The organism is Streptomyces sp. NPDC001980, assembly GCF_040296885.1.
In the GTDB taxonomy this organism is placed as follows: domain Bacteria; phylum Actinomycetota; class Actinomycetes; order Streptomycetales; family Streptomycetaceae; genus Streptomyces.
Genome location: NZ_JBEOYD010000003.1, coordinates 1 through 227372, shown reverse-complemented (window position 1 = coordinate 227372; position 227372 = coordinate 1). Strand labels below are relative to the sequence as shown.

The 227372-nt window shown below is 72.0% G+C and carries 202 protein-coding genes and 4 pseudogenes (1 of these 206 running past the window's edge); 111 read left to right on the top strand and 95 right to left on the bottom strand.

What is annotated here, in order from left to right:
• Nucleotides 1-381: the 3' portion of a hypothetical protein gene (locus ABT137_RS05670; protein WP_351702959.1), read on the top strand. Its footprint begins 405 nt before the window's first position; only the last 381 of its 786 coding nucleotides appear in the window; the start codon falls outside the window, past its left edge; it ends in the stop codon at nt 379-381.
• Nucleotides 382-492: 111 nt separating this feature from the next.
• Here the strand turns inward: ABT137_RS05670 and ABT137_RS05665 are convergent, their stop codons facing one another.
• Nucleotides 493-2892 carry an HAD-IC family P-type ATPase gene (locus ABT137_RS05665; RefSeq protein WP_351702956.1) on the bottom strand — a complete coding sequence of 800 codons (2400 nt, stop codon included), beginning with the start codon at nt 2890-2892 and terminating at the stop codon, nt 493-495.
• Nucleotides 2893-3056: 164 nt separating this feature from the next.
• Complete coding sequence (locus ABT137_RS05660) at nt 3057-3320, bottom strand: DUF2530 domain-containing protein (RefSeq protein ID WP_351702953.1); 264 nt, start codon at nt 3318-3320, stop codon at nt 3057-3059.
• A gap of 112 nt (nt 3321-3432) precedes the next feature.
• On the opposite strand from ABT137_RS05660, the gene ABT137_RS05655 reads away from it, so the two are divergent.
• On the top strand, nt 3433-4884 hold the full coding sequence (locus ABT137_RS05655) for an NCS2 family permease (protein WP_351702950.1): 1452 nt from the start codon (nt 3433-3435) through the stop codon (nt 4882-4884).
• A 10-nt stretch (nt 4885-4894) separates the two neighbouring features.
• On the opposite strand, the gene ABT137_RS05650 is transcribed toward ABT137_RS05655, so the two are convergent.
• Nucleotides 4895-5089 carry a ribbon-helix-helix protein, CopG family gene (locus tag ABT137_RS05650; RefSeq protein WP_351702947.1) on the bottom strand — a complete coding sequence of 65 codons (195 nt, stop codon included), beginning with the start codon at nt 5087-5089 and terminating at the stop codon, nt 4895-4897.
• A gap of 182 nt (nt 5090-5271) precedes the next feature.
• Between ABT137_RS05650 and ABT137_RS05645 the strand changes: the two genes are divergently transcribed.
• Together ABT137_RS05645 and ABT137_RS05640 are read left to right on the top strand one after the other, a co-directional pair.
• Nucleotides 5272-5709 carry a MarR family winged helix-turn-helix transcriptional regulator gene (locus ABT137_RS05645; protein ID WP_351702944.1) on the top strand — a complete coding sequence of 146 codons (438 nt, stop codon included), beginning with the start codon at nt 5272-5274 and terminating at the stop codon, nt 5707-5709.
• A gap of 29 nt (nt 5710-5738) precedes the next feature.
• Nucleotides 5739-7088 carry an MFS transporter gene (locus tag ABT137_RS05640; RefSeq protein ID WP_351702941.1) on the top strand — a complete coding sequence of 450 codons (1350 nt, stop codon included), beginning with the start codon at nt 5739-5741 and terminating at the stop codon, nt 7086-7088.
• 51 nt (nt 7089-7139) lie between these two features.
• Here ABT137_RS05640 and ABT137_RS05635 read toward each other — a convergent pair whose 3' ends face one another.
• Nucleotides 7140-7658 carry a GNAT family N-acetyltransferase gene (locus ABT137_RS05635; RefSeq protein ID WP_351702938.1) on the bottom strand — a complete coding sequence of 173 codons (519 nt, stop codon included), beginning with the start codon at nt 7656-7658 and terminating at the stop codon, nt 7140-7142.
• A gap of 26 nt (nt 7659-7684) precedes the next feature.
• Here ABT137_RS05635 and thpR point away from each other — a divergent pair, with 26 nt between their 5' ends.
• Nucleotides 7685-8257: an RNA 2',3'-cyclic phosphodiesterase gene (thpR, locus tag ABT137_RS05630; protein ID WP_351702935.1), complete on the top strand. Its 573-nt coding sequence runs from the start codon at nt 7685-7687 to the stop codon at nt 8255-8257.
• 184 nt (nt 8258-8441) lie between these two features.
• Here the strand turns inward: thpR and ABT137_RS05625 are convergent, their stop codons facing one another.
• The 3 genes from ABT137_RS05625 to ABT137_RS05615 form a co-directional block, all read right to left on the bottom strand.
• The gene (locus ABT137_RS05625; protein WP_351702932.1) at nt 8442-9434 is read right to left on the bottom strand and encodes an aldo/keto reductase; all 993 of its coding nucleotides are present in this window, start codon (nt 9432-9434) and stop codon (nt 8442-8444) included.
• 50 nt (nt 9435-9484) lie between these two features.
• Nucleotides 9485-10072, bottom strand: coding sequence for a Uma2 family endonuclease (locus ABT137_RS05620; RefSeq protein WP_351702929.1), 588 nt, complete (start codon nt 10070-10072; stop codon nt 9485-9487).
• An 88-nt stretch (nt 10073-10160) separates the two neighbouring features.
• Complete coding sequence (locus tag ABT137_RS05615) at nt 10161-10844, bottom strand: GDSL-type esterase/lipase family protein (RefSeq protein ID WP_351702926.1); 684 nt, start codon at nt 10842-10844, stop codon at nt 10161-10163.
• A 94-nt stretch (nt 10845-10938) separates the two neighbouring features.
• Between ABT137_RS05615 and ABT137_RS05610 the strand changes: the two genes are divergently transcribed.
• The 3 genes from ABT137_RS05610 to gcvH all read left to right on the top strand — a co-directional run bounded on the left by ABT137_RS05610 (nt 10939) and on the right by gcvH (nt 13225).
• A complete protein-coding gene (locus ABT137_RS05610) occupies nt 10939-11946 on the top strand; it encodes a TolB-like translocation protein (RefSeq protein ID WP_351702924.1) in 1008 nt (335 codons plus the stop codon).
• A 154-nt stretch (nt 11947-12100) separates the two neighbouring features.
• A complete protein-coding gene (locus ABT137_RS05605) occupies nt 12101-12640 on the top strand; it encodes a hypothetical protein (protein WP_351702921.1) in 540 nt (179 codons plus the stop codon).
• A gap of 198 nt (nt 12641-12838) precedes the next feature.
• Entirely contained in the window at nt 12839-13225 is a 387-nt protein-coding gene (gene gcvH / locus ABT137_RS05600) for a glycine cleavage system protein GcvH (protein ID WP_351702918.1), read from the top strand.
• A gap of 60 nt (nt 13226-13285) precedes the next feature.
• On the opposite strand, the gene serC is transcribed toward gcvH, so the two are convergent.
• Complete coding sequence (serC, locus tag ABT137_RS05595; RefSeq protein WP_351702915.1) at nt 13286-14404, bottom strand: phosphoserine transaminase; 1119 nt, start codon at nt 14402-14404, stop codon at nt 13286-13288.
• A gap of 146 nt (nt 14405-14550) precedes the next feature.
• Between serC and ABT137_RS05590 the strand changes: the two genes are divergently transcribed.
• From ABT137_RS05590 to ABT137_RS05570, 5 genes are all read left to right on the top strand, one after another.
• Entirely contained in the window at nt 14551-17619 is a 3069-nt protein-coding gene (locus ABT137_RS05590; protein ID WP_351702912.1) for an FAD-binding and (Fe-S)-binding domain-containing protein, read from the top strand.
• The gene (locus ABT137_RS05585; protein WP_351702909.1) at nt 17616-18374 is read left to right on the top strand and encodes a metallophosphoesterase family protein; all 759 of its coding nucleotides are present in this window, start codon (nt 17616-17618) and stop codon (nt 18372-18374) included. Before ABT137_RS05590 ends, ABT137_RS05585 begins: the two co-directional genes overlap by 4 nt.
• Before the next feature lie 105 nt (nt 18375-18479).
• The gene (locus ABT137_RS05580) at nt 18480-19112 is read left to right on the top strand and encodes a cysteine hydrolase family protein (RefSeq protein ID WP_351702907.1); all 633 of its coding nucleotides are present in this window, start codon (nt 18480-18482) and stop codon (nt 19110-19112) included.
• A gap of 18 nt (nt 19113-19130) precedes the next feature.
• The gene (locus ABT137_RS05575) at nt 19131-19667 is read left to right on the top strand and encodes a hypothetical protein (protein ID WP_351702904.1); all 537 of its coding nucleotides are present in this window, start codon (nt 19131-19133) and stop codon (nt 19665-19667) included.
• Nucleotides 19668-19902: 235 nt separating this feature from the next.
• The gene (locus ABT137_RS05570; RefSeq protein WP_351702901.1) at nt 19903-20490 is read left to right on the top strand and encodes a TetR/AcrR family transcriptional regulator; all 588 of its coding nucleotides are present in this window, start codon (nt 19903-19905) and stop codon (nt 20488-20490) included.
• 82 nt (nt 20491-20572) lie between these two features.
• Here ABT137_RS05570 and ABT137_RS05565 read toward each other — a convergent pair whose 3' ends face one another.
• A complete protein-coding gene (locus ABT137_RS05565; RefSeq protein WP_351702898.1) occupies nt 20573-21802 on the bottom strand; it encodes an acyl-CoA dehydrogenase family protein in 1230 nt (409 codons plus the stop codon).
• A gap of 117 nt (nt 21803-21919) precedes the next feature.
• On the opposite strand from ABT137_RS05565, the gene ABT137_RS05560 reads away from it, so the two are divergent.
• The 4 genes from ABT137_RS05560 to ABT137_RS05545 all read left to right on the top strand — a co-directional run bounded on the left by ABT137_RS05560 (nt 21920) and on the right by ABT137_RS05545 (nt 27030).
• Nucleotides 21920-22894, top strand: coding sequence for a helix-turn-helix transcriptional regulator (locus ABT137_RS05560; RefSeq protein ID WP_351702895.1), 975 nt, complete (start codon nt 21920-21922; stop codon nt 22892-22894).
• A gap of 269 nt (nt 22895-23163) precedes the next feature.
• Nucleotides 23164-24291, top strand: a complete 1128-nt coding sequence (locus tag ABT137_RS05555; protein ID WP_351702892.1) for a lipid II:glycine glycyltransferase FemX — start codon at nt 23164-23166, stop codon at nt 24289-24291.
• Between the two features lie 285 nt (nt 24292-24576).
• Complete coding sequence (locus ABT137_RS05550; protein ID WP_258575023.1) at nt 24577-24705, top strand: hypothetical protein; 129 nt, start codon at nt 24577-24579, stop codon at nt 24703-24705.
• Between the two features lie 93 nt (nt 24706-24798).
• Nucleotides 24799-27030 carry an ABC transporter ATP-binding protein gene (locus ABT137_RS05545; protein WP_351702889.1) on the top strand — a complete coding sequence of 744 codons (2232 nt, stop codon included), beginning with the start codon at nt 24799-24801 and terminating at the stop codon, nt 27028-27030.
• 72 nt (nt 27031-27102) lie between these two features.
• Here the strand turns inward: ABT137_RS05545 and ABT137_RS05540 are convergent, their stop codons facing one another.
• Entirely contained in the window at nt 27103-27711 is a 609-nt protein-coding gene (locus tag ABT137_RS05540; RefSeq protein WP_351702886.1) for a Fic family protein, read from the bottom strand.
• Nucleotides 27698-28423, bottom strand: coding sequence for a hypothetical protein (locus ABT137_RS05535; protein ID WP_351702883.1), 726 nt, complete (start codon nt 28421-28423; stop codon nt 27698-27700). The genes ABT137_RS05540 and ABT137_RS05535 overlap by 14 nt, the downstream gene beginning before the upstream one ends.
• Before the next feature lie 338 nt (nt 28424-28761).
• Between ABT137_RS05535 and ABT137_RS05530 the strand changes: the two genes are divergently transcribed.
• The 4 genes from ABT137_RS05530 to ABT137_RS05515 all read left to right on the top strand — a co-directional run bounded on the left by ABT137_RS05530 (nt 28762) and on the right by ABT137_RS05515 (nt 31614).
• Nucleotides 28762-29658 carry a hypothetical protein gene (locus ABT137_RS05530; protein WP_351702881.1) on the top strand — a complete coding sequence of 299 codons (897 nt, stop codon included), beginning with the start codon at nt 28762-28764 and terminating at the stop codon, nt 29656-29658.
• A gap of 139 nt (nt 29659-29797) precedes the next feature.
• Nucleotides 29798-30268, top strand: coding sequence for a hypothetical protein (locus ABT137_RS05525; RefSeq protein ID WP_351702878.1), 471 nt, complete (start codon nt 29798-29800; stop codon nt 30266-30268).
• 51 nt (nt 30269-30319) lie between these two features.
• Nucleotides 30320-30511, top strand: coding sequence for a hypothetical protein (locus ABT137_RS05520; protein WP_351702875.1), 192 nt, complete (start codon nt 30320-30322; stop codon nt 30509-30511).
• 80 nt (nt 30512-30591) lie between these two features.
• On the top strand, nt 30592-31614 hold the full coding sequence (locus ABT137_RS05515; RefSeq protein ID WP_351702872.1) for an EamA family transporter: 1023 nt from the start codon (nt 30592-30594) through the stop codon (nt 31612-31614).
• On the opposite strand, the gene ABT137_RS05510 is transcribed toward ABT137_RS05515, so the two are convergent.
• Together ABT137_RS05510 and ABT137_RS05505 are read right to left on the bottom strand one after the other, a co-directional pair.
• Nucleotides 31584-32390: a TIGR03943 family putative permease subunit gene (locus ABT137_RS05510; RefSeq protein ID WP_351702869.1), complete on the bottom strand. Its 807-nt coding sequence runs from the start codon at nt 32388-32390 to the stop codon at nt 31584-31586. The genes ABT137_RS05515 and ABT137_RS05510 overlap by 31 nt on opposite strands.
• Complete coding sequence (locus ABT137_RS05505; protein ID WP_351702867.1) at nt 32387-33385, bottom strand: permease; 999 nt, start codon at nt 33383-33385, stop codon at nt 32387-32389. The genes ABT137_RS05510 and ABT137_RS05505 overlap by 4 nt, the downstream gene beginning before the upstream one ends.
• Before the next feature lie 312 nt (nt 33386-33697).
• Between ABT137_RS05505 and ABT137_RS05500 the strand changes: the two genes are divergently transcribed.
• Genes ABT137_RS05500 through ABT137_RS05465 form a run of 8 tightly spaced genes read left to right on the top strand, consistent with a single transcriptional unit; the run spans nt 33698 to nt 43891 of the window.
• Nucleotides 33698-34492 (top strand): TIGR03084 family metal-binding protein, encoded by a 795-nt coding sequence (locus tag ABT137_RS05500; RefSeq protein WP_351702864.1) that lies wholly within the window; start codon nt 33698-33700, stop codon nt 34490-34492.
• The gene (locus ABT137_RS05495; protein WP_351702861.1) at nt 34489-36225 is read left to right on the top strand and encodes an acyclic terpene utilization AtuA family protein; all 1737 of its coding nucleotides are present in this window, start codon (nt 34489-34491) and stop codon (nt 36223-36225) included. The genes ABT137_RS05500 and ABT137_RS05495 overlap by 4 nt, the downstream gene beginning before the upstream one ends.
• Complete coding sequence (locus ABT137_RS05490; protein ID WP_351702858.1) at nt 36222-37820, top strand: acyl-CoA carboxylase subunit beta; 1599 nt, start codon at nt 36222-36224, stop codon at nt 37818-37820. The genes ABT137_RS05495 and ABT137_RS05490 overlap by 4 nt, the downstream gene beginning before the upstream one ends.
• Before the next feature lie 8 nt (nt 37821-37828).
• A complete protein-coding gene (locus ABT137_RS05485; RefSeq protein WP_351702855.1) occupies nt 37829-39673 on the top strand; it encodes an acetyl/propionyl/methylcrotonyl-CoA carboxylase subunit alpha in 1845 nt (614 codons plus the stop codon).
• 55 nt (nt 39674-39728) lie between these two features.
• On the top strand, nt 39729-40895 hold the full coding sequence (locus ABT137_RS05480) for an acyl-CoA dehydrogenase family protein (protein ID WP_351702852.1): 1167 nt from the start codon (nt 39729-39731) through the stop codon (nt 40893-40895).
• Nucleotides 40896-40953: 58 nt separating this feature from the next.
• Complete coding sequence (locus tag ABT137_RS05475) at nt 40954-42549, top strand: 4-coumarate--CoA ligase family protein (protein WP_351702849.1); 1596 nt, start codon at nt 40954-40956, stop codon at nt 42547-42549.
• Nucleotides 42546-43280 carry an enoyl-CoA hydratase family protein gene (locus ABT137_RS05470; protein WP_351702846.1) on the top strand — a complete coding sequence of 245 codons (735 nt, stop codon included), beginning with the start codon at nt 42546-42548 and terminating at the stop codon, nt 43278-43280. The genes ABT137_RS05475 and ABT137_RS05470 overlap by 4 nt, the downstream gene beginning before the upstream one ends.
• Nucleotides 43277-43891, top strand: a complete 615-nt coding sequence (locus ABT137_RS05465; protein ID WP_502984481.1) for a TetR/AcrR family transcriptional regulator — start codon at nt 43277-43279, stop codon at nt 43889-43891. Before ABT137_RS05470 ends, ABT137_RS05465 begins: the two co-directional genes overlap by 4 nt.
• 123 nt (nt 43892-44014) lie before the next feature.
• Here the strand turns inward: ABT137_RS05465 and ABT137_RS05460 are convergent, their stop codons facing one another.
• A complete protein-coding gene (locus tag ABT137_RS05460; RefSeq protein WP_217546638.1) occupies nt 44015-45115 on the bottom strand; it encodes a citrate synthase 2 in 1101 nt (366 codons plus the stop codon).
• Between the two features lie 121 nt (nt 45116-45236).
• Here ABT137_RS05460 and pdxH point away from each other — a divergent pair, with 121 nt between their 5' ends.
• Nucleotides 45237-45971, top strand: coding sequence for a pyridoxamine 5'-phosphate oxidase (gene pdxH / locus ABT137_RS05455; protein ID WP_351703603.1), 735 nt, complete (start codon nt 45237-45239; stop codon nt 45969-45971).
• A gap of 407 nt (nt 45972-46378) precedes the next feature.
• Here pdxH and ABT137_RS05450 read toward each other — a convergent pair whose 3' ends face one another.
• Entirely contained in the window at nt 46379-47026 is a 648-nt protein-coding gene (locus tag ABT137_RS05450; RefSeq protein WP_351702840.1) for a class I SAM-dependent methyltransferase, read from the bottom strand.
• 45 nt (nt 47027-47071) lie between these two features.
• Here ABT137_RS05450 and ABT137_RS05445 point away from each other — a divergent pair, with 45 nt between their 5' ends.
• From ABT137_RS05445 to ABT137_RS05435, 3 genes are all read left to right on the top strand, one after another.
• A complete protein-coding gene (locus tag ABT137_RS05445; protein ID WP_351702837.1) occupies nt 47072-47476 on the top strand; it encodes a RidA family protein in 405 nt (134 codons plus the stop codon).
• Nucleotides 47473-47913 (top strand): GNAT family N-acetyltransferase, encoded by a 441-nt coding sequence (locus ABT137_RS05440; RefSeq protein WP_351702834.1) that lies wholly within the window; start codon nt 47473-47475, stop codon nt 47911-47913. Before ABT137_RS05445 ends, ABT137_RS05440 begins: the two co-directional genes overlap by 4 nt.
• Nucleotides 47914-48027: 114 nt before the next feature.
• The gene (locus ABT137_RS05435) at nt 48028-49449 is read left to right on the top strand and encodes a PAS domain-containing protein (RefSeq protein WP_351702831.1); all 1422 of its coding nucleotides are present in this window, start codon (nt 48028-48030) and stop codon (nt 49447-49449) included.
• 7 nt (nt 49450-49456) lie between these two features.
• Here ABT137_RS05435 and ABT137_RS05430 read toward each other — a convergent pair whose 3' ends face one another.
• The gene (locus ABT137_RS05430) at nt 49457-50212 is read right to left on the bottom strand and encodes an SIS domain-containing protein (protein WP_351702828.1); all 756 of its coding nucleotides are present in this window, start codon (nt 50210-50212) and stop codon (nt 49457-49459) included.
• 388 nt (nt 50213-50600) lie between these two features.
• Between ABT137_RS05430 and ABT137_RS05425 the strand changes: the two genes are divergently transcribed.
• The 3 genes from ABT137_RS05425 to ABT137_RS05415 all read left to right on the top strand — a co-directional run bounded on the left by ABT137_RS05425 (nt 50601) and on the right by ABT137_RS05415 (nt 52902).
• Entirely contained in the window at nt 50601-51293 is a 693-nt protein-coding gene (locus tag ABT137_RS05425; protein WP_351702825.1) for an iron-dependent transcriptional repressor DtxR, read from the top strand.
• A 534-nt stretch (nt 51294-51827) separates the two neighbouring features.
• Nucleotides 51828-52688 (top strand): alpha/beta fold hydrolase, encoded by an 861-nt coding sequence (locus ABT137_RS05420; protein ID WP_351702822.1) that lies wholly within the window; start codon nt 51828-51830, stop codon nt 52686-52688.
• Between the two features lie 103 nt (nt 52689-52791).
• Nucleotides 52792-52902, top strand: coding sequence for an Lrp/AsnC family transcriptional regulator (locus ABT137_RS05415; protein ID WP_502984475.1), 111 nt, complete (start codon nt 52792-52794; stop codon nt 52900-52902).
• 334 nt (nt 52903-53236) lie between these two features.
• Here the strand turns inward: ABT137_RS05415 and ABT137_RS05410 are convergent, their stop codons facing one another.
• The 3 genes from ABT137_RS05410 to ABT137_RS05400 all read right to left on the bottom strand — a co-directional run bounded on the left by ABT137_RS05410 (nt 53237) and on the right by ABT137_RS05400 (nt 56556).
• A complete protein-coding gene (locus ABT137_RS05410; protein WP_351702819.1) occupies nt 53237-54829 on the bottom strand; it encodes a transporter in 1593 nt (530 codons plus the stop codon).
• Nucleotides 54826-55599 (bottom strand): ABC transporter ATP-binding protein, encoded by a 774-nt coding sequence (locus ABT137_RS05405; RefSeq protein ID WP_351702816.1) that lies wholly within the window; start codon nt 55597-55599, stop codon nt 54826-54828. Before ABT137_RS05405 ends, ABT137_RS05410 begins: the two co-directional genes overlap by 4 nt.
• A 294-nt stretch (nt 55600-55893) precedes the next feature.
• Nucleotides 55894-56556: a bifunctional DNA primase/polymerase gene (locus ABT137_RS05400; protein ID WP_351702813.1), complete on the bottom strand. Its 663-nt coding sequence runs from the start codon at nt 56554-56556 to the stop codon at nt 55894-55896.
• Between the two features lie 274 nt (nt 56557-56830).
• Here ABT137_RS05400 and ABT137_RS05395 point away from each other — a divergent pair, with 274 nt between their 5' ends.
• On the top strand, nt 56831-58216 hold the full coding sequence (locus ABT137_RS05395) for an NsdA family TPR-like regulatory protein (RefSeq protein ID WP_351702810.1): 1386 nt from the start codon (nt 56831-56833) through the stop codon (nt 58214-58216).
• Between the two features lie 199 nt (nt 58217-58415).
• Nucleotides 58416-60053, top strand: a complete 1638-nt coding sequence (locus ABT137_RS05390) for a hypothetical protein (RefSeq protein WP_351702807.1) — start codon at nt 58416-58418, stop codon at nt 60051-60053.
• A gap of 33 nt (nt 60054-60086) precedes the next feature.
• Here ABT137_RS05390 and ABT137_RS05385 read toward each other — a convergent pair whose 3' ends face one another.
• Nucleotides 60087-61403, bottom strand: a complete 1317-nt coding sequence (locus tag ABT137_RS05385; protein ID WP_351702804.1) for an ABC transporter substrate-binding protein — start codon at nt 61401-61403, stop codon at nt 60087-60089.
• A gap of 172 nt (nt 61404-61575) precedes the next feature.
• Here ABT137_RS05385 and ABT137_RS05380 point away from each other — a divergent pair, with 172 nt between their 5' ends.
• The gene (locus ABT137_RS05380) at nt 61576-62022 is read left to right on the top strand and encodes an SCO4402 family protein (RefSeq protein ID WP_351702801.1); all 447 of its coding nucleotides are present in this window, start codon (nt 61576-61578) and stop codon (nt 62020-62022) included.
• A 56-nt stretch (nt 62023-62078) separates the two neighbouring features.
• Nucleotides 62079-62963: a formyltetrahydrofolate deformylase gene (gene purU, locus ABT137_RS05375; RefSeq protein WP_351702798.1), complete on the top strand. Its 885-nt coding sequence runs from the start codon at nt 62079-62081 to the stop codon at nt 62961-62963.
• A gap of 184 nt (nt 62964-63147) precedes the next feature.
• Here the strand turns inward: purU and ABT137_RS05370 are convergent, their stop codons facing one another.
• The gene (locus ABT137_RS05370) at nt 63148-64368 is read right to left on the bottom strand and encodes a maleylpyruvate isomerase N-terminal domain-containing protein (RefSeq protein ID WP_351703597.1); all 1221 of its coding nucleotides are present in this window, start codon (nt 64366-64368) and stop codon (nt 63148-63150) included.
• Between the two features lie 53 nt (nt 64369-64421).
• Nucleotides 64422-65003: an RNA polymerase sigma factor gene (locus tag ABT137_RS05365; RefSeq protein ID WP_351702795.1), complete on the bottom strand. Its 582-nt coding sequence runs from the start codon at nt 65001-65003 to the stop codon at nt 64422-64424.
• 348 nt (nt 65004-65351) lie between these two features.
• Between ABT137_RS05365 and ABT137_RS05360 the strand changes: the two genes are divergently transcribed.
• Nucleotides 65352-65726, top strand: a complete 375-nt coding sequence (locus ABT137_RS05360; RefSeq protein ID WP_351702792.1) for an STAS domain-containing protein — start codon at nt 65352-65354, stop codon at nt 65724-65726.
• Between the two features lie 166 nt (nt 65727-65892).
• Entirely contained in the window at nt 65893-66405 is a 513-nt protein-coding gene (locus ABT137_RS05355; RefSeq protein WP_351702789.1) for an EF-hand domain-containing protein, read from the top strand.
• On the opposite strand, the gene ABT137_RS05350 is transcribed toward ABT137_RS05355, so the two are convergent.
• A complete protein-coding gene (locus ABT137_RS05350) occupies nt 66389-67954 on the bottom strand; it encodes a class I adenylate-forming enzyme family protein (RefSeq protein WP_351702786.1) in 1566 nt (521 codons plus the stop codon). The genes ABT137_RS05355 and ABT137_RS05350 overlap by 17 nt on opposite strands.
• A gap of 159 nt (nt 67955-68113) precedes the next feature.
• Here ABT137_RS05350 and ABT137_RS05345 point away from each other — a divergent pair, with 159 nt between their 5' ends.
• The 3 genes from ABT137_RS05345 (at nt 68114) to ABT137_RS05335 (ending at nt 71189) form a co-directional block, all read left to right on the top strand.
• Nucleotides 68114-69244 (top strand): acyl-CoA dehydrogenase family protein, encoded by a 1131-nt coding sequence (locus tag ABT137_RS05345; protein WP_351703594.1) that lies wholly within the window; start codon nt 68114-68116, stop codon nt 69242-69244.
• Between the two features lie 6 nt (nt 69245-69250).
• Entirely contained in the window at nt 69251-70159 is a 909-nt protein-coding gene (locus tag ABT137_RS05340; protein WP_351702783.1) for an acyl-CoA dehydrogenase family protein, read from the top strand.
• A gap of 553 nt (nt 70160-70712) precedes the next feature.
• On the top strand, nt 70713-71189 hold the full coding sequence (locus tag ABT137_RS05335) for an ATP-binding protein (RefSeq protein ID WP_351703591.1): 477 nt from the start codon (nt 70713-70715) through the stop codon (nt 71187-71189).
• A gap of 332 nt (nt 71190-71521) precedes the next feature.
• Here ABT137_RS05335 and ABT137_RS05330 read toward each other — a convergent pair whose 3' ends face one another.
• The gene (locus ABT137_RS05330; protein WP_351702780.1) at nt 71522-72457 is read right to left on the bottom strand and encodes a cyclase family protein; all 936 of its coding nucleotides are present in this window, start codon (nt 72455-72457) and stop codon (nt 71522-71524) included.
• A gap of 86 nt (nt 72458-72543) precedes the next feature.
• Here ABT137_RS05330 and ABT137_RS05325 point away from each other — a divergent pair, with 86 nt between their 5' ends.
• The 4 genes from ABT137_RS05325 to ABT137_RS05310 all read left to right on the top strand — a co-directional run bounded on the left by ABT137_RS05325 (nt 72544) and on the right by ABT137_RS05310 (nt 76891).
• On the top strand, nt 72544-73458 hold the full coding sequence (locus ABT137_RS05325; RefSeq protein WP_351702777.1) for an SDR family NAD(P)-dependent oxidoreductase: 915 nt from the start codon (nt 72544-72546) through the stop codon (nt 73456-73458).
• A 222-nt stretch (nt 73459-73680) separates the two neighbouring features.
• Nucleotides 73681-74835, top strand: a complete 1155-nt coding sequence (locus ABT137_RS05320; RefSeq protein ID WP_351702774.1) for an acyl-CoA dehydrogenase family protein — start codon at nt 73681-73683, stop codon at nt 74833-74835.
• On the top strand, nt 74835-75884 hold the full coding sequence (locus ABT137_RS05315) for a Zn-dependent alcohol dehydrogenase (protein ID WP_351702771.1): 1050 nt from the start codon (nt 74835-74837) through the stop codon (nt 75882-75884). Before ABT137_RS05320 ends, ABT137_RS05315 begins: the two co-directional genes overlap by 1 nt.
• A 95-nt stretch (nt 75885-75979) precedes the next feature.
• Nucleotides 75980-76891: an aminoglycoside phosphotransferase family protein gene (locus ABT137_RS05310; protein ID WP_351702768.1), complete on the top strand. Its 912-nt coding sequence runs from the start codon at nt 75980-75982 to the stop codon at nt 76889-76891.
• Between the two features lie 66 nt (nt 76892-76957).
• Here ABT137_RS05310 and ABT137_RS05305 read toward each other — a convergent pair whose 3' ends face one another.
• Nucleotides 76958-77986 carry a GlxA family transcriptional regulator gene (locus tag ABT137_RS05305; protein ID WP_351702765.1) on the bottom strand — a complete coding sequence of 343 codons (1029 nt, stop codon included), beginning with the start codon at nt 77984-77986 and terminating at the stop codon, nt 76958-76960.
• 71 nt (nt 77987-78057) lie between these two features.
• Between ABT137_RS05305 and ABT137_RS05300 the strand changes: the two genes are divergently transcribed.
• The gene (locus ABT137_RS05300; RefSeq protein ID WP_351702762.1) at nt 78058-79368 is read left to right on the top strand and encodes an MFS transporter; all 1311 of its coding nucleotides are present in this window, start codon (nt 78058-78060) and stop codon (nt 79366-79368) included.
• 57 nt (nt 79369-79425) lie between these two features.
• On the opposite strand, the gene ABT137_RS05295 is transcribed toward ABT137_RS05300, so the two are convergent.
• On the bottom strand, nt 79426-80058 hold the full coding sequence (locus tag ABT137_RS05295; RefSeq protein ID WP_351702759.1) for a TetR/AcrR family transcriptional regulator: 633 nt from the start codon (nt 80056-80058) through the stop codon (nt 79426-79428).
• 103 nt (nt 80059-80161) lie between these two features.
• Here ABT137_RS05295 and ABT137_RS05290 point away from each other — a divergent pair, with 103 nt between their 5' ends.
• The gene (locus ABT137_RS05290) at nt 80162-81076 is read left to right on the top strand and encodes an NmrA family NAD(P)-binding protein (protein ID WP_351702756.1); all 915 of its coding nucleotides are present in this window, start codon (nt 80162-80164) and stop codon (nt 81074-81076) included.
• 24 nt (nt 81077-81100) lie between these two features.
• Here ABT137_RS05290 and ABT137_RS05285 read toward each other — a convergent pair whose 3' ends face one another.
• The 6 genes from ABT137_RS05285 to ABT137_RS05260 form a co-directional block, all read right to left on the bottom strand.
• On the bottom strand, nt 81101-81721 hold the full coding sequence (locus ABT137_RS05285) for a flavin reductase family protein (RefSeq protein WP_351702753.1): 621 nt from the start codon (nt 81719-81721) through the stop codon (nt 81101-81103).
• A gap of 61 nt (nt 81722-81782) precedes the next feature.
• The gene (locus tag ABT137_RS05280) at nt 81783-82571 is read right to left on the bottom strand and encodes an enoyl-CoA hydratase/isomerase family protein (protein WP_351702750.1); all 789 of its coding nucleotides are present in this window, start codon (nt 82569-82571) and stop codon (nt 81783-81785) included.
• Complete coding sequence (locus ABT137_RS05275) at nt 82571-84817, bottom strand: acetate--CoA ligase family protein (RefSeq protein ID WP_351702747.1); 2247 nt, start codon at nt 84815-84817, stop codon at nt 82571-82573. The genes ABT137_RS05280 and ABT137_RS05275 overlap by 1 nt, the downstream gene beginning before the upstream one ends.
• A 130-nt stretch (nt 84818-84947) precedes the next feature.
• On the bottom strand, nt 84948-86471 hold the full coding sequence (locus tag ABT137_RS05270; RefSeq protein WP_351702744.1) for a flavin monoamine oxidase family protein: 1524 nt from the start codon (nt 86469-86471) through the stop codon (nt 84948-84950).
• A 232-nt stretch (nt 86472-86703) separates the two neighbouring features.
• Nucleotides 86704-87921, bottom strand: a complete 1218-nt coding sequence (locus ABT137_RS05265) for a flavin-containing monooxygenase (RefSeq protein ID WP_351702741.1) — start codon at nt 87919-87921, stop codon at nt 86704-86706.
• Nucleotides 87922-88280: 359 nt separating this feature from the next.
• Complete coding sequence (locus tag ABT137_RS05260; protein WP_351703588.1) at nt 88281-89876, bottom strand: subtype B tannase; 1596 nt, start codon at nt 89874-89876, stop codon at nt 88281-88283.
• A 214-nt stretch (nt 89877-90090) separates the two neighbouring features.
• Here ABT137_RS05260 and ABT137_RS05255 point away from each other — a divergent pair, with 214 nt between their 5' ends.
• The 6 genes from ABT137_RS05255 (at nt 90091) to ABT137_RS05230 (ending at nt 95286) form a co-directional block, all read left to right on the top strand.
• On the top strand, nt 90091-90549 hold the full coding sequence (locus tag ABT137_RS05255; RefSeq protein ID WP_351702738.1) for a Zn-ribbon domain-containing OB-fold protein: 459 nt from the start codon (nt 90091-90093) through the stop codon (nt 90547-90549).
• Between the two features lie 68 nt (nt 90550-90617).
• Nucleotides 90618-91241: a GNAT family N-acetyltransferase gene (locus tag ABT137_RS05250; RefSeq protein ID WP_351702735.1), complete on the top strand. Its 624-nt coding sequence runs from the start codon at nt 90618-90620 to the stop codon at nt 91239-91241.
• A gap of 40 nt (nt 91242-91281) precedes the next feature.
• Complete coding sequence (locus tag ABT137_RS05245; RefSeq protein ID WP_351702732.1) at nt 91282-92163, top strand: GNAT family N-acetyltransferase; 882 nt, start codon at nt 91282-91284, stop codon at nt 92161-92163.
• 263 nt (nt 92164-92426) lie between these two features.
• Complete coding sequence (locus ABT137_RS05240; RefSeq protein WP_351702729.1) at nt 92427-92654, top strand: ferredoxin; 228 nt, start codon at nt 92427-92429, stop codon at nt 92652-92654.
• Nucleotides 92644-94038, top strand: a complete 1395-nt coding sequence (locus tag ABT137_RS05235; RefSeq protein WP_351702726.1) for an NAD(P)/FAD-dependent oxidoreductase — start codon at nt 92644-92646, stop codon at nt 94036-94038. Before ABT137_RS05240 ends, ABT137_RS05235 begins: the two co-directional genes overlap by 11 nt.
• Nucleotides 94039-94077: 39 nt before the next feature.
• Complete coding sequence (locus tag ABT137_RS05230) at nt 94078-95286, top strand: cytochrome P450 (protein ID WP_351702723.1); 1209 nt, start codon at nt 94078-94080, stop codon at nt 95284-95286.
• A gap of 10 nt (nt 95287-95296) precedes the next feature.
• Here ABT137_RS05230 and ABT137_RS05225 read toward each other — a convergent pair whose 3' ends face one another.
• A complete protein-coding gene (locus tag ABT137_RS05225) occupies nt 95297-95968 on the bottom strand; it encodes a pyridoxine/pyridoxamine 5'-phosphate oxidase (RefSeq protein WP_351702720.1) in 672 nt (223 codons plus the stop codon).
• Nucleotides 95969-96109: 141 nt separating this feature from the next.
• Here ABT137_RS05225 and ABT137_RS05220 point away from each other — a divergent pair, with 141 nt between their 5' ends.
• Nucleotides 96110-96577, top strand: coding sequence for a hypothetical protein (locus ABT137_RS05220; RefSeq protein WP_351702717.1), 468 nt, complete (start codon nt 96110-96112; stop codon nt 96575-96577).
• Between the two features lie 52 nt (nt 96578-96629).
• On the opposite strand, the gene ABT137_RS05215 is transcribed toward ABT137_RS05220, so the two are convergent.
• Both ABT137_RS05215 and ABT137_RS05210 read right to left on the bottom strand, forming a co-directional pair.
• A complete protein-coding gene (locus ABT137_RS05215; RefSeq protein WP_351702714.1) occupies nt 96630-97628 on the bottom strand; it encodes an expansin EXLX1 family cellulose-binding protein in 999 nt (332 codons plus the stop codon).
• A gap of 121 nt (nt 97629-97749) precedes the next feature.
• Nucleotides 97750-98919: a thiolase C-terminal domain-containing protein gene (locus tag ABT137_RS05210; protein WP_351702712.1), complete on the bottom strand. Its 1170-nt coding sequence runs from the start codon at nt 98917-98919 to the stop codon at nt 97750-97752.
• A gap of 99 nt (nt 98920-99018) precedes the next feature.
• On the opposite strand from ABT137_RS05210, the gene ABT137_RS05205 reads away from it, so the two are divergent.
• The 3 genes from ABT137_RS05205 to ABT137_RS05195 all read left to right on the top strand — a co-directional run bounded on the left by ABT137_RS05205 (nt 99019) and on the right by ABT137_RS05195 (nt 102716).
• Complete coding sequence (locus ABT137_RS05205; RefSeq protein ID WP_351702709.1) at nt 99019-100206, top strand: acyl-CoA dehydrogenase family protein; 1188 nt, start codon at nt 99019-99021, stop codon at nt 100204-100206.
• Nucleotides 100203-100667 (top strand): nitroreductase family deazaflavin-dependent oxidoreductase, encoded by a 465-nt coding sequence (locus ABT137_RS05200; RefSeq protein ID WP_351702707.1) that lies wholly within the window; start codon nt 100203-100205, stop codon nt 100665-100667. The genes ABT137_RS05205 and ABT137_RS05200 overlap by 4 nt, the downstream gene beginning before the upstream one ends.
• Before the next feature lie 369 nt (nt 100668-101036).
• Nucleotides 101037-102716 carry a tannase/feruloyl esterase family alpha/beta hydrolase gene (locus ABT137_RS05195; protein ID WP_351702704.1) on the top strand — a complete coding sequence of 560 codons (1680 nt, stop codon included), beginning with the start codon at nt 101037-101039 and terminating at the stop codon, nt 102714-102716.
• A gap of 15 nt (nt 102717-102731) precedes the next feature.
• Here the strand turns inward: ABT137_RS05195 and ABT137_RS05190 are convergent, their stop codons facing one another.
• A complete protein-coding gene (locus ABT137_RS05190; RefSeq protein WP_351702701.1) occupies nt 102732-103343 on the bottom strand; it encodes a LysE family translocator in 612 nt (203 codons plus the stop codon).
• An 82-nt stretch (nt 103344-103425) separates the two neighbouring features.
• Between ABT137_RS05190 and ABT137_RS05185 the strand changes: the two genes are divergently transcribed.
• Nucleotides 103426-103878, top strand: coding sequence for an Lrp/AsnC family transcriptional regulator (locus ABT137_RS05185; protein ID WP_351702698.1), 453 nt, complete (start codon nt 103426-103428; stop codon nt 103876-103878).
• A 66-nt stretch (nt 103879-103944) separates the two neighbouring features.
• Here ABT137_RS05185 and ABT137_RS05180 read toward each other — a convergent pair whose 3' ends face one another.
• Nucleotides 103945-104592, bottom strand: coding sequence for a TetR/AcrR family transcriptional regulator (locus ABT137_RS05180; RefSeq protein ID WP_351702695.1), 648 nt, complete (start codon nt 104590-104592; stop codon nt 103945-103947).
• Between the two features lie 122 nt (nt 104593-104714).
• On the opposite strand from ABT137_RS05180, the gene kbpA reads away from it, so the two are divergent.
• Both kbpA and ABT137_RS05170 read left to right on the top strand, forming a co-directional pair.
• Nucleotides 104715-105437, top strand: a complete 723-nt coding sequence (gene kbpA, locus ABT137_RS05175) for an AfsK-binding protein KbpA (RefSeq protein ID WP_351702692.1) — start codon at nt 104715-104717, stop codon at nt 105435-105437.
• A gap of 199 nt (nt 105438-105636) precedes the next feature.
• On the top strand, nt 105637-107979 hold the full coding sequence (locus tag ABT137_RS05170; protein ID WP_351702689.1) for an outer membrane protein assembly factor BamB family protein: 2343 nt from the start codon (nt 105637-105639) through the stop codon (nt 107977-107979).
• Between the two features lie 316 nt (nt 107980-108295).
• Here ABT137_RS05170 and ABT137_RS05165 read toward each other — a convergent pair whose 3' ends face one another.
• The 3 genes from ABT137_RS05165 to ABT137_RS05155 are packed head-to-tail and all read right to left on the bottom strand — an operon-like array spanning nt 108296 to nt 110644.
• On the bottom strand, nt 108296-109069 hold the full coding sequence (locus ABT137_RS05165; protein ID WP_351702686.1) for an enoyl-CoA hydratase/isomerase family protein: 774 nt from the start codon (nt 109067-109069) through the stop codon (nt 108296-108298).
• Nucleotides 109066-109479, bottom strand: a complete 414-nt coding sequence (locus tag ABT137_RS05160) for a Zn-ribbon domain-containing OB-fold protein (protein WP_351702683.1) — start codon at nt 109477-109479, stop codon at nt 109066-109068. Before ABT137_RS05160 ends, ABT137_RS05165 begins: the two co-directional genes overlap by 4 nt.
• 1 nt (nt 109480) lies before the next feature.
• A complete protein-coding gene (locus tag ABT137_RS05155) occupies nt 109481-110644 on the bottom strand; it encodes a lipid-transfer protein (RefSeq protein ID WP_351702680.1) in 1164 nt (387 codons plus the stop codon).
• A gap of 96 nt (nt 110645-110740) precedes the next feature.
• On the opposite strand from ABT137_RS05155, the gene ABT137_RS05150 reads away from it, so the two are divergent.
• A complete protein-coding gene (locus ABT137_RS05150; RefSeq protein ID WP_502984474.1) occupies nt 110741-112309 on the top strand; it encodes a FadD3 family acyl-CoA ligase in 1569 nt (522 codons plus the stop codon).
• Here ABT137_RS05150 and ABT137_RS05145 read toward each other — a convergent pair.
• The 3 genes from ABT137_RS05145 to afsR all read right to left on the bottom strand — a co-directional run bounded on the left by ABT137_RS05145 (nt 112306) and on the right by afsR (nt 117288).
• On the bottom strand, nt 112306-113658 hold the full coding sequence (locus tag ABT137_RS05145; RefSeq protein ID WP_351702677.1) for an O-antigen ligase family protein: 1353 nt from the start codon (nt 113656-113658) through the stop codon (nt 112306-112308). The two genes, ABT137_RS05150 and ABT137_RS05145, sit on opposite strands and share 4 nt — an antisense overlap.
• Before the next feature lie 269 nt (nt 113659-113927).
• Nucleotides 113928-114104 carry a hypothetical protein gene (locus ABT137_RS05140; protein ID WP_351702674.1) on the bottom strand — a complete coding sequence of 59 codons (177 nt, stop codon included), beginning with the start codon at nt 114102-114104 and terminating at the stop codon, nt 113928-113930.
• A 232-nt stretch (nt 114105-114336) separates the two neighbouring features.
• Nucleotides 114337-117288 (bottom strand): SARP-family global regulator AfsR, encoded by a 2952-nt coding sequence (gene afsR, locus ABT137_RS05135; protein WP_351702671.1) that lies wholly within the window; start codon nt 117286-117288, stop codon nt 114337-114339.
• 297 nt (nt 117289-117585) lie between these two features.
• On the opposite strand from afsR, the gene ABT137_RS05130 reads away from it, so the two are divergent.
• Complete coding sequence (locus ABT137_RS05130) at nt 117586-118830, top strand: amidohydrolase family protein (RefSeq protein ID WP_351702668.1); 1245 nt, start codon at nt 117586-117588, stop codon at nt 118828-118830.
• 87 nt (nt 118831-118917) lie between these two features.
• Here the strand turns inward: ABT137_RS05130 and ABT137_RS05125 are convergent, their stop codons facing one another.
• Entirely contained in the window at nt 118918-119811 is an 894-nt protein-coding gene (locus ABT137_RS05125; protein WP_351702665.1) for a hypothetical protein, read from the bottom strand.
• 293 nt (nt 119812-120104) lie between these two features.
• On the opposite strand from ABT137_RS05125, the gene ABT137_RS05120 reads away from it, so the two are divergent.
• The 6 genes from ABT137_RS05120 to ABT137_RS05095 all read left to right on the top strand — a co-directional run bounded on the left by ABT137_RS05120 (nt 120105) and on the right by ABT137_RS05095 (nt 127056).
• Nucleotides 120105-121010 carry an LLM class F420-dependent oxidoreductase gene (locus ABT137_RS05120; RefSeq protein ID WP_351703582.1) on the top strand — a complete coding sequence of 302 codons (906 nt, stop codon included), beginning with the start codon at nt 120105-120107 and terminating at the stop codon, nt 121008-121010.
• 13 nt (nt 121011-121023) lie between these two features.
• Nucleotides 121024-121794 (top strand): SDR family NAD(P)-dependent oxidoreductase, encoded by a 771-nt coding sequence (locus tag ABT137_RS05115; protein WP_351702662.1) that lies wholly within the window; start codon nt 121024-121026, stop codon nt 121792-121794.
• A gap of 98 nt (nt 121795-121892) precedes the next feature.
• Complete coding sequence (locus tag ABT137_RS05110; protein WP_351702659.1) at nt 121893-123011, top strand: LLM class flavin-dependent oxidoreductase; 1119 nt, start codon at nt 121893-121895, stop codon at nt 123009-123011.
• Nucleotides 123012-123105: 94 nt separating this feature from the next.
• Nucleotides 123106-124836: an N-acyl-D-amino-acid deacylase family protein gene (locus tag ABT137_RS05105; RefSeq protein WP_351702656.1), complete on the top strand. Its 1731-nt coding sequence runs from the start codon at nt 123106-123108 to the stop codon at nt 124834-124836.
• The gene (locus ABT137_RS05100) at nt 124833-126302 is read left to right on the top strand and encodes an aldehyde dehydrogenase family protein (protein WP_351702653.1); all 1470 of its coding nucleotides are present in this window, start codon (nt 124833-124835) and stop codon (nt 126300-126302) included. The genes ABT137_RS05105 and ABT137_RS05100 overlap by 4 nt, the downstream gene beginning before the upstream one ends.
• A 202-nt stretch (nt 126303-126504) precedes the next feature.
• The gene (locus ABT137_RS05095) at nt 126505-127056 is read left to right on the top strand and encodes a DUF3455 domain-containing protein (RefSeq protein WP_351702650.1); all 552 of its coding nucleotides are present in this window, start codon (nt 126505-126507) and stop codon (nt 127054-127056) included.
• A 50-nt stretch (nt 127057-127106) separates the two neighbouring features.
• Here ABT137_RS05095 and ABT137_RS05090 read toward each other — a convergent pair whose 3' ends face one another.
• The gene (locus tag ABT137_RS05090; protein WP_351702647.1) at nt 127107-127493 is read right to left on the bottom strand and encodes a nitroreductase/quinone reductase family protein; all 387 of its coding nucleotides are present in this window, start codon (nt 127491-127493) and stop codon (nt 127107-127109) included.
• Between the two features lie 89 nt (nt 127494-127582).
• On the opposite strand from ABT137_RS05090, the gene ABT137_RS05085 reads away from it, so the two are divergent.
• The gene (locus ABT137_RS05085; protein ID WP_351702644.1) at nt 127583-128431 is read left to right on the top strand and encodes an endonuclease/exonuclease/phosphatase family protein; all 849 of its coding nucleotides are present in this window, start codon (nt 127583-127585) and stop codon (nt 128429-128431) included.
• 11 nt (nt 128432-128442) lie between these two features.
• On the opposite strand, the gene ABT137_RS05080 is transcribed toward ABT137_RS05085, so the two are convergent.
• Together ABT137_RS05080 and ABT137_RS05075 are read right to left on the bottom strand one after the other, a co-directional pair.
• Nucleotides 128443-128970, bottom strand: a complete 528-nt coding sequence (locus ABT137_RS05080) for a hypothetical protein (protein ID WP_351702641.1) — start codon at nt 128968-128970, stop codon at nt 128443-128445.
• A 23-nt stretch (nt 128971-128993) separates the two neighbouring features.
• Entirely contained in the window at nt 128994-129578 is a 585-nt protein-coding gene (locus ABT137_RS05075; RefSeq protein WP_351702638.1) for a 3'-5' exonuclease, read from the bottom strand.
• Between the two features lie 340 nt (nt 129579-129918).
• Here ABT137_RS05075 and ABT137_RS05070 point away from each other — a divergent pair, with 340 nt between their 5' ends.
• From ABT137_RS05070 to ABT137_RS05060, 3 genes are all read left to right on the top strand, one after another.
• Nucleotides 129919-130305 carry a hypothetical protein gene (locus tag ABT137_RS05070; protein ID WP_351702635.1) on the top strand — a complete coding sequence of 129 codons (387 nt, stop codon included), beginning with the start codon at nt 129919-129921 and terminating at the stop codon, nt 130303-130305.
• 267 nt (nt 130306-130572) lie between these two features.
• Nucleotides 130573-131160, top strand: a complete 588-nt coding sequence (locus ABT137_RS05065) for a sigma-70 family RNA polymerase sigma factor (RefSeq protein WP_351702632.1) — start codon at nt 130573-130575, stop codon at nt 131158-131160.
• A complete protein-coding gene (locus tag ABT137_RS05060) occupies nt 131157-132086 on the top strand; it encodes a CU044_5270 family protein (protein WP_351702629.1) in 930 nt (309 codons plus the stop codon). Before ABT137_RS05065 ends, ABT137_RS05060 begins: the two co-directional genes overlap by 4 nt.
• Before the next feature lie 55 nt (nt 132087-132141).
• Here the strand turns inward: ABT137_RS05060 and ABT137_RS05055 are convergent, their stop codons facing one another.
• Nucleotides 132142-133707, bottom strand: a complete 1566-nt coding sequence (locus ABT137_RS05055; RefSeq protein ID WP_351702626.1) for a CehA/McbA family metallohydrolase — start codon at nt 133705-133707, stop codon at nt 132142-132144.
• A gap of 154 nt (nt 133708-133861) precedes the next feature.
• Here ABT137_RS05055 and ABT137_RS05050 point away from each other — a divergent pair, with 154 nt between their 5' ends.
• The 3 genes from ABT137_RS05050 to ABT137_RS05040 all read left to right on the top strand — a co-directional run bounded on the left by ABT137_RS05050 (nt 133862) and on the right by ABT137_RS05040 (nt 138163).
• Entirely contained in the window at nt 133862-134707 is an 846-nt protein-coding gene (locus tag ABT137_RS05050; protein WP_351702623.1) for an LLM class F420-dependent oxidoreductase, read from the top strand.
• 202 nt (nt 134708-134909) lie between these two features.
• Nucleotides 134910-137495, top strand: a complete 2586-nt coding sequence (locus ABT137_RS05045; RefSeq protein WP_351702620.1) for a bifunctional FO biosynthesis protein CofGH — start codon at nt 134910-134912, stop codon at nt 137493-137495.
• Between the two features lie 98 nt (nt 137496-137593).
• Nucleotides 137594-138163, top strand: coding sequence for a hypothetical protein (locus tag ABT137_RS05040; RefSeq protein WP_351702617.1), 570 nt, complete (start codon nt 137594-137596; stop codon nt 138161-138163).
• Here ABT137_RS05040 and ABT137_RS05035 read toward each other — a convergent pair.
• Together ABT137_RS05035 and ABT137_RS05030 are read right to left on the bottom strand one after the other, a co-directional pair.
• Nucleotides 138156-139223, bottom strand: a complete 1068-nt coding sequence (locus ABT137_RS05035; protein WP_351702614.1) for a hypothetical protein — start codon at nt 139221-139223, stop codon at nt 138156-138158. The genes ABT137_RS05040 and ABT137_RS05035 overlap by 8 nt on opposite strands.
• 110 nt (nt 139224-139333) lie before the next feature.
• Nucleotides 139334-139819, bottom strand: a complete 486-nt coding sequence (locus ABT137_RS05030) for a peptidase inhibitor family I36 protein (RefSeq protein ID WP_351702611.1) — start codon at nt 139817-139819, stop codon at nt 139334-139336.
• 254 nt (nt 139820-140073) lie between these two features.
• Here ABT137_RS05030 and ABT137_RS05025 point away from each other — a divergent pair, with 254 nt between their 5' ends.
• Nucleotides 140074-141048, top strand: a complete 975-nt coding sequence (locus ABT137_RS05025; RefSeq protein WP_351702608.1) for an ArsR/SmtB family transcription factor — start codon at nt 140074-140076, stop codon at nt 141046-141048.
• A gap of 37 nt (nt 141049-141085) precedes the next feature.
• Here ABT137_RS05025 and ABT137_RS05020 read toward each other — a convergent pair whose 3' ends face one another.
• The gene (locus ABT137_RS05020; RefSeq protein ID WP_351702605.1) at nt 141086-141586 is read right to left on the bottom strand and encodes a DUF2165 domain-containing protein; all 501 of its coding nucleotides are present in this window, start codon (nt 141584-141586) and stop codon (nt 141086-141088) included.
• A gap of 132 nt (nt 141587-141718) precedes the next feature.
• On the opposite strand from ABT137_RS05020, the gene ABT137_RS05015 reads away from it, so the two are divergent.
• A complete protein-coding gene (locus tag ABT137_RS05015; RefSeq protein ID WP_351702602.1) occupies nt 141719-143176 on the top strand; it encodes an aminotransferase class V-fold PLP-dependent enzyme in 1458 nt (485 codons plus the stop codon).
• 45 nt (nt 143177-143221) lie between these two features.
• Here the strand turns inward: ABT137_RS05015 and ABT137_RS05010 are convergent, their stop codons facing one another.
• From ABT137_RS05010 to ABT137_RS05000, 3 genes are all read right to left on the bottom strand, one after another.
• Nucleotides 143222-144928 (bottom strand): ABC transporter ATP-binding protein/permease, encoded by a 1707-nt coding sequence (locus tag ABT137_RS05010; protein WP_351702599.1) that lies wholly within the window; start codon nt 144926-144928, stop codon nt 143222-143224.
• Between the two features lie 263 nt (nt 144929-145191).
• Nucleotides 145192-145728, bottom strand: a complete 537-nt coding sequence (locus ABT137_RS05005; RefSeq protein WP_351702596.1) for a GNAT family N-acetyltransferase — start codon at nt 145726-145728, stop codon at nt 145192-145194.
• Between the two features lie 104 nt (nt 145729-145832).
• Nucleotides 145833-146234 (bottom strand): hypothetical protein, encoded by a 402-nt coding sequence (locus tag ABT137_RS05000; RefSeq protein ID WP_351702593.1) that lies wholly within the window; start codon nt 146232-146234, stop codon nt 145833-145835.
• A 213-nt stretch (nt 146235-146447) separates the two neighbouring features.
• Here ABT137_RS05000 and ABT137_RS04995 point away from each other — a divergent pair, with 213 nt between their 5' ends.
• Nucleotides 146448-148847: a tetratricopeptide repeat protein gene (locus ABT137_RS04995; protein WP_351702590.1), complete on the top strand. Its 2400-nt coding sequence runs from the start codon at nt 146448-146450 to the stop codon at nt 148845-148847.
• Nucleotide 148848: 1 nt separating this feature from the next.
• Here the strand turns inward: ABT137_RS04995 and ABT137_RS04990 are convergent.
• Nucleotides 148849-148971 (bottom strand): annotated as a pseudogene (locus ABT137_RS04990) (nuclear transport factor 2 family protein); the annotation flags it as partial.
• Nucleotides 148972-148995: 24 nt separating this feature from the next.
• A complete protein-coding gene (locus ABT137_RS04985) occupies nt 148996-149847 on the bottom strand; it encodes an alpha/beta fold hydrolase (protein WP_351702587.1) in 852 nt (283 codons plus the stop codon).
• Nucleotides 149848-149952: 105 nt separating this feature from the next.
• Here ABT137_RS04985 and ABT137_RS04980 point away from each other — a divergent pair, with 105 nt between their 5' ends.
• A complete protein-coding gene (locus ABT137_RS04980; RefSeq protein ID WP_351702584.1) occupies nt 149953-150366 on the top strand; it encodes a winged helix-turn-helix transcriptional regulator in 414 nt (137 codons plus the stop codon).
• A gap of 15 nt (nt 150367-150381) precedes the next feature.
• On the opposite strand, the pseudogene ABT137_RS04975 reads toward ABT137_RS04980, so the two are convergent.
• The 3 genes and pseudogenes from ABT137_RS04975 to ABT137_RS04965 form a co-directional block, all read right to left on the bottom strand.
• Nucleotides 150382-150546 (bottom strand): annotated as a pseudogene (locus tag ABT137_RS04975) (IS5/IS1182 family transposase); the annotation flags it as partial.
• Nucleotides 150547-150887: 341 nt separating this feature from the next.
• Entirely contained in the window at nt 150888-151604 is a 717-nt protein-coding gene (locus ABT137_RS04970; protein ID WP_351702581.1) for a class I SAM-dependent methyltransferase, read from the bottom strand.
• Between the two features lie 53 nt (nt 151605-151657).
• A complete protein-coding gene (locus tag ABT137_RS04965; protein WP_502984473.1) occupies nt 151658-152107 on the bottom strand; it encodes a hypothetical protein in 450 nt (149 codons plus the stop codon).
• Nucleotides 152108-152308: 201 nt separating this feature from the next.
• On the opposite strand from ABT137_RS04965, the gene ABT137_RS04960 reads away from it, so the two are divergent.
• From ABT137_RS04960 to ABT137_RS04945, 4 genes and pseudogenes are all read left to right on the top strand, one after another.
• On the top strand, nt 152309-153592 hold the full coding sequence (locus ABT137_RS04960; protein ID WP_351702575.1) for a sensor histidine kinase: 1284 nt from the start codon (nt 152309-152311) through the stop codon (nt 153590-153592).
• Complete coding sequence (locus tag ABT137_RS04955; protein WP_351702572.1) at nt 153580-154230, top strand: response regulator transcription factor; 651 nt, start codon at nt 153580-153582, stop codon at nt 154228-154230. The genes ABT137_RS04960 and ABT137_RS04955 overlap by 13 nt, the downstream gene beginning before the upstream one ends.
• A 120-nt stretch (nt 154231-154350) precedes the next feature.
• Nucleotides 154351-154515, top strand: a pseudogene (locus tag ABT137_RS04950) (IS5/IS1182 family transposase); the annotation flags it as partial.
• Between the two features lie 42 nt (nt 154516-154557).
• The gene (locus ABT137_RS04945) at nt 154558-154845 is read left to right on the top strand and encodes a hypothetical protein (protein WP_351702569.1); all 288 of its coding nucleotides are present in this window, start codon (nt 154558-154560) and stop codon (nt 154843-154845) included.
• Nucleotides 154846-154911: 66 nt separating this feature from the next.
• Here the strand turns inward: ABT137_RS04945 and ABT137_RS04940 are convergent, their stop codons facing one another.
• A complete protein-coding gene (locus ABT137_RS04940) occupies nt 154912-155514 on the bottom strand; it encodes a TetR/AcrR family transcriptional regulator (protein ID WP_351702566.1) in 603 nt (200 codons plus the stop codon).
• Between the two features lie 112 nt (nt 155515-155626).
• Between ABT137_RS04940 and ABT137_RS04935 the strand changes: the two genes are divergently transcribed.
• Entirely contained in the window at nt 155627-157864 is a 2238-nt protein-coding gene (locus tag ABT137_RS04935; RefSeq protein ID WP_351702563.1) for an MMPL family transporter, read from the top strand.
• Between the two features lie 147 nt (nt 157865-158011).
• On the opposite strand, the gene ABT137_RS04930 is transcribed toward ABT137_RS04935, so the two are convergent.
• On the bottom strand, nt 158012-158212 hold the full coding sequence (locus ABT137_RS04930) for a DUF397 domain-containing protein (protein ID WP_351702560.1): 201 nt from the start codon (nt 158210-158212) through the stop codon (nt 158012-158014).
• Complete coding sequence (locus ABT137_RS04925) at nt 158209-159021, bottom strand: helix-turn-helix domain-containing protein (RefSeq protein WP_351702557.1); 813 nt, start codon at nt 159019-159021, stop codon at nt 158209-158211. The genes ABT137_RS04930 and ABT137_RS04925 overlap by 4 nt, the downstream gene beginning before the upstream one ends.
• A 113-nt stretch (nt 159022-159134) precedes the next feature.
• Here ABT137_RS04925 and ABT137_RS04920 point away from each other — a divergent pair, with 113 nt between their 5' ends.
• Nucleotides 159135-159575, top strand: coding sequence for an ATP-binding protein (locus tag ABT137_RS04920; RefSeq protein WP_351702554.1), 441 nt, complete (start codon nt 159135-159137; stop codon nt 159573-159575).
• Between the two features lie 252 nt (nt 159576-159827).
• Nucleotides 159828-160619: a helix-turn-helix domain-containing protein gene (locus ABT137_RS04915; protein ID WP_351702551.1), complete on the top strand. Its 792-nt coding sequence runs from the start codon at nt 159828-159830 to the stop codon at nt 160617-160619.
• A 3-nt stretch (nt 160620-160622) separates the two neighbouring features.
• Here the strand turns inward: ABT137_RS04915 and ABT137_RS04910 are convergent, their stop codons facing one another.
• Nucleotides 160623-161837: an esterase/lipase family protein gene (locus ABT137_RS04910; RefSeq protein WP_351702548.1), complete on the bottom strand. Its 1215-nt coding sequence runs from the start codon at nt 161835-161837 to the stop codon at nt 160623-160625.
• A gap of 289 nt (nt 161838-162126) precedes the next feature.
• Here ABT137_RS04910 and ABT137_RS04905 point away from each other — a divergent pair, with 289 nt between their 5' ends.
• A complete protein-coding gene (locus ABT137_RS04905; RefSeq protein ID WP_351702545.1) occupies nt 162127-163239 on the top strand; it encodes an ADP-ribosylglycohydrolase family protein in 1113 nt (370 codons plus the stop codon).
• Here the strand turns inward: ABT137_RS04905 and ABT137_RS04900 are convergent.
• Together ABT137_RS04900 and ABT137_RS04895 are read right to left on the bottom strand one after the other, a co-directional pair.
• Nucleotides 163236-163952: a response regulator gene (locus ABT137_RS04900; protein WP_351702543.1), complete on the bottom strand. Its 717-nt coding sequence runs from the start codon at nt 163950-163952 to the stop codon at nt 163236-163238. The two genes, ABT137_RS04905 and ABT137_RS04900, sit on opposite strands and share 4 nt — an antisense overlap.
• Entirely contained in the window at nt 163949-164839 is an 891-nt protein-coding gene (locus ABT137_RS04895; protein WP_351702540.1) for a sensor histidine kinase, read from the bottom strand. Before ABT137_RS04895 ends, ABT137_RS04900 begins: the two co-directional genes overlap by 4 nt.
• A 139-nt stretch (nt 164840-164978) precedes the next feature.
• Here ABT137_RS04895 and ABT137_RS04890 point away from each other — a divergent pair, with 139 nt between their 5' ends.
• Both ABT137_RS04890 and ABT137_RS04885 read left to right on the top strand, forming a co-directional pair.
• Nucleotides 164979-165686, top strand: a complete 708-nt coding sequence (locus tag ABT137_RS04890) for an ABC transporter ATP-binding protein (protein ID WP_351702537.1) — start codon at nt 164979-164981, stop codon at nt 165684-165686.
• Entirely contained in the window at nt 165683-167989 is a 2307-nt protein-coding gene (locus ABT137_RS04885; RefSeq protein ID WP_351702534.1) for an ABC transporter permease, read from the top strand. The genes ABT137_RS04890 and ABT137_RS04885 overlap by 4 nt, the downstream gene beginning before the upstream one ends.
• 279 nt (nt 167990-168268) lie before the next feature.
• Here the strand turns inward: ABT137_RS04885 and ABT137_RS04880 are convergent, their stop codons facing one another.
• The 5 genes from ABT137_RS04880 to ABT137_RS04860 all read right to left on the bottom strand — a co-directional run bounded on the left by ABT137_RS04880 (nt 168269) and on the right by ABT137_RS04860 (nt 174462).
• Complete coding sequence (locus ABT137_RS04880; protein WP_351702531.1) at nt 168269-169843, bottom strand: sodium:solute symporter family protein; 1575 nt, start codon at nt 169841-169843, stop codon at nt 168269-168271.
• A 218-nt stretch (nt 169844-170061) separates the two neighbouring features.
• On the bottom strand, nt 170062-170850 hold the full coding sequence (locus tag ABT137_RS04875) for an SDR family oxidoreductase (RefSeq protein ID WP_351702528.1): 789 nt from the start codon (nt 170848-170850) through the stop codon (nt 170062-170064).
• A gap of 100 nt (nt 170851-170950) precedes the next feature.
• Entirely contained in the window at nt 170951-172426 is a 1476-nt protein-coding gene (gene fumC, locus ABT137_RS04870) for a class II fumarate hydratase (RefSeq protein ID WP_351702525.1), read from the bottom strand.
• Nucleotides 172423-174120, bottom strand: a complete 1698-nt coding sequence (locus tag ABT137_RS04865; RefSeq protein ID WP_351702522.1) for an NAD-dependent malic enzyme — start codon at nt 174118-174120, stop codon at nt 172423-172425. Before ABT137_RS04865 ends, fumC begins: the two co-directional genes overlap by 4 nt.
• A gap of 180 nt (nt 174121-174300) precedes the next feature.
• A complete protein-coding gene (locus ABT137_RS04860) occupies nt 174301-174462 on the bottom strand; it encodes a hypothetical protein (protein ID WP_351702519.1) in 162 nt (53 codons plus the stop codon).
• Nucleotides 174463-174540: 78 nt separating this feature from the next.
• On the opposite strand from ABT137_RS04860, the gene ABT137_RS04855 reads away from it, so the two are divergent.
• Complete coding sequence (locus ABT137_RS04855) at nt 174541-176511, top strand: SpoIIE family protein phosphatase (RefSeq protein WP_351702516.1); 1971 nt, start codon at nt 174541-174543, stop codon at nt 176509-176511.
• Between the two features lie 14 nt (nt 176512-176525).
• On the opposite strand, the gene ABT137_RS04850 is transcribed toward ABT137_RS04855, so the two are convergent.
• Nucleotides 176526-177824, bottom strand: coding sequence for a PucR family transcriptional regulator (locus tag ABT137_RS04850; protein ID WP_351703579.1), 1299 nt, complete (start codon nt 177822-177824; stop codon nt 176526-176528).
• Between the two features lie 194 nt (nt 177825-178018).
• Between ABT137_RS04850 and ABT137_RS04845 the strand changes: the two genes are divergently transcribed.
• Nucleotides 178019-180460 carry a SpoIIE family protein phosphatase gene (locus ABT137_RS04845; RefSeq protein ID WP_351703576.1) on the top strand — a complete coding sequence of 814 codons (2442 nt, stop codon included), beginning with the start codon at nt 178019-178021 and terminating at the stop codon, nt 180458-180460.
• A 5-nt stretch (nt 180461-180465) separates the two neighbouring features.
• Here the strand turns inward: ABT137_RS04845 and ABT137_RS04840 are convergent, their stop codons facing one another.
• The gene (locus ABT137_RS04840) at nt 180466-181323 is read right to left on the bottom strand and encodes a hypothetical protein (protein WP_351702513.1); all 858 of its coding nucleotides are present in this window, start codon (nt 181321-181323) and stop codon (nt 180466-180468) included.
• A gap of 194 nt (nt 181324-181517) precedes the next feature.
• Between ABT137_RS04840 and ABT137_RS04835 the strand changes: the two genes are divergently transcribed.
• The 4 genes from ABT137_RS04835 to ABT137_RS04820 all read left to right on the top strand — a co-directional run bounded on the left by ABT137_RS04835 (nt 181518) and on the right by ABT137_RS04820 (nt 186278).
• On the top strand, nt 181518-182690 hold the full coding sequence (locus ABT137_RS04835; RefSeq protein WP_351702510.1) for a low temperature requirement protein A: 1173 nt from the start codon (nt 181518-181520) through the stop codon (nt 182688-182690).
• A gap of 185 nt (nt 182691-182875) precedes the next feature.
• Nucleotides 182876-184072 (top strand): MFS transporter, encoded by a 1197-nt coding sequence (locus ABT137_RS04830; protein WP_351702507.1) that lies wholly within the window; start codon nt 182876-182878, stop codon nt 184070-184072.
• Between the two features lie 105 nt (nt 184073-184177).
• Nucleotides 184178-184552 (top strand): nuclear transport factor 2 family protein, encoded by a 375-nt coding sequence (locus ABT137_RS04825; RefSeq protein ID WP_089102071.1) that lies wholly within the window; start codon nt 184178-184180, stop codon nt 184550-184552.
• Between the two features lie 100 nt (nt 184553-184652).
• Nucleotides 184653-186278 (top strand): FAD-binding oxidoreductase, encoded by a 1626-nt coding sequence (locus ABT137_RS04820; RefSeq protein WP_351702504.1) that lies wholly within the window; start codon nt 184653-184655, stop codon nt 186276-186278.
• A gap of 82 nt (nt 186279-186360) precedes the next feature.
• Here ABT137_RS04820 and ABT137_RS04815 read toward each other — a convergent pair whose 3' ends face one another.
• From ABT137_RS04815 to ABT137_RS04790, 6 genes are read right to left on the bottom strand one after another with little or no spacing between them, the layout of a single operon-like run.
• Nucleotides 186361-187194 carry an SDR family NAD(P)-dependent oxidoreductase gene (locus tag ABT137_RS04815; RefSeq protein WP_351702501.1) on the bottom strand — a complete coding sequence of 278 codons (834 nt, stop codon included), beginning with the start codon at nt 187192-187194 and terminating at the stop codon, nt 186361-186363.
• Nucleotides 187195-187211: 17 nt separating this feature from the next.
• Complete coding sequence (locus ABT137_RS04810) at nt 187212-187661, bottom strand: VOC family protein (protein WP_351702499.1); 450 nt, start codon at nt 187659-187661, stop codon at nt 187212-187214.
• 5 nt (nt 187662-187666) lie between these two features.
• Entirely contained in the window at nt 187667-188038 is a 372-nt protein-coding gene (locus ABT137_RS04805) for a nuclear transport factor 2 family protein (protein WP_351702496.1), read from the bottom strand.
• A gap of 39 nt (nt 188039-188077) precedes the next feature.
• Nucleotides 188078-188890 carry an ester cyclase gene (locus tag ABT137_RS04800; RefSeq protein WP_351702493.1) on the bottom strand — a complete coding sequence of 271 codons (813 nt, stop codon included), beginning with the start codon at nt 188888-188890 and terminating at the stop codon, nt 188078-188080.
• On the bottom strand, nt 188877-190514 hold the full coding sequence (locus ABT137_RS04795; protein WP_351702490.1) for a GMC family oxidoreductase: 1638 nt from the start codon (nt 190512-190514) through the stop codon (nt 188877-188879). Before ABT137_RS04795 ends, ABT137_RS04800 begins: the two co-directional genes overlap by 14 nt.
• A 24-nt stretch (nt 190515-190538) precedes the next feature.
• Nucleotides 190539-190952: a hypothetical protein gene (locus ABT137_RS04790; RefSeq protein WP_351702487.1), complete on the bottom strand. Its 414-nt coding sequence runs from the start codon at nt 190950-190952 to the stop codon at nt 190539-190541.
• 334 nt (nt 190953-191286) lie between these two features.
• On the opposite strand from ABT137_RS04790, the gene ABT137_RS04785 reads away from it, so the two are divergent.
• Genes ABT137_RS04785 through ABT137_RS04765 form a run of 5 tightly spaced genes read left to right on the top strand, consistent with a single transcriptional unit; the run spans nt 191287 to nt 197953 of the window.
• Nucleotides 191287-192123, top strand: a complete 837-nt coding sequence (locus ABT137_RS04785; RefSeq protein ID WP_351702484.1) for a type 1 glutamine amidotransferase domain-containing protein — start codon at nt 191287-191289, stop codon at nt 192121-192123.
• Between the two features lie 35 nt (nt 192124-192158).
• Complete coding sequence (locus tag ABT137_RS04780) at nt 192159-193835, top strand: thiamine pyrophosphate-binding protein (RefSeq protein ID WP_351702481.1); 1677 nt, start codon at nt 192159-192161, stop codon at nt 193833-193835.
• A gap of 5 nt (nt 193836-193840) precedes the next feature.
• Nucleotides 193841-194461, top strand: a complete 621-nt coding sequence (locus tag ABT137_RS04775) for a DJ-1/PfpI family protein (RefSeq protein WP_351702478.1) — start codon at nt 193841-193843, stop codon at nt 194459-194461.
• A 31-nt stretch (nt 194462-194492) separates the two neighbouring features.
• Nucleotides 194493-196490 (top strand): alpha-1,4-glucan--maltose-1-phosphate maltosyltransferase, encoded by a 1998-nt coding sequence (locus tag ABT137_RS04770; protein ID WP_351702475.1) that lies wholly within the window; start codon nt 194493-194495, stop codon nt 196488-196490.
• On the top strand, nt 196487-197953 hold the full coding sequence (locus tag ABT137_RS04765; protein WP_351702472.1) for a maltokinase N-terminal cap-like domain-containing protein: 1467 nt from the start codon (nt 196487-196489) through the stop codon (nt 197951-197953). Before ABT137_RS04770 ends, ABT137_RS04765 begins: the two co-directional genes overlap by 4 nt.
• A 253-nt stretch (nt 197954-198206) precedes the next feature.
• On the opposite strand, the gene ABT137_RS04760 is transcribed toward ABT137_RS04765, so the two are convergent.
• Nucleotides 198207-199565: a helix-turn-helix domain-containing protein gene (locus ABT137_RS04760; RefSeq protein ID WP_351702469.1), complete on the bottom strand. Its 1359-nt coding sequence runs from the start codon at nt 199563-199565 to the stop codon at nt 198207-198209.
• A gap of 277 nt (nt 199566-199842) precedes the next feature.
• Between ABT137_RS04760 and ABT137_RS04755 the strand changes: the two genes are divergently transcribed.
• Nucleotides 199843-199995 (top strand): hypothetical protein, encoded by a 153-nt coding sequence (locus ABT137_RS04755; RefSeq protein ID WP_351702466.1) that lies wholly within the window; start codon nt 199843-199845, stop codon nt 199993-199995.
• A 46-nt stretch (nt 199996-200041) separates the two neighbouring features.
• Here the strand turns inward: ABT137_RS04755 and ABT137_RS04750 are convergent, their stop codons facing one another.
• The 3 genes from ABT137_RS04750 to ABT137_RS04740 are packed head-to-tail and all read right to left on the bottom strand — an operon-like array spanning nt 200042 to nt 204044.
• Nucleotides 200042-202174 (bottom strand): dipeptide ABC transporter ATP-binding protein, encoded by a 2133-nt coding sequence (locus tag ABT137_RS04750; protein ID WP_351702463.1) that lies wholly within the window; start codon nt 202172-202174, stop codon nt 200042-200044.
• Nucleotides 202174-203064, bottom strand: a complete 891-nt coding sequence (locus ABT137_RS04745; protein WP_351702460.1) for an ABC transporter permease — start codon at nt 203062-203064, stop codon at nt 202174-202176. Before ABT137_RS04745 ends, ABT137_RS04750 begins: the two co-directional genes overlap by 1 nt.
• A complete protein-coding gene (locus ABT137_RS04740) occupies nt 203061-204044 on the bottom strand; it encodes an ABC transporter permease (protein WP_351702458.1) in 984 nt (327 codons plus the stop codon). Before ABT137_RS04740 ends, ABT137_RS04745 begins: the two co-directional genes overlap by 4 nt.
• Nucleotides 204045-204204: 160 nt before the next feature.
• On the opposite strand from ABT137_RS04740, the gene ABT137_RS04735 reads away from it, so the two are divergent.
• A complete protein-coding gene (locus tag ABT137_RS04735) occupies nt 204205-205869 on the top strand; it encodes an ABC transporter family substrate-binding protein (RefSeq protein ID WP_351702455.1) in 1665 nt (554 codons plus the stop codon).
• Between the two features lie 73 nt (nt 205870-205942).
• On the opposite strand, the gene ABT137_RS04730 is transcribed toward ABT137_RS04735, so the two are convergent.
• The 7 genes from ABT137_RS04730 to ABT137_RS04700 all read right to left on the bottom strand — a co-directional run bounded on the left by ABT137_RS04730 (nt 205943) and on the right by ABT137_RS04700 (nt 218560).
• On the bottom strand, nt 205943-207163 hold the full coding sequence (locus tag ABT137_RS04730) for an IS701 family transposase (protein WP_502984472.1): 1221 nt from the start codon (nt 207161-207163) through the stop codon (nt 205943-205945).
• Nucleotides 207156-209315 (bottom strand): AGE family epimerase/isomerase, encoded by a 2160-nt coding sequence (locus ABT137_RS04725; RefSeq protein ID WP_351702449.1) that lies wholly within the window; start codon nt 209313-209315, stop codon nt 207156-207158. Before ABT137_RS04725 ends, ABT137_RS04730 begins: the two co-directional genes overlap by 8 nt.
• Nucleotides 209312-211519, bottom strand: coding sequence for a glycogen debranching protein GlgX (gene glgX / locus ABT137_RS04720; RefSeq protein ID WP_351702446.1), 2208 nt, complete (start codon nt 211517-211519; stop codon nt 209312-209314). Before glgX ends, ABT137_RS04725 begins: the two co-directional genes overlap by 4 nt.
• A complete protein-coding gene (locus tag ABT137_RS04715) occupies nt 211516-212226 on the bottom strand; it encodes an SDR family oxidoreductase (protein ID WP_351702443.1) in 711 nt (236 codons plus the stop codon). The genes glgX and ABT137_RS04715 overlap by 4 nt, the downstream gene beginning before the upstream one ends.
• 108 nt (nt 212227-212334) lie before the next feature.
• Nucleotides 212335-213669: a nucleotidyltransferase family protein gene (locus ABT137_RS04710; protein ID WP_351702440.1), complete on the bottom strand. Its 1335-nt coding sequence runs from the start codon at nt 213667-213669 to the stop codon at nt 212335-212337.
• 224 nt (nt 213670-213893) lie between these two features.
• Entirely contained in the window at nt 213894-215735 is a 1842-nt protein-coding gene (locus ABT137_RS04705; protein WP_351702437.1) for a DUF8823 domain-containing protein, read from the bottom strand.
• Between the two features lie 197 nt (nt 215736-215932).
• Nucleotides 215933-218560, bottom strand: a complete 2628-nt coding sequence (locus ABT137_RS04700) for a serine hydrolase (RefSeq protein ID WP_351702434.1) — start codon at nt 218558-218560, stop codon at nt 215933-215935.
• A 144-nt stretch (nt 218561-218704) separates the two neighbouring features.
• Here ABT137_RS04700 and ABT137_RS04695 point away from each other — a divergent pair, with 144 nt between their 5' ends.
• The 3 genes from ABT137_RS04695 (at nt 218705) to ABT137_RS04685 (ending at nt 221020) form a co-directional block, all read left to right on the top strand.
• On the top strand, nt 218705-219457 hold the full coding sequence (locus tag ABT137_RS04695; protein WP_351702431.1) for a GOLPH3/VPS74 family protein: 753 nt from the start codon (nt 218705-218707) through the stop codon (nt 219455-219457).
• 287 nt (nt 219458-219744) lie between these two features.
• Entirely contained in the window at nt 219745-220602 is an 858-nt protein-coding gene (locus tag ABT137_RS04690) for a helix-turn-helix domain-containing protein (RefSeq protein WP_093501737.1), read from the top strand.
• A gap of 226 nt (nt 220603-220828) precedes the next feature.
• The gene (locus ABT137_RS04685; RefSeq protein WP_089102095.1) at nt 220829-221020 is read left to right on the top strand and encodes a DUF397 domain-containing protein; all 192 of its coding nucleotides are present in this window, start codon (nt 220829-220831) and stop codon (nt 221018-221020) included.
• Between the two features lie 133 nt (nt 221021-221153).
• Here the strand turns inward: ABT137_RS04685 and ABT137_RS04680 are convergent.
• From ABT137_RS04680 to ABT137_RS04670, 3 genes and pseudogenes are all read right to left on the bottom strand, one after another.
• Nucleotides 221154-221255: pseudogene (locus ABT137_RS04680) on the bottom strand (MerR family transcriptional regulator); the annotation flags it as partial.
• 104 nt (nt 221256-221359) lie between these two features.
• On the bottom strand, nt 221360-221866 hold the full coding sequence (locus ABT137_RS04675) for a glutathione peroxidase (protein WP_351702427.1): 507 nt from the start codon (nt 221864-221866) through the stop codon (nt 221360-221362).
• Nucleotides 221867-221884: 18 nt separating this feature from the next.
• Nucleotides 221885-222859, bottom strand: a complete 975-nt coding sequence (locus ABT137_RS04670; protein WP_351702424.1) for an ArsR/SmtB family transcription factor — start codon at nt 222857-222859, stop codon at nt 221885-221887.
• 153 nt (nt 222860-223012) lie between these two features.
• On the opposite strand from ABT137_RS04670, the gene ABT137_RS04665 reads away from it, so the two are divergent.
• A complete protein-coding gene (locus ABT137_RS04665) occupies nt 223013-224215 on the top strand; it encodes an MFS transporter (protein ID WP_351702421.1) in 1203 nt (400 codons plus the stop codon).
• Here the strand turns inward: ABT137_RS04665 and ABT137_RS04660 are convergent.
• The 3 genes from ABT137_RS04660 to ABT137_RS04650 form a co-directional block, all read right to left on the bottom strand.
• On the bottom strand, nt 224151-225095 hold the full coding sequence (locus ABT137_RS04660; protein WP_351702418.1) for a slipin family protein: 945 nt from the start codon (nt 225093-225095) through the stop codon (nt 224151-224153). The genes ABT137_RS04665 and ABT137_RS04660 overlap by 65 nt on opposite strands.
• Before the next feature lie 427 nt (nt 225096-225522).
• Entirely contained in the window at nt 225523-225741 is a 219-nt protein-coding gene (locus ABT137_RS04655) for a hypothetical protein (protein WP_351702415.1), read from the bottom strand.
• A 58-nt stretch (nt 225742-225799) separates the two neighbouring features.
• Nucleotides 225800-226027, bottom strand: coding sequence for a DUF8825 domain-containing protein (locus ABT137_RS04650; RefSeq protein WP_351702412.1), 228 nt, complete (start codon nt 226025-226027; stop codon nt 225800-225802).
• 267 nt (nt 226028-226294) lie between these two features.
• Here ABT137_RS04650 and ABT137_RS04645 point away from each other — a divergent pair, with 267 nt between their 5' ends.
• Complete coding sequence (locus tag ABT137_RS04645; RefSeq protein WP_351702409.1) at nt 226295-227245, top strand: SDR family NAD(P)-dependent oxidoreductase; 951 nt, start codon at nt 226295-226297, stop codon at nt 227243-227245.
• The last annotated feature ends 127 nt before the right edge of the window (nt 227246-227372 follow it).

Below are 227372 nucleotides of genomic sequence, written 5' to 3'. Positions count from 1 at the left end.
CTCGCCGCCGACAAGGACGGCAACATGAACTGGAAGGGCGGCCTGGGCACCACCAAGGTCCTGCGCGCCACCAAGCTGACGGTCAACGCCACTCCCGAGCCGGTCAAGAAGGGCAAGACCGTCACGGTCACCGGCTCCCTGACCCGCGCCAACTGGGACACCCACAAGTACGGCGCCTACGGCAGCCAGTCGGTCAAGCTCCAGTTCCGCAAGAAGAGCTCCACCACCTACACCACCCTGAAGACCATCAAGGCCTCCTCCACGGGCGCCCTGAAGACGACGACCACGGCGTCGGTCGACGGCTACTTCCGCTACTCCTTCGCCGGCACCTCGACCAGCCCGGCGGTCAGCGCCACGGGCGACTACGTCGACGTGCAGTAACCCCGTAGGGGACAGCGCCCCGTAAGGGGCGCGGGGCTGTATGTGATGTGCGGCTCCGCCGCGCGGGCGCGATCAACTTCCACCGGGCCCGCGCGGTTCCCCACCACCGCATCACACCGGGTACTTCCGCTCCACCCACTTCCAGAGAAGCTCCAGCACCGCCGACGCCACCACGGCCACGCCGACGGCAGTCCACGGCATCGCCACCCCCACCAGCTTCAACGCGAAGAAGCTCTGCAGCGCGGGCACGGCGAGTACGAACACGAAGGCCACGCCCATCGCGGCCACCAGGGCGACGCGCCACCAGGTGTACGGCCGGGCGATGATCGCCAGCACCCACATCGAGATCAGGAACAGGGTCAGGGTCGCGGCACTGGTCTCGGCGTCCAGGGACCCCGGCCCCGTGTAGTAGTGGCGGGCGATCAGATACGTCACGAAGGTCGCGACGCCGGCCACCACGCCCCCCGGGATCGAGTAGCGCATCACCCGGCGGACGAAGTGCGGCTGCGCCCGTTCCTTGTTCGGTGCCAGGGCCAGGAAGAAGGCCGGGATGCCGATGGTCAGGGTGGAGAGCAGGGTCAGGTGCCTCGGCAGGAAGGGGTACTCGACCTGCCAGCAGACCACGAGCACCGCGAGCAGCACCGAGTACACCGTCTTGACCAGGAACAGCGTCGCGACCCGGGTGATGTTGCCGATCACCCGCCGCCCCTCGGCCACCACCGAGGGCAGCGTGGCGAAGCTGTTGTTGAGCAGCACGATCTGGGCGACCGCCCGGGTCGCCTCCGAGCCCGAGCCCATCGAGACCCCGATGTCGGCGTCCTTGAGGGCCAGTACGTCGTTCACGCCGTCGCCGGTCATCGCGACCGTGTGCCCGCGCGACTGCAACGCCCCCACCATGTCCCGCTTCTGCTGCGGGGTGACCCGTCCGAAGACGGTGCCCGCGTCGAGGGCCTCGGCCATCCCGTCCCGCTCGGCCGGCAGCCGGCGCGCGTCCACCGTCGTACCGCTGAGGCCGAGCTTGGCCGCCACCGCCCCCACCGACACCGCGTTGTCGCCGGAGATGACCTTGGCGCGGACGTCCTGGTCGGCGAAGTAGCGGAGGGTGTCGGCGGCGTCCGGGCGGAGCCGCTGCTCCAGGACCACCAGCGCGGTGGCGCCGGCCCCCTGTGCCACCTTCGGGTCGTCGAGGTCCCGGGCGGCGCGGGCGAGCAGCAGCACCCGCAGCCCCTGCTCGTTGAGGCGTACGGTTTCGGCCAGCGCCGGGTCGTCGGCGCCGAGGAGCACGTCCGGCGCCCCCAGCAGCCAGGTGCTCAGCTCCCCGTCGCCCTCGCTGAAGGTGGCCCCGCTGTACTTGCGGGCGGAGGAGAAGGGCAGCGACTCCACGCACCGCCAGTCCTCGCTGTCCGGGTAGGCGGCGATGATCGCCTGGAGGGAGGCGTTGGGGCGCGGGTCGGACTCGCCGAGCGAGCCCAGCACCTTGCGTACGTACGTCTCGTCGGCCCCGTCCAGCGCCCGCAGCTCGGTGACGTCCATGCCGCCCTCGGTGAGGGTGCCGGTCTTGTCGAGGCAGACGGTGTCGATCCGGGCGAGACCCTCGATCGCGGGGAGTTCCTGGACCAGGCACTGCTGGCGGCCCAGCCGGATCACGCCGATCGCGAAGGCGACCGAGGTGAGCAGGACCAGGCCCTCGGGGACCATCGGGACGATGCCGCCGACCGTGCGGGCGACGGCGTCCTTGAGACCGTTGTTCTTCACGACCAGCTGGGTGGCGACCAGGCCGATCGCGGCCGGGACCATCATCCAGGTCACGTACTTGAGGATGGTCGAGATACCGGTGCGCAGCTCGGAGTGGACGAGCGTGAACCTGGACGCCTCTTCGGCGAGCTGGGCCGCGTACGCCTCCCGGCCGACCTTCGTCGCCGCGAAGGCGCCGCCGCCGGCCACCACGAAGGAGCCCGACATCACCTGGTCGCCGGGGCGTTTGACGACCGGGTCGGCCTCACCGGTGAGCAGCGACTCGTCGATCTCCAGGCCGTCGGCCTCGGCACACACCCCGTCCACGACGATCTTGTCGCCGGGGCCGATCTCCATCAGGTCACCGAGCACGATCTCACTCGTGCTCACTTCGACGGCGGCCCCGTCCCGGCGCACGGTCGGCCGCGCCTCGCCTATCACCGCGAGCGAGTCCAGGGTCTTCTTCGCCCGCCACTCCTGCACGATGCCGATGCCCGTGTTGGCGAGGATCACGAAACCGAACAGGCTGTCCTGGATCGGTGCCACGGCCAGCATGACCAGCCACAGCACGCCGATGATCGCGTTGAACCGGGTGAAGACGTTCGCGCGCACGATCTCGCCGAACGAGCGGCTGCTGCGCACCGGTACGTCGTTCACCTGGCCGCGCGCGATCCGCTCCGCGACCTCGGTGGTTGTCAGGCCGGTCGCCCGCACGGGCGCCGGCAGCGGTACGGGATGCACAGGGTCGAGCTCGGCGCCCGCGTCGATGTGCTGCATGCATTCGACGGTACGTGCGGATTTGCGCGTTCACCTGCCGAGTGCCCGGAAGATCCGACCAGGGGAGGACCGAACTCGTGCGCAGGTTGTAGACGCCGAGACTCCTTGCCCACCCACCCGCCCGACTCGGGGAGGGCGGTCTGGTCGGCCTCGCGGGGGCGCGTCTACTCGGTCACCGCGCGCGGCGCCTCTGCTCGCTTGATCGCCGCGTCCCGGCGTTTCACGTAGTACACGCCGATCAGGCCGAGGCCGCCGCCGGCCAGGCAGGTCCAGATCCACCAGGTGTGGCCGTGGTCGGAGTACCAGCCGTAGAAGGGGAGCTGGGCCAGGAAGAGGACGAACCAGATGATCGTGCCGCCGGTGATCGTCGGGACGACAGGGCCCTCAAGGGGCTCCGGTGCCTCGTGCTGGGGGGTCCACTTCGCCATGGCGCTTAGCTTACGCACCCACTCGGTCTACGCGCGGAGATAGCGCTCTGGACGTCATATGTTCATACTGAAACCGTTTGTGTTTGACCACTTCTGATCGTAGGAACCTCCAATGTCAACCCCGGCTTCCACCCAGGCCCCCGCCCCCGAACAGCCGGGTGCGACCCCCGCGTACGGCGCGCTGGATCGTTACTTCAAGATCTCCGAGCGGGGCAGCACCCTGGCCCGCGAGGTGCGCGGCGGTTTCGCCACGTTCTTCGCGATGGCGTACATCATCGTGCTGAACCCGATCATCCTCGGCAGCGCGAAGGACATGTACGGCCACCAGCTCGACCACGGTCAGCTGGTCACCGCCACCGTCATCACGGCGGCCTTCACGACGCTGCTGATGGGCGTCATCGGCAACGTCCCGATCGCGCTCGCCGCCGGCCTCGGCGTGAACTCCGTCGTCGCGCTCCAGCTGGCGCCCCGGATGTCCTGGCCGGACGCCATGGGCATGGTGGTGCTCGCCGGCATCGTCGTGATGCTGCTGGTCGCCAGCGGTCTGCGCGAGCGCGTGATGAACGCCGTCCCCTACAGCCTGCGCAAGGCGATCTCGATCGGTATCGGCCTGTTCATCATGCTGATCGGTCTGGTGGACTCCGGCTTCGTCACCCGTATCCCGGACGTCGCCCAGACCACCGTCCCGCTCCAGCTCGGCGCCGACGGTCACCTCAACGGCTGGCCGGTGCTCGTCTTCGTGCTCGGCGTGCTGCTCACCCTCGCGCTGATCGTCCGCAAGGTCTCCGGCGCGATCCTGATCTCGATCGTCGCGATGACCGTGCTCGCGCTGATCATCAATGCCGTCGCCCATGTGACGAGCTGGGGCCTGACCGTCCCGACGTGGCCCGGCAACCCGGCCGCCACCCCGGACTTCGGTCTGCTCGGCAAGGTCAGCCTCTTCGGCGGCTTCGGCAAGGTCGGCGTGCTGACCGGCATCCTCTTCGTCTTCACGGTCCTGCTGTCCTGCTTCTTCGACGCCATGGGCACGATCATGGGCGTCAGCGACGAGGCCAAGCTGACCGACGCCCAGGGCTACATGCCGGGCATCAACAAGGTCCTCTTCATCGACGGTGTCGCGGTCGCGGTCGGCGGTGCCAGCTCCTCCTCCGCCACCACCTGCTTCGTCGAGTCGACGGCGGGCGTCGGCGAGGGCGCCCGCACCGGCTTCGCCAACGTCGTCACCGGCGGACTGTTCGCCGTGGCGCTGTTCCTCACCCCCGTCGCCACGATGGTCCCGTCCCAGGCGGCCACCCCGGCGCTGTTCGCGGTCGGCTTCCTGATCCTGGCCGGGTCGATCAAGGAGATCGACTGGGCCGACCACACGCTCGCGATCCCGGCCTTCGTGACCATGGTGATGATGCCGTTCACCTACTCGATCACGAACGGCATCGGCATGGGCTTCATCACCTTCGTGGTGCTGCGCCTGGCCGCCGGCCGGGCCAGGGAGATCCCGGTCGCGATGTACGTGGTCTCGGCGGTGTTCGCCTTCTACTACCTGATGCCGGCCCTCGGCCTCACGTGACCTCCCGGGGTCAGGTGACCTTCATCTGGTCGCCGTAGAACCGCTCCGTCTCCTCGACGGCGGCCGAGAACCGCTCGTCGAAATCGTCCCGAATGAGCGTCCGGACCACGTAGTCCTGGACGCTCATTCCCCTTTTCGCCGCATGACACCGGAGCCGGTCGAGCAGCTCCTTGTCTATCCGCAGGCTGAACACACTGGTCCCCATGGATACGAGGGCGCCACATCCGCGCGCCCGATGCGTCACTTTCCGGATCCGGCTCACCCGTACGGGTGACGCGATGTTTTCTGGGGGATGCCCCCAGGCCCCCGGATTCAGTGGCCGAGGTCACGGGCATATCGGCGTGTCCGGGTGGTCTTTAGGTAGGGTAATGAGTTACTCTAAAGAACATGCCGGACCTTACCCATGGCGACGACGCGGCCGCCGTGAACTCCCTCCGCTCCGCCGTGATGCGACTCTCGCGACGGCTCAAGCACCAGCGGGTCGACGAGTCACTGAGCCCCACCGAGATGTCGGTGCTGGGCACCCTCTCCAACTGCGGCCAGGCCACCCCCGGTGAGCTGGCCCGCAAGGAGCACGTGCAGCCGCCCTCGATGACCCGCATCGTCGCGCTGCTGGAGGCCAAGGGACTGGTCCGACTGGAGCCGCACCCCGAGGACCGGCGCCAGAAAGTCGTCACCAAGACCGAACAGGCCGAGGCGATGCTCGAGGAGAGCCGTCGCAAGCGCAACGCGTTCCTGGCCGGCCTGGTCGACGGCCTCGACGAGGACGAGTGGGCGAAACTCCGCGCCGCCGCCCCCGTGCTGGAGAAGCTCGCACACCTGTAACAGCCGATAGAAGGAGGAGGCGAATCCGTTTGAGTACGGGACCCGGAACACCTTCCGCCCCCGCACCGACCGCCCCTACTACCCCCGCAGCCCGTAAGTCCTCGATGTTCAGCTCGCTGAAGGTCAGGAACTACCGGCTGTTCTTCGCCGGCCAGGTCGTCTCGAACATAGGCACCTGGATGCAGCGCATCGCGCAGGACTGGCTGGTCCTCAGCCTCACCGGCTCCGCGACCGCCGTCGGCGTCACCACCGCCCTGCAGTTCCTGCCGATGCTCCTCTTCGGCCTCTACGGCGGGGTCCTGGTCGACCGCCTCAACAAGCGGCGGGCCCTCCTCGTCACCCAGACCTCCATGGCCCTCACCGGCATCGCGCTGGCGCTGCTGACCCTCTCCGGCCATGTCCAGGTCTGGCACGTCTACCTCGCCGCCTTCGTCGTCGGCCTGGCCACGGTCGTCGACAACCCGGCCCGCCAGTCCTTCGTCTCCGAGATGGTCGGCCCGGACCAGCTGCAGAACGCGGTCAGCCTGAACTCCGCGAACTTCCAGTCCGCCCGCCTGGTCGGCCCGGCCGTCGCCGGCCTCATGATCACCGGCGTGGGCACCGGCTGGGCGTTCCTCTTCAACGGCCTGTCCTTCGTCGCCCCCCTCGTCGGACTGCTGCTCATGCGCGCGCGTGACCTGCACGCCGTCCAGCGCACACCCAAGGGGAAGGGCCAGCTCCGAGAGGGCCTGCGCTATGTCGCCGGACGCCCGGACCTGACCTGGACCATCATCCTGATCGGGTTCATCGGCACCTTCGGCTTCAACTTCCCCGTCTACCTCTCCGCCTTCGCGGACGACGTCTTCCACGCGGGCGCCGGCTCCTACAGCCTCTTCAACACCCTGATGGCGGCCGGCTCCCTGGCCGGCGCCCTGCTCGCGGCCAGACGCGGCACGGCCAAGATGCGCGTGATGCTCGCGGCTGCGGTGGCCTTCGGCGGTCTGGAGCTGGTGGCCGCGACCGCCCCCTCGCTCTGGCTGTTCTCCCTGCTCATGGTCCCGATCGGCATGTTCGGCATGACGGTCAACGTCACCGCCAACACCACCGTCCAGATGGGCACCGACCCGGCCATGCGGGGCCGGGTGATGGCCCTCTACATGATGGTGTTCATGGGCGGCTCACCCATCGGCGCGCCCATCGCCGGCTGGATCACGGACACCTACGGCGTCCGGGCGGGCCTCGCCGTCGGCGGTGCGATCGCCGCGGCCGCGGCGATCGTCATCGGCCTCGTCCTGGCCCGGGTCGGCAACCTCCGCCTGTCGGTCGGCTGGCACGCCGGCCACCCCCGGGTCCGCTTCGTCCCGAGAGAACAGCAGGAACAGCTCGCACCGGCGGCCTGAGAACCGGCGGCCCCGGACACGTACGGACGCGGGTACCGGCCCGGAGGCGGACTACAGCCTCCGGGCCAGTACCTGTCCCGGCCAGTCGCGCATCGCCGTGTAGGTGTCGGTGCGGGTGAAGCCGTTGCTCTCGTAGTAGCGGACGAGCTTTCCGTCGGCGCCCGCGTAGCAGTCCACCCGCAGCAGCGCGACCCCGGCCCGCCGGGTCTCCTCGGCCGCGTGCGCCAGCAGGGCGCTGCCGATGCCGTGGCCCTTGAAACGGCGGTCGGAGGCGAGCCAGTGGATGTACCGCTCGGGTTCACCGGGCGGCGGCAGATGGGCCAGGTAGGCGCCGGGGGCGTCGGTGAGGGTGAGCGTGGCGGCCGGCACCCCGTCCGCCGCGGCGAGGTACGTCACACCCTCGTCCATGTACCGGGCGACCGACTCCACGGTCTTCTCGTTCGCCGACAGCGGGGTGGTCCCCCACTGCTCGGTGCGCCCCAGCCCCACCAGCCATTCCACGCAGCTGTCGAGCATGCCGAGGATCACGGGTATGTCGTCGGGTCCGGCTTCTCTGATGGCGATCTGCATCGCCCCATGATGGCAGGGTGGTCCGCATGAGACTCTTCGCCGCCGTGCTGCCCCCGGAGGACGTGGCCGTCGAACTCGCCGAGCGCGTGGCCGAGTTGAAGAAGCTGCCCGGCGCCGCGGCGCTGCGCTGGACCGGCCGCACCGGCTGGCACTACACCCTCGCGTTCTACGGCGAGGTCGACGACGACGTCGTACCGGACCTCTCGGACCGCCTCGCCCGCGCAGCCCACCGCACCCCGCCCTTCGCGCTGGCCATCGCGGGCGGCGGGCAGTTCGGACACGGCAGGGCCCTGTGGGCAGGGGCCGACGGCGACCTGGGCACCCTCCGCCTGCTGGCCGACCGCGCGGAGGCGGCGGCCCGGAAGGCGGGCCTGCCGATGGGGGAGCACCGCCGCTACAAGGCCCACCTGACGGTGGCCCGCAGCCGGGACGCGGTGCAGGTACGGCCGTACGTCACGCTGCTGGCGGAGTTCACGAGCCGGACCTGGACGGTGGGGGAGCTGGCGCTGGTGCGCAGCAACCTGCCGACGTCGGGGGTGCCGGGGGAGCAGCCGCGGTACGAGGTGGTCGGCCGCTGGGGGCTCGGGGCGGGCGGTTAGGCTCGGTGCCGTGGACCCGAAGACCAGGAACCGGATCATGGCCGGTGCGCTTGTGTTGTTGTTCGTTGTGGTGGCCGTGGCCTCTGCCATGAGGTGAGGGCCGGCTGGGGAACTGCGGCCACCGTTGCCGGCCGCGGGCAGTCGGTGGCTGGTCGCGCAGTTCCCCGCGCCCCTTGCGGGGCGCTTACCAGGCGAAGGCCTCCGGGGACGGCCCCGGGCCCGGGAAGATCTCGTCCAGCCCGGCCAGCAGCTCCTCGCTCAGTTCGAGCTCCACGGCCCTCAGTGCCGAGTCGAGCTGTTCGCCGGTGCGCGGGCCGACGATCGGGCCGGTGACGCCGGGGCGGGTGAGCAGCCAGGCCAGGGCGGCCTCGCCCGGCTCCACACCGTGCTTGTCCAGCAGGTCCTCGTAGGCCTGGATCTGGGCGCGGATGGTGGTGTTGGCGAGGGAGTCGGCGGCCCGGCCACTGGCACGGCGCCCGCCCTCGACCTCCTTCTTGAGCACACCGCCGAGCAGCCCGCCCTGCAGCGGCGACCAGGGGATGACCCCGAGGCCGTACTCCTGCGCGGCCGGGATGACCTCCATCTCGGCGCGGCGCTCGGCGAGGTTGTAGAGGCACTGCTCGCTGACCAGCCCGATGGTCCCGCCGCGCCGGGCGGCGATCTCGTTGGCCTGGGCGATCTTGTAGCCGGGGAAGTTGGAGGAGCCGACGTAGAGGATCTTCCCCTGCGTGACGAGGGTGTCGATCGCCTGCCAGATCTCCTCGAAGGGGGTCCGGCGGTCGACGTGGTGGAACTGGTAGACGTCGATGTAGTCGGTCTGCAGCCGCTTGAGGCTGGCGTCGACCGCGCGCCGGATGTTCAGCGCGGAGAGCTTGTCGTGGTTGGGCCAGGCATCCCCGTCGGCGGCCATGTTGCCGTACACCTTGGTGGCGAGCACGACCTTGTCGCGGTGGACGGGGCTCTTGGCGAACCAGTTGCCGATGATCTCCTCGGTCCGCCCCTTGTTCTCACCCCACCCGTACACGTTGGCGGTGTCGAAGAAGTTGATGCCGGCGTCGAGGGCCGCGTCCATGATCGCGTGACTGTCGGCCTCGTCGGTCTGCGGGCCGAAGTTCATGGTGCCGAGGACGAGTCGGCTGACCTTGAGTCCGGTACGTCCGAGCTGCGTGTACTTCATGGTCACCAAGCCAACGGCGTGGAGTGCGCTCTAAGCAAGGCCTGGGCGCCTCACTCGGTGGGAAACTCGTCGGTCTTGAGGACGAGGTCCACCACCGTGCCGGTCAGGTCGACGTCGGTGCCGAAGTCGACCTTCGTCTCGGTCGCGTAGGTGTCGCCCTTGGGGTTGGTGTAGACGTGGCAGCGGCGCTGGTAGGGGTCGGCGATCAGGTAGAGGGCGACCTCGGCCACCGCGTACGCGGCCTTCTTGAGGCCGTAGTCGTTGGCCGCGGTGCCCCTGGAGATGACCTCGGCGACGAACTCGACGTCCTGGTAACGCCAGAGCCCTTTCTTCGTCTTGGCGGCGCTCTCGGCCATCAGCGTCACGTCCGACGCGAACCCGTTGAGGTGCCCCGGGTAGTCGACACGGACGTCGGACTTGATCCGCTTCCGGGGGTACTTGGTCCGCAACTGCTCGACGATGTCCGCGATGATCTCCCAGTGGGTGTCCCACTGCGGCGACATGAAGACGGTCCCCTCGACGATCTCGACCTTGTATCCCTCGGGGGCGGGCATCTTCTCGATCCGCTCGAACAGCTCGTCGAGCGTGATCTCGTCGTCGCTCTCGGCCATCGCGATCCTGTCTTCGAGGGCGGTCATCCTGGCGCTCCTCCCCGGCTGCTCTCCGCACGAGTGCAGCCGCGCGTTTCAACGATACGCACGGTGACCGGGAAGCGGCCGAAGTCGGTCAACTGGCTCCGGCCGCGTACTCGTCGCCCAGGTCCCAGCCCCGCCACATCGCCTCCGCGAACGCCCCCGCGATCCGGTGCTCGCCGTTCGCGTTCGGGTGGGTGCCGTCGTAGGTGTCCGTGTGGATGTCGTAGGACTCCGGCGGCGAGGCCATGAGGACCGGGGAGCGGGGCTCGTCCAGGTCGGCCGCGGTCTTGGCCAGGAGTTCGTTGAAGAGGGTCACCTGTTCCGCGAACGGCTCGTCCGTCGTCGCGCGGACGTTCGGGATCACCGGCAGCAGCACCATGTGGATGCGCGCGTTGGCCTCCCGCGCCGCCGCGACGAAGGTCCGCGCGTTCGCCGCCGTCTGCTCCGCGTTCGTGTAGAAGCCCAGGTCGATCAGGCCGAGGGAGACGAGGAGGACGTCGGCGCGGCAGGAGCGCACCGCCTCCCCGATCAGCGGCGCCATGTGCAGCCAGCCCTCGCCCCAGCCGGCCAGGTGGGCGCGGGGGAAGTCGGGGTCGGTGTAGGCGTACGAGGTCGGCGCCTCGGCCAGCTTGTCGTACAGCGTCTCGCGGGGGCCGACCAGTGTGAACGGGCCGCCGTACGTCGCGCACAGGTGCTGCCACATGCGGTACCGCCACGTGTGCTCGCCCGTGCTGCCGATCGTCATCGAGTCCCCGACGGGCATGAACCTGAGCATCCGCTCATGATGGACGATCAGCGGGAGCGGCGGGGTGTGAGGACCGACACGTCCGCCGCGTTCGAACACAGCGCGGGATGGCAGGCTTGGGCCCATGCGTCCACGATCGCTCGCCCTCCTCGCCGGTGTCCTGCTCACGGGTGCCCTCGCCGCCGCACCCGCCTCCGCCGCCGACGGCACCGGTGGCGGCGCCGGTGACAAGGGATTCACGATCAAGGACCCGCGGATCGCCGAGTCCAGCGGTCTCGCCGCCTCCCACCTGCACCCCGGCATCTACTGGACGCACAACGACAGCGGCGACGGCCCGTACATCTACGCCGTCGACAGCGCGACCGGGAAGACCGTCGCGAGGATCACGCTCAGCGGAGTCGGCACGCCCCGTGACGTCGAGGCCATCTCCATCGGCCCCGACAACCAGATCTACGTCGGCGACATCGGCGACAACCTCGACGGCAGCTGGCCGTACGTCTGGATCTACCGGCTGCCCGAGCCGAAGAAGCTCGTCGACCAGACCGTCCGGGCCACGCAGTACGTCGTCAAGTACTCCAACGGCGCCCGGAACGCCGAGTCGCTGATCGTGCACCCCAAGACCGGGCGGGTGTACATCATCGACAAGAAGGAGGACGGCGGGCATCTGTACGAGGGCCCGGCGACCCTCTCCCCGACGGGTACGAACATCTTCAAGCCCGTCGCCGCCGTCGACCTCTGGGCCACCGACGCCGCCTTCTCGCCCGACGGCACGCAACTCGCCGTACGCGGCTACCTCGGCGGCATTTACTACGACTGGAACGGCGGGAAGATCAAGCGCGAGGGGCGGCTCGACGTGCCGCTCCAGAAGCAGGGCGAATCGGTCACCTACTCCGCCGACGGCACCAAGCTGATGTACGGGAGTGAGGGCGCCGACAGCCCGGTGCAGGCGCAGGACGTGCCGGGCGGGTCCGGCAAGGCGTCACCGTCGGCCGGCGGCAGTTCGGCCGCCGGGAGCGACGGCGGGAGCTCCCCGAGCGCCGGGGCGAAGGTCGGTGCCGTCGCTGTCGGGGTCGCCGTGCTCGCCTTCTTCGGGCTGCGGCGGCTGCGGCGCCCGTCCGCCCGCCGGCACTGACCCCGGCCCGGCGCACGGCCGTCCCGCCGGACGTCACTCTTCCGGCCCACCGGCCGGGCGGCCCCGCACAGGGCCGTGCAGGCTGGGAACGGTCCCGCGGGACGGGGCGGCAACGAGGCGGCACCGGGTCCCGCCGCACGGAACGGGAGCACCCATGCGCCGTAACGCCCTGCGCCTGGCCGGGCACGTCTGCCTGCTCACGGCCGCCCTGGCCCTGACCGTCCCCGCCACCGCCGTCCCCGCCACCGCCGTCCCCGCCGCGGCGGGGCCCGTCCGGACGGCCCGGGCCGCGGCCCTGCCGCAGCTCCGCTCGGTCAGCCTGCCGATCAAGGGCACCTTCAAGGGCCCGAGCGAGAACATCGCCGTCACGGGCACCCTCGACGTCTCCGTCATCACCCTCCCGAACACCGCCGGCGGCGGCACCGCCCAGATCATCAGCAGCCTGGACGACGCCTCCGGCACCGGCGACCCGAGCGGCGGGACGTACGACCTCGTCGGCGCGCACCGGGACGACCTGCCCTTCTCGGCGGCGGCGACCACGACGCTCAAGGTCAGGCCCGTCCTCCAGCTGATCTCCCCGGTCGTGCCGCCCAACCCGGTCGTCCCGCCCAACCCGATCCGGCCCGTCACGGTCTCGGTCACCCTCAGCAGCACCGGCGCGATCGGCGCCGTCACCGCCACGGTCGGCCCCTGACGCCGGGCGCTGCTGCCGGCCCGCTGGCAGTGGCTGGCAGCAGGTGACGTGCACGGCGGCGTGATGCGGTGGCGTCACCCGGGTGGCGGACCGTGATGCCCGAAATGCACGGGTACGGGTGTCGGTGCAGCAGGCTGTTCCCGCCGGTCGTCGACAGGGGCGGCCGGACACCGCACCACGACGGCTGATGGAGCTGACATGTCCAACGTGCCCGCCGACCTCCGCTACACCGACGACCACGAGTGGATCCGCACCGAGGCCGACGGCAGCTTGTCCGTCGGCATCACCTATCACGCCCAGAAGAACCTCGGCGACATCGTCTTCTTCGAGCTGCCCGAAGTCGGCAGGAAGATCCAGGCGGGTGACCCCGTCGGCACGGTGGAGTCGGTCAAGGCGGTGTCCGAGATCTTCAGTCCGTTCGACGGCGAGATCGTCGCGGTCAACGACGAGGTCGTCGACAGCCCCGAGGAGGTCAACTCCGAGCCCTACGCGATGTGGCTCTTCAGGATCAAGACCAAAGGCGGGGCGTCGTCCAACGGGCTGCTCGACGCCAAGGCGTACCAGAAGCTCGTCGACGGAGGGTGAAAGCCCGAGGGGCGCCCGGTGTATCCGCACCGGGCGCCCCTCGTCGTGGACCGCAGGCGGTCAGAGCTTCTCGATCACGTAGTCGACGCACTTCGTCAGCGCCTCGACGTCCGCCGGGTCGATCGCCGGGAACATCGCGATGCGCAGCTGGTTGCGGCCGAGCTTGCGGTAGGGCTCGGTGTCCACGATGCCGTTGGCGCGCAGCACCTTGGCGACGGCGGCCGCGTCGATCTCGTCGGCGAAGTCGATCGTGCCGATGACCTGCGAGCGCTGGCCCGGGTCGGCGACGAACGGGGTGGCGTACTTGGACTCCTCGGCCCAGGTGTACAGGCGGGTCGAGGAGTCCTTCGTGCGCGCCGTCGACCAGGCGAGACCGCCCTGGCCGTTGAGCCACTCCAGCTGCTGGTCGAGCAGGAAGAGGGTGGCCAGGGCGGGGGTGTTGTACGTCTGGTTCTTGCGGGAGTTGTCGATCGCGGTGGGGAGGCTGAAGAACTCCGGGACGTGGCGGCCGGACGCGTGGATGCGCTCGGCGCGCTCGATCGCGGCCGGGGAGAAGACGCCGATCCACAGGCCGCCGTCGGAGGCGAAGGACTTCTGCGGGGCGAAGTAGTAGACGTCGGTCTCCGTGACGTCGACCGGGAGGCCGCCGGCGCCGGACGTGGCGTCCACGAGGACCAGCGCGCCCTCGTCGGCGCCCGCGACTCGCCTGATGGGCATGGCGACGCCGGTCGAGGTCTCGTTGTGGGTGAAGGCGTACACGTCGACGCCGGCCTCGGCCCGCGGCGCCGGGTGGGTGCCCGGGTCGGAGGCGATGACGGTGGGCTCGGCCAGCCAGGGGGCGAGCTTGGCGGCCTTGGCGAACTTGGACGAGAACTCGCCGAAGTTCAGGTGCTGCGACCTGGCGTCGATCAGGCCGTGGGTGGCGACGTCCCAGAACGCGGTCGAGCCGCCGTTGCCGAGGACGACCTCGTAGCCGTCCGGGAGGGAGAACAGGGCGCTGATGCCCTCGCGGACCCGGCCGACCAGGTTCTTGACCGGGGCCTGGCGGTGGGAGGTGCCCATCAGGGAGGTACCGGTGGCGGCCAGCGCGTCCAGCGCTTCCGTCCGCACCTTGGAGGGGCCAGCGCCGAAGCGTCCGTCGGCGGGCTTGATGTCAGCGGGGATCTGGATGTCAGCCACGGGGTGAGGTTAGCCGGTGGGGGAAACCTGGGCGAAACCTCGTCCGTCGGGTGAGACGCGTGCCGGTGCGCCCGAGCAGGGCGGGACGCCGGGCCGGCATGCGCCCGAGCGGGTCGTATCGCCGGGCGGGCTGGTTGAGTGGACGCATGTCGGAATTCTCGGAGTTCTCGGAACTCGAGGCGGAACTGCGCAGTGCCGTCCGGGGTGAGGTCGGCTTCGATGTCACGTCCCGGGCGCTGGTCACCATGGACGCGTCCAACTACCGGCGGGTTCCGGCCGGGGTGGTGGCCCCTCGGGACGCGGACGACGTGGCGGCCGTACTGGAGCTGTGCCGGGCCCGTGGCGTGCCGGTGGTGGCCCGGGGCGGCGGTACGTCGATCGCGGGCCAGGCGACGGGCACGGGCGTGGTCCTCGACTTCACCCGTCACATGAACCGCCTGGTCCGCCTCGACCCGGCCACCCGTACGGCCGTCGTCCAGCCGGGTCTGGTCCTCGACCGGCTCCAGGAGGCCGCCGCCCCGCACGGCCTGCGCTTCGGCCCGGACCCCTCCACGCACGGCCGTTGCACGCTCGGCGGGATGATCGGCAACAACTCCTGCGGCTCGCACAGCGTGGCCTGGGGGACGACGGCGGACAGCGTCCTGGAGCTGGACGTGCTCACCGCGCGGGGGCGGCGGCTGCGGCCGGGGCGGGACTGGGCCGGGGCGCCGGAGGGCCTGCGGGCGCTGGTCGAGGGGGAGTTGGCGCCGCTGCGTACGGGGTTCCCCGACCTCCCCCGCCGTATCTCCGGCTACGCCCTGGACGCCCTCCTCCCCGAGAAGGGCGCGGACGTCGCCCGCTCCTTCTGCGGCAGCGAGGGCACGCTGGGGATCCTCACGGAGGCGACCGTACGGCTCGTGGCGGCGCCACGCGCGCGTGCGCTGGCGGTGCTCGGATACGGCGACGAGAGCGCGGCGGCGGAGGCGGCGGCCGGGCTGCTGCCGCACGGCCCGCTCACCGTGGAGGGAATGGCCGCCGACCTGGTGCCGTCCCCGGCCGGACTGCCGCGGGGCGGCGCCTGGCTGTTCGTCGAGACGGGCGGGGAGACGGCGGCGGAGGCACGCGCGCGTGCGGAGACGATCGTCCGGGCGGCGGACGTCCTGGACGCCCTGGTCGTCACCGATGAGGCCGGGCAACGCGCGCTGTGGCGGGTCCGCGAGGACGCCTCCGGTACGGCGACCCGGATGCCGGACGGCAGCGAGGCCTGGCCGGGCTGGGAGGACTGCGCGGTACCGCCGGCCCGTCTGGGCGCGTACCTGCGTGACTTCCGTGCCCTGCTGACGGCCCACCACCTGCGCGGCACGCCGTACGGCCACTTCGGCGACGGCTGCATCCACGTCCGTATCGACTTCGACCTGCTGAGCGAGGCGGGTGTGGCCCGCTTCCGCCGTTTCTCGGAGGAACTGGCGGACGTGGTGGTGGCGCACGGCGGCTCCCTGTCCGGGGAGCACGGGGACGGCCAGGCGCGGGCGGAGCTTCTCCCGAAGATGTACGGCGCGCAGATGGTGGCGCTGTTCGAGCGGGCGAAGGGGGTGTGGGACCCGGACGACCTCCTGAACCCGGGCATGCTGGTCCGGCCCGCCCCCCTGGACACGAACCTCCGCTTCGCCGTCCTCCCGCGCGAGCCGGTGCCCGTGGCCTTCGGCTACCCGTCCGACGGCGGCGACTTCTCCGCTGCGGTCCGCCGCTGCGTGGGCGTCGCCAAGTGCCGTACGACCGAGCCGTCCGGGGCGTCCGTCATGTGCCCGTCCTTCCGGGCCACGGGCGAGGAGGCGCACTCCACGCGCGGCCGGGCCCGGCTGCTGCACGAGATGCTGGCGGGCGAACTGGTGACGGACGGCTGGCGCTCGACGGAGGTCCGCGACGCCCTCGACCTCTGCCTGTCCTGCAAGGGCTGCCGGTCGGACTGCCCCGTCGGGGTGGACATGGCGACGTACAAGGCGGAGTTCCTGCATCACCACTACGCGGGCAGGCGCCGGCCGGCCGCCCACTACAGCATGGGCCGGCTGCCGAAGTGGCTGCGCCTGGTGGCCCGGACCCGCACGGCGCGGCTGGTCAACGCACTCGCCTCCCTACGACCCCTGGCGGCGCTCGCCAAGCGGCTGGGCGGGATCGCACCGGAACGGCGGATCCCGCCTCTGGCGGCGGAGCCGTTCAGCCGGTGGGAGCGGCGGCGGGAGCGCGGGCGCGTGCAGGAGTGGACGGCGGACGCGCGGGCGGGGCGGCGGCCGGACCTCCCGAAGCGGCTGGCGTTCCTGTGGGCGGACACGTTCACGGAGCACCTGTCGCCGTCCGTGGGCCATGCCGCCGTCCGGGTCCTGGAGGCGGCGGGCGTGGGGGTCGTGGCACTGCCGACCCGGCCGTGGAAGGTGTCGCGGTCGGAGGACGGCGAGCTGCGGGGCATCGGCTGGTCCCCGTGGGGGACCCGCCGGGTGCACGCCTGCTGCGGCCTCACATACCTCTCGACGGGCCAACTGGACCAGGCCCGCGCGGTGTTGCGCCGCACACTGGACATCTTGGAGCCGCTCCTGCTGCTGCCCTCGGACTGGGATACGGACGCGGAGCCGGACTCGGACTTGGACCCGGACGCGGAGCCGGACTCGGACTTGGACCGGGACGCGGACTCGGACTCGGACCCGGACGACTCGGCCCCCTACCCGCCACCGTTCGTCGTCCTTGAGCCCAGCTGCGCCGCCGCCCTCCGTGCCGATCTGCCGGAGCTGCTCCCGGACGACCCCCGGGCCGCCCGTCTCGCCGCGAGGGTGCTCACCTTCGCGGAGGCCCTGGAACGCCTGGCCCCCGACTGGACCCCGCCCCGCCTGGACCGTCCGGTCACCGGCCAGACCCACTGCCACCAGCACGCGGTCCTCGGTGACGCCCCCGACCGCCGCCTCCGCGAGGCCGCCGGCCTCACCGGCGGCCTCGTCGGCGGCTGCTGCGGCCTGGCCGGCAACTTCGGCTTCGAGAAGGGGCACTTCGAGGTGTCGAGGACGTGCGCGGAGGAACAGCTCCTGCCGGCGGTACGGGAGGCGGAGCCCGGCACGGTGGTCCTGGCCGACGGCTTCTCGTGCCGGACGCAGCTGGAGCAACTGGCGGGGGTGCGGGGGAGGCATCTGGCGGAGGTGCTGGCGGAGGGGCTGGACGGGGCGGAGAGGCTGGACGGGGAGGGGAGGTGACGGGCGGCGAGACCGGGTTCGGCCGGGTGGCGGTGCTCTCCGACATCCACGGGGTGCTCCCGGCGCTGGAGGCGGTGCTGGCGGAGCCGGACGTGGCCGCGGCCGACCGCATCGTCCTCACCGGCGACATCACGGCGGGCCCGCAACCGGCCGAGACGATCGACGTGCTGCGCGGCCTGGGCGACCGGGTGCTGTGGCTGTCGGGGAACGCCGACCGGGAGCTGGTGGAGTACCGCAGGGGAGAGCGCACCGGGATCCCGGACCCGATAGGGCCGTTCGCGGCGGATGCGCTCCGGGACGACCAGGTCGACTTCCTGGCCGCCCTCCCCGGGACGGCCACCCTGACGGTCCGAGGCCTCGGCCGGGTCCTCTTCTGCCATGCGACGCCGCGCGACGACGAGGAGATCGTCCTGGTCGACTCCCCGCTGGACCGCTGGGCGGAGGTCTTCGCCTCCGTCGCCCCCGACATCGGCACGGTCGTCTGCGGCCACACCCACATGCCCTACCTGCGGCTCGCCCACGGCCGTCTGGTCGTCAACCCCGGCAGCGTCGGCATGCCGTACGGCCGCCCGGGCGCCCACTGGTGCCTCCTCGGCCCCGGCACCGACCTGCGCGTCACGCGCTACGACATCCCGGCGGCCGTCGCTCGTGTCGTGGCGGAGTGCGCCTACCCCGGCATCGAGGCATGGGCCGACTACTTCCTGCGGGCCCGGGCCTCGGACGGGGAGGCGCTCGGGGTGTTCGGGGCGGGCTGACGGGCCGTCCCCTCGCGCCGAGGAGTAATGCGAGCGGCCCGCGCTTGACTCTGAGGATGATGTGCGTAATCCTCATTGCGGGGGGTGAGACAAGGGAGTAATGGCATGTCGAAGCCTGAGCAGACTTACGAACCCGAACTCACGGGGCTGCTGATCGTCGATCCCTACAATGATTTCCTTTCGGAGGGCGGCAAGCTGTACGAAATCAGCCGCTCCACCCTCGAAGGCCACAAGGTTGTCGAACACATGCGGCAGGTCCTCGCCGCTGCCCGGGCGGTCGGTGTGCAGGTCTTCATCGCCCCGCACCATCGCTGGCGGGAAAGCGATCCGTACAGTCACTGGAAGGCGATGCCCCCCATCCAGGAATCCGCCGCCGAAAGGCGGATTTTCGCCGATGGAACCTGGGGCGGAAGTTTCCATCCTGATTTCGAGCCGCGTCCCGGCGAGGTCGTTGCGCAGGAGCACTGGCTCTCGAGCGGGTTCGCCAACACGGACCTCGACCTGCAGCTCAAGAAGCACGGCATCCGCAAGGTCGTCGTGATCGGCATGCGCGCCAACACCTGCATCGAGTCCACCGTCCGCTTCGCGGCGGAGCTCGGCTACGAGGTGACGCTGGTGAAGGACGCCATCGGTAGCTTCGGGTTCCCCGAAATGGACGCGTCGCTGCAGTTCAACATGCCGTCCTACGCGAGCGCCATCATCTCGACCGACGATATCGTCGCGAAACTTTCAGCCTGACGACATGGAGATCAGCAAATGACGGACCGCGTTATAGCCGAGTCGGTCTCCGAAGCCATCATCCAGGCGCCACTGACGGCGATCGACCTGGCAGAATGGGTCTTCACCCTGACCGACAGCGAATATCAGGCATGCTCGAAGAATCATATTGCCGGAGCCGTGACACGCACGCCCGAGGGTAAGCGCATGTCCGTCAACGTGGAGCAGGTCGGCAATCTGATGGTGCAGCACTACGTCGAGGACGTCGCCGAGCGCGACCATTGCCGCCTCGTATCACTGTCCGACTCGATCGGTCCGGAAATCGGCGCTCGCGTCAAGCTCTTCGTGATCTGGCAGTTCAACGCCGAAGCCGTCGATGCGGGCACGACGAGGTTCGTCAACAGGGTCGAAGTCCGTACCGCCGAGGGCTACCTGGAAGCGCTGGAGGGGCGCGGGGTGTCCTTCGCCGTGGCGAGTGAGGCGGCGCAGAAGGCGCTGAGCGCCCACAACGCCGAGGAGACCCCGCTCTTCGCCAGGGACATCGAGCGCAAGGCCCGCGCCGACCGCTGGGGATGAGACGGCGCGACCCTCCGGACCGCCGTGTCCCGCCGTCTTCGGCGCCGCCACCGCCGCCGCCTTCGGCCAGGAGGCCGTGCCACGCCGATCTCGCGACCGATCTCGCGACCGATCTCGCGACCGATCTCGCGACCGATCTCGCGACCGATCTCGCGACCGGGGAATCTCAGGATGATGCCTATAATCGTCCAGTCGTCGCGGGCTGGCGGCGGCCCCGCAGGCTGGAGGTTCGACCATGGGTAGTTCGCAGGCGGAGAAGGCGGCGAGCCATGCCCGGATCGTGAAGACGGCCGCGGCACGTTTCCGCCGCGACGGCGTGAACGGTGTCGGTGTGGCCGAGCTGATGCAGGAGGCCGGTCTGACCCACGGCGGCTTCTACCGCCATTTCGCCTCGCGGGACGAGCTCGTCGCCGAGGCGGTCGAAAGCGCGTTGGAGCAGGGAAACAAGCGGTTCCTGACCGCCGCCGCCCGTGGCGGACAGGAGGCGTACACCGCGATCGTCGACGGCTACCTCAGCATCGCCCACCGGGACACACCGGAGGACGGGTGCGCCGTCGCCGCCCTGCCGCAGGACGTCTCACGCGCCGACGAGAGAACACGGGCCGCGTACGGCCGGCAGGTCGAGAACTACCTCGACATCCTGGCGGACCTCGGGTCGGGCGACGATCGCGCGGCCGAGCGCCGCCAGGCGTTTCTGGCCCTCAGCGCACTGGTCGGGGCGGTCGCCATGGCCCGCGCGGTCGGCGACAGCGACCTGTCCGCGGAGATCCTCTCCGAGACGGCCGCCGCACTCAAGGAACTCAAGGAACGCAAGGAAGCCTGAGAGCGTCGTCGTTCCTCCACCGGCGGCGGCCGACCGCCTCCGCCTCCGCCTCCGCCTCTGCTTCTGTCTCTGTCTCTGCCGGTCAGATGATGAACGTGGGCTGGTCGGCGATGCCCAGGAGGCTGCGGCCGTAGATCTCGCGGCCGAGGTCAGGGTTGACGACGCCGTGCCGGGAGGCGGTGCCGAGGTCGCGCCAGATGCGCTGGAGCGGGTTGGCCAGGGCGAAGGCGCTCGCGCCGCAGACGGAGACGAGGCGGTCCACGGCCTCGCGGGTGCGGATCGCGGCGACGGCCGTGTCCATGCGGACCCGGGCCCGCTCCCCGACCGTCAGCTGCCGGGCCTCGGCGGCGGCCCGGTCGAGGTCGTCGGCGGCCCGGAAGGCGTGCAGCCGGGCGGTGTCGACGAGGGACGCCGCGTCGGCGACGGCGAGCTGGACGCTCGGGGAGTCGGCCAGGCGTTCGTAGACGGTCAGGGACATGGGCTTGCGGGCCGCGGTGTCGAGGGCCAGGTCCAGGGCGGCCCGGGCCATGCCGAGCATCGGGGCGACGACCGTGAGCGCCAGCATCGAGGCGACCGCGACGGCGTTGCGCGGCTCCCCCTCGTACCGGGTGGCGTAGGTCCCGGCCAGGACCGCGCCCATGTTCAGCGTCCGGTGGGCCGGCACCCGCACCCCGTCGGCGACGACCGTGTTGCTGCCGGTGCCGGCCATGCCGGCCACGTGCCAGGTGTCCTCGACCGTCACCTCCGCCACCGGCACCAGGGCGATCACCGGCGGCTGGTCCGGGGCTCCCGGAGCGATCGCCAGGGCCACCCACCCGGCGTGGTCGATGCCCGAGGCCCAGCCCCACCGCCCCGATATGACGAGAGCGCCGTCCTCGGCGGCGACCGCGGAGCCCGACGGGGTCAGCGACGCGGCGACCGCCACGTCGGGGTCCTGGCCCCAGACCTCCTGACGGGCCCGCTCGTCCATCAGCGAGGCGACCAGGCCGCCCCCGGTGTAGATCATCGCGATCCAGGCGGCGGAGGCGTCGCCGCGGGCCAGCTCGGCCGTCACCTCCATGGACGTACGCACCCCGGCCCCGAAGCCGCCGAAGACGCGCGGGGTGCCGAGGCGGAACATGCCGCCCTCGCGCAGCGCCCGCGCCGTGTCGTCCGACACCCTGCGCAACTGTTCGCTCTCCTGGGCCTGCCCGGCGAGAATGGGGACGAGCTTTGCGGCCGTCGCCGACAGCTCGGCGCGGACGCCGGCCTCGTCGGCGGGCGCCGGGGAGGACGAGGGGGAGGGCGACGGGGAGGACGGGGGCAGGCTCACAGCAGGGCTCCACTCGGGTGCGGGGACGGTGACGGCACGTTCATCGCGCCGGCAGCAGCGTAGGAAGCGGGACAGGGGCGCCAAAAGGAACACCGGTGCCACGACGGGGGGATACGCGTGACACGGACGGAGCCGGCCGACGGGACGCCATGGCGGCACCGGGCGGCCATCGACGTACCGCTGCAACACCCCCACCGACAGGACCTCCTGCACGAACAGTGGCGGCGCCGCTTCGGCCACCTCGCCCACGTGCGGCAGCTGCGCCTGCCCGCCGACCGCACGGCCGGCACGCACCGCACCCGGGTGGAACACCGCCTGGTCGGCGAGGTCGCCGTCAGCCGCCAGTTCAGCGACCCCATCGCGGGCGTCTCGGGCCACGGGGACGCCGACGGCCGGGCCGACCTCGTCGCCGTCCACATCATCCGCAGCGGCAGCCTGCACATCGAGGACACCGCCCGGCGGGCCGACCTCGGCCCCGGCACCCTGTGCATACGCGACCTGCACTCCCGCTGGCGCTTCGCCTACACGGCGCCCACCGACTGCCGGGTGCTCATCCTGCCGAGGGCCGGCCTGCTCGGCCAGCTGCACCGGACCCGGCTGCCGGCCCTGACCGTCGCCCCCGCCACCCTTCCCGAGTCCCGGCTGCTGCTCGCCCACCTCGACACCGCCTGGGCCCTCGCGGAGCACCTCGGCCCGGCGGGCACCCACGCGGCGGGCGCGGCACTCTCCCTGCTGCTGACCGGACTCATCGGCACCCACGCCCCGGTCGCGGCTCCCGCTCCGCCGCAGGCACTGCGCGCCGCGGCCACGGCCTACGCCGACCAGCGGCTGCGGGACCCCGGCCTCACCCCCGCCGCCATCGCCCGCGCGCTGAACGTCTCGGTCCGTACCCTCCACCGTGCCTTCGCCGACGGTGAGAGCGTCATGGCCTACGTACGCCGACGCCGTCTCGAAGGTGCCCGCCGCGAACTCGGCCTCCCCGGCGGTACGTACACCGTCGCCGACGTCGCGTCCCGCTGGCAGTTCGCCGACCCCAGCCACTTCCGCCGCGCCTACCGCACCACGTACGGGCAGTCGCCGCGGCGGGGCTAGGCGCCGGGTGCCCGCCGTGCCCGCTGCCCCCGGACCCGGGTGCCCGCCGTGCCCGCCGTGCCCGCCGTCCCCGGACCCGGGCGCCTGCCGTCCCCGTCCCGGACGCCGCCGACACGCCCTCGCCACCCGCGCGCCGAAACGATTCCCGGCAGGTGCGCGTCTGTTGTTCTTGACCCCGACGCCACCGGACCCGTCCGCCCTCCCGTCCGCCGTCCCGACCGGTGAGCGTCGTCAGTGAGCCGTCGCCGACCTGCCCAGGAGCACCGCCCATGACCGCAGCCCTCCGCCTCCAGCCCATCTCCCGTGCCGAGCATCTCGCCTTCGCCGGGTCCCGTCCCTCCGTCAGCCATATGCAGCTGCCGTCCTGGGGGGACGTGAAGCCCGACTGGGAGGCCGAGAGCCTGGGATGGTTCGACGGGGAGGGGCGGATCGTCGGGGCCGGGCTGGTGCTGCTGCGGGCGGTGCCCAGGGTGAAGCGGTATCTGGCGTACCTGCCGGAGGGGCCCGCCATCGACTGGCACGACCCGGACCTGGAGCGGTGGCTCGACCCGTTGCTCGCGTATCTGAAGGGGCGCGGGGCGTTCGCGGTGAAGATGGGGCCGCCGGTCGCCGTACGGCGGTGGAGCGCGGAGGCGGTGAAGGAGGCCATCGCCGATCCGGCCGCCCGGCGGCTGGGGGACACCGAGCCGACGTCGTACGACGCCCGTGGCGCCGGCCTCGCCGAGCGGCTGCGCCGGACGGGCTGGCGGCAGTCCGAGGCGGGCGGTGAGGAGGGGTTCGCGGCCGGGCAGCCCCGGTACGTGTTCCAGGTGCCGTTCGCGGGGCGGTCGTTGGAGGAGATCCAGCGCGGGCTCAACCAGCAGTGGCGGCGCAACGTGAAGAAGGCGGAGAAGGCCGGGGTCAAGGTGGTGCGGGGCGGGTACGAGGACCTGCCCGCCTTCTACGGCCTGTACATGGAGACCGCCGAGCGCGACCGCTTCATCGCGCGCCCCCTCTCCTATTTCCAGCGCATGTGGACCGCGCTCACCGCCGAACACCCGGACCGCATGCGCCTCTACCTCGCCCACCACGACGGCGACGTTCTCGCCGCGGCCACCATGCTCACCGTCGGCGACCACGTCTGGTACTCCTACGGCGCCTCCACCGGCCGCCGGCGCGAGGTCCAGCCCAACAACGCCATGCAGTGGCGGATGATGTGCGACGCCCACGAACTCGGCGCCGCCGTCTACGACTTCAGGGGCATCACCGACACCCTGGAGGAGTCCAACCACCTGCTGGGGCTGCTCCGCTTCAAGGTGGGGGCCGGCGGCGAGGCCGTCGAGTACGTCGGGGAGTGGGACTTCCCGCTCAACAAGCTGCTCCACAAGGCCTTCGACCTGTACATGGCCCGCCGCTGAGCCTGTTCGGGGCTCGCCCGGCTCAGCTTCATAAGCTGGCTCTCAGGTTCATAAGAGAACTCTCAGGTTCGGGGTCGTTATACAGCTGTTACCCAGGTATTCACAGCACCTGTTTGCCGTTCGCAAGCCGACTTTGCCGTTGCTTGGGATCTGGGCCGTGTAAGTTTCTCGGTGTCGGGCGGCGGGGATTGCCGAGGATGACGATCCAAAATCCCCGGACGTTGCCCCAAGAGAATTCTCGTACCATCCCGCACCACTTGCACTTCGAACTCTCAAGGAGTCGGAATGAGCCTCAAGAAGCTCGCCCCGCTGCCCCCCAAGCCCAAGAAGCAGCTGCCCCCGCCGCCGCCGAAGCCGAAGAAGCGCGCTCCGAAGCCGGCTCCCAAGCCGATCCCCGGCGGCCAGGACAACTGAGCCGGCCGTAAAAAGGACCGACGGTTCGCCGTCGGTCCTTTTTCGCTCGTGAATTTCGGTGGTTCCGGCGTCCGAGAATGGAGGTAGTGTGAAATGCGCGCGAAGGAGAGTAAAGACGCGGAATACGAGTACGAAGTCGCCGACTCGAAATACGAGGGCGATGACGGGGAGTACGACGACGAGGGCGAGGACGAGTACACGCCCACCATCCCGGCCGGCGTCGCCTTCCGCCGCTTCTGGCCGCTCACCCGGGGCCTGCGCGGCTGGCTGGTGATCGTCTGGGTGTGCACGGTGATCGCCGCGCTCGCCGAGACCGAGGCCATCCTGCTCTTCAGCGACCTCACCGACCACGCCCTGCAGAAGGGCTCGCTCAGCGCCTTCTGGAGCCCGGCGACCAAATGGCTGGGCATCGCGATCGTCGGCGCGATCGTTGCGTACGCCGGCAACTCCCTGGCCGCCTGGGTCACCGAACGCTTCGTCATGCGGCTGCGCGAACACGTCTTCGACCACGTCCAGCAGCTGCCCCCGCACTTCTTCCAGCGCCACCGCCAGGGCGACCTGCTCTCCCGCCTCACGAGCGACGTCGAGGCCATCGAGACCATGGTCGTGTCCGGGCTCGTCGGCGCCGCGTCGGCCCTGTTCAGCGCCATCTTCTACGCGGCCGCCGCGTTCTGGCTGCGCTGGGACCTGGCCGCCGCCACCTTCGTCCTCGCGCCCCTGTTCTGGCTGGCCGCCCGCCGCTTCTCCGGCTCCATCAAGGACGTGTCCCGCGAGGGCCGGGTCGCCGACGGCGCGATCACCTCCGTCGTCGAGGAGTCCCTCGGCAACATCGTGCTGACACAGGCGTACGACCGTCGCGACGCCGAGCGGCGGCGCCTGAACGAGGAGGCGAGCGCCTGGTTCCGCGCCTCCGTGCGCTCCACCCGCCTCAACGAGGCCTACGAACAGCTCGTCCAGGTCATCGAGACGATCTGCGTCCTCGCCGTCATCGGTATCGGAGCCTGGGAGATCTCCACCGGCCGTATGACCCTCGGTCAGCTCCTCGCCTTCTCCGCCTTCCTCGGCTACCTCTACCCGCCGGTGCGTGGCCTCGCCCAGCTCGGCCTCACCGTCACCGCCGCCACGGCGGGCGCGGAACGGCTGATCGAGATCCTGGACGTGCGGCCCTCGGTCGCCGACCCCCGCCGCGGCACCGGCACCGACGCCGGCCGCCCGGACGGTGCCGTCGAGGTCCGCGACGTCGGCTTCCGCTACCCCGGCGCCGACCGGACCGCCCTGGAGGGTCTCTCCTTCGCCGTCAGCCCCGGCGAACTCGTGATCATCACCGGGCCGAGCGGCGCCGGCAAGTCCACGGTCTCCAAGATGCTGCTCCGCTTCTACGACCCGGACAGCGGCGAAGTCCTCCTCGACGGCGTCCCGATCCGCGACTTCCCCCTGGCCCGGCTGCGCGAGTACATCACCCTCCTCCCGCAGGAGACCCTCGTCCTGCACGACACCGTCCGCGCCAACATCGCCTGCGGCCGCCCCGGCGCCAGCGAGCAGGCCATCGAGGACGCGGCCAGGGCGGCCGACGCCCACGACTTCATCGTCCGGCTCCCCGACGGCTACGACACCAAGGTCGACCCCAACTCCGCCCGGCTCTCCGGCGGTCAGCTCCAGCGCCTGGCCATCGCCCGCGCCATCCTGCGCGACGCCCCCGTCCTGGTCCTCGACGAGCCGACCACCGGCCTGGACGCGATGGCCGCCCGCCGGGTCGTCAAGCCGCTGCGCCGCCTGATGGCCGGCCGGACGACCATCATGATCACCCACGACCTCAACCTCGCCCCCGACGCCGACCGCATCCTCGTCGTCGACCGCGGCCGCATCGTCGAGACCGGCCGCCACGACGAACTCCTCGCCCGCGGCGGCGCCTACTCCCGGCTCCACCGCTCCCAGAACAACGCGGTGATGGACACCGGCGAACTGCGACTGCCCCTGTTCGTGGAACAGGGCGGCGCCGTTCCGGCGGCAGGGGCCGTGGGAACCGTCGGGGCGGGGGTGCCCCAGGCCTCCTACGCGGGCGCGCAGGGCGACGGCTACCCCTACCAGCAGCCGTACGGGAACATGTACGACTACGACGTGTACGCGGCGGCAGGGCTATGGCCCCAGCCCGTGTACGACGCCCATGTGGAGGCACAGGGGGCCGCCCACATGGAGGCCGCCCACATGGAGGCCGCCCACATGGAGGCCGCCCACATGGAGGTCGGCTACGGGGCGAACGTGCCCACCACACTCCCCGACGGGCGCCCCCTGTTCCGCGACGAGGAGTCCTGGCCGGGCATCTGAGCCGCCTCCGGACGGGTTGCGGCCCGGCCCTCGACGGGCCCGGCGGAATTGTCGGCGCTCTCGCCCGGGGCTTCAGTACCGGCGGCGGTTGAGCACCCCGATGAGAGTGGCCAGGTCGGCGGCGCCCGCCGGGTCATCCGCGTACCGGGTGGTCTGAAGAGGACCGACTTCAGGAAGGACGATGTCCTCCCGGGCCAGGACGTGCACCAAGGTCAACAGGGCGGCGCGGGCGTTGCCGTCGGCGAAGGGGTGGAAGAACGCCACGTCGAGGTATGCGCGGGCCGCGCGGGCCGCCAGCGGGACGTCCGGGTCGGTCGTCTCGCGCAGGCAGGAGGCGAAGTCGGCCTGCGTACGCGAGGTAAGGCCGTACCGCTCGCGGCCGGCCTTCGCATAGGCGTCGTTCGCGCGGAACGGTGCCTCTGCTTCGCCGAGGACCTTGCGCTGCCAACCGGCCAGCAGGTCGAAGTCCAGCGGGGTTCGGCGTGCGGCATCGGCCAGGGCCAAGGTGTGGGCAGCGAGCAGACGCTCGGCGCGAACGGGGTCGCGTCGGCGCACCGGCCCTTCGCACCAGGTCCGGAACCCGTCGCTCGCGGGCGGAACCCGCCGTAGAACCGGTGCGTGCAGCCAGTCGGACTCACGGCGCACGCGCAGCCAAACCGAAAGGCTGTCAGTAGCGGTCATGGAGGTCCTCCAGAACCGCCCTCTCACGGTGGTCCCGGTAGGGGGCGTGGCCGGTGAGGCCGACGGCGAGGTCCTCGCCGACGGAATCGATCAGCGTCTGTTCAGGGGAGATCCAGCTCTTGAACCTGCCGCCGATCGCGCTGTCCACCGCTCGCCCGGCCTCGGCCTGGTCCATGCCGGTGCTGGTGAGGAACCAGCGCAGAACCATCGAGGCCTGCCCGTACCAGCCGCCCTCCGCTCCCGAGCAGTCCAGCGCGTACGTCACGAGGCGGACGCAGGCCCGCTCCAGGTGCCAGCTGCGGTCCTCGGGTGAGGCGTCCGACGGCGGCGCCAGTTCGGCGAAGCGCTCAGCCATCCGTTCCAACCACTCCCGCCACTCCAACAGCGCCTCTACGACACGTGCTGCGGTTTCGTCAGGGGTCGTCACCGAGCTTGGCCCGTCGACCCAGCTACCGGTGGGCCCGCCGTGCCGGCAGCACCAGTTCCACCCCCAGGCCCAGCTGCCGTATCGCTCCCGGATGATCGCGTCCACCTGGCGTTCACACCAGCGTTCGCCCTGCCACCAGCCGGCCATACCGGAGAGCACAGGTGGCACCCACTCGCGGACCAGCGAGCGGAGGAGGGCCTCCTCGTCCTCGTCCCAGGCGAACGGGTGCCGGGCCGGGGCGAGTTCATCCCAGCCCTGAATGCCCCTGTAGGCGACGGGGGGCACACGGTTCTCGGGGAAGGGCAGGGTGTCACGGTTGTACGTCAGCGCCGGCCACTCTTCCTGTCCGAGGTGATAGCCCCGTCAGTCTCGGCTCGAAGACCCTCGGGACGCGAACGGTTTTCCGGACCGCACCCCGGTGCGGCCGTCCGCGCGGAACCTGTGGTCCGCTCTCGGCTCCTGCCCGAGGGGCATTCCGGTGAGCACCCGTCACATCAGCCTTGTTACACACCTATTGCACAAGGGATCTTCAAGAATCCTCCACGCTGTTCGTAGGCTGCGTACGCCAATGGGCTCGGCCGGGGGTGACCCGTCGGGCCCCTCGCGATCCCAGGGGGATTCACATGCGTATACGCGTCGCGGCCACCGTTCTGTCCGGTGCGGTCGCACTGTCCGCGCTCGCTGTCCCGGTGGCCGCCCAGGCGGCGTCGAGCCCGAGCGCGAAGGCGCAGCTCAGCTCCTTCTTCGCGAACTCCGCGCCCGCCGCGCGCACCGCGCACGCCACGAACTCCGCGCAGACCGTCCGGCCGAAGGACGGAATCGGGAGCATCTCCTTCTCGAAGGGCGTCGTCAACGGCGGCAAGGACATCGTCCTCGGCACCACCACGAACAAGTCCGTCACCGCGACCTACACCGCCACCAGCTCCAGCGGCGTCGCGCTCACCCAGGCCTTCCTCTGGCAGGGCACCGACCCCTCCAGCACGGACACCATCACCGGCGCGCTGGGCACCGACGACGACCCCGTCTGCACCGAGTCGACCACCCAGACCGGCGTCTACAGCTGCAAGGCCGTCTTCAACATCCACGCGGCCACCGACATGAAGAACAACGGTGTCGCCGGCACCTGGAAGCTCGCCCTCGGCGGCTACGACCTCTCCGCGAGCGCCAGCTTCGACGACAACGTCGGCACCGGCAAGATCAAGAAGGCTTCCAAGCTGACCGTCGACGCCACCCCGGAGCCGGTGAAGAAGGGCAAGACCATCACCGTCACCGGCAAGCTGACGCGCGCCGACTGGAACACCGGCAAGTACTCCGGCTACGCGTCGCAGAAGGTGCAGCTGCAGTACCGCAAGAAGAGCAGCACCACGTACACCACCCTCAAGACCATCACCGCCGGCACCGGCGGCGCCCTCAAGACCACGGTCAAGGCCACGGCCGACGGGTACTACCGCTTCTCGTTCGCGACCAACGCCACCACCGGCGCCTCGACGGCGACCGGCGACTACGTCGACGTGAAGTAGTTCCGGCCGCCGCCTGAAGATTCGTTTCACTGCCGTTCGGCCTCGCCCCGCGCACGGGGCGAGGCCGAACGTGTCGTCCACGGGGCTTCCGACAAGTGCCTGGAGGCCGGGGGGAGTTCGACCGCCAACGCACGCCATCGTGCAGATCTGCACCTGCAACGGCAACGCGAAAGAGAGTGGGAAGCGAGTGACCGAGCGCGCATTCGGCACACCGCCGAAAGCATCACCGGACGTCGTCGCTGCTCGAAACGCACTGGCTGACAAGGTGTGCCGGGAACTGGAGCGGGGCAGGCTTCCCGTCCATCGAGGTGACGTCGAAGGCGACTCGTCACCCGAGACCTCCGGCGCGCGCGTGCACGTCGACCCGTCCATCAATGGCGGTGTCTTCGTCAGATGGCGCACGGGGGAGGATTTGAGAGCCGCCGCCCTGGAGATTCTCGAACGGGGCGACTTCTCGAGCATCCCTCCGGCGCTCCGGCATCACGAAACCGTCGTCCAGCGCATGGCCGATGCTCTCGCGGGAACTCTGACCTCGGCGGGATTCGAGGTGGAAGGGGCCGATCCGCACACACACGGGAGAGCGGTCCTCGTCAAGGGCGTCCACTCATGATGCGCCCCTGATTTCCGGATCACGGGTGAGTTCGGACTTTCCTGGCTGCCCGTGCAGTGGGACGGCATGGCCCTGCCCATCGGCCCGCGTGATCACCAGGCGTTCCTCGCGGTCGGCGAACGGTTCGGCTACCCGGACCTGGTTGAGGACGGCTACCTCCACGTTGTCCCGGACGCGCCCTGGGTGCAGCTCGCCGACCGCGGCAGCCGACCCGGCATCTCACCATCCAGGACAGCCCCATAAGGGGTTCACGCGCCTGTCGAAGTCCATTACCCTGGACCGAGAAGTGCATCGTAATGAACAACGAATCCCCTGGACCGCCCGTGACCACCCCCAGCACCTCACAGCCGACGTCGACGCCCACGCCCACCCCGGTGTCCGCGCCCGCCGCCACCGGTATCCCGGGCCGGCTCGGCTCGCTCGGGCCTGTCGGGCTGGTCCTGGCCGGCGGGATCTCCGTGCAGTTCGGCGGCGCCCTCGCGGTGACCCTGATGCCCAGGGCGGGCGCGCTCGGCGTGGTCACCCTGCGGCTCCTCGCGGCCGCGGTGATCCTGCTCGTCGTCTGCCGGCCACGGCTGCGCGGCCACTCCCGCACCGACTGGGGCACGGTGATCGTCTTCGGCATCACCATGGGCGCGATGAACGGCCTCTTCTACGAGGCCGTCGACCGCATCCCGCTGGGCCTCGCCGTCACCCTCGAAGTGCTCGGACCGCTCGCCCTGTCCGTGCTGGCCTCCCGGCGCCTGATCAACGCCCTCTGGGCGGGACTCGCGCTGGGCGGCGTCTTCCTGCTCGGCGGCGGGGACTTCAGCGGCCTCGACCCCGTGGGTGTCGGCCTGGCCCTGGGCGCCGGCGCCATGTGGGCCACCTACATCATCTTCAGCGCCCGCACCGGCCGCCGTTTCCCACAGGCCGACGGTCTGGCGCTGGCCATGGCGGTCGCCGCCCTGCTGTTCCTGCCGCTGGGCATCGCCGGGGCCGGCAGCAGGCTCCTGAACCCGACCACCGTCGCCCTGGGCTCGGCGGTCGCGGTCCTCTCCTCGGTCCTCCCCTACACCCTCGAACTCCTCGCCCTGCGCCGCCTTCCGGCCCACACCTTCGCCGTCCTCATGAGCCTCGAACCGGCCATCGCCGCCACCGCCGGCTTCCTCGTCCTCGGCCAGGCCCTGACGGCCACCCAGGCGGCCGCCGTCGCCCTCGTCATCGCGGCGAGCATCGGCGCGGTCCGCTCCCAGGTGGGACGCGGCCGGCAGGCGGCGGCCCGCGCGGAGCCGGACCCGGCGGTCGTTGCCCGGCCGGAACCGGTGGTCGGCGCTCAGCCGGCGGGGAACGGCAGCGCGTCCTGATAGACGTTCGAGGGCCGCTGGATCTTCTTCACGGTCTGGGCGTCCAGCGCGACCGGCGCGGACTTCGTGCCCAGCTTCCCGCCGGGATGCCAGTTCCCGGTGACGGACACCCAGGTGTTGGCGGCCGGGATGCTGTCGCTGTAGATCCGCACCTTCACGGACTGCGCGTCAGCCGCGCAGCAGGAGATGATGATCCGGGTCAGATCCCAGCTCCCACCCCCCGGGACCGGCGTGACCAGCCCGCTCATCTCCACGGTCCGCGCCTTGATGGCCAGCGAGCGGTCCTGCTGCACCCGCGTGGTGAAGTCCGTGAGCGTGATGGGCAGCGGCGAGGTCTTCGGCAGCGGATCGAAGTCGTCCTGCTCCGCGATGACCTTGGCGGGCTGCCGGGATGCGGTGTACGCGCCGAGTGCCGGCGGGGCGTAGAAGAGCAGACTCAGCGCCGGGAGCAGGAGCAGCCAGGCGACCCGGGGGACGGTCGAGTGGTCGTGACCGTGATGCTGTTCCGGCTCGTTGTGTGGGCCGGCGACATGTGCGTGGGCGACATGTGCGTGACCCCCATGGCTGCCGTGCCCCTTCCGCCCGGCCCGTGCCTCCCGTCCCTCCCGCGCGGCCGCCTCCACGATGCCCAGCACCAGCAGCACGAACCCGGACGCGATCAGCAGTGGCCGCATCCCGGGCTTGACGTAGCGCAGGCACAGGTCGGTGAAGAGGGAGACGTGCAGCAGGCCGAGGCCGCTGAGGACCAGCAGGGTCACCTGAAGCGGACGTCTCACAGCAGCATCCCTCCGACCAGCACACTGCACAGGACCGCGACGACCGTCGTGGCGGCAGAGAAGCGGGCCGCGAAGGCCCGCCCGAACGTGCCCGCCTGCAACGCGATCAGCTTGAGGTCGACCATGGGCCCGACCACCATGAACGCCAGCCGGGCGGTGGGCGAGAAGCCCGTGAGCGACGACGCCACGAACGCGTCCGCATCCGAGCACACCGCGAGGATGATCGCCAGCGCGGCCAGGAACAGCACCGACAGCCACGGCGAACCGGAGAAGGTGTCGAGGACCGAGCGCGGTACGGCCACGTTGAAGGTGGCCGCGGCCATGGCGCCGACCACCAGGAAACCGCCGGCCTGGAGGAAGTCGTGCTGGAAGCCGCGCCGGAACTCCGTCCAGCGGTTGCGCCCCGGCTGGTGCCCGGTGTGCCGTACGGCGGGCCGCAGCCACTCCTCCCGCCCCAGCCAGAGCCACAGCCAGCCCATCACGGCCGCGGTGACCAGCGAGGCGAGCAGCCGGGCCAGCACCATGAGGGGGGTGCCGGGGAAGGCGATGGCGGTGGCGGTCAGTACGACCGGGTTGATGGCGGGCGCGGAGAGCAGGAACGCGAACGCGGCGGCCGGGGTGACCCCGCGCCCGATCAGGCTGCTCGCCACCGGCACCGACGCGCACTCGCACCCCGGCAGCACGACCCCGGCGACCCCGGCGACCGGCACGGCGAGCGCGGGCCGCTTGGGCAGCAGCCGGGTGAACACCCGCTCCGGCACGAACGCGTTGATCGCCCCCGACAGCGCCGTACCGAGCAGCAGAAACGGTGCCGCCTGCACGATCACGGCGAGACACACCGTCTGCCAGGCCTGCAGCGCGGCCTTGCTGACGCCCTGGCCGAGGAGGAAGAGGGCGGTACCGGGCAGGACGGCGGCGGCCACGAGGAGGAGGGGCCAGAAGCGGGGAGGCTCGCGCGGGGGCGGGTCCTCGATCCCCGTGTCCCCCGAGTCCACCGGGTAACCGCCTGTCCCGCCTGCCGGGGGTGCCACGACGGCGGTCGGCCGCGCCCCTACGGCGAGTTCATCTGTCCTCCGCGCGCCCCGCACGCCTCACACATCACTCCATCGCCGGATGTTCGCATCGAACGTAGGGCATGACGGTCCCCCCGCCACGACGGGCTGTGCCAAGGATTGCCCCAGGGTGACTCCGGATGTCGCCAAGGAGCGCCGCCCGGGGCGGTGGCAGGCCCGCGCTCGGGGCCACGGCTCTGCCAAATTCATGCAAGCGTGCTTGATTGTTTCCTGGGGCGCTGCCATGCTCCCCCCATGTCCGATCCGACGCCCGTCATCGACGACCTGCGTGAGGAGAGTGCGGAACTCGACCGGCTGGTAGCCGAGTTGGGAGCCGAGCAGTGGGCTCTCGCCACCCCCGCACCGCGCTGGACCGTCGCCCACCAGATCGCCCACCTCGCCTGGACCGACCACTCCTCGCTGCTGGCCGTGACCGATCAGGACGCCTTCGCCCGTGAGGTCGAGAAGGCGCTGACCCAGCCCGGGGACTTCGTGGACAACGGGGCCGAGGAAGGCGCCGCCAAGCCCCCCGCGCGGTTGCTGGCGGACTGGCGGGCTGGGCGCGAGGCCCTGGACCAGGCGCTGCGTGCGGCGCCCGCACGGGCACGTTTCCCCTGGTACGGCCCGCCTATGTCGGTCGCCTCCATGGCCACCGCCCGGCTGATGGAGACCTGGGCCCACGGCCTCGACATCGCCGACGCGCTGGGTGTGTCCCGCACCCCCACCGACCGGCTCCGGCACATCGCCCGACTCGGCGTCCGCACCCGCGACTTCGCCTTCGGCGTGCACGGACAGCCCGTGCCGTTCGAGGAGTTCCGCGTCGAACTGACCGCCCCGTCCGGCGAGCTGTGGACCTACGGACCCGAGGACGCCGACGACCGCGTCACCGGCCCCGCCCTCGACTTCTGCCTCCTGGTCACCCAGCGCGCCCACCGCGCCGACCTCGCCCTCGAAGCCACCGGCCCGGACGCCGACCGCTGGCTCGACATCGCCCAGGCCTTCGCGGGCCCGCCAGGACCCGGCCGCACCCCGAAGGGCGGCACCCCGTGACCCTGCGCATAGGCAACGCCTCCGGCTTCTACGGCGACCGCTTCGACGCGCTGCGCGAGATGCTCGCCGGCGGCGAACTCGACGTCCTCACCGGCGACTACCTCGCCGAACTGACCATGCTGATCCTGGGCCGCGACCGGCTCAAGGACCCCGGCGCCGGATACGCCCGCACCTTCCTGCGTCAGCTGGAGGACTGCCTGGGCCTGGCCCGGGAGCGGGGCGTGCGGATCGTCACCAACGCCGGCGGCCTCAACCCGGCCGGACTCGCCGACGCCGTACGGCAGCTGGCCGACCGGCTCGGCATACCTGTGCGCGTCGCACATGTGGAGGGCGACGACCTGACCGCCGCCCACCCCGGCAGCCTCGCCGCCCATGCCTACCTGGGCGGCTTCGGGATCGCCGAGTGCCTGCGGGCCGGCGCCGACATCGTGGTGACCGGCCGGGTGACCGACGCGGCCCTGGTCACCGGCCCCGCCGCCGCCCACTTCGGCTGGCGGCCGGACGAGTACGACCGGCTCGCCGGCGCCGTCGTCGCCGGGCACGTCCTGGAGTGCGGGACCCAGGCCACCGGCGGTAACTACGCCTTCTTCGCCGAGGCAGGGGCCGGAGCCGGAGCGGGGGCCGAAGCCGCAGCGGGGGCCGGCCGGGACCTGCGCCGGCCCGGTTTCCCGCTCGCCGAACTCCACGAGGACGGCAGCTGCGTCATCACCAAGCACCCCGGCACCGGCGGCTTCGTCGACGTCGGCACGGTGACCGCCCAGCTCCTCTACGAGACCGGCGGCGCCCGCTACGCGGGCCCCGACGTCACCGCCCGCCTCGACACCGTGCGGCTGAGCCAGGACGGCCCCGACCGGGTACGGATCGAGGGCGTCCGGGGCGAGGCCCCGCCCCCGACCCTCAAGGTCGGCCGCAACCGGCTGGGCGGCTTCCGCAACGAGGTCGTCTTCGTGCTCACCGGGCTCGACATCGAGGCGAAGGCCGCGCTGGTGCGCGAGCAGCTGACCGACGCCCTCGCCAAGTCCCCGCCGTCCGGCATCAGCTGGGAGCTGGTCCGCACCGACCGTCCCGACGCGGACACCGAGGAGACGGCCAGCGCGCTGCTCCGGCTCGTCGTGCGGGACCGGGACCAGGAGACCGTCGGCCGGGCGCTGACCGGTGCCGCCGTGGAACTGGCACTCGCCAGCTACCCCGGCTTCCATGTGCTCGCCCCACCGGGAAAGGGCGCACCCTATGGGGTCTTCGAGGATGTGTATGTCCCCCATGGCGACGTGCCCCATGTGGCCGTCCTCCACGACGGACGACGGATCCCGGTGCCGCCGGCCCAGGACACCCTCGTACTCCAGGACCCGCCCGAACCACCCTTGCCCGAGCCGCTGCCCGCACCGCACGCCACCGGTGGTCCCACCCGGCGGGCGCCCCTCGGGCTCGTCGCCGGGGCCCGCAGCGGGGACAAGGGCGGGAACGCCAACGTCGGCGTCTGGGTGCGCTCGGACGAGGCGTGGCGCTGGCTCGCGCACACCCTGACCGTCGACACCTTCCGCCGTCTCCTCCCCGAGACCGCCGGGTTGACGGTCACCCGGCACGTCCTCCCCAACCTCCGCGCCCTCAACTTCACCGTCGAGGGCATTCTCGGCGAGGGTGTGGCCGCCCAACACCGTTTCGACCCCCAGGCCAAGGCCCTCGGCGAATGGCTCCGCTCCCGCCACCTGGACATCCCGGAGGCCCTGCTGTGACGGTCATCGAGACCACCCTCGACACGCACACCCCCGACCACCGGGCGAACCGTGACGCCATGCTCGCCAAGCTCGCCGACCTGGAGGCCGAGCACGCCAAGGCCCTCGCGGGCGGCGGCGCGAAGTACGTCGAACGGCACCGCAAGCGCGGCAAGCTCCTCGCCCGCGAGCGCATCGAACTCCTCCTCGACCCCGACACCCCCTTCCTGGAGCTGTCCCCGCTGGCCGCCTGGGGCAGCGACTACGCCGTCGGCGCCTCGCTGGTCACCGGCATCGGGATCGTCGAAGGCGTTGAGTGCCTGATCACCGCCAACGACCCGACCGTGCGCGGCGGCGCCAGCAATCCCTGGTCGCTGAAGAAGGCGCTGCGCGCCAACGACATCGCCCTCGCCAACCGGCTGCCCTGCATCAGCCTGGTCGAGTCGGGAGGTGCCGACCTGCCCTCCCAGAAGGAGATCTTCATCCCGGGCGGCGCCATCTTCCGCGACCTCACCCGGCTCTCGGCCGCCGGTATCCCCACCATCGCCGTCGTCTTCGGCAACTCCACCGCCGGTGGCGCCTACATCCCCGGCATGTCCGACCACGTGATCATGGTCAAGGAGCGCGCGAAGGTCTTCCTCGGTGGACCGCCCCTGGTGAAGATGGCCACCGGCGAGGAGAGCGACGACGAGTCGCTGGGCGGCGCGGAGATGCACGCGCGCGTGTCGGGTCTCGCCGACTACTTCGCCGTCGACGAACCGGACGCGCTCCGCCAGGCCCGCCGCGTGGTCGCCCGCCTCAACCACCGCAAGGCCCACCCCGACCCCGGCCCCGCCGAACCGCCCAAGTACGCGGCCGACGAACTCCTCGGCATCGTCCCCGGCGACCTCAAGATCCCCTTCGACCCGCGCGAGGTGATCGCCCGGCTCGTCGACGCGTCCGACTTCGACGAGTTCAAGCCGCTGTACGGCACCAGCCTCGCCACCGGCTGGGCGAGCCTGCACGGCTACCCGGTGGGCATCCTGGCGAACGCGCAGGGTGTGCTGTTCAGCCAGGAGTCCCAGAAGGCCGCCCAGTTCATCCAGTTGGCGAACCAGCGCGACATCCCCCTCCTCTTCCTCCACAACACCACCGGCTACATGGTCGGCAAGGAGTACGAGCAGGGCGGCATCATCAAGCACGGCGCGATGATGATCAACGCGGTCAGCAACAGCCGCGTCCCACACCTCTCCGTCCTCATGGGCGCCTCCTACGGCGCCGGGCACTACGGCATGTGCGGCCGCGCCTACGACCCCCGCTTCCTGTTCGCCTGGCCCAGTGCCAAGTCGGCCGTCATGGGCCCGCAGCAGCTCGCCGGCGTGCTCTCGATCGTCGCCCGCCAGTCGGCCGCCGCGAAGGGCCAGCCGTACGACGAGGACGGCGACGCGGCCCTGCGCGCCATGGTCGAGCAGCAGATCGAGTCCGAGTCGCTGCCCACGTTCCTGTCCGGGCGGCTGTACGACGACGGCGTCATCGACCCGCGCGACACCCGCACCGTCCTCGGCCTGTGCCTGTCCGCCATCCACACCGCCCCCTACGAAGGCGCACGCGGCGGCTTCGGCGTCTTCCGGATGTGAGGGACCACGTGATTTCGACCCTGCTCGTCGCCAACCGCGGCGAGATCGCCTGCCGGATCTTCCGCACCTGCGCCGACCTCGGCATCAGGACCGTCGCCGTGCACTCCGACGCCGACGCGAACGCGCTCCACGCGCGCGTGGCCGACACCGCCGTACGGCTGCCGGGCGCCACGCCCGCCGACACCTACCTGCGCGGCGACCTGGTGGTGAAGGCCGCCGTGAGCGCCGGCGCGGACGCCGTGCACCCCGGGTACGGCTTCCTCTCCGAGAACGCCGACTTCGCACGCGCCGTCCTCGACGCCGGCCTGGTCTGGATCGGGCCGCCCCCGGAGGCGATCGAGTCGATGGCCTCCAAGACCCGCGCCAAGGAGCTCATGGGCATCGCCCCGCTCGGCGAGGTCACCGAGTCCGACCTGCCGGTGCTGGTCAAGGCGGCCGCCGGCGGCGGCGGGCGCGGCATGCGCATCGTGCGCCGCCTCGACGAACTGGGCGCCGCACTGGACGGCGCGCGCGCCGAGGCCGCCAGCGCCTTCGGCGACGGCGAGGTCTTCGTCGAGCCCTACATCGAGCGCGGCCGCCACGTCGAGGTACAGATCCTCGCCGACACGCACGGCACGGTCTGGCCGCTCGGCACGCGCGACTGCTCACTCCAGCGCAGGCACCAGAAGGTGATCGAGGAAGCACCCGCCCCCGGCCTCCCCGAGGGGCTGGTGAAGGAACTGCACGCGCTGGCCGTGCGCGCCGCGCGCTCCGTCGCCTACGTCGGCGCGGGCACCGTCGAGTTCCTGGTCGCCGACGGCAAGGCGCACTTCCTGGAGATGAACACCCGCCTCCAGGTGGAACACCCCGTCACCGAGGCGGTGTTCGGCCTCGACCTGGTCGCGGAACAGATCCGCGTCGCCGAGGGCCACGCTCTCCCCCTCGACGCCCCACGCGCGCGTGGCCACGCGATCGAGGCCCGCCTCTACGCCGAGGACCCCGCCCGCGACTGGGCCCCGCAGACCGGCACCCTGCACCGCCTCGCCGTACCGGCCGGCGTCCGCCTGGACACCGGGTACACCGACGGCGACGAGATCGGCGTCCACTACGACGCGATGCTCGCGAAAGCGGTCGCCCACGCCCCGACCCGCCCGGAGGCCCTGCGCAAACTGGCCCACGCCCTGGAGCAGGCCACCCTGCACGGCCCCACCACCAACCGCGACCTCCTGGTCCGCTCCCTGCGCCACGAGGAGTTCGCGACGGCCCGCATGGACACGGGCTTCTACGACCGTCACCTCACCGAACTGACGGCGCCCACCGCCGACCCGCACGCCCCCCTCGCCGCCGCCCTGGCCGACGCCCACGGCCGCTCCCGCTTCGGCGGCTGGCGCAACCTGCCCTCCCAGCCCCAGACCAAGCGCTACCTGATGGCCGGCGAGGAGCACGAGGCCCACTACCGGCACACCCGCGAGGGCCTCACGGCAGACGGCGTACGCGTCGTGCACGCGGGCGCGCGCCTGGTCGTACTCGACATCGACGGCGTACACCGCAAGTTCGAGGTGTCGAGCTACGGCAACCAGGTCCACGTCAACAACACCCCCCTCACCGCCCTGCCCCGCTTCCCCGATGCCAAGGCTCAGTTGGCACCGGGGTCCTTGCTGGCACCGATGCCGGGGACGGTCGTACGGATGGCGGAGGGGCTGGAGGTGGGGGCGACGGTGGAGGCCGGCCAGCCCCTGCTGTGGCTTGAGGCGATGAAGATGCAGCACGTCATCGCCGCTCCGACGACGGGAACGCTTGACGCCCTCCACGTGACCGAGGGCCAACAGGTGGAGCCCGGCTCTCTACTGGCAGTAGTGCAAGCGCCCCTTTAGGGGCGCGGGGAACTGCGCGAGCAACCACACACGACCCGCACCCGAAGGAGCGACCGTGCCCCCCCAAATCGAAACCGACGAACACAAGGCACTCCGCGCAGCGGTAGCCGCCCTCGGCGCCAAGTACGGCCGCGACTACATCACCCGCACCATCGCCGAGGGGCGCCACCCGACCGAGCTCTGGCAGGAAGCCGGAAAACTCGGCTACCTCGGCGTCAACCTCCCGGAGGAGTACGGCGGCGGAGGCAGCGGCATCGCCGAACTCTCCATCGTCCTGGAGGAACTCGGCGCCGCCGGCTCGCCGCTCCTCATGCTCGTCGTCTCACCCGCCATCTGCGGCACGGTGATCGCCCGCTTCGGCACCGAGGAACAGAAGCGGGCCTGGCTGCCCGGACTCTCCGACGGCTCACGCCTCATGGCCTTCGGCATCACCGAACCCGACGCCGGCTCCAACTCCCACCGCATCACCACCACCGCCCGCCGCGACCCGGCGAGCGGCGACTGGCTGCTCACCGGCCGCAAGGTCTTCATCTCCGGCGTCGACATGGCCGACGCCGTCCTGATCGTCGGCCGCACCGAGGACGCCCGCACCGGCAGCCTCAAGCCCTGCCTGTTCATCGTCCCGACGGACGCCGAGGGCTTCCACAAGCGCCCCATCGACATGGAACTGAGCGCCGCCGAGAAGCAGTTCGAGCTGACCCTGGACGACGTACGGCTGCCCGCCGACGCGCTCGTCGGCGACGAGGACGCCGGCCTGCTGCAACTGTTCGCCGGCCTCAACCCCGAACGGATCATGACGGCCGCGTTCGCGATCGGCATGGGCCGCTACGCGCTCTCCAAAGCGATCGAGTACGCGCGCGACCGCACCGTCTGGAAGGCCCCCATCGGCGCCCACCAGGCCATCGCCCACCCCCTCGCCCAGGCACACATCGACCTCGAACTCGCCCGCCTGATGATGCAGAAGGCGGCCCACCTGTACGACGCGGGCGACGACATCGGCGCTGGTGAAGCCGCCAACATGGCGAAGTACGCGGCGGGCGAGGCCTGCGTGAAGGCCGTCGACCAGGCCGTGCACACCCTCGGCGGCAACGGACTCACGCGGGAATTCGGGCTCGCCTCGTTGATAACGGCCGCGCGTGTGGCTCGTATTGCTCCGGTGAGCAGGGAGATGATTCTCAACTACGTCTCCCACCAGACCCTCGGCCTGCCCAAGTCGTACTGAGGTCGCACTCAGGTCGAACCGAGGCCGTACCGAGGCCCAAGGCCGCCTTGGAGGAACCGTGTTCCGCAGTGAGTACGCAGACGTTCCACCGGTAGAACTCCCCATCCACGAGGCCGTGCTGGGCCGGGCCGCCGAGTTCGGCGACGCGCCCGCCCTGATCGACGGGACCGACGGCACCACCCTCACGTACGCACAACTGGACCGGTTCCACCGGCGGATCGCGGCCGCGTTCGCCGACGCCGGCGTCCGCAAGGGCGACGTCCTCGCCCTGCACAGCCCGAACACGGTCGCCTTCCCGACGGCGTTCTACGCGGCCACGCGCGCGGGCGCCTCCGTCACCACCGTGCACCCGCTCGCCACGCCCGAGGAGTTCGCCAAACAGCTCAAGGACTCCGCGGCCCGCTGGATCGTCACCGTCTCACCGCTCCTGGAAGCCGCCCGCCGGGCCGCCGAACTCGCCGGCGGCATAGCGGAGATATTCGTCTGCGACAGCGCACCCGGACACCGCTCACTGATCGACATGCTGGCCAGTGAAGCCCCCGAGCCCGAGGTCGACATCGACCCCGTCGAGGACGTCGCCGCCCTGCCGTACTCCTCCGGCACCACCGGCGTCCCCAAGGGCGTGATGCTCACCCACCGGCAGATCGCCACCAACCTCGCCCAGCTCGAACCCGCCGTCCCGGCCGGCCCCGGCGACCGCATCCTCGCCGTCCTCCCCCTCTTCCACATCTACGGCCTCACCGCCCTCATGAACGCGCCGCTCCGCAAGGGCGCCACCGTCGTCGTCCTGCCCCGCTTCGACCTGGACACCTTCCTCGCCGCCATCCAGAACCACCGCATCACCGGCCTGTACGTCGCCCCGCCGATCGTCCTCGCCCTCGCCAAGCACCCCGCGGTCGCCGACTACGACCTGTCCTCCCTCAAGTACGTCATGAGCGCCGCCGCCCCCCTGGACGCCCACCTCGCCGCCGCCTGCTCGCAGCGCCTCGGCCTGCCACCGGTCGCCCAGGCCTACGGCATGACGGAACTCTCGCCCGGCACCCACGTCACCCCGCTCGACGCCCTGGACCACGCGCCGCCCGGCACCGTCGGCAAGCTCATCGCCGGCACCGAGATGCGGATCGTCTCCCTCGACGACCCCCGCAAGGACATCGGCATCGGCGAACCCGGCGAGATCCTCATCCGCGGCCCCCAGGTCATGAAGGGCTACCTCGGCCGCCCCGACGCCACCGCCGACATGATCGACACCGACGGCTGGCTGCACACCGGCGACGTCGGCCACGCCGACGCCGACGGCTGGCTGTTCGTCGTCGACCGGGTCAAGGAACTCATCAAGTACAAGGGCTTCCAGGTGGCCCCCGCCGAACTGGAGGCCCTCCTGCTCACCCACCCGGGCATCGCCGACGCCGCCGTCGTCGGCGACTACAACGAGGACGGCAACGAGATCCCGCACGCCTTCGTCGTCCGCCAGCCCACCGCCGACGACCTCACCGAGAACGAGACCATGCTGTACGTCGCCGAACGCGTCGCACCCTACAAACGCGTCCGCAAGGTCACCTTCATCGCCGGAGTGCCCCGCGCGGCCTCCGGGAAGATACTCCGCCGCGAACTGCGCGCCCTCGCGAAGACCGCGGCACCCGAGGAGCGCCCATGACGTTGATCGGACGGGCACACGCGCGTGCCGTCACCACCCTCAGCCTCGACGCCACCGCCACCCGCAACGCCCTGTCCGCCGCCCTCGTCGCCGAGCTCGCCGAGGCCCTCACCGACTGCGCCAAGGACCCCGACGTCCGCGCGGTCGTCCTCACCCACACCGGTACGACCTTCAGCGCCGGCGCCGACCTGCGCGACCCGCCCGACCCCGACGCGCTCGTCGGCCTCCTCCGCCAGATCGTCGAACTGCCCAAACCGGTCGTCGCCCGCGTCACCGGCCACGTCCGCGCCGGCGGCCTCGGCCTGCTCGCCGCCTGCGACATGGCCGCCGCGTCCACCGAGTCCACCTTCGCCTTCACCGAGGTGCGGATCGGCGTCGCCCCCGCGGTGATCTCCCTGCCCCTCCTCCCGCGCACCGACCCCCGCGCCCTCGCCCGCTACTACCTCACCGGCGAACGCTTCGACCCCGCCGAGGCCGTCCGCCTCGGTCTCCTCACCACCGCGGCCGACGACGTCGACACCGCCCTCGACCCCATCCTCGACGGCCTCCGCCGCTCCGCACCCCAGGCCCTGGCCGAGACGAAACAGCTGCTCACGGCTAGGGTGCTGGAGACATTCGACCGGGACGCGGCCACCCTCACCGCACTCTCGGCCCGGCTGTTCTCCTCCGACCAGGCCCGCGAGGGGATGACAGCCTTCCTCGAACGACGGGACGCGGCGTGGGTGGTGTGAACACGGGTGTGAGTACGGCGGCGAGTACGGCGGAACGCGCCCCCAAACAGGACCGCAGCCGGGCCACCCGGCAGCGGCTCCTGGAAGCCGCCGTGGCCTGCCTCGCCGAACACGGCTGGACCGGCTCCACGGTCGCCGTCGTCGCCGAACGCGCCGGCGTCTCCCGGGGCGCCGCCCAGCACCACTTCCCGACCCGCGAGGACCTCTTCACGGCGGCCGTCGAATACGTCGCCGAGGAACGCTCCACGGCCCTGCGCGCCCTGTTCCCGCAGGGCGCGGCCGACGACCGCAGAGCCGTCGTCTCCGCCCTCGTCGACCTCTACACCGGCCCCCTCTTCCGCGCCGCCCTCCACCTGTGGGTCGCCGCCTCCAACGAGGACCAGCTCCGCCCCCGGGTGACAGAGCTGGAGGCCCGAGTGGGCCGCGAGACCCACCGCATCGCCGTCGACCTCCTCGCCGCCGACGAATCCCGCCCGGGTACGCGGGAGACGGTCCAGGGCCTCCTGGACATGGCGCGGGGCCTGGGCCTGGCGAATCTCCTCACGGACGACAAGGCACGACGGGAGCGAGTGGTGACACAGTGGGCGGCACTCCTGGACGAGGTGCTGTGAAAGTCAGGGCGCGCAGCGCCCGATTTTCAGGGGCGCGGGGCTGTATTCGATTTGCGGCTCCGCCGCGTGGGCGCGAGCAACCCCACACAACCCGCACCCGCCTACGTACCGCCGCACCCCCCTCTAATGGGCGATATCCCCGTACCCCTCGATGTCCTGCGGACGACGCACCCCCGGCCCCACATACTCCGCCGACGGCCGCACCAACCGCCCCGTCCGCTTCTGCTCAAGAATGTGCGCCGACCACCCCGCCGTCCGCGCACACGTGAACATCGACGTGAACATGTGCGCCGGCACCTCCGCGAAGTCCAGCATGATCGCGGCCCAGAACTCCACATTGGTGGCCAGCACACGATCCGGCCGCCGATTGTGGAGCTCCTCCAACGCCGCCTTCTCCAACGCCTCCGCGATCTCGAACCGCGGCGCCCCCAGCTCCCGCGCCGTCCGCCGCAGCACCCGCGCCCGCGGATCCTCCGCCCGGTACACCCGGTGCCCGAACCCCATCAGCCGCTCGCCGCGGTCCAGCGCCCGTTTGACGTACCCCACCGCGTCCCCGGTCCGCTCGATCTCCTCGATCATCCCGAGCACCCGCGAGGGCGCACCCCCGTGCAACGGACCCGACATGGCCCCCACCGCACCCGACAGCGCGGCCGCGACATCCGCACCCGTCGAGGCGATGACCCGCGCCGTGAACGTGGACGCGTTCATCCCGTGCTCGGCAGCCGAGGTCCAGTAGGCATCCACGGCCGCCACATGCTTCGGATCCGGCTCACCACGCCACCGGATCATGAACCGCTCGACCACCGAATGCGCCTTGTCGATCTCCCGCTGCGGCACCATCGCCAGCCCCTGCCCGCGCGCCGACTGGGCGACGTACGACAGCGCCATGACCGCGGCCCGCGCCAGGTCCTCCCGGGCCTGGTCGGCATCGATGTCCAGAAGCGGCTTCAGCCCCCACACCGGCGCCAGCATCGCGAGCGCCGACTGCACGTCCACCCGGATGTCACCTGAATGGACCGGGATCGGGAACGGCTCGGCCGGCGGCAGCCCCGGATTGAAGGCCCCGTCGACGAGCAGCCCCCACACGTTCCCGAACGAGACGTGCCCGACCAGATCCTCGATGTCGACGCCCCGGTACCGCAGGGCGCCGCCCTCCTTGTCCGGTTCGGCGATCTCCGTCTCGAACGCAACGACTCCTTCGAGCCCAGGCACGAAGTCGGACATGGGGCGGCTCCTCAAGGGTGTAGGCGGAGGCAACTGCACCATAACCCCGAGTGCCAGAGTTGGGGAGCCCAGCGGCACTCAGTGCCACGGTAGGTATGCGTCACATGTGCCCCGGACCCATATGTGCATACGGCAGGATGACCGCGTGACCGATCGCGACGCCACCGCCTCCGACGACCCCATCCTCGACCCCGCCGCGATGCGCAAGCACTACCGGGCCGAGGGACTCGAAGAGCACGACCTGGCCGCACACCCCATGGACCAGTTCACCCGCTGGTTCGAACAGGCCGCGCGGGCCGCCGCTGGGGGTACCCCCTCTGGGGGAGGCATGATCTACGAACCCAACGCGATGGTCGTCGCCACCGCCGACGCCGAGGGCCGCCCCAGCTCACGCACGGTCCTGATGAAGCAGTACGACACCCGCGGCTTCGTCTTCTACACCAACTACGACTCCCGCAAGGCCCAGGACCTCGCCACGAACCCCTACGTCTCGCTGGTCTTCCCCTGGCACGCCATCGCCCGCCAGGTCGTCGTCACCGGCACCGCCCGCCGCACCGGCCGCGACGAGACCGCCGCCTACTTCCGCACCCGCCCGCACGGCTCCCAGCTCGGCGCCTGGGCCAGCACCCAGTCCACGGTCATCTACTCCCGCGCCGAACTCGACGCCTCCTACGCGGAGCTCAGCGCCCGCTACCCCGAGGGCGAACAGGTCCCGGTCCCCCCGCACTGGGGCGGCTTCCGCATCGCCCCCCAGACCGTCGAGTTCTGGCAGGGCCGCCAGAACCGCCTCCACGACCGCCTCCGCTACGTAGCCGACCCCGACGGCACCTGGCACGTGGAACGCCTTAGCCCCTGAGCCGCATACAGGCCCCGCAAACGCAGACGACCCGCGAGCTCGGGTCCCTCCGCTGTACGGCGGAGAAGCCGGCCGGACGTACCGGCGAGCTCGCGGGTCGGGTGACTGCGTTGGATTAGGCCGGCTGCGTGCATCTCGTGCACGCCGGTCCGGCACCGCACATCGTGTGGTGGCGAGCCGTTAGCCCGCAGCCACCTCTTCCGTCCGATATGCATACATCTACCGAACCACCTCCCTTCCGAAGTAACAGCCACTCTAGGAAGCTGCCCGGAAAGGCTCAACTGTTTTTTGGAGAAATGCGCCGTCGAGGCGACCGACGGACAGTGCGTCGAGGGTGTGTCTCCTGCCGAGGCAGGTTGTCACGCGGTTGGCCATGGTGAGGTGGCCGGGCGCCGGGCGACCGAGCCTCACCGTTTGCGGGCCAGTAGTTGCAGGGCCTGTGACTGGTGGCCGTTCATCGTGGTGACCTTGATCGGGCGCTGGTCCACCAGGTCGAAGTCGGACAGGAGGGTGTGCAGTTCCGAGATGTCGTGGTGTCGGCAGACCGCACCGTCGTCGGTGGTGAACACCCCGTAGGGGGTGTCGAACCGGTCGGCGTGGGTGGCATAGCGATTCCGGTTTCGTTCGTCGTCCTGCAGGACCATGTCGCTGACGTAGAGCAGTCCGCCGGGTGTCAGGAGGCGGTTCAGCTCGGTGACGAGTGCACGCTGGGTGTCGTCGTCCGGGATGCAGGTCAGCACGGCGAACAGCAGGACGACATCGAAGGTGGCCGGATCGCACGGCAGCTCCGGCGGGGATGTCAGGACCGTGAACCGCAGGTCCGGCCTCAGTCGGCGGGCGCGTTCGATCAGTGCGGGCGAGAGGTCCGCGCCGGACACGTCGGAGAAGCCGTGCTCGCTCAGCTCGGCCGTGACGCGTCCGTATCCGCAGCCGTAGTCCAGGACCCGGGCGGCCCGGCTCACTCCGGCCAGCCAGGTGAGGTCGACCGGGTGGGTGAACGTCTTCGTGGCTCCGACGCTGTCCCAATACGCGATCTGCTTGCCGAGATCCTTCATGCGCGTGCAGCGTACGGCTCTGTGGCGCCCCCTAGCATCCCGTGCATGACAAAGCGGCGGGTGATTCTCAGTGGGTCGGTGTTCGAGGAGGAGATCGGGTATGCGCGGGCGGTGGTGGACGGAGAGTGGGTGCATGTGTCGGGGACGACGGGGTTCGACTATGCGGCGATGACGATTTCCGAGGACGTGGTGGAGCAGGCCGAGCAGTGTCTGCGGAACATCGGGGCGGCGCTGGCGGAGGCCGGGTGTGGGTTCGGGGATGTGGTGCGGGTGCGGTACCTGTTGCCGGTGCGGGAGGACTTCGAGCCGTGCTGGCCGGTGCTGCGGCGGGTGTTCGGGGAGGTGCGGCCGGCGGCGACGATGATGGTGTGCGGGCTGTCGGATCCGCGGATGAAGATCGAGATCGAGGTTTACGCGCGGCGGTCGGCAGAAGGGGAGGGGGACGCGTGAGTGATCTTCGAGTCGTCCTCGTCGGCGGCGACGAGGCGCTGGAGGAGTGGCGGTATGTGCACAACGTTGTTGTGCCGCCTGCTGCGATGTCGTTCGAGGAGGCGGGGGAGCGGCTCAAGCGCGGGTATCGGCTGGAGAACGTGTACGACGGGGATGTGCTCGTGGGGTGTTCGACTGTGCGGCCTGTCGTCGACGGGGTGGTGACCTTGATCGCGCGGGTGTTGCCGGAGTTTCGGCGGCGGGGGTTCGGGGCGGCCTTGTACGAGCATGTGCTCGCGTACGCGCGTGTGCAGGGTGCCGAGGTCGTCGAGACGTGTGTGCTGGGTGTCAATGAGGACGGGTTGCGGTTTGCCCGGCGGTACGGGTTTGCCGAGGTGGAGCGGTATGTGCTCGACGGGGAGAGTGACGAGTGGGTGGATCTGCGGCTCGCGCTGTGAAGGGGCGGCGGGCGGCAGGTTGCAACGATTCCTTCAATCTTGTGGGAACACAGTGTGGGCTGCGTCACGTTCGAGTTGAATGAAGGGCAGCGAGTGAGCCTGATGGGGGTCCAGGTGAGTGCTTCCCGGCGTAGTGGGGCCACGGACGAGCTGGGGCCCGACGAGCCCGAGCCGGAGCCGGAGCGGGATGTTCCGGAGGACTCGGGTGGTTCCGACCTGCTCGCGGCGCTGCTCGACGGCATGGACGCGGCACTGTGTGCCTTCGACGCGGACGGTTTCGTCACCCACTGGAACCGTGAGGCCGAGCGGATCCTGGGGTGGACGGCGGCCGAGGCGGTGGGCCGGCCCGGGTTCGCCGGGTGGGCGGTGCGTGAGGCGGATGCCGATGAGGTGGAGGGGCGGCTGTTGTCCGCCATGCATGCTCCGGGGCGCCAGGTGCACGAGTTCGCGCTGCTCACGAAGGACGGCGGGCGGGTGCTCGTACGGACGCAGTCGGCGGCCGTGCGCGGGCCGGACGGGAAGCCCGCGGGGGTGTACTGCGCGTTCAGCGAGGTGCACGCGCAGATCGACCTGGAGCGGTCGATCGCGCTGAGCGAGGCGCTGTTCGAGGACGCGGCCTGGGGTGTCGTGGTGGTGGACGCGGATCTGCGGCCCGCCGTCGTGAACGCGTTTGCCGCGCGGGCGCTCGGTATCGGGCGTACGTCGGCGCTCGGGCGGCCGCTGGGGGAGTTGCTGGCGCTGGGTGTGGAGGACCTGGAGGGCGCGCTGACGCATGTGCTGGCCGAGGGGGCGCCGCCGGCGCCGGCCGAGATGTGGGTGAGCGTGCGGACGGCGGAGGGCGAGCAGCGGCGCTGCTGGCGGTCCGGGTTCCTGCGGCTGGCGTCGCCGCTCGCGGAGGAGCCGGTGCCGCTCGGGGTGGGCTGGCTGTTCCAGGACGTCACGGAGGCCAAGCAGGCCGAGCAGGAGGCGGCGATGCTGCGCTTCCGGGCCAACCAGCTGCATCGTGCGGCCCGTGCGGCGGCGGAGTGCGAGGATCCGGCGGAGGCGGCGACCGTCCATCTGGACTTCGCGCTGGCCGGGTTCGCCGACCATGCGGTGATCGACCGGGTGGTGGGCGGTTCCCGGGCCGACGGGGAGGTGGGGCCGGTGCGGCTGGTGCGGATCGCGGCCACGCCGTCGGGGACGCCGGGGCCGAGCATGCTGACGGGTGCGGCGGGGTTGCCGGTGCGCTACGAGGAGGGGCATCCGGCGTTGCAGTGCGTGGCGCGGGCCGGGAGTGTGCGGGCGGACGCCGGTTCGGTGCCGCTGGACCGGGCGCGGGCCTGGGCGCTGGACCGGCAGTGGCCCGGGGACGCGGTGCACGCGTTGTGCGCGGTGCTGCGCAGCCGGGGGCGGACGCTGGGCGTCGTGACGTTCCTGCGCGGGTCGGGCCGTAACCGTTTCGAGCGCGCGGACGCGACGTACGCCGAGGACGTGGCCGTGCGTATCGCGACCGCGCTGGATCTCGCCCACCTGGAGAAGGAGCGGCAGCAGTGACTGCCGTTCAGTGCTGGTAGAAGATCCGGTCGCGGTACTCCTCGAACACGCGGGCGTTCCATTCGTGGCCGCCGTCGACGTTGCCTGAGCGCAGCAGCGGGGGTTCGGTGCCGCGGTCGGCGAGGGTGGCGGCGGTGGTGGCGAGGACCGCCTGGAGCAGGGCGCTGGTGACGACCGTGGAGGCGGGCGCGAAGGGCGCCGGGATGGTGTCGAGGGTGAGTTCGGCGTCTCCGACGGCGATCTTCGAGTCGAGGACGATGTCGCAGTGGTCCTTGAGGTAGGTGCCGGAGGCGTGCCGGGAGGTGGTCTCGGTGGCGTACGCGACCGATGTCACGCCGATGACCTTGGCGCCGCGGTCGCGGGCGCTGATGGCCATCTCGACGGGCAGGGCGTTGCGGCCGGACAGGGAGATGATCACGAGGGCGTCGCCGGCGCGCAGGGGTGAGGTGTCGAGGACGGCGGTGGCGAGTCCGTCGACGCGTTCGAGGCGGGAGCCGAGGGTGGCGGGCATGACGTCGACGCCGACGAGGCCGGGGGCGGCGAGGAGGTTCATGAGGGCGAGGCCGCCGGCGCGGTAGACGACGTCCTGGGCGGCGAGGGAGGAGTGCCCGGCGCCGAAGGCGAACAGGCGGCCGCCGGAGGCGACGGTGTCGGCGAGGAGGGTGCCGGCGGCGGCGATGGCCTCGGCCTCCTCGTCGCGGACCCGTTGCAGGAGGCCGATGGCGGCGTCGAAGAACAGGTCGGCGGGCGTGCCGTCGCTCATGCGGTGCCCCTTCGCGGCGTCAGCGTTTGTGTCGCGGATCACCCTCAGGTCTGGACCAGGTCGGTGTCAATACGGCCTGTGCTGTGCGGGGGCGTGGGGCCGGGGGTGGGGACGCTTACCGGCGCTGGCCGGGTGCCCCCCCCACTCTCGGCTTCGCTCGAGCGGGGGGACCCCCATCGCCCACCCGTGCCGCCCTGGGGGCACCTCCCAGGCCCTTGAGGCGCCGGGGGAGGCACGACTGCCGGCGGCTGGGGGTGCCGCGACGAAGGACGCCCCGCATCGCCCCGTTTTTCCGGTGTCCCCCGCTTGTCAGTGGGATCCGGCAGAATTGGTTGCAGGGCCAGCGCACGCCGCCGGGGCTTCCGGCAGAGGTAATCGAGGGGCACGAATGTCCGGACTGATCGACACCACGGAGATGTATCTCCGCACCATCCTCGAGCTCGAAGAGGAAGGCGTCGTCCCCATGCGCGCCCGCATCGCGGAGCGGCTCGACCAGAGCGGGCCGACGGTGAGCCAGACGGTGGCACGGATGGAGCGGGACGGTCTGGTGTCCGTCGCCACCGACCGCCATCTGGAGCTGACCGACGAGGGGCGCAGGCTGGCGACGCGCGTGATGCGCAAGCACCGGCTCGCCGAGTGCCTGCTGGTCGACGTGATCGGCCTGGAGTGGGAGCAGGTGCACGCCGAGGCGTGTCGCTGGGAGCACGTGATGAGCGAGGCCGTGGAGCGGCGCGTCCTGGAGCTGCTGCGGCACCCGACCGAGTCGCCGTACGGCAACCCGATCCCGGGCCTGGAGGAGCTGGGCGAGAAGGACGGCGCGGACCCGTTCCTGGACGAGAGCATGGTGTCGCTGGCCGACCTGGACCCGGGCGCGGACGGCAAGACGGTGGTCGTGCGCCGGATCGGTGAGCCCATCCAGACCGACGCGCAGCTGATGTACACGCTGCGGCGGGCGGGTGTGCAGCCCGGTTCGGTGGTGAGCGTGACGGAGTCGGCCGGCGGGGTGCTGGTGGGCAGTGGCGGCGAGGCGGCCGAGCTGGAGGCGGACGTCGCCTCCCACGTGTTCGTCGCCAAGCGCTGAGCGCCGGAACCGGATCATCGCCGAGATCGGATCATCGTTCAACTTCCGTTGCTCGTGCGGAAGTTGACGCCTGTCGTCGACGTCCCTCCCTGGTGTGTCGAACGCGTCGTTTCCGAGATTCAGTGCGCCGAATCGCAGCGCTGGAACGTTTCGCGTGCAAGGCTGTCGCGAGAGGCATATGACCTGAGGGGGGCGGGGAGGATGTGCCGAAGACGTGAACACGGACATGTGCTTGGACGTGGGATTGGCCCCGGCACCTTTCGGTACCGGGGCCTGTCCTCCCCAGTGCTGACCCGGAGCCCCGAGCTCTCAGGGTCAACCCCTCGGACCGTCTTCCCCGAGCGGCCCGCCCCCCGCAGAACAAATCCCCCCGGCGGCGCCGATCATGCCTGGGGAGGGGTCACTCGAATGAGGGGTGTTGCCCGCAGGAACCCGATTTTCGAATAGGGGTTCGATAATCTGCAGCGGTACGGAAGCGCCACGAAGCGATACGAGGCGACACTAGGCACGCGGAGCTAGGGGGGTGCCAGGCCCATGGCACGGCGCATCGACGTGACAGGAGCCGGCGGCGTACACCTCGCCGCCTGGGAGTTCGCGGACCCGCCCAAGACGGAGGATCCGGACCACTCGTCTCCCGGCGTGCTGTTACTGCACGGCCTGATGGGCCGCGCCTCGCACTGGGCGTCCACCGCCCGCTGGCTCGCCGGCCGGCACCGTGCCGTCGCCCTCGACCAGCGCGGCCACGGCCAGAGCGACAAGCCCCCGCAGGCCGCCTACACCCGCGAGGCGTACGTCGAGGACGCCGCGGCCGCCGTCGAGCAGCTGGGCCTCGCCCCGGCCGTGCTCATCGGCCACGCCATGGGCGCGCTGACCGCCTGGCAGCTCGCCGCGAAGCGCCCCGAACTGGTGCGGGGCCTGATCATCTGCGACATGCGGGCCTCCGCGCTCGGCGCGGCCTCACAGCGCGAGTGGGCCGACTGGTTCAAGGCCTGGCCCGTTCCCTTCGCCACCCTCGCCGACGTACGCAAGTGGTTCGGCGAGGACGATCCCTGGGTGGAGCGGCCCAGCCCCGCGCGCGGGGAGTTCTACGCCGAGGTGATGCACGAGTGCGCCGACGGCTGGCGGCCGGTGTTCGACCCCGACCGGATGCTGAGGTCCCGGGAGACCTGGGTGTACGACGCGCACTGGGAGGAACTGGCCCAGGTGCCGTGCCCCACGCTGGTCGTGCGCGGGGTCGACGGGGAGCTGGGCCGGGCGGAGGCGCAGGAGATGGTCCGGGTGCTGCCGAAGGGGGAGTACGCCGAGGTGGCTGATGCGGGGCATCTGCTGCCGTACGACCGGCCGGATGCCTGGCGGGCGGCTGTCGAGCCCTTTCTCGACCGGTTGGGGGAGTGACCGGTCCGTCCGGGCGGTCAGGACGAGCGGCTCCGAGGCGATCATCCAGGTCCGGGGGCGGGTGCCTGGCGCAGGACGGTGTTGAGGCGGGTGGACATGGTTCGTGCAGTGCCTCCTGGCGGACGGGCGCATGCCGTTCCGGCGGATCGCCGAAGCCGTGGGGGTGTCGGAGCAGACCGTGGCTCGCCGCTACCGCGCACCGCACCCGCCCTGAGCGAAGCGCGGCGCCCGGCCGGTCCGGGCGCACCCCGGGGTGAGCACGAGCGGCGCCGGACGGGTGGGCCGGCCGATGCCGACGTACCGCTGCTGACGGAGCTGTCGCGTGACGGCCGTGCGGGGGTGGTCGAACTGGCCCGCAGCACCGGCTGGAGCCGGGCGCGGGTGTCGACGCGGCTGGAGCAGCTGCCGGCGGAGCACACGGTGTACGTGGCCGTCGATCTCGCCTACACGTCGTTCCGGCGCTGCACCGGCTCAAGCAGGCCGGCACCCGCCTCCAGGACGGCCGTCTCTCGGCCCTCTGAACCGCCGGGCCGCCGCCGTCACTGCCGTCACCCCTTGCTGACGGCCGTCAGGATCTCCGGCAGGCAGGCCGCCGTACGCGGTGCCGCCAGGCGCAGTCCAGCCCACGTGATCCCCGCCCCGTACGCCGCCCCCACCGGCAGCAGCAGCCAGGTCCACTCCGCGCCCCCCGCGCTCACGTTCAGCGCGATCGTCAGGGCGATGACGGGTGAGCACAGCAGGGCCGCCGAGACCATGCCGCCGAAGATCGCGATCCAGGCGAGGCCGGCCTGGCCGGGGGCGACGTTCTTGTGGCCCTCCTGGGGGATGGAGTACGGGAAGCGGGCGGAGGTCCAGGCGCCGGTCGCCAGCATCGCGCCGAGCAGGGCGAAGGAGAGGCCGAGCACCTCGGGCAGCCGGGGCCAGTCGCCCAGCATGGCCGTGGTCAGGACGGTCACCAGTGGGGCGTACGGCAGGGTGATCACCAGCAGGGCCAGCGCCCGCCCGCGCAGTTCGGCGTAGGCGTCCCGCGGGGACGAGATGGTCGTCGCCACCATCCAGAAGGCGGAGGTGTCCTGCCCGAACTGGTTGTACATCTGGATGCCGAGCATCCCGGCGGCGAAGCACGCGAAGTAGACCGACCCGGTGCCCTGCAGGGCGTTGAAGACGGGCACGATCAGGCCGATGGCCAGCGAGGTCACCCAGGCGGCCTTGGTCTTGGGGTCGCGCCAGACGTAGCGCAGGCTGCGCGCCATGACCGTACCGGTGCGTCCGCCCGGCAGCAGCCGGCCGAGACCGCCGGTCCCGGGCGAACGGCCCCGGGCGGCCGCGTCGGGCGCCTGGAGCGTGGAACCGTCGGGTGAGGTCATCAGCCGGGTCAGCGTCCGCGCCCAGGCGCCGACGAGCAGTGCCAGCGCGGCGAGGGACACGCCGAGCTGGAGGACCGCCGTGCCGTACGACCCCTCGCTCGCGGAGTGCACCGCGCCGATCGCCGACGCGGGCGGCAGCCAGCGCACCACGTCGGCCACCGGCGCGAGCCTGCCGAGTCCGGCCGAACCGAGGTTCTGGGCGCCGAAGTTGACGAGCTGTGCCCCGACGGCGATGACCAGGCCGCTCAGGACGGCCAGGTCACGTCCCTTGCGGCTGCTGAGCAGCCGTACGTTCGCGGTGGCCACGGTACGCGCGAGGGCCACGCAGACCAGCAGCGCGAGCGCGACGGCGACGACCGCGACGCCGTAACCGGCCGCGCCGTGCGCCACCGACACCGCGCAGCCCACCAGCAGCACCAGGCTGAACACGGGGCCGATGCCGACCAGCGAGGCGGCCAGCAGGGCCCGTACCAGCGGCCGGGGCCGCAGCGGGAGCATCACCAGTCGGGTCGGGTCCAGGGTCTCGTCGCCGCCCGGGAAGAACAGCGGCATGAAGGCCCACCCCAGGGCCAGTACGGCGGCTCCGAGGACGGCCACCGCGTCCGCGTGCGCGTGCCCGCGCAGCAGGACCAGGCCCAGCAGTTGCAGTGCCGCGAACAGCAGCGCGACGACCGCCGACGCGACGAACGCGGCCCGCCGGCCGCCGGACTGCCGCAGCCCGTTGCGCAGCAGCGACAGCTTCAGCCGTACGACGGTGGCGGTCACGTCCGTCATCGGGCCGCCCCGCCGCCCAGCCAGTCCAGGTCGGAGGCCGTGTCCCGGCCGTTCGCCCCGACCAGCTCCAGGAACGCGGCCTGGAGGGTGGGATGCGCCCCGCGCACTTCTTCCAGCGTCCCCGTCGCGCGGATCCGCCCGGCGGCCAGCACCGCGACCCAGTCGCACAGCGACTCGACGAGCTCCATCACGTGGGAGGAGAAGACGACGGTCGCGCCGGAGGCGGTGTACCGCTCCAGCACGCCCCGGATGGTCTGCGCGGACACCGGGTCGACGCCTTCGAACGGCTCGTCCAGGAAGAGGACTTCGGGGTTGTGGAGGAGCGCGGCGGCGAGCCCGATCTTCTTGCGCATGCCGGTCGAGTAGTCGACGACGAGTTTGTGCTGGGCGCCGGCGAGGTCGAGCACGTCGAGGAGCTGGGTGGCCCGCTTGTCGACCTCGGCGCCGGGGAGACCGCGCAGCCGGCCGGAGTAGCCGAGCAGTTCGCGGCCGGAGAGCCGTTCGAAGAGGCGGAGGCCTTCGGGGAGGACGCCGATGCGGGCCTTCACGGCTACCGGGTCCCGCCACACGTCGTGGCCGACGACCTCGACGGAGCCCTGATCCGGGCGGAGCAGTCCGGTCACCATGGAGAGGGTGGTGGTCTTGCCGGCGCCGTTGGGTCCGACGAGCCCGACGAACTTCCCGGCGGGCAGCGACAGGTCGATCCCGCCGACGGCCACCTGCTGCCCAAACCGTTTCCAGAGCCCACGAACACGTACGGCATCGGTCATGGGTGAACCCTATGGGGGCGGCGAGGTTTTGAGGGTGCGCGTGGGTGGGGGCTGGGGCGGGGGGTGTCGCTTACCGGCGCTGGCAGGGTGCCTTCCCCAGAGGGGGGACCCCCAGCGCCCACCCGTGCCGCCCTGCGGCACGCCTGCCCGCAGCTATGTAGCTGACGCGACTGCAACGCCCCGTAAGGGGCGCTGGGGGTACCCCCGGCCGAAGGCTGGGGGAGGAACTGCGCGATCAGCCACGACGAACCCGCAGCCGCCGACGAATCAGGTACCCGGCAGACGCAGCCGCGACTAGCGATCCCGCCCGCACGCATACGCCAACGGCGAGATCAGCTCCTCCGCATCCGGCAGCCACCGGTTCGCCGCCGTCGGCCGGCACGCCCACTGCACCGCCCCCCGCGAGCCGTACCGCGTGGGCGGGGCGGGGACATACGCCCCCTCGCCCAGCGCCGTGAGGTCCAGCGACGCCGGTGACCAGCCGATCTTCCGTACCAGGTCCGGCACCTTCACCGCCGCACCCGGCAGCACGAAGAACTGCATCCGGCGGTCGGGCGTCAGGGTCACCGGCCCCAGCGTCAGCTCCATCCGCTCCATGCGCGCCAGCGCGAGAAACCCCGCCGTCTCCGGGACGGACAGCGCGTCGAAGGTACGTCCCGTCGGCAGCAGGATCGACGCCGTCGGCTGCTTCTGCCACATCCGGCGCGCCACCGTCGCACTACCGGTCGCCTGCGTCGCCCAGTCCGGGCGCGCTGCGTGCGCGCCGGGCGCGACGCACGCGACCTCACCACAGGAACAGCGTTGCACCCCCTCGGCCGCTTCCAGCCAGGTGCCGGGAAAGACGTCCCAGTGGCGCTCCTCGGCGTAGCGTACGGCGGTGTCCAGCAGCGATTCCCCGCGCTGCTTCGGAATCTGAGCGGCTTCGGCGCCGACGATCGTCTCTTCCACGCTCAACACAACTCCCGCACCCACCTGGAGTTACGGGCGTAACGCGCGCGGGGGAGGAGCATCTTTTCCGCAACTGGGGCGCATGGATGCATGTGTGGGGGCGCGCAGGAGGAACCGGGGCGTGAGCGGGTAGTCACACGTGGGGGGTTGGTGGCGGTCGTCCCCGCAGTTCCGCTGCCTTTACCCGGCAATCCTCGCATGTCCCGCATTTTCGGTATGTCCGCTGGGCAGTGATCGCAAAGGCCGGATCTTTTCCCTACCGGGAGCTCGCAGGGGGTACGCCATGGCCGCAAGGCCGCTTGTCGCGCGGCAGCCGAACGAACGGTTGCAGGCGCTCATCCAGGAGGCGGGGTGCTCGAACGCCGGGCTGGCCCGCCGGGTCAACATGTGCGGCGCCGAGCACGGTCTCGACCTGCGGTACGACAAGACGTCCGTGGCGCGCTGGCTGCGTGGCCAGCAGCCGCGGGGCCGGGCACCCGCGATCATCGCCGAGGCGCTGGGGCGCAAGCTGGGCCGTACGGTCACGATCGACGAGATCGGCATGGCCAACGGCAAGAACCTCGCCTCGGGCGTCGGTCTCCAGTTCTCGCCGACGGTGCTGGGGGCCATCGAGCAGGTCTGCGAGCTGTGGCGCAGTGACGTGGGCCGCCGGGACTTCCTGTCCGGTTCCTCGGTCGCCGCGTCCGCGCTGGTGGAGCCCAGCCGGGACTGGCTGATCTCGGCGCCGGACGCGCAGGTGGCGCGGCAGGCGGGGCCACGGGTCGGGCAGTCGGACGTCGCGGCGGTGAAGGCGATGACGCAGGCGCTCACCGACCTCGACCACCAGTTCGGCAGCGGACATGTGCGCCCGGTCGTCGTGCACTACCTCAACAGCGTCGTGTCCGGGCTGCTGGCCGGCTCCTACCGGGAGTCCGTGGGGCGGGAGTTGTTCGCCGCCGTCGCCCGGCTCACCGAGCTCGCCGGGTACATGGCCGTCGACACCGGTCAACCCGGGCTCGCCCAGCGGTACTACATCCAGTCGCTGCGCCTCGCGCAGGCGGCCGGCGACCGCGGTTACGGCGGCTACGTGCTCGCCTCCTCCATGAGCCACCTCGCCGCGCAGCTCGGAAACCCGCGGGAGATCGCCCAGTTGGCGCGGGCGGCGCAGGAGGGGGCGCGGGGGCGCGTGACCCCGCGCGCGGAGGCGATGTTCTTCGCGGCCGAGGCCCGCGGCCACGCCCTGCTGGGCGATGTGCGGTCGGCGCAGCTGGCGTCCGGGCGGGCGGTGTCGGCGATGGAGGCGGCCGATCCGGCGTCCGGGGACGACCCGGCGTGGATCAAGCACTTCGACGAGGCCTATCTGGCCGACGAGTTGGCGCACTGCCACCGCGACCTGGGCCAGGCCGAGGCGGCCGCCCGGTGCGCGCAGCAGTCGCTGGACGGGCACCCGGAGACCCGGGCCCGGCGCCGGGCGATCGGCTATGTGCTCCTCGCCACAGCGCAGGTGCAGCAGCGTGAGATCGAACAGGCCTGCGCCACCGGGACGAAGGCGGTCGAGCTGCTGGAGACGGTCCGCTCCAACCGGGGCGCCGAGTACCTGGAGGACTTCCAGCAGCGACTGGAGCCGTTCCGGGACGAACCGGTGGTCAGGGAGTTCGGAGCGCGGCTGGATCTGCAGGCGGCCGCGTGAATTCCTGCCCCGCGGGTGCGTGAACGTGTGGGAAACCACACCTTGCCGCGCAAGAAGTGGCATATACAGCGCACCGCGGGGCGGTTCTGTTACTGCTGTCACAGGGAACAAGATCGCGCCCTTGGCTGCGTGGCACCTTGCTGAGGGGACCCGGTAGCGTGAGCCCGATTCACAAGGTCCCCCATTAGTAGGAGTCCCGGTGACGCAGAGTGGACAGGGCGAGCCCGCGCGCGAAGGCATCGTGCTGCCCTCCGACGGTGGCGAGCCGCTGCTGCCGGGTATGACGGGCAGCCCGGTCCCCGTCACGCAGCCGCCCGCTCCGGCCGCCGCGCCGTCCGAGGGCCAGTCCTGGGGCCAGCCGTGGGGCCCCGGCCACCAGCAGAGCCCGGAGCCCCAGGAGCACGGCCAGGGCTGGCCGCAGGCGGCCGGCCAGGAGTGGGCCGCTCCGGAGCAGCTGCCGGCCGCCTGGAACGCCCAGTCGCACGCCGCCCAGTCGCACGCCGCTCAGGCCCACACCGACCAGGCCCAGGCTCCCGGCGCCGGTCCGCTCCCGCCGGAGGGAGCGCCCACCCCGTCGTACGGCGGCGGCTACGAGCAGTCGTACGGCTACGGCGCTCCCCAGCCCCAGCAGCCGTACGGCGCCCCGCTGCTCCCGGCCGCCGGCCAGGACCCCTACGGCGCTCCGGGCGCCGCGCTGCCGCCCGCCGTCCCGCAGGGGAGCCACGGCGGCTACGGCGGTGCGCTGCCGCCCGCCGACGACGGCGCCACCCAGTACATCCCGCCGGTGCCCGCCGCGCCGGTGGACGAGGGCGCCACGCAGTACATACCGCCGGTGCCGGCGGCCTCCGAGGGGGCCACCCAGCTCATACCGCCGGTGGGTCCCGGGGCGCTGCCGCCGGAGATGTCCCACGACCAGCAGACCGCCTACCTCGGCGGCCCGCCCGCCCCCGCGGCGCACTCCGACGCCGATGCCACGCAGTACATCGCGCCGTACCCGGCCGCCGGCCCGCAGGGCGGCGGCGACCGGCAGCCGCCCGCCGAGTTCGACAACCTCTTCCGCAGCGCGGCCGGCGGCGAGCCCCCGGCCGCGTCCACGGCCCAGCTGCCGCGCTTCCAGCCGCAGCCCCAGAGCGGCTACCAGCAGCCGCCGGCGTACACCCCGCCCCCGACGTCCTACGACCACGACGACGACGGCGGCGGCCGGGGCGGCCGCGGCAAGTCGAAGGTGCCGCTGATCGCGGTCGTCGGGATCGGCATCGCCGTGCTCGGCATCGGCGCCGGGGCCCTGCTCAGCGGGGGCGGCGGGGACTCGGGTGACGCCAACAAGACGGTGGCCGCGTCCGCCCCGGCCTCCGACGGGTCCTCGTCGGCCGCGGCCGACGCCGCGAAGGCGCAGGCCGTCGCCCTGGACAAGCTGCTCGCCGACAGCGGCAGCAGCCGGGCCTCGGTGATCAACGCCGTCGCCCAGGTCAAGCAGTGCAAGAACCTCGACGGCTCCGCCTCCGACCTGCGCAACGCCGCCCAGCAGCGCACCGCCCTGGTCACCCGGCTGTCGAAGCTGTCCGTCGACAAGCTGCCGAACAACGCCGAGCTGAGCACCGCCCTCACCAAGGCCTGGCAGGCCTCCGCGAACGCCGACAACCACTACGCGGCCTGGGCCGACCAGGCCAAGGGGAAGAAGGGCTGCCACAAGGGCCAGGCCCGCACCACCGGCCAGACCGCCGCCGGCAATCAGGAGAGCGTCACCGCCAGCAGCCAGAAGGTGAAGGCGGCCGCGCTGTGGAACACGATCGCGAGCAAGTACGGACTGACCCAGCGGCAGCCGACCCAGCTGTGACCACGGCCGGGTCGGGCGAGCCGGCGGAGGGGGTCAGCTGAGGTCGGCGTTCTCCAGGATCTTGGTCATGTCCAGGGCCTGCTTGTTCGCCGACTGCAGCAGGCCGCTCTTGACCGACTGCACGTTGACGTCCGCGTTGACCAGCCGGGCGAAGCCGGCCGCGGCCAGCTTGCCCTGGTAGGGCCAGGACAGGGACGGGGTGAGGCCGCCGGTGGAGACCTTCAGGCCGTCGTTGAGGGTGTGCCGCACACTGTCGGCGTTGACCTCGCCGTCGCCGATCTTCTCCAGCGCGGCGGTGAGGACCTGGTAGGCGATCCAGGTGGTCTGCACCCCGGCGTCGGCCGGGTCGATCCTGTTGTCGCCGAAGGCCTCCTTGCTGATGACCTTCTTCATCTCGTCCCAGCGCTTGTCCGAGGCGACCGGGTACCAGCCGGTGATGTACGAGCCCTCGTACGGGCCGGCCGCGCCGCCGGTGGAGTTGATCACCGTCTGGTCGACGCTGCCGACCTCGGCGGCCGTCTTCACCTTCGGGTAGTCCTGGCGGGCCCGCTGGAAGTTGTCCATGAAGGTGGCGGTGCGGTCGCCCAGCTCGGGCACCACGCAGCCCGTCTTCTCCGAGTCCGAGGTGGCGCTCTCCAGCGCCTTCTGCGACTGCTGGTCGTACTCGGTGAGGTCCTCGGCCGCGAGCTGGTCGATCGCCTTGGCGTGGCCGCCCGCCTGCAGCCCCGAGTCGAGCAGCTGGGGCAGCTGGTCGCCGGCGATGGAGTCCGGGCGGACCAGGGTGACCGGGCCGCAGGAGTCGGCCAGGGCCTCCCCGAGTCCGGCCAGCAGGGTGAGCGAGCCGCCGTTGACCGGGTAGGAGACGGGGCTGGTGAACTCCCCGTTCGACGCCCCGTAGCCGCCTATGTAGGGGATGGCCGCGCCCTCCAGCGGGGCGAAGTAGGAGTCGCCGAACTGGCTGTAGGAGCCGACCACGGCGACGACGTTCTCGTCGACCGCGCGCTGGGCGCAGGTCGCGGCGCCCACGCTGGAGTTGTGGTCGTTGCAGGTGAGGAGCTTGAGCTTGTGGCCGTGGATGCCGCCCTTGGAGTTGATCCACTTGATGTAGGCGGAGGCCATGGCGGGCATGCCGGGTTTGTTGGTGGCGCTGGTCCCCTGCGGCGCCCAGGTCATCACCTTGATCGAGTCGTCCGTCGAGGTGGACAGTCCTGGGATGACGCCGCAGCCGGCCGCGAGTGCGGCACAGGCCGTCATGGCCAGCGTGGACAGAGCGGTGGCTCTGACGCGCCGGTGGGTCGCGGGAGGAATGCTGCTGAGGGTGGTGCTGGGGGTGGGGCGCCTGCCGGTCATGGACACGCACGATTCCGCCACATCACTAACCCGGAAGTGACCCATGGTCAACGAGGGGTGACGTGCAGGTGAATTACGGGGGGCCGGTTAAGGGCGTGTGACGAGGAACGTACGATCGACGACCGTGCAAGGTTCGGAGAACTCTTCCCGTCGCGGCCGTCGCTCCTCCACCATGGGCGGCATGCCACTCAATGACATGCCATGGTGGCGCTGGCGCAGCAATGTGCGCTCCGCGCTGCACATGCTCTCCGACCCGGACTTCCAGCGGAACGTCTGGCTGGCCGGGCAGGACGGGTACGGCGACGTGACCGACGCGGTCTACCGGCTGGTCGAGGACACCTGGCTGGACAACTGGTCCGCGGAGAAGTACGTCGGGACGATATTCCGCGACTCGCAGGAGGCGGCGCTCGTCGACACCGCCGTGCTGCGGGTGCTGCGGATCATGCACCAGGTGGGGCCGGACGCGCACGTCTCCACCTATCTGGAGCACCAGGGGTGGCCGGACGCGGTCCGGGCCGCCCGGGACGCGCACATACGCCTGGCGGTGAGCGACGGCGACGACCCGGAGATCCCGCCGCGCAGCCTCGACGTGCTGCGGATCATGACGCGGGCGGCGTGAGTCCGCGGAGCGGACGCTGACCGGCGGGGCGGGCGGGGCATGAGATTCTGTGGTGCATGACCGATCAGTCCACCCGAGCCCAGGCCGCCCCGGCCGACCAGTACGTCCTCACGCTCTCGTGCCCGGACAAAAAGGGCATCGTGCACGCCGTGTCGAGCTATCTGTTCATGACCGGCTGCAACATCGAGGACAGCCAGCAGTTCGGGGACCACGACACGGGTCTGTTCTTCATGCGCGTGCACTTCTCGGCGGACGCGCCGGTGACGGTCGACAAGCTGCGGGCGAGCTTCGCGGCGATCGGTGACTCCTTCCAGATGGACTGGCAGATCAACCGGGCCGACGAGCGGATGCGCATCGTCCTCATGGTCAGCAAGTTCGGGCACTGCCTGAACGACCTGCTCTTCCGCGCCCGCATCGGCGCGCTGCCGGTGGACATCGCGGCTGTGGTCTCCAACCACACCGACTTCGCGGAGCTGGTGGACTCGTACCACATCCCCTTCCACCACATCCCGGTGACGAAGGAGACGAAGTCCGACGCCGAGGCCCGGCTGCTCGACCTCGTCCGCGAGGAGAACGTCGAGCTGGTGGTGCTGGCCCGCTACATGCAGGTCCTCTCGGACGACCTGTGCAAGCAGCTGAGCGGCCGGATCATCAACATCCACCACTCGTTCCTGCCGAGCTTCAAGGGCGCGAAGCCGTACCACCAGGCGCACGCGCGGGGCGTGAAGCTGATCGGCGCGACGGCGCACTACGTCACGGCGGACCTGGACGAGGGCCCGATCATCGAGCAGGAGGTCGAACGGGTCGGCCACGACGTCACCCCCGACCAACTGGTCGCGATCGGCCGCGACGTGGAGTGCCAGGCGCTGGCACGGGCGGTGAAGTGGCATGCGGAGCGCCGCATCCTGCTCAACGGCCGACGGACGGTTGTCTTCGCCTGAGGGGCGGGGTGGTTCCGTGCGTCGGCGGCTGCGGCCGTGTGGGGGCCGTTCGCGCAGTTCCCCGCGCCCCTGAAGGGGCGCTGCAGCAACGCGCCCTTCAGGGGCGCGGGGAACTGCGCGAGCAACCACGAACCACCCGCACCCGCCGTACGACGGAACCACCCCACCCCTGCGGCGAACGTCCCTACATCCGGCTCAGGCTCGCGGCGGCGAACAACACGTCCCTGATCGCCGCCCGGTCCCCGAGTTGCCCCGCGGCGGCGTCCTCCGGAGGTACGTGGCCCGCGGCCAGCCGGCAGAACTCCACGTCGTCCAGGGCCACGTGCGCCACCTCGAACTCCGGTGAGCCCACCGCCCCCGGTGAGTCCAGCGGGATCAGCCACTCGCCGCCGCCGTTGCCCTCGATCTCCAGCCGCAGGCTGCGGCCGGGCCGTCCCGCAGGGACCAGGTGGGGGGTCTGGCCGGGCGACGCCAGCCCCGCCCGGCGGCGCTCGGCCAGCGCGGCGGGCAGCATCCGGGCCGCGAGGTCGATCATCCGGTTCAGGTGCCTGGGGGCCGGCGGCCCGTAGGGATAGTCCACGGCCTCCGCGATGTCCTCCGCGTGCACCCAGCACTCGAAGGCGCGGTCCAGCATCGCGTCGTGCAGGGGCAGTTCGAAGTCGCCGTACGACACCCCGAGGCGCCCGGCGCCGCCGCCCGTGAAGGAGACGGTCTGCACGAGCCGGTGGCTCTGCTCCCGCCAGGGCACCCGCACCGCACGCGTCGGCGGGAAGTGCGAGGCCTGCCAGAACGCCTCGGTGCGGGCGGCCGGGCCCTGTACGCGGGCGTCCCCCAGCGGGTCGTCCAGGCCGAGCGCCGTCGCCACCAGCCCGTCGACGGTCAGCAGATGCGCGATCACTCCGGCGACCGTCGTACGGCGGGTCGCCGCCGCCTCGCCGTCGAACCAGCGCAGCCGCACCGGCGCGTGCCACTCCGCGTCGCCGATGTCCTGGAGCAGGGCGTCCAGGCGGGCGGTCTCCGCGTCGTAGGGCGTCGCCCAGGCGGGGATCGGGATCCTGGCCGGCCGGCGGTCCAGGCAGGCCTCCAGGACCCGGGTGCGCAGGCCCGGGTCGAGGTCCAGGCTCTCCGGCTGGTGCAGCAGGCCGACCGCCTCGCGCAGCCGCCGCGCCTCGTCCGCGCAGGCCCCGCAGTCGCCGAGGTGGACCTCGACGGCGAGGGACTCCGCTGTCGAGCAGGCGGCCAGTGCCCACGCCCCGAGCAGCGACTTCAGGACGTCGTGCGACAGCTCAAGCGCTGCGGGCGGCAGGCCGGCCGGCTCGGGCAGCGGCTGCCCGCCGTCCTCGACGGAGGTGCGGGGCAGCGGTATGCGCGGCGGCCGGCCGAAGTCGCCGCCGCCCCGGGGCACGTCACCGTCCCCGGAGCCGGCGTCGTCGGGCGCCCCGGAGAACTCGGCGCCGGTCACCGCCCACCTCCGTATCCGGGAGGCGTCCCGGCGTCGTGCGCGGTGGACAGCAGTTGCAGGCCCAGGCGCAGCCGGCGGCGGGCCTCGTCCTCGGTGACGCCGAGGTCCACCGCGGTCTGCCGGTAGTCGCGGCGCTGGAAGTAGGCGAGTTCCAGGGCGGCGCGCAGCGGGGCCGGCATGGAGTGCACGATGTAGTCCGCGCGGGCCGCGACGGAAGCCCGCCGCACCTTGTGCTCCAGTTCCTCGGCAGCCTCCGGGGAGCCGCTGTCGCCCGGGGCGAGCGCGGCGGTCTCGGTGGCCCTCAGGCGCTGCACGGCGAGCCGGTGGGCCAGCGCGGCGAGCCAGGAGCGCAACGGCCCCTGCCGGGGGTCGTACGCGTCGGGGTGCTCCCAGACCTGGGCGAAGACCTCGCGGGTTATGCCGTCGGCGGCCCGCTCGTCCCCGAGGACGCGGTGCGCGAGCCCGTGCACGAGCGAGGCGAAGCGGTCGTACAGCTCACCGAGGGCGGCCGCCTCGCCGCGGGCGAGCCGCTGCTGCATCCTGCGGTCCCAGCGGGGCGGTACGTCCTTCTTCGCCATGCGGCCCCCTCCCCGTGCCTGTGCCCAGCGTGTCTCCACCGTCACCTCGAATGTAGTCGGCACGTCCGGCAACGCACGCCCCTTTATGGCAATGCGCGCCCCTTGACGGACCGCGGGTGGTAGGAGGCGCTCCCGGTGCTTCTCGGCTCCCACACTCGTCTCCGGCCAAACCTTCTGTTTCTGATCGAACAGGACTGACCGTGACCGAAACAAGACCCTTCCCGATCGATGCTCGTTTGTCATCCAGGGTTTCGGGGAACGGCCGCTGGGCAGCCGCGCGACAAGAAGCGTAGGAATACGCTCCGTTTCCGGGCGGTTCCGGAGATCCGGCGAGCGGAGGGCTGAGCCGTGGCTTTCAAGGTGACCGGCGTCGAACAGGGCGAGTGGGCCGTACTCGGGGTGTCGGGCGAACTGGACCTGGTGACCTCGCCGGTGCTGCGCCAGCGGGTGCACGACGTGGTCGCCGAGGGCCACCACAGCCTGGTCCTCGACCTCTCCGACGTCTTCTTCTGCGACTCCAGCGGGGTCGGCGTCCTCATCGCCGCCCGCCGCCTGATCCGCTCCTGCCGGGGCCGGCTGCGGCTGATACTGCCCGCCCAGGGCGCGAGTGACGGTTCTCACGTCAACCGGGTCCTCGGCGCCCTCGGCGTACGACGGCTCTTCGACGTCTACGCCGACATCGACAGCGCGACCACCGACGAGGAGGACCCGCTGTCGGCATAGCCAGGCCTCGTGACCCCATAGCCGACGATTACGACAGTGCCACGTTGTTGTCGCGGAATTCCCCCGGTCTTGGCACAACCGTCGTTTTCCCGCTCTCCGGCCGCCGCCGCGTCGTACGCTCCCTGCGAGATGAACCCCCACGTCACGTAAGGCGGCCCGAACAGACATGGTCAGCACCGAGTACGAGCGACGGATCGCCGCCCGGTTCGCAACCTTCGACCAGGACGGCAACGGCTGGATCGACCGCGAGGACTTCAACGCGGCGGCCAAGGCACTGCTCGCCGAGTTCGGCGTCCCCGCCCGCTCCGACAAGGGCCAGGCCCTGTACGCCGGTGCGGAGGGCATCTGGCAGGGCATGGCCGGCATGGCGGACCGGGACGGCGACCAGCGCATCACCCGCCAGGAGTTCGTGAGCGGCGCCGTCAAGCGGCTGCACGACAACCCCGAGCGGTTCGGCGAGATCGCCCGCCCCTTCCTGCACGCGGCCCTGGCCCTCGCGGACACCGCGGGCACCGGCACGGCGAGCGTCGCCGACACCGCGCGCGTGCTGCGCGTCCTCGGCGTCGCCCCGGAGCTCGCGCAGGCGATCGCGTCGGGCCTGGACACCGACGGCGACGGGAACGTGGCGGAGGCCGAGATCGTCCCGGCGTTCGCCCGCTACTTCACGATCCCGGAGTAGCGCACTCCGGACCGGGACTCCCCGATGCGGGAGTCCCCGGCGCGGGAGCCTCGGCGAACCGCTCGCGCAGCTTGTACTTGAGCACCTTGCGCAGTGTCTCGTTGCGCGGAAGGGCGTCCACCACCTCCAGCCGCTCCGGCAGCTTGTGCACCGACAGCCCCTCCGCGCGCAGGTACGACACCGCCTCCGGGAGCGTCGGCGCGACCGTCCCCGGCCGCTGCTCGACCACCGCGCAGACCAGTTCCCCGCGCTCCGCGTCCGGCAGCCCGACCACCGCCGCGTCGGCGACCGCCGGATGCGCGGCGAGCAGGTCCTCGATCTCCTTCGCCGAGATGTTCTCGCCCTTGCGGATGATCACGTCCTTGAGCCGCCCGGTGAGGACGAGATGGCCGGTCCCGGTCACCCGGCCCAGGTCGCCGGTGCGCAGGAAGCCCTCCTCGTCGAAGGCCGCGGCGGACTGCGCCGGATCCAGGTACCCCTGGCACACCGCCTCCCCGCGCAACCGCACCTCGCCGCCCTCCGCGATCCGTATCTCCATGCCCTCCGGCGGCTTCCCCTCGGTCGTCGCCAGGTTCTCCGCGGTGTCGTCCGGCGCCCCCATCGTGATCATCGGCACCTCGGTCATGCCGTACCCGTGCGTCAGCTGCACCCCCATCTCGCGCACCACCGCGTGGTACACCTCCGGCGGCTTGGGCGCCCCGCCGCCGGCCAGCAGCCGCAGCGAGGGAATCACCGGCACACCCGGCTGTTTGCGCTGCTCCGCCAGGAACATCGAGTAGAACGCCGTCGAACCGCCCGCCACCGTCACCCCGTGCCTGCGGTACTCCGGCAGCGCGTCCGGCAGCGCGAACTGCTCGAACATCACCGCCGGGAAGCCGTACAGCAGCAGCATCACCGTGTAGTCGGGGCCGGCGATGTGCGCGTACGGGAACGCCATCGAGCCCACGTCGTCCGCCGAGAGCCGCAGGGCGTGCGCGAGACACGAACCGCCCGCGATGAGCGAACGGTCCGTGTGCAGAACGCCCTTGGGGTCCGAGGTGGTTCCCGAGGTCCAGTAGATCCACCGGACGGAGGTGCCCTCGGCGGGCGGGGCGGGCAGCACGGACGGATCGCCGTCGGGGAGGTCGTCGTACGCCTCGAAGATCCCCTTGGCGCCGAGCCGTCGCGCCAGCTCCGTGTGGTCGAAGCCGCGCCACACGCCCGGCACGGCGAAGAACTCGGCCCTGGACTCGCGCAGCGCGAAGCCGACCTCGCGGTCCCGGTAGAAGGGGATGACCGGGGACTGGACGGCACCGAGCCTGGCCAGCGCGAAGGACAGCACGGCCGTCTCGATCCGGGTCGGCAGCTGCCAGGCGACCACCGTGCCGGGGCGCACGCCCATGCCGTACAGCCCGGCCGCGACGCGTTCGGCACGCGCGCGCAGCCCGCCGAAGGAGAGGGCACGGTCGCCCTGGAGGAACACCGGCCGGTCGGGGGTGAGTTCGGCACGGCGGGCGACCAGGTCCCAGAGAGTGCGGGAGGTACTCAGCTCGTGTGCGGTGGCGTTCATGGCGTCCCCCTGCCCGGCGGAACCTCGGAACGGACGAGTTCGGAACTGACGAGTCGTCAGATCGTAGGTCCTGGCGCCTTGTCGGTCCAGAGGTGCGGGGCTAGCCTGCGATGGCCGACGATGTCTGACGAACCATCAGCTCCGTGGGGGTGCCTGCCGGTGGACCTGTCGTACACGCCCGAGGAGGAGGACTTCCGGGCGCGGCTGCGGGAGTGGCTCGCCAAGGCGCTGCCCGGCCTCCCGCCGAAGCCGGGACCGGAGGACTGGCCGGGACGCCGCGCCTACGACCTCGGCTGGCAGCGCACGCTGTACGACGCCGGGTACGCCGACGTCCACTGGGACGCCTCCCCGACCACCCGACTGATCTTCCTTGAGGAGACCGAGAAGGCCGGCGCGCCCTATGTGGGCGCCAACTTCGTCGGTCTGCTGCACGCCGGCCCCACCATCGCCGCCGAGGGCACCGAGGCGCAGCGGGCCCGCTGGCTGGCGCCGATCCTGCGCGGCGACGAGGTGTGGTGCCAGGGCTTCAGCGAACCGGACGCCGGCTCCGACCTGGCCGCGCTGCGCACGCGCGCGTGGCGCGACGGCGACGACTACGTGGTGAGCGGGTCCAAGATCTGGACCTCGCACGCGGAGGTCGCCGACTGGTGCGAGCTGCTGGTGCGGACGGACCCGGAGGCGCCCAGGCACCGGGGCATCACCTGGCTGGCCATGCCCATGGACGCGCCGGGTGTCACCGTACGGCCGCTGCGCACGCTCGCCGGGTCCAACGAGTTCGCCGAGGTGTTCCTCGACGAGGTGCGGGTGCCCGCGGCCAACCGGGTCGGTGCCGAGAACGACGGCTGGCGCGTCACCATGGTGACCCTCTCCTTCGAACGCGGCACCGCCTTCGTCGGCGAGGTCGTCGCCTGCCGCCGGGTCCTCGGCGACCTCGCGCGCGCGGCGCGTGCGAACGGCACCTGGGACGACCCGGAACTGCGCCGCCGCCTCGGCCGCCTGAACGCCGAGTTCCGGGCGCTGTGGCGGCTCACCCAGTGGAACGTCAGCGAGGCGGAGGGCAGGGGCGTGCCCGGCGTCGGGGGCTCGGTCTTCAAGCTGCGGTACTCGCACGCGCGCCAGGAGCTCTACGACGCGGCGGCCGCCGTGCTCGGGCCCGACGCGCTCGACCTGGACCGGTCCTGGGTCCTCGACCGGCTCTCCTCGCTCTCGTACACCATCGCGGCCGGGACCTCGCAGATCCAGCGGAACATCGTGGCCGAGCGGATCCTCGGGCTGCCGAAGGGGTGGTGAGCGGACGTGCGCTTTCGACTGACCCGCGACCAGGAGGCGGTGCGGGAGGGCATGCGGGAGCTGCTCGGGCGCCGGTTCGACGGCGCGGCGCTGCGGGCGGCCGCGGCCGCGGGTGCGGGTGCGGGTGTCGGTGCGGGTGCCGGTGCGCCGGGCCGTCTCGACCGGGGCCTGTGGCGGGAGCTCGGGGCCGCCGGGTTCTTCGCGCTGCGGCTGCCGGAGGCCGACGGCGGGGTCGGACTCGGGCTGCCGGAAGCCGTGTTGGTGTTCGAGGAGGCGGGGCGGGCGCTGCTGCCCGGCCCGCTGGTGGCCACCCACCTCGCGGCGGCCGACGTGCCCGGCGCGGCCACCGGGGAGGCCGTGGTGGCCCGCGTGGACGGCGGCCTGGTGGAGTGGCTGGCCGAGGCGGACGCGGTGACGGGCGACGCGTCGGGGGCCGTACCGGTGCGTTCCGTGGACCCGCTGACGCCCCTGCACCGGGTCCCGGGGCCGGCCGCCGAGGCCCCTGACCCGGTCGCCGTGCTCCTCACCGCCGCCGAGCAGCTCGGCACGGCCACGCGCGCGTGCGAGCTGGCCGTGCAACACGCCCGCACGCGCGTGCAGTTCGGCCGGCCCATCGGGGCGTTCCAGGCGGTCAAGCACCTGTGCGCCGAGATGCTGGTGCGCGCCGAGACCGCACGGGCGGCCGTCTACGCCGCCGCCGTGACCTCCGACCCCGTGGACATCGCGGCGGCCCGGCTGCTCGCCGACGAGGCCGCGGTGCGCGGCGCCCGGGACTGCCTCCAGGTGCACGGCGGGATGGGCTTCACCTGGGAGTCGGAGGTGCATCTGCATCTGAAACGGACATGGGTACGGGCGCAGCGTGGTGGAGTGAATACGGAGAGTGAGGAAATGCTCGCCGCGGAGCTGCTCGGCTGAGCGTTCGAAACGGCTCTGGCCTGCGGAATCATGGGTTCTGGTGGTCGGGATGTCGCGGATTGTGGCATACCGGAATCACTGAGCGTTGATACCGGGTTGTGTCCAACGCGTGACTCGTCACGGCCTGGAGTCGGCTGTCCCCTCGGGTACCTTCTGTGAGATGCGAGTGGTTCCGAGGACGAGCCATGCCGGCGGAGCCGTCGAAGCGGCCCCGCCGCTCATGGTGCGCACCGCCGCTCGCAGGGCGGTAAGGGCTTGTGCCCCCGCCTGTTCGACTCCCCGTCGCGAGCGTCGCACAGTATGCCGTAGGCGTACTCCTTCGCGCTGGAATATGCCCGAAGCGCTTGTTGGGGTGACTGTACGTCAACCATGCTGTCTCGTAAGGGAATCACGTTCCGTGACCCTTGCTCTGGCCGTTGTTCTGGCCATGCAGAAAATGGCTACGATCGTGGCCCTCGTCGTCCGTGTCGTCGCGGCCCCTGTCGTGGCGGCCACTCGGCACGGGTTCATGTGTCCGCCGGTTCGGATGGTGTGAGCGGTGCAGGTGCTTCAAGTGCAGCTGGAGATCCGGCCCGACCCCACGGAGGTGGGGCGGGCCAGAAGGTGGGCCCGCTCGCGCCTCGCCGGGTCCGGTATAGCGGCGGACGAGCCGCTGGCCGAGACGCTGATCCTGCTTGTCTCCGAGCTGGTCACCAATGCCGTGGTGCACACCGGCTGTCCGGCCGTGCTGCGGCTCTCGCTGCCGGGTACGGACCGGGAAGGCGCCGACGACTCGGTCACCGTACGGCTGGAGGTCGCCGACGCCAGCGACCGCGCACCCGTGCCGCGGTGCGCCGACGGTGACGCGACCGGCGGCCGGGGCCTCGCCCTCGTCGACGGGCTCGCCGACCGCTGGGGCTGGAGCCCCGAAGGCGCGGGCAAGCGCATCTGGTGCGAACTCGACCGGTGTACGCAGCCCGGGCAGGGCGCGGCGGTGGCGTACGGAGGCGGGCTGGCCTCGTACGAAGGGCTGGCCTTCGAGGCGGTGTGATCCCGGTGTGCGGCCATGCGCCGGGGTTTGCATCCGTGCGCGCCCACGGTGAACTGGGGCATAAGTCGTAAAACTCCGTACGGGTGTTGACGCCTTGTGACCGTTTGCTCACGCTTGAGGTCTGCGATTCGCAGCGAGGGGACGGCGAGGGTCTGGTGGACGGACGCCCTCGTCGAGTGTGGGTCGGGCCGGATGGCGGCGTGCGGGACCGGGCTCGGGGCGGGCCGGTGCGCGCAGCCGTCCGGATACAGGGGGAAACAGGGGGAATGGGGAGGGCCGGTGTCACGCCCGCTCGGGTGTGACACCGGCTTTCGGGAGGACGGCCGTGGCGGTCAGAGGACGGCCACGGGGGCGACCGGAGTGCCCGTCGCCCCGACGAACGGCTCGGGCATCGCCGACAGCAGGAACGCGTACCGGCCGGTTTCTCCACAGGCTGTGGACAACTCTTCGAGGTTCCAGTTCTGCCCCTGCAGCATCCCCATCTCGACCAGGTCCAGCGCGTGCACGGGCAGCCACAGGTCCTCGATCTCGGGCGGGAAGATCTCGAACGTCAGGGTGTCGTTCGCGACGGCGGCCACATCGCGCGCGTGGAACCACTCCGGGGTGCGCACCGACAGGCCCGGCGACGGATAGCCGTACCCGTGCTTGTCCCCGGCGAGATACACCTGCACCTGCCCGGTCCGTACGAGGACGATGTCACCGCTGCGGACGGTCGTCCCGGCGAACTCCTCGGCCGCGTCGAGGTCTTCCGGGGTGACCGCGTGGCCGCCCGCCAGCCGGTCCACGCCACGCGCGCGTGCCACGTCCAGCAGCACCCCGCGCGAGACGACGTGCCGCGCCTTGTCGATCCCGCCGAACTCGGCCCCGCCGTGCGCGGTGACGGTGTCCGCCGGGCGGCCGTTGTACAGCTTCCCCGAGTGCGAGACATGGGTGAGCGCATCCCAGTGGGTGCCGGCCTGCAGGCCCATGGTCACGGCGTCGTCGCTGCACGCGACCGTCCCGGGGCCGAAGAGCTCCTGGTTGATCTGCACCATGGCGTGCAGCGGATTGACCCGCCCGGGGATCATCCCGGTCTGCACGCCGTCCTCCCGGAGCGGCAGGGCGAGCGGCACGCGCCGCCCGGTCCGCACCGTCGCCGACGCCTCCCGCACCACCTCGTCGGTGATCAGGTTCAGCGTGCCGATCTCGTCGTCGGCACCCCAGCGCCCCCAGTTGTTGACGCGCTTGGCGATGTCGTGGAACGCGGGATGAAGCGCCGGCAGTGACATCTGGGTCCTCCCCAGGCCTTGTGTCCGCACATCTGACGGGTCATAAAATCTAACGGTCCGTCAGAAACCGCGGGAAGGGGCCGGGCGTGGGGAACTTCTTGGCAGGCAAGGTCGTCGCCGTGACGGGTGCGGGGCGCGGTATCGGACGGGCGGTGGCGCTGGCGGCGGCGGCCGAGGGGGCGCAGGTCGTCGTCAACGACTACGGCGTCTCGGTCGACGGCGCCTCGCCCACCAGCGAGGTCGCCGAGGCCGTCGTCAAGGAGATCGAGGCGGCGGGCGGGGACGCGGTCGCGGTGGCCGACGACATCTCCACGATGGCGGGCGGGCAGCGGGTCGTGGACACGGCGCTGTCCTCGTACGGCCGGCTCGACGGGGTCGTGTGCGTGGCGGGGATCCTGCGCGAGCGGATGCTGTTCAACATGGCCGAGGAGGAGTGGGACCCGGTGGTCGCCACCCACCTCAAGGGCACGTTCACGGTGTTCCGCGCCGCGTCGGCGGTGATGCGCGCCCAGCGTGCCGGCACGCTGATCGGCTTCACCAGCGGCAACCACCAGGGTTCGGTCTCGCAGGCCAACTACAGCGCGGCGAAGGGCGGGATCATCTCCCTGGTCCGGAGCGCGGCGCTCGGCCTCAACAAGTACGGGGTGACCGCGAACGCGGTGGCGCCGGTGGCCCGGACCCGGATGTCGGCGGGCGTGCCGACGGAGCTGACGGAGATCGGCGAACCGGAGGACGTGGCCGCGTTCGTGGTCTACCTGCTGTCGGACGCGGCGCGGGACGCGGGGGTCACCGGGCAGGTGTACACGGTGGCCGGACCGAAGATCGCGGTCTGGGCCCAGCCGCGGGAGCTGCGGGCCGCGTACGCCGACGGGGGCCCCTGGACACCGGAACGGATCGCGCAGGCGCTGCCCGGGAGCGTGGGGACGGACCCGATGCCGATGCTGGCGCGGCTGGCGGCGATGGAGGCGGCCGCGCGGGCGGGAAAGCGGCCGAACACATGAGGGGGTGGGCCGGGCGCCTGTTCGCCGTCGCGGGTCGCGGTGCGTGCGCGAGTGCCGCGCCGTCATGGTCGCTCGCGCAGTTCCTCCCCCAGCCTTCGGCCGGGGGTACCCCCAGCGCCCCTGAGTTGCTTGTCCGCGTCGGCGTCCACAGGCGCTCCCTGCCCACCTCCCTCTTCTCTCCCTTTCGTACGGCCCCACCCCGACACATCTCTGGAGGTCACCGTGGATTTCGGCGCAGCGCCGGAGGACGAGGTGTTTCGCAGCGAAGTCCGGACCTGGCTCGGTGGGCATGCCGAATCCGGTACGGACCGGCGCAGTTGGGAGCGCACCCTCGGGGCCGACGGGTGGATCGGGCTGGGGTGGGCGGAGGGCGGGTACGGGAACCGGACCGCCACGCTCACCCAGCAGGTCGCCTGGGCCGAGGAGTACGCGCGGTCGGCCGCGCCGCCCCGCTCCGGGCACATCGGGGAGAACCTGTTCGCCCCGACGCTCATCGCGCACGGCAGCGCGGAGCAGAAGGCGCGGTTCCTGCCGCCCGTCGCCGCCGGCGAGGAGCTGTGGTGTCAGGGATACAGCGAGCCCGGTGCGGGGTCCGATCTGGCCGGCGTGCGGACCGCGGCGGTACGGGAGGGGGGCGGGTATCGCATCTCCGGGCAGAAGATCTGGACCTCGCTCGCGCACGAGGCCGACTGGTGTTTCGTGCTGGCGCGGACCGAGGCGGGCTCGCGGCGCCATCACGGGCTGAGCTTCCTGCTCGTGCCCATGGACCAGCCGGGCCGCATCGAGGTCCGCCCGATCCGGCAGATGACCGGCACCAGTGACTTCAACGAGGTGTTCTTCGACGGCGCGCACGCGCGCGTGGAGCACGTCGTCGGAGGCGAGGGCAACGGGTGGCGCGTCGCGATGAGCCTGCTCGGGTTCGAACGCGGGGTGTCCACGCTCGCCCAGCAGATCGGGTTCGCCGAGGAGTTGGGGCGAGTGGTGCGGGATGCCGTGGCGAGCGGGGCCGTCGACGATCCCGTCGTGCGGGAGCGGCTGGTGCGGCAGTGGGCCGAGTTGCGGGTGATGCGGTGGAACGCGCTGCGGACGCTGGGGAACTCGGCCGCGGAGCCCGGCGCGCCCAGTGTGGCCAAGCTGCTGTGGGGCGGCTGGCACCAGCGGCTCGGTGAGCTCGCCGTGCTGGTGCGGGGCGCGGCCGCGAGCGTCGGCCCGGTCGCCTGGTCGGCCGCCGCGCCGTACGAACTGGACGCCGCCCAGCACCTGTTCCTCTTCTCCCGGGCCGACACCGTCTACGGCGGCTCGGACCAGGTCCAGCGCACGATCATCGCCGAGCGGGTGCTCGGTCTGCCGAGGGAACCGAAGGGGGTCGAGTCGTGATGCGCGGAGTCGTGTTCGACGGGAAACAGGTGCAGGTCGTCGACGATCTGGACGTGCGGGAGCCGGGGCCCGGGGAGGTGCTGGTCGCGGTGTCCGCGGCCGGGCTCTGCCACAGCGATCTGTCGGTGGTGGACGGGACCATACCCTTCCCCGTTCCCGTGGTGCTCGGCCATGAGGGCGCGGGTGTGGTGGAGGCGGTCGGTGTGGGCGTCACCCATGTGGCGCCGGGAGACCATGTCGCCCTGTCCACGCTCGCCAACTGCGGTGCCTGCGCCGACTGCGACCGGGGCCGGCCCACCATGTGCCGCAAGGCCATAGGGCGCCCGCAGCAGCCGTTCACGCGCGGTGGCCGGGCCGTGTACCAGTTCGCGTGCAACTCGGCCTTCGCGGAACGCACGGTCGTCAAGGCCGTGCAGGCGGTACGGATCCCGAAGGACGTCCCCCTGACGTCGGCCGCCCTCATCGGGTGCGGGGTGCTGACCGGGGTGGGCGCCGTCCTGAACCGCGCCCGCGTCGACCGCGGCGACACCGTGCTGGTCATCGGCACCGGCGGGATCGGTCTGAACGTCATCCAGGGTGCGCGGATCGCGGGTGCGCTGCGGATCGTGGCCGTGGACGCCAACCCGGCCAAGGAGGAGGTGGCCCGGCAGTTCGGCGCGACCGACTTCCTGACCTCGACGGAGGGCGTGAAGGACCTGCTGCCGACCGGGGTGGACCACGCCTTCGAGTGCGTCGGCCGGGTCGAACTGGTCCGGCAGGCCGTCGACCTCCTCGACCGGCACGGCCAGGCCGTCCTCCTCGGCATGCCGGCCCCCACCGCCGAGGCGTCCTTCGCCGTCGCCTCCATGTTCCTCGACAAGTCCATCCTGGGATGCCGGTACGGCTCCTCACGGCCGCAGCACGACATCGCGCTCTATGCCGGGCTGTACCGCCAGGGCAGCCTGCTGCTCGACGAGTTGGTGACCGAGACGTACCCGGTGGAGGACTTCGAGAAGGCGCGGGCGGACGCGGAGGCGGGGCGGGTGGCGCGGGGGGTGCTCACGTTCTAGGGAGCGTGCGGCGGGGAGGAGCCCCGGTCGTCGGACGTCGGCCGCGTGGAAAGGCGTTTGACGCGCGTCGGGATCCGGCGGTCGGATGGCGAGCCATGACCACAGGGCAGATGCATCCCGGCACGCACCCCATAGATGACGACCTGGTGAGGCGCCTGGTCGCCGGGCAGTTCCCGCAGTGGGCGGGGCTGGCGGTGCGGCGGTTCCCGTCCGGCGGCACGGTCAACGCCATGTACCGGCTGGGCGACGACCTGGCCGTACGGATGCCGCTGGTGCGGGGCGGGGCCGAGGACGTGTCGACGGAGCGGACGTGGCTGCCGCGACTCGCGCCCCACCTGCCCGTGCCCGTCCCCGAGGTGCTCGGGAACGGGCGGCCCGCCGAGGGGTATCCGTGGCCGTGGTCGGTGTACCGGTGGCTGGCCGGGGAGAATCCCGAGGCGGGAGCCCTGAGCGAGCCGGTGCTGCTGGCCGGCGACCTGGCCGCGTTCGTGGCGGCGATGCGCGGCATCACCCTGGCGGGTGCGCCGCAGGCTCATCGCGGCGGGCCGGTCGCCTCGCTCGACGCGGAGACCCGGGCCGCGATCGAGGAACTGCGCGGGATCCCGCAGGAGGGCGTCGACTGCGATGCCGCGGCCGCGGTGTGGGAGACGACGCTGCGGGTCCCGGACTGGGACGGGCCGCCGGTGTGGCTGCACGCCGACCTCATGCCGGGCAACCTGCTGGTGGACGGCGGCAGGCTGTCCTCTGTGATCGACTTCGGGTGCCTGGGGGTGGGCGATCCGGCGTGCGACCTGTTTCCGGCGTGGAATCTGCTGCCCGCCGACGCGCGGGAGGTCTTCCGTGAGGCGCTGGGCGTGGACGACGCGACCTGGATCCGCGGCCGCGGGCGGACCCTCTCGCAGGCGCTGATCGCACTGCCGTACTACCGGACGACGAACCCGGCGATGGCACAGAACGCCCGGCACGTGATCCGGACGGTCCTGGAAGAGGGCCATGACCTACCGTGACGTCGCGGCCGAGCAGGTCCTGGCCTGGGCCGGGACCGCCGGGGCGAGGTGCTGCGGGCCCGGAGGTCAGCTCGGGGCGCCGACGACGCCGGGGCTGTCGGGGTCGCCCGTCCCGGTCCGGAAGGTACGGCGATAGGCGGTCGGGGTGACGCCGAGCGCCGCCTGTAGGTGCTGGCGCATCGACTGGGCGGTGCCGAAGCCGGCGTCGCGGGCCACCTGGTCGACGGAGAGGCCGGTGGACTCCAGGAGGTGGCGGGCGCGTTCGACGCGCTGCTGGGTGAGCCACTGGCCGGGGCTGACGCCGGTCTCCTCGCGGAAACGGCGCGTGAAGGTCCGTACCGACATGGCCTCCTGCTCGGCCATGTCCCGCAGCTGGATGGGCTCGCGGAGGCGGCCGAGGGCCCAGGCGCGGGCCGCGGTGGTGGTGGCGACCTGGGGGTCGGGGACCGGGCGGTGGATGTACTGGGCCTGGCCGCCGTCCCGGTGCGGGGGGACGACCGTGCGGCGGGCCACGTCGTTGGCGACGGCCGTGCCGTGGTCGCGGCGGACCATGTGCAGGCACAGGTCGATGCCGGCGGCCACCCCGGCGGAGGTGAGGATGTCGCCGTCGTCGATGAAGAGGACGTCCGCGTCCACCTCCAACTGCGGGAACAGCCGCTGGAGATGGTCCGCCTCGGCCCAGTGCGTGGTCGCCGGGCGGCCGTCCAGGTAGCCGGCGGCGGCCAGGACGTAGACGCCGGTGCAGATGGAGGCGAGCCGGGTGCCGGGGCGGATGTGGGCGAGGGCGGCGGCCAGTTCGGGGGTGAGGACGCCCTGCTCGAAGACCGGGCCCAGCTCGTACGAGGCCGGGATGATCACCGTGTCGGCGGTGGCCAGCGTCTCCGGGCCGTTCGGCACGTGGATCGCGAAGTCGGCGTCGGTGTCGACCGGGCCGGGCGGGCGGACCGAGCAGGTCACGACCTCGTAGAGATGGCGCCCTCGCGCGTCCTTGGGGCGGCCGAAGATGCGGTGCGGGATGCCCAGTTCGAAGGGGAGCAGGCCGTCGAGGGCGAGGACGACGACGCGGTGCGGGCGGAAGCCGGGGTCACTGCTCATGGCCCGATCCTAACGAATACTGTCCCCCGGGCCACTCGATGGAGTGGACCCGCCGGCCGGATATTTATGGCGTGACCCAGACAAGCGAAGCGGCAGCAGCCCTCCAGGACGCGAAGCCCACCCGATCGCCGCGCATCCACCGCGCCTGGTTCGTCGCCGCCGTCACCTTCGTCACGATCATCGGCGCGGCCGCCTTCCGCTCCCTGCCCGGCCTGCTCATCGACCCCCTGCACGCGGAGTTCGGCTGGTCGCGCGGCACGATCGGCGCGGCCGTCTCCGTCAACCTCGCGCTGTACGGGCTCACCGCGCCCTTCGCGGCCGCGCTGATGGACCGTTTCGGCATACGGCGGGTGGTGGCCGTCGCCCTGACTGTCATCGCGGTCGGCTCGGGTCTGACCGTGTGGATGACGGCGGCCTGGCAGCTGATGCTCTGCTGGGGCCTGCTGGTCGGCCTCGGGTCCGGCTCGATGGCGCTCGCCTTCGCCGCCACGGTCACCAACCGCTGGTTCACCACGCGCCGCGGCCTGGTCAGCGGCATCCTCACCGCCGCCTCCGCCTCGGGCCAGCTGATCTTCCTGCCGCTGCTGTCCTGGATGGTCGAGGCGTACGACTGGCGCCCGGCCGCCGTCACCGTCGCCCTCGCCGCCCTCGCGGTCGTCCCCTTCGTCTGGCTGCTGCTGCGCGACCACCCGGCCGACGTGGACCAGAAGCCGTACGGCGCCACCGAGTTCGTACCGAAGCCGGCCCCGGTCACCGGGGCGGCCCGCAGGACGGTCGCGGTACTCCTCTCCGCCGTCCGCACCGGCCCCTTCTGGCTGCTCGCCGGCACCTTCGCGATCTGCGGGGCGTCCACCAACGGCCTGGTCCAGACCCACTTCGTGCCCGCCGCCCACGATCACGGCCTGCCGGTCACGACGGCGGCCTCGCTGCTCGCGGTCATCGGCGTCTTCGACGTCGTCGGCACGGTCGCCTCCGGCTGGTTCACCGACCGCTTCGAACCGCGCCGCCTGCTCGCCGTCTACTACGCCCTGCGCGGCATCTCCCTGCTGTTCCTGCCGATGCTCCTCGGCCCGTCGGTCCACCCCTCGATGATCTTCTTCATCATCTTCTACGGCCTCGACTGGGTCGCCACCGTCCCGCCCACCCTGGCCCTGTGCCGGGAGCGGTACGGCGACGACAGCGCCATCGTCTTCGGCTGGGTCCTCGCCTCCCACCAGATCGGGGCGGCCCTCGTCGCCTACCTCGGCGGCGTCGCCCGCGACGCCTTCGGCACCTACGACATGGTCTGGTACGCCTCCGGCACCCTGTGCGCGGCGGCGGCCCTGATGGCCCTGCTGATCCGGCGGCGGCCGGTGACCGCGGTGCCCGCCCTGGGCGTCTAGCCGGCCGGTCACGACGAACCGCTCGTCGTACGAGAACGCCTCGCTCCCGGCCCGCCCCTAGAGCCGGCCGGCCTCGGCGAGGGCGAGCAGGTCGTTCGCGGCCTCCTGGGAGCGGCGGCGCAGGGCGGCCGGGTCGGGGACCGGCCCGCCGAGCAGGGCGGTGTCCACGATCTCCGCCTGGAGGAGGGCGGAGAAGACGTGCGCGGCCCGTGCGGGGTCGCTGACCTTGCCGCGCAGCTCCGCCGGCCAGTGGGACAGGTGCCGGGTGAACAGGGCGATGCGGTCTCCGAGGATCTCCTGCTGGTAGCGGCGGCCGAGCTCCGGGAAGCGCTGCGCATCCCGGGCGACCACTCTGAACAGCGCCAGCTGCTGCTCGGACAGGATGTGCCGGAGCAGCTCGCGGCCCGCTTCCGTCAGGCCCTCCAGGGGCGGCAGGGCCAGCCACTGCGGATCCGCGGTCTGCGCGGAGGTGTCGCAGGCCTCCTGGATGACGGCGACGAAGAGATCGTCCTTGCTGTCGAAGTGCCGGTACAGCGTGGTGATGGACACGCCCGCGCTCGCGGCGATGCGGTTGACCGAGCTGCCGCCGTAGCCCTCGTCGAGGAAGGCCGCGAGGGCCGCGTTGATGATCGCCTCGCGCTTGCGTGCCATCAGGCGCGCCTTGGGGTCGTTCTCGGCCCAGGTCCGCACGGTTCCTCCTCCGGTCTCGCGTCGGCTTGACACAGCATACGACAGCGATGACTATCGTGAACATACGAAAGTGATTGCTTTCGTATGAGGCGAGGAGAGAAAGATGTCAAATACACGCACCCCGCGAGCGCTGGTACTCGGGGCCACCGGCCGGATCGGGTCGGCGGTCGTGGCCGCGCTGGAGGCGACTCCCGAGCACGTGGTTCCTGTGCGCGCTTCACGCAGCGAGGCGACCGTCGAGCAGTGGATCAAGGAGGGGAAGGAAGCGGTCCGTATCGATCTCGACGACCCCGACACCTTCCCCGGCGCGCTGTCGGGCATCGACCGGGTGTTCCTGATGACCGGCTACACCTCGGCGATGAACCACCAGACCAAGACCCTGGTGGACGCCGCCGAGGACGCCGGCGTCGGTTTCCTGGTGCACCTGGGCGTGTTCAGCGACAAACGCTCCACCGACCCGCACTTCGCCTGGCACGAACTGGTGGAGCGCTACATCGCCGGCTCCAGGCTGGCCTGGGCGAATGTGCATCCGCACGTGTTCATGGAGAACCTGCTGGGCATCAACCGGCTGCGCGACGGCGCGATGGTGTGGCCGATGGGCGACAAGCAGGTCGGCTGGATCGCCGGCGACGACATCGCGGCGGTGGTGGCCAAGGTGCTGGCCGACGGCCCCGAGACGCATGCGGGCAAGGACTACTACCTGTCCGCCGATCTCCTCAACGGCGCCGAGGTGGCCGAAGTCCTCACCGCCGCCCTCGGACGGGAGATCCCCGCGCTGGTCCTGACCCCGGACGAGCTGCACCGCATGATCGAGGCCGGGCTGGACACCGTGCCCCCCGGCATGGACGCCGCGTACGCGGCCAGCACGCTGATCTGGGCGCGACAGACCTACGAGGGCCGCTTCGACTACTCGGCGGTCACCACCGACACGGTGCGGGACCTGCTCGGCCGAGAGCCCGTCCATCTCGGCTCATGGGCCGCCGCGCATCGCCAGGAACTGCTCGACCAGCTCTCCTGAGAGAGCTGTCCCGTCGGACACCCCCTAGCCCTCCGGCCGGGCTTCCAGTGCGGCGAACCGCCCCCGATGGAACAGCAGGGGCCCGTCGGCGGCCGCGGGCGTGCCCAGTGCGGTCACCCGGCCGACCACGATGAGGTGGTCGCCCCCGGTGTGGACGGCGTGGATCGTGCAGTCGATCCATGCGGCGGCGCCCGCCAGCCGGGGGGAGCCGGAGACCGGGGCCGCGTCGTACGGCACGCCGGTGAACTTGTCCGCGCCGCTCACCGCGAAGGCGCGGCACAGCTCGCCCTGGCCCGCGCCGAGGACGTTGACGCAGAAGATGCCGGCGCGAGCGATGCGCGGCCAGGTGGCCGACGTACGGCCGACCATGAAGCAGACCAGAGGCGGGTCGAGGGAGAGGGAGGAGAAGGACTGGCAGGCGAAACCGGCCGGGGCGGACTCGCCCTCGGCGGCCGGTGCGGTGATCACGGTCACCCCGGTCGCGAAGCTGCCGAGCACGCGCCGGAACTCGGTCTGGTCGACCGGCGCCCGCTCGTCCGCGCGCACGCACCGCAACTCCGGGCGCGGCAGCGCCTCCACGGGCCCCGCCCCGGGAACCGACCTCAGATAACGGACGGCAGCCTCGGCCGCCCCTGCGTGTCCCATCACCTCTTCATTGAAAGTGACGGGGCGTCAGATGGGAAGGGGCAGGGACCCGCCATCGCCGTCATCGGCCCTGGAAATCGGGGCTTCTGCGCTCCACGAAGGCCCGTACGCCCTCCTGCGCGTCCCGGGTCGTCATGTTGATCTCCTGGGCGGCGGCCTCGGCGGCGAAGGCGGCCGCCCGGTCGGTGTCCAGGGAGGCGTTGACCAGCTGCTTCGTCAGCGCGAGGGCACGGGTCGGGCCGGTGGCCAGGCGGGCCGCCCAGTCACGCGCCGTCTTCGGCAGCTCCTCGTCCGGTACGACCCGGTTGACGAGGCCAAGGCGTTCGGCCTCCGGCGCGGAGAGCGCGTCGCCGAAGAACATCAGCTCCTTCGCGCGGTGCGGGCCGATCAGGCGGGGGAGCAGGTAGGCGCCGCCGCCGTCGGGGACCAGGCCGCGCCGCACGAACACCTCGATGAAACGGGCCGATTCGGCGGCCAGCACCAGGTCGCAGGCGAGCGCGAGGTGGGCGCCGAGACCGGCGGCGGTGCCGTTGACCGCCGCGATCACCGGCTTCTCGCAGTCGAGGACGGCGGCGACGAGCCGCTGGGCGCCGAGCCGGATGGTGCGGGCCACGTCACCTGGCACGCGTTCGGCCGCGCTGCCGCTGCCGCCGCGGAGGTCGGCGCCCGCGCAGAAGCCGCGGCCGGTGCCCGTGATGACCACCGCGCCGATCCCCGGGTCCGCGGAGGCCTCGCCGAGGAGGTGGATGACGTGGTCGCGCTGGTCGGGGGTGAGGGCGTTGAGGGCGTCGGGGCGGTCGAGGGTGAGGTGGGCGACCCGCTCCGCGGTCACGTACCGGACGGTGTCCATCAGCGGCACACCGCCAGCGCGTCCAGCGCCACCGCGCCCTGGCCCTGCTCCAGCACCATCAGCGGGTTGATGTCGAGCTCGGCGAGCTGGTCGCCGAGTTCCAGGGCCATCCGCTGGACGCGGAGGACGACTTCGACCAGCGCGTCCAGATCGGCCGGCGGCCGGCCCCGGACCCCGTCCAGCAGGGCCCGCCCGCGCAGCTCCGCGAGCATGTCCCGGGCCTGGTCCTCGCCGAACGGCGGCACACGCACGGCGGCGTCGTGCAGGACCTCGACCAGGACTCCGCCGAGCCCCACGGTCACGGTCGGCCCGAACAGGTCGTCGTGGGTGACCCCGACGACCATCTCCACGCCCCGCTCCACCATCTGGCAGACCAGTACGCCGTCCAGGGCGACCCCCTCGTAGCGGGCGATGTCGGTCAGGTCGCGGTACGCGTCCCGGACCTGGCTGGCCGAGGTCAGGCCGATCTTCACCAGGCCCAGCTCGGTCTTGTGGGCGATCTGGCCGCCGGACGCCTTCATCACCACCGGGTAGCCGACCAGCCCGGCCGCGCGCACGGCCGCCGCCGCGCTGGTCACCAGCTGCTCGCGCGGCACCCGGATGCCGTACGCGCGCAGCAGCTGCTTCGCCGCGTGCTCGCTCAGCTGCTGCCCGGGCCGCATCAGCGCGAGCGCCTTGCGGTAGGAGGGGGACGGGGTGCGCGGGGCCTCGTCGAAGGGGGAGTGGTAGTCGTTCGCGAAGCGGTGGTGGTCGAGGTAGGCGCGGACGGCGGTGAGGCAGTTGCCGACCGTGCGGAAGGTGGCCACCCGGGAGGAGCCGAGCAGGACCTCGCGGTAGGCGGCCTCGGTGCCCACCGGCGAACCCCACACCACGCACACCAGCTTGTCGGTCGCCTCGGCCGCGTCGACCAGGTCCTGGACGAGCTTGTCGCTGAGCGGCGGGAAGGGGCCGGTGATCGGGCAGACCAGCACCCCGACCTCCGGGTCGGCGAGGATCGCGTCGATGATCTTCCGGCCGCGCCAGTCACCCACCGGGTGCCCGCCGTTGTCGACCGGGTTGGCCACGCTCAGGTACTCCGGTATCCACTGGTGCAGCTCGGCCTGCCGGGCCTCGGACAGCACCGGCAGCTTCAGCCCCAGGCCGGCGGCCAGGTCGGCGACGTGCGCGCCGGTGCCGCCCGAGATCGAGTAGACGACCACCCCGTCGGCGCGCGGCGGCCGGGCCCGGGCCAGCAGGGCGGCGGTGTCCTGGAGTTCGTCGAGGCCGTCGACGCGGATCACGCCGTACTGGCGCAGCGCCGCGTCGACCACGTCGTCCGCGCCGGTCAGCTTGCCGGTGTGGGAGGCGGCGGTGCGGGCGCCGGCCTCGGTGCGGCCGACCTTCACGGCGACCACGGGCACCCGGCGGCGGGCCGCGCGGTCGGCGGCGAGCAGGAAGGCGCGGCCGTCCTTGAGGCCCTCGACGTAGCAGGCGATGGCGCCGACCTCGGGACGCTCGGCGAAGTAGGAGATGAAGTCGGCGGTCTCCAGGTCGGCCTCGTTGCCGGTCGGCGCCCAGTGCGAGAGCCGGATGCCGAGTTCCTGGGCGGCGAAGACGGGCCGGCCCTGGTGTCCCGACTGGGTGATCAGCGCGATCGCCGGGCCGTCCAGGTCGTCGCGGAACCGCTCGAAGGCGTTCAGGTTGGTGTTCGGGCCGAGCAGCCGGAGCCCGGACCGGCGTACGGCCGCCGCCAGGCGGGTCTGGGCGGCCGCGCCCTCCTCGCCGGTCTCCGCGAACCCGGAGGCGAAGGCGACGGCGAACCTCACCTTCGCCTCGGCCAGTTCCTCGATCACCGGCAGCGGGTCGGCGACCAGGAGCACCGCGAGGTCGACCTGCTCGGGCAGGTCGGCGACGGACGGGACGCAGGCGATGCCGAACACCGACGGCCGGGTCGGATGCACCGGGTGCACCCGGGCCCCGACCCGCCCGGCCCAGTCGAGCAGCTGCCGGGTGATGCCGGTGTTGGGCCGCCCTTCCGCGTCCGAGGCGCCGATCACGGCGACGGACTCGGGGCGGAAGAACCTGTCCAGATCCGGTACGTCCGCGTACAGCGGCCGTCCGCTGACGTCCAGCACGTCCGTGTCGCCCGTGTCGCCCGCGTCGGCCGCGCGGCCGTGGACGGCGGGCCCGGGACGCTGCTCACCGCAGGCGATGACCCGGGCCCGGCGGGAGTCGGTGGTGAGGGTGCCGTGGGTTGATCCAAGCATCGTTCCGCCCGCTCCTGTGTGACAGCACAATTAACTGACGCAGTGTCAGATTACTGAACTGACGCTGCGTCAGGAACTGGTCTGCACGCAAAGTTGGAGCAGGAAGTTGAGGCCGGAAGTACCTGCCGGCTCACCCGAGGGCGGCCAGCACCTCCTTCGCCACCCGCTCGCCCGACCGCACCGCCCCGTCCATGAACCCGGTCCAGAACGTCGAGGTCTCCGTCCCGGCCCAGTGGATCCCGCCCGCCGGCTCGCGCAGCGCGGCTCCGTACTCGGTCAGCACCCCGGGCGGCGCGTAGGCCACCGGACCGCCCCGCGAGAAGCCCTCATTGTCCCAGCGTTGCAGCACGAAGGAGGTGGGGGATTTGGCCTTGTCCCCGAAGTAGTTGGCGTAGTCGGCCAGAACGGCGGCCTTGACGTCGGCCTCGCCCGCCGCGTCGTACGCCCGCATCTCGTCGGCCTCGATGAAGCCCATCAGGGCGCCGTAGGAGGCGTCCGGCGGGGAGTTGTCGAAGGTCGAGCGGACCACTCCGGAGCCGCTGACCGCCTGCCCGTTGAGGCCGTCGGCCCGCCAGAACGGGGTGTCGTAGACCGCGACGGCCTTGCCGATCGAGCCCATCGGCATCCGCTGGGTGAGCTGGTCGCGGGCGGCCGGGAGGAGGGGGTCGTAGCTGATCCGGGCGGCCAGCGGGGGCGGCAGGGCGACGACCACCCGGGTGGCGTTGACCGTGATGCCGTCGGCCGTGACGACGTACGAACCGCCGGACTTGGCGATGGACCGCACCGGCGCGCTCAGCACCACCCGGTCGCCGAGGGTCGCGGCCAGCTTGATCGGGACCTGCTGGGAACCGCCGACGAAACGGGACTCCTGGGCACCGCCCGCGGTGTCGGTGAGGCGTTCCAGGGTGCCGGCGTTGGACTCGTCGCCGGCGGCGGCGATGTAGTAGAGGACGTAGAGCAGGGAGAGTTCGCGGGGCTGGGCCGAGAAGATCGACGTGCAGGCCAGGTCCAGCAGGAACTTGGCGGAGGGCACGATCGCGTTGGCGTTCAGCCAGCTCTCGAAGGTCTGCTTGTCCCACTCGGCGGCCTTGGCGGCGGTCCAGGGCGCGTCCACCGGGACCTGCGCGGCCATGCTGTCCAGCTCCGACTGCACGATCGCCGCGTTGGCGAGTCCCGCCGCGTCCACCGGCGGGACCGAGCCGAGCAGGCCGCTGGTGTCGTACGGGGTGCGCTTGCCGTCCTTGTAGAGGAGGTTGTTCCCCGTGTTGTACGTGGTGAAGGTGGCCACGCCCAGGGAGTCGGCGAGGGCCTTGATGCGGTTCTGGGTGGGGCCGATGAACTCGCCGCCGCCCTCGGTGAAGCCGCCGTTCGCCAGCTTGAGGTTCACCACCCGGCCGCCGACCCGGTCCCGGGCCTCCAGGACGGCCACCGTCCTGCCGCCGGCCACCAGGTCGCGGGCCGCGGTGAGCCCGGCGATGCCGCCGCCGACGATCGCGACGTCGACGGTCCGGGAGGCGGCGGCCGAGGCCGTGCCCGCGGAGACCGCGGTGAGGCCGACGGCCCCGGCGGCGGCACCGCCGAGGAGGGAGCGGCGGGAGAGGCGGGAGGAGGGCTGGGGGGAGGGCCGAGGGGAAAGCCGTCTTTCGCGTGCCACGTGCGTCCTCCGTGCTGGGCGAGAGGGTGGGACCGGAAAGTTGAGCAGGGCTCACATTCTGGTCCCGGGCGCGGGCGTGATGCTACCGCCGGTAACAAACAGCATCCGTCGCATGCGTCACATGGGCAACGGGGTTGATATGTAAGGAGGTTGAGGCTATCCACGCCGCCCGCGGCCGCTCGGTGGACGCCGCCCACGGCCGCTCGGCGTACACCGCCCGCGGCGATGCGGTCTACGCCGTCGGCTGCTGCTCGGACCGGGTCGGCTTCTGCCGTTTGCCGGTCGTCTTCGCGGCCGCTCTGGCCGCCGTCCTGGCGACCGCCTTCGCGATCTTCTCCGCGTCGATGGCCATCTCGCGGATGTTGCCGCTGATGGGATTGGTGTAGCCGGTGAAGTAGAGGCCGGGGGCGTTCTTCGGGGTGCGGGGGCCGTGGGTGACCGGGCGGCCGCGGTCGTCGAGCACGCCGAGGTGGCCGACCAGGCCCTCCAGGGCGCGGACGTATCCGGTCGCGGCGATCACCGCGTCGGGGGAGACGCCGGTGCCGTCGGCGAGGACGACCTTGCCGTCCTCGAAACCGTCGACGGCGGCCACGATCTCGACCTTCCCCTGGCGCACCGCGTCGATGAGGCCGACGTCCAGGATCGGGATGGCGCCCTGCTTCACCCGGCTGTACAGGCCGCTGTCGGGGCGGGGCAGGCCGTGCGCGGCCAGGTCGGGCACGCTGACCTTGGCCATCGTGCGGGCCAGCCGGTCGACGAAGGCCGTCGGGAGCCGTCGTACCAGGATCGAGTTGTACTGGGCCGCCCAGCCGGCGGTGGAGCGGCGCACGATGTGCGGGACCGTGCGGACGGCCAGCCGCACCCGGGAGGCGCCGCCCTCGGTCAGGTCCACGGCGATCTCGGCGCCGGTGTTGCCGGGGCCGACGACGAGGACGTCCCGGCCGGCGAAGGGCTCGGCGTTGCGGTACGCGCCGGCGTGCAGGAACTCGCCGCCGAAGCCGTCCCGGCCCGGCCAGTCGGGGATGCGCGGGGTGTGGTTGAAGCCGGTGGCGATCACCACCGCGGAGCCGGTCAGCTCCCGCCCGCCGGAGGCGTGCAGCAGCCAGCCGTCGCCGTCGGGCGAGCGTTCCACGCGGGAGACCTCGACGCCGGTGACGATCTCCAGCTCGTGGTGCTCGGCGTACTTCTCCAGGTAGCGCACCACGTCCGCACGGGAGACCCAGCGGCCGAAGCGGCGCGGCATGGGCAGCCCGGGGAGCGCGGACAGGCGCCGCGTGGTGTGAAGGTGGAGACGGTCGTAGTGGCGGCGCCAGGACGCGCCGACGTCGTCCGACTTCTCCAGGACCACGGCACGGATGCCCCGGGCCCGCAGCGCGTACGCGGCGGCGAGCCCTCCGGGGCCTGCGCCGATGACGTAGACGGGCGATGCGGTGGGGGGGAACACGGCCATGAGCGCGAGCGTAATCACGCTTCACGTTGATGGGTCTCGGTCAAGACCGGAATTGGTTGCGGATTGATCACACCCGTAGGGGAAGTGGGTAGGACTTGTGACGTAGCCCACCTCATCTGTCGGAAGCGGGACCGAATCCGTTGTAAGCCGGCCGGAAAAGCGAAAGGCCCGTGACGTCGGGCCCCGGTGCGCTGGGGCCCGACGTCACGGGTGGGCGGTGTCCTTAGACAGACGGGAAAGGAACACCGCGTTCGGGGAGGCTATCGCGGCTTCGAGAGCGCCATCACGATTGTGAGAGCTTCTTACTTCCGCGGGGGCCTGTCAGTTCCGCGGGGACCAGTCGGTTCCGCGGCAGCCCGTCAATTCCGCTTGCCCTTCTTGCCCTTGCCGTAGCCCGTCACCGTGGCGATCCAGGTGATGAAGTCGGCCGGGTCGGTGTTGGCGCCGTGGCCCTCGTCCCAGTAGTAGAGGTGGTTGACGTCGTCGCCGAGGTTGTCCAGGCGGGCCGCCAGGTTCGCGGAGATGACGTGCGAGGTGTCGGAGTCGCTGGTGCCGAGGCGGATCCACCAGTGCTTGGAGCGTCGGTCGTTGACCTTCTCCACCAGGTGGAACATCGGGTTCATCAGGTTCAGCTTCTCCGGGATGTCGGCGGCGACCCGCTTGGTGCTGAGGCCGGTGGAGTCATTCTTCGCGCCGTACGCCGTGAAGTGGCGGGTCTCGGTGGTACCCGCTCCGAATTCATTGTTCTCGCCGGCCGACAGGTCGAAGGCGTCGAAGGCCGGGGTGTCCTTCTTGCGGGCGCCGACGTGGGTGAGGAAGTCGTCCCAGGTGAAAGTGGCCTTGCCATCGGAGAAGGTGATGAAGGTGTTCTTCGCCAGGTACGTCTCGCGGTCCGAGTCCGAGAGAGCGGCGAGGTACGTGGTGGCGGACGGCTGGAGGTACTGCTCGACCAGGTAGTCGTCGTAGTTGCGGGCGGTCAGCGGGCCGAAGCCGGCCAGACCGCGCAGCTTCAGGCCCGCCTGGTACTCGGCGAACCGGGCCTTCAGGTCCTTGGAGACGGACTGGTCGACCTGCTTGCCGGTGGAGAGGTCGTTGGTGCCCCAGTTCCACTCGTAGGCGCCGTCGGCGTGCTCCAGGTCGGTGATCGGGCACCAGGCGCCGACGGCGAAGACCGCGTCGGAGGCGTCGGCGGCGCCGAGCTCCTTCAGGTACTTGTCGTAGATCGGGCTGTCGCCGGACGCGCCGAGCAGCGAGGAGAGAGCGCCGCCCGCGCTCGTACCGGCGGAGACGATCCGCTCGGTGTCGCCGGGGATCAGGCCCTTGTTCGCCCTGATGTACCGGACGGCGGCCTTGAGGTCGACGATCGCGGCGGGGGCGGTGCCGTAGTACTCGCCGTCGGAGTTCTTGAGGGTACGGCCGCGGGCGCCGGGCTCGATCACGACGTACCCGGCGGCCAGCGCGAGCAGCTGGTTGCTGGAGGTGGCGCCACCGGTGGCGTTGGTGTTGCCGTTGGAGGCCGCGCTCGCGGAGGAGCTGGGCGCCGCGCCGCTCGGGGCCGCGCCGCTCGGCGGGGTGCCGCCCGCCGCGGAACCGCCGCCGCCGACCTCGGTGGCGTCGGCCACGGAGGCGGGCATGTAGCCGCCGATGGAGTTGGCGAGCAGGATCGGGGCGTTGGTCGGGTCGACCGTCGTGCCGTCGATCTCGACCGGGGCGCTGACGATCAGGGACTGGTAGGTGGCGTCCACCGGGTTGGCGACGTAGGTGATCGCCTTCCAGAAGTGGTATGTCACATTGTGCTCGGCGCCCTCGGTGTCCGTGATCGTCGTCGTCAGCTTCGCATACCCGTCCGGGTCGAACGTCAGGGAGTCCGCGGACGAGGAGGAGCTGCTCGACGCCTGCGCGCTGAGAGCGATACCGCCGACTGCCGCGACACCGGCCGTGGCGCCGATCCCCATGACCACGGTCCTGCGCTTCACTGCCCTGTGCTTCACCTTGCTGCCTCTCGTATGGGGCTCCTTGGCCTTGCGGTTGCGAACGTAATCTTCACCCGACAAAATCGTCAACAATTTCCCGGGATCTCACGGGGGACCCATAGGGCCACGGGAAATGCACAGGTTTTGCCCATCCGGGTCTAGGCTGCACTTCAGGATCTGACGTAACGTCAGATTCATGGACGCGACGAGTTCCGACGGCAGCTCCGACGCCAGTTCCGATGCCATACGCAGCGAGCGCCCGCGATACGACCACCCCGAACCGGACGCCTTCACCCGCCCCTACTGGGAGGCCGCGGCCGAGGGCCGGCTCCTGCTCCGCCGCTGCGGCTCCTGCGGCCGGGCCCACCACTACCCCCGGGAGTTCTGCCCGCACTGCTGGAGCGAGGATGTCAGCTGGGAGCGGGCGACCGGCCGCGCGACCCTGTACACCTGGTCCGTCGTCCACCGCAACGACCTCCCGCCGTTCGGCGACCGCGTCCCGTACGTGCCCGCCGTGGTCGACCTCGCGGAGGGCCCGCGCATGATGACGGAACTGGTGGCCGCCGACCTGCGGACCCTGCGCGCCGGACTGGAGCTGGAGATCGCCTTCCGGGAGGGGGCGCCGGTGTTCCGCCCGGCGCCGGCGCCGCACTGAGGCCGCGGGCCGGGCCGGGCAGGGAAACCCGCTGGGGTCTCGCCCGGCGCACGCGTTTGAATGGTCCCATGGCCCTCACCGACGAACAGCCCGCCGCCCCCGGCCCCGACGTCACCCCGCACGGTCACGGTCTGCGGCTCGACCGCTGGGACCCGGACGCGGAGGAGCAGGTCGAGGCGTGGCTGCGGGCCCGTACCGACCCGGACTTCCGCCGCTGGAACACCCCGCTCACCGTGGTGAGCGACCTCGCGGGTGCCCGTGCCGCGCTGGCCGGGCTTCGGAAGCAGGCGGCGGAGGGCACCTGTGCGCCGTTCCGGATCACGGACGCGGAGAGCGGTACGACCCTCGGCCACATCGGCATCAACATGATCGACCGCACGTTCCGGACGGCCCGGGTCGGCTACTGGGTGCTTCCCGAGGCCCGGGGCCGCCGGGTCGCCACTCGCGCCCTGGCCCTGGCGACGGACCGGGCCTTCGCCGAACTGCAACTCCACCGCCTGGAGCTGGGACACGCCCTCGGCCATGACGCGTCCTGCCGCATAGCCCGGACCTGCGGTTTCGCCTACGAGGGGACACTGCGCGGCGCGATGTTCGAGGCCGGCCGGCAGGACGCCTTCCGCGACGTACACCTGCACGCCCGCCTGGCCACGGACCCGAGCCCGGACCTGGACCGGGTCCCGGCGCGCGATTAATTCGGGTGCGGAGCACGGCGATCCGCCGGGACCATCGACCATGACTCCACAACCTCGGTCGTCCGACTGGCACTTCACCGACGACGTCGACGAATTCCTCGCCCGCGCCCGCGACTTCCTCCACTCCAGCCCGGACCTCTACACCGTTCACCTCACGGTGACGGCGCAGCTCCGGCGGCGGGGGCCTCGGGCGTACGGCGACGCCCCACCGTTCTTCGGGTTCCTGACCCGCGGCGACGGCAGCGTGGCCGCGGCCCTGCTCCACACGCCCCCGTACGCCCTGAACGTCACCCGCCTCACGGCCGACGAGACCGAGGCGCTGGCCGACCGCCTCCTCGCCCTCGGCCACCCGGTGTCCGCGATCTGCGCCGAGGGCGCCACGGCGGAGGCGTTCGTGGCGGCGTGGGAACGGCGGACGGGGGTGCCGGGAAAGCTGCACGAGCTGCAACGCCTCTACCGGCTGGCCGAGTTGACGCCCCCCTCGCCGGCGCCGGAGGGCCGGGCGAGGCCGGCCGACGCGTCCGACCGGGACCTGCTGATCCGCTGGTACGAGGGGTTCGTCGCCGACGCGGGCCTGCGGGCCGGCCGGGACGCGGCGGAGTGGGCCGACTTCCGGCTCTCGTACGGCGGCGTCACCCTCTGGGAGACCCCCGACGGCACCCCCGTCTCCATGGCCGGCGTGACCCTGGCGGTCGCCGGCCAGGTCCGGGTCGCGCCGGTCTACACCCCGCCGGAACTGCGCGGCCGCGGCTACGCCGGCGCGGTGACGACGGCGGTGGGCCGGGCGGCGCTGGCCGCGGGCGCCGCCGAGGTGCTGCTCTTCACGGACCTGGCGAACCCGACGAGCAACGCGCTCTACCAGCGGATCGGATACCGGGAAGTGGCCGACTGGGCGGTGTACCACTTCGGGGAGACGTCCTGAGCGCTCCGGTGGAAGTGCCGCGATCTTCGGTCTGCCGTCTGCCGTCTGCGGCGCCGTCGTGGCTGGTCGCGCCCGCGCGGCGGTAGCCGTATCTCGGATACAGCCCCGCGCCCCTTTGGGGCGCTGTAGAACCGTCCTCGCCTTGCGAGGCCCTCCGCAGAGGCACACGCTGGGAGGGAGGCATGCCGACCACCATATGGACCGAGCGCAGGTGGCTACGGAACCTGCGGGGATCCGCGGCCCGCGCAGGGAGCGGGTGCCCGATGAGGCTTGTCGTCGATCTCAACCGGTGCCAGGGATTCGCGCAGTGCGTCTTCCTCGCCCCGGACGTCTTCGCCCTGCACGGCGAGGAAGCGCTGCTGTTCTCCCCTCGCTTCGACGAGGAACACCGTGGCCGGGTGGAAGAGGCCGCTGCCGCCTGCCCCGTCCAGGCCATCCTGGTCGACTACTCCGACGAGCCGACGAGGCGGGTGGAGTCCCATGTCGGCTGACACGGACGTCGAGGTCCTGCGGCGCCAGGGCCGCATTGTCGTCGTCGGCGCCTCGCTGGCCGGTCTGCGCGCCGCGGAGACCCTGCGCGACCAGGGCTTCACCGGATCGCTGACCATGATCGGCGACGAGCCGTACGAACCCTACGACCGGCCGCCGCTGTCCAAGCAGGCGCTGCTCGGGCGGGCCCGGCCGGAGGACACCGCGCTGCCGCGGCGGCGCGACATCGACGCCGAATGGCGTCTGGGTGTCGCCGCCGAGGAACTGGACCGGGACGCCAAGCGGGTGATCCTGGCGAACGGCGACAGCGTCCCCTACGACCGCCTGCTGATCACCACCGGGACCAGGGCCCGGCCCTGGTTCCACCCGGAAGAGGCCGCGCTGGACGGGGTGTTCGTGCTGCGCACCCGGGACGACTCCGAGCGTCTGACCCGGAAGCTGGCCGGGGGTGTGTCCCGGGTGCTGGTGATCGGGGCCGGCTTCACGGGTTCCGAAGTCGCCTCCGCCTGCCGGGAGCTGGGCCTCGACGTGACGGTCGCCGAACGCGGCCCGGCACCGCTGGTGGGCGCGCTCGGCGGGGTGATCGGCGCGGTCGCGGACCGGCTGCAGCGCAAGCACGGCGTGGACCTGCGCTGCGGCATCAGCGTCACCGCCCTGGAAGGCGACGATGTGGGGCGGCTCAGGCGGGCCCATCTGTCCGACGGTTCGGCGATCGACGTGGAGGTGGCGGTCGTCTCGCTCGGTGCCATGCGGAACACGGACTGGCTCGCCGGCTCGGGGGTGGCCGCGGGGCCCCGGGGGATCGCCTGCGACGCCGGGTGCCGGGTGTTCGACGTCAACGGCATCGTCACCGACGACATCTACGCCGCCGGGGACGTCGCACGCAGCCCCCACCCGCTGTTCGACTACCAGTTCCTGGCGTTGGAGCACTGGGGCAACGCGGTCGAACAGGCCGAGATCGCGGCCCACAACATGATCTGCGCGGGCCCGGAGCGCCGTCCGCATCTGTGGCTGCCGATGTTCTGGTCCTCCCAGTTCGGCGTCAACATCAAGTCGGTGGGGGTGCCCTCGCTGGGCGACCAGCTGGTCGTCGCGCAGGGGGCGCTCACCGAGGAGCGGTTCGTCGCGGTGTACGGGTACCACGGCCGTTGCATTGCCGCGGTGGCCTTCGACGGGGCCAAGTGGCTGGGGTTCTACGAGGAGCAGATCGCGTCGGGTGCGCCCTTCCCGCCGGAGTACCGCACGGTCGACCGCCGGACCGCGACGCTGGAGCCGGTCGACCCTGCCTTCCCCGACCCCCATCTGCCCACCCACGGGGCCACGGTCACGCTGACGGGTCACTCACCGAGCGAACGGCGTGTCGAGTTCGTTCCGTCTCATGCCTGATCACCGGCCTTGTACCGCTCGGAGCCCCGAGGAGACGCCATGACGCCCGACCCCATCTCCGCGCAGATCACCGACTACGCCAACCGAGCCGATCCGTACCCGCTCTTCGCGGAGCTGCGCAAGACACCGGTCATACGGGAGGACGACGGCACCTACCTGGTCAGCACCTACCACGAGGTACGGAGCCTGGCCAACGACCCTCGGCTGAGCAACGACACGAGCAACCGCCCACCCGGCTACGTCCGCACCGGGCAGCCGGCGGAGGAGTCCGGCCTGCCGCCCAGCTTCATCTTCACCGACCCGCCCGTGCACGACCGGCTGCGCGACACCGTCAACCGGCCGTTCGGTCCCCCGCACAGCCCCCGGTTCCTCGACGGCCTGCGCGGGGAACTGTCCGACGTCGTCACCGAGTTGCTCGACGCCTTCGACGGCAAGGACCAGGTCGACATCGTCGAGGACTTCTCCTACCCCCTTCCCGTCACCGCCATCTGCCGGGTCCTGGGCGTGCCGCGCGAGGACGAACCGCGCTTCCACGGCTGGGCCGACGCCCTGGCGTCGTCACTCGATCCCGCATCCGGCGGCGACGACGCGCAGGAAGCGGCACAGCGGGCACGCCAGGACCTGGGCGCCTACCTGGCCGAGCTGATCGAGACCAGACGCCGCCACCCCGGCCTCGGGATCCTCAGCGCGCTCGCCCCCGACATGACACCGGCGGACCTGGAGGCCACCGCGGTGCTGCTCCTGGTCGCCGGCCACGAGACCACCGTCAACGCGATCACCAACACGACCCTCACCCTGCTGCGCCACCCCGACATCCTTGAGCGGTTCCAGAAGGAGCCGGGTCTGGCCGTCCCGCTCATCGAGGAGGTGCTGCGGTACGAGCCCCCGGTCCAGTTCGTCCCGTGGACCACTGCCCTGGCCGACATCGAGGTCGCCGGCACCACCATCCCCAAGGGCTCGCCGGTCTGGCTCATGCTGGCCGCGGCCAACCGCGACCCCGCGCGCTTCCACGACCCCGACCGGTTCGATCCCGACCGCAAGGACAACGAGCACCTGGGTTTCTACACCGGCATCCACTACTGCTTCGGCGCCCCGCTCGCCCGGATCGAACTCCACGCGGCCGTGCCCGAGTTGTTCAGGCGGGTCAAGTTCACCGGGCTCCTTGAGGACCCGCCGCCGTACCGCGCCAACGCGGTGCTGCGCGGCCCCCGCCACCTTCCCGTGGCGATCGAGGGCCTCGCGGCCTGAGCGTCGGCGCTCACGGCCACAGCAGCTCCCTGCGCCACCTCCCGTCCTCCTCCGCCACATACCGGAGCCGGACGTGCCGGCGGTCCGGGTCGCCCTGGAAGAACTCCGCCTCCTGCGGGCGCAGCCGGTAGAGGGTCCAGGTCGGGGAGGGGGCGGCCGGGTCGGCGCGGGCGCGTTCCCAGGCCGCGTCCGACTCCTCCCGCAGTTCCTCCTGCGAGGACAGGAGGCCGCTCTGGCGGCCGGTGAGGGCCGCCGCCAGGGCGCCCGTCGAGCGGGCGTGCAGGTCGGCCTGGCTCTCCTCCGAGGGGGCCGCGGTGACGGGACCGCGGAGCCGGACCTGACGGCCCAGCACCGGCCAGTAGAAGGCGAGGGCCGCGTACGGGCGGGCGCTCAGCTGGTGTCCCTTGCGGCTGGTCGCGTGCGACGCGAACGACCAGCCGTCTGCGTCCGCGCCGTGCAGCATCACGATCCGGACGTCCGCCCGGCCCTCCTCGTCCGACGTCGCCAGCGACACGGTGTGCGGCTCCGGCTGTCCGGCCGCCACCGCCTCCGCGAACCACGTGGTGAAGAGGGGGAGTGGTTCCGCCGGGGCCGCCGCCGGGTCGAACGGCCGTAGCTCCGTGGTCTCGGGGGGCCAGACGCGGAGCGACTTCAGGAGCGCGTGAAGATCCGTTGCTGCCATGTGCCGAGTATCACTCGGTACCTCCCGCACCCGTGCCATCAGCCACCTCGTGCGGCGGCCCCGGGGCCCCGCGGCCAAGCCCCGGGGCACAACCGAGCAAATCGCTGCGAACACCTGTGCCCCACCCGCACACTGTCCGGCATGAGGGGACCGAAGACCGTGAAAGTGGCCGTACGCCACGTAAGCGGCGATGCCGGACGGCGCCGGACACGGGCCGTCACCTGGGCCGCCCGCGACTTCCGGCTGGTGCGGCCGGCCGACGGGCGGGACCGGGTCGAGCTGGAGTGTCCCGTCTGCACGGCGGCCGTCCTCGCCGAGGTCGCCGACCACGCGCGCACCCGGCGGGTGCGGAACGTCTGGGCCGCCGTGTCGGTACTCTCCCTCCTCGTGTCCGTCGCCGCCCTGGGCTACGCCGTCCATGAGGGCGGCAGGGCCCTGCCCGCGGGACAGTCCCTGCCGGTCCTCTTCCCGGTCAGCGTGATCGTCGCCGTCGCCGGGCTCGTCATGACGCCCACGGCGTGGGTGCGCGGCCGCCACCACATCGGCGTCGTCCTGCTCGACGGCCCCGCCCCGCGCCGCGGCCACCGGATCGTGCCGGTACGCGGCTGAGCGCTCCGCTGGTTGTGCCGCGATGTGCCGTCAGTCGACTGGGCGCGTTCCGTCAGTGCCGGGCGAACTGGACCCCGGTGTGCTGCACCACGTCCGGGCGTACGGCGAGGGCCGGCACGGTGAGTTGCTCCCCGTAGATGTCGGTGAGGCGGATCTCGCCGCCGCAGCCGGTGCCCTGCTCGGAGAGGAAGTAGTTGTACCCGGTGCGGGTCAGCGCCAGCCAGCCGCCGCCGGTGCGGACCTCCAGGCGGGCCAGCGGGTTGCGGTGGCCGATCGCCTGGATGCCGCACCAGTACTGGGTGGAACCGGTCTTGTAGCGGATCGAGACCGTGTCGGAGACGGCCGGGCTCAGCAGGCTCCAGGTGATCGCGATCCGGCCCGCCGAGAGCGGCGCGAGCTTCGCGAACGCCTGCTGACTGAGGTCGAGTTGGCCGACCGCGCAGGGCGCCGGGCACTCGTTGGTGATCCGTACGGTGATGGACGTACCGCTCGCCGCGCGGACGGAGACGTACGCGCCACAGGCCTTCGCCGTCTCGTAGTCCGCGGTGTTCATCGCCGCGGTCATCACGTCGGAGGTCGGGCCGTAGGAGCAGGCGCCGTCGCCGTTGCCGACGTCGTAGGAGGTGGCGACGCCCTGGTAGGTGGTGCCGGGGCGGATCCGGCCGGCCGCGGGGGCAGTCGTGGTGGCGGCGGAGGCGGCGCGGTCCGTGCCGCTCGCCGGGCGCCGGGACGGGGTGGTGGACGGGGTCGCCGGTGCGGAGGCGGGCGGGGTGGTCCGCGCGCTCGCCGACGGTTTCGGTGCCGCGGTCGACGGTTTCGGTGACGTCGGGGTGGCCGGGTCCGCCGTCGGGCTAGGCGCGGCTTCGGACGCGGACACCGCACGGTCCTGCCCGGTGGCGCCGGCCGCGTCGCCGGGCCGGAAGGCCACGACCAGGGTCACGACCAGGGCGACGGCGGCCACGGCGGCCACCGCGAGCAGCGGGCCGCGGACCGGGCGCCACTCGAAGTCCCGGTCCGGCTGCGGACGGCGGCGATGTGAGGAGGAGGCCACGGAGGGATCCTTACGCGGTTCGGCGGTGCACGTCCTTCGAACGACTCGAAGCTTCCGGTACGGCAGTCGCCGCCGGAGCCCGAAAGGTTGCCGCCGCTCGTCGAGGAACTTGTCCTCCCGCTCACCCCCGCCCCAGCACCACCGTCCCCGACGAGCAGAACCAGCCCCCCGTCCCCGACGCCACCCCCAGCTCCGGCAGCCCCCCGTCCGCCCGCCGCACCTGCCGCTGCCCGGCCTCGCCGCGCAGTTGCCGTACCGCCTCCACGAGGAGGAACAGCCCGCGCATCCCGGGGTGTTGGGCCGACAGGCCGCCGCCGTCCGTGTTCACCGGAAGCTCCCCGCCCGCGACGCGCAGCCGCCCCTTCTCCACGAACGCCCCGCCCTCGCCCTTCGCGCAGAACCCGAGGTCCTCCAGGGTGACGAGGGTCATGTAGGTGAACGCGTCGTAGATCTCGGCGAAGTCGATGTCGGCGGGCACAACTCCGGCCCGCCGGAAGGCCAGTCGCCCGCTCACCGCCGCCGGGGACACCGTGAAGTCCTCCCACTCCGACATGGTGGCGTGGGAGAGGCACTCGCCCGTGCCGAGGACCCACACCGGGGCGGTCCGGCAGTCCCGTACGTACTCCTCGGCCGCCAGCAGGACCGCCGCGCCGCCGTCCGAGCGGATGCAGCAGTGCAGTTTGGTGAAGGGGTCGGCGATCATCGGTCCGGACAGGACCTCGTCGACCGTGATCGGGTCGCGGAACATGGCCTCCGGGTTCAGCGCCGCGTTGGCCCGGGCCTGGACCGCGACCTCGGCCAACTGCTCGATGGTGGTGCCGTGTTCGATCATGTGGCGGCGGGCGGCCATCGCGTACTTGGCGATGAGGGTGTGGCCGTAGGGGACCTCGAACTGCAGCGGGCCGCGGGCGCCGAAGGACAGGTTCCCGGTGCGCCGCCCCGCCCGGATGTCGGCGCGGGCCGTCGAGCCGTACACCAGCAGGACCGCGTTGGCGTGGCCCGCGGCGATCGCGTCCGCCGCGTGGGCCGCCATGACCTCCCAGGTCGAGCCGCCGACAGAGGTGGAGTCGGCCCAGGTGGGGCGCAGGCCCAGGTACTCGGCCACCTCCACCGGGGCCAGCGTGCCGAGGCCCGCCGACGCGAAGCCGTCCACCGTCTCCCGGGCGAGGCCCGCGTCGGCCAGCGCGCGCCGGGCCGCCTGGGCGTGCAGGGCGTAGGGGGTGGCCTCGTCCACCCGGCCGCAGTCGGAGAGGGCCACGCCGACCACGGCGACCTTGCGGGGTCCAGTCATGAATCTGACGGTACATCAGATACGCCGGACTCCGCCCCTGTGCATCTGCAGCCGACGCCCCTAGCATGACGGACCGTCAGATCGTCAGGAGGTCCGGTCATGGACGCCCGCTTCACCGACGAGCAGGACGAGATCCGGCGCGCCCTGCGTGAACTGCTCCACAAGCGCTGCGGCACGGAGGACGTGCGGGCCGCCGTCGACAGGCCCGAGGGGTACGACCCCGTCCTGTGGACCGCCCTCGGCGAACAGCTCGGCCTGCCCGGCCTCGCCCTCCCCGAGGCGTACGGCGGCGCCGGCTGCACGCGCACCGAAGTCGCCCTGGCGGCAGAGGAGCTGGGGCGGGCCCTGGCCCCCACCCCGTTCCTCGCCACCGCCGTGCTCGCCGCTCCGCTGCTGCTCGCCCTCGGCACCGACGCCCAGCGCGCCGAACTGCTGCCGAGGATCGCCGACGGCGGCCTCACCGCCGCCCTCGCCGTCCCCGGCACCCGGCTCGGCACCGCCCTCGCCCTCACCGGGCCGGGCGGCGCCGACTGGGCGGGCGGCGGGCGGGCCGGGGGTGTCCAGGCGCGGCACACGGCGGGCCGGTGGCGGCTGTACGGCGAGGCCGACCAGGTCCTCGACGGCCACAGCGCCGGACTGCTGCTCGTGCCCGCACACACCGGCGGGTACGCCCGCTCGCGCGTCCTCCTCTTCCTGGTGGCGGGCGACGCGGCCGGGGTCGTACGGACCCGGCGGACCAGCCTCGACGCCACCCGCGGCCAGGGCCGGGTGCAACTGCGCAATGTGGAGGCCGAGTTGCTGGGGCCCGACGAGGACACCGACGTCCGGGCCGCCCTCGCCGCCCTCGGCGACTTCGTGGCCGCAGTGCTCGCGGCCGAGGCGGTGGGGGCCGCCGACCGGGCGCTGGAGCGGACCGTGGAGTACGTGAAGCAGCGGGAGCAGTTCGGGCGGGCCATCGGGTCCTTCCAGGCGGTCAAGCACCGGCTGGCCGATGTGTACGTGGCGGTGCGGGCGGCCCGGTCGGCGGCCTACTACGCGGCCTGGGCGACCGTCCACGGGGAACCGGCCGGCGGGCTGGCGCTCGCGCAGGCGCTGGAGGCGCTGCGGACCGCCGCCGGGGAGGGGATCCAGCTGCACGGCGGGATCGGGTTCACCTGGGAGCACGAGGCGCACCTGTACTTCAAGCGGGCCGCCGGGGACGAGCTGCTGTTCGGGCCGGGGCACCGGCTGCGCGCGCACGCGGCCGAGGCGGCCGGGCTGTTCGCGGGACGGGAGGTGGCGGTGTGATCGGCGAACGGCTGGTACAGAAGGTGTCCGCCACCCGGGGGTTCGCCAGGGTGGCCCCGCACGTGGTCCCGGCCCTGGACCGGGCCGTGCACCGGCTCAGCCGCGGCCGGGTGCTGCTCAGCGCCCAGATGCTGCCGGGGGTGATCCTCACCTCCACCGGCGCGCGCAGCGGACAGCCCCGCCGTACGCCGCTGGCGTGCATGCCAGATGGGGACGGCTGGTTCCTCGTCGGCTCCAACTTCGGGCGCACCGGCCACCCCGCCTGGACGTACAACCTCCTCCACCGTCCCGACGCCGAGATCAGCTGGAAGGGCCACGACATCCTGGTCACCGCCCGCCTGCTGGAGGGGGCGGAACGGGCGGCCGCCTGGCAGCAACTGCTGGCGTTCTGGCCGCCCTACGCCGCCTACCAGGAACGGGTGGACCGGGAGATACGGATCTTCCGCCTGACCCGCCGGTAAAGCGTCCCGCTGGAAGTGCCGCGATCTGCCGCCTGCCGACTGCGGCGCCGTCGTGGCTGGTCGCGCAGTTCCCCGCGCCCCTTCGGGGCGCTCCCGAACCGCTGTCGGCCGCTACGCCGCGAACGTCCGCGCCTGGAAAGAAGCCGCAGGCAAAGCGCCCCCTAAGGGGCGCGGGGAACTGCGCGACCAGCCCCCACGCGCCCGCGGCCGAACCGCTGCCGGCGGCTGACCCCGGCGGGGGATGCCGTACGGCCGTCGGTGTTCACGTCGGGGCGTTCCGCGGAGCGGCACACGCGCTCCCCCGGGGTGCGACCTGAGGCTGGAATGACGCGTTGAGCATTCGCATTCCCGCCTCCGAAAGGCCGACGAATGACCACACGTGAACCGCACGGGTCCCAGCGGCCCGGCAGATCCCCCGCCCGCCGGCTGCGGCTCGCGGCCTGCCTCGTGAGCGCCGTGACGGTGACGGTCTCCGCGCTCGCCGCGCAGCCGGCCGGCGCCGAGGCCGGCGGCCGGGCGTCCGGGCCCGGCTGCGCCGACCTCGCTCGGACGGTCCTCGCCGACTCCCACGTCAAGAGCATCAGCTCCGAGGTCGTGCCCGCCTCCGGGACGCTCCCGGCGTACTGCCAGGTCGACCTGGTGCCCACCCGGGCCATCAACGTCCGCGTCACCCTCCCGCTCAGCACCGCCGACGCCGGTACCGGCGGCACCTACACGGGCGCCTGGAACGGCCGCGTCCTCAACACGGGCGGCGGCGGGTACGCCGGCAACCTCGGCGACCTCAGCCTGGCGGTCCAGCGCGGCGAGGTCGGCTCGACCACCGACACCGGCCACAGCTCCGCCTGGTGCGACGCGACCGACCCGAAGACCGGCCAGGCCAACGCCCAGCCCGGCTGCGGCGAGGCCGGCGGCGGCTTCGTGCTGTCCCCCTCGGGCAAGCTGAACACCCGGCAGGTCGACGACTTCATCGACCGCAGCCTGCACGAGCAGACGGTCTGGGCGCTCTCCCTCGCGAAGAGCTACTACGGCCGGGCCGCCCAGCGGAACTACTGGGTCGGCGGCTCCACCGGCGGCCGGCAGGGCTGGGAGATGGCCCAGAAGTACGGCGACGAGTACGACGGCTTCCTGCTCGGCTACCCGGCGGTCAACTGGAACCGGTTCATCATCGGCGAGGCCTGGCCCGCGGTCGTCGTCAACGAACTCCTCGGCCCCGGCGGCCTGTCACCCGCCAAGAGCGACGCCGCGAACGCCGCCGCCGTCGCAGCCTGCGACCCCGAGGACGGCGTCACCGACGGGGTCATCGCCGACCCCCGCCGCTGCACCTTCGACGCGCGCGAGGTCAAGGGCCTCACCGCCGCCGAGGCCGAGGCGATCGATCTCATCTGGGACGGTCCGCGCGACGCCGACGGCAACCGGCTGTGGGGCGGCATCACCCGGGGCACCACCTTCGCGGTCCTGCTGCCCGGCGGGAACACCATGAGCCCGCTGATCGAGACCTACGTCCGCAACTGGCTGGAGCAGGATCCGGCCTACGACTGGCGCAAGAACCTGACCATGGAGAACTTCCCGCGGTTCTTCGAGGCGTCGTACCGCAAGTTCGAGAAGACCGCGGCCACCGACAGCACCGACCTGTCCAAGGTCCGGAAGAACAACGGCAAGATCCTCTACTACGCGGGGACCAACGACCCCCTGATCGTGCCGTTCAACTCCTACAACTACCAGCAGCGCCTGTTCGACCGTTACGGCGTCCAGGGCACCCGCTCCTTCGTCCGCACCTTCTACTTCCCGGGCGTCGGCCACACCGAGCCGAACCTCAGCGGCACCACCGACGCGCGCTCGCAGCTCCTGGACGCCCTGGAGGCGTGGACCGAGCACGGCAGCGCCCCCGAGTCCTTCGACCAGAAGGGCCCCGTCCCCGGCACCGAGCGCACGGTCTGCGCCTACCCGGACACCGCCACCGCCCCCGGCGCGGGCGCCTCCTGCAAGACCAGGACGAGCGTGCCTGCCGACCTGGCCGCCCAGTCGACCACCGTCCTGGACCGCCGCTGAGAAGGCGGGGCGCGGCTAGAGCAGCCGTTCCCCCAGCAGGAGCGCCCCGATGCCGAGCATCGCCGCCCCCGAGGTGCGGGTCACCGCGCGGGCGGCCCGGGGGCGGGCGGACAGCAGGGCGCGGGAGAGGGCGCCGACGGCCAGGTAGACGGCGGCGCAGGCGGCCATGTGCAGGGCGCCGAGGACGGCGGTCTGGGCGGCCACGGGGAGGTGGGTGCCCGTCGTGACCAGGAACTGGGGGAGCACGGAGAGGTAGAGCAGCAGCGCCTTCGGGTTCAGGCCGCTGATCGCGGCGCCCCGCCAAAAGCCCTGCGGCCCGGCCCCTGCCTCCTCCGCCTCCTGCGGGACCATCGGGCGGCGCAGCACGCCCCAGCCCAGCCACAGCAGGTATCCGGCGCCGGCCACGGTCAGGGCCGTGAGCAGCTGCGGCGACCGGGCGACCAGCACCGCGAGCCCCGCGACCGCCAGCGCGGTGTGCAGCGCGTACCCGGCTGTCAGGCCCGCCACCGCACGCGGCACCGAGCGGCCGCGCACCCCGGCGGCGATCACGTACGCCCAGTCGGCGCCCGGCACGCACACCAGCAGCAGGTCGACGGCGAGGAAGGAGAGCAGGAGTCCGGCGTTCATGGAAGGGACATTAGGCGCGATTGTCCCGAAAGTGTTTCCGAAATTTGCTCGGGAGTGCCGGTTCCGGGGGAGAATCTTGCTCATGGACGACGTGGACCGGAAAATCCTTGCGGAGCTTCAGCAGGACGGGCGGCTGACCGTGACCGAGCTGGCCGGGCGGGTGCGGCTGAGCGTCTCGCCGTGCCACCGGCGGCTGCGCGAGCTGGAGCGGTCGGGGGCGATCAGCGGGTACCGGGCGGTGGTGGACGCGGCCGCCGTGGGGCTGACCTTCGAGGCGCTGGTCTTCGTCTCCATGCGGCAGGAGGACCGGGACACGGTCGCCGACTTCGAGCGGGCGCTCGCGGAGATCCCCCATGTGCTGGACGCGCAGCGGCTGTTCGGCGAACCCGACTACCTGCTGCGGGTGGCCACCGCCGACCTCGCCGCCTTCCAGCGGCTCTACGACGAACGGCTCGCGACCCTGCCGGGCGTGCAGCGCCTCACCTCGACGCTGGTGATGAAGCACGTGGTGCGGGACCGGCCGTTGCCGGCGTAGGGCGACAGGCGGTGGTTCACCGCTGCACGTGAACCACCGCCTGCCAGACAGGACCCAGGGCGCGGGCTACTTCGTCGGCTTCTTCCCGGTCACGCCCAGATGCACCAACAGCGCCAGGTTCGGCTTGAGTTCGGCCTGCTTCACACCCCAGGTCTGGAAACCCTTCTGGTGCGCGGCGACGGCGGCGAGCATCGCGACCAGCGAACCGGCCACCGCGGCCGGGTTCACGTCCTTGTCGACCCTGCCCTTGGACTGCAACTCCGTGATGGAGTCGGTCAGGGAGTTGTTCACCGAGTTCAGGATCTTCATACGGATCTTGTAGAACCGTTTGTCCCCCTCGGCCGCCCCGAGGTCGACCACGCGCAGGATCGCGTCGTTCTTGCGCCAGAACTCCAGGAAACCGTCCACGAGTTCCTGCGCGGTCGCCCAGCCGGCCTTGCCGACCCAGGAGCGCCCGGCCAGCAGCTCGGTCAACTGGCCGCCCTCGGTGGCCATTTGCTCGGCGATCTCCAGGACGGCGCCCTCGACGTCCGGGAAGTACTGGTAGAAGGTCGCGGGCGAAGTGCCCGCTTTCCGGGCGACATCGATGACCTTGACGTCCCGGTAAGGGGAGGAGCTGAGCATCTCGCTGAGGCAGTCGAGCAGCTTCTGCCGGGTCGCCTGCCCACGCCGGCCGGCCACGCGGCCGTCGACGGTACGCACTTGTCCTGTCATGCCGTCAGCTTACCGAGGGGTGATCGGAGCGCGATTCGGCCGACTGCAAATGGGGTGCGCGGGTGTATAGAGGCCGGTGCGGCTGGTCTGCGCGGTGCGGGCCGGGCGGTTACTTTGACGACATGGCCGAAAACAGGGCATCCGGATACGCGGAGGGCGTCCCCTGCTGGGTGGACGTGCAGCTCCCCGACGTCGAGGCGGGCAAGCGGTTCTACGGCGGGCTCTTCGGGTGGACCTTCGAGGACGCCGGCCCCGGGGCCGTGTGGGCCCGCCTCGACGGCGCGGGCGTCGCCCGGCTGGCGCGGAAGCGGGACGGCCGGATGCCCACCGTCTGGACGGTGTACTTCGCGACCCCGGACGTCCGGGACCTCGCCCGCCGGATCGTCGCCGCCGGCGGACAGATCGTCAACGACCCCGTGCCCGTCCGCGACCTCGGCACCGCCGCCCTGGCCGCCGACCCCACGGGCGCCGTCTTCGGCCTCTGGCAGTCCGCCGGCCACCCCGGCTTCGGAGTCCGGCACGCCCCCGGCACCTTCGCCTGGGCGCAGCTCTACACCAGCGACCTCGACGCGGCCAACACCTTCTACGGCCAGCTCTTCACCGACGCCCTCTTCGGGGTCGGCGCCGAACCGGACTTCGGCCGCGCCCCGGTGACCGAGGTGTTCGCGGCCGGGATGCCGTCCCAGTTCGTCGTCCACTTCCGCACCGGGGACGTGGGGGCCGCGGTCGGGGCCGTGCGGCAGCTGGGCGGCCGGGTCCAGACGCCGCCCTTCGAGACGTCGTACGGAAAAGTGGCCGTCGTGACCGACAATCAAGGGGCGTTCTTCGCGCTGCTGGAACGCTGAGGCCGGAAACAGGCGGGTCTCGGCAGATAAATGTCTCACTTTGTCATGGGACACCCCGATTCGTCGCCGGGTTCGCAACCTGTGCCCGGGCCAGGAAGAATCAGGGTGCGTGCCGCCACGGCGGTGCGGTGGTGAGACGCTGCACGGGGTCGCGTACATATGTGGGTGGACGAGGCCCGTACGGGGAGGTGGCAGGCAAGTGGTGGATCAGCTGACGCAGCACGATCCGCGGCGGATCGGGCCGTTCGAGGTGCTGGGACGGCTGGGGGCCGGCGGCATGGGGCTGGTCTATCTGGCGCGCTCGGCGTCCGGCCGGCGCGTGGCGATCAAGACGGTCCGGACCGAGCTCGCCGAGGACCAGCTGTTCCGGGTCCGCTTCACCCGCGAGGTGGAGGCGGCCCGCGCGGTCTCCGGCTTCTACACGGCGGCCGTCGTCGACGCCGACCCGCGGGCCGCCGTGCCGTGGCTGGCGACCGCGTACGTCCCCGCGCCCTCCCTCGAGGAGATAGTGAACGACTGCGGGCCGCTCCCGGCCCAGGCGGTCCGCTGGCTCGCGGCGGGCGTCGCCGAGGCGCTCCAGTCGATCCACGGCGCCGGCCTTGTCCACCGTGACCTCAAGCCGTCCAACGTCCTCGTCGTCGAGGACGGCCCCCGGGTCATCGACTTCGGTATCGCCTCCGGTGTCTCGAACACCCGGCTGACGATGACGAACGTCGCGGTCGGCACCCCCGCCTACATGTCCCCGGAGCAGGCCAAGGACTCCCGCAGCGTCACCGGCGCGAGCGACGTCTTCTCCCTCGGCTCCATGCTCGTCTTCGCCGCCACCGGCCACCCGCCCTTCCACGGCGCCAACCCGGTCGAGACCGTCTTCATGCTGCTGCGCGAGGGCCCGGACCTCGAAGGCCTCCCGGACGAGCTGCGCCCCCTCATCGAGTCCTGCATGCAGATGGAGGCGACCGCCCGCCCGAACCCGGCCGACCTCCAGGCCCAGCTGGCGCCCCACCTGTTCGGCTCCGGCTCCGACGACAGCGGTACGGCGTCCGCCTGGCTGCCCGAGAAGGCGGTCGGGCTGATCGAGTCCCGCCGCGGCGGCCGCCCCGCCGTGAAACCCTCCGCCAACCCCTCCGGCGCCCGCAGCGCAGGCCGCCTCGCGGTGCCCCCGCCGCCCTCCTACGACCCCGTGGTCCCGGCCCCCGTCCCGGTGGGCGTTCCCGACACCGGTCCGGTCCGCCTCGCCGGCGCCCCGGTGCCTATCGGCCCGGGACCGCGCGTCGCCGACGCCCGCGCCGCCGCCGTGAAGGCACCTCCGCCCGAGGCGGGCCTGGTGGCCAGCTGGTCCCGCCCGCACCCCGGCGTCAACGGCGCCGACCCCGCCGTACCGGCGGTCCCCGCCCTGCCCCCGGAGACCGCGTCCGGCTGGCGGCCGTGGCGGTTCCGGATGTCCAACGACGTCTGGGGCACCCCGTCCGTCGACGGCGACCTCGTCTACGTCACCTCCTTCGAGGTGCACGCCCTCGACGTGGCCACCGGCCGCCGCCGTTTCAAGACGCGGGACGTCGCCTGGTCCATGGCGGTCGCCGACGGCCGTATCCACGCCTCCGACGGCCCCACCCTGTTCGCCCTGGAGGCCCGCGAGGGCGGCGACCTGTGGCGGCTGTCCACCGACGCCTGGGTGTACGCCCTCAAGGCCGACCGCGGCACCCTCGTCACCGGCACCCGGGGCGGCGGCGTCCAGGCCTGGGAGGCCTCCAACGGGCAGAAACTCTGGGAGCTGTCCGGCGCCCAGACCGACTTCGAGGCCCCCGAGTCCGGGCCCTCCCTCCACGACGGCACGGTCTACGTCTGGCAGGACGCGCGCCTGCGGGCGCTGGACGCCCGTACCGGCGACGAACGCTGGTCCTACCCCATCGGCGACGCGGCCTCCTGCGGCGGCGTCCCGATCCGCCTCACCCACGCCGACGACGGCTTCGTGTACGCCTCCGCGGGCACCCGCGTCATCGCCCTCGACACCGCGAGCGGCCGCGTCCGCTGGCACTTCGAGGCGCCGGCCGTCTTCCTCTCCCCGCCCGCCTACGTACCCGGCCCCGCGGTCACCGGCGGCGGCATCTACCTCGCCGACTACCTCGGCACCGTCTACGCCCTCGACGCCACCGACGGCCGCGACCGCTGGCGCATCGCGACCGAGGCCCGCGCCTCCATCGAGCCGGTCCTCGTCGCCGCCGGCCACGTCCACGTCGGCAGCGGCAAGGGCCTGTACACCCTGGACGCGGTGACCGGCACGCCCAAGTGGCGCTTCCAGGCGGGCGGCGACGTGGTGGGCGCGCCGGCGGTGGCCGAGGGCCGCATCCACTTCGGCTCCACGGACCACCTGTTGTACACGCTGAAGGCCGACGACGGCCGGCTGCGCTGGAAGCTGGCCACCGGCGGGGAGATCACCGGGTCGCCGGTGGTGCGGGACGGGGTGGTGTACGCGTGCAGCAAGGACCGGTGCGTGTATGCCCTGGACGCCGAGAAGGGCACCGGTACGGCCCGGACCGTGTGAGCGCCGCGGGGCTGTGCGTCGTGGGTTCACCGCGGCGCCGTGGGGGCTGATCGCGCAGTTCCTCCCCCAGCCTTCGGCCGGGGGTACCCCCAGCGCCCCTTCAGGGGCGCGGGGAACTGCGCGACAAGCCACGACGTACCCGCAGTCGCCCGGCGGCATTCAGTGGCAACCTCTTCGGCGCCCGGGGCCTGCCCGGGGACGGCCGTCGTACCAGTAGTCGCACGGAAGGGCTGCGCACGGCGGCCGTCGCTCGGGGTGGGAGTCGGCTCCCGCAGCGAACGTTACGCCCGCGTGCCGGACCCCGCCACGCGGCGGATCAGCGGGTACGCGGCGCCGTACGCGCCCGGTTGCCGAACAGCTCCGCCTGCCGCTCACCCGGCAGGTTGCCCAGCGTGATCAGGTGCGGCGCCTGGGCCCACCCCCGCTCCCGGTCGGCCCCCTGCGCCGCCCACAGCGCCCGCACGCTGCCCTGCACCCCCTCCGTCGGATACCCGGCGATGACGGTCGCGCACCGCACGGCCGCCGCCAGCGCCTCCCCGGCGCCCGTCACTTCGGACACCAGCCCCACCTCGTACGCCCGCCGCGCGGAGACCCGCTCGGCGTTGCCCATGAGCACCATCCGGGCCACCTCCCCGTACGGCATCCGCTGCGCCATCAGCACCGACTCGTACGCGCTGACCATGCCGTAGGAGGTGTGCGGGTCGAAGAAGGCCGCGGTCTCGTCGGCGATGACGAAGTCGCACTCGCCCAGCAGGTAGAAGGCACCTCCGCAGGCCATCCCGGCCACCGCGGCGATCACCGGCTTCCACAGGTCGTTCGCCTTCGGCCCGACGGCGATCAGCGGATCGTCCTGGCTGTACGGCGAGGACGGCTGCGGCACGACGGCGTCCCGGTCGAGCCCGGTGCTGAAGGCGCGCCCGCCGGCCCCGGTGAGCACGACGGCCCGTACCGCGTCGTCGAAGCGCAACGCCCGCCAGACGTCGGAGAGTTCGCCGGCCGTCGCGAGGTCGATGGCGTTGAGCCGCTCGGGGCGGTCGAGGGTGACGACGGCGACCCCGCTCTCCTTGTCCGTGTCCAGCCGCAGGCTCACGATCGCTCCAGGACCCACTGCGGCAGACCGTACGCGAAGACCGCCTGCACCCGGGCGCCGATCCGGATCCGGTCCCGGGGGAGGGAGTTGAGCTGCGCCCCTGCCTCGGTCACCACGTTGCCCACCATCCGTACCCGGGGCGCGTCGTCGAGTTCCACGACCACCACGTTGTACGGCGCCTGGGCCGCGTACTCCGGCAGCAGCGGCGGGTGCGGGACGACGTACGACCAGATCCGGCCCCGCCCGCTCGTCGGCCGCCACTCGCTCGCGAAGGACTGGCAGTGCGGGCAGCAGGGGCGGGGCGGGAAGCGGGGTTCGCCGCAGTCGGCGCAGGTCTGGACACGGAGTTCGCCGCGGGCCGCGTACTCCCAGAAGGGGGCGCCGTCGGTGTCGGTGACCGGTCGCAGCATCTCAGCTCCGGTTGGTGAGGAGGAGGGCGGAGGTCGGGACGCCCTCGCCGGCGGTGACCAGGCAGGTGGCGGCGTCCGGCACCTGGGCGGTGCTGGTGCCGCGCAGCTGTTTGACGCCCTCGGTGATGAGGTTGAAGCCGTGGACGTAGGCCTCGCTGAGGCCCCCGCCGCCGGTGTTGATCGGCAGCCGCCCGCCGATCTCCAGGGCGCCCTGCTCGGTGAAGGCCCCGCCCTCCCCGCGGCCGCAGAAGCCGTAGCCCTCCAGGGAGAGCGGGATGAGGGCGGTGAACGCGTCGTAGATCTGGGCGACGTCGACGTCGTCGGGGGTGAGGTCCGCGTGCTTCCACAGGTGGCGGGCGGCGGTCCAGGCGGGGCCGGTGAGGGGGTCGTCGTTCCAGTAGTTGACCATGCCGTGGTGCTGGGCGGGGAGGCCCTGGGCGGCCGAGTGGACGTAGACGGGCCTGCGCCGGCAGTCCCTGGCCCGCTCCCTGCCGACCACCACACAGGCCAGCGCCCCGTCCGTCTCCAGGCAGTTGTCGTAGAGGCACAGGGGCTCGCTGATCCACCGGGAGGTCATGTACATCTCGCGGGTGAGGGGCCGGTCGTACATCACGGCGGCGGGATTCTGGTTCGCCCGGTTGCGGCAGGCGAGGGCGACGTTGAACAAGTGGTCCCGGGTGGCGCCGTACTCGTGCATGTAGCGGCGCGTGAGCATGGCTATCTCGTCGGCGGGCCGGAGCAGGCCGAAGGGGCGGGTCCACTGGGCGGGGGTCGGGAGCTGGACGGTGGTGTTGGTCCAGGGGCGGGGGCCGGAGCCTCGCTTCCGCGACCGCCATGCCACGCCCACGCTCGCCTGCCCACTGGCTATCGCGGCGACGAGGTGCGCGACCGTGGCACAGGAGCCGCCCCCGCCGTACCCCACCTTGCTGAAGAAGGTCAGGTCGCCGAAGCCGACCGCCTTGGCCAGCTCCACCTCGTCGGTCTCCTCCATGGTGAAGGAGGCGAGGGCGTCGACCTCGCCGGGGGCGATGCCGGCGTCGTCGAGGGCGGCGAGGACGGCCCGGCAGGCGAGGGTCTTCTCGTCCTCGTCGAGCCGTTTGGCGAAGGGGGTCTGCCCGATCCCGACGACGGCGGTGGCGTCCTTGACGCCTCTGAGACCGGCCATGTGCCCGTACCTCCACGGCTGTCGCGGTTTGCTGACAGCTCGTCAGGCTACAGCTAATCTGACGGTCAGTCAGCTATGCGTCCGGGGAGGCCGGTTGTGCGCGGTGACATGGAGTGGGGGACCGTTCCGGGGCTGGTGCGGTCGGCGGCGAAGCGGTACGCGGACGTCGAGGCCGTGGTGGACGGCCGCACCCGGATCACGTACGCCGAACTGGGCGCCCGGGTGGAGCGGGCGGCGGCCGCCTGCCTGGCCGCCGGCGTCGAGGCGGGCGACCGGGTGGGGATCTGGGCGCCGAACTCCCTGGACTGGATCGTCGCGGCGCTGGGCGCGGTGTCGGCGGGCGGGGTGCTGGTCCCGCTGAACACCCGCTTCAAGGGCACGGAGGCGGCGGACGTGCTGCGCAGGAGCGGGGCCCGGCTGCTGTTCGTGACGGGGACCTTCCTCGGGACGTCGTACGTGGCGTCGCTGCGCAGGGCGGCGGGGGAGGGCGGCGGGCAGGGGCCGCTGCCGGGGCTGCCCTCGCTCCGGGACGTGGTGGTGCTGTCGGAGGACGCGCCCGTCGGCTTCCGCACCTGGAAGGACTTCCTGGCGGCCGGGGAGGGCATCGGTGCAGACGAAGTCGCGGCCCGCTCGGCCGAGGTGGACGGCACCTGCCTCTCCGACATCATCTTCACCTCCGGCACGACAGGGCGCCCCAAGGGTGCGATGATCACCCACGCGCAGACCCTGCGGGCGTACGAGATCTGGGCCGACCTGGCGGGCCTGCGCACCGGCGACCGCTACCTGATCGTGAACCCCTTCTTCCACACCTTCGGCTACAAGGCCGGGGTGATCGCGTGTCTGATGCGCGGGGCGACGATGATCCCGCAGCCGGTGTTCAACGTGGCGACGGTCCTGGCGAACGTGGCGGCGGAGCGGGTGTCGGTCCTCCCCGGCCCCCCGACCCTCCACCAGTCCCTCCTCGACCACCCGGCCCGCGACACCCACGACCTCTCCGCCCTGCGCCTGGTGGTGACCGGCGCGGCCGTCGTACCCCTGCTCCTCGTCGAGCGCCTGCGCGGCGAACTCGGCGTCGAGACGGTCCTGACCGCCTACGGCCTCTCCGAGGCGAGCGGGATCGTGACGATGTGCCGCCGGGGCGACGACCCGACGGTGATCGCGTCGACGTCGGGGCGTGCGATACCCGGCACCGAGGTCCGGGTGGACGAGACCGGGGAGGTGCTGGTCCGCGGCTTCAACGTCATGCGCGGCTACTTCGAGGACCCGGCCGCGACCGCCGAGACGCTGACGGCGGACGGCTGGCTGCGCACCGGCGACGTCGGCGTCCTGGACCCGGCCGGCAACCTGCGCATCACCGACCGGCTCAAGGACATGTTCATCGTCGGCGGCTTCAACGCCTACCCGGCGGAGATAGAGCAACTGCTGGGCCTGCACCCGGAGGTGGCGGACGTGGCGGTGATCGGCGTACCGGACGGACGGCTGGGCGAGGTCGGCAAGGCGTTCGTGGTGCGGCGGCCGGGGGCGGTGCTGACGGCCGACGACCTGATCGCCTGGGCCCGCCGCGAGATGGCGAACTACAAGGTGCCGCGGACGGTGGAGTTCGTGGCGGAGCTGCCGCGGAACGCGAGCGGGAAGGTGGTGAAGGGGGAGTTGCGGGCCGGCTAGGCGGGGCGGGTGCGGGCGGCGACGGACTGGGGGCTGTGCCGGGGCTGCCGGACCGGGGTGAGGACGATGGTGTCGTCGTCCATCACCACGGGGCGGCGCCGTCGCCACCCGCCCGGCGCCTCGGCCATCACCACACCCAGCACCAGCCAGAACAGCATGTTGATCCGGTCCAGGTTGGCCGGGTCGTCCAGCATGCCGGCGAGGAAGAAGCCGGTCAGCGAGGCGAGTCCGAACGTACCGAGCACGGACTTGGCGCGGGCGGCCCGCCCCGCGCTCGACCAGGCCACGACCGTCACCGCGACGACGGCGATCAGCCCCAGCGGCCCGGTCTCCACGAGCCAGTTGAGCCACAGGTTGTGGGCGTGCACGAACACCCGCTCCCCGGGAGCCGCGGCGGATATCGCCTCGCCGGACCGCCCGAGCCCCACCCCCAGCGGGTTCTGCCGGGCCACCTGCAGTGCGGCCCGCCAGGCCTCCCCCCGCACGCCCAGCGAGTCCCCGGCCCGGGACACGGCCCAGATGACCCCGGCCGCGGCGAACAGGCCCAGCCCGCCCACCACCGCGTACAGCCGCCGCTGCGCCCGGTCGGCGAGCCGGGGCGCCAGCCAGTAGGCGACGCCGAGGACGAGGAGACCGGCGGCGGCCGCGACGTACTCGGCGCGGGAGAAGGTGGTGACCAGCGCCCCGTACCCGATGACGACCATGACGACGATCGCCGTCCGGGCCGTGCGCTCGTCCACCGACACGGCGGCGAGCAGGGCGAACGGCAGCAGCAGCACCAGGCAGGCGCCGAGCAGGTTGGGGTTGGCGAAGGTGCCGGTGGCCCGGATGAGCACGTCACCACCGCCCGCGTCGCAGGCGACGTCGGTGAGCAGTCCGGTGCGGCAGAAGCCGGTCGGGGTGGCGTTGGTGACCTGGGAGAAGGCGCTGGTGCTCGCGGCGGTGGCCCCGGCGAGGGCGAGCAGCCCGAGGGCGCGCCAGGACTCGGGCTGGGTGCGGCGCAGGCCGACGACGAGGTAGTACGTCACGACGACGGTCAGCAGGCCGCGCAGCGGGGCGGTCGGATGCCCGCCGCCGTACGTCGCCACCACCGACGCGCCGACGAGCAGCGCGACGGGCAGGTCGAGGCGGGTGCGGAAGTCCCGCAGCCGGGCGCGCCCGGGCACGGGGGCGACGAGTGCGAGCAGGCCGAGGAGCAGGGTGAGCCGGGTCGGGGTGAGGATGCCGGCGATCGGGTCGTCGGGGAAGAAGTCGGTGGCCGAGTCGAGCAGCAGCACGGCCAGCGCGCCGAGCGGCACGAACCGAACGACCTTGACGACCACGGCGGGTGCTTTCCGGTCGGAAGCCATGACACCCGAGCGTGGCCGCCGACCACGACGCGCGGGTAGCCCGCGGACAAACGGGACGGAGACCCTTTGCGGACGCTGCGGGCTCCCCCTTCCCTCGGCTCTCCGTCAATCGGAGGATCTGTGCGGCGGCGCGATGCGCGGCCCGGGAGAACCCGTACGCCGGGGACGCTCTCCCTGTGCTCCACGGCACGGGTGTGCCCGGAACACCTCGGCCGCGACGGCTCCCCCTCCGCGCCGCCGCGGCCGATCCCCGTCCCGGTGTGGCTCGGTCAGGCCTTCTCGTCCGTGGCGTGCGAGTTGTCCGGCGTGACGGTGGTGTCCTCGTCGTCCGCCTTGAGGATGGTGGCGCTGAGCGGCTCGCTGGTGGCGTGACTGTTCAGCGTGGTGATCTCGGCGCCCTCGACGGCCGCCGTCTCGGCCTCGGTCGTCTTCGTCTCGTCGCTCATCGTTCGCTCCCCTGAATGTCCTTGACGCTGTGGGCAGGAAGGCCCGCCCGGCGACTCCCCCGTAGGGCCGCCGGGCGGACGCTTCCGGGCCGCTACACCTTAAGGCGCGGGCCCAGGCCGAACCGTCTGCCCCCCGACGCGACGGATCGACAGGACGAGAGTGCCGTGGCCCGATAAACGAATGATGAACGCCCGCCAGGCTCCACCGCCCGCTCTCCGCGGGCGCTCCGCGTCAGGCGACGGCGCTCGGCCTGAGCAGGGCCCTCACCTCTTCGGCCTCGGTGGCCCCGAGCCCCTCGAAGATGGCGAGCGCCTCCCGCCAACAGACCTGCGCACGGCCCGGATGCCCGATCAGCGTCAGGGCACGGCCGAGCACGGTGAGCACGTTCCCGCGCCGCCAGTCGCCGCCGATCCCGCGCAACAGGGTGAGGGCCGACTCGGCGTTGGTCGCGGCCTGCGCGGGCCGCTCCGCCGCGAGGTCGAGTTCGGCGAGCCGGAACAGGGACATCCCCTCCCACAGCCGCATCCGGCTGTCCCGGAACACCTCCAGGGCCTCCTGGAGCCGCTCGGCGGCCTGGTCGTACTGGCCGCCCTCGGTGAGCGCGAGGCCCAGCGCGTACCGGCCGTTGGCACCCTTCAACGCGTGCCCCATGGCGTCGTACATGCCGGTCCCCTGCTGCGCCAGGGAGACCGCGCTCGCCGTCCGTCCCATCGCCAGGTGGATGCGGGAGAGGTTGCACAGCGCGCTGGCCTGGCCGGGCTCGTCGCCGCAGGCGCGGAAGCTCTCGATCGCGCGGGTGAGGTGTGCCTCGCCGTCCTCCAGCCTGTTCTGGTAGAGCGCGATGATGCCCAGCATGTTGGAGGCCCAGCACCCGGGCAGCGGGTCGCCGGCGAGATCCGAGAGCCGCACCGCCTCGGTCGCCTGCTCGTTCGCCGGTCCGAAACGGCCGATCAGGTGGTAGGCGTTGGCCAGGGCGACATGCGCGCGGGCCTCCGTCCGCAGGTCGGACGCGGCGCGCGCCGCGTCCCGCATGGAGGCCGCCGTGGTCTCGTACTCCCTGGAGTTGGCCCCCGACTCCGTCAGGTCGACGGCCGTCCACAGCAGGTCCACGGCGCGCCGGAGCAGTCCGGGCGCCGTCGACTGCCGGACGCAGGCCAGCACGGGCATGGCCTCCGCGTAGAACCAGTCCTGTGCCTCGTGGCGGTCCTGGAAGGTCAGCCCCGGGTACTCGGTGGCCGCGAGATGGTCCACCAGCCGGTCCCCGGGCCGGTCGATGGCGTAGAACGCCGCCGCGGTGGCGAGGTAGAAGTCCAGCAACCGCGACATCGCCGCCTCGCGCTCGCTCGGCGGCTGCTCGTCCCGCTCCGCGCACGCGCGCGCGTAGAGCCGCACGAGGTCGTGGAAGCGGTAGCGGCCCGGAGCCGCCGATTCCAGCAGCGAGGTGTCGACCAGGGCCTCCAGCAGGTCCTCGGTCGCCTCCACCGGCAGGTCGACCACGGCCGCGGCCGCCGCCAGCGAGATGTCCGGCCCGTCCGCCAGGCCGAGGAGGCGGAACGCCCGCGCCTGGGCCGGCTCCAGCTGGCCGTAGCCCAGTTCGAACGTCGCCTTCACCGCGAGGTCGCCGGCCTGGAGTTCGTCCAGGCGGCGGCGTTCGTCCGCGAGCTTCGCCGCCAGCACCGAAACCGTCCAGGTGCGGCGCGCCGCCAGGCGGGACGCGGCTATGCGGATGGCGAGGGGGAGGAAGCCGCAGGCCGCGACCACGTCGAGGGCCGCCTCGCGCTCGGAGGACACCCGCTCCTCGCCGACGATCTTCGTGAACAGCGACAGCGCCTCGTCCGGGGACATCACGTCCAGGTCCACCAGATGCGCACCCGCCAGGTCCACCATCCGTACCCGGGACGTCACCAGCGCCGCGCAGCCCTCCGTGCCCGGCAGCAGCGGACGTACCTGCGCCGCGTCCTTCGCGTTGTCCAGCAGGACCAGGACCCGGCGGCCGTCCAGGACCGAGCGGTACAGGGCCGCCCGGTCGTCCAGCGAGTCGGGGATGGACGAGTCCGGCGTGCCCAGGGCCCGCAGGAAGGACCCCAGGACCGTCTCCGGCTCGGCAGCCCGCGGGCCCGCGCCCTGCAGGTCCACGTACAACTGGCCGTCCGGGAAGGCCGACCGGGCGCGGTGGGCCACGTGCACCGCGAGGGTGGTCTTCCCCACGCCCCCGATGCCCGCCAGCGCCGATACGGCCATCACCCGGCCCTCCGCCGACGCCAGTACCGCGCTCAGCTCGGTGACGAAGGCGGAACGGCCCGTGAAGTCGGGCACCGTGGCCGGGAGTTGGGCCGGGCGGACGGGGGCGGACGGGGGGTCCGCCGCGGGGGAAGAGGGCTCGGCGAGGGCCGGGTCGGCCTGCAGGATCCGCTGCTGGAGGTCTCGCAGGCCCGGGCGCGGGTCGACGCCGAGTTCCTCGCCGAGCAGGCGGCGGGTGTCCGCGTACACCGCGAGGGCCTCCGCCTGCCGGCCGCTGCGGTACAGGGCGAGCATGAGGAGTTCACGGAGGCGTTCGCGGAGCGGATGGGCCGCCGTCAGGGCTGTCAGCTCCGACACCGCCTCCGCATGACAGCCCTGTTCCAGGTCCATGTCAAGGCGGGATTCCAGGAGTTGGAGACGCCACTCCTCCAGCCGGGTCCGCTGCGTGTCGGCGTACGGCCCCGGCACCCCGGCCAGCGGTTCGCCGTCCCACTGGGCGAGCGCCCGGTTCAGCACCTCGCGTGCCTGGTGCAGGTCCCCGGCGCTCTTCGCCTTCTCCGCCGCCGCCGCCAGATCCTGTGCGACCGCCAGGTCCAGCGCCCCCTCGCCCAGCCCCCGCACCGCGTACCCGCCGGACTCGCTGACCAGGACCCCCGGGTCCAGGGCCTTGCGCAGCCGGGACGCGTACGTGCGCACCGCCGCCAGCGCCTGCGACGGCGGCTCGGGACCCCACAGGGCGTCGATCAGCTCGGCCGCGGTCGCCGTCCGGCCCTCGCGCAGCAACAGGGCGGCGAGCAGCGCGCGTTGCTGTGGGGAGCCGGTGTTGAGGGGTTCCTCGGCACGCCAGGCGCGTACCGGACCGAGCACACTGAAGCGCAACGCCGCCGCCTCCGCCGAGGAGGGGGCGCGCCGCTGCTCCGGCACCCGTGGTCCACCGTCCATGCCCGTCCCCCTAGACATCCCGCTTCACCCCGTCAGTCTGCCTTGTCCGGGCGGGCCGCGTCAGCCGGGGGAGACACCGATCACAGGGCGACACGCGGTGGTCCACACGGTCTTCACACGGCCGCACCCCCGCCAGCAGGGCGGACGTCTGGCGGAACGATTCCGCGGGCAACTCGGCGTCCTCGGCGCCGGAGTCGGTGAATCCCGCCGGGGGAGTGGGCCGCCGTCGCCGTACCGCCTGACGTACCGTCATTCCCGTAGCTGACGGTTCGTCAGATCGGCGCTACCGTGAGCGCCATGGACACCCAGGACGGCACCTTCCCGCTGATCATCTCCGTCGACGACCACACCGTGGAGCCGCCGGACGTCTGGCAGTCCCGCCTCCCGAAGAAGTACCTGGACACCGGGCCGCGCATCGTCCGGGCCCCGCTGAAGGAAATGAGCTTCCTCGGCGGCCGGTTCAAGCCCGTCATGGGCAAGCCGGGTGAGGACGGCCCCATCGGCGACTGGTGGATCTACGAGGACCTGCACCGCCCCCTCACCCGCCTCGACACCGCCGTCGGCTACTCCCGCGACGAGATCAAGCTCGAAGTGATCACGTACGAGCAGATGCGGGCCGGGTCGTACGACGTGCCGCAACGGCTCGCCGACATGGACGTCAACCACGTCCAGTCCGCGCTCTGCTTCCCGACCTTCCCCCGCTTCTGCGGGCAGACCTTCACCGAGGCCAAGGACCGCGAACTGGCCCTGCTCTGCGTCCAGGCGTACAACGACTGGATGGTGGAGGAGTGGTGCGGCCCGCTGGCGCAGGGCCGTCAGATACCCCTCGCCCTCATCCCCCTGTGGGACGCCGGACTGGCCGCCGCCGAGGTCCGCCGCAACGCGGCCCGCGGTGTCCGCGCCGTCGCCTTCTCCGAGATACCCCCGCACCTCGGGCTCCCCTCCGTCCACACCGACGCCTGGGACCCCTTCCTCGCCGCCTGCGACGAGACCGGCACGGTCGTCGCCATGCACATCGGCTCCAGCAGCCGGATGCCCTCCACCTCCGCCGACGCCCCGCCCGCCGTCGGCTCCACCATCACCTTCGCCAACTGCTGCTTCTCGATGGTCGACTGGCTGATGAGCGGCAAGTTCGAGCGCTTCCCCCACCTCAAGGTGATGTACGCGGAGGGCCAGATCGGCTGGATCCCCTACATCCTGGAGCGCGCCGACGTCGTCTGGGAGGAGAACCGCGCCTGGGGCGGCGTCGCCGACAAGGTCACCCGCCCGCCCTCCGAACTCTTCGCCGAGCACGTCTACGGCTGCTTCTTCGACGACGCCTTCGGGCTGAAGAACCTGGACGCGATCGGCCTCGGCAATGTGCTGTACGAGACCGACTACCCGCACTCCGACTCCACCTGGCCGAAGTCGAGGGAGGTCGGCGAGGCCCAGATGGGCCACCTGGCCCCGGACGCGGTGGAGCGGATCGTACGGGGGAACGCGATCGAGCTGCTGGGGCTGACGCCCGACGGGCTGTGGGCGGGGCCGGGCCCGACCTCGTGAGGACCGCCCCGTACGGGGAGGGCCAGGCCATGGCCGTCCCGCGCCCGGGGCCGCGGGCGCGGGACGGTGCTGCCATGACTGCCGGTGTCAGCCGAGAAACACCGACGAGATCTTGTTGTCGAAGCCGATCGACGCCAGGTCGGCGATGTCGCCCTGGACCACCTTGGACTCGCCCTTGCAGTCCTTCTCCGACCAGATCTTCAGGGCGCCGGAGGCCCGGAGGGAGGAGGCGGAGTCGTCGCGGGCGACGTTCTGGCAGCCGGAGCCGGCCAGGCCCTCGGAGGGGTCGCCGAAGTCGGTCTCGTCGGAGAGGATCACGCTGGTCGTCACGGCCGTACCGGTCCCGGTCCCGCCGGTGCCGCCGGTGTTGTTCTGGCCCTGGCCCTGGACCCCGGCCTTCTTGCCGTCCGGCGTCACTCCGAACCATGTGCCGCCCACGCCCTGCCCGTTGGTGTCACCGGGCTTGAGGTCCTTGCTGAAGCGGTAGACCGGCCACCCTCCGATGGTCACCTGGAGGTTGCCGTCGGCCCGCTTGACCACCCCGACCTCGGACTTGTTCACGCCGTCGACGAAGATCCTGCCGCCCGGGGCGACGACGACGGGCGGCCAGGTGGTCGCGCACGCGTCGTTGCAGTTGGACTTGGACGGGTTCGCGGTGTCCTTGTCGAAGCGGTAGAGCGTGAAGCCCGCGCCGTTGACGACGACCGGGTTCAGATCGCCCGCCTTGGCCGCGCTCAGCTGCACCCACTTCTTCGCGGCCGGGGTCACGGCCGGCTTGCCGGCGCCGGTGGCCCAGTCGCCCGTCTTGGGGGTGGCGTTGTTCTGCTTCGCGGTGCCGCTGTTGAAGTGCAGGCTCTGCAGCGCGGTGCCGACACCGTCCTTGGCCACCGAGGCGGCCTCGTCGGTCGCGTTGCACGCGGTCAGCAGCAGGGACGCGGCGGCTGCGGCGGCGGCCAGTGCGGCGATGCGGTTGCGGATCATCTCGGTCTCCCCGTGTTCCGGTGCGACCCGGACCCCCCGAGCCGTCGACAGCAGGTACGGGCCCTGGCCGGACCGTCTTCAGCCGGTGACGTGCCCGGGACATGACCACGACGGTCTCGGGTCAATCGGTCGGAGAGGCGGACATTCTGCACCGGACGATCACGTCCCTCGCCCCTTGTCTGACGATGCGTCAGGTAAGACGATGGCTCCGGCAAACCTTTTATGACGATCCATCAGATGCAGGAGGGTGTGTGTCCATCCAAGCCCTGCCGGACGGGCGGCCGGCGTACGGGATGCAGCTCCCCGTCCAGTCCCAGTCCACCATCTACGCGGAGCCCTGGGAGGCCGCCGCCGGTCCCGCGGACCTGGTGGCGATCGCGCGCGCCGCGGAGCGCGCCGGCTTCGCCTACCTCGCCGTCTGCGACCACGTGGCGATCCCGCACCGGCTGGCCGCGGCCATGAGCACGGTCTGGTACGACCCGGTGGCCACCCTCGCCCACCTGGCCGCCGTGACCCAACGGGTGCGGCTGCTCAGCCATGTCGCCGTCGTGGGCCTGCGCCACCCCCTGCTCTCCGCCAAGCAGTACGCGACCCTCGACCACCTCTCCGGCGGCCGCCTGGTGCTCGGCGTCGGCGCCGGGCACGTGCGGGAGGAGTTCGAGGTGCTCGGGGTGGACTTCGGGCAGCGCGGCGCGGTGCTGGACGAGGCGATCGACGCGTTGCGCGCCGCGCTCGGCCCGGACGAGTTCCCCTCCCACCACGGCAAGTTCTACGACTTCGAGGGGCTCGGGCAGCGGCCCCGGCCCGCGCAGGAGCGGGTGCCGGTGTGGGTCGGCGGGTCGTCGCCGGCCGCCGTGCGGCGGGCCGCGCTCAAGGGCGACGGCTGGCTGCCGCAGGGCGACCCGAGGGACCGGCTGCCGGCGCAGATCGAGCGGCTGCGGCGGCTGCGCGAGGAGGCCGGCATCGAGGAGCCGATCACCGTCGGCGCGATCACGGAACCGCTGTACGTCGGCACCCCGGACTGGGCGGTGGGCCGCCGCACCCTCAGCGGTGCCCCCGAGGCCCTCGCCGAGTCGCTGCGGGCGTACGGCGCGATGGGCGTGCACCAGATCCAGGTGCGGTTCCGCAGCCGGAGCCGGGCCGAACTCATCGACCAGATCGAGGCGTTCGGGGCGGACGTCGCGCCCCGTCTCACCTGAGGGAGGCAGTGGCATGGGCAAACTGGACGGGCGGGTCGTCATCGTCACCGGGGCGGCGCGCGGACAGGGCGAGCAGGAGGCGCGGCTCTTCAGGGAGGAGGGGGCGCGGGTCGTCGTGGCGGATGTGCTGGACGATCTGGGCGAGGCCCTCGCCAAGGAGATCGGGGCGGCCTACGTCCACCTGGACGTGGGGGTGGAGGAGGAGTGGCAGGCCGCCGTCGCCGCCGCGAAGAGGGCGTACGGCCGTCTCGACGGGCTGGTGAACAACGCCGGCATCCTGCGCTTCAACGCGCTCGTGGACACGCCCCTCGAAGAGTTCATGCAGGTCGTGCAGGTCAACCAGGTCGGCTGCTTCCTGGGCATGAAGACGGTCGCGCCCGAACTGGACGACGGGGGGACCATCGTCAACACGGCGTCCTACACGGCGCTGACGGGGATGGCCGCGGTGGGCACCTATGCGGCCACCAAGCACGCGGTGCTCGGGCTCACCCGGGTCGCCGCGCTGGAACTCGCCGGCCGGCGGATACGCGTCAACGCGATCTGCCCCGGCGCCATCGACACCGCGATGTCCAACCCGGCGCGCCTGGACCCCACCGCCGACCCGGCGGAGATGAGCCGCGCGCTGGACGAGCTGTACCGCAAGCTCGTGCCGCTGGGCCGGATCGGGCGGGCGGAGGAGGTGGCCAGGCTGGCGCTCTTCCTGACCTCGGACGACTCGTCGTACATCACCGGGCAGCCGTTCGTGATCGACGGGGGGTGGCTGGCGGGGGTCAGCGTGATCTGACGACTCGTCAGCTATTGACGCTGGAAGCGGCCGGTGCGACAGTCGGCCAACGAACGGTATCTGACGGAGCGTCAGGAAATATGGGACGGTGAACCGCCTTGGAATTCGGGCTCTTTGTACAGGGATACGTGGGCAAGCGAGCCGAGACCGACCCGCTGGCCGAGCACAAGGCACTGATGGAGGAGACCGAGTACGTCATCCAGGCGGACCAGTCCGGCTTCAAGTACGCCTGGGCCTCCGAGCACCACTTCCTCGACGAGTACTCCCACCTGTCGGCCAATGACGTGTACCTGGGGTATCTCGCGCACGCGACCGAGCGGATCCATCTGGGCTCCGGGATCTTCAACCCTCTCGCCCAGGTCAACCACCCCGTGAAGGTGGCCGAGAAGGTCGCCATGCTCGACCATCTCACCGGCAACCGCTTCGAGTTCGGCAGCGGGCGCGGCGCCGGCTCCCACGAGATCCTCGGGTTCATCCCCGGTGTGACCGACATGAACTACACCAAGGAGATCTGGGAAGAGACCATCGCCGAGTTCCCCAAGATGTGGCTCCAGGACGAGTACGTCGGCTTCCAGGGCAAGCACTGGCAGCTGCCGCCGCGCAAGGTGCTGCCCAAGCCGTACGGCAAGTCGCACCCCGCGATGTGGTACGCGGCCGGTTCGCCGCCCTCGTACGCCATGGCGGCGAAGAAGGGGCTCGGGGTGCTCGGGTTCAGCATCCAGAAGGTCTCCGACATGGAGTGGGTGCTGGAGCAGTACAAGACGGCGATCGTGAACGCCGAGCCGGTCGGGGACTTCGTCAACGACAACGTCATGGTGACGACGACGGCGATCTGCGCGCCGACGCACGACGAGGCGATCCGGATCGCGGCGTCGGGCGGACTCCACTACCTGCCGTCCCTGGTGTTCCGGTACCACGACACCTTCCCGCGGCCCGAGGGCTTCCCGGTGTGGCCGGAGACGCTGCCGGAGTACACGCCGGAGTTCGTGGAGCTGCTGGTCGAGGAGGAACTGCTGATCTGTGGCGACCCCGACGAGGTGCTGCGGCAGTGCAAGCGGTGGGAGCAGGCCGGGGCGGACCAGCTGAGCTTCGGGCTGCCGGTGGGGGTGCCGAAGGAGGAGACGCTGCAGACGATCCGGTTGATCGGGGAGCACGTGATTCCGAAGATCGACACGGATCCGGTGCACCGGACTACGCGGTTCCGTCAAGGGGCTTGAGCGTCGTAGGCGGGTGCGGGTCGTGTGTGGCTGGTCGCGCAGTTCCCCGCGCCCCTGGGTAAGCAGTCCTGCCGCATACCAAGAGGTGAGCCCAATGCTCGATCACGTCATCAAGGGCGCGTCCGTTGTCGACGGAACCGGCGCGCCCGCCTACTTCGCCGACATCGGCATCCGCGACGGCCGTATCGCCGTCATCGGCACCGTCACCGAGGAATCCCGGACGGTCGAGGACGCCACCGGGCTCGTCCTCGCGCCCGGCTTCGTCGACCCGCACACCCACTACGACGCCCAGCTCTTCTGGGACCCGTATGCGACACCTTCGCTGAACCACGGGGTGACCACGGTCGCGGCAGGCAACTGCGGCTTCACCCTCGCCCCGCTCAACCTCGCCCGCCCCGCCGACGCCGACTACACCCGCCGCATGATGTCCAAGGTCGAGGGCATGTCCCTGGTCGCCCTGGAGGAGGGGGCGCCCTGGAGCTGGAGCTCCTTCGGGGAGTACCTGGACGCGCTCGAAGGGCGGATCGCCGTCAACGCCGGGTTCATGGTGGGGCACTGTGCGCTGCGCCGGTACGTGATGGGGCCGGACGCGGTCGGCGGGCAGCCGAGTGAGGAGCAACTGGCCGAGATCGTACGGCTGTTGCATGAGGCCATGGACGCGGGAGCGTGGGGCTTCTCCACCACGCAGTCCAGCACCCACTCCGACGGGGACGGGCAGCCGGTCGCCTCGCGGCACGCGCTCCCCGCCGAACTCCTGGCCCTCTCACGGGCCGTCGGGGAGCACGAGGGGACGCAGATCGAGGCGATCGTCGCCGGGTGCCTCGACCAGTTCAGCGACGCCGAGATCGAGCTGTTCGCCGAGATGAGCGCGGTGGCCGGGCGGCCCCTGAACTGGAACGTGCTGACGGTCGACGCCGCCGTCCCGGAGCGGGTGCCGCGCCAGCTCCAGGCCAGTGAACGGGCCCGGAAGGCGGGCGGCAGGGTCGTGGCGCTGACCATGCCGATCCTCACGCCCATGAACATGTCGCTCGGCACCTTCTGCGCGCTGAACCTCATCCCCGGGTGGGGGCCGATCCTCGGGCTGCCGGTTCCGGAGCGGATCGAGAAGCTGCGCGACCCGGAGGTACGGGCCGAGATGATGGAGCGCGCGAACAGCAAGGAGGCCGGAGTCTTCCGGCGGCTTGCCGACTTCGGGCGGTACGTCATCGGGGACACCTACAGCGAGGCGAACGCCGGGCTGTCGGGCCGGGTGGTACGTGACATAGCACAGGAGCGCGGCCAGGACCCCTTCCACACCCTGGTCGAGATCTGCGCCGCCGACGACCTCCGTACCGTCCTGTGGCCCATGCCCACCGACAACGACCCGGCCTCCTGGACGCTGCGCGCCGAGACCTGGCAGCACGAGGACGTCATGCTCGGCGGGTCGGACGCCGGGGCGCATCTGGACCGGATGTGCGGGGCCCCGTACACCACCCGCTTCCTCGGCGACTGCCTGCGCGGCCGCAAGCTGCTCGGCCTGGAGCAGGCCGTGAAGATGCTGACCGACGATCCCGCCCGGCTCTTCGGGCTGCGGGAACGGGGGCGGATCGCGGAGGGCTGGCATGCGGACCTGGTGCTCTTCGACCCGGAGCGGATCGCCGCCGGCCAGGCCACCCTGGTGCACGACCTGCCGGGAGACAGTCCGCGCCTGGACTCGAAGGCGATCGGCGTGCACGCGGTCTGGGTCAACGGCGTCGAGGCCATCCGGGACGACGTGGTGAGCGGCGCCGTACCGGGGAAGGTGCTGCGGTCCGGGCGGGACACCAGGACGGTGAGCACCCGGTGAGCGAGGCGGGCGAGGCGGCGGACGGGCAGCGGCTGTTCGTCGGGGGCCGGTGGGTGGCGCCGGACGACGGGTACTACGAGGTCGTCGACCCGGCGACGGAGGAGACCGTGGGCTGGGCGCCGGAGGCGTCCCGGGAGCAGGTGCTGGCGGCCTGTGCGGCCGCCCGGGAGGCCTTCGACGGCTGGTCGCGGACGCCGGCGGGGGAGCGGGCGGCGGTGCTCGGGCGGGCCGCCGACATCATCCGCGGGCGGCTGGGCGAGTACGCGGACCTCGCCCGCGCCGAGACGGGCGCGACCACCGGCACCGCCCGCGCGATGCAGGTGGGGGTGGCGGTGGCCCGGTTCCGCCGGTACGCGACCGTCGAACCGGCCGAGTGGGCGATCCCGCCGCAGATCAACGAGGCCGGGCCGATGGGGAAGGCGGGCGTGATGGGCGCGCTGGCCGTGCGCCAGCCGGTCGGCGTGGTCAGCTGCATCACCTCGTACAACAACCCGTGGGCCAACCCGGCGGGCAAGGTCGCGCCCGCGCTGGCGATGGGCAACACGGTGGTCGTGAAACCGGCCCCGCAGGACCCGCTCTCCGTCTACCGGATGGCGGAGGCGCTGGAGGCGGCGGGTGCCCCGCCGGGCGTGGTGAACGTCGTCTCCGGGCGGTCGACCGGTGTCGGCGAGGCGGCCGTGGCCTCCCCCGACGTCGACATGGTGAGCTTCACCGGTTCCACGGCCGTCGGGCAGCGCATCGCCGAGGTGTGCGGGCGGGACATGAAACGCCAGTTGATGGAGCTGGGCGGCAAGGGCGCGGCGGTCGTCCTCGACGACGCGGACGTCGGTTCGGCGGTGGCCGGGATCGGCACCACCTTCTCCTTCTACAGCGGGCAGATCTGCACGGCGCCCACCCGGGTGCTGGTGCAGCGCGGGCTGTACGACCGGCTGGTGGACGGACTGGCCGCGTACGCGGGGCGGTTGAAGGTGGGCGACCCGGCCGCGCCGGACACGGTGGTCGGGCCGTTGATCACCGCCGAGCACCGGGCGCGCGTCGAGTCGTACGTCGAACTCGGCAGGAAGGAAGGTGCGACGGTGGTGACCGGCGGTGAACGCCCGTCGCCGGAGCGGGGGTTCTACCTGGCTCCCACCGTCCTCGCCGACTGCACGAACGACATGCGGGTGGCCCGCGAGGAGATCTTCGGCCCGGTCGTCTCCGTCGTCCCCTTCGACGACGAGGAGGAGGGCATCGCCCTCGCCAACGACTCCGACTACGGCCTCATCGACTACGTCTGGTCGGGCGACGTGGCCCGGGCCTTCCGGGTGGCTCGGCGGCTCCGGGCGGGCGGGGTCGGGATCAACACCGTGGGGCGGAACATGGAGGCGCCGTTCGGGGGCTTCAAGAAGAGCGGGGTCGGCCGGGACGTGGGCTCCTACGCCCTGCACGCCTACAGCGAGGTGCAGGCGATCGTCTGGCCGGGGTGACGGTCTGTCAAAAGGTGCTAGAAGTCTGCCCGTTGAGGCCGTAAGGGGTATTACGGGAGGGCAAAGAAGGGGAAAGCCGCTTCGCTCGTGGGGGACGAGTCCGTAGCGTCCGGGATGCAGGGGGGACGGCAGGTTTCCGGTTACCGGCCCTGACTGCCCCCTTCCCTGAGCACGCACGGATCCCGTTCGGAGACCCCCCTTCATGAAGCACGTCAAGAGAATCGCCCTGACCACCACGGCCGTCGCCGCCGCGGCCGCCGCCACCCTGCTCGGCACGACGGCCGTCCAGGCCGCGTCCGCGAAGCCCGCCGCCCTCCCGGCCGTCCACGCCCCCGCCGCGCTGGCGGTCCCCGACGGCAACAAGCTGACCGGCGTCTACTCCGCGCACGGCGTGCAGACCTACACCTGCACCGACGGCGCCTGGAAGCTCCTGGAGCCCGCCGCCACCCTCTCCGACAAGCGGGACCGCGCCCACCGCCCGGTCGCCCTGCACTCCCGTGGCCCGGTCTGGGTCTCCACGGTCGACGGCAGCGCGGTGAACGCCTCCGCGGTCGCCACGTCCGCGAAGGACGGTGCCGTCCCCGAGCTGCTCCTGAAGGCCACGGCCACCCGCGGCGCCGGGACGTTCGAGGGCGTCACCTACGTCCAGCGCCTGGACACCGAGGGCGGTGTGGCCCCGGCCGCCGCCTGCACCGGCACGGACCAGGTGTCGGTGCCGTACTCGGCGACGTACGCGTTCTACAAGGCGAGCTGAGCGCTCCGCTGGAAGGGCCGCCGGGGCGCTCCTGTTCGGGGCGCTCCTGCTCAGTCGGCCAGATCGACCCGGATCGTCAGGAGCTGCGTGCCCAGCGCCTTTACGGCGGCGCTGTTGCCCCGGGGCAGGGTGCGCAGCCGGGCGACCGGGTCGTCGTCGGGCAGCAGGTGGGCGGTGCCGTGGTGCCACCGCCCACCGATCCGCACCCGCACCCGCGGGTCGGCCTGGATGTTCCGCACGTACTGGGACTTCGTCCCGAACTCCGACACCAGCCAGAAACTGTCCCCGACCCGCCGCCCGCCGAGCGGCGTCCGCCGCGGCTGACCGGAGACGCGTCCGGTGGTCTCCAGCAGGGTCTGGAAGGGCATGAGGCGGGTCAACGGGTTGGCGATGTGCCGCTGGAAGGCGGTGGTGGCACGGAATCTGCGGTCGGACATGGAATCCCGGTCTCCTGTTCGGCTGTACTTCGGTGTCGGCGGTGACTTCCAATGTCTCTCACGCAACCCCGACGAGAGACGGTGGGCCCGTGCGGATCGTGACCTGGAACCTGTGGTGGCGCTTCGGGCCGTGGGCCGAACGGCAGAAGGCGATCCTCGCCGTGCTGCGCGAGCTGCGGCCGGACGTGGTCGGCCTGCAGGAGGTGTGGGCCACGGGCGACGGGAACCTCGCGGAATGGCTCGCCGGCGAACTCGGCCTGCACTGGACCTGGGCCGCCTCCCCGGCCTCCGAGCGCTGGCAGCGGCGGATCGGGGAGCCCGGGGTCGAGATCGGCAACGCGGTGCTCAGCCGCTGGCCGGTGCTGGAGAGCGAGGCGCTGCGCCTGCCGGCCCCACCGGACCTCGACGACGGACGCCTCGCGCTCCACGCCCGCATCGCCGCCCCCGCGCACCCCGTCCCCTTCTTCACCGTCCACCTGACCTCGCAGCTCCACCTGTCGGCCGTGCGCGGCCAACAGGTCACCGCCTTGGCCGAGTTCGTCGCCGCCCACCGTGCGGGCACCGGCTTCCCGCCCGTCGTCACCGGCGACTTCAACGCCTGGCCGGACTCCGACGAGGTCCGCCGGTTCGGCGGGGTCCGCACCGCACCTGTCGTACCCGGCCAGGTCTTCCTCGACGCCTGGGAGTACGCCGACCCGGCCGCCCCCTCCGCCACCTGGGACAACGCCAACCCGTACGTCGCGCCGGGCCTCGGCCCCAGCGTCCGCGTCGACTACATCCACGTCGGCGCCCCGGCCGGCCCCGGCGGCCTCGGCACGGTGCTGGCCGTACGGCGGGCCGGGGACGGCCCGGTCGACGGGGTGTGGCCGTCGGACCACGCGGCGGTCGTCGCGGACCTGGCGGACGGGGGATCCGCGGGCTCACCGTCCGCCGGGTGACGTCAGCCCGCTCACCAGAGACCGTTGGGCTCCCGTCCGGCCGCCCGGAGCAGGATGTGCCGCGTGGAACCCATCCCGTACTTGTCGACGTCACTGGAGAGTCCGGCCACGTCCAGGAGAAGCGGCCGGATGTCGACCCCGGCGTCCCGGGCCTGCCCGCACAGGTCGTTCAGGGCAACCATCATGTCCCGGGTGTCCAGGCCCTGGTCCTCGACCGACATCTCCAGCAGCCGCCGCCGGAAGCCCTGGGGGGTCGGCTCCAAGGGCAGCGTCGTCGCCCAGCCGAACCAGCGACGCCGCTCCAGGAGGGCTCGCAGGTCGGCCCGGACGCCGTCGTCGCCCTCCTCGTAGCGGGTGAGCACGTCCCGCAGCGCCGCCTCGGCCTCCGGGCGGATCCCCGCCTCGTCCAGCGGATGCGGGCCCTCCCGCATCTTCCGCACCCAGTCGGGGTCGGTGACATCCACCGGCCGCCTCGCGATGGGCTCGACGCACGCGTCGATCAGTGCGACCCGTTCCGCAAGCTCCGCCAGTTCCCCCATGGCAGCCCTTTCCCCTCCACCCGTCAGGCGAGGTGTTCCACCGGGGCCGGCCAAAGACCCCGTTCGGAGAGGTGAAGCACGAGGGCCGCGATGTTCCAGGCGTCGTCCTCGCCCCGATGGTGCCGGCCTTCGAGCCGCCGTCCGGCGATCTCCAGGGCCTGTGCCATGCCGGGGCGCTTGCGCAGACCGTACGCCTCGGTGAAGACGGCCTTGGCGTTGGTGTGCCGGCGGCCGAAAGGGTAGGGCGTCCGCGTGGCCCGACACTGCCGGGTGAACTGGTGGCGGTCGTAGTCGCCCCAGCTCACCCACGGCCGGGCGCCCGCGCGGTGCTCGGCCGCCAGCAGCCGGCACGCTTCGGCGAAGGCGACCCCCTGGTCGACCTCGGGCTGGGTGAGGCCGGTCAGCTCCGTGCAGAACTCGCCGACCGTGGACCGGGCGGGCCGCACCAGGATCCGGTGCCGGGCGAGGCGCTCGCCGGCCGCCAGGTCGACGACGGTCAGACCGATCTCGATGATCTCGCTGACCTCGCCGGGCGGCGGGGAACCGGCCCAGCAGGTCGCTTCGACGTCCACGACGTTGACGAGACCCCCGGCCCCGGTGCTGTCCATGGCGGGAAGCGTAGGGAGGCGCAGCGGCTGCGGCACCTGGTTTTCGCGGCAGTTCACCGCATACCCGCAGCCTGGTGAGGGACTGCGCGCATGTGACGATGCCCCGGTGAGCTACTTCTCGTACGAGCGCGTCGGTCCTGGTCGGCACCGGCAGCCTCTCCCGGAGCCCCGGCCGGCCGAACCAGGTCGGTGGCCGAAGCTGGAGGCCGCGCTCGCTGTGGTCAACCGCGACGTGACGGCGACCTTGCCGGGGCAGGACGCGCTGATACTGATGGCCGAACCGCCTCAGCAGTCTCCGTCCACGGGTGGAACGGGTGGAGTCGACAGGGGACGGGTCTACGTGGCGATGCCCGACGGCCGTTGGCACGGCAACCAGGTGAACGCGTACGACCCCGAGGAGGGCGACCCGCTGGAGCCGGACGACGAGGCGACGGTCCTGGAAGTGGTCGCGGACGCGGCGCAGTCGACCGTCATGGAGCTGCTCTGGCAGGTCTGGCCGGTCTGCCGGGAGCACAGGACCGGAGTGCACGTTCGTCCCGCGGGAACCGCCGACGACTGGTACCCGGGTGCGACGGACGCGGCCGGCCCGCCGGTGTGGTGGTGCCGGGGCGGCCGGGAGGGCAACGGCCACGACGTGGCCCCGGTGGGCGAGCTGGCCGCCACCCTGCCGGGCAAGGAGCGTCGCGCGCTGCGGCGCCGTGAGCGGGAAGAGGAGGGTCGCCGGTAGTCGCGGGGGCAGCCGCCGGGGCCGTCGACGGCGCCCTCCGCGCGGCGGCCCGCACCATCGGCCGAGGCTCGCCGGCCGGCCGCGACAGCCGCACCGCCGGTGCGCCCGGCCGGAGCAGTTGTCGCCCCGGGGCGTCAGGCCGGGTCGTCCCGCGGTGTGGACGAGGCGCGGCCGACGGACGGCATCGCGGTGCCGGACGAACGCTCCCGCCCGTTCCCGACAAGTAAGGGGTGTGGTCGCGAGAGCGTGGCCGCGGAAGGGGACCAGATGGAACCGGACGACTCGGACGACGAGGCTCTGCTCACCCGCTCGGCCCGTGATCCGGCGGCCTTCGAGCCGCTGGTCGAGCGGCACGCCGGTGGACTGCACGGCTATCTGACCCGCCGTGCACCCGCCGTCGCCGACGACCTGCTGGCGGAGGTCTGGTTGCAGGCCTACGCGAGCCGCCGCACCTTCGACGCCGCCCGGGGCACGGCCCGTACCTGGCTGTTCGGGGTGGCCAGGAACGTACTCGCCGCGCACTGGCGGCGGGGCGGGAGGGAACAGCCGGGGCCGGGCACGCCCGGCGACCGTGCCGACACCGACCCGTGGCAGGGGGTCGACGAACGGCTGGACGCGGCGGCGGTCGCGCCGTTCCTGCGGCACAGCATCGCCGGACTGCCCCATGTGGAGCGCGAGTTGCTGCTCCTCGTCGCCTGGGAACGGCTCACCCCGACCGAGGCCGCGGCCGTGGTCGGCATTCCCCCGGGCACCGCGAGATCCCGCCTGCACCGCGCCCGCGCCCGGCTGCGCGAGGCACTCGCGTCGACCGGCCCCAGCCCCAGCTTGCTCGACCGGACGGGAGACTTCGCATGACCACGACCGAGTTCGACCTCCTCGACTTCCCCGGCGCGGACGCCCTGACGGCCGCCGGACGGGTGGAGCCGCCGACTGCGTCGGCCGTCGCCGCGGCGCGGGCCGCCGTGGCGGAGGCGGTGGCCCGCGACACGGCGGACGCCGTCCCGCTGCCGCCGCGCGGACGGGTCCGGCGAAGGTTCGTCGGGGCGACCCTGGCCGTCGCGGCGGTCACGGCCACCGTCCTCGTCTACCCGACGGTCTCGGTCGACGGCGGCCCCCCGGCCGCGAGCGCCAACGCGGCGGCCTTCCTGAACCGCGTCGCGGACACGGCGGCGGACGGCGACAAGTCCGCCGCGGACGCCCCGTACTGGAAGGTGCGCCTGCGGACCACCGGCATGGTCAATGGCAAGGGGAGCCTGGTCCAGACGACCTGGTACAGCCGGACGGCCACCTACTCCCGGAGCAGCCCGGGAGCGGAGACGAAGATCTGCCACGACGGCTTCTGCAAGTTCCCCGGCGGGATGGTCTGGACGATCGGGAAGACCAGGCTGACCTGGGACGATCTCGCCAAGCTGCCCACCGATCCGGCGGCCCTGAAGACCCAGCTGCTCGGGGACGCGGGAAGCGGCTCCGGCTCGACCGGTTCCCTCTACAACAGGATCGTGAACCTGATCGCCGGCTCACCGGCGAGCCCCGCGTTGCGCGCGGCGCTGTTCGAGATCCTGGCCGGGATGGACGGCGTACACCTCGTCGGCCAGGCGAAGGACGCTGTGGGACGGCAGGGTACGGCCGTGGAGTGGCAGAGCCCGAAGATGCGCAGCCGCCTGATCGTCGACCCCGGCACCAGCACCGTCCTGGAATTCCGGCAGGCGAGCATCCAGAAACCGGACTTGCGGTTGGCCACGACCTTCCTGTACGTGGGCCCGGCCCAGAAGCTCGGCTGACCACCACCCGAAGCCGGATCCAGGTACCGCCTGGCGGGGCGGTACCTGGCCGGAGTCACCGCTCCGCCGTCCCCAGGAAGATCGGGTTGGTCAGCGCCGCCAGGGCGCCGGGGACGGTGCCGGCCGCCGTCTCGTGGCGGAGTTCGGCGCGGACGTAGGCGGCGTACGACGGGGTCGTCTGCCACTCCACCGCGCCCGAGCCGGCCACCGGGAGCGGGTCGCTGGTCAGCAGGACGCCCTCGTCGGTGACGAAGCGGACCGTGCAGCGCGGGACGCCGGAGGCCTCCAGGCGGACGGTCACCGTGCTGTCGGCGGCCACCTCCAGGCGTTCGCCGATGCCGGCCCGCTCGCCGCGGCTGCCCGTCGCCGTGAAGCCGACGGTCACGTTTTTCGACTCGGCGATGTAGGAGCGGCCCGCGCGCAGCCCCTCCTGGATCGCCTCGCGGGACAGGTCGTCGGCGAGGACGACGGTCTGGGGCAGGCCCACCGCGTCCGGGTCCCGGTGGGCGTCGCTGTTGCCCATCGCCGGGAGCCACTCCCGGTTGTTGCGCACCGAGGCGACCAGGGTGGCGTCCCAGGCGTTGAGGGCCACCTCGTCGTCGGGGGTGTAGGGGCCGTTCCACACCTCGACGGCGTCCGCGTCCCCGAAGCCGAACTTCCAGGCGCAGCCCACGCACGTGGCGTGCGGATGCGCGGGCACGACGAGGCCGCCGGCCTTGTGGATCTGGCGGGCGAAGTGGCCGAACCGGTTGTCGCGGGCCCGGTAGCGCCAGTCGACGAAGGTTCCGGGGTCGGTGCCGAGGGCGACGACGTGGCCGTTCCTCGTGGTGACCTCCTCGCCGAGCATGATCAGCAGGTCGTCGCCGGCCTGGTCCGCCCAGTGCGGGTGCGAGGAGTGCGTGTTGTGGTCGGAGGAGTTGATGAAGTCCAGGCCGGCCGCGCGGGCGAGGGCCGCGATCTCGGCGGGGGTGCGGCGGCCGTCGGAGTACCAGGAGTGCAGGTGGCAGTCGCCGCGGTACCAGGCGCGACCGCGGCCCTTGGCGCGGGCGGGCGGGTGGACCGGGCGGACGGGGGTGCCGGGTTCGCCGTACGTGAGCGTGATCGTCAGCTCGTACGTCAGGCCCTGCGGGGCCACCGTGTACGGGCCGAGGGCGACGTACCAGGTGCCCGCGCGGACCGGGCCCGGGAGGTAGCCGGGGGTCGCGTCGTCGGCGCGGACGAAGAACTCCGTGCGGGCGCCGCCGGACCAGCCCCGGAAGCCCTTGCCGCCCAGCTCGGTGCCGTGCTGGTCGAAGAGGCCGATGTCGAGGGCGTTGCCCGTGGTGCCGGCCGGGACGCTCGGCCTGTCGTAGGTGTAGGAGACCTTGATCTCCCGTACGCCGGTGGGCACTTCGACCGGTACGTACACGAAGTCCGGGCAACCGGGCGGCAGGGTGCCGCTCACGGTCGCCGTCTCCTGAGTCCCCTGGTCCTGACCGTCCGCCGCTGCGAAACTCACGGTTCCCAACGTAAGGGCTGCGGCCGCGCCCGTCACGAACAGCGCGCGTCTGCCGATGCCGGGGGTGTCGTCCCGGACGTCCTGGGTGTCGTCGTGCGTGTGGCCGTGCGTCTCCTCACACATGCCGCTCACTCTCCCCTCCGGACGTGAACTCCCACGGAAGGAAAGGGAATCCACAGGCATCCGTATGTCATGTGCACAGCTGTGTGAAAGACGGGGCGTGTGATGCCGACCAGTCGGTATGGACATAACGAGCCACCCCCGGTACAGATGGGGCATGCGCATAGCCGTCACGATCTTCCTCACCGACGAGACCATCGCCCCCGTCCGGCTCGCCCGTGAGCTGGAGGCACGCGGGTTCGCCGGGCTGTACCTGCCCGAGCACACGCACATCCCCGTCGAGCGGACCACCCCGTACCCGGCGGGCGGCGACCTGCCCCGCGAGTACGGCCGTACCCTCGACCCGTTCGTCGCCCTCGGCCAGGCCGCCGCCGTCACCGAGGGCCTCGGCCTCGGCACCGGCATCACCCTGGTCGCCCAGCACGACCCGATCGACCTCGCCAAGCAGATCGCCACCCTCGACCACCTGTCCGGCGGCCGCTTCACACTCGGCGTCGGCTTCGGCTGGAACGTGGAAGAGGCCGCGGATCACGGGGTGGCCTGGCGGTCGCGGCGGGAGCTGACCCGGGACCGGATGGCCCTGATGCGGGCGCTGTGGGCGGACGAACCGACCGCCTACGAGGGGGAGTTCGGGAGCGTGCGGGCCTCGTCCGCGCACCCCAAGCCCGTCCAGAAGCCGCGCGGGCCGGTCGCCGGGCCGCGCACGCTGGTCGGCGGGGCGGCGGGGCCGAAGCTGTTCGCGCACATCGCCGAGTATGCGGACGGGTGGATGCCGATCGGGGGACGCGGGCTCACCGAGTCGCTGCCGGTGCTCCGCTCGGTGTGGGCGGACGCTGGGCGCGACCCGGCCGCGCTCCAGGTGGTGCCGTACGCCGTCTTCCCGAGCGCCGGCAAGCTCGCGCACTATGCCGAGCTGGGCATCGAGGAGGTCGTGGTGCAGTTGCCTCCGGCGGGGGAGGCGGAGGTGTTGGGGGCGCTGGACGGGTACGCGGAGTACCTGTGAGGGGGGTGCGCTGAGTTTCCGGGTGCGGGTGCGGGTGCGTGGGGGTTGCTCGCGCAGTTCCCCGCGCCTCTAAAAGAAAGGCTCGCCGCAGTGCGCCCCTTCAGGGGCGCGGGGAACTGCGCGACCAGCCACAGCGCACCGGCACCCGGCCACGCATCGCAGCCCCCACTGACCCCACCGAACCCGAACGTATGCTCAAAGAATGACGACTTCCGCGACCCCCGGAACCGGCCCCACCGAGAACTCCATGCGTCGCGCCCTCAAACGCGCCCGGGACGGCGTCGCCCTCGACGTCTCCGAGGCCGCCGTCCTGCTCCAGGCGCGCGGTGCGGCCCTGGACGACCTCGCCGCGTCCGCCGCCCGGGTCCGTGACGCCGGTCTGGAAGAGGCCGGCCGGCCCGGTGTCATCACGTACTCGAAGAGCGTCTTCATCCCCCTCACCCGCCTGTGCCGCGACAAGTGCCACTACTGCACGTTCGTCACCGTCCCCGGCAAGCTCCGCCGGGCCGGGCACGGGATGTTCATGTCCCCGGACGAGGTCCTCGACGTCGCCCGCAAGGGCGCGGCCCTCGGCTGCAAGGAAGCCCTGATCACCCTCGGCGACAAGCCCGAGGACCGCTGGCCCGAGGCGCGCGAGTGGCTCGACGCGCACGGTTACGACGACACGATCGCCTATGTCCGGGCCATCTCCATCCGCATCCTGGAGGAGACCGGCCTGCTGCCGCACCTCAACCCCGGGGTGATGTCCTGGACCGACTTCCAGCGCCTGAAGCCCGTCGCGCCCTCCATGGGCATGATGCTGGAGACGACCGCCACCCGGCTGTGGTCCGAGCCCGGCGGTCCGCACCACGGCTCGCCGGACAAGGAACCGGCCGTCCGGCTGCGGGTCCTGGAGGACGCGGGCCGTTCCTCCGTCCCCTTCACCTCCGGGATCCTGATCGGCATCGGCGAGACGTACGAGGAGCGGGCCGAGTCGCTCTTCGCGCTGCGGCGCGTGGCCCGGTCGTACCACGGTGTCCAGGAACTGATCATCCAGAACTTCCGCGCCAAGCCGGACACGGCGATGCGCGGCATGCCGGACGCCGAACTGGACGAGCTGGTCGCGGCCGTGGCCGTGGCCCGGCTGGTCATGGGGCCGGCCGGCAACATCCAGGCGCCGCCCAACCTCGTCGACAGAGAGTACGAGCGGCTCATCGCGGCGGGTATCGACGACTGGGGCGGGGTCTCCCCGCTCACCATCGACCACGTCAACCCCGAGCGCCCCTGGCCGCAGATCGAGGAGCTGGCGGCGAAGTCGGCCGCCGCGGGCTTCGAGCTGCGGGAACGTCTCTGTGTGTACCCGGAGTTCGTCCGCCGCGGGGAGCCCTGGCTGGACCCGCGGCTGCGCCCGCACGTGGCCGCGCTGGCCGACCCGGAGACGGGCCTCGCGGTGCCGGACGCGGTGGTCGAGGGGCACCCCTGGCAGGAGCCGGAGGAGGTCTTCGTCGCCTCCGGCCGTACCGACCTGCACACCGCCATCGACTCCGAGGGCCGTACGACCGACCGGCGTGACGACTTCGACGAGGTGTACGGCGACTGGGGCGCGCTGCGGGAGGCGGCCGCCCCCGGGATGGCGCCGGAGCGCATCGACACGGACGTGCGCGCGGCCCTGGCGACCGCGGCCGACGACCCCACGAAGCTGACGGACGCCGAGGCCCTCGCCCTGTTCCACGCGGACGGCCCGGCCCTCGACGCGCTGACGGGGATCGCCGACGACGTACGGAAGTCGGCCGTCGGCGACGACGTCACCTACATCGTCACCCGCAACATCAACTTCACCAACGTCTGCTACACCGGCTGCCGTTTCTGCGCCTTCGCGCAGCGCCGCACCGACGCGGACGCGTACACCCTCTCCCTGGACCAGGTCGCCGACCGCGCCCAGCAGGCGTGGGACGTCGGCGCGGTCGAGGTCTGCATGCAGGGCGGCATCCACCCCGACCTGCCCGGCACCGCGTACTTCGACATCGCGAAGGCGGTCAAGGAACGCGTCCCCGGCATGCACGTGCACGCCTTCTCTCCGATGGAGGTGGTGAACGGCGCGACGCGCACCGGCATGTCGATCCGGGAGTGGCTCACGGCGGCGAAGGAGGCGGGTCTTGACACCGTCCCCGGCACGGCCGCCGAGATCCTGGACGACGAGGTGCGGTGGGTGCTGACGAAGGGCAAGCTGCCCGCCGCCACCTGGATCGAGGTGATCACCACCGCGCACGAGGTGGGCATCCGCTCCTCCTCCACCATGATGTACGGCCATGTCGACCAGCCCCGCCACTGGCTGGGCCACCTGCGCACCCTGGCCGGCATCCAGCAGCGCACCGGCGGCTTCACGGAGTTCGTGACGCTGCCCTTCATCCACACCAACGCGCCCGTCTACCTGGCCGGCATCTCCCGGCCCGGCCCGACGATGCGCGACAACCGGGCGGTGACGGCGATGGCCCGTCTCCTCCTCCACCCCTACATCCCGAACATCCAGACAAGCTGGGTAAAACTGGGCACGGAGGGTGCGGCGGAGATGCTCCGCTCGGGAGCGAACGACCTCGGCGGCACGCTGATGGAGGAGACGATCTCGCGGATGGCGGGGTCGTCGTACGGCTCGTACAAGTCGGTCCGTGACCTCGTCGCCGTGGCCGAGGCCGCCGGGCGTCCGGCGAAGCCGCGTACGACGCTGTACGGGCCGGTCTCCGAGGAACGGCAGCGGGCGGCGGAGGCCTCCGACGGGCACCTGCCTGAGCTGCTGCCGGTGCTGGACTGAGCCGTCGGGCGGCCGGGCGGCGCACAGTACGATGATCCGACCCCTGTGCGAAGAGGCAGGGGGCCTCATAGCGCTCACAGCGGAGGAGATGCGTACCCGTGGCTGCCCGACTGCTGCCTTCCTGGGTCTGGGTCACCGGTCTGACGGCGGGGGCGACGGTGGCCGTCGTCTTCCTCGCCCTCCAGGCCGACAAGGGGCCCCACCCCACGGCCGCGGCGGTCCGCCCGTCGGCGAGCGCGTCGGCGGGCGCCCACCCCTCCGCGTCACCGGCCCCGACGAAGGCCCCCACGGTGCCGGCGGCCTCCGGTTCCGGCCGCCGGGTCGTCTACTCGGTCGGCGGCAAGCGGGTGTGGATGGTCGACGCGAGCGACAAGGTGACCCGTACGTTCACGGTGTGGCCGGGGACGGTGAGCCCCGTCCCGGGCACGTACACCATCGGCAGGACCCTCTCGGCGACGACCGGCTCGGACGGCGTCCAGATCGAGCACGTCCTCTACTTCGCCTCCAGGTCGGGCCTGTCGATCGCCTTCTCCAACGCGGTCGACGGCTCCTCCCCACCGCCCGCCGCCGGCAAGCAGACCAGCGGCATCCGCATGCACAAGGCGGACGGGGCGGCGCTGTGGACGTTCGGCACGGAGCCGGACACCCGGGTGACGGTGGTCAGGTAGACCGGACGACCCGCTGAGCGGCCGCCGTCGCCCGCTGCCAGTCCTTCGCCAGCTCGGCCATGGCGGCCTTCTGCCGCGCGGTCAGCAGGGAACCGGCCAGCCGCTTCCTGATCGCCACGACCTCGGAGGGGATCCGCAGCCGCAGCGCGCAGGTACCGTCCGCCACCGCGGTCGCGATCTCCCGCCTGCGCAGCGCCGAGGTGGCGCCGGACCGCTGGTACGACGCCTTGAGCCGGACCTGGGCGTCGCTCGGCAGCGCGTAGTGGTAACCCCGGTCCGCCATGCAGGTGCTCCACTTCCGCATCAGGGCCAGGTAGGCGGCGTCGCGCTGGACGGGGCCGGTCAGCGTGGCGTTCAGGTTCTGGGGGATGGCCGCGAGTTCCGCGTAGGTGGTCAGGCTGCCGTACAGCTGCCTGCGGCTGTCCGCCTCGCAGCCCTTGACCGAGAACTCCAGGGAACCGTCCGCCATGCGGAAGGTGCGCAGGTCCGACGTGCTACCGCGCAGGGCCGTCATGTAGGCGGCCGCCTTGCCGGCGGAGAGGCTCCGGACGTAGGCGTCGTTCGACAGGGCCTTGTCCGAGGCGGTCTTGTCCGAAGCGGTCTTGTCCGAGGAGGTCCTGCCCGAGACGATCTTGCCCGATGCGTCGGCCTGCGCCGGCGTCGGGTTTCCGGCGGCGGCCGTGTACTGCTCGTACAGCCCGTAGCCCTGGCTGCGCCGCCGTCGGAGGTCCACCTGGGCGGTCGGGGTGGTCGCGGACGCCGAACCGGAGCCGGCGACCACATAGCGGAGCCCCCGGGCCGTCATGCAGGAGGCGATGAGCTGGGACTCCGCGCGGGTCAGCGAGCTCTCGGCGTTCGCGTAGGTGCCGGAATCGGTCAGCAGGTCGAGCCCGGCCGGTGTGATCGCGGCGGTCCGGGCGGCATGCGGGGCCGGGACGGAGCCCGCGCATCCGGTGAGGGCGAGAGCACCCGCCGCGGCGCAGGCGAGGAGGCCGCCGATGCGGGGCGCGCGGGACGGGTGCGTGGGCGTGGGGGCGACGGGCGTGGAGGCCGTGGGCATCGTGGAGGTGCTCCTGCCACTGGGTCTGCGACGGGGACGGGAGGTGCCGGAACGGGCGGGCGGCCGGGACCGGAACCCCGGCCGCCCGCGAGGCCGTCAACGGGGCGCGGTCAGGGCGCCACCCACGAGTTGGACGAGATCACGTCGTTCCAGGCCGCGGAGACGTCGCCGCCCACGCCCCGGTCGATCACGCCCGAACTGCCCGAGTAGTTGGCGTCGGTGTACACCACGGCGTTGTCGTTCACGCCGTCGTTGTAGAGCGACGAGGCGCAGTCGTTCCACGTCTTGGTCTGGCAGGTCGAGTGGGCGAAGGCGGTCCAGTTGGCGTTCGACCCGGACAGCTCGCCCGGCCCGTCGTTGTAGCCGCTGTTGACCCAGAAGCACAGGTTGCCGGCCGAGCAGCCGGAGGGGACGGCCGCCGGTGTGGCGACCTGGGCGGAGAGGGCCGCCGGCGCGGAGCCGGCGATGACGGAACTCCCGGACGCGACCGCGTTCCCGGACGCGACGGAGGTCCCGGACGGGTCGGCGGCCGCGGTGCCGGCCGCGGCGCCGAGCAGCAGGACGACGCCCGCCGCGACGGCCGGCATTCTCTTCATGCTCTTCATGTTGTCGCTCCCTGAACGGTGACTGAGCAGCGTGAATGGCATGGACGGGATTCACGGTGTCAGAGGCGCCAACAGGTGGCCATGATGTGCAGCGTGGCCTTAAAGAGGCAGGTCAACAGGGGGGAACCGGTTACTCCGTAAGTTTTTCGGGTTTCGTGGTCCTTTCGTGGTGTTCAGCGGCGGACGGGGCTGGCCATGCTGAAGCGGACAGGCCTGGACCGGGCCCATGGGGGTGGGGGACCGCCATGCTCCGCATTCATTTCTCGGACGTCGACCTTGCCCGGACGCGCGTGATCAGCGATCCGGACCCGCTGTGGGAGCTCGCGCAGAGCCTGCACCGCTTCCAGACCCGGCAGGGGCGCTGGGCCTACGCGCACTGGTATCGCGGCACCTGCCAGCGATTACGGGAGAACGGACAGCAGCGGATCCTGCGCGAGTTGCTGTTGCCGCTCTTCCACCGGGGCCGCTACTACCCGGACTTCCTCAATCCGGCCGAGTCGTCCGAGGGGCTGGAGGCCGGCCTGGAGGCCGTGCTGGCCGCCCCGCCCCGCCGGGTACTGGGCGAGCTGCAGACCCTCGCCGGGGTCTCGGGAGGCCCGCCCGGGGCGCCGGAACTGGCCCGCCGGGACGGCCGCCGTGAGCTGGTCCGGGCGCTGCGGGACTACCACGACACGGCGATCGCCCCGTATGGCGAGGAGATCCAGGCCCGCATCGACGCGGACCGGGCCGTCCGGTGCCGGGCGCTGCTGGACGGCGGGGTGGAGGCCCTGCTCGGCGGCCTGGGGCCGGGCATCCGCTGGAGACGGCCGGTCCTCTACGTCGGCCACCCGACCGTCGACCGGGACCTCCGGCTCGGCGGGCGGGGCCTGAAGCTCGTACCGTCCTACTTCTGCTGGCAGACACCGGTCTCGATGGCCGACCCGGACATGCCTCCGGTCCTCGTGTACCCGCTTCACCAGCAGCCGAGTCCGGTGCAGAGCGCCGGCGCCTCGCTGACCTCGCTGCTGGGCCGCACCCGGGCCACCGTGCTGCGCGCGGTCGCGGCCGGCGCGACCACCGGCGAACTCGCCCGCGTCGCCGGGGTCTCCGCGTCCTCGATCAGCCAGCACACCACCGTGCTGCGCGAAGCGGGCCTGATCACCAGCCAGCGGCAGGCCGCGAGCGTCCTGCACACCCTGACCCCGCTCGGCGCCTCCATGCTCCGCGCCAACCTCGGCTGATCACCGGGCCCGGCCCGCGCCTGTCACTCCGCGCCGGTCATTCGGCGGCCGACCGGTCCGACAGCTGTACGACGACGAGCGCGACCCCGGTCAGCACCAGCACCCGGGTCGCGGCGTCCAGCCCGTTCCACGTCTTGGACTGCCACATGGAGAACCACTCCCCGCCGATCCCGATGAACCCGGCGCCGAAGAGCAGCACGAGCATCAGCAGACCGTAGGTGGAGACGCGCCGCGCGCGTACGTTGTCACGGCGTGCCCAGAGCCAGGTCCCGGCGATCAGCACGAGCGCGGCCAGCGTCTCCCACACGATGATGAGGATGTAGGCGGTGTTCTCGAGTCCCTTGTTCGTGATGGCCCGCCACATCAGGTCGTCGTCCTTGAACGTCGTGTCCATGGCCAGCACGTGCTGGACGAAGGCCTGGTTGGTGCCGAAGTCGGTGATGTTCCCGAAGGCGACGAGGGCGATGTAGAGAGCGACCGTTCCGGTCAGAACGGCAGCGGCAAGCGAAAGCGCACGAGGCGCGTGGGAGGTGGACATGCCACCGTCCTTCCCCAACTCGGCCGTTCACACCCCCTGTTCGGCAGTTGCCGGGCGCCCTGACGTCGTGCCGCATCGGTGAACTCCTCGCACGCGGATACCTTTGTCGAAGTTTCGTGCGAGGGGATGCTCATGGATACGGCAGACGCCACCGGACGCATACGCGGCGGGGAAGCGGAGGGTCCGGACGGCTTCGCTCGGTTGCGGACGCGCGAGTTCGGCTACCTCGACGAGGGCGGACACACCTACCTCGACCACACCGGCGCCGGACTTCCCCCGCGCTCCCTCGTCATGGGCAGCGCCCGGCGGATCACCGGCGGAGTGTTCGGCAACCCGCACTCCGAGAGCCCGGCCTCCCGCGCCTCCGGACTCCTGCTGGCCGAGGCCCGGCAGGCGGTGCTCCGCCACTTCAACGCCGACCCCGACGAATACGCCGTGATCTTCACCCCCAACGCGACCGGCGCCCTGCGCCTGGTCGGTGAGGCGTACCCCTTCAGCCCCGGCAGCAGGCTCGTGATGTCGCTCGACAACCACAACTCGGTCAACGGCCTGAGGGAGTACGCGCGGGCGCGGGGAGCCGCGACCGTGTACGTACCGGGCCTGCGCATCGACGAGCGGCGGCTGCTCGCCGCCCTGTCCCCGTCCGGCCCGCGCGGGGGTGCCGGCGGCCTGCTCGCCTACCCGGCGCAGAGCAACTTCACCGGTGTCCAGCACTCGCTGGACTGGATCGCCACCGCCCAGGCGCACGGCTACGACGTCCTGCTCGACGCGGCGGCCTTCGCACCGACCAACGTCCTGGACCTGAGCCGCCACCACCCGGACTTCACCGCCGTCAGCTGGTACAAGGTCTTCGGTCACCCCACCGGCGTCGGCAGCCTGATCGCGCGCCGGGCGGCCCTCGCCAAGCTGCGCCGACCCTGGTTCTCGGGCGGCACCATCTACGCCGTCAGCGCCCAGGCCCAGTGGCACGTCCTCGCCGCCGACGAGGCCGCCTTCGAGGACGGCACCGTCAACTTCCTTTCCCTGCCGGACGTGACCGCCGGACTCGCCTGGATCGACGGCATCGGCATGGACCGCGTACACGCCCACGTCGCCGCCCTCACCGGCCAACTGCTCAGCGGCCTGCGGACGTTGCGGCACAGCGACGGCTCACCGCTGGTGCGCGTGTACGGCACCGAGCGCGCCGATGCGGACCGTGCCGACGCGGACCGCTCCGATGTGAACCGCGGCGGTACCGTCGCGCTGAACGTGCTCGGGGCGGACGGCCGGATCGTCGACGAACGCGTCGTCACGCGCGACAGCGCCGCCCACGGCATATCCCTGCGCACGGGCTGCTTCTGCAATCCGGGGGCCGGAGAGGAGGCGTTCGACCTGCCACTGAACCGGCTGCGCTCGGCGGCCGACACGCAAGTCGGTTCACTGGACGAGTACTTGGAGCTGCTGCGGCTGCCGTCGGCGGGCGCCGTCCGGGTCTCCCTGGGCGTGGCGTCCCAGCCCAGGGACATCGAGACGTTCCTGGCGTTCGTGACGGAGACCTACCGGGACCGGGTGCCGACGGTGACCGGGCTGGCCGCGCGGGAGAGCTGCTGAGCCGGTGCCGCCGAACCACCGCGCCGCGCGCCACCGCGCCGGGGATCACCGCCCCGCCCGGCTCCGCTCCGCGCCGTTCCGGCACTTGCGCAGCAGGATCACCCACGTCCAGGCCAGGAACACCAGCGCGAAGCCCGCGAGGATCACCCACCCGCGGCTCGCCGGATGCCCGAACGAATCCCCGTACGACGCCAGCAGCGGCGGACCGAGCGGCGAGCGGCCCGCCCGCCACAACGACTCCAGCCCCACCCCGCTGCCCAGCGCCTCGAACGCCCAGCGATTGGTCATCGCCCAGCTGATCGCCTTCCCGGCCACCGTCATCCGGGGCACCGGTACGAAGGCGCCCGAGAACAGCACCTGGGGGAAGCAGAGCAACGGCAGCATCAGCGTCGCCTGCCCCGGCTCCGACACCGCAGCCGACGCGAGCAGCCCCAGCGCGAGGGCGGCGGCCGAGGCCAGCACACTCGACACGAACAGCGAACCGTACGTGTCCCAGCCCGCCGCCGGCAGCCGGTCCAGGGCGCGCAGCACGATCAGCAACAGCGCGTCCGCGACCGCGAGCACCGGCAGCATGGTCGTCAGCTTCGAGGCGACGTAGGGGCCGATCCGCAGCCCCGCGAGCCACTCACGGCGCAGGACCGGCAGCTCGGTGCAGATCTGGAGCAGGCCGTACGTCAGCCCGAAGAAGAACGCGCCGAACGCGATCCAGAACATGATCATCGCCGAGGAGCCCGGATCCGGGGCCGCCGGATCGAACGCGCCGGCCCGGAACAGCACCGCGAACATCGCGACGATCATCACCGGCGAGCCCGCCAGGACGGCGACCGAGAGCCGGTTGTGCAGCATCAGCGCGGTACCGCGCCGGGTCAGCAGCGCCCACTGGCGCAGGACGCCGACCCGCGCCGGACGCCCGGACGACGGCGCTGCCTCAGGACGGGCGACATCCCCGGCCGCGGCCTGTGCCACGCGTGCGCCGCCCGCCACCGCCTCGTACACCTCCTCCACGGTGCCGACCCCGAAGGCCCCGAACAGGGCGGACGGTTCACCCGCGTACGCGACCTCGCCGCCGGCGGAGAGGAACACGACCTGGTCGGCGCGGAGCAGATCGGCGAGGACATGTGTGGTCAGTACGACGGTGGTGCCGTCCTCGGCGAGCGTGCGCAGGGTGCGCAGCAGGGCCGCGCCGGTGACCGGGTCGAGCCCGGACGTCGGCTCGTCGAGGAAGAGCACCCGGGGGCGGGTGAGCAACTCGACGGCGATACTGGCCCGTTTGCGTTCGCCGCCGCTCAGCGCGCGCACCGGGGTCTCCGCCCGCTCCGCAAGGCCGAGTGTGTCCAGCACCCGGTCGACGGTTTCCAGCACGGTCCCGGCCGCCGTGCCCGGAGCCATCCGCAGACCCGCCGCGTACACCAGGGTGCGGCGCAGCGGCAGTTCGCGGTGGATGATGTCCTCCTGCGGCACGAACCCGAAGTCCGGCCCGGGCGGCCCGGGGCGCGCCCCGTCGTGCAGCACCTCGCCCGCGGTCGGTTCGCTCAGCCCCGCCAGCGTCTGCAGCAGCACGGTCTTGCCCGCACCGCTGCTCCCGGCGACCACCGTGAGCTGCCCCGGAGCGACCTCGACGGATATGTCGTTCAGTATCCGCCCACCCCCACGGACCTCCCGGCTCACCCGACGCGCCCGCAGGCGCAGGCCGTTGACGGAGGGGACGGGAGCCTCGACGGACGCGGGAGAGTGCGGGGGCGGTGTCGACATGGGGGCAGCATGTCAGGTGAGCCCACCCGTGCTGGGCACGGGCACCCAACTCCACGGCGCCGGACCTGACTTCACTCCCTTCCGGCTACGGCCGCTGCGCCGCCATGCGGTTCCGCCAGGCGAGGGTGTCGCCGCGCACGGCCGCGTCGAGGGCCTTGCGGGCCTGGTCGAGCGGACGGTCCACGGCGTACACCGTGACTGGGCTGCCCGGTGGACGGTCCTCTCGCCGCGGCGCGAACCCCAGGTGGTCGGCGGGGGACCCGTCACATGGGGAGCGAGAACAGCCGCACTGTCCCCGAGGGCCAGCGAGCATCGTCGTGGAGGGGGGTCGTCATGGTCCGCAGTGGCATGGTCACCAGACGGTCTCCGGGTTGTTCGACGAGTACGTCCTCGACGAGGGGGTGCCATCCGAGGCGCTGATAGAGCGGCACGAGGGGAGGCCGGCAGAACAGGAGTGCGTGCTGAGGACCCATCGTGCGGGCGTGCTCCAGTGCGGCTGTGACGACGAGCCGCGCCAGCCCCTGACCTTGCATACGGGGTGCGACGGCCACCCCGCCGACGCCCACCACCTCTGTCTCGGCGTCGCCGATCGCGACCGGCAGTCGTAGCAGGCCGGTGTGTGCCACGAGCCGGTCGTCGTGTCTGATGCCGAAGTGTTCTTCTTTCGGCAGCCAGGTCAGACCGGCCGAGGCAACACCGAAGGGATCGTTGCCGGTGCCCAGGATCTCCTCCTGGTCCGCCTTCGTGTACTGGGGCAACCGCACCGCAGTCGGTGCCGCAGGGGACTGGTTCTCGGGCATTCCCCCATGATGATCTCTCCGCCGGGCACGGGCCAAGCGGATCCCCGGCCGATCCGCGCCGTCCGCGGCCCCCGGCGTCGACATCGACGGACTGGGCGTGCGCACTACCGGGAGGGGCTCGGCGCGGAGCTGTTCGCCGGCCGTTGCTGGATCTTGAGGAGCAGTGCGGGTCCGGCGCCGAGGACGAGCAGTCCGACGGCGAGCAGGAGCCACGGGTTGAGCAGGCCCTCGGTGCAACTGCTGCCGCCGGCCGAGGTGGTGCAGTAGGTGCCGGGACCGTGCCGGTTGAGGTAGGCGAGCAGGAACAGCGGCAGGCTCGCACCTGACAGCAGGCCGGGCAGGCCCCGCCAGGTGTCCCGACGCGTGGCCAGCGCGAGGGTGCCGGCCACGGGGATCGGCAGGATGAAGATCCCGATCGACAGCACGCTGAGGAGGGCGAGCAAGTAGCAGGCTCCGGTCAGAAACCAGCCCGTGAAGAGCAGCCAGGTACGTCTGTTGCTGGTCATGCCTTCTTCCTTCGTTTGAAGTTGTCCAGGAGAGAGGCGATTTTCCCGGCGTTTGAGCAGTCGCTCAAAAAGTAGAAGTCATCGGAAGCCCCGGGCAAGAGGCCAAAACCAGCCAGTGATCGACACCTCGTCAGGTCATCGGCCCCGGCGGCTCCGTCCGGACGCAGTGGTCTCTGCCAGACTCACTGTGGGCCGACTGCGGGGGAGGCGTGGATGGGGTCGACACGGCCGTCGATGCAGGAGCTGATCGGGCGGCGCCGGAGGGCCGGGTTCGTCGGGCGGGCCGAGGAGCGGGCCGCGTTCCGGCGGAACCTCGACCTGCCGCCCGAGGACGAGCGGCACCGCTTCCTCTTTCACGTGCACGGCGACGCGGGCGTCGGGAAGACCCGGCTGGTGCGGGAGTTGGAGCAGATCGCCCGGGAGGGCGGGGCGCTGACCGCGTACGTCGACGAGGGCGTGGCCGGCGTGCCCGAGGCGATGACCGTGATGGTGCGTCAGTTCGCGGCCCAGGGGCGGCGGTTCAAGGAACTGGAGCGGCTGCTGGCCGCGCACCGGGAGCGACGGCACGAGGCGGAGTCCGCGCTGGTGCTGGGCGGCGGACCGGAGGAGGGGGAGCGGCCGTCGGCGGGGAGCCTGGCCGTGGCGCGGGCGGCCCAGGTGGGACTGGGGATGGTCCCGGTGGCCGGCGCCTTCGCCGCAGCCCTGGACACGGACCGGCTCGCCCAGGGCGCCGACCGGCTCCGGGCCCGCTTCCGCAGCCAGGAGGACGCCCAGCTGGTGCTCTCCCCCGAGCGGGTACTCACCCCCGTGCTGCTGACGGAACTGGCGGGCGCGGCCGACTCCGTCCCCTGGATCGTCCTCCTCCTCGACACCTACGAGCGCACCGGCCCGTTCCTCGACCCCTGGCTGCACGACGTGATGACCACCGACCGCCATGGCGCCCTCCCCGCCAACGTCGTCGTGGTCACCTCCGGTCAGCACCCGTTCGACACGGCCCGCTGGGGCAGCTTCGCGGACTTCAGGACGGACCTGCCGCTCGGCCCCTTCACGGAGGCGGAGGCCCGGGGGCTGCTCGCGGACAAGGGGGTGCGGGACGAGCCGGTGGTCGCCGAGGTACTGCGGCTGACGGGCGGGCTTCCGGTGCTCGTCTCGACGCTGGCCGAGTCCGGGCCCGTCGGCCCCGGGGAAGTGGGGGACCCGAGCGCCACGGCGGTCGACCGGTTCCTGAAATGGGAGCGGGACCCCGTGCGCCGAGCGGCCGCGCTGGCGGGCGCGCTGCCCCGACGGCTCGACGAGGACGTGTTCCGCTCCGCCGTGGACGGCCTTGGGGACCAGACGGGTGCGCTCTTCGCATGGCTGAGGGCCATGCCGTTCGTCGGCGAGCGCGGGGGGCGGTTGCAGTACCACGACGTCGTACGGGCGCCGATGCTCCGGCTCCAGCGGCTGCGCTCACCCCAGGGCTGGACCGAGCGGCACACCCGGCTCGCCGAGGCGTACGGCAGACGGCGCGCGGAGGCCGAAGCCGGCCTGCGGCCCGACGAGTTGTGGGCGGACGAGGGGTGGCGGGAGCTGCGGCTCGGCGAGTCGTACCACCTGCTGTGCGCGAGACCTCGCGCCGCGCTCTCCGGGACTCTGGCCGATGTCGTCACCGCCTGCGCCCACGGGGACGATGCCGTACGGCCCTGGGTGCGGCTGCTGGCCGAGGCGGGCGAGGACGCGGACGCGGAGGCCGTACGGACCTGGGGCGGCGACCTCTCCGAGGCGCTCGCCGCGGGCGGGCTCGCCGGACTGCTCCGGCTGCTGCTCGGCCGCGCCCGGGGCGACGAGCCGTGGCGGGCGACGGCCTGGGCGCTGCGGGCCGACGCGCTCGGCCGGGACGGCGCGCCCGAGCGGGCCCTGGAGGAGTACGACCGCGCCCTCGCCCTGGACCCGGCCCTGGTCCGCGCCCACCGCGGCCGGGCCGTCACCCGGGGCTGGACGGGCGACTACGAAGGTGCGCTGGCCGACCTCGACCGGGTGCTCGAACTGGAGCCGGACAACCCGTGGAACGTCATCCTGCGCGGTGAGCACCACCGGCTCGCACGCCACCACGACGAAGCGGTGGCCGACCTGAGCGAGGGGATCAGACGCGACCCCACCAGCGAGTTCGCCCTGGCCTCCCGGGGCGCAGTCCACGAACGCCACGGTGACCTCGACGCGGCCCTGGCCGACTTCGACCACGCCCTGGAACTCAAGCCCGACTACGCCTGGGCCCTCGCCCGCCGCGCCCGCGTCTGGCGCGGCCTCGGCGACCAGACCCGCCGCCTCGCCGACCTGGACCGTGCCCTCGCCCTGCAACCCGACTGGGCCTGGGGCCGCTGCGAACGCGGCGACGCCCTGCGCGTCACCGGCCGCGACGAGGAGGCCCTGGCCGACTACGACCGCGCCCTCGAACTCGACCCCGGCTACGCGTCGGCATACGCCAGCCGAGGCGTGTCCCTCTCCAACCTGGGCCGCCACGAAGAGGGTCTCGCCGACCTGGACCGCGCCCTTGCGCTGAACCCCGAGTACCCGTGGGCCCGGGAACAGCGGACCGCGGTCCGACACCGCATGGCCGGTGCCGGAGAGGGGTGACTCAGGAGGCGGACTTGATCTCCCCCGCGAAGACGATGACCTGGTCGATGAGGCTGCGCCGCAGATGGACGACGTCCGTTCCCGCCAGGCGGGGGCCTCCGTCCGGCGTGGTGAAGACCCACTGGGGGCACCGGGGTGCGGGGGCCCGTCACGCCGCGCTCGTGTCCTCGGCGGCCAGGAACGGGCGCAGCAGTGTGAGCAGGGCGTGTGGCCGGTGCAGCGGGATGATGTGGCCGCAGTCCTCGATGACGTGCCCGGTGAGGTCGTCGGTGACCGGACGGAGCTGGCGTTCCAGCGCCGTACCGACAGGCCGGGCGCCCACGGCCATCGTCGGCACCGTCAGGCGGGCGGTGGCGACCGCCCGCTCGATCTGCGCCGCGCTCTCGGGCAGGGCCCGGTAGTACGAGAACGCGCAGCGCAGCGCCTGGCGGCCGGTGTACGCGCGGACGAAGGCGTCGCGGACGGCGGGGCGCACCCCGTCGCCGAGCGTCCCGGCGTGCAGGAACCAGTCGACGTAGGCGGCCTCGTGTCCCTCCAGCACGGTCTCGGCGAGGCCGGGTCCGGCGGAGTGGAAGCCGAACCACCACGGCGGCCCGTCGGCGAGGAAGTCCTCGGCGCCGGGCAGCCTGCCCAGCAGGCCCTCCATGACGGCCAGGCGCCGGACGAGGCCGGGGCGGCGCAGGGCGAGGAGGAAGGCCGGCGCGGTACCGGCGTCGATGCCCACCACCGCGGCCGAGGAGACGTCGAGCGCGGCGAGCAGCGCCGCGGCGTCCTCGGCCAGGGTGTCCGCGTCGTATCCGGAGGCGGCCCGGCCGCTCGCGCCGAACCCGCGCAGGTCCGGTGCGATGACGCGGTGGCGGCCGGCCAGACCGGCCATGACGTCCGTCCACAGCTCCCAGGTGTGCGGGAAGCCGTGCAGCAGCAGGACGGCCGGGCCCGATCCGGCGAGGGCGACGTTGAGTTCGACACCGTTGACCGGGACGCGTCGCAGCTCAGGCATGGCGGGACTCTCCGAAGGGGTGGTGAGGAAGGGTGACAGGGTCACGCTAGGGAACTAGCCTGATCCGCCCAAGACGGCACTTTCCCTTCAGGTGGTGAGCCCCAGGTGACCACGTCGAGGCCCGGCGGACGTGACCAGCGGCCCGGTGACCGCGGTGACCTGATGGATCCGCGCTGCCCGACGCGCCAGTTGCTGGACCGCATCGGCACCAAGTGGACGTCGATGGCGGTCAAGGTGCTGGCCGAGGAGGCTCCGGACGAGGTCCGCTTCGCGGAACTGCGCCGCCGGATGCCGGGCATCTCGCAGAAGATGCTGTCCGTCACCCTGCAGAGCCTGGCCCGCGACGGCCTGGTCGTCCGCCGCGTGGAGCCCACCGTGCCGCCCGCCGTCCACTACCGGCTCACCGAGCTCGGCCTGTCCCTCGAAGGCCCGCTCTCCGCTCTGCGGGTCTGGGCCGAGACACACATGTGGGAGATCGACCGCAACAACCGGCTGGCCGACGGGTCACCCCCGGCCTAGGCGGTTTCGTTTGGATCACCTGGCTGACCAGAGGAAGATGCTCGCAACGTGGAGTCCGGCCAGGTAGACGGCTGCTGTCTTCTCGTAGCGGGTGGCGATGCCTCGCCACTGTTTCAAGCGGTTGATGCAGCGTTCGACCGTGTTGCGTTGCTTGTAGGTCTCGCGGTCGAAGGCGGCCGGCACGGTCGGTCCCAGGTCACCTGTGGCTGGGTAGCACCGCCGAAAACCGCGCGGAATGGGCCGGTCGGCACTGCACCACCACAGGCCCGCTCGCAGAACTCCGCGGGGCTGCTGGACGCACCCGCCTTATCGCCGCCGCCCGGGCTTGCTGCCGGAGAGGACCCAGCACGATCGGAGACCGGAATCACGCAGCAGAAGCCGCAGGACTCCCCTCTCACCTTGCGGGGGCGCCGCGGTTTTCGTGGCTGGCCGCGGTTGGGGCGGAGCCCCCTCGCCTCCTGGAGCGGCCTACCGCGCACCAGGTTGTTCAGCTCGGTGATCGCGGTCCCTGCGTGTGGTGCTCACGCTTTCCCGTCGTCGCTTTCCCGGTCGCCGTCGGCGAGGTGCTCGCCCTGGCGAACGGGCGCGTGGGCTCCGCAGGGTCGGAAGCGGGCGAGGTATGCCGGGCTTGGGCCGCGGCGCTCGGTCAGGTGGAGGCCGGCGGCGTCGGCGAGCCGGTGCAGCCGGCCGAAGGGGATCCAGTGCCGGTCGAAGAACTCGCCGATCACCAGTCGCCCGCCTGGTGCCAGCACCCGTGCCGCCTCGCGCAGTACCCGATCCGGCTCGGGGATCTCGCCGAGCGCGGTCACGGCGTACATGGCGTCGAATGTCCCGTCGGCGTAGGGCAGTTCACGTGCGTCCGAGCGGGTGGGCGTGATCGTCGCCAGGCCGTCGCGCTCTGCGCGGCACATCACGTGGTCGAGCATCTCCTGCTGGATGTCGAGCACATCGAGCCGTCCCTCCGGCCCGAGCTGCGGGGCGACGTGCAGCGACTGCAGTCCGGTCCCCGGGCCGATCTCCAGGATCCGCTCCCCCGGCCGCGGCCGCAGTACGGCGTCCATCCGGTCGGCGGTCAGGAACGGCAACGGCACGTCGAGCAGGCCGCGTTGGGCGTACGGATAGGGCGCCGTGTCGCCCAGCCACCAGGCGGCGGCCAACGCGGCGCCGACGCCGGCGGCGACCGCCCAGCGGGTCCGGGCCGGGATCGGGGCGACGGGGGCGGTGGTGATGCGGTGCATGGTGTTCTCCGGTGGATCGATTCGGTCCGTGGCATGTGGCTGGGCGGTCGCCGTCACGCGGGCCGGCTCAGTGCCCGCAGCGCCAGCCGGCCGCACAGCGCGGCGAGCGGCAGCTCGGCGCCGAGCGCCATGGCGACCGCGGTGGCGAAGTCGCCGCCCGGGGCCGCGGTCGTGGTGTCGAACCAGGCGTCCACCGCAAGCAGCGTCGCGGTCGCGGCGGCTGCCAGGGCGTGCCGCCGGTCGCCGCGGGCGGCGAGGATGCCGGTGGCGATCAGGCCGAGCGCCTCCAGCGCGTCGAGCCCGACCCAGGCGACCGGCCAGTGCGCCGCGGTCGCGGTGGCCGGCAGGCCGGTGGCCAGCACGTACAGCCACGGCAGCAGGGCGAGCCCGCAGGCGACCAGCAGCCACCCGGCCCGCCGCATGCCCCGCGCCGGGCGCGGCTCCTCCGCCTCTTCGTGGAGCGGGATGACCTCGGCGCGGTCGAAGCCTTCGGCACCGGCCAATTCGTCAGTGCACAACACCAGTTGACGCATCGTCTTCCCCCGCTCCCCGCCGGCTCTCCCCTTCACGTGCTCCACCCTCCGCCGCACACCAGGGCGCCGTCAGTCACGCAGGGTTCCGACCCGGGGTGGAGAAAAGTGCACCCCCGAACCGGGCGGGAGCGTCATGGCACGGGGATGGCCTGCGGCTTTACCGTTTGACGCATGCAACTCACGACGTGGCTGCAGCTGGTGCTGGGCCGGCCGTTCCGCAGGGCGGGACACCGGACCGCGCTCGTCGCCGCCGGCCTGCCGCTCCACCTCGCCGTGGTGCCACTGTGGCTCTGGCTGGCCGGCACGCTGGCGGCGTTGGTGCCGGCCGCCACTCCGCTGCCCGTGCTGCTCACGCTCGTGGCGCTGCCCGTGCTGCTCACGCTCGTGGTGACACCCCTGCTGACCGTCGGGCAGCGGCGGCGCTACCGGGCGCTCGTCGGCAAGGACCTCCCGCGCCCCGCCGTACCCGGGCCGGGACGCAACTGGAAGTCGGTGGTGCGCCGGCTGACCACGCGGGCCTTGTGGCGGCAGGTCTGCTACCACGCCGTGGCGGGTCCGCTGCTCGCCGTCCTGGACCTCGCCGTCCTCGCCGTCTGGGCCGCCGCTCTCGTGGCCGCCTCCATCTACGTGTGGATCTGGGCGCTGCCCCCGCAATGGCGGGTCACCGACCTCGGGTACACCGCGCAGGCCGCGTACATCACCGCCGGCGGCCTCGCCCTGCTGTTCCTCGGGCCCCGGCTGACCGGCACTCTGGTGCGGCTGGAGACCCGGGCGGCCGAGGTCCTGCTCGGCCCCAGCCGCACGGAGAAGCTGGCCCGCCGGGTCGCCGACCTCGCCGAGAGCCGGGCCGGTGTGCTCGACGCCGCCGACGCCGAGCGGCGGCGGATCGAGCGCGACCTGCACGACGGCGCACAGCAGCGCCTCGTCTCACTCGCCGTCAACCTGGGTCTGGCCAGGTCCACCCTCGGCGACCTGCCGGAGGACGCCCGCAAGGTGATCGACGAGGCGCACCGCGAGGCGAAGGAGGCGATCGCCGAGCTGAACAACCTGGTGCGCGGCCTGCATCCGGCCGTCCTTGAGGACCGCGGCCTCGACGCCGCGCTGTCCGGGGTCGCCGCCCGGCTCCCGATCCCGGTACGCGTGGCGGTGGACCTGCCGCAGCGCCCCTCACCCACGGTCGAGGCCGTCGCGTACTTCGTGGTCTCCGAAGCCCTGACGAACGTGGTCAAACACGCCCAGGCGACCCGGGCGGACGTGACCGTGGACCGGATCGGGGAGACACTGCTGGTGGTCGTCGCGGACGACGGAGCGGGCGGCGCGGATCTCGCGGCGGCCGGCGGCACCGGGCTCGCCGGGCTCGCCAAGCGCGTCGCGTCCGTCGACGGCACGTTCTCCTGCCGCAGCCCCGCCGGGGGCCCTACCGTCATCACCGTGGAGCTGCCGTGCGCGCCGTGATCGCCGAGGATTCCCTCTTGCTGCGCATCGGCGTGGTCAAGGTGCTGGAGGCGGCCGGCTTCGAGATGTGCGCGCAAGTCGCCGACGCAGAAGGGCTGCTGGCGGCCGTCGAGGAGCACCGGCCCGACATCGCCGTGGTCGACGTGCGCATGCCGCCCGGCTTCACCGACGAGGGAGTGCGCGCCGCGCTGGTGATCCGCCGCCAGTACCCGCGTACCGCCGTGCTCCTGCTGTCGCAGTACGTGGAGGAGCGGTACGCCGCCGATCTGCTCGCCGCCAACACCTCGGGCGTCGGCTATCTGCTCAAGCAACGGGTCGCCGACGTCGAGGAGTTCGCCGAGGCGGTACGCCGGGTGGCGGCCGGCGGCACCGCGCTCGACCCGCAGGTCGTCGCGCAGCTGCTGGTGCGCCGGCACAGCGGTCCGCTCGACCGGCTGACACCGCGCGAGCGGGAGGTGCTGGAGCTGATGGCGGGCGGCCGGTCCAACTCCGGCATCGCCGCCGAGCTGGTGGTGAGCGAGAGCGCGGTCGCCAAGCACATCAACAGCATCTTCACCAAGCTCGACCTGCCCAAGGCCGACGCCGACCACCGCCGCGTCCTGGCGGTGCTGCGCTTCCTGGGCGTTGCGACCGCATAGTGCGCGATCACGCCCGCATGCCCAGTCGACAACGGTGCTGAGCCCTCACGGCCGATGGCAACTGCCGGGGCCATCCGTGAACACCTCAGGCGGCGCGGCGTCCGGGCGGTCATCCCCGTGCCGGCCGCCTTCGACCGCGAGACCTACAAGCAACGCAACACGGTCGAACGCCGCATCAACCGCTTGAAACAGTGGCGAGGCATCGCCACCCGCTACGAGAAGACAGCAGCCATCTACCTGGCCGGACTCCACGTTGCGAGCATCTTCCTCTGGTCAGCCAGGTGATCCCAACGAAACCGCCTAGGGCGCTTTTGACATCATCCGTCCATGAGCAGCGACCTGGAAGTGAGTGCTCTGGCGATCAATGTCACGATCCCGCAGGAGCTCCGCTGGACGGACACCCGACGCGGGGAAGCGTTCACACTGACCACACTCAACGTCCGGCTCCTCCCGGACGGTCACCTCGCCGTAAAGGCCTATGGCCGACCGGTCGGCGGTGGCCGGGGCGCATACGTCTCGTTCCCTGTCCCCGACAGACCCGAACTGGCGGCCCTGGTCGCCGGTGCTGCCAGCCGTGCCGGGGCGCTGTGGGCCGCCCATCGCGGTCTCGGCTGAGCCTGGTTCGACCCGAAGCCGGACGGTGGCAGCCCCGGACTTCGCCTTCGCGGCGGGGCCCGGCGGTCAGCGCCGTGCGCTCGCGGCCACGGCCTCGATGCCGGCGGTGAGGAAGGCCATGGCCGCGTCGACGGCCTGGTCGCGCTCGGGTCCCTCGGGGTACTGGAAGATCTCGGTGACCACGGCCGCGGCCGCGGCGGCGGCGAGGCGGGGGGCGATGCCGTCCGGGGCCTGGCCGGTGTCCTCGGCGATGATGCGGGCCCCCTCCTCGATGGCCGCAGCCATCCGCGCGGTGCGCACCGCCCGCAGTTCCGGGTTGGCCTCGAACATGCGCTGTTCGAGCTCGTCGGTCTCGTCGTGGCAGGCCATCTCCGCGCGCAGCCAGCCCTCCAGGGCGTGCATGACGCTCTCCCCGGGCGCGCGGCCGCGCAGCATCTCGGTCAGGTGCAGCACCGTGGCGTCGAAGGTCGCGAAGGCGATGTCCTGTTTGGAGCGGAAGTACAGCGTCACCGTGCGCGGGGACACCTCGGCCGCCGCGGCGATCTCCGCGATCGTCGTGGCGTCGTAGCCCTGCGCGGCGAAGAGCTCGAAGGCCGCGCGCGTGATCGCGGCCCGCCGCTTGGCCTTGCCGCGTTCGCGCAGGCCGTCCCCCGTCGCAACCCTCTCCATGCCGTCCAGCATAGTGGCGGACTGCATTTTTACATCACGCAGTAAAAATGCACTAGGCTGTAAAAATCTGCTGGACCGGCAGCTGCCGACCTTGAGACGAAAGAGACCTGCCGTGGCGAAACGCTTGTACACGCTGGGACGTTGGGCGGCGCGCCGCCGGGGCCGGGTGCTCGCGGTGTGGGTACTGCTCCTCGCGGTGGCCGCCGGCCTGGGCACCGCCCTCGGCGGAAAGGTGACGACACAGTTCTCGGTGCCGGGCGTCGAGTCCCAGCAGGCCCAGGACCTGCTGAAGGCGAAGTTCCCGCAGGCCGCCGGCGGCACGGCCCGGATCGTGTTCGCCGCCCCCGAGGGCGCGGAACTCTCCGGCGGGAAGGAGCGGCGCGCCATCGCCGCGACCCTCAAGGAGGTCGCCGCCGTGCCGGGGGTCGTCAACGTCTCCGACCCCGCGAAGACCGGCGCCGTGTCGAAGGACGGCACCATCGGCTACGCCGACGCACTGTTCGGCAAGCCCGCCGACAGCGTGCCCCAGTCCGCCAAGGACCGGCTCGACGACGCCCTGGACCCGGCGAAGAAGGCCGGCCTCGACGTCGAGCTGGGCGGCACCGTGTCCACCCCGCCGGCCGAGGTCGGCGGCCCTGCCGAGGTCGTCGGCGTGGTCGTGGCCTTCGTGGTGCTCGCGCTCGCGCTCAGCTCACTCGTGGCGGCCGGGCTGCCCCTGGTGACGGCCCTCGTCGGCGTCGGGGTCGGCGTGCTGACCGTTCAGTTCCTGTCCCGCTTCATCGAGATGACGAACACCGCGACTGTCCTCGCGCTGATGATCGGCCTGGCGGTCGGTATCGACTACGCCCTGTTCATCGTCTCCCGCCACCGTGAACAGCTCGCCGACCCCGAGCAGGACGTGCCCGACTCGATCGCCCGCGCCACCGGGACGGCGGGCAGCGCCGTGACCTTCGCGGGCCTCACGGTCATCATCGCGCTCGCCGCCCTCGCCACGACCGGCATCCCCTTCCTCACCGTGATGGGCCTGGCCGCCGCCGGAACCGTACTCCTCGCGGTCCTGGTGGCCCTCACCCTCGTACCGGCCCTGCTGGGCTTCCTCGGCGAACGCCTGCGCCCCAAGGCCGCACGGCCGGGGGCGAGTTCCGCGCGGACTCAGGCGCCCGGCCGCGAGCGCAGGCCCGGGGCCTGGGGTCTGGCCTGGGGCCGCCTCATGACACGCTTCCCCGTCCCGGTCCTGGTCGTGAGCGTCCTCGGGCTGCTCGCCCTCGCCCTGCCCGCCACCGGACTGCGCCTCGGCCTGCCGAGCAACGAGACCCAGCCCACCGCGAGCACCCAGCACAAGAGCTACGAACTCCTCACCAAGGGCTTCGGTCCCGGCTTCAACGCGACCCTCGTGGTCGTCGTCGACGGCACCCGCATACCGGCCGCGCAGCGCGAGACGGTCGTCGAGCAGGTAGCCGACACCGTCGGCAAGGACCCGGACATCGCGACCGTGGCCCCGCCCACGGCCACCGAGGACGGGGCGATCACCGTCCTCGGCGTCGTACCGAAGACCGGCCCCGACGACCAGAAGACCACCGACCTGGTGCACCGGCTGCGCGACCGTGCGGTGAGCCCGGTGACCGACGCGGGCGGCACGGCCTACGTCGCCGGTGCGACCGCCGCCGGAATCGACGTGTCGGCGAAGCTGTCCGCGGCGCTGCCGCTGTTCGTCACGATCATCGTGGTGCTCGCGCTGCTCCTGCTGATGCTGGCCTTCCGCTCGATCCTGGTGCCCCTCAAGGCCGTTCTCGGCTTCCTGCTGTCCATCGCGGCCGGCCTCGGCGCGGTCGTCTGGGTCTTCCAGGACGGCCACCTCACCGGACTGTTCCAGGTCGCGGCGGCGGCCCCGATCGCCTGCTTCGTGCCGGTCCTGCTGATCGGCGTCCTGTTCGGCCTCGCGATGGACTACGAGGTGTTCCTGGTCAGCCGGATGCGGGAGCACTTCCACCACCACCGGGACGCGCGGGCCGCCGTCGAGCACGGCGTGGAGCGCAGCGGCCGGGTCGTCACCGCGGCGGCCCTCATCATGGCGGCCGTCTTCGGCGGCTTCATCTTCAACCACGACCCGACCGTCAAGACGATCGGCTTCGCGCTGACCGTCGGCGTCCTCATCGACGCCTTCGTGGTCCGCCTCACCATCGTCCCCGCGGTACTGAGCCTGCTCGGCCGCCACGCCTGGGCCCTGCCCAGGTGGCTGGACCGCGCCGTGCCGAACGTGGACATCGAGGGCGACTCCCTGCCCCCACGCACCACGGACGACCGAACGGCTCCCGTCGCCGCCGAACCCGTACCGGCCGACAAGAGCTGATCAACGACTGCGTAAGAGCGGCTGCCTGGCTGCCAGAGCTGAGCCGAGGGCTTCTCACCCGGGCCGCCCGGGTGAGGAGCCGTCCCCTGTGTCACCGAACTTTCCCCCGCGCCCCGAGCCGCTGCGGCAGCCCGCAGGTGCGCAGCGCTACCGGGCGGACAGCTCCTGCGTCGCGGAGCAGAACGACGTCCATGAGGCGGCCCCGAACGCGAGCCGAGCGCCGTCCTTGTCCTTGGAGTCACGGACGTGGACGGTGGTGGTGACGGGGGATATGGCGACCTCGACGCAATCAGGGCCGTCGTTGCTGCTGTAGCTGCTCTTGAACCAGTCCAGCGCGTTGGGGGTCATGCTTCTTCTCCCAGCACTTTCTCGATGAATGTCAGTGACTCCCGTGGCGGGAGGGCCTGCGCCCGGATCATTCCATAGCGCATCTCCAGGATCTGGACTTCTCGTGGATCACTGATCACGCGACTGTGCAGCTGGGCCTCCGAGTGCCCGAGGGTCTTGCCGTCCTGGAGCTTGAGCAGTCGGATCGGTCCGCCCATGCCTGCGTGATCCTCGCGATCCGTGGGCATCACCTGGATTTCCACGTGCCTCAACCTGCCGAGTTGCAGCAGGTGTTCGAGCTGTTGGCGCAGCACCATTCTGCCTCCGATCGGCCGACGCAGTGTCACCTCTTCCTGGACAAAGGTGAGCAGCGGTAGGGGAACCCGATCGAAGACACCTCGGCGTGCCATACGTGCGGCGACCTGGCGTTCGAGCTCATCCTCCGGATATGCGGGCCGGCGCATGGCGAACAGCGCCCTTGCGTACTCCGGTGTCTGGAGCAACCCGTGCATGTTGTGGTTGGCGTACGCCCCGAGTTCGACCGCTTCCTCCTCCAACTTCGCCAGATCCCGAACCTTCTTCGGATACCGGGCCCGCTCCACGTCCTCCTTCATGAACGCGAGCTTCCCGCTCGCCCCCAGCACCTCATCGGCCTTCTCCAGGAAGTCGGGCTTGGGGATCCGCCGTCCCCGCTCCACGGCCGACACCATCTCCTCGCTGTAACCGATGGCGGCGCCGAGTTCGCCCTGTCGCAGCCCGGCGGCCTCACGCCACGCCTTGATCTGCCGCCCGACCGCCCTGAGTACGGCCTCGGCCTCCTCGTCCTCCACATCCGCCCCTTCCGACGTACGACCCGTACGACCCCGCCCGGCACCCGGACAGTCACGCTCTGTGCCGGGGTCGTTGCTGTTCAGGGTAGGAAAGGGCGACCACGCTGGGTGACATGAACCAGAAATCCCTCCCGCAAGTCGCCACCCCCACGCGCCTCTTCACGGTTCAGCTGTCCGCCACTCGAAGAGGTGCTCGACTGGCGCGGCTGCTCACCGAGCGCCAACTGGACGACTGGGGTGTGCCGTTCGCGGAGACGGCGACGCAGGTGGTGGCCGAGCTGGCGTCGAACGCGGTGCTGCACGGACGCGTGGCGGGACGGGACTTCCGGCTCGGGCTGCGGCTGCACGCCGACCGCACCCTCCGTATCGAGGTGGCCGACGCCCGGGGCGACCGCGTCCCGCGCCTCCACGATCCGGCGACCGCCGACGCGGAATCGGGGCGCGGTCTGCTGATCGTGGCGGCGTACGCGGAGCGTTGGGGCGTGGACCTGGCACCGGCCGGCTGCAAGGTCGTCTGGGCGGAGCTGGGGGCACCGGGTCGCGAGGACCCATGACCCGGTCGTTCCCGACGTCAAAGACCAAAGAACCGGGGAAAGAACCCAACCCGCCCCTACCGTCCCCGTCGATCACCCGCCGGAGTGAATATGCCGAACTCAGCTGGCGTGGAGGGGCAGTTGTGCGGCAGCGTCTGCCGCAGCAAGTCCGTACATACTTCGGCCCCCGCCGGGACTGCCATCCCACTGCGAGGGCCTGATCATCGGGAAGCAGCTGCTTCCCGATGACTGAGGCGAGAGCAGCAGCTTCCGATGACTGAGAAGAACCCTAGCGCGCCCAAGTCCGCCAAGACCCGGCATTCCCACTCCGGTGTCATCCACGTGAATGAACCTCACACCGAGAACTTCACGGTGGTCGGCAATCACCTCCTCCAGCACCCCGAGTTGTCGCTGATGGCGATCGGCCTCGCGGTCCACATCCAGTCGCTGCCCGCCGGGGCGCCGATCGGCATCAAGACGCTGGCGGCGAAGTTCCCCGAGGGGGAGATCCGGATCGCCGCCGCGCTCCGGGAGCTGGAGGAACACGGATACCTCACGCGTGCCAGGGAGCGTCTTCAATCGGGGCAAGTGAGGACCCGGACGACCTCGTACAACAAGCCGAACAGGACCGCCTCGGTTCCCGCTGCCGAGCCGCAGGCCCCGGCGCCGACACCGAAGGACTCCGCCCCCGGGACCCCGGCCGCCGACCTCCTCACCCGCCTGCGGACCTATGACTCCCGCCTGCTGCTGTCCGAACGTGACGTACGGCGGCTGGTGCCGGAGGTCTCCGCGTGGCTGGAGCGGGGTGTGCCCGCCACCGTCGTGGAGCGGACCCTGACGAGCGGCCTGCCGCAGGACCCGATCAAGCACCCGGCGGCCTTCCTCGCCCACCGCCTCGGCGACCGCCTGCCCCCGGCCCTCCCCCTCCGGGCCCCCGCACCGCCCTCACCCCCGGCCCTCCGCCCCGACCCCATGCAGAACTGCGACGGCTGCGAACGCGGGTTCCGGGCGGCTCTCCCCGGCCGCTGCCGTGACTGCCGGGCGCGGTCGGGGAGAGCGGCCTGAGACTCAGTCGGGCAGCCGGTCGAGGACCCACTCGCCGATCTCGGGGGTCATGAGGGTGTGCGGGTCGTTGTCCGCGGAGAGCAGGAAGTCGTCGAGTTCGGACTCCTCCGGCGGCAGCTCGTCGATGTTGACGTACAGGTCCTTCTGCTCGCCCAGGTCGCGGATGGCGACCGCGCTGACGGACGGCACGAAGCACACGGACCGGTGGGGCATCTCGACGCGCTCGCCGAAGGCGGTGAGGGTGTCGCCGAGGAGGCCGAACGATTCGAGCGTCCCGCCCGGCGCCCCGTCCAGTTCGGGGAAACCGCCCGTGGTGATCGTGTGCGGACCGCCGAGGACGCCGTTCAGCACGGCCACCTCCGCCGGGTCGCCCTGCGGCTGGGCGAGGAAGTACGTGCCGTCGAAGAGCGGCCCGGCACAGCTCAGCGTCTTCGCACCGGCCCCGACGCCGTTGCCCACGCCGTCGCCGCGTCCGCTGGACACTCCCATCAGACGGGGGATCCGGGGCCAGCCGCCGACCTTTTGGAGCTGCTCCTTGAACTCCGTGCGCAGCGGGCTCTCCTGCGGTGTGCCGTTCACACCGTCCAGGTACCGCCAGAGCATCTGCTGCGAGGCCGGGCTGCTGATCTGCCGCAGGTAGGTGTCGTCGACCTGGGCGAGGTAGTGCGCGAAGGCCTGGAGCCCGATCGGTACCCACGCCCCCCGGTGCGGGCTGTCGAACGACACGTAACAGCTGACCCGGTGGTCCATGCGCTGCAATTCCATCTTCGCCAGCGCGTACCGGGCGACGATGCCGCCCATGCTGAACCCGCCGACGAGCAGCCGGGTGTCGTCCAGCTGCTCGGCGATGGTCCGCATGATGGCGGCCATCATCGTCTCGGCGTTGCGGACGATCGACTCGCTGCGCTCGTCGAACCCGACGAGGACCAGCGTGCGCCCGCGGCGCCGCAGCTCGCTGACGAACGGGAACCGCCCGTTCTCCAGCCCGTCCCAGAGCCAGTCGAAGTCGGTCGGCCCGAGGTTGAACCCGTCGGCCAGGACGACCGGCCGGGCCACGCCATTCTGGCGCTCGCCGTAGTACACCCGGGCGCTGCCGCCCGGCAGCTGCCACACCTCGTCGGGCGCGGGCGCCTGGGGGGCTGCCGGCCCGCTCAGCGGGGTCACGAGTCCGATCGACCCGGCGGCTTTCCTGGCTTTCTCGGTCTTGCTGTCGGCCATGGATGTCCCTTCCACGTTGTTGTCAACGGCTCAAGGGACATGCTCGCCGCGCGAATGCGGCATTACATCCGTACTGTGGGGGTTTCACTGTATTGGCCGGGCGCGGGCCCCTGGCCGGGCACGCCGGAGTGCAGCCGCACACGCCGGGGCGTCTGGCCTGAAACCGGCCACTCGGGGCCACACAACCCACACTTCGCATACCTAACTGTCCCCCGAACGGACCGTTCCCGGTCGATTACAGTGCTGACCGCTCGTATGTACGGACGGTGCCCGTGGGGAGGTCATGGTGGTGAGTGCGACGTTGGGTGCCGTCTGGGGCCGGGTCGAACAGCAGGACTTCCGGAGCAGGGTGCGCGGGACGCTCCTCGGCACCGCCGTGGGGGACGCGCTCGGCGGGCCCGTGGACGGGCTGACGCTGGAGGAGATCCGGGCGGCCTACGGGCCCGAGGGGCTGGTCGATCTCGGGTTCGGGTACGGGCGGCGCGGGACCGTGACCCATCACACGCAGCTCACCCTCTTCACCGTGGACGGGCTGATAAGAGCCCAGGTGCGCAGGGACACGGGAGCCTGGCACCCGCCCACCGACCTGCACCGGGCCTATCTGCGGTGGGCGGCCACCCAGCGGGACTGGGGGCCGGACGAGCGGCGGGCGGAGGACGGGTGGCTGGCGCGGGAGGAGTGGCTCTACGCGCGGCGGGAGCCGACCCGCGCGCTGCTGCTCGGGCTCGGGGACGAGAAGATGGGGACGCTGGAGTCGCCGAAGAACCCGGACGACATGGGGCCGGAGGCCGTCGCGCGGTCGGCTCCGTTCGGGCTGCTCGTCGGCTGGGAGCCGCAGCTCGTCGTCCAGCTGGCCGTGGAGTGCGCGGCGCAGACGCACGGGCATCCGACCGCCTGCCTCTCGGCGGGCGCGTACGCGGTGATCGTGCACGCGCTGGCCCGCGGGGACTCGCTGGACGGCGCCGTGCAGCGGGCGCTGGCCCTGCTCGCCGCCTGGCCCGGCCACCAGCCCGTCTCCGACGCGCTCCAGCACGCGCTCGGTGCCGTACGGCAGGGGATGCCCTCCCCGGCCCGGGTCGAGGAACTGACCGGGGACGGGGCGGCGGACGGGATGCTGGCCGCGGCGGTGTACTGCGCCCTCGTCGGCGAGGACGTACGGCACGGGCTGTGCCTCGCCGTCAACCAGGCCGGACCCTCCGCCGTCGCCGGCGCCCTCACCGGCGGCCTGCTCGGCGCCCTGCACGGCGAGACGGCCCTCCCGCCGGCCTGGGTGGCCGAACTGGAGGGCCGCCAGACCGTCCTCGAACTCGCCGACGACTTCGCGATGGAGATGACCCAGGGGCCGGCCCTGCACAGTCCGGTGGGCGCGTCACCGGGGTGGCTGGCTCGGTATCCGCGTTAGGCAGGCCCCGCGGGTCCTGTCCCAGCGGTACCGGAGTCACCGGCCCTCACCAGCCCGGTCTCGTAGGCGACCACGACCGCCTGGGCGCGGTCCCGCAGCCCCAGCTTGGCGAAGATCCGGGCCACGTGGGACTTCACCGTGGCCTCGCTCAGGGTCAGTTCGGCGGCCAGCTGGGTGTTGGACAGGCCGCGGCCCAGCAGGGTGAGGACCTCCAGCTCGCGGGGGGTCAGCGCGGTCAGATCGGTGTGCACGGCGGGGGCCCGGCCGGGCTCGGCGGCGAAGCGTTCCACCAGGCGTCTGGTGATCGACGGGGCGAGCAGGGCGTCGCCGGTGCCGACCAGCCGTACGGCCGCCGCCAGGTGTTCCGGTGTGACGTCCTTGAGGAGGAAACCGCTCGCCCCGGCCGAGAGCGCCGTGTACACGTAGCGGTCCAGGTCGAAGGTGGTCAGGATCAGGATCCGGCACTCCGGGAGCCGGTCCAGGATCAGGCGGGTGGCCTCCAGGCCGTCCAGGTTCGGCATCCGGATGTCCATGAGGACGACGTCCGGCCTGAGCCTGCGGGCCGCCGCCACCGCCTCCGCGCCGTCCGACGCCTCGCCCACGACCTCGATGCCGCGGGCGGTGAGGATCAGCCGGAAACCGGTGCGGATCAGGGTCTGGTCGTCGGCGATCAGGACCCGGGGCGGCTGTCCGGAGCCGCCGACCGCCGTCACGGGCGGTCCAGGGGGATGCGGGCCCGGACCCGGTAGCCGCCGCCGAGGCGGCGCCGGGCGTCCAGGTCCCCGCCGTACACCGCCACCCGCTCCCGCAGGCCGAGCAGTCCGCGGCCCGTGCCGGGGCCGCGCCGCGGTACCGGCCGCGCAGGTCCCGCCGGTCCCCCGCCGGTCAGCACGCTCGGGCCGGTGTTCAGGACCTCCACGCGCAGCGCGTGGTCCGCGTAGCGCACGGTCACCTGGGCCGTGCCGCCGTCCTCGCCGTGCCGGAGCGCGTTGGTCAGCGCCTCCTGGACGATGCGGTAGGCGGTCACGTCGACGCCCTGGGGCAGCGGGCGCGGCTCGCCGGAGATCCGCACCTCCACGGGCAGCCCGGCGAACGAGATCCGGTCCACCAGCGGGCCGAGCCGGTCGAGGCCGGGCTGCGGTGCCGGTCCGGTCGCTCCCGGTCCGGTGCCGTCGCCCTCCGCGAGTCCGACCAGGTCGTCGTAGTCCGGGTCGGTGCCGTGCTGGGACGGCGCCAGCAGGCCCAGCAGGTGCCGTAGGTCCGTCATCGCCCCGCGTCCCGCGTCCTCCACGGCCCGCAGTGCCGCCGCGGCCTCGTCCGGCATCGTGCCGAGCACCTCCCGGGCGGCGCCCGCCTGGACCACCATGAGGCTCACGTTGTGGCTGACGATGTCGTGCAACTCCCGGGCGATACGGTCGCGTTCGGCCGCCACGGCGGCGTCCGCCGCGCTCTTCCGCTCCCGTTCCAGAAGCCAGCCGCGGTCTCCTGCGACGGCCTGCCACCGGCGGCGGGTGCGCAGCAGTGCCACGGTCAGCCAGCCGACGGCCGCGCCCGCCGCTCCCAGCGCCGCCACCAGCACGTAAGTCCCCTGCTCCGACACGGGGTTCACTCTCGCAGACCGCCGACGCGGGCGCATCGGCCGGTAGGACCCGGACCCTGCACCTCCAGGATGAGACGCCGGCCGAGTGCAACCCGGGGGCGGATGCCCGGGCGCCCCCTTCCGTCCTAGCGTCCGGTGCATGGTCACTGACGACAGCGGAGGCGAGACCGTCGTACGACTCGACGGTGTGCGCAAGGAGTACGGCGGGACGACGGCCCTGGACGGGGTGTCGTTGCGGATCCGGGCAGGCGAGGCGGTCGCCGTGATGGGGGCCTCCGGGTGCGGCAAGTCCACGCTGCTCAACATGGTTTCCGGCCTCGACCGGCCGACGGAGGGCACGGTCGTCGTGCACGGCGAGGACGTGGGCAGCCTCAGTGAGAAGGGCCTCGCCCTGTACCGGCGGCGGCGCATCGGCATGATCTTCCAGTTCTTCAACCTGGTCGACGACCTGACCGCCCTGGACAACGTGGCGCTGGCCGCGCAGCTGACCGGTTCCCCGGTCCGGCAGGCCCGCCGCCGCGCGCTCGAACTCTTCGAGGAACTGGGCATCGCCGACCGCCGCAACGCCTACCCCGCCGTGCTGAGCGGCGGGGAGCGGCAACGCGTGGCCGTGGCACGGGCGTTGATGAACCGCCCCGCCCTGCTGCTGGCCGACGAGCCGACCGGCGCCCTGGACAGCCGGGCCGGCGAGCAGGTGATGGACTTGCTGCTCGACCTCAACCAGATCGGCCAGACGCTGATCCTGGTGACACACGACGAGCACCTCGCGCGGCGCTGCGCGAGCCGGCTGGTCCTGCTCGCCGACGGCCGGGTGGCCGGCGAACACACCCTGGAGCCGTCCGCATGAGGGCGGTGTGGTGCGCCGCCCGCGCGGCCGTGCGACGGCGCCGGCTGCAGACCCTCGTCATCTGGCTGGTGACGCTGACCTCGACCGGGGCGATCGTGGTCGCGCTGGGTCTGGTCGACTCGGCGTCCGCGCCGTTCGACAGGGCCTTCGCCAAGGAGCACGGGCCGCATGTCGTCGCCGCGTTCGACCCGGCGAAGGTGTCGGACGCGCGGTTGCGGCAGGCCGCCCGCGACTCCGGGGCCGAGGCCGTCGCCGGGCCCTTCGCCCAGGCCGCCGTCGACCTGCCGGCGGACGCCGGCAACCGGGAACTCGCGGGCGCGGTCACGATCGTGGGCCGTCCCGGTCCCGGGGGGCCGGTGGACCGGGTGGACCTGTGGGCAGGCCGGTGGGCCGCGCGGCCGGGCGAGGTCGTCCTGAACCGGCAGCCGGACTGGCGGACCGCTCTCGGGCAGCGGATCCGGCTGCCCTCGGGCACCGTCCTCACCATCGTCGGGTACGGCTACGAGATGAGCCGCACCGCGGACGCCTGGGTCGCACCGGCCCAGATGACGGCCCTGCGGCCGACGGCCACCCAGATGCTGTTCCGCTTCACGGACGCGTCGTCGCAGAGCCGGCTCCGCGCGGAACTGTCGACGGTCACCTCGGAGCTGCCGAAGGACGCGCTCACCGCCTCCCAGACGTATCTCACCCTCAAGGAGCAGATCGGCGCGACGGCCCGGGCCTACGCCCAGTACCTGATGGCCTTCGGCTTCCTCGGCGTCGTCGTGGCCGTGCTCATCGTGGCCAACGTGGTGAGCGGCGCGGTGATCTCCGGCTTCCGGCACATCGGCATCCTCAAGGCCCTGGGGTTCACCCCCGGCCAGGTGGTCGCCGTCTACCTCACCATGGTCTCGGTGCCCGCGGTCGTGGGCTGCGCCCTCGGCACGTTGGTCGGGAACGTCCTCGCGCGGCCCTTCCTGCGGTTCGTGTTCACGGGACTCGACGCGGGGATACTGCACCGCAGCGTCGGCATCGCGCCCTGGGTGAACGCCGTCGCCCTGCTCGGGATGCCCGCCGTCTGCATGGCCGCCGCGCTGGTCCCCGCGTCGCGCGCGCACCGGCTGTCCGCGGCGCGGGCGATCAGCGCGGGCACCGCCCCGCGCGCCGGGCGGGCGCTGGGACTCCAGCGGGCGCTGGCCGGCACCCGGCTGCCCCGGTCGGTGAGCCTGGGGGCGGGCCTGCCGTTCGCCCGGCCGGGGCGCAGCGGTCTCACGCTGGCCGCCGTGGTCCTGGGGGTGGCCACGGTGACGTTCGCGACCGGCCTGGCCACGACGATGACCAGGTTCGGGGAGACCGGTAACGACTACGACGTGACGGTGTACGCGAGCCGGGTCAGCCACGGCAGGGTCGTGGAGGCCGAGCACGGGGACCGTCAACTCGACGCGATGCTCCGTTCGTTGCCGGGCGCGAGCAAGGTCACCGCGCGGGGGGACGTCGAGGCGCACATCGCCGGATCCGTGCAGCCGGTGATGTTCGAGGGCCGCCGCGGTGACCTGCCGCGGCTCGGCGACGTGCTCACCGAGGGCCGGTGGAACCACGGCAGCGGCGAGGTGGTGGCCTCCTCGGCGTTCCTGCGCCGGCACGGCCTGCGCGTCGGGGACCGGCTCGTGGTGGAGAAGGGCGACCGCCGGGAGCGGGTGAGCGTCGTCGGCGAGACCATGGAGACCGACGGCCGGCTGCTCGTCGGCGACTGGTCCTCGTTCACGGCGCTCGCCGCGGGGGAGAGGCCCATCGCCTACCACGTGAAGCTCCGCGACGGCGCCGACCCGGCCGGCTACGCGCGGGCGGCACGCGCCCTGGACCCCGGCATCGATCCGGTGGTGAGCGGCTCCAACAGCGGCGCCGAGACCATCATCGGCTCCGCGACGCTCCTCACCGCCATGCTCGCCGTGGTGGCCGCGCTGGGTGTGTTCAACACGGTCGTCCTCGACACCCGCGACCGCCGCCGCGTCCTGGGCATGCTCAAGTCCATCGGCATGACGCCACGCCAGGTCACGGTGATGACGGTGACCTCGATGGGGGTGCTGGGGGTGATCGGTTCCCTGGTCGGCGTCCCGCTGGGCATCGCGGGCTACGACCTGGTGATGCCGCGCATGGCGAATGCCGTGGACATCGTCCTGCCCTCCTCCCTGACGGACGTCTGGCGGGCCGGGGTCCTGACCCTGCTGGCCCTGTCGGGCCTCGCGATCGCGGTGCTGGGGGCGTACCTGCCGGCCCGGGGCGCGGCACGGCTCACGGTCGCGGAGGCGCTGCACAACGAGTGAGGCGGCGGGGCGCGGTGGGCCGTACACATGACCAAGCGGGTCCGTCGAACGCTGCGGTTCGGCAGCGCCCCGTAAGGGCCGCTGGGGGTACCCCCCCCCCGGCCGAAGGCTGGGGGAGGAACTGCGCGACCAGCCACGACGGCGTCGCAGTCGGCAGACGGCACATCGCGGCACTTCCAGCGGAGCGCTTGGGCCCGGGGCTCCTGGTGACCGTACCCACGACTCGGCCCGCCACGGGGGCGGGCCGAGTCGCGTGCTTCGTATGCCGGTTGCCGTCGGTCAGTCCTTGACCGGCGACCCCACGGCGTCGCCGCCGCCCGCCTGTGCCGGGACCGGGACCGCCGCGGCCGCGCTGTCCCCGTCCGTGTTGACGCGCTCGATGATCGCCAGGCGTTCCGGGGTGTCCTCCGGCTTCAGGTAGCCGATGAGGATGTAGAGGACGAGGGAGACGGCCAGCGGGACCGAGACCTGGTACTGGAGCGGTACCCCGCCGTCCACGTTCCAGTTGATCGGGTAGTTCACCAGCCAGAAGGCCAACAGGCCCGCCGCCCAGCTGGTGAGCGCGGCCGTCGGGCCGGAACGGCGGAACGGGCGGAGCAGGCCCAGCATCATCGGGATCGCGATCGGGCCCATCAGACCGGCCACCCACTTGATGACCACGGTGATGATGTCCTTGAAGGTGGGGGAGTTGATCTGGGTGGCGACTGTCATCGACAGGCCCAGGAAGACGACCGTGGTGACGCGGGCCGCGATCAGGCCCGAGCGTTCGTTCCAGGCCCGTGCCCGCTGCGAGAGGACCGGGGCCACGTCACGGGTGAAGACGGCCGCGATCGCGTTGGCGTCGGAGGAGCACATCGCCATCGTGTGGGAGAAGAAGCCGACGACGACCAGGCCCAGCAGGCCGTGCGGGAGGAGCTGTTCGGTCATCAGGCCGTAGGAGTCGGAGCCGTCCGGCTTCTGGGCGTGGACCAGGAGCGGCGACATCCACATGGGGAAGAACAGGACCACCGGCCAGACCAGCCAGAGGGCGGCGGACAGGCGGGCGCTGCGCTCGGCCTCCTTCGGGCTGCCCGTCGCCATGTAGCGCTGGGCCTGGTTGAGCATGCCGCCGTTGTACTCGAAGAGCTTGATGAAGAGGAAGGCGAGCAGGAAGACCGTGCCGTAGGGGCCGACCAGCGGCTTGCCGTGGCCGTGCAGGGCCGGCTGGTCCCAGGCGTCGAAGAAGCCGATGCCCTTGTCGTTCAGCTTCAGGACGACGGCCACGAACATCGAGATGCCGGCCAGGAGCTGGATGATGAACTGGCCGAGCTCGGTGAGCGCGTCCGCCCACAGGCCGCCGATCGTGCAGTAGACCGCCGTGATCGCGCCGGTGATGAAGATGCCCTGGTTGAGGGAGACCCCGGTGAACACCGACAGCAGGGTGGCGATCGCCGCCCACTTCGCGGCCACGTCCACGATCTTCAGCAGCATGCCGGACCAGGCCAGCGCCTGCTGGGTGGAGAGGTTGTAGCGGCTCTTCAGGTATTCGAGGGGGGACGCCACGTGCAGGCGGGAGCGGAGCCGGTTGATGCGCGGGGCGAAGAGTTTCGAGCCGATCGCGATGCCGAGCGCGATCGGGAAGGACCAGGTGACGAAGGACGTCACGCCGTAGGTGTAGGCGATGCCCGCGTACCCCGTGAACATCACCGCGCTGTAGCCCGACATGTGGTGCGAGATGCCGGACAGCCACCAGGGCATCTTGCCGCCCGCGGTGAAGAAGTCACTGACGTTGTCCACGCGTTTGTGCGACCAGACGCCGATCGCGACCATCACACCGAAGTAGCCGATGAGCACGGCCCAGTCGAGCCCGTTCATGCGCCCCCCTTCCAGGGTCCGCCTACTGAACTCCGCTCAGCTGGCTGGCACTTCGCATAAGCGGAGTGGGGACGGGGAAGGCCGCGAAGTGCCCGCTCATCGTGGGTTCCGTTGCGCGGGCACGACAAGCGGGCGTAAGGTCAAGGGAAAGTAAAATCGTTCGTCTTCCTGACCTTGGTTCATGAGTATGAACTACTCGATGGTCCGTGCATGACCCCTCAGCGCATCAGCTCCCCCGCGTTGACCAGCAGCGACTGGCCCGTGATGGCCCGCGCCCGGTCCGACGCCAGGAACACCGCCGCGTCCGCCACGTCCCCGTCCGTCGCCAGCTCCGGCAGCGCCATCCGCCCGGTCAGCCGGCCCAGCACCTCGTCCTCCGGCACCCCTTCCGTGTGCGCGGTGAACTGGACGTACGCCTGCACCGGCGGCCCCCACATCCAGCCCGGCAGCACCGTGTTGACCCGGATCCGGTGCGGTCCCAGCTCCCGGGCCAGCGAGTACATCGCGCTGGTCAGCGCACCCTTGGAGGCGGCGTACGCGGCCTGCCTCACCTGTGAGGGCGCGGCGACGGCGGACTGGGTGCCGATGAAGACGACCGAGCCGCCCCCCGCGGCCTTCATCCCCGGCAGGCACGCCCGGGTCATCCGCAGCGTCCCCAGCAGGTTCACGTCGATCACCGAGGACCAGGTCGCGAAGTCGGCGTCCTCGACCCCGCCGAAGTAGGAGTCCCAGGCGGCGACATGGACCACCGAGTCGACCCCGCCGAACCGCTCCCCGGCCAGCGCGGCCAGCGCCTCGCACTGGCCCTCGTCGGTGATGTCGGTGGGCAGGAACGCGGTCCGGGTGCCCTCCGGATCGATCCCGGCCGCGCTCTTCGCGAGGTTCGCCTCGGTCCGAGCGCCCAGCACCGCGTTCCCGCCGTCCCGCACGACGGCCGCCGCGACCTGGTGCCCGAGCCCGGCGCCGACTCCCGAGACGACGACGGTCTTGCCCGCGAGCAGCGACATGGAAGCCTCCTGAACCCTGACGCTTTGTCTGACGGAGCGTCAGGGTAGGGGCGGCCACCGGAAAGGGGAACCGCATGAGCGACGGCACCCGCGGTGACGTCTACGCCGAACTCGCCGTGAGGTGCACCATTTTCCTGGGGTCGACGATCCGGTCGAAGTCCTGTGCCGTGATGTAGCCGGTGGCAAGGGCGGCTTCGCGCAGTGTGGTCCCCTCGTCCTCCGCCTTGTGCGCGATCCGGCTGGCCTTGTCGTAGCCGATCTCCGGCGAGAGCGCGGTGACGAGCATCAAGGAGCGGGAGAGGTAGTCGTCGATCTGTTGGCGGTGCAGCTCGACGCCTTCGATGCAGAAGGTGCGCAGCTTCTCGCCGGCGTCTCCGAGAATGCGGGCGGAGTGCAGGAAGTTGTTGATGATGACGGGCCGCATGGCATTGAGTTCGAAGTTGCCCTGGGTGCCGGCGAAGGCGATGGCGCTGTCCTCGGCGAGGACTTGGATGCAGACCATGAGCATCGCTTCGCACTGGGTCGGGTTGACCTTGCCGGGCATGATGGAACTGCCCGGCTCGTTGGCGGGCAGGGCGAGTTCACTGATGCCGCAGCGGGGGCCGGAGGCGAGCCAGCGGATGTCGTTGGCGATCTTCATCAACGGCACGGCGAGCGCCCTCAGTCCGGCCGAAGCCGCCACCATGGCATCCAGGCTGCCCTGGGCGGCAAAGGAGTTGGAGGCCGTGGTGAACGGGTAGCCGGCCAGTCGTGCGATCTCCTGCGTCACCTGGGCACCGAAGCCCTCGGGGGCGTTGAGACCGGTGCCGACCGCGGTCCCTCCTACGGCCAGTTCGTACAGTCCCGGCAGGGTGGCCTCGATGCGGTCGACGGCGTCGGAGACCTGGGCGGCGTAGCCGGACCACTCCTGGCCCACGGACAGCGGGACGGCGTCCTCCAGGTGGGTGCGTCCGATCTTGACGATGTCCCACCACACTCGGGACTTGGCCTCCACGGCGTGTTGAAGGTCCCGCACCTTCGGGAGCATGTGCTCGTGGATCTCGCGGACGGCGGCGATGTGCATCGCGGTGGGGAAGGTGTCGTTGGAGGACTGTCCCATGTTGACGTGGTCGTTGGGGTGGACGGGCGTCTTGGACCCCAGCGTGCCGCCGACCAGCTGGATCGCCCGGTTGCTGATGACCTCGTTGACGTTCATGTTGCTCTGCGTGCCGGACCCGGTCTGCCACACGTACAGGGGGAAGTGGTCGTCCAGCGAGCCGGAGATCACCTCGTCGGCGACGCGGGCGATCAGGTCGGCCTTCCAGCCGGGCAGGCGACCCTCGCGCCCGTTGACGAGCGCGGCGGCCTTCTTGACGTAGCCGTACGCGTGGTAGACGGCCTTCGGCATGCGGTCGTCGCCGATGGAGAAGTGGATCAGGGACCGCTGCGTCTGGGCGCCCCAGTACCGGTCGGCGGGCACCTCGACGGCGCCCATCGAGTCCGTTTCGCGGCGGGTGCCCGTGGCGGTGATGCCGATCGGGATGTCCAGCAGCTTCGGCGGCTGCCCGGCGGCGGCGTCCTGGTGGCCGGCGGTCATGGCGACGCCTCCTTCTCGGACAGCGGTCCGTAGACCGGCTGCCACATGATGTCCTGCACGGCCTGGACCAGATCGGTCGGCCGGCGGGTGGCGACGTTGTCCTGGACGGCCGCACGTACCACCGCCACGGCTACCGTCGCCGAGGAAGCGCGCAGGTTCGCCACCGGCGGCAGCAGCGGCGCGCCCGGGGCCCTGGCGTCGACCTGCCCGGCCACCGCCTCCGCGGCGGCGAGCAGCATCCCGGCGGTGAGCCGGGTGGCTCCGGCGACGACGGTGCCCAGGCCCAGACCGGGGTAGAGCAGAGCGTTGTTGGCCTGCCCGATGACGTGGCGGACTCCGCCGTGTTCGACGGGGTCGACCGGGATGCCCGTCGCCGTCAGGACCTTGCCGTCGGTCCAGGCCAGCAGGTCGGCCGGCATGGCCTCGATCTTCTCCGTGGGGTTGGACAGCGGGAAGACGATCGGCCGCTCGACATGCTCGGCCATCGCGGTGACGACCTCCTTGTCGAAGGCGCCCGGCGAGGTCGAGGTGCCGATCAGCATGGTGGGGTGGACGTGCCGGACGGTGGTCAGCAGGTCGATGTCCCCGTCCGCCCAGCCCTGCACCTCCGGGGCCGGCCGTGCGTAGGGGGCCTGGTAGTCACGCAGGTCCGGCATGCCCTCGACCAGCAGCCCCTGCTTGTCGACCAGCCACACCCGGCGGGTGGCGTCCTGGGGCTCCAGTCCGTCGCGGACCATCGAGTCACGCAGCTGGTCGGCGATGCCCACCCCGGCCGTGCCGGCGCCGAAGACCACGACGCGCTGGTCACGGAAGGACTCGCCGGTGATCTTCAACGCCGACACCGCGGCGGCCAGGGTGATCGCCCCGGTGCCCTGCATGTCGTCGTTGAACATCCGGTAGCGGTCCCCGTACGTCTCCAGGATGCGTCGGGCATTGCCCGGCCCGAAGTCCTCGAAATGCAGCAGCGCGTTCGGATACAGCTCCGAGACCGTCTCCAGGTAGTTCTCGATGAACGAGTCGTACGCCTTCCCACGCACCCGGCTGTGGCGTACGCCCAGGTAGAGGGGATCATTCAGCAGGTTCTCGTTGTCGGTGCCGACGTCCATGACCACCGGCACGCAGCGGGCGGGATGCAGCCCCGCCGCAGCGGTGTAGACGGCGAGCTTGCCCACCGAGATCTGGATGCCCTGCACACCCCAGTCGCCGATACCCAGGATCTCCTCGGCGTCGGTGACCACCACCAGATCGACCTCGTCCCGGTGGAGCTGAAGGGCCTCGAACGAGCTGCGCACATCCTGCGGCCGGTCGATGGACAGGAACACCCCGCGCGGGCTCCGGTACTCGTGGCTGTACCGCTTGATCGCCTCACCCACGGTCGGGTCGTAGACGATCGGCAGCAACTCGGCGAGGTGATCTTGCAACAGCCGGTAGTACAGCACCTCATTGCGGTCGTGCACCTGCTCGAGATTGATGAACATCGCCAGATCGGTCGGCTCCTGCTGCACCTGCTCGTAGGCACGAATCGCCTGCTGGTCAAGGGTGAGCACAGCGTCCGGCAACCGGCCCGCCAGCCCGAGGCGCTCCCGCTCCTCCGCCGTGAAAGCGGTACCCCGATTGGTCAGCGGATCCAACAGGACAGGATGCGTGTGTATCGGCATGAGAACCCCTCTATAGGCATGACTCCGGTTGTCCACCCCCTATTTCCATGCTTGTCCCGTTCTCCGGGCAGTGCCACTGGGGACGCCCGCGCATTCCGGCGCCATGGTCCGCCGCCGTACCGTCGATCAGCTGCCGACGCGGTCGGGGCGGCGGGCGGCCGGCCCGACTCTTGCCCACGGGCAACGACGGCTCAGGTCAGGCGAACTGGCCACTCGTCAGATCGCCACGCATGTTCCCTCGGCGTCGCCCCCGACGAGTCCGGTCGGCGCCCTGCGCAGAACGGAGGGCGCGATCCCCGTCGAGGGCTGCCGGTACTGCCCGTCCACGCCCGAACCCCTCGTCAACGCCACCGTCGACCTGCGCGGGCGGTCGGACATGCCCCTTATCGACGCATCGCGGCGAAATGCGGGAAAATGGCGCTGGAGGTTGTTTCGGTATGTGCCAGGGAGCCGCAGATGGACGACTCGGACGAACTCCTCCGAGGGGACGACCCGGCGTCTCTTCTGACGCTTGACGGTGTCATCCGCAGCCTCAACGATGCGATGGCCACCGCGCTGGGCAAGCCGGCGGAGCAGTGCCTGGGACGTGACTTCGGACATATGTGGCCCGTAAACCAGCGGATGTCGGCCGAGGGCCTCGTAGCCCACGCCGCCAAGACGAAGACGGTCGCGATGCGGGTGCTGGACTTCCCCGGGCCGGGCGAAGCACCCGTTGCCTGCTTGATCGAGGCGCGGATGGTCGAGGATCCCGCCGGTGACGGGCACCTGGTCTGGGTGCGCGCACTGGATGCGCGAAACGACCTGGCCAGCCTGGTGATCCCGTTCCGGCTGGCCACCACGGCCGCCCAGCTCGGTCTGTGGATGTACTCACCCTGTGACCACCAGCTGGAGTGGCTCGGTGGCGCACCCACCCTGGCGGTGCTCTTCCCGGATCCCACTACGCCGCTTTCCACAGTGATCTCGGCAGTGCACCCCGACGACCGGGAGGCCTTGCGGAAACTCCTGCGCTCGGTCTCCGCCCGGCAGTCCCCCTGGGTGAGGTTGCGGTACCGCCCCCAGCACGAGGGCTGGCACCAACTGGCCGCCCAGACCCGTCGGATCCAGCTGGGATACGGCGGCCCCGAGCGGATCCTCGGAATGCTCCGCGACGACACCAAGAAGGAGAAGCGCAGGGAGAAGGCGCTGGCCGCACTGGCTGCCGAGCGACAGCGCGCCAAGGACGTCGCCGACTTCTCCTCCGCCCTGATCACCGCAGCCACGGAGCAGGAGCTGCAGCAGGTCGCCCTGACCCGGCTCGCCGCAACCTTCGGCGCCACCGGCGCCCTGCTCGCGCTCGTCGACGAAGGCCGGCTGCGCGTCTCCACCGATGCCGGGATAGCCATGTGGGAGGTCGACGTCCTGCACGGCCTGTCACTGGACCATCCGAGCGCCCTGACCGATGCGATCCGCACCGGCAGGCCGCAGCTCATCCTCGGCCAGGCGGACTACCTCCGCCGCTGGCCGCACGGGGTCGACTTCCCGCGGCTCGGCCGACTCGGCTCCGACTACGCCGTGTCCATCACCCCCCTCAGCGAGACCGGCGACCAGCCACTCGGGGCGTGGCTGGTGACCTACGGCAGCGGATACCGGCCGCATTTGGACGAGCGGACCCTCATGGGCACTCTGGCCGACCTGGCAGGCCAGGCACTGAGGCGCATCAGGTTGCAGCAGGCACGGGTCGAGCTGGCCACGGCACTGCAGCAGACCATGCTTCCCACGCTGCCCGAGCACCTCCCGGGCCTGGAGGTCTCCGCCCGCTACCGGCCCAGCCGGGACGGGCTGGACATCGGCGGAGACTGGTACGACGCCTTCGTCCTGCCCGACGGCGCGATCGCCCTGGAGATCGGCGACGCCCAAGGGCACGACGTGGACGCCGCCGCGGCCATGGGACAGGTACGCGCCTCCATACGCACGATCGCCGCCCACGAACCGGATCCCGCAACCGTGCTGACGCGCACCAACGACCTGCTCGTCACGATGCACGCGACACGATTCGCCAGCTGCACCTTGCTGCACATCGACCCGGACAACGGACAGGTCACCGGCGCCAGCGCCGGCCACGTGCCGTTGCTGTGCGCGCGCCAGGACGGCAGCCACAGCATCCACGAGCTGTCGGGCGGGCCGGTCCTGGGAGTCATGCCCGACACCGAGTACCGCGAGGAGACCTTCACCCTGGACAAGGACAGCACGCTGGTCATGGTCACCGACGGCGTGGTCGAAGGACCGGGCCTCACGCTGGAAGACGGGCTGGAGCGGGCCGGAACACTGGCCGGCTCGGCCCTCCGCGACAGACTGAGCGCCGAGGAGACCGCCGACCGCATCCTCGACGCCGCGGCCGCGGTGGGCCACCTCGACGACGTGGCCGTGCTGGTCATCCGACGCACCTGACGGCGCCCACGCCCTCAGCCGCGATGCCGAGGACTCCCACCGTGACGGCGCACCTTCGTGCCGTCTCCGGACGGCTGCATGACCGTGGAGCCGAGGTACTTGACGGCGAGCAGGGCGATCTCAAGATCGGTATGTCCTGCCCGGACCGAGTGGCCCATGATCCTCTCGGCCTTGCGGATGCGGTAATGCACGGTGTTCTTGTGCAGGATCTCGTTGCTTGCCGTAGCGGTGTAACTGCATCCGGTCGCAAGGAAGTCATGCAGGGTCTCTCGCATCTGTGCGCACTGCTCGTCGTCGACGGCCAGCGGCCCGAGGACTCTCCCCACCCAGGTGCGCAGATCCGGGAGGTTCCTGCACATCAACGCGACGGGAGCGACCTGGGGGTACGCGGTGAACCGGTGGCCGGGATCCGCCGCCGTGGCAAGCTCCTGTGCGCGTAGCGCCTCCCTGCTCGTGCTGCGGAACCCCTCGATCCCGTGCTGCACGCTTCCGGCGCACACCTGCGCGGAGGGCTCGCCGCTCTCGACCACACCGGACAGCAGTTCCCAGGAGACCTCGCCGTGTGCACCGAAGGGCAGCCAGACCCAGGCCAGCCCTTCGTCCCGGGGTACGAACAGCGGTCCGGCGGGACAGTCGAGTTCCTTTGCGATCCTGTGCGTGAGCCGGTCGAGCCGGACCAGCCCGGCGCCGCCGGCCAGCCCCGGCAGCCACGCCACCAGCCCGAGGTGATGCTGTCGCAGGCGGTAGCCGAGAGCGGTTTCCGCCGCGTCGAGGTCCACCTCTTCCTCGGCCAGGATGGACCGCACGCGCGCGGAACGCATGGCGTGCCGGCTCAGCAGCCAGCGTTCTCTCTCCAGGCGGTACACCTCGATGACATGCTCGGTGATGCTGTCGATGTAATCGAAGCTCACTTTCAGCATGTGCCGGTTGACGGCGGCGGAGACGACGTCGTCGGCGCCCCGGCGGGCGAGCTCGTCCAGGCACCATTGCAGGAAACGCCAGTGCCCGATCCTGTAGGCCCGGATCAATGCGCTGACGGAGACATCCCTCTGAGCCAGCCTCCTGGCATGCTCATTGGCTGCGGATAGCCCCTCAAGATTTTCCAGAGGGATATCGTTCTCAAAGATGTGCAGCAAAGTGGCAACATTTTCCTGGACGCTCGCCAGCAGGATTCTCTCGACGGCGTCATCCCCCCTGACCTGCGGGATTTCAATGAGCAGGTGTTCCCATACGTCGTGCGAGATCTCCGTGAGGTGTGACTCTATGTTCGCCGCACTCACGGACAGTTCTCGTACAGGTTCCGGAATCTCCATGCCCACGCCCCAAAGGCTACAAGGTGGCGCCGAGCGGTGATCGATTTGTTTCCATGTCACAAACCGCAACCAGAAGATGGTGATTTACATCCGGCACCTCTCCCGTTTCCCGCTCTTACTCTCGTTCTTACTGTCGCGATCCGGACGGCACGGCCCCTGGAAATCCACGTGAGGGGAGAGAATCGGTGACCGAGATGTTTCAAGGCGGCCTCTGTGAGCGACTGGCCCCCCAGGAGACGCCCGACGCCGCCATCGCGATGATCGACGCCGAGGGGACGGTGGTGGGATGGACGAGTACGGCCCAGCGGCTTGTCGGTCACCCGGCCGCGGAAGTGGTCGGCCGGGCCGTCTCCACACTCCTGCCGGTCACCCGCCGAACACTCCTGGAGTGGGCGTCGAACGAGGAGTGCCTGGCCCGGGGCGGCTGGTCCGGCACCGCGACCGTCCGGCACCGCGACGGCCATACCCTCAAGGCGAGCCTGCGGTTCTCACTGCTGTGGGGGAAGGACCGGGACATCCACTGGCTCATCTCCGGCACCGACATCGCCTCGCTCTCCCCGGTGGCGACCACCGGATGGGTACGGGACTCACTTCTCACCCGTACACCGATCGGCGTCGTGGTTCACGACCGGGACCTGCACTGTGTCTGGACCAACGACGCGATGGAGCGGCAGGACGGCGTTCCCCGCGGTCGGCGGCTGGGACGCCGTCTCCCGGAGGCGCTGCCCGGCATCGAGGCCGAAAGGCTTGAGGGGGTGATCCGGCAGGTCCTGGACAGCGGCGTCACCACGGTCCACGAGTACCGCGTGTGGCCGCCGGGGGATCCGCGCCGTGAGCATGCGATCGCGGCCTCGTACTTCTGCCTGCAGGGCGCCGACGGCCGGGCCATGGGGGTGTGCTGCACGAGTGTGGACGTCACCGGCAGCCAGCGGGCGCGCGAGCGGCTGGCCATCCTCAGCGAGGCCAGCACGCGCACGGGGAACAGTCTGGACGTGATGCAGATCGGTCAGGAGCTGGCGGACCTCGCCGTACCCCTGCTGGCCGACTACGTCAACGTCGACCTGGCCGAGTCGATCCAGTTCGGCGAAGCACCCTTCGCCCGCATCGGCCCGTCGGACGACCAGCGCCGCATTCTCCGGCGCGCGGGCATCGCCTCGATCCACCGAGGGGTCCCCGAGTCGCCGTGGGCCCGCGGTGAGCTGGTCGCCGTGCCACCCGACTCGCCCTTCACGAAGGTCCTTTCCTCCGGCCGTTCCCATCTGGAACCGGTCCTGGACCGCTCTCCGGGCACCTGGTTCGACCGGGACCCCGACCGGGCGCGGACCGTGCGCGAGAACGGCATGCACTCCCTGTTGGTCGTCCCGATCCGCACCCGGCACACCTTCCTCGGTACGGCGGTGTTCATCCGCACGGAGGAACCCGCGCCGTTCCAGGAGGACGACCTGCTCCTCGCCGAGGAACTCGTCAGCAGGACGGCGCTCGCCCTGGACAACGCCCGCCGCTACGCACGGGAACGCAGTGCGGCCCTCACCCTGCAACGCGACCTGCTCCCGCAGCGTCTGAGGGAGGGCACGGCCATCGAGACGGCCTCACGCTATCTGCCGGCCGATGCGGACAACGGCGTCGGGGGCGACTGGTTCGACGTCATCCCCCTGTCCGGTGCCCGGACAGCGCTCGTCGTGGGCGACGTGGTGGGTCACGGCATCAACGCGGCGGCGACCATGGGCCGGCTCCGCACCGTGGTGCACACGCTCGCGGATCTCGACCTGCCCCCCGACGAGCTGCTGACCCACCTCGACGACACGGTCCGGCGGCTGGCCGAGGAGGACGCCGACTCCCAGGACCCGACCCGCGTCACCGGTGCGACCTGTCTGTATGCCGTCTACGACCCCGTCACCCGGAAGTGCACCATGGCACGGGCCGGGCACCCCCCGCCCGCGGTCATCGGCCCCCACGGCAAGGTCGCCTTCCCCGACCTGCCCTCCGGAACGCCGCTCGGCGTCGGGCTGGGGGTCCCTTTCGAGGCCGTCGAGCTGGATCTGCCCGAGGACAGCAGGCTCGCCCTGTACACCGACGGCCTGATCGAGAACCGCGACCACGACATCGACGCCGGCATGAAGCACCTGGGCGGCGCCCTGGCCTGCCCCGGCCGGTCTCTCGAAGACCTCTGCTCCTCAGTGATCGCGACGATGCCGACTCAGTCGCCGGGCGACGATGTCACCCTGCTCGTCGCGCAGACCCATGCGCTGGACCCAGGACAGACCACGTGCTGGGAACTGCCCAGCGACCCGGCCGTCGTCCGCCGTGCCCGCACCTTGGTCACCCGACGACTGGCCCAGTGGGGACTGGAACGTCTGGAGGCATCCACCGAGCTGATCATCAGCGAACTGGTCACCAATGCCGTCCGCCACGCCACCGGCCCGATCCGCCTGCGCCTGATCCGGCACCAGGTCCTGACCTGCGAGGTGTCCGACACCAGCGACACCCTCCCCCGGCTGCGCCATGCGTGCACCAACGACGAAGGCGGCCGCGGCCTCTACATCGTCGCGCAGCTCTGCCGACGCCACGGAGCCAGGTACCTGACGGGCGGCGGCAAAACCGTGTGGGCCGAACAGGAACTCGACCCCGGGATCTGAGGGGCTCACCGCAGCTCGTCCGTGTAACGGTCCGTGCCCGGGACCGTGGGGATGAACGGCGCGACGAACTGCACGTCACCGAGGCCGGAAGCGGCCACCGCCGTGTCCAGGTCCGCGAAGTGGTCCCGCCAGCTCTCGCGGGGGTCCTGCTGGAGGAACCACAGCAGGGTCAGCCGGGTCCCGACCCCTTCGACCTGCTTGACGTAGGTCATCCGGTCCAGGGGCAGCGGTGTCGGCGCGAAGACGGTCACCATGGCCGCCGGGGAGCCGGCCAGCCGTTTCGGAAGGTGGTCGTCGCGCAGCCAGGCGAGCAGTTCCGCGCGCTGCTCGGGGGACCTGGCGTCGACGACCTGGACGACGAGCCCGGCGTAGGGGTGGTCGAGGGCGTGGATGTCACGGGGACCCTGGTCGCCGTCGCGGTAGACGGTCCCGGCGTGGTCCTGGAAGGCGGTGAAGACGTGCGTACGGTCCTGGAAGACCCGGTGGTCGCGGTTGAGGCGCTTGTTGATGCCGACGGTCCACCGCATGTGGTCGGCGTAGCGGCCGGCGGTGATCCAGTAGACGGATATGTAGCAGCCCGCGGTCACCGGCTGCGCGACGGCAGACTTCTCGGGGTAGCGCAGGAGCTGGAGGTCCCGGGTGGCGACCCAGCGGCGCCCTGCGTACATCCACGGCATGGCCATCGCGCCGGCGATGAAGTGGTCGTCCTCGTACCAGCGGTTGTACGCGCGCTCGTGGCCGGGGTGCGGCTCGACCATGGTGATGAGCGCGTGCCCGAGGTCGGCTCCGTAAGGGCCGACGGCGGCCAGTTCCGCGTACAGGTCGCTGCGGGTGTCGGCTGCGTGCGTCGCGTCGTCTGTCATACCGTCAGGTGTAGCTGACGGAGCATCAGATCGGGAGAGGGGCAACCCGATTTGGTCCGAAGGGTGACGGCGGGGCGCGCCGGGTGCCGGGCGGGGCGGCCGAGTTGGGACATCCGGCGTCGTGACTTCGCGCAGTACGCGCCGGATTTCCACCCCGCGCCGGCGGCGGGCGGAGGCCGTGTCCCCATACAGGGATGACCGACGCAACCGCAGCGACGACGACCGTTCCTGCCGTTCCGGCGCGCGACCGCACCACCTGGGCGGAACTCTTCTTCGACCTGGTCCTCGCGTTCGGCGTGGGCCAGGTCGCCCACCCGGTGGCCGTGCACCCGAGCTGGCCGGTGCTGGGCGAATGCCTGCTCGTGCTGGTCCCGCTCTGGTGGGCCTGGGTGGACGTGGTCATGGCGATGAACGCCGTGCTGGAGACCAGCCTGCAACGGGTGTTCCTGCTGCTGACCGCCCTCGCCGTCTACGGCATGGCGGTGGCCGCCCCGCTCGCCCTGGAGGACCGGGAGGCGGCCCTGCTGTACTCCGGAAGCTACCTCGCCCTGCGCCTGCTGATCGGGGAGGCGATCCGCAAGGAGTGCGCCCTCTACACCATCCACCCCTACCGGGCCGGACTCGCCTTCGCCCTGGTCCTGTTCGCCTGCGCAACCGTGCCGGCGCCCTGGCGCGAGGTCTGCTGGACCTGCGCCGTCGTGACGGAGATCGCCGCGCCCGTCGTACTCAGCGGCCATCTGCGCCAGTTGGCGTTCGGCGTCAACCATCTGCCCGAACGGTTCGGCCTGTTCGTGATGATCGCCCTCGGGGAGAACGTCTTCGCCGTCGGCGCCGGCGCCGCCACCGGCACCCTCGCCCCGGCCGAACTGACCGCCCTCGTCCTCGCCTTCCTGGTCGGCTGCGCCCTGTGGTGGCTCTACTTCCACCTGGTGGCCTCGGCCGTCGCACACGCCCTGCGCACCCATCCGACCCCGTCCGTCGTCGTCCGCGACGTGCTCAGCTACGGCCATCTGGTGCTGGTCGTCGGGCTGTTGCTGGTCTCCGTCGGCGCCACCCGCACCGTCCGCCACCCCCTGCACACCCCGGACGGGCTGAGCGCCGCCCTGCTGCCGTCCGGCGCCGCCCTCTTCATGCTGGCGTTCTGCTACACCCGGCGCCGCATGTTCGGCGCCGCGTCCGCCACCCGCTTCTACTGCGGCCTCGCCCTGCTCGCCCTCGCCCTGCCGGTCTGGCGGCTCCCGGGCGTGGCCACGCTCGCCGTCACCACCGTGCTGCTCCTGCTGGTCAACGCGGTGGAGCACTGGCTGATCAGCTCCGGGCGCCAGGTGCCGCTGATCCTGCGGAACCGGGCGTTCGGGGCGGCCTGACGACGGTCAGGCGACGGCTGACGACGGCCCGACGACGACCTGACGTAGTAGGCCGACGGACCTGGGGGAGTGCCGGAGGGCCTTCCGGAGCGGCCTCGGCGGGACGCGGAGCGTTTCTAGGTTCGCCGTATGGAACTTTCCGGCTCCCGCCTTTCCGGCACCGATGACGAAGAGGAGGTGGCTTGATGCCGTCCCGCAACGCCTTACCCGCCCTGCTCTCCCTGTCGCTCGGCTACTTCAGCCTCGGGACGATCTCGCTGGCGGTCGTCGGCCTGAACGGCCCGATCGGCGACGACCTGCACGTCCAGCCGGCCACGGTGGGCATCCTGGTCACCGTCTTCGCGCTGACCTTCGCGGTCTGCGCGCCCACCGCCCCCATCCTGCTGCGCCGGTGGAACCGCAAGCGGGTGCTGCTCGTCGGCGTCGGCCTGCTCACCGTCGGCGCGGCCCTCGGCGCCCTCGCGCCCAACTACGGCTTCCTCACGGTCACCCGGGTGCTCGGCGCGATGGGGGCCGCGGTCTTCGGGCCCGGCGCCTCGGCGGCCGGCGCGCTGATCGTGCCGCCCGAGCGCCGGCAGCGGGCCCTCGCCACGGTGTTCGGCGGCATGACGGCCGCCGCGGTGCTCGGCGTGCCGCTGGCCTCGTTCCTCGGCGGCTCGCTGGGCTGGCGCCCGGCCCTGCTCGGCGTGGCCGCGCTGTCGGCGCTCTCCTTCGTGGCGGTCCTGCTGTTCGTCCCGGAGATCCCGGTCGGCGAACCGCCGACGGTCGGCGCCTACCACGAGGCGATGCGCACCCCGGCCACCGCCGCCACGGTCACCACGACGCTGCTGTTCATGGCCGCCCAGTTCACCGTCTACGGCATCGCGGGCGCCTACCTGAAGGACCGCTTCGGCGCGTCCTCCGGGCTGATCTCGCTGACGCTGCTCGCCTTCGGCGTCATCGGGGTGGCGGGCAACGCGTTCGCGCCGCGGATCGCCGAGCGGCTCGGCGGCGGGCGCACGGTGAGCGTCGCCGTGCTCGGCCTCGCGCTGGGGTTCGCGCTGCTGCTGGTCGCTCCGCACTCCGCGCCCGGGGTCGTCTTCTTCGCGTTCTGGGCGTTCTTCAGCCAGATGTACCAGGCGCCGCAGCAGGCCAGGCTGGTGGAGCTGGTGCCGCTGCAGCCCGGTCTGATCCTCGCGCTGAACGCCGCCGCGCTCTACCTCGGGATGAGCCTCGGCAGCTTCATCGGCAGCTCGCTGCTGCCGGACCTGGGGGCCGGGCCCATTCCGTGGGCGGCCCTGGGCGTCCTCGTCCTGGCCGGACTGGCCCACTTGTCCTCGGTCCGGCAGGTCGCCGCAGCGGCGACCGCCGAGCGGCCGGTGACCCCCGTACACACCAGCTGAGCGCCGATGCCTCGTCGGTCGTCTGCGGCGCCGTCGTGGCTGGTCGCGCAGTTCCCCGCGCCCCTATCGGGGCGTTGTCCCTCAAGTCAGTTCAAGGAGAACCCCATGAGCAGCCACCAGGTGAACTTCGTTCGCGAGTACATCGAGACCGTCTGGAACCAGGGGCGGACCGAGCTGGCCGACAAGTACCTGGCCGAGGACCTCATCCAGCACAACCCGAACCTGCCCGACGGGCGGGCCCCGCTGGTCGAGTTCGTCGACGGCTTCCACAAGCAGTACCCGCGGGCCCGGTTCGAGATCCGCCGTGCGGCCGGCTCGGGAGACCTGGTCTTCCTGCACACCCGGTTCCGCGGCGACCCGGACGACCGCGGCATGGTCGTCGTGGAGGTCTTCCGGATCGACGAGGGACTGATCGTCGAGCACTGGGACGTCCGTGACGAGATCCCCGAGACCACCGTCAGCGGACACGAGGTCGTCTGACCGCCCCGTCCGCCGGCTCCCCCTGCCGCCCGGGAGGCTCCGCGCCTCCCGGGCGGCGGCCGTTTCCGACCAGCGCATACCCACGGATCAGGAGACAGTTGTGACACGACAGCAGCAGCCGGCCCGGCGGCCCGCCGCCGGACTCACCCGCCGCGGACTCCTCGGCTCGGCGGCCGCCGCCGGGGCCGGCGCGGCCCTCCTCCCGGCCCCCGCCCGCGCCGCGGAGGAAACGGCCGGCACCCCCGCCGCGGTCACCGTCGGCGCCTCCGACGCCCGCTATCTCGACCTCACCTCGCGCGGCTACAACGCGAGATTCACCGCCGCCCCCGACTCCGTGCGGCTCGTGCACAGCACCGACCAGGTGGTGGCCGTCGTCCAGGAGGCGGTGCGCGACGGCAGACGGATCGGGGTGCGCGGCGGCGGGCACTGCCTGGACGGGCTCGTCGACGACCCGGACGTACGGATACTCGTCGACATGTCCGAGATGGACGCGGTCCGCCACGACCCGGCGCGCCGGGCCTTCCTCGTCGAGGGCGGCGCCACCCTCGGACACGTCTACCGGACCCTCTACCTGGAGTGGGGTGTGGCGCTGCCGGGTGGCACCTGCCCGACCGTCGGGGTCGGCGGGCACGTCACCGGCGGCGGCTACGGCGCGATGTGCCGGCAGCACGGCGCGGTCGTGGACCACCTGTACGCCGTGGAGGTGGTGACCGTCGACGCCTCCGGCACCGCCCGCGCGGTGGTCGCCACCCGGGAGCCGGACGACCCGCACCGAGAGCTGTGGTGGGCCCACACCGGCGGGGGCGGCGGCACCTTCGGCATCGTCACCCGCTACTGGTTCCGCTCCCCGGACGCCTCCGGCACCGACCCCGCCGGCCTGCTGCCCAGGCCCCCGAAGACGCTCCTGAAGTCCACGGTCACCATCAAGTGGAGCGACCTGACCGAGGCGGCCTTCACCGCCCTGATCGCGGACCACGGCGCCTGGCACGCCCGCAACAGCGTGGCCGGCTCCGCCTACGACAGCCTGCACAGCGTGCTCATCCTCTACAACCGCGTCCAGGGCAGCCTGGTGCTCAACTCCCAGATCGACGGGACCCTTCCGGACGCGGCCGCGCTGCTGGACGCGTACGTCACGGCGGTGGCGGGCGGTATCGGGGCGCCGTACGCCGAGGTCCGCTCGTCCTGGCCCTGGATGAAGACCACCCTCAAGGACCCCTACGACACCGGCCTGTACAACCGGACCAAGTCCAAGGGGGCCTACCTGCGCAAGGGCTGGTCCGCCGCGCAGGCCTCGACGCTCTACGGCCATCTCTCCGACGCCGGCTACGACGGTCACGCCGGGATCCTGCTCTACTCCTACGGCGGCAAGGTCAACACCGTCGCGTCCTCGGCCACCGCCCTGGCCCAGCGGGACTCGGTCCTGAAGGCCAACTTCACGACGTACTGGCCCGACGCCGCCTCCGACGACCGGCACGTCACCTGGATGCGGAACCTCTACCGGGACCTGTACACGGCCACCGGCGGGGTGCCGGTGCCGGACGACACCAACGACGGGTCGTACATCAACTACCCGGACACGGACCTCACCGACCCGGCCTGGAACACCTCGGGGGTGTCCTGGCAGAGCCTCTACTTCAAGGACAACCTGGCCCGGCTGCAGGCCGTGAAGGCCGCCTGGGATCCGCGGAACGTCTTCCACCACCGGCTGTCCGTCACCGCGCCCTAGCGGAGACGCAGAGGGGCATGGACGAGCCCCCGCCTCGCTGTGGTGAGGCGGGGGATCGTCCCGTTCGGGGGAGCGGCGGGGGTCAGCCGAAGCTGGCCGGGAACGCCACCCCGGTCAGCGACTCGCTCAGCCTGCGCAGCTGGGCGCGGGCGCTCTCGTCGTACGCCTGGGCGCCCGCCCGGGACCGCGTGGAGCGGTTGAAGTAGACGCCCGAGACGTCGTCCAGGGCCGGGTCGGTGATCAGCCGCAGGGTGTTGCGCATACCGTCCGCGACCGTGCTCTGCGGGGTGAACAGGTTCACCACCATCTTGGTCGGCATGTACGACGCCGGGTGCAGCGCGTTGGCCGTGACCCCGGTGCCGCGCAGCCGCTCGGCCAGGTCGAAGGTGAGCGAGATCTGGGCGAGCTTGGCCTGGCAGTAGGCCTGCACGCCGTCCCAGTTGCGCTCCAGCATCACGTCGCGGAAGTCGATCGGTGCCTGGCCCGCGGAGCTGACGTTGATGATGCGGGCCGGGGCCGAGGCCACCAGCAGCGGGGCGAGCCGGCAGCTGAGGATGTAGGCCGCCAGGTAGTCGACCTGGAAGGTGAGCTCCAGGCCGTCCTGGCTCTCCTGGCGGGCCAGCTCGACGCCGATGCCCGCGTTGTTCACCAGTACGTCCAGCCGGTCGTACGTGGTGAGGATCCGCTCGGCGAGCTTGCCGATGTCCTCCAGGGAGGAGAAGTCGGCCAGTTCGTAGCTGAGCCGGCCGGTGGCGCCGGCCGCGCGCAGCTCGGCCAGCAGGTCCGCGCCCTTGGACGCGCTGCGGCCGTGCAGGATCAGCGACGCGCCCTGCGCGGCGAGTTCACGGGCGACCGCACGGCCGAGACCGTCGGTCGCGCCGGTGATGAGAATGGTCTGCTCGGGAACGGCCTTCATCGTGGGGAACTCTCCTGTCAGGCGTACGTTGCCAGTTTTTCGGTGGACTGGTCGGTGTATCCCTGGCTGACCTCCACCACGACGCCGTCCGGGTCGGAGACCCAGACCGTCTTCCAGCCGGGGATGAACTCGTCGAACGTCAGCGGCCCGAGCGTCGTCTCCAGCTCGCCCTCGGCCGTGGCGAGGAACGCGTCCACGTCGTCGACCTGGAAGGCGAGGTGGCGGGCGGTGCCGGGGGCGGCCGGGCCGTCCTTCGCGGCCGGGAAGAGCGGCTCCGCGTCGGTGGCGAACAGCTCCAGGTACACGGGGCCGTTGCGCAGGAACACCACGCGGACGCCGTCGGCCTCCACCACCCGGGCCCGGCGGAAGCCGAAGTGCCGGGTGTAGAAGTCCTCGGTGGCCTTCTGGTCAAGGCAGTTGAGGCCCACGTGCGACCAGCGCAGGCCGTGCGGGGCGGCGGTCGTCATGGCCGTCACTTCCCGGTGACCGGGGCGAACGGCACGGTGTCGTGGACGTTCGTCATGTAGGTGATGAGCCCGCCGCGGACGCGGAAGTAGTTGCACACCGCGGCCTCGACCGTGATGCCGTCCGGGGTGCGGGCGGTGATGTCGGAGACCACCGCGGCCTGTTCGCCGTCCACGACGACAAAGCGGGGGACGTTGGCGAAGGAGGCGTACATCTGCGGGAAGCCCTTCATCATCTCGCGGAGCGTCTCGCGTCCCTCGACGTGCCCGGCCAGCTGCTCGTCCATGGTCTGGTCGATCGCGAACAGGTCGCACCAGGCGTCCCAGTCGCCCTCGTTGGCCAGCCGGTAGTACGTGTCGACCACTTCTCGGGTGCTCATGCGGCCGTCCTTTCCTGCTGCTGCGAGTCTGTGGTGGGGTCAGGGGAGGGGCACGCCGAGCCGGCGCATCAGGCCCGTGGTGTCGGCCTGGACCCAGCGCTCGACGACCTTGCCGTCCTCCAGGCGGTAGACCTCCAGGCTGGTCCAGGAGACCTCCTTGCCGGTCGGCTCCTGGCCGAAGAACGGCGCGATGTGCCGGCCGTGGAAGGTGATGTGCATGATCACCTTGTCCGGGGCGGCCGGGTACAGGGCGTCGAGGTGCACGGTGAAGTCCAGCGCGTCGTGCGCGGCCTTGATGATCCCCTTGAGCTCGTCGAGGCTCTCGACGCTCCAGGCCGGGTTGTTGTCCCGGAAGGTAGGCCCGAACAGCTCGTCGAGGTCGTCGTAGCGGCGCTCGTTGACCGCGTCGCTGACCTGCCGGACCACCGTGTAGTTGAGGTCGTCGGAGGACACCTGGGCGCGCAGGCCGAGCAGGTCGTCCTGGGCCCAGCGCTCGGCGAACAGGCCGTTCTCGGCCCGCCAGATCTCGGTGGTGGACCACTCGACCTTGCGGCCGGTGGCCGGGAAGCCGAGCACGTCGCCGAGGTGGGTGCCGGTGAGCTTCACCCGGGTGACGAGCCGGTCCTCGCCGAGCGGCGCGCCCTCCTCCAGCTCGCCCTTGAGGTCGAGCGACTCGTGCGCGCCGCGCACCGCGTCCAGGTAGGTGTCGATGCCGGTGATGTCGAAGCCGGGGTGGTGGTCGGTGAAGTCCGGGCTGAGGACGGCGCGGACCCCTTGCAGGTCGCCGGCGTTCAGCGCGTCGAGGAAGCGGGAGTAGAGCTTCTGGATCTCCTGCTGGTCACGGGTGGACATGGTGCATCCCCTCGGTCGGTCGGGCGGCGGAGGAAAGCGGCCGGGAGGTGCCGAGGGCGAACGCCGCCGCGCGCTCGCCGATCATGACGCTGGGTGCGTGGGTGTTGCCGGCCACGATGGACGGCATCACGGAGGCGTCGGCGACCCTGAGGCCCTCGACGCCGTGGACGCGCAGTTCGGGGTCGGTGACGGCGTCCGGGCCCGTGCCCATCCGGCAGGTGCCGGCCGGGTGCCACAGGGTGGTGGCGTTGGCGGCGACGTAGGCGCGCAGCTCGGCCGGGGTCGTGACGTCCTTGCCGGGGCCGAGTTCGTCGCCGCGGAAGGCGTCGAGGGCCCGGGTGGCGGCGAGCTCGCGGGCCAGCTCGACCCCGTACACCAGGACGTCGAGGTCGGCCGCCGAGGTGAGGTAGCCGGCGCTGATCACCGCGTTGGACTCGGGGTCGGCGTCGCGCAGCCGTACCCGGCCCCGGCTGTGCGGGAGCACGGCGATCGGGGCGAAGGTGAGGCCGGGGCCCTCCCACTGGTCGGCGGGCGCACCGGCGGGCAGGAACTTGACCGGGCCGAAGGTGAACTGCAGGTCGGGCGGCCCGGCCGGGTCGGCGGCCGGGGTGTGGGTGAACAGCCCGGCCTCGGAGAGCAGGGCGCCGGGCGGGTGCTCCTGGAGGGACTGGTAGCAGACCGGGGTGAAGAGGTGGTCCTGGAGTCCGGCGCCCACGCCCGGCAGGTCGCGCACGCAGTGGATGCCGTGCGCCCTGAGGTGGTCGGCCGGGCCGATCCCCGACAGCATCAGGAGCTTCGGTGACTCGAACGCGCCCGCGGACACGATGACTTCGCGGTCGGCGCGGAGGTGCGCCGGGGCGCCGTCCCGGACGTACTCGACGCCGGTGACCCGGTCCCCGTCGAGCAGCAGCCGGGTGGTGCGGGCGCCGGTCAGCACGGTCAGGTTGGGCCGGTCGAGGGCCGGGCGCAGATAGGCGTCGGCGGCGCTGCACCGCCCTCCCGCGTCGTCGCGGTTGGTCTGGTACAGGAAGCCGAAGCCGTCCTGCCGGGCGCCGTTGTAGTCGCCGTCGCTCGCGGCGTCGTGGCCGAGCTCACCGGCCGCGGCCACGAAGGCGGACGCAAGGGGGGACGGACGGTCCAGCTGCCGTACCCGGACCGGGCCGTCGGCCCCGCGCAGCTGCGAGCCGCCGCCGGAGTAGCTCTCGGCGGCCCGGAAGAACGGCAGGACCTCGTCGTACGACCAGCCGCTCGCGCCCTCGGCGACCCAGCGGTCGTAGTCGTGACGGCTGCCGCGCACCCACATCAGGGCGTTGACGGAGCTGCACCCGCCGAGGACCTTGCCGCGGGCCACCGGGATCCGGCGCCCGTCCATGCCGGCCTCGGGCTCGGTGACGTAGCCCCAGTCGATCTCGCCGCGCCAGTCGGCGGTGAGCAGGGAGAGGACCGAGGCGGCGTCGGCGTGGTGGATCTCGGGACGTTCGTCCGGGCCGCCGGCCTCCAGCAGGATCACGGTCACGGACGGGTCCGCGCTGAGCCGGGCGGCCACGGCGCAGCCGGCGGAACCCGCGCCGACCACCACGTAGTCGGCGCCCAGTGGCACCGGGGGAGTCGCATTCGACGGCATGACAGCCTCCAAACGGTGACGGGGTCAGAGGGCGGCCGGCTCGCCGACCTGGTAGTCGACGATCACCGGGGCGGCGCCGGGCGCGGGGCGTTCGAGCTGCCACTGCTGGTTGATCCGGAACGAGGACACGGTGCCGTCGGCGGTCGACTTCGCCGTCCACACGACGGTCAGGTCGATGCCGATCCGGGCTCCGGTCTCCTGGTGGACGAGCTTCTCCACGGTGTGGTCCTGCTCGCTGTAGGCCTCACCGACGGCCGCGTACCAGTCGAGGAAGTCCGCGTGGCTGTGCAGGGTCCGCTCCGGGAAGGCCATCTCCAGGCCCTCGTCGGCGACGTAGCGCAGCAGCTCCGCGACCGGGGCGTGCACGTTGAGCAGGCCGAACCAGCGCTGCACGAACTCCTCGATCTCCCGGTCGGAGCCGGTCTGTTCGGTGGACATGGATGTCTCCGCTCATCGGGGTCCCGCCCCCGGGGGAACCGGGAGCGATACGCGTCCGATGACCCCACAGCCAGGGCGCACCGCGCGCCGTGCGCCGTAACTCCGGCGGCACTGTGCGAAGTCGCAGCTCCGGCTCGGGCAACTCGCCTTCCGCAGCGGCCGTACCGCCCGGTAGCGACGCCCCCGCAGGCGTTGGCCACAACATGCCGTAGTGCATTCGGCCACTTGGGCATGTGCCGTGAGCACGGGCGGCGGCGATGGTCCGGACGAAGTGCCCCGCCGTAGACAGGAATCCGCCACTTGGCACCGTCCCGCCGAAACCGGGAGGAATCCCATGAGCAGGCGCATCCTCGTCGTCCTGTCCGAACACGGCTACTGGGGCGAGGAGTTGATCGGCCCCCTGGAGACCTTCGACCAGGCCGGCTACCACGTCACCTTCGCCACCCCCACCGGCAAGCGGCCGCAGGCCCTGCCGCCGAGCATGGACCCCGAGTACGTCGACCCGCCGCTCGGCCGGTCCGTCACCACGCCCGAGATGGCGGCCAAGGTGCGGGCCGTCGAGGAGTCGGACCGGCTCGACAACCCCCTCGACCTCGCGTCCTGGCTGCCCGACCGGCCCTACCGCTCCCGCCCGTACTTCCTGCGCGACTGGGAGGCCTACCACAGCCGCCTGGAGCAGATCCGCCGGCAGATCGCCGACCGCTACGACGCGCTGCTGATCGTCGGCGGCAGCGGACCCATCGTGGACCTCGCCAACAACTGGCGGGTGCACGACCTGATCCTCGCCTTCCGCGCCCTGGACCGGCCGATCGCCGCCGAGTGCTACGGCGTCGCCTGCCTGGCCTTCGCCCGCGACCAGGAGACCCGGACGTCCATCATCCGCGGCAAGCACGTCACCGGGCACTGCATCGAGTACGACTACAAGGACGGCACCGGGTTCCTCGGCACCGACTTCGTGATGGGCCCGCCGCCGTACCCGCTGGAGTACATCCTCCGCGACGCCACCGCGCCCGGCGGCGCCTACCACGGCAACTTCGGCAAGGAGACCTCGGTCATCGTCGACTACCCGTTCATCACGGGCCGGTCGACCCCGGACTCCTACCTGACCGGCCAGAAGACCGTCGAGGTCCTCGAACAGGGCCTGCGCCAGTGGGGGTTCAGGACCTCCTGACGTCCTGACATCCCGTCCCGCGAGAGGTGACCAGCATGGACAGCAGGCCCGCGCGCGTCGCGCTCCTGGAGCAACTGGAGGCCGAAGGCGTCCGGTACATGTTCGGCAACCCCGGCACGGTCGAGCAGGGGTTCCTCGACGAACTGCGCTCCTTCCCCTCGATCCAGTACATCCTGGCCCTGCAGGAGGCCACGGCCGTCGGCATGGCGGACGGCCACGCCCGCGCCACCCGCACCCCGGCGGTCCTGCAACTGCACTCCGGGGTCGGCCTCGGCAACGGCATCGGCATGCTCTACCAGGCCATGCGCGGCCACGCCCCGATCGTCACCCTGGTCGGCGAGGCCGGGCTGCGGTACGCCGGGCTGGACGCCCAGATGGCGGCCGACCTGGTCGGCATGGCGGAGCCGGTCACCAAGTGGGCGACCCGGGTGCTCGACCCCGACTCCACGCTGCGCGTGCTGCGCCGCGCCTTCAAGGTGGCCGGAACCCCGCCGTACGGGCCGGTCCTGGTGGTGCTGCCGGCCGACGTGATGGACGCCGGCACCCGGGAGGCGGTCGTCCCGGTCTCCTACCCGGACACCCGCAGCCGGCCCGCCGCGGACACCGTCGCCCGGGCCGCCGCGCTGCTCGCCGGGGCCCGCCGCCCGCTGATCGTGGCCGGCGACGGAGTGCACTTCGCGGGCGCCCAGGCCGAACTGGCGCGGCTGGCCGAGGTGTGGGGCGCCGACGTGTACGGCGCCGACTGGGCGGAGGTCAACCTCTCCGTCCAGCACCCGGCCTACGCGGGCCAGTTGGGGCACATGTTCGGCGAGCAGAGCCGACGCATCACCGGCGCCGCCGACGGTGTCCTGATCGTCGGCACCTACGCCCTGCCCGAGGTGTTCCCGGCCCTGTACGACGTCTTCGCCGAGGGCACCCCGGTGGTCCACGTGGACCTCGACACCGACGCCATCGCCAAGAACTTCCCGGTCGACCTCGGCATCGTGGCCGACCCGAAGGCCACCCTCGGGCTGCTCGCCGACGCGCTCCACGGGGAGATGGGCGACGAGCGGCGGACGGAGGCGGCCGAACGGCTGCGGGTGCGGGCCGCCGAGCGGGCCGACGCCCTGGCCGGCGCCCGGGACCGGGACCTGGCCGACGGCGAGGCACAGTCCGTGCCCACCGCCGCCTTCGCCAGGGAACTCGCCCGGCGACTCCCGCCGGATGCCCTGCTGTTCGACGAGGCGCTGACCGCGTCCCCGGCGCTCTTCCGCCACCTGCCGCCCACCGTGCCCGGCCAGTGGATGCAGACCCGCGGCGGCTCCCTCGGCGTCGGCCTGCCCGGCGCGCTCGGCGCCCAGCTCGCCCACCCCGACCGCACGGTGGTCGGCTTCACCGGCGACGGCGGCAGCATGTACACCTTCCAGGCCCTGTGGACGGCCGCCCGTTACGGCCTGCCCACCAAGTTCGTGATCTGCAACAACGGCAGCTACCGGCTGCTGGAGGACAACATCGAGGAGTACTGGCGGGAGACCGGCATACCGGCCCACGAACAGCCCGGCATGTTCGACCTCTCCCACCCGCCCATCGACTTCACGGGCCTCGCCCGCTCCCTCGGGGTGGCCGCCGTACGGGTGGAGAAGCCCGGGCAGGCCGAGGGCGCGGTGGCCCAGGCCCTCGCCCATCACGGGCCGTTCCTCGTCGACCTGGTGACGGCCAAGGGAAAGGGGTGATTGCCGTGCGACTGAACGGACACAAGATCGCCGTCCTGATGGAGAGCGACTTCTACGAGCCCGAGATCCTCTACTACCGCTACCGCTTCCCCGAGGAGGGCGCCGAGGTCCACTTCCTGACCCGGCTCTGGGGCAACGAGGGCATGACCTTCCAGGGGCACGAGCACCGCATGCCCTTCGAGGTCACCGAGTCCTTCGAGGACCTCGACGAGTTCGCGCTCAAGGAGTACTCGGCGGTGATCGTCCCCTCCGGGATGGTCTCCGACCGCCTCCGCTACACCGACGACCCCGAACAGTTGCCGCCCGCCGCGCAGTTCCTGCGCCGCGCGTTCGCCGACCCGGCGATCGTCAAGGGCATCATCTGCCACGGCATGTGGCTCGCCGCTCCGGTCCCGAACCTGATGCGCGGGCGGCGCGCGGTGGTGCACAACAACCTGCTGGGCGACCTGCGGAACATGGGCGGCGAGTACGTCGACCAGGACGTCGTCGTCCACGACGACCTGGTCACCGGCCGCACCGGCAACCACTGCCACGTCTTCGCCCGCACCATCATCGACCTGCTCGCCGACCGTCAGCCCGCCGAGCCCGCCCCGGCCGCCCAGGCAGCCCAGGCCGGGCAGGGCTGACGGGACGCGAACGGGGAGAGGAGCGATCATCATGACACCGGTGACCGGGCGCATCCCCGTCCTCGACGTCCGCCCCCGGGTGCGGGACGGGGAACTGCCCGCCAAGGCCGTGACCGGCGAGCACCTCGACATCACGGCCACCGTCTTCCGCGAGGGCCACGGCGTGATCGCCGCGGACGTGGTCCTGCGCGGCCCCGAGGGAGCCCCCGCCCGGCGGGTGCCGATGACCCTCGTCGACGCGGACGCCGACCGCTGGAGCGCCACCGTGGTCCCCGACGCCGAGGGCCTGTGGACCTTCCGGGTCGAGGCCTGGGCCGACCCGCTGGCCACCTGGCGCCGGGACGCCGCGCTGAAGACCGAGGCCGGCGTCGACACCGAACTCACCCTGCGCGAGGGCGTGCTGCTGCACGAACGGGCTGCACACGGAGACAACGACATCACCGACTGGGGCCGGCGGGAGGAGGTCCGGGCCGCGGTCGCCGCGCTCCGGGACACCCTGGGCCCGGCCTCGGCCCGGCTGGCGGCCGTCACCAACCCCCGGGTGACGGCCGCCCTGGGCCGCTACGCGGTGCGCGAACTGGTCACCGCCTCCCGGCCGTTGCCGCTGCGCGTGGAGCGGCGGCGGGCCCTGGTGGGGTCCTGGTACGAGCTGTTCCCGCGGTCGGAGGGCGCGGTCGTGACGGCGGACGGGCGGACGGTGAGCGGCACCCTGCGGACCGCCGCCGCCCGGCTGCCCGCCGTCGCGGCGATGGGCTTCGACGTGGTGTACCTGCCGCCCGTCCACCCCATCGGCGCCACCCACCGCAAGGGCCCCGACAACGTTCTCGTGGCGGGCCCCGACGACGTCGGCTCGCCCTGGGCCATCGGCTCCTGGGAGGGCGGCCACGACGCGGTCCACCCCGACCTCGGCACCCTGGACGACTTCCGGTACTTCGTCGCCACCGCCCGGGACCTGGGCCTGGAGGTGGCCGTCGACTTCGCCCTCCAGTGCTCCCCCGACCACCCCTGGGTGACCGGCCACCCCGAGTGGTTCCACCACCGGGTGGACGGCTCGGTCGCCTACGCCGAGAACCCGCCCAAGACCTACGAGGACATCCACCCCCTCGACTTCGACACCGACTTCGAGGGCCTGTACGCCGAGGCGCTGCGCGTTCTGCGGCACTGGATGGGCCAGGGCGTACGGATCTTCCGCGTCGACAACCCGCACACCAAGCCGGTGCACTTCTGGGAGCGGCTGATCGCCGAGATCAACGCCACCGACCCGGACGTGCTGTTCCTGGCCGAGGCGTTCACCCGCCGGGCTATGGTGCACGCCCTGGCCCAGGCCGGCTTCCAGCAGTCGTACACCTACTTCACCTGGAAGAACACCAAGCAGGAGCTGACCGAGTACCTGCCCGAACTCACCGGGGACAGCGCCGACTTCCTGCGGCCCAACCTGTTCGTGAACACCCCGGACATCCTGCACGCCTACCTCCAGCACGGCGGCCGGCCCGCCTTCGAGGTCCGGGCCGTGCTGGCGGCGACCGCCGCGCCCAGCTGGGGCGTGTACGCCGGGTACGAACTGTGCGAGAACACCCCGCTCACCGAGGGCACCGAGGACTACCTCGCCTCGGAGAAGTACCAGGTGCGGCCCCGCGACTGGGCGGCCGCCGAGGCCGAGGGGCGGACCATCGCCCCGCTGATCACCCTGCTCAACCGGCTCCGCCGGACCCGTCCGGCCCTCCAGGAACTGCGCAACCTGCGGCTCCAGCACACCGACAACGACCGGATCCTCGCCTACTCCAAACACGTGGAGCTGCCCGAGGGCGGCACCGACGTGGTGCTGGTCGTCGTCAACCTGGATCCGCACCGGGTCCAGGAGGCCACCGTGACCTGCGACCTGGCGGCCCTCGGTCTGCCCGTCGACGGCACGCTCAAGCTCCGCGACGAACTCACGGGAGCGGCCTACGCCTGGGGCGAGTCCACCTACGTGCGCCTCGACCCGGCCCACCAGGTCGCGCACGTACTGACGACCGAGGAGGCGTCATGAGGACGGAGACGAGGACCGCGGCGAGGACGGCGACGAGGACGGCCGCGAGGGCGGAGATCCTGCAGCCGCTGCTGCCCGCGCTCGGGCCGTGGATGGCGGGCCGCCGCTGGTTCGACGCGCGCTATGCCGGCGCCCCGCTGACCGCCGAGGCGGCCTCGGTGGTCGGCGACGAACCCCCGCTGCTGCTGCACGCCGTGGTCGCGGCGGACGGCGCCGCCGGACCGCTGCGCGTCCAGCTCCTGCTGGGCCTGCGCCCGGAGCTGCCGGACCGGCTGGCCCCCGCCGCGATCGCCACCGTGCCGGCCGGCCCCTGGCAGGGCTGGCGGGTCTACGACGCGCTGGCCGACGGCACCCTGCTCGCCCTGCTGCTGCGCACCCTGGCGGGCGGCGGCGCCGAACACGGGCCGCGCCTGGAGCGCAGCTCCCGCTATCCGCTGCCCGTCGGCCTGGTACCGCGGCCGCTCCAGGTGGAGCAGAGCAACACCTCCGTGGCCTACGGCGACCGGGTCCTGCTGAAGATCTTCCGCCGCCCGGAGCCGGGACCGCACACCGAGGTCGAGGCGCTGCGGGCGCTCACCGGCCAGGACTGCGCCCGCACCCCCCACCTCTACGGGGCGGTGCACAGCGACGCCCCCGGCGCGGAGGGCCTGGTGCTCGGCCTCGTCGAGGAGTTCCTGCCGGACGCCCGGGAGGGCTGGGAAGAGGCGGTACGGCAGGCCACCGACTCCGTGGCCGGCACCGGCCGCGGCGGCCCGGCCGGCGGCGGCTTCACCGCGGACGCGGCCGCCCTGGGCCGGGCCGTCGCCGACGTGCACGGCGCGCTCGGCGAGGCGTTCGGGCGGACCCGGCTGACCGTCGAGGACGTGGCCGAGGAGACGGCCCGGATGACCATGCGCCTCAAGGAGGCCGCCGAGGAGGTCCCGGCCCTCGCCCGGTACACCGCACGGCTCGCCGCCCTCTTCGACGACTGCGCCCGGGTCGCCGGGCGCGGCTGCCCGCTCTACGTCCAGCGCACCCACGGCGACCTGCACCTGGGGCAGGCGCTGCGAGCCCACGACGGCTGGCGGATCGTGGACTTCGAGGGCGAACCGGCCCAGCCCGCCGCCGAACGCGCCCGCCCGCAGCCGGTGCTCAAGGACGTCGCCGGCATGCTGCGCTCCTTCGACTACGCGGCCCGCACCGGGCTCGCCGCCGTCGAGGACGGTGACCCGGCGGAGTCCTCGCCGGCGGACCGGCTGCGGCGGCGCCGGCGCGCCTCCGCCTGGGCGGTGCGCAACCGGCGGGCGTTCGTCGCCGGGTACGCGGCCGCCGGGCACGAGGACCCGGACTGCCACCCCGTGCTGCTCCGCGCGTTCGAGGCGGACAAGGCCGTCTACGAGGCCGTGTACGAGTCCCGGCTGCGCCCCGACCGGCTACCGGTCCCGCTCGCCGCGGTACACCGGCTGGCCACCGCCCCGCACTGACGGCCGCCCTCCCCGGGAACCGCTGCACCAGCAGCAGCGGCACCGGACTCGGTGTCCGAGCCGGTGCCGTACCGGGCGTACAACTCGGCGTCGAACCCGGCGTCGAACCGGCCTCGAATCCGGCGGTGAAAGGGCCGGAACCGGCACAGGGGAATCGGTGCCCGGCGGACTTTCAATTCTCTTTGTCGTGCGGGTATTTCACGGCGGTTCCGGAAGGGGAATTCAGGTGGTGCGCGGAACGCGGCGGAGCGGGTCAGGAACGGCCCTGCTCGGTGAAGGACGCGCTCGGGTCGCGGTTCGGGGCCAGACCGGCCGACGACAGCGCCTGGTCGTACGCCTGCAGGGCCGCCGTGCTGTTGCCCTGGCGGCGCCACAGGTCGCCCACGTAGCGCCAGTTGAGCGCGGTCTGGTGGGACGGCGGGAACTGGCGCAGCTGCCGGGTCGCGGCCTGCAGGCACTGGGCCGCCTGTTCGTAGTCGCCGCGCAGCAGATGGATCTCGGCGAGCGTGGCGCGCGCGCCGACGGCCTGGATGCGGGACTCCGGACCGGTGAGGCCGAGGGCCCGCTCCGCGTGGGCCGCGGCCTCGTCCCAGTTGCCGAGCATCGCGTCCGCGTCGGCCAGCCCGATCTCGCACTGGGCCAGCTCGGGGGCGTTGCCGACCTCGGCCAGCAACTGCTGGGCTTCCTCAAGGAGTTGCTTGGCGCGGGCCGGTTCGGGCTGGTCGACCTGGAGGAGCAGCGAGCCGCAGTTCATCTTGAGCATGGCGACATGGCGGATGTTGTCGTCCTCGGACATCAGCGCCAGTGCCCGCTCCACCAGGGCCAGCGCCTCGTTCAGCTGGCCGCGGGAGCGGGCCACGAGGCCCGCGTTCCAGAAGACGGCACCCCGCGCGGCCCGTGCCCCCTGCTTCTCGGCGGCGTCCAGGAGCCGGACGCCGAGCAGCTGGGCCCGGGTGAGGTCGCCGCGCATGTGGTACGAGGCCATGAGCGTGGCGCCGAGCTGGACGTGGTCGACCGTGACGTCGAGGCCGAGGGCGTCGAGGCGGGACATGGCCCGCTCGGCGATCTCGATGCTCGTCGTGATGTCGCCGGCGTTGCGGTAGCAGCGGCACAGGGCGACCGACACCGTGCACCAGTCGGCGGAGCCGGGCGGCAGTTCGGGGTCGCGCTGGAGGTCCTCGAGGATCGTGATGGCGGCCTCGATCCGGTCGAGCTTCTCCAGGGCGGAGGCCTGGGCGATGCGGGCGCGCCGGGTCATCGACGGGTCGAGCAGGGACGGCTTGGCCAGGAGGTCGCTCAGGGTCTGGAGGGCCTCGCCGTTGCTGCCGTTGCGCAGGGCCATCTCGCCGAAGGCCAGCCGCAGCCGGGTCTCCTCCAGTTCGTGGTCGTCGCGTCCGCTCCGCAGGTACTCCACGGAGCACCCCAGGCGCTCGGCGAGCGCGGCGAGCACCGAGTCCGACGGCGCGCCGCGCTTCCCCGACTCGATCAGGGAGATGTAGCTCGCCGAAATCTCACCGGACGCGAGGTCCTGCTGCTTGAGTCCACGTTTGCCGCGCAACACCCTGATGCGCTCGCCCAGTCCTGCGGCCGTCGCGTTGCCGAGTGGATCCATGCCAACTCCTCGGTGCAGTACTTGACTGTCGGGATGACAGATTGATGTTACCAGTAAGTTGATATCTACCCAATGGGCTTCCGGTGATCTTTTAGTGGCTCTCCACCGCATTCTGCAGCGAAGTTCTCTGATCGCTTCAGGTAGCACTTTATGCGGTGCGCGATATTCCGTTTGATTATGATTAATTTTGCTAGAAACTACTTGACTGTGTTAGTAATTCAATGTTGACTGTAATTGTCAAGGCGCATCCTTCTGTTGTTCAGGGGAGGGGATTTTCGTGAGCAATAAAATAATCGCGCTCTTCGCAATCGTCGTCCTGGTCAGTGGTCTCGTCGCGGGCGGCCTGTGGCTGAACGATTCCGGGCCGGGCAACCGTCCGCAGCACGAAGGCATGGCCGAGTCCAGCGGTGGGAGTGGTGGTTGCTGCTGATCACACACGCGCTTCGTACGGGACCGGGTCCGGTCCGGCGGTCGCACTACGGCCGTCGGACCGGACCCGGTCCCCCGTCGTGCGGGAAATGGCAGGAGACGGTGTGGTCGGCGGCCGGCCCGGCCGCCCGCGCGCGCGGTGTCTCCTCCGCGCAGCGCCGCCGCTCGGCGGCGGAGAGCACGGCCTGGACGGGACAGCGGGCCCGGAAGCCGCACCCGGAGGCGGCGCGGGGACCCGGCCCGGGGTCGGCGGGCAGCACGATCCGGCGCCGGGAGCGCTCGACGACCGGATCCGGCAGCGGGACGGCCGAGAGCAGCGCCCGGGTGTAGGGATGGCGCGGCCGGCCGAACACCTCGGCCACGCCGCCCGTCTCCACCGTGCGGCCCGCGTACATGACCGACACCCGGTCGGCGAGCTGCCGGACCACCGCGAGGTCGTGCGAGACCAGCAGGTACGCCGGGCCCAGCTCCCGCTTCAGCCGCAGCAGCAGGTCCAGGATCCCGGCCTGCACCGACACGTCCAGCGCGGACACCGGTTCGTCGAGCAGCAGCAGCGCGGGCCCGACCGCCAGGGCCCGCGCGATGGCGACGCGCTGCCGCTGTCCCCCGGAGAACCGGTGCGGGTAGTCGTCGGCGTCCGCCGGGCGCAGCCCCACCTGGGACAGCAGCCGCGGCACCCGCGCCGCGACGACGGCCGGCGGGACCCGGGCGGCGTGCAGCGGCTCGGCGACGATGTCTCCCACCGGCATCCGCGGATCCAGGCTCGACATCGGGTCCTGCGGCACCAGTTGGACCGCCGTCCGCAGCTCGCGCGCCGCCCGCCGGGAGAGCAGCGCGGTGTCCCGCCCGAGCACCTCCACCCGCCCGGCCTGCGGAGCCGCCAGCGCGGCGATCTCCCGCAGCGTCGTGCTCTTCCCGGCCCCGGACTCCCCGACCAGCGCCAGCGTCTGCCCCCGCCGCACCTCCAGATCGACCCACTCGACGGCCCGCACGGCGGGGGCACGGCGGTGCCGGAACCCCGGCACCCGGTACGACCGACCGAGCCCGGAGACCGACAGCACGACGTCGGCGGTGGTGCCGTCTGCCGTGCTGCCCCGTTCCGATGCCTCCGTCGGCGGCCCGAACAGCTCGGCCGCGGTCAGCTGCCGGACCTCCGGGATCCTCCGGCAGGCCGCCGTGTGGGCGCCGGGTGCCGAGTCGTCGGCGCGGGACGGGCTGTCGACCCCCGTGAGCGGGGGCTCGGCCGCGTGGCAGTCCGGTTCCGCCAGGGGGCAGCGCGGGGCGAAGGGGCAGCCCGGGCCGAGGGTGCCCGGGGCGGGGGCGGTGCCCGGGACCGGGGTGGGCGGGACCCGGGCGTCGAGGCGGGGCACGGAGCCGAGGAGGCCGAGGGTGTACGGCATCCGGGGGCGGCTGAGCACCGCCTCCGCCGGGCCCGTCTCCACCACCCGCCCCGCGTACAGGACCGCGACCCGGTCCGCGGCGCCCGCGACCACGCCGAGGTCGTGGGTGACGAGGAGCAGCGCCGCCCCCGTCTCCCGCCGGGCGGCCGCGAGCGCCTCAAGCACCTGGGCCTGGACGGTCACGTCGAGCGCGCTGGTCGGCTCGTCCGCGACGAGGACCGCGGGCCGGTTCGCCACCGCCATCGCGATCATGGCCCGTTGGAGCATCCCGCCGGACAGCTGGTGGGGGAGGGCGCGGGCCGCGCGGGACGGCTGCGGCACCCCCGCGAAGTCCAGGAGTTCCACGGCCCGCCGCAGGGCCGTCTCGCGGCGCGGGCGCGGGCGTTCGTGGATGCGCAGGGCCTCCGCGATCTGGTCGCCGACCCGCAGCACCGGGGTGAAGGCGTGCAGCGGGTCCTGGAAGACCATGGCGATCCGGCGGCCGCGGAGGCCGGCCAGCTCCCGCTCCGGCCGTCCCAGCAGCTCCTCGCCCAGCAGCCGTACCGAACCGCCCACCTGGGCGCCGGGCGGGGCCAGACCGAGCAGGGACAGCGCGGTGAGCGACTTGCCCGCGCCGGACTCGCCCACCAGGCCCAGCACCTCGCCGCGGCGCAGCGCGAGGTCCACACCGCGCACCACGGGCACGGGCGGCCGCCGTCGCCCGCCGCCGAAGGCGACCGTCAGACCACGCACCTCCAGGACCGGGCTCGCCGTCCCGCGCGCCGCCGGGCCCGCGCTCATCAGGCCAGCCCCGACACGGCACCGCGGGGCGGCCCGGACGGCCGTACCGTCGTCGGGTCCAGGGCGTCGCGCAGAGCGTTGCCGAGGAGGCCGACCGCCAGGACGAACGCGATGAGCAGGCCCGCCGGGAAGAAGAACATCCACGGATACACCAGGGCCACGTCGGACGCGTCCGCGATCAGCGTGCCCAGGGAGACGTCGGGCGGCTGGACGCCGAAGCCGAAGTAGGACAGCCCGGCCTCGCTGACCACCGCCCCGGCCACCGTGACGGTCGCGTCGGTGATCAGGAACGAGGCCAGGTGCGGCAGCACGTGCCGCCAGATGACCCGCACCGGCCCGACCCCCATCAGCCCCGCCACCACCACGAACTGCTGCTCCTTCAGGGACCGCGTCATGCCGCGCACCGCCCGTGCGGTGACCATCCAGCCCAGCAGGGCGAGCAGCCCGGCCAGCGCGAGCCAGCCCCACCGCCGCAGCCGCGGCGCGAGCACCACGAGGACGAGGAAGCCGGGGAGCACGAGCAGCAGGTCCGCCGCGAACATCAGCAACCGGTCCGTCCAGCCGCCGAAGTAGCCCGCACAGGTCCCCACCGCCGCCGCAAGACCAGTGGCGACCGCGGCCACCAGCGCCCCGATCAGCAGCGACTTCCGCAACCCGTGCGCGGCCTGGGCGAACACGTCCTGCCCGATCCGGTTCGTGCCCATCCAGTGCCGGGCGTCCGGCGGCTGTCGCAGCGCGGTGTAGTCGACGTCCGAGTAGGACCACCGGCACACGTACGGCCCCACGACCGCGAGCACCACCAGGGCCACCAGCAGCCCGAGCCCGCACAGCGCCCCCGGGTGCCGGGCCAGCCGGCCCAGCACCGCCCGCCCGCGCCGCCCCGCTCTCACGGTTCCCGCACCCGGGGATCGAGCAGTGCGTGCAGGACGTCCGCGACCAGCCCCGCCAGCAGCACGACGGCCGCGGCGAAGCCGTCGACCGCCACGACCGAGTTCACGTCCCCCTTCTCCACCGAGTCGATCAGCCAGCTGCCCATGCCGGGCCAGCCGAAGACCCGCTCGGTGAACACGGCCCCGGTGACCAGGGTGAGGACGCCGAAGGAGAAGAAGACCGTCATCGGCACCAGCGAGATCCGCAGCCCGTGCCGCAGCAGCGCGCGGCCCGGGGTGAGCCCCTTGGCGCGGGCGGTGCGCAGGTGGTCCGCGCCGAGCACGTCCAGGGTGGCGGCCCGCTGGTAGCGGCTGTACAGGGCGATCGCGGCGAGCGCCACGCAGAGCGCCGGGAGCACCAGGTGGGCCGCCGTGTCCCGCAGGTGGACGGTCCAGTCGCCCCGGAGCCCGGGGGTGGTCTCGCCGGTGTACTTGACGACGTTGCCGCCCGCGGCCCGGTTGACCGCGAGGGCCCCGGTCTTCAGCAGCAGTGCCAGCACGAAGGTGGGCACGCACAGCACCGCGAAGGAGAACCCGGCCAGTGTCCGGTCGCCGAGCCCGCCGCGCCGGACCGCCGCCCACACGCCGGCCAGGGTGCCGACGACCGTACCGGCCACCGTGCCCACCAGCAGCAGCCGCACCGACACGCCGACCCGGCGGCCGAACTCGGCGCTCACGGACTGGTCGTCGATGGTGCGGCCCAGGTCGCCGTGGACGGCGCGGTCCGCCCAGTGCGCGAAGCGCTCCGGCAGCGGGGCGCGGTCGTCCATGCCGAGCCGGGACAGCTCGCGGTCGACGACCCGGGCCGGTGGCGGCGGCCTGCGGTCCTCGAAGTACGCGCGGGGATCGAGGGCGGTGGAGGCGAGGGCGTAGGAGAGGACCAGGGAGACGAGGAACAGGACCGTGCAGCGGACCAGGCGCCTGGTGATCAGGAAGAACATGGCACTCCTGACGGAGGGGAGTCTGCCTTCTCTTCATTTGAGGGAAACATCGTGATGTTAAGCTCCGACGCCGCAATTCCCAGGGAAACGGGGGCAGTTGACGGCCCCTTGGTGCCGGAGAGGCTGACAGGTGGAGCGATTACGGGGATGGCCCGCGTGGGTGGCCGTCTGGGCGCTCATCGTCCTCACGGCGACCGGATGCACCGCGTCCGGCGGGCACGACGATTCCCGGCACCAGGCGCTGCCGACCTACGGCACCTACGACATCAACGCCCTGCCGTCCGGGGACCTCCGCTCCGGCGGGACCCTGACCGTGCCGATCACACAGATGATCACGCAGTTCAACTTCAACCACGTCGACGGCGCCCTGGACGACGTGTGGACCGTCGACACGATGACGGAGCCGCGGCTCTTCACCCGCGACGCCGAGGGCGTCCCCCGCATCGTGCGGGACTACCTGACCTCCGCCACCGTCTCCACCGCCGGCTCGCGCCAGGTCGTCACCTACCGGCTCGATCCGAAGGCCCGCTGGTCCGACGGCAGGGCCCTGAGCTGGCGGGACTTCGCCGCCCAGTGGCACGCGGTCGGGGGCGGCGACGACCGGTACCTGGTCGCCGACCCGAGCGGCTACGACCGGATCGCCGACGTCCGCCAGGGCGCCGACGCGCACGAGGTCCAGGTCACCTTCAAGCAGCCGTACGCCGACTGGCGCAGGCTCTTCACACCGCTCTTCCCGGCCGTCGCCTACGACAGCCCGCAGCACTTCGACTCCGACTGGCAGGGCCGGCTCCCGGTCACCGCGGGCCCCTTCCGGCTCGCCTCCGTCGACCGTACGGCGCAGACCCTCACCCTCGTCCCGGACACCGCCTGGTGGGGCACCCGGCCCCGGCTCGACCGGATCGTCTTCCGCGTCCTCGACCCCGACGCCGCCCTGCAGGCCTTCCTCAACGGCGAGGTCGACGTCGTCAACGCGGCCACCAGCGAGGCCTACGCCCAGCTGGCGAAGGCGCCGGACACCGCCATCCGGGTCGGCTCCGCCTGGGACGAGGTGCACGTCACGCTGAACGGCGCCAGTGGGCCGCTGGCCGACCGGGCGGTGCGCAACGCCCTCCAGCAGGCCGTGGACCGCCCGGCGCTGGCCCAGGTCGCGGCCTCGGGCCTGCCGGTGAAGGTGCCGTTGCTCGGCAACCACTTCTTCATGACCAACCAGCCCGGCTACGCCGACGACTCCGGCCCGTACGGCCGCTTCGACCTGGAGGCCGCCGAGCGCGCCCTCGACCGCGCGGGCTGGCGCAGCCAGGGCGACGGGCAGCCGAGGGCCAAGGACGGCCGCAGCCTCACCCTGCGCCTGGTGCTGAGCGAGGGCACCAACCGGCTCGGCGAGGACCTGGCCCAGCTCGTCCAGCAGATGCTGGCCCGGGCCGGGGTCCGCGTCGACATCGAGAAGGTGCCCGCCACCGCCTACGGCCCCCAGTACCTCGACAAGGGCAACTTCGACCTCGCCATCTTCCGGTTCACCGGACTGACGTACCCGAGCTCCGCCTACGCCGTCTACCGACGCCCGGCCGGCGGGCAGGTCTTCGAGAACTACGGCCGGGTCGGCTCCGCGCAGGTCGACAAGCTGCTCGACCGGGCCGCCGGCACCCTCGACGAACGGGCCGCGCAGCGTCTCTACAACGAGGCGGACGCCCAGATCTGGCGGCTCGGCCACGACATCGAGCTCTACCAGCGCCCCCAGATCCTCGCCGTCCGCAAGGGCCTCGCCAACTACGGCGTCCCGGGCCTCGGCGACATCGACTTCGCGAAGGTCGGCTGGGAGAAGTGAACACGGCGCGGCCCCGCGCGGACGTGTCCGCACGGGGCCGTTCCGGTCGTTCCGGTCGTTCTGGTGGCGCTGTTCAGGCATGCGGTGCGCTCAGGGCTCTCTCGTCGGCCTGCTGGCGCACCATGTCGAAGCCGAGCGCGGCCGAGGCCAGCGTCACGTGGTGGTGCCAGCCGCGGAAGGAGCGGCCCTCGAAGTCGCCGAGGCCGAACTCGTCGTGCATCCGGCCCAGCGCCTCCCCGGCGAACCTGCGCAGCCGGGCCAGCAGCACGATCTCCGCGAGCCGCCGGACCGGCAGGTTGGTCAGCCAGTAGGCCCGCGGCTGCGGCCGGCCGTAGGGCCAGTCCGCAAGCAGCATCCGCGCCCGCGGCGACCCGCTCGGGCAGCCCTCGGGAGAGCGCTCGGCCCGCAGCAGCACCGGGACGGTCAGGAACTCCGAGTGCCACATGCGTTCGGTCACCGGGTCGTGCCAGGTCACCGACGTCCGCTCGGTGTGCCGGACGGCGTGCGCGGCGAGGTCGGCCAGGGCGCCGCCGGTGCCGCCGGCCCGGCCGCGGGGGAGGAGCACCGGGGTGTGCGGCGATGCCTGGACCACATAGCCGAGACCGCGGGCCTCCAGCCCCCGCAGCAGGGGGTCGGGGTCCCCGTCGCCGCGCCAGTCGGCCAGCACCGGCAGCGGTTCAAGGGACCACTCGTCGAGCATCTCGTCGAGCGTCTCCAGCACATAGCTCCACCGCGGGCGGCAGCGCTCGTGGTCCGGTAAGTGCGCCTGGCCGCGCAGGCCCTCGTCGCGGTCCCAGCGGGTCGGCAGCACCAGCCGCCAGTTCACCGGGACCCCGCCGGCGTGCCCCACCAGCGAGGTCGCCAGCGCCAGCTGGCAGTTGACGGTGCGTTCCTGGGAGGCCGCGTACTGGCGGGCCACGCCGACCGAACGGTCGCCGTTCTTGGCGAAGACGACCTCGTCGACCGACCAGGCCTCGGCCCGGAAGGCCCGGACCATCTGCCCGGCCAGCCGGCCGCGCACCGGCGCGGACGCCCACGGGCTCTGGTTCACGAACTGCTGGATCTGCTGCACCGCCCGCCGCCCCAGCACCTGTTCGGTGATCCGGGCCGGCGTCTTGCGGCCGGGCACGGCCAGCAGGCCGCGCAGGTAGACCTCCCCCCAGCGCCGCTGGTCGGCCCGGGTGAACTGGCCGAACAGCTCGCCGCAGTAGGCCGGCAGGTCGCGGGCACCGGGCGGGGCACCCGGGGTACGCACGGACGGTAACGGGAGTGCGAGGGTCGCGAGATCACTCATGGTTGCAGTCGTCACCACCCTCCAGCAGGAAGGCGTCCGTGGCGAGCAGCGCGTCCGCGACGTCCGGCAGGGCGCAGCCCACGATGACGAAGTCGACGTCGAGCCCCGCCTTGGTCCGCTGGAACAGCAGCTCGTTGATGGCGGACCGGCACATCTCGCTGGTCTCGCAGAGGTGGAACTCCACCCGCCCCGGGGTGGCCGCCATGACCTCGCCGAGGATCCTGCGGAACTTGCCCAGCTCGGCGGCGTCGATCACACCGCGGCAGCTGATGTGGGCGGTGCCGCCGTCGAACTCGCTGCGCATCCGCAGCCGCATCTGCGCGGGCTCCAGCTCCACCCGCACCCGCACCGGTTCGGTGCCCTCGGGCAGCCGCACGGTCAGGTCCTTGGCGTCGAAGTTCTGGTACGGCTGCCCGTCCACCCACACCCGGGTCAGCTCCGCCGAGCCGGCCGGCAGCAGGTCCGGCGCCACCCGCAGCAGCCGCTCCGGGAGGTCGTCGGGGCGTGGCCGGAAGTGCAGGGTCACCGGGTCGTTGCCGAGCAGCAGACCGGTGTAGGTCGCCGACAGGTAGCACAGCTCCAGCGCGTGGTAGCCCGCCATCGCGTGGCTGCCCTTGAGCCGCTCGGTGCCCAGCAGGTACGGGATGCCGTTGGCCAGGACGTTGAAGTAGACGCCGCCGTCCTCGTAGTCGAGGAAGTACGCGTTGTAGAACGCCGCCGCCTCCCGGGCCAGCCGCAGGTGCTCGGGGTCGTCGGTGGTGCCGGCCAGGATGAGGTAGGCGAGGATCGCCTGCTCCTGCTGCCACCAGGCCTTGCGGTCGTGCCAGACCATGCGGTGGATGCCGCTGTCCGGGTCGGGCTGCCGCTCCACCACGTCGTACCAGCCGCTGCGCAGGCCGTCGCTGCCCACCGAGGGCATCAGCTCGGCGATCCGCTCCGCCGTGGTGAGGTACTCGGGCTTGTCGTGCAGGGCCTTGATGCGGGTCAGGTTCCAGGTGATCTTCAGGTTGTGGCCGACCACCGCGCGGTCCTGCTGCCAGCCCCAGGTGCGGTCCGGGCTCCAGTCGGCGTGGAACCGTTCCTGCACGAACGGGGAGTTGGGCTCGTCCGGGAACCGCCTGACGATCGTGTCCGCGGTCTCCTCAAGGAGGGCGGCGAAGTCAGAACGCCCGGTCGCCAGGTAGGCGTTGATCAGGTAGGCCGGGGCGTGGTCGCCGACCGAGTTCCAGTTCTTGCGGGACCGGTTGCGGCCCAGCGAGTCGGCGCCCGGGTCGAGGGCGATCGGGTCCAGGTGCGAGAAGAACCCGCCCTCGACCGGGTCGCGGAAGTACTTCTGGAACAGGGCCACCGTGCGGTCGATGTCGTTCAGGATCTTCGGGTCGCCGGTGATCCGGAAGGTCTGGGTGGGGCCGGCCAGCGCGTAGATCTGCTCGTACATGGGGATCGCGTCGTAGTCGTCCCCGAACTCCGAGGCGAAGACCGGCCGGTGGCCGTTCGGCGTGATGTCGATGCCGTGGTACCAGTACGTGATCCCGTCCGCCTGGTCGTCCACCCGCATGTGCTCGCGCAGGTACTCGGTGCCGGACTGCGCCGCCTCCAGGAAGCGGTCCTCGCCGGTCAGCAGGTACGCCGTGGCCAGTCCGTAGACCAGCCGGGAGATGGTGTCGGTCTCCTGCCGCACGTCCTGCCCGTGGAAGTCCGGTAAGTGGGTGCCGCTGAGGGTCAGGTGGGTGCGGAAGTTGCGCCAGTCGTAGTTCCCGTCCGGGAACTGGCCGCGCAGGTAGAAGTCGGCGATCGCGGCGGCCTGCTGCACCCACCAGTTCGGGTGCTCGAAGACGTACTGGCCGCGGCTCTCCTCCGGGAAGGTGATCTCCTTGGCGTCGAAGCGGGCGCCGCCCTCCCACTCGTAGAGGATCCCGTACGCGAACAGGAACCGGCCCTCGGCCAGCATGTCGACGGTCTGGGCCGTGGTGTCGTGGTAGGGGTCGCCGAGGTTGCGGACGATGCGGGAGACGGCGTTGTGGGTCAGGTGGACCGTGAACTCCCGCCCGTCCGGGCTGCGCAGGCCGAACATGCGCCTTGTGGGGCTGTAGTGGGTGACGTAGCCCGCCAGGGTGTCGGAGGTGATACGTCGTTGGGAGAGTGCGCTCATCGTCGCGTGCCCTTCTCGTCGGGCAGGGCCGCCAGCAGCACGACGCTGCGGCCCTGAGCGTGATAGGTGGGACCGTCGACCGGCTCCTCCGCTCCGGGCGGGAGGATCTCGTACGGGGCCGGCCGGGCCGTGTCCAGGACGCGGTGCCAGCGGTGACCGGGCAGCTCGGGCAGCTCGAATTCGAGGCCCAGGTGGTACATGTTGAGGATCAGGTGCAGGTCCGGGTCACCGTCGAAACCGCCGTACGTGCAGGCCAGCACGTGGGCGTCGGGGTTCTCCCAGCCCGGCTGGTGCAGGCTCGTGCCGTGCCAGGTGATGTCCGGCAGGAGACGGGGGTTGAGCCGCTCGGAGAAGAACTGCGGCTCCCGGAAGGTGCGGTAGCGCTTGCGCAGCCCGATGACGTCGCGGGTGAACCCGAGGGTCTCCCGCTCCTTGCCGGCCTGGTCCCAGTCGAGCCAGGAGAGCGGCCCGTCCTGGCAGTAGCCGTTGTTGTTGCCGGCCTGGCTGTTGCGGAACTCGTCCCCGGCCAGCAGCATCGGGACGCCGCGGCTGAGCATGAGGACCGACAGCAGGTTCTTGATCTGCCGCACCCGCAGCCCCTCGACCGCGGGGTCGTCCGCGGGGCCCTCGGCGCCGCAGTTCCAGCTGTAGTTCTCGTTCGTCCCGTCGGCGTCCGCCTCACCGTTGGCGTGGTTGTGCTTGGTGTCGTAGCTGACCAGGTCGTTGAGGGTGAAGCCGTCGTGGCAGGTCACGAAGTTGATGCTGTTGGTGGGCAGTTCCTCCTGCGGGGCGAACAGGTCGGCCGAGCCGCCGAGCCGGGAGGCGACCTCGCCGGCGATGCCCGCGTCACCGCGCACGAACCGCCGCACGTCGTCCCGGAACGGGCCGTTCCACTGCGCCCAGCGCTTCCCGGGGAACCGGCCCACCTGGTAGAGCCCGCCGCCGTCCCAGGGCTCCGCGATGATCTTCGTCTCGGCCAGGACCTGCGACAGCTCGATCGCCCACAGCGCGGGCGGCACCGCCATCTCGTAGCCCATCGGGCCGCGGGACAGCTCCGAGGCGAGGTCGAAGCGGAAGCCGTCGACGTGGTGCTCGGAGACCCAGTACTCCAGGGACTCCAGGATGAACTTGGTGACGATGGGGTGGTTGGCGTTGATCGCGTTGCCGCACCCCGTGAAGTCCATGTAGTGGGAGCGGTCCTGCGGCCACAGGTGGTAGTAGGCCTCGTTCGCCGCGCCCCGGAAGCTGATCGTCGGCCCGAACTCGTTGCCCTCGCTGGTGTGGTTGAAGACCACGTCGAGGATGACCTCGATGCCCGCCTTGTGGAACGCCTTCACCATGTCGCGGAACTCGGTGATGTGGGTGGCGAGATGGGGGCTGGAGCAGTAGCCGGTGTGCGGGGCGAAGAACCCGTACGGGTCGTAGCCCCAGTAGTTGCGCAGCGGGGTCCCGTCCGGTCCGGTGCGCAGCACCTGGGTCTCGTCGAAGTCGAAGACCGGCAGCAACTCCACCGCGGTGACGCCGAGTTCCTTCAGGTGCGGGATCTTCTCGATGACGGCCGAGAAGGTCCCCGGGTGGTCCGCGCCGGAGGTCGGCGAGGCGGTGAAGCCGCGGACGTGCATCTCGTAGACGACCGTGTCGGCCATGGGGGTGCGCAGCGGGGTGTCGCCCTCCCAGTCGTAGTCGTCCAGGTCGACCACCAGGCTGCGCATGGAGTGCTCGACGTTGTCCCCGGGGCCGATCGCGCGGGTCCGCTCCCAGCGGCTGTTGACGTTGGCGCGGGCATAGGGGTCGACCAGCACCTTGCGGTGGTCGAAGCGGCTGCCCCCGGCGACCGGGTCGCGCGGCCCGTCGATGCGGTAGGCGTAGACCTGGCCGGCGCCGAGCCCCTGCACATGGCAGTGCCAGAAGTGGAAGCTGCGGTGCCGCTCGGGGTGCAGCCGGACGGTCCGGTAGGGCTGCGGGCTGTCGCAGTGCTCGAACAGCAGCAGGTCGACCCGGGTGGCGTGCTCGGAGAAGACCGAGAAGTTGACCCCGTCGGCGTCGACGGTGCTGCCCAGCGGCTGCGGGTGGCCCGGGGTGACCCCGGGCTGGGGCACGTCGAGGGAGTCGGGGGCCTGGTCGGCAGGCAGGGTCATGTACGCGCTCGTGGCATCCGTGGTGGTGGCGGTCGGCTGGTCCTGGGCCTCGGTCGGGGCGCTCATGCGAACACCGCCCTCGTCCCGGCCGGGGCGTCGGTGCGCAGCCCGGCGAGGAGCTCGTCCCAGGGCACGGGACCGGAGGCGGGGCCCGCCTCGCTGCGCATCTCGAACGTCACGCCGCGCGCCGCGGGCGAGTCGATCGCCCGGACACAGGCCTCGGCGACATGGGCGCGGGCCACGTACCCGTCGCCGACGTCGCCCTGCTCCAGGTGCAGCACGCCGTGGCCGGGCTCGTCGGTCAGCCAGCCCGGCCGGATCACCGTGTAGGGCAGGCCCGAGGAGCGGACCGCGTCCTCGCCGGCCAGCCGCCAGTCCAGCATCCTGCCGTAGGCGTTCATGGGGTGGTCGCGACGGGTGACGTGCCGCTGGCTGACGAGCACGAAGTGCCGGTCGGCCGGGGCCGTGCCCAGCACGTCGAGGACGTGCCGGACCCCGCCGTGCAGGGTCGACTCCGGGCTGTCCGGGCCGGCGGCGTCGGTGCCCGGTTCCACGGCGTAGACGACCGCGGCGCACCCGTGCAGCGGGGTGCGGAGCGTGCCGGGGTCGCGGACGTCGGCCGTGAAGTACTGCGCCTGCGCGGGCATGTGCCGCCGGGCGCGCTGGGTGCTGCGGCCGATGACCCGGACGGTCTCGCCCCGGGCCAGCAACCGGCGGGTGACGAGCCGGCCGACGCGGCCGGTCCCTCCTATGACTGCGATCGGGCTGTCCATCGAGAAAACTCCCCAGGCTGTAGACGAGCCGGACGATTGGGGTGCGGGAAGGAGCAGGTGGATGCGTCAGGGCGTGTTCTTGAGCCGTTCAGGTCCGGCCGGATCCGGTCAGATCCAGCGCAGGATGTCGTCGGAGCTGGTCAGGTGGGTGCCGGAGGGCAGTCCGGTGACGGCGGGGACCCGCAGCCGCGGGTAGACACTCACCCCCGAGAGCCGGGTGCCGGGACGCAGGTCCGCGGCCTCGCCGATCGCCGAGTGGACGAGCCGGACGGGGTTGTCGCGGGCGGAGTGCACCTGCGCCATCGGCCCCACGTACGAGTCGGTGATGCGGGCGTACGGCCCGACGACGGCACCGTCGCCGATCGCCGACCGGCTGAGCCGGGCCCCTTCGTCGATGTCGACGTCGTCGCCGACGTCCGTGTACCGCAGCTTCACCCCGGGGCCGATCTCGGCGTTCCGCCCGATGCGCACGGCGGGGCCGAGCACCACGCTGCCCTCGGAGATCTTCTGGGCGAGGGTCGTGCCCTGCACGCTGTCCTTGGTGCGCAGGCTCGACTCGTGGATCCAGTACGGCGGGTCGGTGCTCACCGGCGCGCCCATGGACCGGCTCATCCACCGGTAGCGGCCGCGCAGCACGTCGCCGAGGGTGGCCAGGTAGTCCGGGATGCTGCCGAGGTCGCCGAGCCGGTCGATGCGCGCGGCCGCGACCGGCAGGCCCCGCCGGACCAGCCAGGGCAGCAGGTCGCCGCCCCAGTCGAGGCGCTGCTGGGCGAGCCGGATCATCTCGGGGGTGCGGGCCGCCAGCCGCAGGCGCCCGCAGTCGATGAGGTACATGCCCGCGTTGGTGGGCAGGGTGAAGCCGGCACCTGGCAACGATGTCTCGGGGAAGAGGCGGTGGATGCGGTCGAGGTCGGGTTTCTCCAGGAAGCCCGAGACGCTGCCGTCCGCGGACGTCTGCATCACGCCGTACTTGCCGGCGATCTCCTCGGCGGTGCGGGCGACGGAGGCGACGGTCACGACGGCGTCGGCGGCGTCGTGCGCGTCGGTCAGCAGGGGGAGCGAGAACTCGAAGACGGAGTCGACCGGCATGACCAGCGCGCGGCCGGTCAGGTCCCACCGTTCGAGGTTGTGCAGGGTGGCGGCGCCCGAGCCGACGTTGTAGCGGTCGAGCCGGGCCCGGGAGTAGTGGATCTCGACGCCGAACCGCTCGCCGCGGCCCAGCACGAGCTTGATCTGGCTGTGGTTCTCGGCGCCCTGGGCGACCACGTGGAAGCGGCGGATGCCCTGGTCCCGGCAGTTCTCTACCAGCCACTCGACGACGGGCCGGCCGGCGAACGGGATGAGGGCCTTGCTGCGGATGTAGTCCGAGGAGGCAAGGGTGAGCGGCTTGGCGCGTTCGCCCCGGCCTCCCGCCAGGATTATCCCTAACGTCTCGTCCCCCATGACTGCGCTGCCTCCTCGGCTGACGAATCAATGCCATTCAGTCAACTGAGCCCGTCATTGAGAGTCAAGTAAAAAGTAAAGAAAATGCCCGAACGGGAGTCATGCGGGACCTTGACAGGATCCGGAATGGCGCTCCTGAACAGGGAGTATCAGGATCGGGTGTGGATTGACCCGACAGTCAATCCACCTCTCACCCGTCCAGTCATGTCAGGTGTGGCGGCTGGTCACTTCAGCTCGTCGGGGCAGGGCGTCCCCCGCGGCAGCTGGTACGGCGACGCCAGCCGGTACGTCCCGGCCCGCGGGGCCAGCAGCATCGTCCACTTGTCCCCCTTGGCGTCCTCGGGCGTCTCCATCAGGCAGCCGTTGACGTTGGTGTACGTCTTCGGCTTGCCGTCGGCCCGGTGCTTGGAGGCCTCGGTCTCCTGGGGCGCCTTGAGGCTCTTGCCGTCCGCGTCGACGATGCTCAGCCAGGGCGAGTACGGGATCCGGATCAGGATCCGCCCGGCCTTGCGCACCTCGATGGTCAGCTCGCCCTGCTCCGCGCTGTCCACCGCCGCGTTGGGCTCGGCGAGCGGCACCGGGTCGGTCACCCGGAACAGCTGCCAGTTGGCGTCGCCCCAGATCTGCTTCAGGTACGGCATCCCGCGCTGCACCAGCGCCCGTTCCCGCTCCCCGCCGTCGCCGTCCGGCTCGTCCTTCGGCAGCACGACGAAGTGCACGGCCCAGCGCTGCAGCCACTCGTGGTAGTTCGCGGAGTTGAGGGTGTCGTCGTAGAAGAGCGGGTTGCGCTCCATGTCGGCCTGGCGGTTCCAGCCGCGGGCCAGGTTGACGTACGGCGCGAGCGCCGAGGCCTCGCGGTGCGAGCGGGCCGGGATCACCTCGACGCGGCCCTTCTCGGCGCCGACCTGCTGGAGCTGGTGGACGAGCGGCGCGAGCTCGCGGGCCCAGGACGCGGTCGGGGTCGTATGGACGATGTCGTCGACCGCCTTGAAGCCGATCCAGCCGCAGGCGCCGAGGAAGGCGAGGACGACGGTGTAGTACCTGCGCGACCGCGGGACCGTGTACGGGAGGGCCGCGATCAGCGTCGCGCCCGCGAACAGCATCGGCAGCCGTGAGATGTTCGAGCCGATCTGCGAGCTGACCAGCCACACCAGCACCACGCCGAGGCTGTACACGGCCGCCGTCAGCCGGACCGTCTTCCACTCCTTCGGCACCAGGAAGAGGCAGAGCAGACCGTACGACAGCGGCAGGATCACCGAGCCGAAGCCCATCGGCTGGGTGCCGGAGAACGGGAACAGCCAGGCGGAGACCGCCACCACGACCGCGGGCGCCAGGCCCAGCGCCCACGCGCCCGGCCGCCGCTTCTGCAGGAACAACGCGACCGCGACCAGGCCGACGAAGAGCCCGGCCACGGGCGACGCCATGGTGGCGAGCGCGGCGAACGGCGCGGCGACGAGCGCCTTCGCCCACCGCTTGTGCCGCCAGCGGTACGGCCAGCAGAACACCGCCCCGACCGAGGCCAGCGCGAAGACCGTGCCGAGCCCGAAGGTGACCCGCCCGGACAGCGCGTTGCAGATCAGCGCGAACACCCCGGCGAGCGCCGCCCACAGGGGGTTCTTCACCGCACGGCTGCGGATGAGCAGCAGGGTCAGCAGACCGGCCGAGACGGTGCCGGCGAGCATCATCGTCGTACGGACGCCGATCAGCGACATCAGGTACGGCGAGACCACGCTGTACGACACCGGGTGCATGCCGCCGTACCAGGCGAGGTTGTACGCCGAGTCCGGGTGCCGGCCGACGAACTCGGCCCAGGCGTCCTGTGCCGCGAGATCCCCGCCGCTGTTCGCGAACGTGAAGAACCAGATGATGTGCAGGACGCCGGCGAGGGCGGTGACCGACAGCACCGGGTGGCGCAGCAGCCGCCTGCGCAGCGGCTCGGTGGCCCGCAGCAGCCGGTCGATCTTACGCTCCGTGTCGTCCGCGGCTGCCGGCGGCAGGGCTATTCGCGGGCCGGCTACCGGGCCCGGATCGGCGTTGTCGGCGCGTGTCGGCTCCGCTGTGGCCACCTGAAGGCACTCCCCGTGTCCCGTCTTCTGTTCTCGGCCGCGTTCCACGGTGTTGGCGGCCGCTTTCCGTCCAGTTCGCGGCCGTGTCCCGGCGACCGGCGACCTGCCCCGATTCGTGACGCTAGCACGCACCCCGCCGCGGGGCCCTGGGGTGGGCCGCCATCGGCGGGGTGCGGTGACGGAATGTCGGTTATGGGTCAGCCGAGGCGGGTCAGCCTGCTCGTGAACCCGGGCTCGGCCAGGTCCTTCTCCAGGGCGACCGGGACCTGGACGGCGGAGCCGGAGCCGTCACCCACGGTGAGGGTGCCGACCTTGGTACCGGCCTTCGCGGTGTGCGGCACGTCGTCCGGGGCGAACGACAGCTTCACCTTCAGCCCCGACCAGCCGACGGCCGTCACGTCCTGGGTCGCCACGACCGGGGTGCGGCCGCCGAGCCCGTCGTCCACGTACCCGACGACGTCGCCCTTCTTGTAGATCGTCGCCGACTTCAGCGCGCCCTGGGCCGCCCGGATCAGCTGGTCGCCCGCGTTGAGGGCGGCTTTGAGGATGCTGTTGTCGTTGCTGGCGTTGGCCGGCTGCCGGAGCACCGCGCCGATGACCGTACGGGTCTCGCCGCCGACCGTCTTCTTCGCGGCGAAGACCAGGTTGCCGAGGGCGGAGGTGGTGGTGCCGGTCTTGATGCCGACGACGTCGTTGTGGCCGACCAGCTGGTTCCAGTTGGAGTGGTTGACACCCTTGTAGTCGTCGTACGACATCATCGCGGCGACCTCGCGGAAGGACGGCTCGCTCGCCATCGCGGCCTTCGCCAGCTTCACCTGGTCCACGGCCGTGGACACCGTGGAGTCCGTGAGGCCCGACGGGTCCGTGTACGTCGTGTTCGTCATCCCGAGCTTCTTCGCGGTGGCGTTCATCTTCGCCACGAACGCCTTCTCGGAGCCGGCGTCCCAACGGGCCAGCAGGCGGGCCACGTTGTTGGCCGAGGCGATCAGGATGCTCTCCAGGGCCTCGCGCTGGGTGATCGAGTCGCCGGCCGTCACGTCGACGGTCGACTCCTGGCCGGCGTTCGCCTGGTCCTGGGCCGCCTGGTCGATCTTTATCTTCGGGCCCGCGGCGCCGCTCTTCAGGGGGTGGTCGCGCAGGACGATGTACGCGGTCATCACCTTGGCGACGCTCGCGATCGGCACCGGCTTCTGGTCGCCGGAGGAGCCGAACGTGCCGATGCCCTGGACGTCGAGGGCGGCCTGGCCGTCGGCCGGCCAGGGCATGTCCGTCTTGCTGCCGTCGAAGGTGTACGTGTCCTTCGCGGTCAGGTCGAGGGTGGGCTGGGGGAGCGGACGCAGGGTCTGTACGACCGCAAAGACGATCAGCAGGACGATGACGAGCGGCGTCCAGATCTTGACCCGGCGGAAGAGGGTCCGGACCGAGGTCTCCGGCGGCGGAGGGGTGTTGGTCAGCTCGGCGAGCAGGTCCAGCGGGGGCTTCGGGGGAAGCGGCTGCTGGGTGGTGCGCTCGGGGCCGATTTGGGGGAGGACGGTGGTGCGGGTGGTGGAGGCGGGCTCGGGCCTGCCCTCCGGCTTCGGGCCCTGCTTTATGTCCGACTTGAGAGCGACGAACTTGCTGGTGCGCTCGGCTTCGGTCTCGGGGGACTTGGGCTTGGGCTTCGTGCCGCCGCCCAGCTTGAGCGTGGTGGTGGGCTGGTCGACCTGCGGGGGGCGGGGGGCCTTGAGCATGGTCGTGGGCTGATCGACGGCGGACTCGGCTTCGCCTTCGCCGCCGCCGGTTTTCTTCCCACCCGCACCACCCGTGCGGCCATCGTCGTCGGCCGCGGGTGACCCCTTCGGTGCCTCCTCGCCGTCGGCGTCCGCGGGTTCGACGGTCGCCTTGGGCTTGTCGGCCGGCTCGGCGTCCTGGGGCTCGGTGGTCGCCTTGGGCTTGTCGGCGGGTGCGGCGTCTTCGGGTTCGGCGTCCTCGGGTTCGGCCGTCGGCTTCGGCTTGTCCTCGGGGGTGGCGTCCGTGGGTTCGGCGGTGGTTGCCGACTCGCCCTGGTGGGCGGCGTCTTCGGGTTCGGCCGTCGGCTTCGGCTTGTCCTCCGGTGCGGCGTCCTCCGGTTCCGCGGCGGCTGCCGACTTGCCCTCGGGCTCGGCGTCTTGGGGTTCGGCGGTGGCCTTCGGCTTGTCGGCGGGCTTGTCGGCGGGCTTGTCGGCGGGCTTGGCGTCCGCGGGTTCGGTGGTGGCCTCGGGCCCGTCCTCGGGTTCGGCCGTGGGTGCCGACTCGTCCTGGGGCGTGGCGTCTTCGGGTTCGGCCGTGGCCTCGGGCTCGGCGTCCGCCGGCTCTGCCGGGGTGTCCTCGGTCGTTGCCTCAGGCGCCGTAGCGGTCTTGTCGGCGTTCTTCGGGGGCTCCTGCGCCCTCTGCGCCCGCTCGGCGCCCTCGGGGGCCTCAGGGCCCTCCTCGGCCTCCGTGACCGCCTCAGGGGCCGCCGCGTCCTCCGCCGGCTCGCCCGTGCGTACCCACGCCGCCACCGCGTCGCGGAGCTTCGTGTCGGTCTCGCCGCTCTCGCCGCTCTCGCCGCTCTCGCCGCTCTCGCCGGTCTCGTCGGTCGTCTTCAGGTCCCGTACCGAGAAGATCCGGGTGGCGGTGTCCACGCCGCCGGCGGTCTCCTTCTCGGCGGCCACCGCCAGTCGTGGATCGCGTGCTTCGGGAACCGTTTCCGCGCTCCCCGACGTCGGTTCTGCCGACGACTCGCGCTGCTTCGACCTGTCGGGGGACTCGCCCGCCACCGATGCCTCCTCCACGCTTCGCACGTTGCCGTGCGCTGTCCGAACCATGTACCAGTGTCCTGTGTGCGGGCTTAGCCCCTGCGGTAGACGAGAACGACATACCTACCGGTTCCCTTACGAACCGGTCACGCACCCTCGACAGACCAATGTGAGAGGGGTCACCCTGTCATTCATCCACGCGGGGAGGCATGGATGGGCAGGAGCCGCAGAACACTTCCGGAGGAGCTTCTGCTGCTGGCATTGGACCCGGCCACGGGTACCACTGCACAGCCGCAGTCGCTCGACCTCGGTCTGGCCGGAGCACAGCTAGTAGAGCTGGCGCTGGCCGGACGGATAGCCCCAGACGGGGATCGTATCGCCGTGGTGCAGCCACGGCCGACTGGAGATCCGACTTTGGACTGTGCGTTGGAGTTGCTGCGAAGGCGTGGCGCTCCCGTACGGGCTGTTCACTGGATCGGCGGGCCACGTCTCGGCCTTCGCCAGGTCTATCTCGCGCATCTGGAACGGTGCGGCATGGTTGCCGCCGTAGCGGGGCAGATGTGCGGTGTGCTGCCGACAACTCGGTACCAGGCGACGGACAACGCCGTCACCCGGGAGATCCGTGGCCGGCTGGATTCGGCGATCCGCACCGGCGTACCGCCGGACCCGCGGACCGCCGCGCTCGCCGCCCTGGCCCACGCGGTCGGTCTCGGCAAGCATCTGTACCCGGGGAACGAGGGTCGCTCCTCGCGTTCCCGGTTGCGTGACCTGATCCGGCACGACCCGATGGGCGGGCTCGTGGCCCACGCCGTCATGGACGTGCAGAACGGCGCGGCCGCCCAGCCACGCCGCGCCCCGGCCCAGGCCGGACCAGGCGTCAGGTCCGCCGCGTCGGAACCCGCCCGCGGTGTTCCGATGCAACCGCGCCGAGGTGCGGGCGCGATGGCGCGCGCCGTGGTGCACTGAGCCGCAGTTCCACGGCAGCAACAGCCGGCGCAAGTCGGCAACACAGCACCCCTGAGACCCGGTTCGGGAGCCGCTGGTCCGAGCGGGGCGGTGGAGGCGTACGCAGTACGCGCCTCCACCGCCCCGCTCGGCATTTCCGTCCGGAGAATCCGGAACGTGCCCGAACTGACGCGTACGCGCCGCATATCCGCTGTTTCCCAGCGGTAGGAACCACCTTGGTGGCAGTCTGCTCAACAGCAGATACGCAAAGTGGTAGTTACAGGCAGGCAGCCGGAGGTGCACGTCCCGTGGCGTCCAATGTCAATCCCACCGTCAGGCGACGCCGGCTGGGCCAGGAGCTGCGCAGGCTCCGCGAGCTCAAGGGCATGACGGCGGAGGAGGTGGCGGAGCGGTTGCTCGTCTCCCAGTCGAAGATCAGCCGGCTGGAGAACGGGCGCCGGAGCATCAGTCAGCGCGACGTCCGCGACCTGTGCGGGGTGTACGAGGTCGAGGACCAGCGGGTCGTCGAGTCCCTGATGGAGATGGCCAGGGATTCGCGGCAGCAAGGATGGTGGCACGCGTTCGGGGACATCCCGTACAGCGTCTACATCGGTCTGGAGACCGACGCCGAGTCGCTGCGGGTGTACGAACCCCAGCTGGTCACCGGGCTGTTGCAGACCCGGGCGTACGCCGAGGCCCTGGTGCAGGGCGCGTTGCCGGAGACCTCCGCCGCCGACATCGAGAAGCGGGTCCAGGTCCGGATGCGGCGACAGGAACGTATCACCGCCGAGCACAACCCCCTCCGCCTGTGGGTGGTGCTCGACGAGGCCGCGCTGCGCCGGCTCGTCGGCAGCAGGCTGGTGATGCGCGAGCAGCTGGAGTACCTGATCGAGATGTCCCAGCAGCCGCACATCACCGTCCAGGTGCTGCCCTTCGAGTGCGGCGCGCATCCCGGCCTCAACGGCCAGTACGCGATCCTGGAGTTCGCCGACGCGGCCGACTCCAGCGTCGTCTACCTGGAGGGCGTGACCAGCGACCTCTACCTGGAGAAGGCCCACGACGTGCAGAAGTACGCCGTGATGTACGAGCACCTGCGCGCCCAGTCGCTGAACGTCGAGCAGTCCCGGCAGTTCATCGCCGACGCGGCCAAGGAATACGCCCGCTGAGTCCTCCCGGACGCCCTTCGGGACGCCTTTCGGGACGCCTTCCGGACGGAGGGCGCCGGATCGTACACCGGCGTAACGCTCCCATGGAAGTCTCCTCTGGAATATGCCACCCGGTCGAGTGAACGGGTACTCCAGGCGAGGAAGTTGGCTAGTAGCGTCGATCACGCCAACCGGTCAGAAAGGTTGGCGTGAATCGCACTACAGCAATCTCGTAACAGGAGTGGACATGGCACTGCTTCAGGGCGCCACGGAGACGTGGACGAAGTCCTCCTATTCCGCAGGGAACGGGGCGTGCGTCGAGGTCAAGTCGCCGACGACCGCGGGACTCGCCGTACGCGACTCCAAGGTCGAGGAGGGCCCGGTCCTCGCATTCCCGGCCGGCGCGTGGAACGCCTTCGTGACCTCGGTCAAGGCGTAGGGCACTCGCTGACTCACCGCTCACGCTCCCGACTACGACAACTGCACAAGCGTTACCCAGAGCCCTCTCGACCAGCCCGCCGTCCTTGCCGAGGGGGCTCGGCTTGTGCCCGCCCGCCCCTGCCCGCCGGCTCTCACCGCACGGGGAACGCGACATCGCACACCGGGTCCTGCGGTCCGGCCGCGTCCCAGTCCGCGAAGTAGACCTCCCGGCACGGCCCGTCGCACGCCAGGCCCTCCACGGCCGCATCCTCCGTCACCGGGCGGATCCGTTCCGCCCGGTGACGAGGAGGCTCGTCCCTGCCCCAGGGGCAAGGTCAACCCGCGATCGGACCCGCGATCAGGCGAGGGCGGCCTCCACCGCCGCCACGACCTCGGCCGACTCCGGCTCGGTCTGCGGCGCGAACCGGGCGACGACCTGCCCGTCCCGGCCGATCAGGAACTTCTCGAAGTTCCAGCGGATGTCCCCGGTGTGCCCCTCGCCGTCGGCATACCCGACCAGACGCTCGTAGAGCGGGTGCCGGCCCTCGCCGTTCACCTCGACCTTCTCGGTCATCGGGAAGGTCACGCCGTACGTCGCCGAGCAGAACTCGGCGATCTCCTCGGCGCTGCCGGGCTCCTGGCCCATGAACTGGTTGCAGGGCACCCCGAGCACGGTGAAGCCCTGCGCCGCGTACCGCTCCTGGAGCTTCTCCAGGCCGTTGTACTGCGGGGTCAGGCCGCACTTGGAGGCCACGTTGACAATGAGCACGGCCTTGCCGCCGTAGCCCGGCAGACCGGCGGAGCCGCCCTGCAGTGCACCGATCTCCACGTCGAGCACGGACCCGTTGTTCTCAGAAGTCGTCATAGGCGGATGCTAACTCCGTCAGGTGGCGGTCCGGGTTCCGGCCTCCACGAGCACGTCCCCGGCCGCGGTCCGCGAGTACAGCACCGACCGCCCGGCCCGCCGCCGCTCCACCAGACCGGCGTCGAGCAGGATCCTGAGGTGCCGGCCGACCGAGCCCAGGCCCTGCCCGGTCACCACCGTGAGGTGGGTCGTGCTCATGGGCGCGTCGAGCAGGACCAGCACCCCGGCGCGGGCGCCGCCCAGCAGGGCTTCCAGACCGGCCGGAACCGCACGCTCCGAGGGGTCGGAGAGCGCGCCGGCGCAGGTGTAGACCAGCGCGTACCGGTCCGGTTCCTCCCACGAGACCCAGCCGGACTTCGGCGTGACCGGCACGAGCAGGAGGTCGGCGCCGGAGATCTCGCGGGGCGGGTACTCGTGCAGATTGACCTGGAGCCGGTTGGAGCCGAGCCAGCGGGTCCGCCCCGGCCGCACGGAGTCCAGCACCTCGGCCCAGCCGCCCCGGCTGACCTGCGCGGTCCGGGCGACCACGTCCGCGTCCAGAATCCGCCGCCGGCGGTCCCAGGACGGCCGTACGGTCGCCTCCCACACGTACGTCAGCAGATCGGCCGCACGGCCGGGCAGGTCGTCGCGGTCCAGGGCGGCGGGGAGGGGGCCGCCGAGGGAGAGCCGCAGGTGCGCGCGGGCGTCGTCGGGGCGGGCCGCCCGCACCCGCGCTATGCCCGCCTCGGCGCTCTCCCCGTCCCGGGGCGTGGGGGTGAGGAAGTCGGCGGTCCACACCTCGCCGAGACCGGCACGGACGAGCAGCGCGGTGACGGGATCGGCGGCGAGCCGTGCCCGGTAGCCGGGCAGCTGCTCGTCCAGCCAGCGCCGCTCGCCGGGATGCGCGGCGGTGCCGCCGTGCAGCAGCCTGAGGCTCGCGAAGGTCTCGGCGAAGGGGGAGAGCACGAAGCGGCTACGGGCGAGCGTGTCCGCGTTGAGCTGCCACCAACCCAAGAGGATCTCCCTGCTGTCAGACGCGCCGCTGTCAGAACCTTTGCCGTCAGAGCCGTCGACGTCAGAGCCGTCGACGTCAGAGTCGCTGTCGGAATCTTTCGCACTCGTGCGAAACAGTAACGCCCGCTTCCGGCTCCCCCGAGACTCCGAGCCATGTCCACCAGCTACCAATCCCTCTTCCGCACACCCGAGTTCACCCCCCTCTTCCTCGGCGCCGCCGCGCAGAACGCGGGCGGTACCGTCGGCGGGCTCGCCCTCGGCACGCTCGTCTACCGCTCCACCGGCTCGCCCCTCCTCTCGGCGCTGAGCATGTTCGGCCCCTCGCTCGCGCAGGTGCTGGGCGCGACCTTCCTGCTCTCCGGCGCCGACCGGCTGCCCCCGCGCACCACCCTCGCCGCGATCTCGCTCACCTTCGCCGTCGCCACCGCGGGCCTGGCGCTGCCCGGCCTCCCCGCCGGCGCACTGCTGGCCGTCGTCCTGCTGCTGGGCCTCGTCGCCTCGCTCGGCGGTGGGGTCCGCTGGGGGCTGCTGAACGAGATCCTCGACAAGGACGGGTATCTGCCGGGGCGTTCGCTGTTCAACATGATGAGCGGGCTGGTGCAGATCGCCGGATACGCCGCCGGCGGCGCCCTGCTCGCCGCCGTCTCCCCGCGCACCTGCCTGCTGCTCGCCGCGGCCCTCTACCTGACGGCCGCCGTCGTCCTCCGCCTCGGCCTGACCGCCCGCCCGCCCCGGGCCGCCGGCCGCCCCTCCGTCGCGGCGACCTGGCGCACCAACGCCCTGCTGTGGTCGTCCCGCCCGCGCCGCCTGACCTATCTCGGGCTGTGGCTGCCCAACGGCCTGGTCGTCGGCTGCGAGTCGCTGTACGTGTCGTACGCCCCGCAATCGGCCGGCACCCTGTTCGCCTGCGCGGCCCTCGGCATGCTGGCCGGTGACGTGACCGTCGGCCGGCTGCTGCCGCCCGCCGTCCGCACCCGCATGGCCACCCCGCTGCTGCTCCTCCTGGCCACGCCCTACCTGGTCTTCTTCCTGCACCCGCCCCTGCTGCTCGCCGCCGGCTGCGCCACCGTGGCCTCCGTCGGCTTCGGCGCGAGCCTGGTCCAGCAGGAGCGGCTGATGAGCCTGACCCCCGACGAACTCAGCGGACACGCCCTGGGGTTGCACTCGGCGGGGATGCTGACCATGCAGGGCGTGGGTGCGGCACTGGCGGGCTCGGTGGCCCAACTCACCTCGCCCGCCAGTGCGATGACGCTGATGGCGCTCGCGTCACTCGCCGTGACGCTGACGCTGGCTACTGCCGGTCGGCAGGAGCGGAGGATCCCGGTGACGGTTCCCGCGGATCCCGCGGGGCGGTGACCTCGGCCGCCGGTCCGAACCGGTCCGCGACGGCGGCGATGTGCTCGATCCCGGCCTTCAGCGCGGCCTGCCCCTCCGGGGCCTCCAGCTCGCGCTCGTTCTTCTCGACCTCTTGGTCGAGCCGCTTGGTCGCCCGCTCGAAGTAGCGCAGCAGCTCCACCGGGAACGGCATCACGAGCGTGGAGTTCTTCTCGGCGGCGACCTCGACGACGGTCTGCAGGAGGCGCAGCTGCATCGCCTCCGGGGTCTCCGACATGATCCGGGAGGCGTTGGCGAGCTGCTGTGCGGCCTGGAACTCACCGTCGGCCGTGATGACCCGGGCCCGCCGCTCCCGCTCCGCCTCGGCCTGCCGGGACATGGACCGCTTCAGCGACTCCGGGAGCTGTACGTCCTTGATCTCGACGCGGTCGATGTGGATGCCCCACTCCGCGGCCGGGCTGTCGATCATCAGGGCGAGCCCCTCGTGCAGCCGCTCCCGGTCGGTCAGCAGGTCGTCCAGGTCGCTCTTGCCGATGATGGAGCGGAGCGAGGACTGGGCGACCTGGCCGACCGCGAACACGTAGTCCTGCACCTCGATGGCCGCGCGGACCGGGTCGGTGACCCGGAAGTAGACGACGGCGTCCACCTTCACCGACACGTTGTCCTTGGTGATGCCCTCCTGCGTGGGCACCGGCATGGTGACCACCTGCACGTTCACCTTGCGCATCCGGTCGGCGAAGGGGACGAGGAAGGTGATCCCGGGGCGCCGGAAATCCGGCTGCGCCTTGCCCAGGCGGAACACGACCCCACGCTCGACCTGGTTGACCACCCGCATCCCGCTGCGCAGCACGAGCAGGGCCGCCACGACCACCAGTACGACCCCTACAACGGCGCCGTCCATGGGCACACACTCCATTCTCGACGTGGTCCGGACAAGAATCCGGACAAGGAAGAGGACACGTCCGGGCCTTCCCGGGATGCGGGTGCCGGCGTCAGGAGTGCGTAAAGAAAAGAAAGACAAACCGGGCACCCGTCGCGCCTGCTGCCTGGACCTCCGTCCCGGCTCCCCGGCTCCCGGCTTCCCGCTCCCCGGCCCACCGGCCCCGCGACCAGGTCGCCGTCCGGCGCGGGCACACCCCACCCGCATGGGCTATGATCAATCCAGAGCTGGCCGGACCGGTCCGGTCCGTCTGGTGCTGCGTTGGTGGTCCAAGGAAAGACGCCCCGCTTCCTGCGGGGAAATGCAGGTGCAAGGCCTGCCCGGCGCTCCATATCGAGGCCCGTCCACACACTGGACGGGCCTCGTGCATTCCCGGCACCCGGGACCGTCACGTCTCCGGTCCCCACCACTCCGGCCCGCCGCCCCGCCAGTCGATCCACGGCGCCTGCGCCACCTCCGCCGGATCGATCTCCAACCCGGCCCGGCGCAGGAACTCGGCGACGTCGGTCACGTTGTGTGCCAGCCCGAGGATCTCGCCGTCCACGCGCACGCGCCGGCCACCCGTCGGCGACGGCGGATGCACGATCACCCGTATCGGTCCGGACATGCCTTCAGGATCATCCGGGACGTACGGTCCCGCACTCCAGCCCGCCATCCGAGCCCCCTCAGCTCCCGGCCCGGTCCGACTGCCCCAGGCCCCCCGGGTCCCGCAGCTCCCGCCACGCGGCGGGGCTCGGCCGCCGCTGCCCCCAGTAGGGATGGAAGAACACCTCCGCCGACAGCCGGTACAGCCGCCGCCGCAACTCGGTACGCCCGGGCCGCACGGCGAGCTGCCGGTAGGTGGCGCTCCATTCCTGCTGCGCCCGGGCCAGGTCAACGGGAAACGATCGCATGGCCGAATTCAAGCACGTGTTCGATTTTTGAGTCCATCGAGCCAACCGGGTCCATCGAGCCCATCGGGTCCATCGGGTCCATGGAGGCCGGACCCCAGAGGCCACCGAGGTGCGCCCTGGTCGGCGTCGTGTCGGCAGGATGTCGGCCGTCCGCCGGGGCTGTCGGTGATCTGTAGGCGATGTGTCGGGGGCCGCTGGAACCGTGGATGCCGAGCCGCCCCGCAGGGCAGCCGCAGCCGCCGTCGACAGCCAGGGAGCCCCGTCGTCATGTCGTCCACGTCCCCCGCCCGGTCCTGGGTGGTCCAACGGCTGCCGCGGGCCGACGGCAGCGTCTTCCTGGTCACCGGCGGCAACGCCGGCATCGGGTACTTCGTCGCGGAGCAGTTGTCCGCGACCGGAGCCACCGTCGTCCTGGGCAGCCGCAACCCCGCGAAGGCCGCAGCCGCCACGGCCTCGATCCGCTCGCGGGTCCCCGGCGCCCGGGTGCGGGCCGTTCGGCTGGACCTCGCCGACCTCACGTCGCTCGGAACAGCGGTGGCGTCACTGGACGTGGAACATCTCGACGCGGTGGTCCACAACGCCGGCGTCGCGCTCGACGCCCCGCCGCGCCGGGAGACGGGGGACGGTCACGAGCTCATGTTCGGCACGAACCACCTCGGGCACTTCGCGCTCACCCACTGGCTGATGCCCCTGCTGTCGGCCGCACCGGCGGCCCGCATCGTGACCGTGGGCAGCTTCGCGGCGAAGTCCGAGCGGCTCGACCTCGACGACCTGCAGTCCCGGCAGGACTACCGGCCCAAGCGCGCCTACGGACGCTCCAAGCTGGCGCAGATGTACTTCGGCCTCGAACTCGACCGCCGCCTGCGCGCCGTCGGCAGCCCGGTGGCGAGCGTGGTGGTCCATCCCGGGGGCGCGCTGGACTCCCTCACCCCGTCCCGACCCCCGGTCCACGTACGGACCGCCGGTGCGCGGCTCCGCGGTGCACCGGCCGCCCTCCTCGTCCAGGGCAAGCACGCCGGCGCATGGCCCGCGGTCCGGGCGGTGCTCGACCCCGCCGTGCGCGGAGGGCAGTTGTGGGGGCCGCGCGTCCTCGGCCTGCGCGGCGGGCCCCGACGCGAACGGGTGTGGAACCACCTCACCGACACCTCCGCGGCGGCGCGGCTGTGGGACGCCAGCCGTGACCTGACCGGCGTCGATCCCGGCACCGGGCGACCATGAAGAAGACCGGCGCGCCCACCCCCGCGGGGGTGCATGGCGTTCGTCCCGGGTTGGGCGGCGGATCGTGACGGCGCGCTTGAGCGTATGACGGCCGCGCGCACCTACGCCCGACGGGCCCCCGCCTCCG

Excerpts from the sequence above, each read along its gene's own strand:
- ABT137_RS05665 (WP_351702956.1), bottom strand. The coding sequence starts at position 2,892 with ATGCAGCACATCGACGCGGGCGCCGAGCTCGACCCTGTGCATCCCGTA.
- ABT137_RS04845 (WP_351703576.1), top strand. The coding sequence starts at position 178,019 with ATGTTTCAAGGCGGCCTCTGTGAGCGACTGGCCCCCCAGGAGACGCCC.
- ABT137_RS05145 (WP_351702677.1), bottom strand. The coding sequence starts at position 113,658 with ATGGCTTCCGACCGGAAAGCACCCGCCGTGGTCGTCAAGGTCGTTCGG.
- ABT137_RS04910 (WP_351702548.1), bottom strand. The coding sequence starts at position 161,837 with ATGGCCGACAGCAAGACCGAGAAAGCCAGGAAAGCCGCCGGGTCGATC.
- ABT137_RS04760 (WP_351702469.1), bottom strand. The coding sequence starts at position 199,565 with ATGGATCCACTCGGCAACGCGACGGCCGCAGGACTGGGCGAGCGCATC.
- ABT137_RS05220 (WP_351702717.1), top strand. The coding sequence starts at position 96,110 with ATGAGGGGACCGAAGACCGTGAAAGTGGCCGTACGCCACGTAAGCGGC.
- ABT137_RS05405 (WP_351702816.1), bottom strand. The coding sequence starts at position 55,599 with ATGACCGATGCCGTACGTGTTCGTGGGCTCTGGAAACGGTTTGGGCAG.
- ABT137_RS05450 (WP_351702840.1), bottom strand. The coding sequence starts at position 47,026 with ATGAAGGATCTCGGCAAGCAGATCGCGTATTGGGACAGCGTCGGAGCC.
- gcvH (WP_351702918.1), top strand. The coding sequence starts at position 12,839 with ATGTCCAACGTGCCCGCCGACCTCCGCTACACCGACGACCACGAGTGG.
- ABT137_RS04815 (WP_351702501.1), bottom strand. The coding sequence starts at position 187,194 with ATGAAGGCCGTTCCCGAGCAGACCATTCTCATCACCGGCGCGACCGAC.
- ABT137_RS04650 (WP_351702412.1), bottom strand. The coding sequence starts at position 226,027 with ATGCGATCGTTTCCCGTTGACCTGGCCCGGGCGCAGCAGGAATGGAGC.
- ABT137_RS04645 (WP_351702409.1), top strand. The coding sequence starts at position 226,295 with ATGTCGTCCACGTCCCCCGCCCGGTCCTGGGTGGTCCAACGGCTGCCG.
- ABT137_RS05245 (WP_351702732.1), top strand. The coding sequence starts at position 91,282 with ATGACTCCACAACCTCGGTCGTCCGACTGGCACTTCACCGACGACGTC.
- ABT137_RS05210 (WP_351702712.1), bottom strand. The coding sequence starts at position 98,919 with ATGACTGGACCCCGCAAGGTCGCCGTGGTCGGCGTGGCCCTCTCCGAC.
- ABT137_RS04655 (WP_351702415.1), bottom strand. The coding sequence starts at position 225,741 with ATGTCCGGACCGATACGGGTGATCGTGCATCCGCCGTCGCCGACGGGT.
- ABT137_RS05050 (WP_351702623.1), top strand. The coding sequence starts at position 133,862 with ATGCGCATAGCCGTCACGATCTTCCTCACCGACGAGACCATCGCCCCC.
- ABT137_RS05185 (WP_351702698.1), top strand. The coding sequence starts at position 103,426 with ATGGACGACGTGGACCGGAAAATCCTTGCGGAGCTTCAGCAGGACGGG.
- ABT137_RS04750 (WP_351702463.1), bottom strand. The coding sequence starts at position 202,174 with ATGAGCGCGGGCCCGGCGGCGCGCGGGACGGCGAGCCCGGTCCTGGAG.
- ABT137_RS05395 (WP_351702810.1), top strand. The coding sequence starts at position 56,831 with ATGGCCGCAAGGCCGCTTGTCGCGCGGCAGCCGAACGAACGGTTGCAG.
- ABT137_RS05065 (WP_351702632.1), top strand. The coding sequence starts at position 130,573 with ATGGAACCGGACGACTCGGACGACGAGGCTCTGCTCACCCGCTCGGCC.
- pdxH (WP_351703603.1), top strand. The coding sequence starts at position 45,237 with ATGTGCATACGGCAGGATGACCGCGTGACCGATCGCGACGCCACCGCC.
- ABT137_RS05605 (WP_351702921.1), top strand. The coding sequence starts at position 12,101 with ATGCGCCGTAACGCCCTGCGCCTGGCCGGGCACGTCTGCCTGCTCACG.
- ABT137_RS04825 (WP_089102071.1), top strand. The coding sequence starts at position 184,178 with ATGAGCAGCCACCAGGTGAACTTCGTTCGCGAGTACATCGAGACCGTC.
- ABT137_RS05655 (WP_351702950.1), top strand. The coding sequence starts at position 3,433 with ATGTCAACCCCGGCTTCCACCCAGGCCCCCGCCCCCGAACAGCCGGGT.
- ABT137_RS05160 (WP_351702683.1), bottom strand. The coding sequence starts at position 109,479 with ATGCTGCGACCGGTCACCGACACCGACGGCGCCCCCTTCTGGGAGTAC.
- ABT137_RS04995 (WP_351702590.1), top strand. The coding sequence starts at position 146,448 with ATGGGGTCGACACGGCCGTCGATGCAGGAGCTGATCGGGCGGCGCCGG.
- ABT137_RS05030 (WP_351702611.1), bottom strand. The coding sequence starts at position 139,819 with ATGAAGAGAATGCCGGCCGTCGCGGCGGGCGTCGTCCTGCTGCTCGGC.
- ABT137_RS05055 (WP_351702626.1), bottom strand. The coding sequence starts at position 133,707 with ATGTGTGAGGAGACGCACGGCCACACGCACGACGACACCCAGGACGTC.
- ABT137_RS05250 (WP_351702735.1), top strand. The coding sequence starts at position 90,618 with ATGGCCCTCACCGACGAACAGCCCGCCGCCCCCGGCCCCGACGTCACC.
- ABT137_RS05550 (WP_258575023.1), top strand. The coding sequence starts at position 24,577 with ATGAGCCTCAAGAAGCTCGCCCCGCTGCCCCCCAAGCCCAAGAAGCAG.
- ABT137_RS05205 (WP_351702709.1), top strand. The coding sequence starts at position 99,019 with ATGGACGCCCGCTTCACCGACGAGCAGGACGAGATCCGGCGCGCCCTG.
- ABT137_RS04875 (WP_351702528.1), bottom strand. The coding sequence starts at position 170,850 with ATGTCGCTGCTCGCGGGCAAGACCGTCGTCGTCTCGGGAGTCGGCGCC.
- ABT137_RS05285 (WP_351702753.1), bottom strand. The coding sequence starts at position 81,721 with ATGGGACACGCAGGGGCGGCCGAGGCTGCCGTCCGTTATCTGAGGTCG.
- ABT137_RS04930 (WP_351702560.1), bottom strand. The coding sequence starts at position 158,212 with ATGACCCCCAACGCGCTGGACTGGTTCAAGAGCAGCTACAGCAGCAAC.
- ABT137_RS05120 (WP_351703582.1), top strand. The coding sequence starts at position 120,105 with ATGCAGCTCCCCGTCCAGTCCCAGTCCACCATCTACGCGGAGCCCTGG.
- ABT137_RS05385 (WP_351702804.1), bottom strand. The coding sequence starts at position 61,403 with ATGACCGGCAGGCGCCCCACCCCCAGCACCACCCTCAGCAGCATTCCT.
- thpR (WP_351702935.1), top strand. The coding sequence starts at position 7,685 with ATGAGACTCTTCGCCGCCGTGCTGCCCCCGGAGGACGTGGCCGTCGAA.
- ABT137_RS04920 (WP_351702554.1), top strand. The coding sequence starts at position 159,135 with ATGAACCAGAAATCCCTCCCGCAAGTCGCCACCCCCACGCGCCTCTTC.
- ABT137_RS05580 (WP_351702907.1), top strand. The coding sequence starts at position 18,480 with ATGTCGAAGCCTGAGCAGACTTACGAACCCGAACTCACGGGGCTGCTG.
- ABT137_RS05425 (WP_351702825.1), top strand. The coding sequence starts at position 50,601 with ATGTCCGGACTGATCGACACCACGGAGATGTATCTCCGCACCATCCTC.
- ABT137_RS04740 (WP_351702458.1), bottom strand. The coding sequence starts at position 204,044 with ATGTTCTTCCTGATCACCAGGCGCCTGGTCCGCTGCACGGTCCTGTTC.
- ABT137_RS05420 (WP_351702822.1), top strand. The coding sequence starts at position 51,828 with ATGGCACGGCGCATCGACGTGACAGGAGCCGGCGGCGTACACCTCGCC.
- ABT137_RS05365 (WP_351702795.1), bottom strand. The coding sequence starts at position 65,003 with ATGGCGAAGAAGGACGTACCGCCCCGCTGGGACCGCAGGATGCAGCAG.
- ABT137_RS05265 (WP_351702741.1), bottom strand. The coding sequence starts at position 87,921 with ATGGCCGTGTTCCCCCCCACCGCATCGCCCGTCTACGTCATCGGCGCA.
- ABT137_RS04880 (WP_351702531.1), bottom strand. The coding sequence starts at position 169,843 with ATGAACGGGCTCGACTGGGCCGTGCTCATCGGCTACTTCGGTGTGATG.
- ABT137_RS04695 (WP_351702431.1), top strand. The coding sequence starts at position 218,705 with ATGGGCAGGAGCCGCAGAACACTTCCGGAGGAGCTTCTGCTGCTGGCA.
- ABT137_RS05620 (WP_351702929.1), bottom strand. The coding sequence starts at position 10,072 with ATGACCGCCCTCGAAGACAGGATCGCGATGGCCGAGAGCGACGACGAG.
- ABT137_RS04940 (WP_351702566.1), bottom strand. The coding sequence starts at position 155,514 with ATGGAGAGGGTTGCGACGGGGGACGGCCTGCGCGAACGCGGCAAGGCC.
- ABT137_RS05330 (WP_351702780.1), bottom strand. The coding sequence starts at position 72,457 with ATGTCACTGCCGGCGCTTCATCCCGCGTTCCACGACATCGCCAAGCGC.
- ABT137_RS04665 (WP_351702421.1), top strand. The coding sequence starts at position 223,013 with ATGTCCACCAGCTACCAATCCCTCTTCCGCACACCCGAGTTCACCCCC.
- ABT137_RS04835 (WP_351702510.1), top strand. The coding sequence starts at position 181,518 with ATGACCGACGCAACCGCAGCGACGACGACCGTTCCTGCCGTTCCGGCG.
- afsR (WP_351702671.1), bottom strand. The coding sequence starts at position 117,288 with ATGGACGGTGGACCACGGGTGCCGGAGCAGCGGCGCGCCCCCTCCTCG.
- ABT137_RS05660 (WP_351702953.1), bottom strand. The coding sequence starts at position 3,320 with ATGGCGAAGTGGACCCCCCAGCACGAGGCACCGGAGCCCCTTGAGGGC.
- ABT137_RS05260 (WP_351703588.1), bottom strand. The coding sequence starts at position 89,876 with ATGGGGATCGGCGCCACGGCCGGTGTCGCGGCAGTCGGCGGTATCGCT.
- ABT137_RS04770 (WP_351702475.1), top strand. The coding sequence starts at position 194,493 with ATGACACCGGTGACCGGGCGCATCCCCGTCCTCGACGTCCGCCCCCGG.
- ABT137_RS04675 (WP_351702427.1), bottom strand. The coding sequence starts at position 221,866 with ATGACGACTTCTGAGAACAACGGGTCCGTGCTCGACGTGGAGATCGGT.
- ABT137_RS04860 (WP_351702519.1), bottom strand. The coding sequence starts at position 174,462 with ATGTCCGACCGCCCGCGCAGGTCGACGGTGGCGTTGACGAGGGGTTCG.
- ABT137_RS05290 (WP_351702756.1), top strand. The coding sequence starts at position 80,162 with ATGTCAAATACACGCACCCCGCGAGCGCTGGTACTCGGGGCCACCGGC.
- ABT137_RS04795 (WP_351702490.1), bottom strand. The coding sequence starts at position 190,514 with ATGCCGTCGAATGCGACTCCCCCGGTGCCACTGGGCGCCGACTACGTG.
- ABT137_RS05470 (WP_351702846.1), top strand. The coding sequence starts at position 42,546 with ATGACGTTGATCGGACGGGCACACGCGCGTGCCGTCACCACCCTCAGC.
- ABT137_RS05315 (WP_351702771.1), top strand. The coding sequence starts at position 74,835 with ATGCGCGGAGTCGTGTTCGACGGGAAACAGGTGCAGGTCGTCGACGAT.
- ABT137_RS04660 (WP_351702418.1), bottom strand. The coding sequence starts at position 225,095 with ATGGACGGCGCCGTTGTAGGGGTCGTACTGGTGGTCGTGGCGGCCCTG.
- ABT137_RS05310 (WP_351702768.1), top strand. The coding sequence starts at position 75,980 with ATGACCACAGGGCAGATGCATCCCGGCACGCACCCCATAGATGACGAC.
- ABT137_RS05590 (WP_351702912.1), top strand. The coding sequence starts at position 14,551 with ATGTCGGAATTCTCGGAGTTCTCGGAACTCGAGGCGGAACTGCGCAGT.
- ABT137_RS05045 (WP_351702620.1), top strand. The coding sequence starts at position 134,910 with ATGACGACTTCCGCGACCCCCGGAACCGGCCCCACCGAGAACTCCATG.
- glgX (WP_351702446.1), bottom strand. The coding sequence starts at position 211,519 with ATGAGCGCCCCGACCGAGGCCCAGGACCAGCCGACCGCCACCACCACG.
- fumC (WP_351702525.1), bottom strand. The coding sequence starts at position 172,426 with ATGACCGCCGGCCACCAGGACGCCGCCGCCGGGCAGCCGCCGAAGCTG.
- ABT137_RS04985 (WP_351702587.1), bottom strand. The coding sequence starts at position 149,847 with ATGCCTGAGCTGCGACGCGTCCCGGTCAACGGTGTCGAACTCAACGTC.
- ABT137_RS05020 (WP_351702605.1), bottom strand. The coding sequence starts at position 141,586 with ATGTCCACCTCCCACGCGCCTCGTGCGCTTTCGCTTGCCGCTGCCGTT.
- ABT137_RS05190 (WP_351702701.1), bottom strand. The coding sequence starts at position 103,343 with ATGAACGCCGGACTCCTGCTCTCCTTCCTCGCCGTCGACCTGCTGCTG.
- ABT137_RS05035 (WP_351702614.1), bottom strand. The coding sequence starts at position 139,223 with ATGCCCACGGCCTCCACGCCCGTCGCCCCCACGCCCACGCACCCGTCC.
- ABT137_RS04960 (WP_351702575.1), top strand. The coding sequence starts at position 152,309 with ATGCAACTCACGACGTGGCTGCAGCTGGTGCTGGGCCGGCCGTTCCGC.
- ABT137_RS05350 (WP_351702786.1), bottom strand. The coding sequence starts at position 67,954 with ATGAACGCCACCGCACACGAGCTGAGTACCTCCCGCACTCTCTGGGAC.
- ABT137_RS04730 (WP_502984472.1), bottom strand. The coding sequence starts at position 207,163 with ATGAGTGATCTCGCGACCCTCGCACTCCCGTTACCGTCCGTGCGTACC.
- ABT137_RS05305 (WP_351702765.1), bottom strand. The coding sequence starts at position 77,986 with ATGAGCAGTGACCCCGGCTTCCGCCCGCACCGCGTCGTCGTCCTCGCC.
- ABT137_RS05225 (WP_351702720.1), bottom strand. The coding sequence starts at position 95,968 with ATGGCAGCAACGGATCTTCACGCGCTCCTGAAGTCGCTCCGCGTCTGG.
- ABT137_RS04805 (WP_351702496.1), bottom strand. The coding sequence starts at position 188,038 with ATGAGCACCCGAGAAGTGGTCGACACGTACTACCGGCTGGCCAACGAG.
- ABT137_RS04840 (WP_351702513.1), bottom strand. The coding sequence starts at position 181,323 with ATGACAGACGACGCGACGCACGCAGCCGACACCCGCAGCGACCTGTAC.
- ABT137_RS05090 (WP_351702647.1), bottom strand. The coding sequence starts at position 127,493 with ATGTCCGACCGCAGATTCCGTGCCACCACCGCCTTCCAGCGGCACATC.
- ABT137_RS05280 (WP_351702750.1), bottom strand. The coding sequence starts at position 82,571 with ATGGACACCGTCCGGTACGTGACCGCGGAGCGGGTCGCCCACCTCACC.
- ABT137_RS04785 (WP_351702484.1), top strand. The coding sequence starts at position 191,287 with ATGAGCAGGCGCATCCTCGTCGTCCTGTCCGAACACGGCTACTGGGGC.
- ABT137_RS05130 (WP_351702668.1), top strand. The coding sequence starts at position 117,586 with ATGGACACCCAGGACGGCACCTTCCCGCTGATCATCTCCGTCGACGAC.
- ABT137_RS05430 (WP_351702828.1), bottom strand. The coding sequence starts at position 50,212 with ATGAGCGACGGCACGCCCGCCGACCTGTTCTTCGACGCCGCCATCGGC.
- ABT137_RS05140 (WP_351702674.1), bottom strand. The coding sequence starts at position 114,104 with ATGAGCGACGAGACGAAGACGACCGAGGCCGAGACGGCGGCCGTCGAG.
- ABT137_RS05625 (WP_351702932.1), bottom strand. The coding sequence starts at position 9,434 with ATGAAGTACACGCAGCTCGGACGTACCGGACTCAAGGTCAGCCGACTC.
- ABT137_RS05025 (WP_351702608.1), top strand. The coding sequence starts at position 140,074 with ATGCTCCGCATTCATTTCTCGGACGTCGACCTTGCCCGGACGCGCGTG.
- ABT137_RS05575 (WP_351702904.1), top strand. The coding sequence starts at position 19,131 with ATGACGGACCGCGTTATAGCCGAGTCGGTCTCCGAAGCCATCATCCAG.
- ABT137_RS05540 (WP_351702886.1), bottom strand. The coding sequence starts at position 27,711 with ATGACCGCTACTGACAGCCTTTCGGTTTGGCTGCGCGTGCGCCGTGAG.
- ABT137_RS04810 (WP_351702499.1), bottom strand. The coding sequence starts at position 187,661 with ATGACGACCGCCGCCCCGCACGGCCTGCGCTGGTCGCACGTGGGCCTC.
- ABT137_RS05010 (WP_351702599.1), bottom strand. The coding sequence starts at position 144,928 with ATGTCGACACCGCCCCCGCACTCTCCCGCGTCCGTCGAGGCTCCCGTC.
- ABT137_RS05380 (WP_351702801.1), top strand. The coding sequence starts at position 61,576 with ATGGGCGGCATGCCACTCAATGACATGCCATGGTGGCGCTGGCGCAGC.
- ABT137_RS05410 (WP_351702819.1), bottom strand. The coding sequence starts at position 54,829 with ATGACGGACGTGACCGCCACCGTCGTACGGCTGAAGCTGTCGCTGCTG.
- ABT137_RS05530 (WP_351702881.1), top strand. The coding sequence starts at position 28,762 with ATGCGTATACGCGTCGCGGCCACCGTTCTGTCCGGTGCGGTCGCACTG.
- ABT137_RS05000 (WP_351702593.1), bottom strand. The coding sequence starts at position 146,234 with ATGACCAGCAACAGACGTACCTGGCTGCTCTTCACGGGCTGGTTTCTG.
- ABT137_RS05195 (WP_351702704.1), top strand. The coding sequence starts at position 101,037 with ATGACCACACGTGAACCGCACGGGTCCCAGCGGCCCGGCAGATCCCCC.
- ABT137_RS05115 (WP_351702662.1), top strand. The coding sequence starts at position 121,024 with ATGGGCAAACTGGACGGGCGGGTCGTCATCGTCACCGGGGCGGCGCGC.
- ABT137_RS04715 (WP_351702443.1), bottom strand. The coding sequence starts at position 212,226 with ATGGACAGCCCGATCGCAGTCATAGGAGGGACCGGCCGCGTCGGCCGG.
- ABT137_RS05500 (WP_351702864.1), top strand. The coding sequence starts at position 33,698 with ATGTCCGATCCGACGCCCGTCATCGACGACCTGCGTGAGGAGAGTGCG.
- ABT137_RS05255 (WP_351702738.1), top strand. The coding sequence starts at position 90,091 with ATGGACGCGACGAGTTCCGACGGCAGCTCCGACGCCAGTTCCGATGCC.
- ABT137_RS05125 (WP_351702665.1), bottom strand. The coding sequence starts at position 119,811 with ATGATCCGCAACCGCATCGCCGCACTGGCCGCCGCCGCAGCCGCCGCG.
- ABT137_RS05275 (WP_351702747.1), bottom strand. The coding sequence starts at position 84,817 with ATGCTTGGATCAACCCACGGCACCCTCACCACCGACTCCCGCCGGGCC.
- ABT137_RS05230 (WP_351702723.1), top strand. The coding sequence starts at position 94,078 with ATGACGCCCGACCCCATCTCCGCGCAGATCACCGACTACGCCAACCGA.
- ABT137_RS04970 (WP_351702581.1), bottom strand. The coding sequence starts at position 151,604 with ATGCACCGCATCACCACCGCCCCCGTCGCCCCGATCCCGGCCCGGACC.
- kbpA (WP_351702692.1), top strand. The coding sequence starts at position 104,715 with ATGGCCGAAAACAGGGCATCCGGATACGCGGAGGGCGTCCCCTGCTGG.
- ABT137_RS04945 (WP_351702569.1), top strand. The coding sequence starts at position 154,558 with ATGAGCAGCGACCTGGAAGTGAGTGCTCTGGCGATCAATGTCACGATC.
- ABT137_RS04780 (WP_351702481.1), top strand. The coding sequence starts at position 192,159 with ATGGACAGCAGGCCCGCGCGCGTCGCGCTCCTGGAGCAACTGGAGGCC.
- ABT137_RS04700 (WP_351702434.1), bottom strand. The coding sequence starts at position 218,560 with ATGGTTCGGACAGCGCACGGCAACGTGCGAAGCGTGGAGGAGGCATCG.
- ABT137_RS04855 (WP_351702516.1), top strand. The coding sequence starts at position 174,541 with ATGGACGACTCGGACGAACTCCTCCGAGGGGACGACCCGGCGTCTCTT.
- ABT137_RS04765 (WP_351702472.1), top strand. The coding sequence starts at position 196,487 with ATGAGGACGGAGACGAGGACCGCGGCGAGGACGGCGACGAGGACGGCC.
- ABT137_RS05650 (WP_351702947.1), bottom strand. The coding sequence starts at position 5,089 with ATGGGGACCAGTGTGTTCAGCCTGCGGATAGACAAGGAGCTGCTCGAC.
- ABT137_RS04800 (WP_351702493.1), bottom strand. The coding sequence starts at position 188,890 with ATGTCCACCCGTGACCAGCAGGAGATCCAGAAGCTCTACTCCCGCTTC.
- purU (WP_351702798.1), top strand. The coding sequence starts at position 62,079 with ATGACCGATCAGTCCACCCGAGCCCAGGCCGCCCCGGCCGACCAGTAC.
- ABT137_RS05240 (WP_351702729.1), top strand. The coding sequence starts at position 92,427 with ATGAGGCTTGTCGTCGATCTCAACCGGTGCCAGGGATTCGCGCAGTGC.
- ABT137_RS04790 (WP_351702487.1), bottom strand. The coding sequence starts at position 190,952 with ATGTCCACCGAACAGACCGGCTCCGACCGGGAGATCGAGGAGTTCGTG.
- ABT137_RS05105 (WP_351702656.1), top strand. The coding sequence starts at position 123,106 with ATGCTCGATCACGTCATCAAGGGCGCGTCCGTTGTCGACGGAACCGGC.
- ABT137_RS05180 (WP_351702695.1), bottom strand. The coding sequence starts at position 104,592 with ATGACAGGACAAGTGCGTACCGTCGACGGCCGCGTGGCCGGCCGGCGT.
- ABT137_RS04830 (WP_351702507.1), top strand. The coding sequence starts at position 182,876 with ATGCCGTCCCGCAACGCCTTACCCGCCCTGCTCTCCCTGTCGCTCGGC.
- ABT137_RS05610 (WP_351702924.1), top strand. The coding sequence starts at position 10,939 with ATGCGTCCACGATCGCTCGCCCTCCTCGCCGGTGTCCTGCTCACGGGT.
- ABT137_RS04685 (WP_089102095.1), top strand. The coding sequence starts at position 220,829 with ATGGCACTGCTTCAGGGCGCCACGGAGACGTGGACGAAGTCCTCCTAT.
- ABT137_RS05460 (WP_217546638.1), bottom strand. The coding sequence starts at position 45,115 with ATGTCCGACTTCGTGCCTGGGCTCGAAGGAGTCGTTGCGTTCGAGACG.
- ABT137_RS05445 (WP_351702837.1), top strand. The coding sequence starts at position 47,072 with ATGACAAAGCGGCGGGTGATTCTCAGTGGGTCGGTGTTCGAGGAGGAG.
- ABT137_RS05095 (WP_351702650.1), top strand. The coding sequence starts at position 126,505 with ATGAAGCACGTCAAGAGAATCGCCCTGACCACCACGGCCGTCGCCGCC.
- ABT137_RS04890 (WP_351702537.1), top strand. The coding sequence starts at position 164,979 with ATGGTCACTGACGACAGCGGAGGCGAGACCGTCGTACGACTCGACGGT.
- ABT137_RS05235 (WP_351702726.1), top strand. The coding sequence starts at position 92,644 with ATGTCGGCTGACACGGACGTCGAGGTCCTGCGGCGCCAGGGCCGCATT.
- ABT137_RS04710 (WP_351702440.1), bottom strand. The coding sequence starts at position 213,669 with ATGGGGGACGAGACGTTAGGGATAATCCTGGCGGGAGGCCGGGGCGAA.
- ABT137_RS05060 (WP_351702629.1), top strand. The coding sequence starts at position 131,157 with ATGACCACGACCGAGTTCGACCTCCTCGACTTCCCCGGCGCGGACGCC.
- ABT137_RS05355 (WP_351702789.1), top strand. The coding sequence starts at position 65,893 with ATGGTCAGCACCGAGTACGAGCGACGGATCGCCGCCCGGTTCGCAACC.
- ABT137_RS04885 (WP_351702534.1), top strand. The coding sequence starts at position 165,683 with ATGAGGGCGGTGTGGTGCGCCGCCCGCGCGGCCGTGCGACGGCGCCGG.
- ABT137_RS05570 (WP_351702901.1), top strand. The coding sequence starts at position 19,903 with ATGGGTAGTTCGCAGGCGGAGAAGGCGGCGAGCCATGCCCGGATCGTG.
- ABT137_RS05075 (WP_351702638.1), bottom strand. The coding sequence starts at position 129,578 with ATGGACAGCACCGGGGCCGGGGGTCTCGTCAACGTCGTGGACGTCGAA.
- ABT137_RS05635 (WP_351702938.1), bottom strand. The coding sequence starts at position 7,658 with ATGCAGATCGCCATCAGAGAAGCCGGACCCGACGACATACCCGTGATC.
- ABT137_RS04725 (WP_351702449.1), bottom strand. The coding sequence starts at position 209,315 with ATGAGCGCACTCTCCCAACGACGTATCACCTCCGACACCCTGGCGGGC.
- ABT137_RS05155 (WP_351702680.1), bottom strand. The coding sequence starts at position 110,644 with ATGGCCGGTCTCAGAGGCGTCAAGGACGCCACCGCCGTCGTCGGGATC.
- ABT137_RS05555 (WP_351702892.1), top strand. The coding sequence starts at position 23,164 with ATGACCGCAGCCCTCCGCCTCCAGCCCATCTCCCGTGCCGAGCATCTC.
- ABT137_RS04915 (WP_351702551.1), top strand. The coding sequence starts at position 159,828 with ATGACTGAGAAGAACCCTAGCGCGCCCAAGTCCGCCAAGACCCGGCAT.
- ABT137_RS04850 (WP_351703579.1), bottom strand. The coding sequence starts at position 177,824 with ATGGAGATTCCGGAACCTGTACGAGAACTGTCCGTGAGTGCGGCGAAC.
- ABT137_RS05080 (WP_351702641.1), bottom strand. The coding sequence starts at position 128,970 with ATGGGGGAACTGGCGGAGCTTGCGGAACGGGTCGCACTGATCGACGCG.
- ABT137_RS05005 (WP_351702596.1), bottom strand. The coding sequence starts at position 145,728 with ATGCCCGAGAACCAGTCCCCTGCGGCACCGACTGCGGTGCGGTTGCCC.
- ABT137_RS05545 (WP_351702889.1), top strand. The coding sequence starts at position 24,799 with ATGCGCGCGAAGGAGAGTAAAGACGCGGAATACGAGTACGAAGTCGCC.
- ABT137_RS05015 (WP_351702602.1), top strand. The coding sequence starts at position 141,719 with ATGGATACGGCAGACGCCACCGGACGCATACGCGGCGGGGAAGCGGAG.
- ABT137_RS05615 (WP_351702926.1), bottom strand. The coding sequence starts at position 10,844 with ATGCTCAGGTTCATGCCCGTCGGGGACTCGATGACGATCGGCAGCACG.
- ABT137_RS05645 (WP_351702944.1), top strand. The coding sequence starts at position 5,272 with ATGCCGGACCTTACCCATGGCGACGACGCGGCCGCCGTGAACTCCCTC.